Below are 230,686 nucleotides of genomic sequence, written 5' to 3'. Positions count from 1 at the left end.
CACGACCGCCGCGGCCGTGGCGTCGGGGCAGGCGTCGGGATCGGCGCCTTCGAGGCAGGCGTAGAAGAACTTCCACCCACGGTCGTGCTGCAAAATTTCGCAGTGCGCCTCGGGCGGGACGTCGGGGAGCGGATCGCAGGCAGGCGGCGGCGGCGGCTCGTCGGGCGAGGGCGGCAGGTCGAGCTTGCCGATCGTGGGATCGACGCTCGCAGCGTCGCCGCTGTCGTCGGTCGTGCCCGTCGTGGGCGCTGGGCCGGTCGTGGTCGTCGAGGAGCCCGTCGTGGGCGCTGGGTCGGTCGTGGTCGTCGAGCCGCTGCTGGGGTCGCCCACGGTCGCGCCGTCGTCGGGCGGCCGCGGTCCGCAGGCAGCGAGCACGACGAGGAGCAGCGAGCGCGCTTGCATGGCACCCGTGAGGATGGCCAGGGGCCCGGCGATCTGTCGCGCGCGCCGGCGAGCGGTCGTGCTCGTGGCGCGAGGGAGACGAGCCGCTCGCGAACGTGACATGTTCAGCGCACGACTTGTAGCGCAGGGCGCTCGCGCAGCGAGGGGACGGCGTCGAGCAGGCGGGCCTGGGTCAGGTCGATGTATTCCTGCTCGAGGTCGATGCCCATGTAGCTGTGGCCGAGGGTGACGGCAGCGACGCCGGTGGTGCCGGAGCCGTTGAACGGATCGAGCACGAGGCTGTTGTCCGGACAGGACGCGAGCAGCAGGCGCTCGAGCAGGGCGATCGGCTTCTGCGTCGGGTGGCGGCCGAGCAGCTTCTCTTTCTGGCCGGGGGCGGTGAGGCGCCACACCGTCTTCATCTGCTTGCCGTCGTTCATCTCGCGCATGCGGTCGTAGTTGAAGGTGTGCCGGCTCTTGCGGCTCTTCGCCGCCCACAGCAGCGTCTCGGTCGCGTGCGTGAAGTAGCGGCACGACAGGTTCGGCGGCGGGTTCGGCTTCTCCCACACGATCTCGTTGAGCATCTTGAAGCCGAGCTGCTGCATCGCGTACCCGACCGAGTAGATCACGTGGCCGGTGCCCGAGACCCACATCGTGCCGTTGGGCTTCAGCGCCCGCTGACACGCGCTCAACCACTTGTGGTTGAAGGCGTGGTTCTCCTCGACGCCGTTCGACTTGTCCCACGCGCCCTTGTCGACGCTCGTCCGCTTGCCCGCGCGGCAAGTGGTGCCGCCGTTCGACAGGAAGTACGGCGGATCGGCGAAGATCACGTCGACGGACTCCGCGGGGATGCGCTCCAAGATCTCGAGGCAGTCGCCCTTGTATAGTCGCGCCCGGTTGTCGGCCGAGCGCCAGGTCGGCTCCGGCAGGGGCTTCTGCGCCGGCGTGGTCGCGCGCGCGCTCGTGGGCCGGGCGGGGCCCGATTGCGGCGTCTGCACGCCCGGGGCCGGAGCCGGGGCCTTCGGGCTCGCGGATGCCCTCAGGTCCGAAGGAGGCAGTGCGGTCTCGGTGGCGCTGACGCTTTGGAGCACGGCGGCAGATTCCACGGGGCCGCCCTGCGGGCCAAATTTGTGACGAAAGCCTGTGGTCGCCGTGGCGCCCGCGCCGCCCCCGGTTTGCAGGACCGGCGGGCTTTTTGGTACTAAGAGTCGCAGATGCCGAAGATCAACCTGTCCCGCAACCACTCCCTCGAGCCCGCCGTGATCAAGGAACGGATCACCACCCTTGGCGCGAAGCTCCAGGAGAAGTACCAGGCCAAGACCTCGTGGGCCGACGATCGCACCCTCAACGTCAAGGGGACCGGCGTCGAGGGCAAGCTGGTGATCAGCGACAACAAGGTCGACGTCAACCTCGACCTCGGTTTCATGCTCACCCCGCTCAAGGGCAAGATCGAGGAGACGCTGGGCAAGGAGCTCGAGAAGCTCACCGCCGCGTCGTGAGTCGCTCGCACCCCACGCTGCGCCTGATCACGATCGGGTTCAGCCACTACTGCGAGAAGGCCCGCTGGGCCCTCGACCGCGCCGGCCTCGAGTACGTCGAGGCCGACCACGTGCCGCTGTTCCACTTCGCGGCCACCCTCCCCGCCGGGGCCAAGCGCACCGTGCCGGCCCTGGCGACGCCGCGAGGGGTGCTGTGCGAGTCGACGGACATCGTCCGCTTCGCCGACGAGACGCTGCCCGCGGCGCGCAAGCTGTTCCCCGAGGAGCCGCCGCTGCGCGCCGAGGTCGAGCGGCTGGTCGCACGCTTCGACGCGCTGCTCGGGCCGGCGGTGCGGCGCGTGGCGTACTGGCACATGTTCACCGACCGCGGGAAGACGCGAGAATTGCTGACCTCGACCGGACCCGCGTGGGAGCGCCGGCTCGGTCGCCTGCTGGCGGTGCCGATGCAGGCGATGATGATCCGCGGGCTCAAGCTGTACCCGGAGCCGACGGCCCGCGCGCAGGCGCGGCTCGACGAGATCTTCGACGAGGTCGCGCAGACCCTGGCGGACGGCCGGCGCTACCTCGTCGGCGACCGCTTCACCGCCGCCGACCTGACGTTCGCGGCCCTCTGCGGGCCGGCGCTGATCGCCCCGCAGTACGGCTTCCCGGTGCCGCCGCAGGCGCTGACGCCGGCGACCGTAAACTGGGCCTCGCGCCTGCGGAGCAGCCCGGCCGGGGCGTTCGCGCTGCGGCTGTTCGCCGAGGAGCGTCCGCCGGTGCGGGCACAGGGCCGTTCGGACGTGTCTCCCGGGACAGGGTGAACCGCCACCCCGGCCCAGCCGGTCGCGGCGGGTCGTCCACGGACGGCGAGTTCGGGGAGTCTGCCATGTCCCGAGTTGCCGCCCGCGCGTTCGCGTGCGAGCATCGGGCTGATGCTGTCCGGCCTCGAACAGGCGCTCCTGGCCCTGCTCCTCGTCGTCTTGATGATGGGGATGGGCGCGTCGCTGACCGTGGCCGACTTCCGCGCGGTGCTGCAGAACCCGCGCGGGCCGTTGATCGGGCTGGCCTCGCAGTACGGGTGGATGCCGCTCGTCGCGTTCGCCCTGGCCAAGGCGCTCGGCCTGCCGAACGACCAGGCGATCAGCCTGATCATCGTCGGCTGCACGCCGGGCGGCACGACGTCCAACCTGTTCACGTACTACGCCCGGGCCGACGTGGCGCTCAGCATCAGCATGACGGCGCTGTCGACGGTCGTCGCGGTGGTGGTGATGCCGCTGCTGCTCATGGTGTACGCCAGCTCGTTCACCGACGCGGCGCTCCAGGTGCCGTACGGCAACATCACGACCACGCTGGCGGTGATGCTGGTGCCGCTCGGGCTGGGGATGGCGATCCGCGCCCGCTGGGCCCGCGCGGCGGCGGTGCTCGAGAAGGTCGGCAGCCTGTCCGGGATCGGCGTGCTGGCGCTGCTCATCGTCACCGGGCTGGTTCACAACGGGGCGCTGCTGGCCGAGACGTCGCCGGCGATGTACGCGGCGGCGATCGGGCTGGGCGTGATCGGCTTCGGGCTCGGCTACCTGCTGGCGGCGCTGCTCCGGGTGTCGCAGGCGGGCCGGCGGGCGATCGCGTTCGAGACGGGCATCCAGAACAGCCCGCTGGCGCTCGGCATCATCCTCGCCAGCTTCCCGGCGGCCCTGCACGAGCGGATGCTGTGGCTGCCGCTGCTGTACGCGCTGTTCGTGCTGCTGTCGGCGTCGCTGCTGACGCTGTGGTGGCGCTACCGCGGGTGAGGCTCACGGACAGCGCGGGACCCAGTCCGGGTTCTTCTGGTCGCACAGGTCCTCGACGCACGGGCACTCGCCGCTGAAGCAGTAGCCGCGCCGGTCGGCGACGCCGAGCTGCCTGACGCAGTCGGTGAGGGCGTTCTGGTCGCCGCCCGCGAGGAGCTTGCAACTCTCGAGCTGGGGGTCCTGATTGGTCGCGTGGGCGTCGCCCCACTCGGTGCGCTTCAGGAGGATGTCGCCGCCGTTGACCGTCCGCCAGCGGCCCGTGTCGGGGTCGAGGATGCAGTCCTTGCCCGGGTCGACCGCCGTGAACGGGCAGCACTGCGAGCCGCCGCAGATGTCGACGCGCTGCTCGAGCGTCCAGCGCGGGTCGCACGGGACCGGGCAGCCGTTGCTCAGCGGGCTGGGGAAGCCGCCGGTCTCGATGCAGAAGCCCCAGTCGCTGAAGTCGTTGTTGTCGGCGGAGAACAGCGGGGTGCCGATCTCGTCGTCGATCGTGCCCGGATCAAAGTAATTGGGCAAAAGGCCCTGAATCGTCGCCGGATCGTCCGAACAGCACGTATGTCCCATCGGACAGGTGTTTCCCTCGACCGGCTTGCACGCGCCGGCGTGGACGCCCGGTACGCCGCCGCCGGTGTCGCCGGCGGTCGAATCGCCGGAGGCCGTATCGCCGGAGGCCGAATCGTCGCCGGTCGGGTCGTCGGGCGCGGCGGTGGTGCCGACCGGCGGCGCGGTCGAGCCGTCGCTGTCGCTGTCGTCCTCGGGCGGCGTGCGGTCGGCACACGCGGTCAGGGCGAGACAGGCGACGAGGCGGAGCAGGCCATGCACCCGGAGATCGTCGGCGAGCCGGCCGGACGCAGTCAACTTCGCGGCGCGCGAGAAATTTACGTCGGCCCGCGGGCGCGCGCGGTCGCGCGCCCGCGAATCACCTCGCTCACTGCGGAAGGACGTCGAGGTCGAGGCCGCCGGGGTACCAGTAGCTGCCGTAGCTCTGCACGCCGTAGACGCCGATGCCCACGCCGACGTCGCCGACGACGGTGTGGTTGCCGGTGCCGTTGTTGTTCAGCTTGATGTGGGCGACCTGGTAGTTGGTGGCGCCGACGGCCTGCCAGTTGGCGACGGCGACCCCGTCGACGGTGACGCTGGCGTTCTTGGGCGCGAGCACGTCGACGTAGTTGGCGGTCCAGCTCGGCTGGGCGTGGAACAGGTAGTTCTTGCGCCACTGCAGCGGGTTGACGGCCAGGAGCATGGCCGGGTCGCTGGTGCCGTAGCCGCCGTCCTGGCCGACCATGTACTGCGACACGAGGATCTTCTTGTCGGCGGTGACGACGAACTTGGCGGTGGTGGTCGGGATCTCGACGAAGTCGCCGGCGTTGACCAGGACCTTGTTGACCGGCTGATCGGGGTTGAACGTCAGCGTCGTGTTGGGCTCGCTGGCGATCACGCGCACGATCTGGGCCTTGTCGAGCTGGTCGTTCGGGACCTGCACCGGCGGGACGACCACGTACTCCTTGGCCAGGGTCTCGATCGGGAACATCGACTCCTCGAGGTGATCGCAGGCGGTGACGTTGAGCGGGACATTGGTGCACTCTTGGCCGCCGAACACCTGCACCGGCTTGTCGGCGCTGATGATCGTGCCGGTCAGGTCGCCGCCGGGGCCCGACATGACCTGAAGGACATCGTCGGCGTTGAGGGTGACGACGCCGCTGCCGTCGGCCGCGACGCCGCCGCCGGCCTGGACGACCTTGCCGGTGGCCGAGGGCGTGAGCGTGACCTTGGTGTTGTCCTGGTTGGCGACCACGGCGTAGAAGCCGGGGTAGTTGAGGTTCTGGACGAAGGTCCAGGTCGGCCAGGCGGCGACCAGGTAGTTGCCGGTCCAGGTGTTGACGGGGAGCAGCAGCGAGGCGTCGTTGGTGGTGGTCGCCTTGAGCGGGTTGTACTGGTAAACGGTGACCGGCCGGGTGCTGCGCAGGCGGTAGGCGCCGTCGGTGACGAGCACCGAGGGGCCCTGGCCCTGCGCGAGCTGGGTCACCCACGGCAGCACGATCAACTGGACGCTCATCGGCGCGACCATGACCTGGGTGATCTGGTTGGCGCCGCGGGTGACGGTGACCTGGGCCGCCTGGTCGGAGGTGTTGGCGACCGCGACGGCGTACTCGTTGGTGGGCCCGCTGATGTAGCTGTCGTGCTGCTGCAGGACGGTGGGGTAGTAGTCGCAGCCGATGTACGACAGGCCGAGGCCGGCGCAGGCGCCGAGGCAGGCGCCGGCGTTGGGGTCGCACGCGAGGCCCTGCAGGCCGTCGCAGGTCTCGAAGGCCTCCCAGGCGCCGCCTTCGCTGCACTTCTGGACGTCGTTGCCGACGCACTGGGTGTCGCCCGGGACGCACTCGGTGCAGCCGATGCCCGGGACGCAGGCGACCGGACACTCCTCCTCGCTCTTGAAGCCGCCCTGACCGTCGCACACCTGGGCGGTGTTGCCGTCGCAGACGATCTGGTCCTCGGGACAGGCAGGGTTGCCGGTGGTGCTCGTCGTCGAGTCGGTGGTCTCGCTGGCCGACACGTTGCCGGTGGTGGTGGTGCCGTCGGTGGTGGTGGTGGTCGCGTCGGTGGTGGTGGTCTGCGGCCCGACGGTGGTGCCGTCGGTGGTGCCGTCGGTGGTGGCGGCGCTGGTGCCGGTGGCCGACTCGCTGCCGTTGTCGGTGGTCGGCGTGCCGGTGGTCGGCGTGTCGGTCGTCGGACCGGCGGTGTCCGTGGTCGGACCGGCGGTGGTGTCCGCGGCGGTGGTGGAGATGGTGGCGGACGCGACGGGGGTGCCGTCGTCGCTGCAAGCGACAGCGAGGGGCAAGGCGAGCAGGGCGTATCGGCGGAGGCGAAGCATCCGCGCGTCATACCATGAGGGTGAATGGCCGGGCACGCAGGCTCGCACGCGCGCGCCAGCGGCCGCCATTCATTCGATTGCGAGCGCGGCCGAGAGAGCGCGCGTGCGCATGCAGACGCGGACGGTCACGCGATGTGGACGAGGTGAACTGCTCGTGGCTCGAAGGCGCCCATAAAAGGGGGCGCCGCCGGTGCGATGATTCGCGGGCCGCCGTCGAACGACGGCGCGCAATGATGGCACTCGCTCACTGCGGGATGAGGTCGAGGTCGAGGCCGCCGGGGTACCAGTAGCTGCCGGCGCTCATGACCCCGCCGACGGCGACGCTGACGCCCTGGTCGGCGGTGACGCGGTGGTTGCCGTCGCCGGCGTTGCTGAGCTTGACGTGGGCGACGGCGTAGCCGGTGTTGCCGATCGGGGCCCAGGTGGCGACGTCGACGTTGTCGACCTTGACGGCGGCGCCGGTCTTGGCGATGAGGTCGACGTAGTTGGCGACCCAGTTGGTCGGCGCGTGGAACAGGTAGTCCTTGCGCCACTGCAGCGGGTTGACGGCCAGCAGCATCGACGGGTCGCTGGTGCCGTAGCCGCCGGTCTGGCCGACCATGTACTGGGCGACGAGGATCTTCTTGTCGGCCGAGACGACGAACTTGGCGGTGGTGGTGGGGATCTCGATGAAGTCGCCGGCGTTGGCGAGGGTCTTGTTGACCGGCTGGTCGGGGTTGAAGGTGAGGGTGGTGCCGGGCTCGCTGGCGATGATCCGCACCATCTGCGCCTTGTCGAGCTGGTCGTTGGGGACCTGCACCGGCGGGACGACCACGTACTCCTTGGCGAGAGTCTCGATCGGGAACATCGACTCCTCGAGGTGATCGCAGGCGGCGACGTTGTCGGGCACGTTGGTGCACTTGTGGCCGCCGATGACCTGGACCGGCTTATCGGCGTTGACGATCGTGCCGGTGGGATCGCTGGCGGTGGCGACGACCTGCAGGACGTCGCTCTCGTTGAGCACGACGACGCCGGTGCCGTCGGCCGCGACGCCGCCGCCGGCAGCGATGATCTTGCCGGTGGCCGAGGGGGTCAGCGTGACGGTGGTGTTGTCCTGGCGGGCGGTGACGGCGTAAAAGCCGGGGATGCCGGTCCACTGGCCGCGCGCGGCGACCAGGTAGTTGCCGGTCCAGGTGTTGACGGGGAGCAGCAGCGAGGCGTCGTTGGTGGTGGTCGCCTTGAGCGGGTTGTACTGGTAGACGGTGACCGGGCCGGTGGTGCGCAGGCGGTAGGCGCCGTCGACGACGAGCGCGCTCGGACCGTCGCCCTTCGTCAGCTCGTTGACCCACGGCAGCTCGAGGAGCTGCACCGCGTTGGGCGCGACGCTGCTGGAGGCGACCATGTTGCCGCCGCGGGTGACGGTGATGTTCACCATCTGCGCGGAGGTGTTGGCGACCGCGACCGCGAACACGTCCTTCGGCGCGGTGTTGTAGAGGTCGTACTGCTTGGTGACGGTGGGGTAGTAGTCGCAGCCGATGTACGACAGGCCGAGGCCGGCGCAGGCGCCGGCGCAGGCGCCGGAATTGGCGTCGCACGACAGGCCCTGCAGCGGGTCGCAGCTCTCGGTGATGTCGAAGCCGGTGCCGGCGTCGTTGCAGGTGGCGACGTCGTCGCCCTGACACTCGCTCTCGCCGGGGATGCACTCGACGCACCCGAGGTCGGGGGCGCACAGGGTCGGACAGGCCTCCTCGCTCTTGAAGCCGCCCATGCCGTCGCACACCTGGGCGGTGTTGCCGTCGCAGACGATCTGGTCTTCGGGACAGACCGGCGGATCGCCGGTGGTGCTGTCGGTGCCGGCGGTCGTCGAGACGCTGACGTTCTCGGTGGTGACGGTGCCGGTCGTGTCGGTGCCGGTGGGCGGCGTATCCGTGGTGGGGCCTGCCGTGTCGGTGCCGCTGTCGGTGCCGGTGCCCGCGGTGGTGCCCGTCGGCGGGTCGGTGGTGGCGGTGCCGGTCGTGTCGGTGGTCCCGGCGGTGTCCGTGGTGATCGGGACGGTCGTCGGAGCCGTGTCGGTCACGGCCGCGGTCGAACCGCTGCCGTCATTACAGGCGGCAGCGAGCGGCAATGCGAGGAGGGCGTAACGGCGGAGGCGAAGCATCCTGGCGTCGTATCACGACCGCCGCCCGGCCCGCGAGCCGGCGCGCTCGGCCACGACGCGCAGGCTCGCGATCGCGGACGGGTACATCCCCCCGCGGGCGCGCCGCTTCGCGCGGGGCGCGATTGAACTGGACGAGTCGGCGAGCATCGGCAGACATTGCTCGATCGCCACGCCGGGTGAAAGGGTGGCCCGGCGAGGCCGCCGTACGCTCGCGGCTGCGATCACGGCAGGGCGCAGCGGCCGAGGTCCTCGAGGCCGGCGGGGGCCTGGCCCATTTCGTAATAGGGGAGGCAGACCTGGCCGGCGCCGGGGCAGTCGGGGGTGTCGAGGTCGCACAGCGGGGTGCAGCAATTGAAGCCGGGGGCGCACTCGATGGCGGCGGTCTCCGGCTCGCTGCACAGCAGGCCGGCGGCGCAGTCGGTCTTGGCGCAAGGCTCGAAGGCGGCGCCGAGCGGCGGGAGGGCGTCGGGGGTGCAGGCGAACACTTCCGGGGCGGCCCAGGTCGGGTGGCAGTGATGTTTTTCGGGACAGGTCGGCTCGAAGGGGTCGCAGGTCGGCAGGCACAGCGGGGCGGAGAAGGGTTCGTCATGGACGAACACGCAGGCGGTGCCGGGGACGTGCGCGCAATCGGGGGCTTCGTGCGAGCCGTGGCACAGGCCGACGCAGGTGCCGAGCAGGGTGTCGGGGTCGATGAACCAGCAGGTGGCGCCGCGCTCACAGTCGTTGCGGCCGCTCAGCGGACCGACCTCGGAGGTGCAGGCGCCGCCGATCGGCACCGGCTGGGGAGGGAGATCGTCGCAGATGGTGTGGATGAAGACGTCGCAGCCGCCGCCCGAGGGGGCACATTTCTCGTCGCGGCCGCAGGTTTCTTGCGACCACGGGTCGCAGAAGCTGGCGGCGACGCCGGGACACACGTCGCCGCCGACGTCGGGGACAATGATGAACGACGTGCCCGTGGTGTCGGTGGTCTCGCCGCTGTCGCTCGTGGTGGTGGGATTCGCGGTGGTGGGATTCGGCGCGGTGGAACTGGCGGTGGTCGGATTGCCGCTGGTCGTCGAGGTGGTCTCGAGCAGCGTAGTATCGCCGGCCGTGCTCGCGGAACCAGTCGTGCCCGGCCCGGTCGTGGCCGGTGAATCGGTGGTGTCGGTCGTCTCGGCGCCCGGCTTGGGGCCGCAGGCGAGGGCGCACGCGAGGGAGAACCAGACGACTCGGCGGCGAGGCGAGGAAGCCATGCCGCCGAGAATATCACAAAATTCTCTCGTAAAAATATAAAAGCTAACGATGGCGGGCCTGGGACCGCGCGGATTCGCTCACTTCACCGTCGGCACCCCGTCGACGAGGGCGGAGGCGAAGAATTCGGCGATTCGGGTCATCTCGGCCGGCTCGAAGGCGACGTAGTGGCCGTCCTTGTCTGCGGGCGCGGGCAGCATGCGGGTGACGACGGTGAACTTGCCGCCGCCGGCGTTGCCGGTGACCGGGAGCGCGACCTCGGGCAGCCATTGGCCGGACGTCCAGCCGCAGGCGACGCGCTCGTTCTCGTCGGTGTAATCATCACAGGGCGGCTGGAACAGGTTCTGGCCGGCGATCGGCGCGCCGAGGCCGATGGCGAGGTTGCCGGCGGCGCGCAGCGGGGTGTAGCGGTCGACGTGGCCGATGTAATTCAAGACGTGCTTGGCCGGGACGCCGTCGAGCGGGCGGCGACGAATGAGGGGCGCGGTGTTGTCGGCGTCGGAGCGATTGACGAAGGTGTTGAGCAGGACGAGCATCGGGTGCGGCGTGTCGAGCGGGCGATCCGGGCGCTCCTGGAACGCGAGCTGCAGCAATTCACGCGGGGCGAGCCAATCGCCGCCGGCCGGGTTTTCGACCCTGGGCTCCTCCTTGCCGAGCAGCGCGCGCGGCAGCTTGGCCCCGCCGCCGCTCAGCACCGCGGCGCGGACCAGCGGCTCGAACGGCAGGAACAGCGCGCCCGAGTTGGCGCCCTGGCTGTGGCCCATGAAGAACAGCGCGTTCGCGTCGAATTGCAGCACCTGGCCGGCGAGCAAGGTCGTGTCCTGCCATTCTTCGGCAAGGCGGACCGCGGTGAATTGATCGATCGCCCCCTGCACGATCGTGTCGCGCGCGGACTCGGGGTTGTAGACGTTGAACACCAATTGATCGACGTCGAGGCCGTCGACCTCGCCGTCGTCGTCGCTGTCGTTGCGGCGCTCGCCGTGCATCACGCCCTCGAGGGCGATCGTCGCCAGGCCGCGCCCGGCCAGCGCGCGGGCGGTGCCGTCGATCAGCGGGCTGCGGAAGCCGCCGCCGGTGCCGTGGGCGTAGACGACCGCCGGCCAGCCCTCGGCCGGCGGCGGCCCGGCCGGCAGGGTGAGGCTGAAGCAGGCGTCGAAGCTGCTGCGCTGGACCGGCAGGCCGCCCTCGACGTCAATGCGGCCGCCGATGTCGGCGTACGGCGGGATGCCCTCCTGGAAGATCGGCAGGCGCACGCGGCCCTGCACCTCGAGGTAGTCCGGCGAGGGCGCGCCGCACTCGCGCTCGGCCCGCTCGTCGGCGGTGAGGCCGGCGAACCCGGAGCACGGCCCGGGCCCGGCCGCCTGGCACAGGTGCAGGTCGGAGACGTGGAGCGGGGCGGCCCGCACGGCCGCGCGCGCACCGGCGAGGACGTCGGTGTTGGCGGCGGTGGTGAAGACGGCGCCGCCCACGAGCTCGCTCGCCTGCACGTCGACGCCGGCGCCGTTCTCGGGGCTGGCGAGGAACTGCCGCAGCGGCGCGAAGGTGTCCCACGCGGCCTTGCGCCGGGCGTCCGTCGGGGCTGTCCCTAAGAGCATGGCCGAAAAGTCAGCGTCGGGGCTGAACCGGTCGCCGTCGACGGTGCGCAAACTGTCGGTGATCAGCACGGCGTAGGTGGTGCCCGGCTCGAGCGGGACGCCGTCGATCGTCTCGACCGCGAGCCAGTTGCGGCAGATGTAATTGTTGCCGCTGGTGTCGCCGTTCTTGGCGCTGTACGACAGGCCCTCGAGCTTCTTGCCGTAGTTCGGGTGGTCGGGGTCGATGTTGACGATGGAGATGCCCTGCGGGTCGCCGATGCCGTGGGTGCTGCGAAAGAGGACCGCGCCGTTGACGGCGAAGCCCGGCGCGTCGGACCCCAGGTGCGACAACCAGCGCCCGACGACGTTGCCGAATGCGGGGTCGAGGTCGGCCGGCGGACTCGGGAAACCCGTGAGGTCGATGCCCCCGCCGCGGCGCCGGGCGTCGAGCGGGAACGGGAGGCGGAAAAAATCGCGGCCCGCGACCCGGCCGGCGTCGAGGTCGAAATAGATCTTCGGCCCCGACTCCTGCTCCTCGGCGGGCGGCGCGCAGGCGACGCCGGGCCAAAAACCGGGCGGTAAGTCGGCGCCCGTGGTCGGCTCGCCGGTGGTGGTGGTGGTGGTGCCGTCGCCGTTTCCGCCGCCCTGCGAGGCGGTCGAGCCGTCTTCTTCGAAACCACACGCGAACGGAAACAGGAGCACGACGAGGCGGGGGGACCATCGCATGCCGAGAAATATACCAGCGATGTGCGGGACCGCGCAACGCGGCTGCAGCCGGTCGATGCACGTACACCGGCTCCCACCGCGCGGTGATTGCAGACATGGAGTGCCGCCATTCGCCTCATTGCTGGTAGTACGGACCGATGATTGGCCGCCCCGGCCCGCCAGGCGGCCCCGCAGCGGGGTCCCACGTCGACAGGGGGAAACCTGCAGGTGTCTCGCCCCCAACGAGAGAAGCATGATTTGCGCGCGATAACGCACGATGCGTGATTCCGGGGAGGCCGCGTCAAACGGCCGCCAGAGGCCTCCCAGAGCCTCCTTACCCGATTATGGTCCGCGTTTGCAGGCGTTCCCGTCCGCAACGAAAGCCCATAACTTGAAAATCTGTGCTTCCATCGCTGCGGCCGCGAAGGCCCGTGCGGAGGTGTTTATGGCATCGATCGTGATGACGACCGCGCGGAGCCACGCCGCAGACCCGCTGACGGCCGCCGAAGCGCTGGTCGGCGGGCTCGGAGCGCCACCCCGCCTGGCGGTGATGTTCGCGTCGAGCGATCGAGACCAGCGCGCGCTCCATGCGGCGGTGCGGGCCCGCCTGCCGGCGACGACGCGCCTCGTCGGGGCGACGACCGCCGGGGAGATCGATCACGACGGGCTCCACACCGGCAGCGTGGTCCTCGCCGGCCTCACGGGCGACTTCGAGGTCGGCCTCGGGCTCGGCAAGAACCTCAGCGAGGCGCCGATCGAGGCAGGGGCAGCGGCGATGGCCCAGGCCTGCGCCGAGCTGGGCACCGCGCCCGAAGACCTCGACACCGCGCGCTGCGTCGGCCTCGTGATCGACGACGGCTTTCGCTACAAGAAGGAAGAGCTGCTGATCGGAATGCTCGATCGCAACCCGGGCGTGGTCCTGGTCGGCGGCGGTGCCAGCAATACGATCTTCGACCCGTCGGTCGCCCAGACCCACGTCCACGTCGACGGCGAGGTCGCCACCGACGCGGCGCTGATCGCCCTGTTCCGCACCGACGCGCCGTGGGCGGCGCTCCGCTCGCATTGGTACGAGCCGACGGGGCAGACGCTGACAATCACCAGAGTCGACGATTCGTGCACCCGCGCGCTCGAGATCGACGGCCAGCCCGCCGCCCGCCGCTACGCCGAGCTGCTCGGCGTGTCCGTCGACGAGCTCGAATTCGGCCTGCCTCGCGGCTTCTCCGAGCGCCCCACCGGCATCCGCGTCGGCCGCGAGATCTTCCTCCGCTCGCCGTGGAAGCCGCTGCCCGACGGCTCGATCCTGTTCGCCAACATGCTCGACGAGGGCGCCGAGCTCGAGCTGATGCGCCGGGTCGACATGGTCCAGTCGACCCGCGACTTCTTCACCATCGAGCTGCCCCGCCGCGTCCAGTCGCCGACCGCCGCGCTGCTGTTCCACTGCGGCGGCCGCATGTGGACCGCGCACAGCCACGGGGTGGTCGAGCAGCTGTCGCAAGCGTTCACCGCCGCGCCGACGCCCGCGGGGATGAACGTCTGCTTCGAGCTGTTCTGCGGCTTCGCCATCAACACCACCTTGACCGTGCTGGCGTTCGGCGACTCCAACCCCCGCGCCTCGTCATGAGCGTGGAACTGCCGCACGAGCTCGAGGCCCTGCGCGCCGAGGTGGCGGCGCTGCGGCAAGAGAAGGAGGCGACCGCGCGCAAGGCGACGCGGGCGATGGCCAGCTTCCAGCAGCACGCGCTGGCGATGGAGGTGATCCGCCAGAAGAACGAGGAGCTCGACCGCCTCACCGCCGAGCTCGAGCAGGCCCGCGCCGCCGAGGTCGACCGCGCCCGCGCGCTCGAGCTCGGCAACGAGAAGCTGCGCCGCAGCGAGGCGGAGAACCACCAGCTCATCGTCCGCCTGCGCGACCTGGTGGCGCAATTGTCGACGCCGATCCTGCGCGTGTGGCCGGGCGTGCTGGCGCTGCCGATCGTCGGCGCGGTCGACGAGGAGCGCGCCGCGGCGATCACCTCGCGCACGCTCGCGGAGGTGACCGCGACCCGCGCCCGCTTCGTGATCCTCGACGTCACCGGCGTGGCCACCAGCGACGCCCGCACCGCCGCGCACGTGGTCGCGCTGGCCCGCGCGACCCGCCTGCTCGGGGCCCGCTGCATCGTCTGCGGGCTGCAACCGGCGGTGGCCGGGGCGATGGCGACGCTCGGGCTCGAGACGGCGCTGGCGGCGACCCGCGACATGTCGGCGGCGCTGGCGGAGATCTTGCGCGCCCCCCCGGCCTCCCGGTCGCAGTAGAGGCCGTCGGCGTCGACGCGTCGCAAAACGGTCGAGGCGAGGATGCAGCGGCGCCGTCAGCGACGACGAGGCGCGGAGTGATTCACGCCGGCGATTCGCGCGAGGCTCGCCGCAGTGAAACTCTTGCGAGCGGGCATACAAAAACGGCGAATGCGCCGGCCTTGCTGCGGACCGGCGTTTCGGCGTATGGCGGGCCCGTCATGACGACGATCGCCGCCGAGCTGCAGGCTGCAGCCAGCCGTCTCGCGGACGAGGTGCGCAGCCTCTCGTTCTCCGAGCCGATCACGCACGTGTATCACCCGCTCGACTACGCGTGGGCGGCTCACGCCGCGTACATCGCCGCCTACGGGCGCGGCCGCAAGGACGTGGTGTTCCTCGGCATGAACCCGGGGCCGTTCGGGATGACGCAGACGGGGGTGCCGTTCGGCGAGGTCAAGGCGGTGCGCGATTTCTTGAAGATCGAGGCGCCGGTGTCGCGCCCGCAGCACGAGCACCCGGACCGGCCGGTGCAAGGGTTCGCGTGTACGCGCGCCGAGGTCAGCGGCTCGCGCCTGTGGGGCGCGGTGGCCCAGCGCTGGGGCACCGCCGAGCGGTTCTTCAACCGCCACTACGTCGCCAACTACTGCCCGCTCACCTTCATCGAGGCCAGCGGCAAGAACTTCACGCCCGACAAGCTGCCCGCCGACCAGCGCGCCCCGCTCGAGGCCGCGTGCGACCGCCACCTGCTGCGCCTGGTCGAGCTGCTCGAGCCTGCGTGGGTGATCGGCATCGGCGCGTGGGCCGAGAAGCGGGCGCAGAAGGTCGTCGGCGCGCGGTCGAAGATCGGCAAGATCCTCCACCCGAGCCCGGCGTCTCCGCTCGCCAACAGCGGGTGGGCCGACGCCGCCGCGGCCGACCTCGCCGCGCTCGGCGTGTGCCCGCTCAGTGACCTGCTGCAAGAGACAGGTCCGAAGACGCAGGTCGAAAAGGTCAGGCGCAGCGCCGCTCGCAGGGTGTCCGCGGGTTGAGGCGGGGCGCGGATCCGCACAGGGCGCGCCGCGGGGCGAGACTTGGCTATAGTTCCCGCATGCGCGAGCAGACGGTCGATGTCGCGGTGATCGGCGCGGGGACGGCGGGGCTCAACGCCCGGCGGGCGGCGGAGAAGGCCGGGGCGCACGCGGTGGCGATCGATCCGGGGCCCCTCGGCACCACCTGCGCGCGCGTCGGCTGCATGCCCTCGAAGCTGCTGATCGCGGCCGCGGAGGCGGCGCACGCGGTCCGCGAGGCGAAGATCTTCGGGGTCCACGCCGGCGAGCCGCGCGTGGTCCCCGGCGAGGTGATGGGCCGCGTCCGCCGCGAGCGCGACCGCTTCGTCGGCTTTCAGCTGCGGGACGCGAAGGCGCTGCGCGAGCGCGGGCTCCTCATCGACGGTCGAGCTCGCTTCGTCGCGCCGAACGTGCTCGCGGTCGGCGACGACCTGCGGGTGACGGCGCGCCGGGCCGTGGTGGTGGCGGTCGGCTCGGCGGTGCGATTGCCGCCGATCCTGGCGCGGCTCGAGTCGCCGTGGGTGATCGACTCGGACCGGGTGTTCGAGCTCGAGGCGATCCCCGAGCGCCTGCTGGTGGTCGGCGCGGGGCCGATCGGGGTCGAGCTCGGGCAGGCGCTGGCCCGCCTGGGCGCGCGCGTGACGGTGCTGTGCGCCGACGGCAAGGTCGCGGGGATCCGCGACCCCGCGGTGCTGGCGTCGGCCAAGTCGGCGCTGGCGCGCGAGATGACGCTGCACACGCGCTCGAACCTCGAGGCGGCCGAGGAGCGGGCCGACGGGCTGTGGGTCCGGTTCCGCGGCGAGGACGGCGAGGTGTCCGAAGGGACATGGCCTCTGGTGCTGGCGGCGACCGGCCGCGCGCCGCGGCTCGACGGGCTCGAGCTGGGGCGCGCGGGGGTCGAGCTCGACGACAAGGGCCGGCCGCGCGAGTTCGACAAGGCCACGCTGCAGTGCGGCGAGGCACCGGTGTTCCTCGCCGGCGACGCGGCCGGGCTGCGGCCGCTGCTGCACGAGGCGATCGACGACGGTCAGATCGCCGGGCGCAACGCGGCGACCTTCCCGGAGGTGCTGCCGGGCGAGCGCCGCGCGCCGCTGTCGATCGTGTTCACCGACCCGCAGGTGGCGTTCGTCGGCCGCCGGTTCGACGCGCTCGACCTCTCGACCTGCTCGATCGGCCAGGTCGACTTCGGCGACCAGGGCCGCGCGCGGGTGATGGCCAAGAACCACGGGCTCCTGCGCGTGTACGGCTCGGACGCCACGGGCGCGCTGCTCGGCGCCGAGCTGGTGGCGCCGGCCGGCGAGCACCTGGCGCACCTTCTGGCGTGGGCGATCCAGAGCGGGCTGACGGTCGACCAGGTGCTGCGGCTGCCGTTCTACCACCCGGTGGTCGAGGAGGGCCTGCGCTCGGCGCTGCTCGACCTGCGCACCCAGATGTCCGCAAAGACAGGTGCGAACAGGGCGGGCGCGGACGCTACTTCACGCACGTCCAGTGGACCGTGACGCAGAGCAGCGGGCCGAGGCCGTCCTGGCCGCAGGCGCCGCCGCCGTCGAACACCTGCTGACCGTTGGCCTGACAGCTGGTGCCGCCCTCGCAGTAGCCGCACACGTTGCCGCAGGTGCCGCCGATCTGGCCGACGCCGGCGTAGCCGAGGTTCTGGCAGATGAGCTCGTGATGGAAGCTGCCCTGATTGTTGGCGGAGATCCAGGCCCAGTTGGCGTTGGCGTCGCACACGACCCACGGGGCGCCGGTGCCGGGGTCGTTGCCCTGCTGGCACTTCTGGGCGAACACCTCGATCTTGCACGCGGGTGAGCAGCCGTCGTTGGCGTTGACGTTGCCGTCGTCGCAGTCCTCGCCGGCGGCGGGGTTGATCTTGCCGTCGCCGCAGGCGGCGGTGGTGCAGTCGTCGTCGCACTGGGCGGTCTGTCCGCCGGCGTCGCACTGCTCGCCGGCGGCGGCGTTGACCTTGCCGTCGCCGCAGGCGGCCGCGGTGCAGTCGCCGTTGCACTGCGGGGTCTCGCCGCCGCCGTCGCACCCCTCGAGGCCGGCCTGGACGACGCTGTCGCCGCACGTGGCGACGGCGCAGGTGTTGAGGCAGGCGTCCTCGTTGACGACGTTGCCGTCGTCGCAGGCCTCGCCCATCTGGACCGTGCCGTCGCCGCAGGCGCCCGCCTTGCACGCGTTGCTGCAGGCGTCGTCGTCGACCTGGTTGCCGTCGTCGCAGGCCTCGGCGCCCATCTGGACCACGCCGTCGCCGCAGGCCGCGGCGACGCAGCTGTTGCGACAGGCGTCGGTGTCGACCTGGTTGCCGTCGTCGCAGGCCTCGCCGGTCTCGATGATGCCGTTGCCGCACACCGGGTCCGGCTCGCCGGTGGTGCCCATCGTCGCGGTGGCGGTAGCGGTGGCGGTGGCGGTGGCGGTGGCGTCGGTGGTCGCGTCGGTGGTGCTCGTGGTCGCGTCGCTGTCGCTGCCGCCCTCGCTGGTCGAGGTCAATGGGTCCCCGGTCGTCGGCGCGCCGGTGCCGGTGTTCTCGTCCGTGGTCCCCGTCGGCGCGGTCGGGGGCGCGGTCGTGAACGGGTTGGTGTTCCCGCCGTCGAGCGGCTCGCCGCCGCTGCATCCCCCGACCCCCAGCACCGCGAAGGCCCCGACGATCGCTCGAACCATGGGCCCATGGTCCCGGCGGCGCTCCGGCCCGTCAAGCCGGCGCCCAGGTCCGCGTGTGCCGAGCCGGGCGCGAAGAACGTCGCTCTCCTGGAATGCAGCGGGGGGTGGATCCGCCCGCGATCGGACCGCGGCGCGGCCCAGGTCGCTGGCGCGAATCGAGGGAGGCCCGGCGTCATTGATTACATGGTGGAAAGGGCATGTGCTGTGAGACATGTGCGAGCTGCGGCGCCATTCGGCGGCGGACTCGGCCGCAAAACGGCCAGGCGCACGATCTGCCGCCATTCGCGGGATCGTGAGACTTTCGCCGTGAGCGCAAATTGCGCGGCGCCCCTGGTGTGATCATTCCGGGACGCGCGATTCCTCGCCGGCCGCGGGGCTGCGGGCCCCTACGGGTCGACCCGGGCCGCCTCGCACAGGGTTTCAGCACCCCCGTCGATGGACGGCTTCGAAAGGAACGGACGTCATGAATCACGCCACCAAAGTCCTCTTCGTCCTCGCGCTCGCCGTCGGCTGCGACCAGCAAGAGATCCTCAAGAAGGAGATCGCCGTCGTCACGGCGGCCAAGGAGCGCCAGCACACCGCGCCCGTCGAGGTCGCGCCGAAGACCGCTGCGGCGGTCGGTTCGGCCAGCGGCGTCGGCACCTTCGCCAGTTTGTCGGACTGTCTGACCTCGTGCGACGATATCCAGGCGCCGACCGACCGCAAGACCTGCCGGCTCAACTGTGACACCGCGTACGGCGCCGAGGCCCGCGGCACGGCCGAGGCGACCGAGAACGACGCGATCGCCCGCATCACCTCGTGCCTCGGCCGCTGCAACAGCAGCCAGGACAGCGAGTCCTGCGCCAACTCGTGCCAGTCCATGGCGGCCCAGGCGGATTTCTCGCCGCCGACCGAGGTGCTCACCAAGCTCGCGTCGTGCGTCAAGCTCTGCCACACCGACAAGGGCGTCCGCGCGACCGACCAGGCCACCTGCGAGCTCAACTGCGCCCAGGTCGCGCGCGTCGAGTCGACGCCGCCGCCGCAGGCCGCGCTCGCCGCGCCGGCCTCGTGAGCCGCGAATCATCGTACATGACCCATGGGCCAGGCCGCCGGCCCTGCTGGTCCCGCGATTCGGAGATAGGTTCGAAAGGACAGCTCGGCGGTTCGGCGTCAGGCCCGCGGCTTGCGGCGGATCCGGCAGCGCAGGTCGCGGGTCGGCGACAGCACGCCGAGGCCGGCGCGGGTCTTGTCGAGCGGCGGCAGGCCGGGTTCGAGCAGCTCGATGTCGAGGCGCGTCAGCGCGAGGCCGGCGAACAGCATGACCTCGTTGTTGGCGAGGAAGCGGCCGGGGCACATGCTGACGCCGCCGCCGTAGGGCATCAGCGGGATCGGCACGCGCTGGCCGCGTTTGCGGAACTGCCGCGGGCCGCCGCCCTCGGACAGGAAGCGGTCGAAGTGGAAGCGCTCGGGGTCGGGGAAGATCTCCGGGTCGCGGTGCATCAGCTGGGGGCACAGCGCGACGCGGTCGCCGGCTCGCAGGGCGATGGTCTTGCCCTCGGCCAGGGTGAGCTCGCAGTCGCGGTGGACCAGGCGGATCGTCAGCGACTCGCTGCACAGCCGCAGCGACTCGCAGACGCTGCTGAACAGCTTCGGCAGGCGCTTGAGGTCGCCGAAGCCGCGCTCCTCGACCTCGGCGACGATCGCGGCGCGGCCCGGCGGGTCGTGCAGCAGGTGCGCCAGCGACCAGAAGGCCGCCGGCAAGGTGTTGGCCTGCGAGGCCCAGACGATCGCGGCCTGGAGGAGCTGGCGATTGCGCGGGGTGGTGATCTTCGCCAGCAGGAGGTCGCGCGCGCGGATGAAGGCGCTGGCGTCGGGGCGCATCGGGTCGACGCGGACGAGCAGCCGCTCGCGCGCGCGGAGCAGCCCGGGGAAGGCCCTCGCCGGCACGCCGGCCGCGAGCAGCGGGAACCACCGGTCGGTGCGCTGGAAGTCGCGCAGCGCGGCGTCGTCGGCGATGCCCTCGCCGTACAGCGTCTCCATGCCGGCGGCGAAGATCACCCGGGCGCTGAAGTCGAACAGGCCCTGCTCCTGCCAGTCGTCGCCGGTGAAGCGGTCGAAGGCGACGCGCAGGCGCTCCTCCATGCGGGCCGTCAGCGGCGCGAGCGCGGCGTTCTTGAGGTGCTCGTGGTAATAGCGCTCGAGCTCGTCGAGGCCGGGGCCGGGCGGCGGCGAGTGGTAGCCGAACGCGCGCGTGCCGATCTCCTGGCCGATCTCGTGGAAGGTCAGGTTGTCCTGCGCCTTGAGCACCTGCGGGTAGCTCAGCGGGTCGCAGATGAAGTGCATCCGCTGGCCCGCCACGAGCAGGGTGAAGACATCGCCGTGCTCGCGCTGGCACGCGCGCAGCAGGGCGGTGAGGTCGCGCCCGATCTCCAGCGCGTGGCCGACGAAGGGCAGGCGCGGGCGGACGATCGGCGGCTCCCCGGGCCGCCGCGCCCCGCCGGTCATACGAATGGCGGCGCGATCGGTGGCGCGAACGAGGACGGTGCGGAGCGACGCGAGCATCGCCCGGGACTATAACACGGGGCGATTCGGGGGCGCCGAGAACCTGTCCGAAGAGTCATGTCCCCGCGCCGATCCGGCGCAGGTACTCGGCCCGCGGGAAGTGCTTGCCGGGGCACTGGGTGAGCTTGTCGTCGACGACGCGGTGGGTGCTGACGCGCTCGGCGGGGATCGAGCACTCGCGCATGAGCGCGGCGGTGAGGTCGACGAGGGCGTCGAGCATCGGCGCGGGCAGCGGCCGCTCCTCGAAGTTGCCGATCAGGCACACAGCGATCGAGGCCGGGGCGTTCTCGGGCTTGAACAGGTGCGCGGCCGGCTCCTGATACCGCCAGCGCGCGGCCTCGACGAGCCCCGCCGGGCGCTTCTTGCCGTTGTTGATCACGAAGTGGTACTCGGCCCCGAGCGGGTCGCCGAAGCGCTTGCGGTGGTAGCGGTCGATGCCCTCCAGCGTGGCCCACTCGGCCGCGGTGTGGTGCACGACGATCCACTGCCAGACCCGCAGCGGGGCGCCGGGGGCGCGAAGGCGCGCCAGCAGCTCGGCGTTGCTGGCCGCGACGTCGACCTCGGGCGGTCGCGCATGCACGCGGGCGGGCAGGAGGGCGGTGCAGGCGGCGGCGAGCAGGGAACGACGGCGCATGGTCTTTTGCCACTACGCACGGACCCGCCGCCCGAGTCCGACCCGCCGCCGTAACAACGTACGATTGGCGAGGCGCGCCATCCGGGCCGCGTTCGCGGCGGCCGACTCGGGCCCGCGCCGACGCGGCCGCGCGGCGGTTTCGCGGCCGCGGCGCGAGAGAAGTCGCCGCGGCCGCGGCGCCCGAGAGCCGCGTTTGCTCTTGCGGTCGGCGGGGCGATGCGCGAAAAGGCTTATCGAGGAGAAACAATGGCCACACGGCACCTGCTCTTGCCCCTCGCGCTGCTTCTGAGCGCGGCGGCGGCTCCCGTCCAGGCGGCGCCCGCGAAGCCCGCCGCGGACTCGCCAGGGGTCGACATCCCCTACGAACGCTACGTCCTGCCCAACGGCCTCGAGGTGATCTTGCACCGCGACTCGGCCGCGCCGCTGGTCGTCACGAACCTCTGGTACCACGTCGGCAGCGGCGACGAGACGCCCGGCAAGAGCGGCTTTGCCCACCTGTTCGAACACATGATGTTCCAGGGCGCGAAGCACATCGGCAACGACGTCCACTTCAAGATCCTGCAGGAGATCGGCGGCACCGGAATCAACGGTACCACCAATTCGGATCGCACCAATTACTTCGAGGTGGTGCCCAGCCACCAGCTCGAGACGGCGCTGTGGCTCGAGTCGGATCGCATGGGCTACATGCTCGACCTGCTCGACGAGAAGAGCCTCGCCAACCAGCGCGACGTGGTCCGCAACGAGCGGCGCCAGCGCTACGACAACGTGCCCTACGGCCGCGAGCGCTTCGCCGTCGCCGAGGCGCTGTACCCCGAAGGCCACCCGTACCGCTACCTGACGATCGGCCGCCACGAGGACCTCGAGGCCGCCAGCGTCGCCGACGTGCAGGGCTTCTTCCGCAAGTGGTACGTGCCGAGCAACGCGACCCTGACGATCGCCGGCGACTTCGAGCCGGAGCAGGCCAAGGCGCTGGTCCAGAAGTGGTTCGGCAGCTTCCCGAAGCTGCCGCAGCCGGCCCACCCGCAGGTCGGCGCGCCGCAGCTGACGCAGACGGTCCGCCGCGAGCTCGACGACCCGTTCGCCCGCCTCTACCGCATCCACTACGCCTGGCACAGCCCGCCCCGCCTCGGCGGCGGCGACATCGAGCTCGAGGTCCTGGCCGACGTGCTCGGCTCGACCGGCTGGGGTCGTCTCTACAAGGCGCTGGTGCTCGAGGACAAGAGCGCGCAGTCGGTGTCGGCCTACCAGAGCGGCGCCGGCCACTCCGGCACGTTCCACGTCGTCGTCGACCTCAAGCCGGGCCAGGACCCGGTCAAGGCCGAGCTGACGATCCGCCGCGAGCTCGAGCGGATCCTCCGCGAGCCGGTCAGCGACGCCGAGATGCGCCGCGTGGTCGTCGGCACCGAGTCGTCGTTCGTGTGGGGCCTGGAGGACGTGATGGGCCGCGTCGAGCGGCTGCAGTACTTCAACCACTACGCCCGCGACCCCGGCTACGCCAACACTTACCTCCAGCGGCTGCGCGCGGTCACGCCGGCGCGCGTGCGCGAGGTCGCCAACCAGTGGCTGGTCAAGCCGCACGCCGAGATCCTCACCAAGCCGGCCGCGCCGCCGCCGGGGCAGTCCGACGGGACAGGTCCGAAAGGACCTGGCGCTTCGGCCAAGCCCGAAGGGACAGGCGCGAAGAAGCCCGCCGCCGAGGCCAAGCCCGACGCGGCCGGCGACGCCGCGGGCAAGAAGAAGCCCGCCGCCGCCGACAAGCCGGCCGACGCCGCCGGGGCCGAGAAGCCGGCGCCGAAGCCGAAGAAGCCCGCAGCCACGGACAAGCCGGCGGAAGCCGCCGCCGCGAAGGAGGGCTGACATGAAGACCACGATTACGCTGAGCCTCCTCGCACTGTCGGCCGCCGTCGCCGCGTGCAAACCGCAGCCCGCCAGCCAGCCGCCCGTCGAGCAGCCGTCGACGGCGCCGGTCGCGACCGCGCCGACCGAGGCCGAGGCCGCGCCGCCGCCCGCCGACTGGCCCGACGAGCCGTTCCGCGCCACCCGCCCGACCCCGGCCCAGGTCGCCGAGCTCAAGCTGCCGCAGGTCGAGACGTTCAAGCTCGACAACGGCCTCGAGGTCTACCTCGTCCGCAACGACAAGCTGCCGACGGTGTACATGACCTTCGAGTTCGACTTCGGCGGCGTCAGCGACCCCAAGAACCAGGTCGGCCTACATTCGCTGTGCCTCGACCTGCTCGACGAGGGCACCGCCCGCCTCGACAAGGTCGCGTGGGAGGAGAAGCTGGCCGACCACGCCGTCAGCGTCACCGCCAGCGGCGGCTCCGACACGTCGAACCTGACGGTCCGCTCGCTCAAGCGCGAGCTGCCGGCCGCGCTCGACCTGCTGGCCGAGATGCTGCGCGAGCCGGGCATGCGCGAGGCCGACTTCCAGCGCCTCAAGGACCGCCGCAAGGCCTCGATCGCGCAGGCCAAGGGCAACCCCGGCTCGATCGCCGGCCGCGTGATCGCGCCGCTCTTGTGGGGCGCCGACCACCCGTACGGCCGGCTCGAGACCGAAAAGACGATCGACGCCGTCCAGCTCAAGGACTGCTCCAAGGTGGTCGGCAAGCTCAAGCCCGGCGGCGCCCGGCTGTGGGTGGTCGGCCAGATCTCCCAGGACGAGATCAAGCAAGAGCTGGCGTCGCGCCTGCCCGAGTGGAAGGGCAAGGCGCCGGCCAAGACCGCCGTCCCGGCCGCCAAGCCGCGGCTCGGCTCGGTGTTCTTCGTCCACGTCAAGGACGCGCCGCAGTCGTCGGTGTACGTCGGCCACGCGGGGCCCAAGCGCAACGCGCCCGACTACGAGGCGACCGACCTGATGGCGGAGATCCTCGGCGGCTCGTTCTCCAGCCGGATCAACATGAACCTGCGCGAGGACAAGGGCTACACCTACGGCGGCCGCGCCGGCTTCGGCTACCGCCGCGCCGGCAGCACGTTCGCCGCCAGCAGCCAGGTCCGCACCGACGCGACCGGCCCGTCGCTGCGCGAGATCGCCAAGGAGATCGCGACCATGCGCACCTCCGACGCGAAGCCCGACGAGCTGTTCCGCGTGCAAGAAGGCGCCCTGCTGGCCCTGCCCGCCGAGTTCGACACGCCCACCGCGACCCTCGGCGCGTTCCGCCAGCTCAAGTTCTTCGGGCTGCCGCTCGACTGGTACGACGGCTATCAGAAGCGCCTCCGCGCGGTCGACATCGCCGCGGTCCGCAAGGCGGCCGAGAAGCACCTGCGCGCCAAGGACTTCGTCGTGCTCGTGGTCGGCGACGCCAGCAAGGTGCTCGGCGACCTCGACGCGATCGCCAGCGAGAAGCTGTTCGGCAACGGCGGCGTGGTCGTCCTCGACGCCGACGCCCAGCCCGCCAAGCGGCCCGAGTAGGCGACGCCCCACTTCGGCGATGACGCGAGCGCGCGGTCCTCGGGCCGCGCGCTCGTTGTATTTCAGCGCGACGGGGCGGGAGATGGGAGGATGTACATAGGCGCGCGCGCATCCGCGCGAGTACACGCATTCGAAGTCGTATGATTGAGCCGCGGGCGCGCGTCGGCGCGCCCGCGGCGAGCGCCTGCGCGGGCGGCCGCCGGACGGCGTGTGTACATGGTTTCGCGTGGACAGCTCGCGCGCGGCCGTGTTTGACTCGTGGAATGGCAAATCTCTCCGGTCCCGCAGCCGAGGCGCGGGAGGCCCGACTCCTGCGTCATGCGCCGTTCATCGCCGTCGAGCTCGACGCCCGGCGGCGGATCACGGTGTGGAACGAGGCGGCGGTCCGCGTGTTCGCGGTGCCGGCCGCCGAGGCGACAGGTGCCGCGATCGAGCAGATCCTGCCGAGCGAGGGCGATCTCTGGGCCGACCTCGCCGAGGGCGGCTCGCGGACGGCCACGCACACGCGCAAGGACGGGGTCGAGGTGACCTGCGAATGGACCTGCCAGGCCGAGCGCGACGCCGAGGGGCAGATCGTGGCGACCGCCTGCTACGGCCGCGACATCACCGACCGGGCCGCCCGCGAGGCGACGCTCCGCCTCGAGGGCGCGATGCTGCGGGCGATCATCGAGAACATGAACATCATCGTGTGGACGATGCAGCACGACGGGCTATGTACATACCACCAGGGCAAGGGGCTCGCGAGCATCGGCATGCCCCCGCACGCGCTGGTCGGCAAGAACATCCGCGAGCTCTACAAAAACCTCGGCCCGGAGCCGCTCGACGCCGCCCTCGCCGGGACGCTGCAGCACACCTCGACCGAGGTGCACGGGGCGAGCTTCGAGAACTGGATGATCCCGGTGCGCGGCGAGGACGGGTCGATCGAGCTGATCGTGGCGCTGTCGCTCAACGTGACCGAGCAGCGCGAGGGCGAGAGGGCGCTGCGCGAGAAGCTGCTGCAGATCGAGCAACAACAGCAGGTGATCCGCGAGCTGTCGAGCCCGATCATCGAGGTGTGGGACCGGGTGCTGACGGTGCCGATCATCGGCACGCTCGACAGCGGCCGCGCCGCCGAGCTGATGGACAACCTGCTGCAGGCAGTGGCGAAGACCCGCGCCCGCTTCGCCATCCTCGACCTCACCGGCGTCGAGGAGGTCGACACCGGCACCGCGAGCCACCTCCTCGGCCTCGTCCGCGCGGTCCGCCTGCTCGGCGCCGAGAGCGTGATCACGGGCATTCACCCCAACATCGCCCAGACGATCGTGGCCCTCGGCCTCGAGACGACGGCGATGACGGTCCGCGCGACGCTGCGCGAGGCGCTCGGCCACTGCATCCGCGCGATGGCCGACGCGCGCAAGTGAAAGACGCGAGGGGCGTCGCGCCCGTCGTGGTCGCAATCATCGCAGTCGGCGCGTCACGCCGACTTCATGTTGCGGTGCGCCCCGAAGGTCGTCTTGAGCGACTCGGCCAAGAAGTCGCGCAGCAGCGCCACGCGGGTGGGGACGTGGCGGCCGGAGGGCAGCACCAGCGACAGGTCGGCGTGGGTCCAGCAGTGCTCGGGCAGGACGCGCACGAGCCGCTTGGCGGCCACCGAGCGGGCCGCGAGGACGTGCGGCAGGTAGGCGACGCCGGCCCCGGCCTCGGCGGCGTGGACGACGAAGGAGAGGTCGTCGACGTTGATCGCGCCGGCGACCTCGACGTGCTCCTCGCCCTTCGGCCCGCGCAGGGTCCAGGTGCTGCGGCCGCCGCGGGCACGGAACAGCACGCACTCGTGGTCGGCCAGCTCGGCCAGCGTCGTCGGCGTGCCGCGGCGCTTGAGGTAGCCCGGCGCGGCGTACAGGCCGTCGGCGAAGCTGCCGAGCTTCTTCGCGATCAGGCTCGAGTCTTTGAGGCGAGATGCCCGAAGGGCCAGGTCGAAGCCCTCGCGCACCATGTCGACGATCCGCGCCGTCAGCACCAGATCGATCTGGATCTGCGGGTGCTCGCGCACGAACCGCGTCAGCGGCTCGGCCAAGAACTCGCCGAGGTCGACCGGCGCCGTGATGCGCACCGTGCCGCGCGGCTCGTGCCCGAGGTCGGCGGCGGTCAGCGCGGCCTCCTCGAGCGCCGACAGGGCCCCGCGCGCCTTCTGATAGAACGCGCTGCCGGCGTCCGTGAGGTGCAGGCGACGCGTGGTACGCTGCAGCAGCCGCACGCCGAGGTCCTCCTCGAGGCGGGCGACGCTGCGGCTGACGGACGACTTGGGCAGGCCCAGCACCTGGGCGGCGGCGGTGAAGCTCTCCGCCTCGACCACGCGCACGAACGCGGCAACCTTGACCGGATCGATTGTTGTCATGGGAGCAACGATGAGTTGTGACTATCCCATCTGGTCGGCCCTGCGGCAAGCCCTAAGCTCGGCTGCATGTCCCGCCTGCTCCCCACCCTCGCTCGCTCCCTCCTCGGCCTCCTCTTCCTCGTGTTCGGGCTCAACGGCTTTTTCCACTTCATGCCGACCCCGCCGCACCCGGCCCGCGCCGGCGAGTTCCTCGGGGCCCTGGCCGCCACCGGCTACATGTTCCCGCTGATCAAGGGCACGGAGGTGGTCGCCGGCGCGCTGCTGCTGTCGGGCCGCCTGGTGCCGCTGGCGCTGGTCCTGCTGGCGCCGGTGATCGTCAACATCGTCGCCTTCCACCTGGCCCTCGCGCCAGGCGGCTACGGCATGCTGGCGTTCATCGTCGGCCTCGAGGCGTACCTCGCGTGGGCCTACCGCGACAGCTTCGTCGGGGTGCTCAACCCGAACGCGCGCCCGGTCGCCGGCGAGCAGGCGGCGCCGCAGCTGGCCCGCGCCCGCGCGTGAGCGCCCCCGCGACCGCGCGTCGCGCGGGCCCCGACGCGCCGCCGGACGGGGACATGGGGCTGATGCCGCCGTCACGGCGCGGCCGGCCCGCGCGACGCACGATCGAAGGGGTCAACGCTGCGCCGCGTCGGCGGCGAGCCGGTAGTCCTTGAACTGCTCGCGCAATTGCAGCTTGGAGATCTTCCCGGTGGCGGTGTGCGGCAGGGCGTCGACGAACTCGACGGCGTCCGGCAGCCACCACCGGGGCACGCTCTCGGCGATGTGCGCGAGCACGACCGCGGGGTCGACGGCGGCGCCGGGCTGCTTGACCAGCACGAGCAGCGGCCGCTCGGCCCAGCGCGGGTGGGCGACGCCGATCACCGCCGCCTCGGCGACGCCCGGCACGCCGACGGCGAGGTTCTCGAGCGTGATCGACGAGATCCACTCGCCGCCGGACTTGATGACGTCCTTCGAGCGGTCGGTGATCTGCATGTAGCCGGCCGGGTCGATGGTGGCCACGTCGCCGGTGCTGAACCAGCCGTCCGCGTGCGCGGTCGACTCGGCCTTGTAATAGCCGCTGCACACCCAGGGGCCGCGGATCTGCAGGTCGCCCGCGGCCACGCCGTCGTGCGCCAGCGGCCGTCCGTCGTCGCCGACGATCCGCAGCTCGACGCCGAACACCTGCCGGCCCTGCTTGCGCTGCACGGCGATCTGCTGGTCCTTGGGCCAGGTGCGGATCGCCGGGCTCAGGGCGCAGGCGGTCCCGAGCGGGCTGGTCTCGGTCATGCCCCAGGCGTGCAGGACCTCGACGCCGTAGTCGTCCTGGAAGCTGCGGATCATCGCCTCGGGCGCGGCCGAGCCGCCGATGACGACGCGCTTCAGGGTGGTGAACCGCTTGCCCTGCTGCTTCACGTGCGCGAGCAGGCCCATCCACACCGTCGGTACGCCGGCGCTCATCGTCACCCCCTCGTCCTCGAACAGAGAGTAGAGGCTCTCGCCGTCGAGCCGCGGGCCGGGCATCACCAGGCGCGTGCCGGTCAGCGCGGCCGCGTAGGGCAGGCCCCAGGCGTTGACGTGGAACATCGGCACCACCGGCAGCACCGTCTCGCGCTCGCCGAGGCGGAACACGTCGGGCAGGGCGATCCCGAACGAGTGCAGCACCGTCGACCGGTGGCTGTAGAGCACGCCCTTGGGCTCGCCGGTGGTGCCGCTGGTGTAGCACAGCGACGAGGCGGTGTCCTCGGGGAACTCGGGCCACTGCAGGGTCCCGGGCTGGGCCGCGAGGATGTCCTCATAGACATGTGCGTTCGGCAATGTCGTTGGAGGCATGTGCTCGCGGTCGGTCATGACGACCACGGCCCGCAGCGCGGGGCAGCGCGGCGCGAGCTTCTCCACCAGGGGCACGAAGGTGAGGTCGGTCAGCAGGACCGTGTCCTCGGCGTGGTTCAGGATGTAGACCAGCTGATCGAAGAACAGGCGCGGGTTGAGGGTGTGGCACACGGCGCCGATGCCGGACACGGCGAAGTAGGTCTCGACGTGGCGGAAGCCGTTCCACGCCAGGGTGGCGACGCGGTCGCCGGGGCCGACGCCGAGGGCCTGCAGCGCCTCGGCGAGCCGCCGCGCCCGCTGCTCGAGCGCGCGGTAGGTGGTGCGATGCATCGGCCCCTCGACGGTGCGCGACACCATCGTCTGGTCGGCGTGGACCCGCGCGGCGTGGCGGATGAGGCCGGAGATCAGCAGGGGTGAGTGCATCATCAAGCCGGTGAGGTGCATGCAGGGCTCCAGGCCGGCGAGTTTGGGCCAACGCGCCAATGCGGCGCAAGTGGGGTCAGCGGCGCGCGAACGGGTTCAGGCGCGGGATCCGGGCCCTGTAGCCGTCGTAGTGCGCGCCGTGCTGGGCGCGAAGGTCGCGCTCCTCGAGCTCGAGCGCGACGAGGACGTAGAGCGTCATCGCCAGCGCGAACGCGAGGTGGCCGACGCTCATCGTCGGCGCGGCCCAGAAGGCGAGCAGAAACCCCAGCATGAGCGGGTGACGGACCAGGCGATAGGGACCGCGGACGCGGAACTCCGGCTCGCGCGCCGGACGGCCCAGCCAGTGACCGACGGCCTGGCGCAGGCCGAACAGGTGGAAGTGATCGACGGCGAACGTGGACACCAGCACGAGCCCCCAGCCGATCGCGGCCAGGCCGTGCACGATGGCGGCGAGGAGGCCGTCGCCGAGCTGCCAGATCGGCGTCGGCAGCGGATGCCAGACCCACATCGTCAGCGCGAGCTGCAGCGACGCCAGCAGGACGTAGGTCGAGCGCTCGGCGGATTCGGGGACGAACACCGTCCACATGCGCTTGAACCATGGTCTGGCCATGACGCTGTGCTGCAGGGCGAAGCCGCCGAGCAGCGCCAGGTCGATCATCAGCGCGCGGGGCCATGGGCCGACGGGGCCGTCATCGATGGTCTTCGGCACGCACACGCCGGCGACGAAGCCGGCGAAGTAGGCGAACACGGCGAGGACGACGATGTAGGAGACGACGCCGTGGACGAGGACGAAGACGCGGCCCATGCCTGCATCGTACGAGGACCCTTGCCGAACCGACAGGCCGGCGCCGGCGCATACGTGGCACAATGCCGGCAAGGGGGCTTATGGTTATGGAGATCTCTTCCCTCGCAGAGCGGCTGGCTCTGCGCTACGACGCGCCGAGCGGCCGGCGGGTGATCGCGGGCAAGGACGTGCTGCTGCACTGCCATCACTACAACGCGCGGCTGCAGCGGACCGTGGAGTCGGCCGACCTCGTCGACGGCAAGCGGCTGATCGTCGGCGCCGCCGAGTGCGTGTTCGCCGAGCATATCGACCGGGCGCTGCGCGCCGAGGACAGCGTCGCGGCCCGCTGGGCGGTGGCCGAGCGGCTCTATGCGCACCTCGGCTTCGGGCGGCTCGACCTGTCGCGCGTGGCCGAGGGCGTGGTCACGGCCACCGCGTCCCACTTCGTCGAGGGCTGGTTCGCCGGGCTCGGGCGGCCCGAGCGGATGGTGTGCAGCTTCGCCGAGGGCTACGCGCAGGGGGCCGTGTACGCGGTCACGGGCGAGCCGGTCCACGTGCGAGAGGTCGAGTGCATGGCCCAGGGCGCGCCCATGTGCCGCTTCGCGGTCGAGCGCGGGCGGTCCGAGCCGGTCGCGCCCAACGCCAAGCGGCCGCTGGTGTTCCGCCCGCGCGAGCGCGGCGACTGGTTGCGCTCGCCGGCGATCGACGAGCAGGCGATCCTCGACGCGCTGGTGGCGATGCCGGTCGAGGGGGGCCCGGACGGGCTGATCCCCGCGTTCGGGGTCTACCTCGCGTGCATGCCGGCCGACTTCTACAACCGGGTCTGTATCGGATTTTTGGCGGAGATGCGGCGGGTCGGCCGCGGCGCGACGGCCGAGCGACTATTGGCGGCCGAGGCCGAGTATTGCGCGCTCAACACGTATCGCGGGCTGATGAGCTCGCCCGAGTGGGACGGCCTGGTGACGCCGATGCTGCGCGGGCCCGACGACCCGCTGTTCGCGACGATGACGTTTTGTAACGCGCTCGGCTTCGGCCAGTGGCACATCGCCGGGCTCGAGCCGGGCCAGTGGATGCTGGTCGAGTCGGTCAACGGCTACGAGGCGCTCGGCGCCCTCCAGTACCTCGGATCGACGAGCACGCCGCACTGCCACGGCCACAAGGGCGCGGCCGCCGGGATCTTCGCCCTCATCTACGGCTCCGGCCCGCTGACCGAGCGGTTCGGCACGTTCCACGCGGTCGAGGAGGCGTGCATCGCCTGCGGCGACCCGGTGTGCCGGTTCCGCGTCGAGCGGATCGGCTGAGCCGATAATTTGGACATGTCTCGATGATCATCATTTTTTAGAACATGTTTTTCGAAACATGTTCATAGAGACATGTCCTGATGCACGCGCTCGCCTAGCCGCGACGACGCAGCGCGACGCCGGCCGCGACGGCGACCAGCAGGCAGGCGCCGCCGTAGAGCAGCGGCGGCGGCCACGGCTTGGCCGAGATCTCCCCGGAAGGATGGTCGCCGGCGGGCGCCGGTGTCGGCGACGGCGCCGATGTCGACGCGGGCGTCGCCGCGGGCCCGACTTTCGTCTCCGATGCGGCGGCCGCAGGCGCCTCGACCTTCGCCTCTGCCGAGGTCTCGGCGATCGCGGGGGTCGGCGCCGCTGGCTCCGGCGGCGGCGGCGGCGGCGGCACGTCCTGCGGCCGCGGGAGCCGCGGACGTCGGCCCTTGTAAAAGCTGCGCTCCCAGATCCGTTCCTGGCCGAAGTCGAAGCGGACGCGGGTCGGGGTGAGGATCAAGGTGCCGCCGTCGACGGCGACGCGGTACACGTCCTGGATCCTGTACAGGTCGACGTCGAGCGGGACGAGCCACCGCTGTTCGGCCTCGATCGTCTGCACGAGCACCCGCGGGTCGCTCGGCGGACCCGTGCCGAGCTGACGCAGCCCGTTCTCCGCGAGGACGCCGTCGACGCCGGTGTAGGTGTCGCTCGGGAAGGCGAACAGCCGCTGCGTCTCGCAGCCCTCGTCCAGGAAGTTGGCGCGGCCGTCGTCGTCCTCCGAATTCAACACGGTGTGCGAGGCGGAGTTCTCGTCGTTGAGCAGGCAGGCGTCGGGCCACAGGACGAACAGATACTCCGGGTGCGCGTCGAGGTTTTCGATCGCGATCGTGACTTCGACGGCGTGCTTGTCCTCCGGCACCCTGAACTGGTCGGCGCGGGCGAGCTGCGGCACGAGGAGCGCGGACACGAGCCCGAGCTGCGGTCGAACGCGAGGCATGACGCACCTTAGAGGATCGGCCGGTCCCCGACCGGCGCTTCGCGCGAGTCATCGCACCCGCCGCGGGCCGCGCCGCCGATATGGCCGAAGAGACAGACTCACGTCGCGCGCGAGAGCGCGCCGGCAGACGGCGAACGCGGGTGCGGACAACCGACCTCGTGTTGCGATAAACAATGGTTCGTGAGCGAAGCCAGCAAGCTGCAGGGCGCCCCCCTGATCGTGATCGAGGTCGACCCCGGGCTCGTCGTCACCGCCTGGAACCGCCGCGCCGAGCTGGTCTTCGGGACAGATGCAGCGTCGGCCGTCGGCCGCCCGCTGGCCGAGGTGCTGCCGCCGATCGACGCCGACTGGAGCGCGCTGCTCGACGAGGGCGACGGCGCGCCGCGGGTGTTCGCGGTCCGGCGCGGCGAGGCGAGCTGGTCGATCGAGGCGTGGTCGCAGGTCGACCGCGACGGCGAGGGCCGGCCGCTCGGCGTCCGCCTCTACGGCCACGACGTCACCGCCCGCGTGGCGGCCGAGGCCCGCGCGACGCTCGAGACGACGATGCTGCGGGCGATCAAGGAGAACCTCGACATCGCGCTGTGGGCGACCGACGAGCGCGGGGTGTTCCTCTACCAGGACGGCAAGGCGAGCGCGGCGGTCGGCATGGCGCCGCACTCGCTGGTCGGCCTCAACATCTTCGAGCTGTACAGGGACCTCGGCAACACGCCGCTCATCGAGCGGGCGATGGCGGGCGAGCCGACCCGCACGCCCGGGGTCGAGACGCACGGGCTGTTCTGGGACACGTATTACATCCCCGTGCCGTGGGACAGGCCGGGCGACCCGCGCCTCGTCGGCGTGTCGCTCGACATCACCGATCTCAAGCGCGTCGAGCAGGAGCTGCGCAGCAAGCTCGAGCTGATCGAGCGCCAGCAAGAGGTGATCCGCGTGCTCGCCACGCCGATCATCGAGGTGTGGGACGGCGTGCTGACGATGCCGATCGTCGGCCTCATCGACACCGCCCGCACCGCCGAGATCATGGACAGCCTGCTGCAGGCCGTCACGCAGACGCGGGCCCGCTTCGCCATCCTCGATCTCACCGGCGTCGAGGTCGTCGACACCGGCACGGCGAGCCACCTGATCAAGATGATCCAGGCGATCCGTCTGCTCGGGGCGGAAGGGATCCTCACCGGCATCCACCCGACGATCGCCCAGACCATCGTCGCGCTCGGCGTCGACCTGTCCCACGTCGCGGTGTACGCCAAGCTGCGCGACGCCCTCAAACACACGCTTCTCGCCGCTCGCAAGCGATGATCGCCGTGATCGCGCGGGCCTGACGCCGGCGCGAAACCGCCCGCAAGGGTCTGCATAAACAGGTACGGACAACTGTCCGCGGACACGGTACAAAGGATGCGTGGACGAACGGACCTTGCTGCAGGACGCGCCCCTCGTCGTCATCGACGTCGACCCGGCGCTTCGCGTGTCCGGCTGGAATCGGCGGGCGGAACAGACCTTCAAGACCCCGCAGGGGGCGGCGCTCGGGCGCGGCCTCGACGAGGTGCTGCCGCTGCACGGGGCAGCGGACAGTTGGACGTCGCTGTTCGAGGATGGCGCGGAATCGCGTGTCTGGGAGCTGCGCGGCGCGACGGGCCAGCCGATGCTGTTCGAGTCGTGGTGGCAAGTCGACAGGGGCGGCGACGGCAAGCCGCGCGGGGCGACGCTCTACGGCCACGACGCGACGGCCCGCATCACCCTGGAGCGCCGCTCGTCGCTCGAGTCGGCGATGCTGCAGGCGATCAAGGAGTACCTCGACATCGCCCTGTGGGCGATCGATCGCAAGGGCACGTTCCTCTACCAGGACGGCAAGGGCGTACGCACGGCCGGGATGGCGCCGCACCACTACGTCGGCCAGAACATCTTCGACGTGTACCGCGAGGGCGGTGACCTCGCCGGCGTGGACCGGGCGCTGAAGGGCGAGGCGATCTCGGCGCTGCCGGCCGAGGTGCACGGGATGCACTGGCAGACCTGGTACATCCCCATGCAAGAGAACGCGGCCGACGCGGCGGTCGTCGGCATCACGCTCGACGTCACCGAGGCGCGCCGCAGCGAGCTCGAGCTGCGCACCAAGCTCGAGCTGATCGAGCGCCAGCAAGAGGTGATCCGCGAGCTGTCGACGCCGATCATCGAGGTGTGGGACGGCGTGCTGACGCTGCCGATCGTCGGCCTCGTCGACAGCGTCCGCACCGCCGAGATCATGGACAACCTGCTGACGTCGGTGGCAAAGACGCGGGCCCGCTACGCGATCCTCGACCTCACCGGCGTCGAGGTCGTCGACACCGGCACCGCCGGCCACCTGATCGGCATGATCCAGGCCATCCGCCTGCTCGGCGCCGAGGGCATCCTGACCGGCATCCACCCGACCATCGCCCAGACGATCGTCGCCCTCGGCGTCGACCTCGCCCGCGTCGCGGTGTTCGCCAAGCTCCGCGACGCGCTCAAGTACTGCATCGTGCAGATGAGCCAGCGCAAGCCGACGACGACGGTCAGGTGACGACTTCGCGACGACCCCCGCTCCGCGCGCCCTCCGTCCATTGAGCATGCACCGACCGATTGCCACGAACGCCGCCGCGCACCCGCCGTCGACGCGGACCGACCGCCGCACGCGCGGGTTGCGAAAGCTTCTTGCGCTCGACGCGCACGAGGCGACAGGGGCTCGAATTCGGCGAAACACGGCCGAGATCCATTCGGGCGCCCCACGTCGCTCATGGTGCGCGCCACCCCGCCCCCGGCGCGGCGAGCCAGGGCCCGCGAAGTTGCCGGTTTAGCGACCCTCGGACAACAAGACCTGAAAACCCCCCATGACGACCCTCTCGCCCGTATCGGACGCGACGAACGAGTTTTTTGTGACCTCTCGACCCGAGCCGCTGGCGCCCGGGGTGCGCGCGCAGCCGCTGGGCTTCGCCATCGACGACTTCGTGACGCTGGCGCCGCGGCGCGAGAACCCGCGCGCGGACGAGATCGAGGCCCGCTCGCTGGCGCTGGCGCAGAGCTTCGGCCTGGTCCACGCCGACAACCGCGGCCGCTTCGACGCCTTCAACACGCTCGGTCGCTACGTCTATCCCTCGGCCACGGTGGAGCGCGGGGTGCTGTGCGCGACGTGGTGCAACTGGCTGTTCTTCTTCGACGACATGCACGACGAGGAGCTGCGCAGCCGCGAGGACCAGAGCCGGGTGCGGCGGCAGATCGATCACGCGCTGGCGCTGCTGTCCGGGACGCGCCGGCCGACCGGCGAGGTCGATCCGCTCGACCGCCTGCTGCTCGAGTTCCGCCGCGGCGCGCTCGACCTGGTCGGCGGCGCGTGGGTCGACCGCCTGTGGTGCGTGACCGCCGATCACATGTCGCTCGGCGTGCTGCCGGCCGTGCGCAACTGGGGCACGTCGCGCACGCCGCCGCTGCGCGAGTACCTGGCCCAGCGCGAGCACGACAGCGGGGTCCTCACCGCGCTCGACCTGATCGAGGTGGCGGCGCAGATCTCCGTGGCCCCGGCGGTGCGCGACAGCCCGGCGGTGCTGCGAGCCCGCCGCGCGGTCAGCCGCACGGTCGGCTACTTCAACGACATCGTGTCGTTCCCCAAAGAGGTGCTGCGCCACAAGAACCCCAACAACCTGGTCCACGTGCTGATGTGCGAGCGCGGCTGCTCGCTCGAGGCGGCCCTGCGCGAGGCGACCGAGATCGTCAACGCCGAGGCCCGCGAGCTCGAGACGAGCGTCCGCGAGGCCGCCGCCGCCCACCCGCACGACCAGGCGGTGCACACGTACCTGCAAGGGCTGCTCGAGTGGCAGCGCGGCAACATCGAGTGGTCGCTGGCCAGCCCGCGCTACGACGCGTCGCGCGGGTGAGGTCGGCGAGATGGCTTGAAGGACAGGCGCGGCCGTGAGGCCGCGCCTGTCGAGCGTTCGGCTGTCCCGAAGGACATTCGCGAGGGGCGCGGGTCGCTCGCCGGACGAGGGCATGAGGCTGTCCCGAGGGACAGGCATCAACGCTCGCGGTGACCCCCGCGGAGGGACCTGCGCCGCCGGCGCTCACGGCAGCGCGGCGCCGGGGAACTTGGCGGTCGCCTCGGCGCGCAGCTGCTGGTACGCGGCCTGGTCGCCGGCGGCGCGGAGGTGGAGGAGATAGGCCTCGTAGACGCGCGGCTCGTCGGGCGTGCGGGCCAGCATGCGCGGGAGGAGCTTCGCGGCCAGCGCCTGGTTCTTGCGCACGATCGTGTAGAGCGCGCCGCGGGCGGGGGCGAACTCGGGGTCGGCCTCGTAGGCGCGGAGGAAGTGCTCGGCTGTCTCCCAGGACATGTTCGAAAGGTCAGCGAGGTCGCCGCGGGCGATCTCGCCGGCCAGGTAGTGGCGGGCGGCGGCGGTGAACGGCGCGCTGGCGGCGGCGAGGGCCTCGGCGCCGCTGCCGGTCAGCAGGGCGGCCGGGGCCGCGACGGCGCGCTCCAAGATCGCGGCGAGGTTGTGGGCGCCGAGGGTGCGGTCGTCGCGGTAGGCCACGCGGGCGGCCTGGAACGCGATCTCGGGGGCCAGGTCGGTGTTGCGCGGGCCGTCGCCGGCCCACGCCGCCAGCTCGGCCGGGCCCATCACGTAGGAGGCCAGCAGGTCGCGCGGGTCGACGATGTTCTGCAGCGCGGCCGTGTCGGCGGCGAGGCGCGCGACGTCGAGGCGTAGCTGGGCCGCGGCCGGGTCGGGGGCGCGGCCGACGAGCGCGAGCGCGGGGTTCTGGGCGTTGTAGATGCCGAGGAACGCGTACGACTCGGGGAACACGTCGAGGAAGGTGCGGACGATCGTGCGCACGTCGGCCTCGTCGAGCTGGTAGAGCGGCAGCCACTGGCACATCAGGCCGCCCGGGCGCAGGTGGTCCTTCGCCGCGGCGAAGTGCTCGCGGGCGAACAGGCTGCTGGCGCCCGCCTGGCCGGGGTGGAACAGGTCGGCGACCACCAGGTCGTAGCGGGCCGGCGCGGCCGCGAGGTAGCGACGGGCGTCGGCGGCGTGCAAGGCGACCTCGGGGCGCTCGGCGAGATCAAGGTTGATGTCGGCGAAGTGCGGCAAGAGCTCGACGATCTCCGGCACCAGCTCGACGCCCTCGGCCGACGCGTGCGGGACCGCCAACGCCCCGCCCATGGTCGAGCCGGTACCTAGCCCGAGGTACAGGGCCTTCGGGATAGGTCCCTCGGGACCGGATGCATGGGACAGGAGCGAGCAGACCTGGCCCATGCGCTGCTCGCCGAAGCCGGCGGCGCCGCCCATGCGGAAGCGCTTGCCGATCTGCAGCCGGCGCAGCGGGGCGCCGCCGGGGCCGGGGCGCTCGCTGACGGCGACCAGGCCGTGCAGGGTCTGGCGCTCCTCGCGGCGGACCCAGCCGTCGCTGTCGCCGACGAGGACCAGCGAGCGCGGGCCGGCGGCCGTGAGGGCGACGCCGGCCAGGACGCCGCCGATCAGCAGGACCGGCGAGAACCGGCGGAACCACCCGAACCCGGCGAACAGCGCGAGGTAGGCGTAGAGCACGGCGTAGAACGCGTCGGCGTAGCCGAGCCGGGGGACGGCGACGAGGCCGAACACGAACGGGGCGGCGGCGCAGCCGACGGCGTTCCAGGCGTAGGTCCGGCCGACGCCGCGCCCGGTGGCGGCGACCAGGCCGATGACGTGGCTGAGCAGGGCGCCGAGCACCAGGGCCGAGGGCGCGAACACCAGGGCCGCGACCGCGAGCTCGGCCGCGCCGGCGCGCGCGAGCCCGGCCGCCTCGGGGGAGAGCGCCTGCAGCAGCTCGGGCCCCTGCGCGAGGGCCACGGCGGCCGGGACGACGAGGACGGCGAGCAGCCACAGCAGCGCGGCGGTGACGGTCCCCGGGCGGCCGGCGACCGCCCGGGCGGCGAAGCGCTGGTAGACGAGCGCGCCGAGGCCGGTCGCCAGCAGGTAGGCGGCGAGGATGTGGGCGAAGGTGTAGATCGTGTTCTCGAGGTGCTGGCCGAGCACCCGCACGCCGACGACCTGCAGGCCGATGCCGGTCAGGCCGGTGCCGAAGGCCACGAGGTCGAGCAGCCACGGCTCGCGCAGCAGGTCGGGGTCGGGGTCGCGCGAGGCGTCGACGGCGGCGGCAGGAGCGGGCGCAGCGGGGATGTCCCGAGAGCCCTGGGAGGCGGGAGTCGCGGCGGCCACCGGGGAGGCGGGGGGCGCGGCGAAGATGTCCCGAGCGGCAGGGGCCGCGGGGGCGCCGGCGGCCCCGGGCGAGACCGAGGCCTCCGCGGAGATGTCCGGAGAGACAGATGACGCGGAGCCGCCGGCGACCGGCGGCTCGGCGGTCGTGAGGGACAGGTCTCCGGGGACATGTCGTGCGGGACCGGTCGTATCGGACATGTCCTGGCGGACCTGTCCCGCAGCGCGAGCGCCCCAGGCGCGGGCGGCGAGCGCCGCGCCGGCGCCGGCGAGGGCGGCGAGGGCGGCGCCGAGGCCGTAGCCGAGGGCGGGGAACACCAGGTGGACGCTGGCGAGGGCGGCGAGGGCGGCGCCGAGGGTGTTGGCGCCGTAGATCCGCCCGAGGCCGCGGCCGTCCTGATCGAAAGGACAGGTGCGGCGGCGGGCCTCGACCAGGGCGGCGAGCGAGGCGCCGAGCGGGGCGGCGCCGAGCGCGAGGACGGCGGCGGCCACCGCCGTCGAGGCGGCCAGCGCCGCCGCGCCGCCGGCCGCGGCGACCGGGCCGAGCCAGGCCGGCAAGACGCGCGCGAGCACTTGCAAGAGGTGCGGCGAGACGACCGCGAAGCCGGCGGCGCACAGCTCGAGGACGACGAACAGGCGCACCGGGTCGCGCGCGCGGAGGCTGCGGTCGTGCAGCAACGCGGCCCCCAGCGCGAGGCCGGCGAAGTAGCCGGCCAGCGCCGCGAGCACGCCGACGGTCTCGCTGCCGAGCGACAGCGCCAACATGCGCGTCCACAGCATCTCGTAGGCGAGGGCCGCCGCGCCCGAGGCGAACGCGGCGACCAGCAGGAGGCCGTCGCGCGGGCCGGTCGTTGCTGACATGCCGCGTGAGCATACACGGCGGCCCCCCGATCGGCGCGGACCCGAAGACGATCGCTCGCACCACCGCGAGGCTTCTCACTTGGGCGGCCGCCGAGCGGCGGGTTAGCATTGCGCGGTGAAGATCGCGGTCCTCGGCGGCGGCCCGGCTGGCCTGTATTTCAGCGTGCTCATGAAGAAAGCGCGGCCCGACTGCGAGGTCGTGGTCGTCGAGCGCAACCGGCGCAAGGACACGTTCGGCTGGGGCGTGGTGTTCTCCGACGGCACGCTCGGCAACTTCCGCCGCGCCGACCCGGAGACGTACGCGGCGATCACCGATTCGTTCATCCACTGGGACGATATCGACACCTGCTTCAAGGGCCAGGTGATTCGTTCCGGCGGCCACGGGTTCTGCGGGATCGCGCGCGTCCGGCTGCTCGAGATCTTGCAAGACCGGGCGTCGGCGCTGGGGGTGCAGCTCGCGTTCGAGACGGAGCACGACGGGCTGAACTCGCCGGTCGTCGCGGGCGCCGACCTGGTGGTGGCGGCCGACGGGATCAACAGCAAGGTGCGGACGCAGCTCGCCGAGGTGTTCGCGCCGACGATCGCCGAGGGCAAGGCGAAGTACATCTGGCTCGGCACGACCAAGCGGCTGTCGGCGTTCACGTTCTACGTCCGCGAGGACGAGCACGGCTTGTTCGTCGTCCACGCCTACCCGTTCGACCGCGACACCAGCACGTTCATCGTCGAGACCGACCGCGAGACGTGGCGCCGCGCCGGGCTCGACGCGATGAGCACCGACGAGAGCGTGGCCTACTGCGAGCGGCTGTTCGCCGAGGAGCTGGCGGGCCACCGGCTGATGAGCAACAAGTCGAGCTGGCTGTCGTTCCGCGAGGTCAAGTGCGCCCGCTGGTGGTCCGGCAACGTGGTGCTGATCGGCGACGCCGCCCACACCGCGCACTTCTCGATCGGCTCGGGCACGAAGCTGGCGATGGAGGACTCGATCGCGCTGTGCGAGGCGCTGCTCCGCGAGCCGTCGGTGCCGGCGGCGCTGGCCGCCTACCACGAGGCCCGCTGGCTCGAGGTCGCCAAGCTGCAGCGCGCGGCCAAGGTCAGCCAGACGTGGTTCGAGGAGGTCCGCCGCTACAAGGACCTGCCGCCGCAGCAGTTCGTCCTCAGCATGATGACCCGCTCGAAGCGGGTGACCTACGAGAACCTGCGCGTCCGCGACCGCGACTACGTCGGCGGGCTCGACAAATGGTTCGCCGGCCAGAACGGCTGCGAATCGCACGAGCCGGCGCCGCCGCCGATGTTCACGCCGCTGCGCCTGCGCGAGCTGACGCTGCAGAACCGGGTGGTGGTGTCGCCGATGTGCCAGTATTCGGCGGAGGACGGGCTGCCGAACGAATGGCACCTGGTCCACCTCGGCGGCTGCGCCGTCGGCGGGGCCGGGCTGGTGATGACGGAGATGACGAACGTGGCCCCGGAGGGCCGGATCACCCGCGGCTGCACCGGGCTGTGGTCGGAGGCGCACGCGATCGCGTGGCGCCGGATCGTCGATTTCGTGCATTCGCACTCGACGGCGAAGATCGGGGTCCAGCTCGGCCACGCCGGCCGCAAGGGCTCGGCCGCGCACCCGTGGGAGGGCGCGGACACGGGGCTGGCCGACGGCTGGGAATTGCTGGGACCGTCGCCGGTGCCGTACGCGCCCGGCTTCGCGGTGCCGAAGGCGATGACGCCGGCCGACATGGCGCTGGTGGTCGAGCAATTCCGGCGCGCGGCCGAGCTGGCCGAACAGGCAGGTTTCGACCTGGTCGAGGTCCACATGGCCCACGGCTACCTGCTGGCCTCGTTCATCTCGCCGCTGACGAACGCGCGCACCGACGCGTACGGCGGCTCGCTGCCCAATCGCATGCGCTTCCCGCTGGAGGTGCTGGACGCGGTGCGGGCGGTCGTGCCGGCGCACAAGCCGGTGTCGGTGCGGATCTCCGCGACCGACTGGATCCCCGACGGCCTCGACGAAGAGGACGCCGTCGAGATCGCCCGCCTCCTCAAGGCCCACGGCTGCGACCTGGTCGACGTGTCGGCCGGCCAGACGACGCCGGAGTCGCGGCCGGAGATCTACGGCCGCATGTTCCAGACCCACCTGAGCGACCGGATCCGCCACGAAGCCGGGGTGACGACGATGGCGGTCGGAGCGATCCAGGACTGGGACCAGGTCAATACGATCATCGCCTCCGGCCGCGCCGACCTGTGCGCGCTGGCCCGCCCGCACCTGCTCGACCCGCACTTCACGCTGCGCGCGGCCGCCGAGCAGAACTACCGCGGCCCCGGGGTGACCTGGCCGCCGCAGTACCTGGCGGCTCGTCCGCGCGGGTGAGCGAGGTTGCAGCTGCAACCGCCGCGGGCGGGGACGACGTCGCGGCGGCTGCAGTCATCGCGCGCGGCGCCGTCCTGCGCGGTCACGCCGAGCGGTCGGTGTACCTGCACGTCGCGATCGATGCGTTCGCGCCGCGGTGATTCACGGCGCGTCGTCGGTGCCGGCGAGGATGGCGGCGTTCTGCTGCAGCTGCGGCTCGGACAGGGCGGTGGCGTAGATCGCGGCGTAATGGAGGGTGCCCTGGAACGAGCGATCGCCGTCGGCCCCGCGGTTGCCGAGCGCGAAATAAAGCGGAATGTTGGGGTCGGTGGGGATCGCGATCGCCTCGTTCTGGTTGGGATGGACGAGCCCGATGTCATTGCCGTCGACCACCGCCGCGCCGTCGAGGTAGAGGCGGACGCGGTGGATCGGCTCCGGCTGGCCGGTGTCGACGACGACGTGCACGACGACGCGGCCGAGCCCGGCCCAGTCGACCGGCCACACGCCGGCGAGGGTGTTGCCCTTCCAGTAGAACTCGAGGCGGTCGATGTCGGTCGAGCGGAGGGTGAAGTAGCCCTGCTCCAAACTGCGGCCGACGTGCAGCAGGCGTGAGCCGAAGAGGGTGACCGCGTCGATGTCGACGACGACCTCGAGGGTCGCGGCGGTGCGGTTCTGCAGGCCGGTCTGGACCTTGGTGTCGGCGACGGGGAGCGTGGCCCGGCCGTGCAGGCCCGCCATCGGCCAGCGCAGGCCGCGGTGGCCGCCTTGCTCGGCGTAGACCGGGTTCATGGCGCCCATGTCGTAGACGAGCGGGAGGTCGAGCGGGTCGGGGGCCGCGTCGAGGGCGTGCGTCGGGCCCTGGCCGCTGCCGGCCTCGTCGAGGAAGTAGCGGACCAGCAGATCGTCGTCGACGAGCATCGGCGGCGGCGGACCGGTGGTCTCGTCGCCGGTGGTGGTCGAGGCCTCGGTGGTCGAGGACGTCGAAGACGTGGTGGTGGTCGCGTCGGTGGTCGGGTCGCCGGTGGTCACCTCGGTCGGATCGACCGGGGCGGTGGTGCCGGTGGTCGTGAGCGCGGGGCCGCCGGTGGTGATCGGCGACGTGGTGGTGGTGATCGCCGGTTCGCCGGTGGTGGTGGTGGTCGAGGAGGGGGAGGTCGGCTCGCCGACGCTCACGAGGCCGCTGCCGTCGTAGCTGCACGCGGCGAGGAGGACCGCGAGCGCGGCGAGACGGCGAGCGGGCGGACGCGGCATCGGCCCGAGGCTACCGCAGCAGGCTCGGCCGTGGCCACACGGCGCCGCGCGGTCGGGCGGGGGCGCCAGGCGTCACGGGCTGAAATAGCTGTAGTCGACCTTGTACGCGACGCAGGCGTCGGGCTGGGCTTTTTGCAGGCGGACGTACATCTCCGCGCTCTCGTTGCCGCCGTCGACGCAATTGACCGCGTACTCCATGCTGCCGGTGCCGCAGCAGCCCTCGCGGCCGCCGGGCGAGTTCGCCGTCATGGTGCCGTTGGGGCAGGTGAAGGCGGTGTCGCCGTCGATGTCACAGTCGGCGTACAGGCACACTTCGAGCGGTCCGTCGGCGGTGACGACGATCTTGGCGATCGGGTCGGGGTCGTTGTTGTCGCACTGGTTGCCGCTGAAGTCGCCGTGGTAGCGGAACCAATCGACGTCGCCGTCGCCGTCGAGCACGCCCTCGAAGCTCTTCGGCTGGTCCTTGCAGTACTGGTCGCCGAGGTCGACCGCCGCGCCCTCGTTCTCGTTCGGCTCGGTGCCGTCATCCACGCACACCGGACCGGTGGTGGTGTCGGGGCCGGTGGTGGTGCTGGTATCGGTGCTGGTGGTGCTGCTCGTGGTGGTGTCCGGGCCGGTGGTCGAGGTCGTCGTCGTCGTCTCCGGCTCGGTGGTGGTCGTGGTGGTGGTGCCGAGCGTGGTGGTCGAGGTCGTGGTGGTCGGCCCGTCGGTCGGGTCGACCGGCGTGGTGGTGCTCATCGTCGCGCCCTCGCTCATCGTGCCCTCGGGGTCGAGGGTCGTCGGCGTGACGGTGGCCCCCGGCCCCGTCGTGGTGGACGGGTCGCCGGTCGTGCTGCTGGTCGGGCTCGGCGGGCCCGCGCTCACCAATCCGCTGCCGTCGAAGCTGCAGGCGAGGAGCAGAGTGAACGCGGTCCAGCGGGCACGAACGAGATAAGGAAGCATCGTCGGAGGGTATCGCAGCCGCGCGCCGCCGAACCAGCGCCGCGGGCGCGACGAACCCCGTCGGCCGACGCAGGCGCGGCGGGCCGTTCGCAGAGCGCCGTCGCCCTATTTGGAGCCGCAGCCCCACTTGCCGCCGCCGCAAACACAGGCGAAATCGCCGCCGGTGGTGCGGTAGACGCAAAACTCGGACTCGCCCCGCGGACACGAAGCGCCGCGCGTCGGCACCGACCGCGGGCACGACGAGGGCCCCTCGATGGCCGTGACGGTCCCCGGCGCCTGCGAACCACCTCCACCGCCGCTCTTGCAGGCGAATCCGACCAATCCGGCGAGGCACGCGGTCACGGCGAACACGAGGAAATTGCGGGTCATCGTGACCTCAGACTCCCCCCGGCAGAGTGCGGTGTCAACGCGATCGCGGCGCGGGCGCAGTTTCGCGCGCTGCGCTGAGTGAAAATTGCGGTCGTAGCACGCGCACTTGGCTCAGGGTTTCCCGGAGCTCTCCAGCGGCCTCAGCGGCGCCGCGGCCGTCCCAGCGGCCCCGGCGGCGGGATCGCCCGAACAATTGGGGGTTCCGGACCCCTAGGCGCGCCGAGCTCCGCCTTGCCGAGGTGACGCAGTCGACCATGGTTCCCACGAAACGTCCCCGGGCCGCGCAATCAGCGCTCAGGCCTCGGAGACATCGATTCAAAGAACCCATCAAGGCGCGGACTGCAGTCCGCGACAGAGGTACCAGCAATGCCGAACAGCACCGGGAATACAGGGGAGCGCCGCGGAGGCCGCGGTTTCGCGGGGATGGACGCGGAGAAGCAGCGGGAGATCGCGCGGAAGGGTGGCCGGGCGGCGCACGAGAAGGGCACGGCGCACGAGTTCGACTCGGAAGAAGCCCGTGCGGCCGGGCGCAAGGGCGGTGAGGTCGTGAGCCAGAACCGCGAGCACATGGCGGAGATCGGGGCGAAGGGCGGCCACGCCTCGCACAGCAACCGCGCGAACAGCCGCGAGCGCAACCGCGGCCAGCGCGGTGCCATGGGCATGACCGGCGTGTCCGACGAGCCGAACACGCAGGTCGAGGACCGCGAGGCGTCGACCTCGTCGGCGGCCCCCGAGAACCGCTCCGAGATGCCCCGCAGCGAGCCGATGTCCCCCAGCGGCCGCGACGAGGGCGAGCAGGATCACTGATGATTACTTATCGTCGCGAGCTCCGGCTCGCGACTCGCGGGTGGTCGCCTCGCGCGGCCGCCCGCATCGTTGTTTAAAGATTGTCCTATCGAATCGGCGGATGACTGCGGTGCATCGATTCGATGCGTCCATTCATCGGTGGGCCGATCGCGGCGAGGGCGGACCCTCCGCGTCGATCACCCTCCTCGCGCGTCGGGGAGGCGATCTCCACCTGCAGCGCCCGAGCGCCGTTGCGCGTCCGCGGCTCGGAGGCGAGCTCCTCCCGCGAGATCGCGTGGGCCTTGCGAGGCGGGCACCGGCCGGGGACGATGAGACATGGCCCGGCGCCGCAGCACGACGACGGAGCTCGAGCCGGGCCCGGGCTGGCAGTTGATCGTGACGGGCGCGCTGGTGTTCGTCGGCTGCGATCCGCAGACGATGTCGTCGGCCGCGCATCCGTACGCGCCGGCGAGCGTGGGCGACGAGTGGGTGTACGCGATCCCGCAGGCGCACCCGGGGGTGCAGGTGCCGACGACGCAGCCGCTCGACCGCATCGTCGCGGCCGAGCAGCGCGGCGACCGTGGGGTGGCGCGCGTGCGCAGCGAGTACTTCGGCGGCACCAGCGAGCGCGACCTGGTGATCTCGCCGCTCGGGGTGACGCCGGAGCTGGGCTCGATGACGAGCGCGGCCGGAGAGGTGAGGGCGCGCGTGGCCGAGGGCGTGTGGCGCATCCCTGTCATCGAGGTCGATCCTGCCGTTGCAGCGCAGGCACCGACGATTCGTGAACCCTCGCAGACGTAGCTCTTCGACCGCTGCGTCTGCGTCGTCGAATTCCGCCGCTCGCGTGATTTCGTCGCTGTCGGGTCGCATGGCCATCGCTGCCGGGGAAGAGCCGATTTTCGCTCAGGCGGGCGGGTCGCCGGCGCGGCGCGGGCCGAGGTAGGTGACGCGGACGCCGGTCGCGGGGCCGAGGACGACGTTGCGGCGGCCCGGCTTGACCTCCCGCGGCTCCGACAGCGCCAGGCGGTAGTTGCGGAGCAGCGTGGCGAGGACGAGCTTCATCTCGTAGGTGGCGAAGGCGGCGCCGAGGCAGCGGCGATGGCCGCCGCCGAACGGGGTGTACTCGAAAGGGCCGTACTTGCGGTCGAGGAAGCGCTCGGGGCGGAAGGCGTGCGGCTCGGGGTAGAGGTCCGGGCGCACGTGCAGGAGGCCGGTGGCGACGGCCACGCCGACGCCGGCGGGCAAGGTGTAGCCGGCCAGCTCGAGCGGGCGCGCGAGCATCCGCGGGGCGTCGGGGGCGATCGGGTGGAGGCGCAGGGTCTCGTGGACGACGGCCTCGAGGTACGGCAAGCGGGCGAGGACCTCGGGCTCGGGGCGCTCGCCGGCGGCGTCGAGCTCGGCGAGCAATTTTTCCAGGCGATCGCGGTGGCGGTGGAGCCAGTAGATCGACCACGCGAGGGCGATGCCGGTGGTCTCGTGGCCGGCGAACAACAGGGTGAGCAGCTCGTCGTGGATCTCCGCGTCGCTCATGCCGCTGCCGTCGTCGTGGCGGGCGGCGAGCATGCGGCTCAAGATGTCGTCCCCGAGCTCCTCCGGCCGGCTGCGGCGGGCGCCGAGCTCGGCGGCGATCAGGAAGCCGATCCGCTGGCGCGCCCGCTGGAACCGCGCCCACGGGCCGAGGCCGAAGAACTCGCGCTGGAGGAACGGGAAGAACACCAGGCTCGGCACGGTGGCCTCGACGTACTCGAGGATGGCCTTTCGGACATCCTCGACCCGGGCCGGCTCGACGACGCCGAACACGGCGCGGATGATGACCTCGAGCGAGATCCACTGCGAGCTGTCCTGAAAGGCGAACACCTGGCCTCGAGGCCACCTCGCGGCCGCGGCGTGGGCGGCGGCGCAAATCGTCTCGCCGTAGGCGCGCATGCGTTCGCCGTGGAAGGCAGGCATGAGCAGCTTGCGCTCCTTGCGGTGCCGATCGCCCGAGAGCAAGAGGAGCGAGTGGTCGCCGAGCAGCGGACGCGAGACGTCGGCGCCGAACGGGGCGAAGGTGTCGGGGTCGGCGGAGAACACCTGCTGCGCGCCGGCCGGGGTGCCCGTCATGACGACGCTGCCGTTGACGACGTGCGCGGTGAACGGGTCGCCGTACTCCTCGACCATTTTCAGAAAGAAGTCGTAGGGGTCGCGGGTGTAGCGGTAGGTCTGCAGGAGAGTGCGCCGGGAACCAGGCGGGAGCGCGCTGCGGGTCGACACGCCTGGAGGGTGCGCCGCGCACCGCCGGGCGTCAACGCGGGGCGGCGCGGAAGGCCAGGGTGCGGCGTTCGGCCGCACGGGCGCGATCGCGGGCCGACGCGAGCGGAGTGGTGCGCGCGGAGATCGACGGGCAGAGCGCGGAGGCTCGAGGAGAGGGCGACGACAGGGGTCGCTCGATCGGGCGGCAGGCGAGGTCGGCCCGGGTACTCAGGCTCCGCGGGCGCGGGTCGAGGTCGCCGGGGTCGGCGACGTGCCGGTCGGGGGCGCGGGTCGTCGCAGACGGTCACGGTCGGGCGCCGCAGGTGCGGGCCGGGGTCGTACCAGAAGCGCCGGCTGACGAAGGTGCGCGGGCTCGATTGGCCGGGCAAGGTGGCCTGGCAACGGATGACCACGGGCGCTTGCGAAGGACGCGGATCGAGCTGTCCTGGGTGATGGTGGTGACGGTGGCGTCGACGCCGCGAGGGGTGCCGGGCGCGATGTATGCCTTTTAAAACATGTTCAAAAGGTCATGTGCCGAAGATCTTGGTCAGGTGATCGTTCATGAACACGCCGCGCGGGTCGAGGCGGCGGCGGACGGCGTGGAAGCGGTGCCACTCCGGGTACATGTCCTGAAGTTCATGCGCGGTGAGGTTGTGGATCTTGCCCCAGTGCGGGCGGCCGCGGTGGTTGCGGAAGATCGCCTCGCAGCCGGCGAAGTAGTCGGCGTACGGCATGCCGGCGTACATGTGGACGGAGATGACGGCGCTGTCGCGGCGGTAGAACGGGCTCAGCCAGATGTCGTCGCCGGCGACGACGCGGTACTCGACGGGGAAGTGGACGCGGACGCGGTCGCGCTCGATGTAGGCCTTGAGCTCGCGCAGGCAGTCGGGGCCGCGCTCGACCGGGACGGCGTACTCCATCTCGTTGAAGCGGACGTCGCGGGGGCTGGGGAAGACGCGGTGGCTGTGGTCGGCGTAGTCGGCCTCGGAGATCGCCTTCGAGGCGAAGCGGGCGACCGGGCGCGAGAGGCCGGGGAACAGGCGCACGGCCTCGGAGGCGGCCCAGAACACGCCGGTCTCGAGCAGCTTGTCGGCGAGCACGCGCTTGACGACCGGGCGCGGCTTCGGCGAGGCGACGATGTCGAGCGCCTTGGTGGCGGCGCGGTCGCTGTAGGGGAACCACCAGAACTCGAAGTGGCGGTGGCGCCGGCAGCTGTCCTCGAATTCGGCGAGGCATTGATGGAGGTCGACGTTCTTGCGGACGTCGCGGAGCACGTAGCTCGGCACGCATTGCAGGCGGATCCGGGCCAGCACGCCGAGCGCCCCGAGCGAGACCTGGGCGGCCTTGAAGATCTCCGGCTCCTGCGTCGGCGAGCACGACAGCAGCTCGCCGGTGGCCAGCACGAGGGTGAGCGCGCGGACCTGGGTGCTGATGCTGCCGAAGGCGATACCGGTGCCGTGGGTGCCGGTGCTGACGGCCCCGGCGATCGCCTGGCGGTCGATGTCGCCCTGGTTCTCGAGCGCGAGGCCGTGCTTGCCGAGCAGGCCGCCGAGGTCGCGGATCGTGGTGCCGGCCAGGACGGTGGCGGCCCCGGCCTCGCGGTCGACCTCGGCGAGGCCGCGGATCCGCGCCAGCGAGACGAGGGTGTGCTCGGTGGCGACGACCGGGGTGAACGAGTGACCGGCGCCGACGACCCGCAGCTTGCCGCTGGCGCTGGCTGTCTCTCGGACCAGGTCGCTGAGGGCGTCGACGGTGCTCGGGACCACGAACTGTCCCGGACGACAGGTGACGCCGCCCGACCAATTGGACCAAGTCTTGCGCGCGAACATCGCCGGCGGATGGTACCAGGCAGGCGGGCGCCGACGAAGCCGCGACGAGCATCGGCGGAGGCGCGACGGTCACCGCGGCCGGGTCGACGCTGCCCGCCTGCGGGTCGTGCCGGAGCACGAACAGCTCGGCGAAGGCGGTTCGGCGGGTTCAGACGAAGCTGCGGCCGTCGCCGCGGTAGGTGGGGACGCGGCCGACGACGGCGGCGCCGGCGAGCAGGACGAGCTCGGGAAAATGCTCGCACAGCTCGCCGGCCTTGGCGTGGCGGAAGAAGATCGGGTCACCGAGAGCGAGGATCTCCGGGCCCGCGTAGTTGACGGGGGTCTGGACCTCGCCGCAGCCCTCGTTGGCCAGCAGGCCGGCGCCGGCCGGCAGGTACGGGGTCGGTTGCCGATCGCGGCCGGGGCTGCCGGAAGCGATGTAGCCGCCGCCGAAGCAGGTGTAGATGTTCGCGGTCGGCCGCCGGACGATCGGCACGGCGAAGCCCGCTGCCGGTTGCGGCCGAAAGCTGTCGTAGCCGTCGAACAGGGTCGGGCCGTAGAGGCCGGAGCCGGCCGCGAGCTCGGTGACCGAGGCGTCGGTGCGGGTCTGCTCGAGGCTGCCGGTGCCGCCGCCGTTGACGAAGCGCAGCTCGTGGCCGCGCGACCGGATGGCGGCGACGACCGCGGCTCGACGGGCGAACACCTCCGGCTGCGAGCGACGCTTGAGCGCCCGGACGGCGGCGCTCTTGAGCCGCTGGCCGGGCACGAGGTCCTGAAGACCGGCGAGCTGGGCCTCGTAGCCCATCAGGCCGTCGAGGCGGAGGTGCGGCGCGCCGGCGATCGCGTCGGCGAGAGCGACGGCGGCCTCGACCCCCGTCACCGGCGAGCGGCGCACGCCGAAGTGGAGGCCGGGCAAGGTCGAGGACATGTCGAGGTCGATCGCCACCGGCAAGGTGACGTCGGCCCGCGCGGCCGCCTCGGACAGGAAGGGCAATTGCTGCGGGTCGTCGACCATCAGGCAGATCTCGGCGCCGCCGGCGATCGCCTGGCACGCGAGGTCGAGGTCGTGGCGGTCGACCGTGGGGTAGGCGACGACCAGATCTTTAAAATTGTCGGCGGCCAGGTGGGCGGCCTCGGCGGCGCTGTAGCAGAGGATGCCCTGGAACACGGGGCTCATCGCCTGGACGCGACGGAGGATGTCGCGGCAGCGGATCGACTTGGAGGCGAGGCGGATCGGCAGGCTGCCGGCGCGCTCGACCAGGCTGCGGGCGTTGGCGGCCAGGAGGTCGAGGTCGCAGTAGGCGAGCGGGAGGTGCTCGTGGCGGAGTGCGGCGCGCAGCTCGGCGTAAGTCACGGGCGGGGTTTTTACCATCCATCCGGACGATCGCCGCGACCATCACGAGCCGGTCGGCGCCTCTTCGGCGGCGCGCGGCTTGCGGCCCCGGCGTGGCGGCAAGCGAAGCGGCTCGCTGTTGCCGGAATCGGCGGCCGCGACCTCGAGCTTGCGCCGGCGCGGCTCCGGCTTGCCGCCGAGGTTGATGTCGGCGAGCCGCGCCTCGAGCTCGGGGTCGTCGGCCGCGTAGACCCGGGCGTAGGCCAGGCCCTGCTCGGCCGTGCGGAGCAGCCGCAAGCGAGCCTCGGTGAGCTGATTGTGGAGAGCGTCGACCTGGGCCCGCAGCTGTTCGAGCTCGTGCGCGTGGTCGCGCACCTGATCGACCAGGCCCCGGAGAGTGCCTTGGTCGACCCCGGGGAACTGAACGTCGGCGAGCGGGCCTTCAAAGACGGCCAGGAGGTCGAGGAGCGCGGGAGAGACGGGATCGGCAGGGTCGCTGTCGTGCATGGCTGATCTTCCGTTCAGTGGTGTACAATGAGCGAGGCCGCGCGTCAAGCAGGACCGCGCACCCGACCGGCAGCCGGGAGGAATCATTAGAAGAAGAAACAGAAGGTAAATGGGTGTCCCGAAGGACAGGCGGAGGCGGTGGGACGGTTCGGGCCGCGAGGCGCACGGCCGCTTCGAAGGACAGGCGCGAGGCGGGGGCGGCGAGGCGCGTGCCTTCGGTCCGTGTCGGGAGCGAGCGGACCGCGCCCAGGAACATGCGGCGCGACGGAGTGGCCGGCCGTCAGCGCGAACGGAGTCGGGCCGTGAAAGAATCGCCAGCGGCGTGGCTCGGCTGTCAGCGCGAGCGAGGCGGCGTCGATGCGGGGGCGGACGGCGTCACGATGAGCGCGGCTCGGCTGTCGACGCGAGGCCGCGTGGGTGCGGCGGGCGAACGGCGGACGGCGTCACGATGGCCGCGGCTCGGCTGTCGACGCGAGGCCGCGTGGGTGCGGCGGGCGGAATCACGGCGGCTCGGGCGCGCGGGCGCGGGGCGCTCGATGATTGTCAAGACATGGCGCGAAGGACAGGTTCGGCGGCGATCTGAATGTCTACAAGGACATGGATGCTTGAGCATGTCTTGAAAACATCATGGGGTGAGCTCGTAGAACTCGCCGCCCTGGGTCAGGCAGGCTTCGCGGGCGGCGAGGCGGTCGCGGTGGAGCGGGTTGCCGAACTCGTCGGCGCGCGCCTTGCCGTACTCGAACATCAAAAAATGCTCGGTGATGCAGGCGCTGTGGGCCCCGCGGTGCGGGCAGGCGCCGGCGAGCCAGCGGGCGCCGTCGGCCTCGCAGGTGCGCTGACCGTCGGCGGCCGAATGGTTCGGGTCGAGGTGCTCGACGCACTGGGCCCCGGTGTCGCAACCACCGTGGGCGCGGTCGGTCGCGACCCGCACCGGCTCGGGCAGCGGCTTCTCGCGCGGGTCGACGACAGGGATGCCGTTCTCCGGCGGCGCGGCCGGCGGGACGAGGTGCGCGCAGCCGAGGACGAACGCGAGCAGGAGCGAGGGACGATGCACGGCGATCACGCGGCGGGCCAGAAGCAGGTGTCGTTGTCGCAGACCATGCCGTCAGGACAGGTCGCGCCGTTCGAACAGTCGAGGACGCAGGCGCTGTCGCCCTTGTCGGTGGCGTTCGGCCGGCACACGCTCGCGGCGGTGCCCGTGGCCGGGGCGGCGAAGCAGTGACAGTCGAGCTCGCAATTCACCAGCGAGCAGGTCGAGGCGCCCATCAGGCCGGCCGCGCTCAGGCAGGTGATGAAGCCGTTCTCGCCGTCGCCCATCCACGCGCAGGCCTTGTTGTCGAGGTCGCCCCGCTCGTCGGTGCAATCGTTGTACTCGCCCTGGACCGGCGGGCAGTCCGGATCGGCGGTGGTCGAGCTGCTGTCCGCGGTGGTCGAGGAGATCTCGCTGCTCGCGCCGCTAGAACTCGTACTAGCGGGCTCGGCGGTGCTGCTCGTCGCCGTGCCGCCGGTGGTGGTCGGATCGGTCGGCGCGCCGCCGGTCGAGGTGCTGCCCGTCGGCAGGGTCGCGGTCTCGGTCGCTCCGGAGGTCAGCCCGCGGGTCGTCCCGCCGCCGTCGCTGCAGCCGCAGGCCAGCATGAAGACGACGGCGACCGGGGCCCGGATCGGGACGCGCATCGCATGATCCTACGCTTCCCTCCAAGCGAGGACAGCCCCGGGAGGGCGGCCGAATCCGCGAGTGAGGACAATTTCGGGCGCGGGGTCGCGAAGCCTCGCGCCCTCGTGCGTGCGATGCGCGACGCGTGCGGGGCCGCGCCGGGGCTGCAGATCCGCGCAGGCGATTTCTTCGGTCGTCGGCACGGCGGACATAGCCGGGGGAAAACAGCATTCGGACGGCCTGTCCCTTGGGTCATGCTCGGCGATCGTCGTGGGGGTGCAGGTGCGACCGGGGACGGATTGTGAGCAGTGCGAAAGTGCGACGGAGCCGAGGCCTCGCGCACTGCGCACGGCGATTCGCGTTTACGCCTTGCCGAGGCGGGCCTTAGGCTGCAGACACAGGAGCACGAATGCATCGCACCGCCCTCCCCCTCGCCGTCGTCGTCGCCGCGTCGCTCGTCTGTCCCGAGGCCGCGGCCGCGCCTGTCCGATCGACCCTGGCCTCCTGGTCAGCGGCGGCACAGGACCCCGCAGCCGCGCCCGATGCGGCGCCCGCCGACGCGTCCGCCCCGGCTCCGCAGCCCTACGCCGACCCCACCGCCGTGGCGCCGCCGCCCGAGGGCCCCGCCCCGGGCAGCGTCGTCTACGCGCCTCCGCCCCCGCCGCCGAAGCGCCGCAAAGGGCTGATGATCGCCGGCTGGACCATGTTCGGCTCGTCGTACCTGTTCACGGCGCTGATCGCCGGCATCATTCACGACACCTGCAGCGTCGCCGATGCGCCCAACTGCAAGCGCGCGGCCGGCTTCTCGCTGATCCCGCTGATCGGTCCGTTCATGACGATCCCGTATCTGCGCACCGAGGCGATCACGCCGAAGGTGTTCATGGCCCTGCCCGGCCTGGTCCAGATCGCCGGCCTGGCGATGGGCATCGCCGGCACCGTCATGTTCGTCAACGACGGCAAGGCGGCCCGCGTCGCCGACGTCGACGGCTTCAAGCTCGGCCGCACCCGCCTGCGCGCCAACATGGCGCCGACGCCGTTCCTCGACGGCGGGACGTTCATGCTCGGCGGCCGCTTCTAGGCGGCCGGCGAGGCGACGCCCGCCGAACGCTCGGGCGGGGGCCGCTCCGGCTCCGGGGACGCCTGTTCGTCGGGGGCGACCCGCGCTAGGGTGGTGGGGTGCGGAGCTTAGATTTGCGGTGGATGATGGCGACGATCGTGGCGGGGCTGGGCTGGACGACGGCCCGGCCGGCCCGGGCGCATTGCGGCGACGAGTGCTGGGACCCGTTGCCGCTGTGGCTGAAGCCGAGTAGCTCGGAGCTCGCGGCCGACGGAGTGCTCGCGTTCAGCCCGGGTTACGACCGGGCCGCGCGGGCGCTCGAGTTCTTCACGCTCAAGGTGCTCGACCCGATGGGAGAAGAGGTCGCGGGGACCTTCGAGCTGTACGAGGATTTCTCAGTGTTCGTCTGGCGGCCGGCGCAGCCGTGGATCGCCGGGGCCACGTACACCGTGATCACGCACCTCGACACTGCCGCGTGGGCCACGGCCGAGTACTCCGCGTCGCCCGGGGCCTGCGTCACCTACGAGCGGGAGACGCAGGTGACGATCGCGGTCGAGCCGTTGCCGGGCCCGGCCGCGCCGCCGCTGGTGGTGACGAGCCAGCATCGGGTCGAGACGTGGGACGTGCTCGGAGACCTGGTCTGCTGCGACGGCGCGTACCCCGAGAAGTGGCCGGGCCAGGGGCACTGCCAATATCCGGACGATTATCAGATCCGGTATGAGGAGGGCTTCTGCACGCACCTGCGCGAGCACGGGCGGCTCACGGTCGCGTACGACTTCGATCGCGAGGCGCTGGCGGCGACGGCGGTGAGCAACCTCGCCAGTCGTCTGCTCGGGCCAGGCGACCGGGAGTGGTCCGGGTGGGCGGCGACCCTGGGGGCACCCGGCTGCCTGCGATTCGAGGCGCTCGACCTGGCCCGCGGCGAGGTGTTCGTCGACGAGCGCTGCTTCGGCGACGACGTGGCGGACGCGCTCGGTACGCTCGACGTCGACCCGACGGCGGCGCTGGCGGCCTCGTGCGCGGGCCAGGCGTACGTGTGCGAGGGCAAGACCTCGTGGGATCCGGAGAGATGTACGACATGGCCCGAGGGACAGATTCATCCGCCGCCAGCGGACGAGCCGCCTGCGGGCGAGCCGTCGGCGGCGGAGTCCGGCGGGGCGACGGAGTCGAGCGGCGGCTGCAGCACGCACGAGCGGCCGGGGACGCCGGCGCTCGTGGTGCTCGGCGGCCTGCTGCTGCGGCGACGGGCGCGGCGTTGACGTGGTGGCGCCGCGAAGCGGGGCGCCGCGTCGCCGCCGGTGATCCCGAAGGACATGTCTTTCAAAACATGTCCTTTGACAAAAATTTCAGCCGGGGACGCAGTACTGCAAGATCTGCTCGGCGACCGTGCCGAGGGTCTGCGGCAGCTCGCCGTTGCCGGCTTGCAGGTACAGCGGGACCATGCTGTCGGGGTTCTGGGCCTGGTAGCCGCTGCCCATCTGCACGCAGTTGGCCTCGAAGTCCTTGGCGGTCTGGCCGGCGCAGGCGACGTCGTTGAGGAACTGGACCGCGCCGGCCTGGGCCTCGGCGCCGAAGAAGCCGACCACGTAGGTGCGGATGCCGGCGGCGGCGAGCTTCTGGGTGACGAGCAGCGGCGAGGGGTCGGGGCAGCTGAGGTCCCAGTCGGCGCCGTCGGTGACGAGGACGACGTATTGCTCGCGGCCGGGGACGGCGTTGCTCACCAGCCAGGTCGAGGCGGTCTCGAGCGCGGTGCCGGTGGGCGTGGTGTTGCAGATCAGGGTGGTCAGCGGGTCGACGGCCTGGGCGATCGCGGCGCCGCTGGCGAGCGCGGGCGGGACGAGGATCTCGGCGTCCTGGCACATCGGGTTGGTGGCCTGCTTGGTGTCGAGGATCCGCTCGGCCAGGGTGATGCACAGGCCGCCGCCCGGATCGCGCGGCCACAGCTCGAGGCCGAAGCGCAGGTCGGTGTCGAGGCCGCCGCCGACGACCTGCTCGATCGCGTCGATCGCCTGCGACCACTTGCTGCTGGCGTAGTTCGGGGCGTCGACCGGGGTCTCGCCGTCGGGGGTGCGGTGCATGCTGAGCGTGCGGTCGAGGGCGAACAGCACCTCGGGGGCGTCGCAGGTCTTGTCGCAGCCGCAGCACAGCTGGCCGGCGACCGACTTGAGGGCGGCGCCGAGCTCGTCGGCGTTGTCGGCTTGCAGGTACACCGGGATGTTCGCGCCGTCGACGGCGACGAAGCCGTCGGCCGTGGGCACGCAGGGGCCCGGGAAGCCCTTGGCGGTGCGGCCGGCGCAGGCGAGGTCGTTGAGGTACTCGGTGGCGCCGAGCATCGCCTCCTCGCCGTTGAAGCCGACGATGAAGGTCTTGACGCCCTGCTCGGCGAGGTCCTGTACGGCGGCCAGGGGCGACGGCTCGGGGCAGCTGAGGTCCCAGTCGGCGCCGTCGGTGACGAGGATCGCGTACTGCTCGCGGCCGGGCTCCTTGTTGGCGGCCAGATATTCACCGGCGGTGATGAGCGCCTCGCCGGTGGGGGTGGTGTTGCACAGCAGGGTGGTGGCCGGGTCGATGAGGTCGGCGATCGCGGCGCCGTTGCCGAGCGCGGGGCCGAGGACGACCTCGCCGGCCTCGCACAGCGGGTTGGTGGCGGTCTTGTTCTGCTCGATGCGCTCGGCGAGGGTGACGCAGGCGCCGCCGCCCGGGTCGCGCGGCCACAGCTCGAGGCCGAAGCGGACGGTGTCGTCCTGCGGGGCGGCGGTGAGGGTCTCGATGGCGGAGATCGCCAGGGCCCACTTGCTGCTGGCGTAAGCGGGTGCGTCGACGGGGGTTTGGCCGTCGGGGGTGCGATGCATCGATTGGGTGCGGTCGAGGAGGATCAGGGCGTCGGGCGGGAGGCAGTCCTCGCCGCCGGTGGTGGTGCCCGGTCCGTCGGTGGTGCCCGGTCCGTCGGTGGTGCCCGGTCCGTCGGTGGTGGTGGGGGCGCTGGTCGGGCCCCGGTGGTGGTGCCCGGGTCGGTGGTCTGCGCGGTGCCGGTCGGTTCGCCGCCGGTGGTCGGGCCGGTCGTGGCGTCGGTCAGCGAGGTCGGCGCCGTCGAGGGCTGGCTGCCGGTGGCGGCGGTGTCCCGAGTTCCGTCGTCGCCGCACGCCGCGAGGAGCGCGATGAATGCCGCAGGACGGCAATAGCGAAATGTCATGCCCCCAGCTTATCGAAAGGCCCCGGACGCCGCATCGGGGGCCGTCCGGGCGTGATCGCGGCGCAGGTGCGCGATCGCGGGTGCGCAAGCGGATGCCCCGCGCGCAGGCGCGCGGCGGACGTCTCACCGGGGCGCGCGGTGGACAGGGAGGACGACGGCGAAGACGAGGTCGCTCGTTCGGAGGGAGAGATGTCCCAAAAGTCAGGTACTAGGAGGGTCGCGTGCGGAGGGATGTCTCGGGGCGGGTGCGAGGAGGGCGCGGGCGGAGGGATGTCCAGAGGGACAGGTTCGAGAGAGTCGCGGGCGGATGGATGTCCCGAGGGACAGGTGCGAAGAGGGCGCGGGGCGAGCGGGAATGTCTCGAGGGACAGATGCGAATGCTGGCTCTTGGGACATGTCGGTGGTCGCTGCGCCTGGCGCGAGGGGAGGAGCTAGATGTCCCCAGAACCAGCTCGCGTGCGGGCCTGGCGCCGGGTCGACGACGGCTGGAGACAGAGGGCGCGTGAGTCGGGCCGGCGGCGGGAGCGCGGGCGGAGCTCGAGAAATTCGCCGACAAACGTTGTAACGCCCGCGGCCCTGCGGGCACTCGAGGTGCGAGCAATGACTCTTCGTCGTCTGGTTCGAACCTGTTCTGCGCTGCTGCTGGGCAGCGCGCTCTCTTCTGCTTGCAACCTGGTCGGGCTGCCGGGGATCGACACCGACGGCGAGTCGACCGACACGGATCCGGGCGGCACGACGGCGGAGCCCGCGCCGACGTCCGGGGAGGTGCCGACCACGGGCGAGGCGCCGACCACGGGGCCGAGCGATCCGTCAGGTGGGACGCCGAGCGACTGCGACTTCGAGGGCGCGGTCCAGCCGATCTTCAGCGGCAGCTGCAGCTGCCACGCGGGCGCGCAGCCGGCGGCCGGGCTGTCGCTTGCGGCCGGCGAGTCGTACGCGGCGCTGGTCGGGGTCGAGAGCAGCCAGGCGCCGGGGGTGCTGCGCGTGGCCGCGGGCTCGCCCGAGAGCAGCTTTCTTGTGGAGAAGATCTTGCCGGGGCCGTCGACGGGGCAGCAGATGCCGATCGGGGGCAGCTTGTCCGAGGGACAGGTGGCGACGATCACGGCGTGGATCGCCGCGGGCGCGCCGGAGACGACGGTGTTCGCGTGCGCGCCGGGGCAGCAGGGCGGCGAAGTCGGGGAGGTGGAGATCGACGTCGAGGGGCCGGTGCAGGTGCAGGTCGGCGAGACGCTGCCGGTCGCGGCGGTGGTGACCGATCCGGACGGCGAGCCGCTCGAGGCGACGTTGACGTGGAAGAGCAGCGCGGAGCTGACGCTGTACGTGGACGGGCAGGGCGTGCTGCTCGGGGTGTCGCCAGGGACGGTCGAGCTGACGGCGAGCGCGGGCGAGGTGACGAGCGCGCCGGTGACGGTCGAGGTGATCGACCACGACCCGCCGGCCGCCACGTTCACGCAGGTGCGGGCGATCACGGATGCGCGCTGCGCGGTCGCGGGCTGCCACGTCGATGGGGTCGAGCCGGGCGACCTGCGCTTCGATCGCGAGCCCGACCGGCTGTGGGAAGAGCTGGTCGAGGACGAGGCCGAGCAGGTCGACATGCCCCGGGTGCAGGCAAACGCGCCGACCCATAGCTATTTGCTGCACAAGCTGGTGTTGACGACGCCGGCGGTGGGCGGACGGATGCCGCTCGGAGGCCCGCCGATCGCGGCCGCGGAGGCGCAGGTGATCTTGCGGTGGATCCTCGCGGGGGCGCAATTCGATTGATCGAGCGGTGCGGGTGAACACGGGGTATTGTCATGATGACTGTTTGGACATGTCTCTTGGGCCTTGTGATGCAGGGCCCCGCGGAGCTGCCCGCGCACGAGTGGCGGCCGCCGAAGCCGGCTGCCGGTGCGGCGAGCACGCCGACCGCGGGGGCGAGTGCGGGGCCGGCGAGCGCGAAGGCGCCGGTGAAGGCTTCGGCGCCGTCGCGGGCGAAGAAGAAGGTCCGGCGCGTGGAGGTGGGCCGCGAGGTCCGGGCGGAGGACGGGGCGCTGCGAGGTGAGGAGGGGAACGCGGACGGCGGTGTCGCGGCGAGCGCAGGCATGGGCGCCGGGATCGGCGAAGTCGCGGGCGCGAGCGAGGGCGGGGCGAGAGCGGGCGAGGTTGCAGTCGCGAGCGGGGGCGTGGCGAGAGCGGGCGAGGTTGCAGTCGCGAGCGGGGGCGTGGCGAGAGCGGGAGGCGAGGTCGCCGGCGCGAGTGGTGGCGTGGCGAGAGCGGGAGGCGAGGTCGCCGGCGCGAGTGGTGGCGTGGTGAGGGACGGGGGCGAGGTCGCGGGCGCTCGCGGAGGCTTGGCGGTGGCGAGCGAGAGCGTGGTGAGAGCGGGAGGCGAGGTCGCGGGCGCGAGCGGTGGCGTTGCGAGAGCGGGGGACGAGGACGGCGATGAGGCGCGCGGAGCGGGCGAGGTCGCCGAGGCGGAGGGGCCGGCGGAGGACGCGGGGCGCTGCCAGCTCGACGCGAGCCCGGAGGGCGATCCGGCCCGGTGGCGCCGGGGACGGGCGCAGATGTTCGCCGGCGCGGCGTTCCTCGGCGTGGGGGTCGTGGGGCTCGGGGTGATGGTGAGCGGGTGGTACGTGCAGCGGTTCTCGGCCAATGAGCTGTCCCAGGGGACAGGTTATTCCGAGGCGGCGCTGGCGCCCCTGCGGGCCCAGCACGACCGCGGCGAGACGATGCTGGCGGCCGGCGCAGTGACGGCCGTGTTCGGGGCGGCGCTCGGGGCGACGTTGATGGCGACCGGGGCCCGTGACGTGCGAGCCGGTCGCGCAGCGCGCTGGAGCGGCGTGCGCGTGGTCCCGAGCCTGGGCGGGCTGGTGCTCAGCGGCCGGTTCTGAGCGCGCTCGCAGCGACGTTTTTGGCTTGGCTCCGCCGGAGCGGGCGGTCATCCTGCGAGGATGACGGGACGAGGCCGAGCTGGTGGCGCTCCTGCCCGAGTACGGGTCGATCGCCATCCGCGCGGGCGAGTACGGCGAGGTGCGCTACGCGAGGCGCTTGCGCGCGGCGGGCACCTCCACGCGCGCGGGCTGGTCGGGGTGAAGTAAGTACGGGAGGCAGGGTTCGCGTCGCGCTCGAGGACGAGGGCCGACGCCGGCTGCGGGGCGCGGCGAAGGGGTGAGGCGGCCTGCGCGGCACGGCGCCGACTCGTCGACCAACGCGAAGTCGAACCGCGAGTGATTCTCCCGCGGGAGGGTGGCAAAGATCGACGTGGACGCGGCATCGCGGGAGCGCCGTGGCGGTCGCGTGGAGCGGGGCCGGGAGATCGCGGTCGGCGAACGACGCGGGCGTCCGCGGCGGTGAGGAGCGCCGCGTCGTCGGGGCCGGGCGCGGCGGCCTCGATTCGGGGCGCCGGCGGAGATCGCGGCGATCGACGGGCGTCATCAAGGGCGAGGCACGGGGTATGTTCGGGGCCGGTGCAGCTCGCTCAATCCGCGATCTTCCTGGCCGCCGCGGTGGTGGTGGTCCCATTGTTCAAGCGCCTCGGGCTCGGCTCGGTGCTCGGTTATCTGGCCGCAGGGGCGGCGATCGGGCCGTCCGGGCTCGGGCTGGTCGAGCACGTCGAGGACACGCTGCACGTCGCGGAATTCGGGGTGGTGCTGCTGCTGTTCGTGATCGGGCTCGAGCTGCAGCCGAAGCGGCTGTGGGAGATGCGAGCGGGGGTGTTCGGGCTCGGGTCGGCGCAGGTGGCGGTGACGTCGCTGCTGCTGGCGGCGGGGGCGTGGCTGCTCGGGCTGCCGCCCGCGGGGGCGCTGGTGATCGGGTTCGCGCTGTCGCTGTCGTCGACGGCGTTCGTGCTGCAGGTGCTCGGCGAGCGGCTCGAGCTGACGTCGCCGCACGGGCGGGCGTCGTTCAAGATCCTGCTGTTCCAGGATTTGGCGGCGATCCCCGTGCTGGCGGCGATTCCGCTGCTGACGGGCAGCGGCGAGGGCTCGGAGGCGACGCAGGGGCCGTGGATGTCGCTGGCGATCGCGGCGGCGGTGATCGCCGGCCTGGTGCTGGCCGGCCGCGTGCTGCTGCGCCCGCTGTTCCGCTGGGTGCTGTCGACCCGCGTCAACGAGCTGTCGTCGGCGTGGGCGCTGCTGGTGGTGATCGGCACGGCGCTGCTGATGGACCTGATCCACCTCGAGGCGGCGCTCGGGGCGTTCCTCGCCGGGGTGCTGCTGGCCGACAGCGAGTACCGCCACGAGCTCGAGGCCGACATCGAGCCGTTCAAGGGGCTCCTGCTCGGGCTGTTCTTCGTGGCCGTCGGGATGTCGGCGGACCTGGGGGTGATCGCCGCGAAGCCGCTGCCGGTGCTGACGATCGTGCTCGGGCTGGTGACGGTCAAGGCGCTGGCGCTGCTGGCGATCGGGCGGCTGGCGAAGATGCCGCTCGGATCGGCGGCGAGCCTGGCGATCGCGCTGTCGCAGGGCGGCGAGTTCGCGTTCGTGCTGTTCGGCGTGGTGAAGACGGCCGGGCTGGTGACGGGCGAGGTGATCGACCTGCTGGTGGTGGCGGTGACGCTGTCGATGATGGCGACGCCGCTGCTGCTGATCGCCCGCGACCGCATCACGGCCCGCCGCGCGGCCCAGAACCGGCGCGAGTTCGACGCGATCGACGAGGAGAACCCGGTCATCATCGCCGGCTTCGGCCGCTTCGGCCAGATCGTCGGCCGCGTGCTGCGGATGACACGGATCCCGTTCACCGCGCTCGAGGTCGATACGACGCAGGTCGACTTCCTGCGCCGCTTCGGCAACGAGATCTACTACGGCGACGCGGCCCGCGTCGACCTGCTGCGCGCGGCCAAGGCCGACAAGGCGCGCCTCATCGTGGTGGCGATCGACGACGTCGAGGCGTCGATGCGCACGGTCGAGACGGTCCGCCGCAACTTCCCGGCGCTGCGGATCGTGGCCCGCGCCCGCAACCGCCCGCACGCGTTCCGGCTGATGGCCCACGGGGCGCACGTGATCGTCCGCGAGACGTTCCTGTCGAGCCTCGAGGCGGCCCGCCGCTCGCTCGAGGAGCTCGGGGTGACGCCCAGCGACGCCCGCGAGTACGTGAAGACGTTCCGCGAGCACGACGAGCGGGTGCTGAACGAGCAGTACGCGATCCGCCACGACGAGGCGGCCCTCATCGCGTCGGCCAAGAAGTTCAGCGCCGACCTCGAGCGGCTGTTCGACGCCGACGCCCGCCAGCGTCCGCGGTGAATTCTTTCAAAAAATTGGGGGCATGTTCGAAGGGGCATGCTTGACAGGGCATGTGTGAATGGACATGCCCGAAGGGCCATGTCTCAAGGGTCACTCGGGATCGCGGCGGTACATGACGTCGGTGCGCAGGACGTGCTTGACGCCGCACTTCACGGGGGCGCCCTGGTGGGCGAGGGGGTGGTCGAACACGAGCAGCATGCCGCGCTCGGGGACGACGCGGACGACCTCGCCGCCGTGGTCGAAGTCGGTGCTGCCGCCGGTGAAGTCGGCGTCGAGGTAGAGCATGACGGTGAGCAGGCTCTGCTCGCGGGGGCCGCGGTGGAAGGCGCCGTCGTGGTGCCAGCGGAAGTACTGGCCGGGCTCGTAGCGGTAGAGGCGGAACCGCTCGTTGAGGCCGACGGCCCGCCAATGGTGGCGGCGCGCGGGGACGAACGGGGCGAGCCGCTGCCAGAGGGCGCGCGCGCGGTCCACGTCGTCGAGGATCACCCGGGTGTTGTTGCGGATCTCCGGGGCCATCACGAAGCCGCGGGCGGTGGTGATCGGCGCCGCCTCGAAGCCGATGTCCTGGGCGAGGCGCAACCACTCGGCGCACTCGTCGGGCGCGAGGAAGTCGCGCACGGTGAAGGCGCGGTCGGCGATGAGCGGAGTGCGGGTCGGGGTGGGCATGCCCGCAGGGTGGCGTCCGAGGGGCTGCAGGACGAGGATCGCGGCCGGGCAGAACCGGGCAAGACCGGCTACGATGGCGCTCGGGCCGTGCTCCGCTTCAACCACGAGCTGCTCGCGCGGGTCCGCACCGAGCTGAATCTGACCCAAGAGGCAGCCGCGGCGGCGGTCGGGGTCGATGTCCGCACGTACCGGCGCTACGAGTCGGGGGCGGTCAACGAGGCGGCGGAGGGCTTCGTGGTCCGCAACGCCAGCCGGCGGCGGCTGCTGGGCGCGATGTGCCGCGAGCTGGGGATCGCGGAGCGCGAGCTGGTGGTCGCGGGGAGGCCGATGGTGCAGGAGGCGGCGCCGGCGGGCTGGCGGCCGGGCCACGCGCACACGCTGCCGCGCGCGCGCCACTTCGTCGGCCGCGAGGAGGCGCTGGCGCTGCTGCGCGAGCGGTCGCGCGGGGTGGTCGCGGTGGTGGCGATCGGCGGGGCGGGCAAGACGGCGCTGGTCGAGCGCTTCGTCGCGGGGCTGGGCGAGGGGCCGCTCGCGGGCGGGCTGTTCGTGTGGAGCTTTTACGACGACACGCGGGTGGAGGCGTTCTTCGCGGCGGCGACGAGGTACTTCACCGGCGGGGCGGAGGTGCCGGCCGGCGGGCGGCCGCAGGCGCTGCAGGAGGCGCTCGCCTCGGGGCCGCCGCACGTGCTGGTGCTCGACGGGCTCGAGGTGCTGCAGGGCAGCGGGCTCGACGGCTCGACGTACGGGCGGATCGGCGACGGGGCGCTGCGACGGCTGCTGATGAGCGCGGCGCGCGGGCTCGGGGCGGCGCGCGTGGTGGTGACGACGCGCTTCGAGCCGACCGACCTGCAGGCGTGGGACGGCGCAGGGCTGACGACGCTGCGCCTCGGCGGGCTGTCGCCGGCGGAGGGCTCGACGCTGCTCGAGCGCTGGGGGCTGACCGCGGGGGCGTCGCTCGGGCCGCTGGTGGAGCGCGTCGGCGGGCACGCGCTGTCGGTGGCGATGCTCGGGTCGTACGCGGGGACGTTCCTCGACGGCGACGGCGAGCGGGCGCAGGCGATCGCGCTCGAGCCGGCCGCGCGCGACGACGTGCAGGCGCGCCGATTGCTGGCGGTGCTGGCCGCGTACGCGCGCGCGCTGGCGCCGGAGGAGCGCGACCTGGTGGCCCGCCTGGCGCTGTTTCCGGCGGGGGCGGACGTCGAGCTGTTGGCCCGGTTGGCGGCGGCCGGCGGGGCGGTCGCGGGGGCGCTGGCGGGGCTCGACGCGGCGAAGATCGGGCCGATCCTGGCGCGGCTCGAGCGGCTGGGGCTGGTCGCTCGCGCGGCGCCGCGGCGCTACACGGCCCACCCGTTCGTGGCCGAGTACTTCCGCTCGCTGCTCGCCGCGCCGCCGGCGGCGATCCACGAGGTCGAGCGCGAGCACCTGATCGCGCGCCTCGACGTCCATCGCCCGGGACCGCACGCGGACGAGCGGCTCGACACGTACGAGGCGCTGCTGCTCCACACGCTGCGCGCGGGCCGAACGGGCGATGCGGCGTCGATCTACTTCCGCAGCCTGGGGGGGTTCTCGCACCTGGGGCTGCAGCTCGGGGCGATGAGCCGCGGGGCCCGGATCGTCCGCGAATTCGCGGAGGGCGGCGACCCGGCGCGGATGACGACGCAGCTCGAGGCTGGCCGGCGGGCGCGGCTGGTGTACGACTGGGGGCTGTACGCGGGGGCGCTCGGCGACCTGGCGCAGGCGAGCCGCTGCTACCGGATCCACGGCACGTGGATGCGCGAGGCCGGCAACCTCGAGGGGCTGACCACGAGCCTGCGCGCGCTGGCCTACACCGAGCGGCTGGCGGGGGCGCTGAGCGAGGCGCTGCAGCTGTGCGAGGCGGCGGCCGAAGTTGCGATCCGCGTCGAGGCGCCGGGGGACGCGGCGCGAGCGCTGGCGCTGAAGGCCCGCGTGCTGCACGACCTCGGGCGGGTCGAGGCGGCCGACGCGTGCTTCGCCGAGGCGCGCGCGCTGGGGGACCGGCCGTTCGCGCGCCGCTCGTTCTGGGCGGCCGAGCACGCGCTGGGGCTGGGCCGGGTGGCGGCGGCGCGGGCGGAGATCGAAGCGAACCTCGCCGGGCTGCACGAGCTCGGGTGGGCCGGCCATCGCGCGCACGCGGAGACGATCCTCGGCGCGCTGGCGCTGGCGGGCGACGAGCCGGACCCGGACCGCGCGAGCGACCACCTGATGCACGCGCGCACGTGGACGACCGCGACCGGCGAGGTCGAGGTGGTGCTGCGCTGCCACGCCCTGGAGGCGCAGATCTGCCTGGCCGAGCGGCGCTTCGCCGACGCGGAGCGGGCGCTCCGCAGCGGCCTGGTGCTGGCCGAGACGTGCGGGTTCGGCCTGTTCGCCGTCGATTTCAATAATTTGGCGCTGACGCGCGCGCTGGCGGTCGGCAGCGGGGTGAAGGAGACGGCCGCGCAGGCGCTGAGCGCGGCGCAGGCGCGGCCGAGCTATGCGTGGGGGCTGGCCGAGGCGCTCCACCTCGCGGGGGTGGCCGCGCTGGAGACCGGGACGGAGGCGCGGGCATGGCTGGCGCAGGCGGCGACGCTGCGCGCGGCGCTGCAGCACCCGCAGCTGGCGGCGACGCAGGCCGCGCTGGCGCGGGCCGGCGGGTGAGGGGGCATCAGTGGATGTCCCCGGGGACATGTCGTACCATTCTCGCCACGGCGAGGTCGGCACGGCGCATGTCCCCGGAGACAGGTGCCATGAATGAGCCTCGCCGCCCGGGCGGACGACGAGGCGGGCGGTCGCGGCCGCTCAGCCGCGGAAGCCCGACGACGGGCTGCGCCGCCGGCGGACGTCCTTGGTCATGGGCTGCCGGCTCGCCGCAGGCTCGCGCCGGCGCTCGGACTTGGCAGGAGCGGGTCCCGAACGCGCGACGGGGGCGCCGCCGAGGACCCACGAGAGCGGGCCGTTGTGCTCGCGCGCGGGCCGGGGGGCCGGCTCGGGCTGCGCTTCGGGGATGGTGAGGTCGGGGGTGGCCTTGGGAGCAAAGGAGATTCGGGGCATGGTCGCGATCCTACGAGCCTGTCCGGAAGGACAGACGTGGTGAACCCGCGCGCCGGTGGCGGGAATGGGGACATGACGACGCGGCCCGGCGCGCGCCCCAGCGGGCGCGGCGGACGACGAGCCCCGCGGACGCGTGCATCACCGGACGGTGGTTTCGCCGCTCCGCGGCCTCGCGCAGCGCTCACGCGCCCGCGCGAGGTGCCTCGTCCTCCGAGTACCGAAAGCCCCGGCCTGTCGAAGTAAGGTCGCATGGGCGACCCGTACCGCTCATCGGCCGTCGTGGCCGCGAAGCGGGAGAAATCGACACAGACCGCGGCTGGCGAGCCCGATGAGGGCGCCGCGTCGGTGTGCTCGAAGACTCGTGGATCAGATACGCATGGCTGACCCCATCGCTGGGGCCGAGACGACATTACTCGCACCCGGAGGGGCTGTCAAGGCGCGGGGCGCAGCGAGCCGAACCGGAATGCGTGTCGCGGGTGGACCGAACCGTCACGCGCCGGCGCGTGAGTGAACACTGCTCCTCGCCGCGTGATCGGCGGTGACCGATCGTTACGGCCGTCGGCACCTCGAAGGCAGGATTGCGAGAGGAGGGCCGAATGGCCAGCGTGGGTGATCGTTTCAAGACAGGTGAGACGTGCGTGGCGAGCGGGGTCTACGGGTTCGGCGGATACACCGACGGGACGTCGTCGCCGCCCCCGACGCAGGAGGAGCGAGTGATCTCGCTGCGGCAAGGGCACGTGTTTCCGCCGATCCGCTCGAGCAATCGCGGGGCGTATTGGCTGCTGCACCGCCTACATTAGTCACTGCACATCGGGCCAGGTCGGCATCGTCGCTGCTCCCTCCGCTGGCGCTCGTGATAGAGTCCGGGCGCTGGTGGAGGGATGCCGATGACGATCTGGCTGATCGTACTCCGGGCGCTGACCATGGGCTGGATGCCGCCGGAAATCGATGAGTTTCGTGACGAGTACAACCGGCCGCTGCCGGAGCGAAAGGGGAAGCCGGCGCGGCGGAGCGCGCCGGGGCCGTGCCGGCCCGGCATGGCGCTGATCGAGGGCGGGAGCTTCGCGTCGCGGCCGATCGCGGCGTTCTGCCTCGATACGCACGAGGTCACGGTGGGGGAGTTTCACGCGTACGTGCAGCGGCTCGAATCGGACGACGGCGGCAAGCTGCAGCGGCGAGTCGGGCAGGTGAGCGCGTCGGAGGCGCTCGGCAAGGAGCACTGCACGTGGTCGCGGCGCGAGCGGGCGCCGCAGCGGCCGATGAACTGCGTGGCGGTCGACGAGGCGGCGGAGTTCTGCGAGTCCCACGGCAAGCGGCTGCCGAAGGACCTCGAGTGGAAGTGGGCGGCCCGCGGGGGGACCGCGGCTTACAAGTATCCGGGGAGCAATCACAAGCCGACGGCGGAGTGGCTCAACATGCCGCAGGCGGCCGACGACCGTTACCTCGAGCTGCGCGACGTCGGCTCGTACGCGCCGACGCCGTCGGGGCTCCACGACATGGCGGGGAACGTGTGGGAGTGGGTGGCGTGCACGACGGCCGATCCGCGCTGCTCGGCGCGCGGGGGCGGCTTCGCGACGTTCGCCGAGGAGGAGCTGCGGGCGGCCTTCGCCGGCCGCCAGTACGCCCGCGAGGCCCGCAGCGCCGAGGTCGGGTTCCGCTGCGCCGCGACGCCCGACGCGGAGGGCCAGGGGCGATGAAGCGGCGCGACACCGCCAAGATGGCGGACCTGCTGCGCTCGATCTTCGAGAAGGACGAGCTGCGCGGGTTCATGATGCTGAATTACAAGGAGATCCACGACAGCATCCGCTGGGACTCGACGCACCAGATCCTCGCGGCCGAGGTGGCGGCGGCGCTCGAGCGGCACGGCCGGCTCGACGACGAGGCGCTGCGGGCGGCGCTGAAGGCCGAGCGGCCGGCGCGGGCGCGAGAGATCGCCGAGCTGCGAGGGACGCGGCGAGTGCTGCCGGCGTTGCTGATCGGCGCGGTGGGGCTGGGCCTGGTCGTGGTCGGCGAGCGCGGGATGCATGCCTGGTCGCCGCGGAGCTCCGAGTCGGGGATGACGACGAGGGAGAGGGACCCGGAGGTGGCGCAGGCGCAGGCGACTCCGGCGGCGCAGCCGTGCCCCGAAGACATGGTCGAGGTGGTGCCGGACCCGCGGATCTATCGCGGAGAGGAGCCGTTTTGCCTCGATGTGCACGAGGTGTCGCGCGGACGCTACGGGTTGACCTGCCCGCCGAGCGGGCGCGGCGGGGTCCACGAGCAGGTCGACAAGACGTTCGCGCAGTACTGTGACTCGGGGGCGCCCGATCCGCGGTGGAGTGATTATCCGGTGGTGATGATCACGGCGGCCGAGGCGCAGAGTTTTTGCGAGCAGCAGGGGCGGCGGCTGCCGACGACGCGCGAGCGCAAGATCGCGGCGGCGATGGAGATGGACTCCCAGCGCGTCGGCGAATCTTTAAGAAGGATGATGAACCTGTGCGGCGCGGAGTGTCGCAAGCCGGCGGGCGTGACTCCGTTCGTGTTTCATCATCGGGACGAGTACGAACGCCTGGCGCCGGTCGGCTCGTTCCGCGACCGGTTCCCGTCGCGCCTCGGCCTGGCGGACCTGTTCGGCAATGCGCGGGAGATCGCGATGAAGGGCGACCTGGCGCTCGCGTGCGGCGGGAGCTGGCAGTCGTACGACAAGAGTTTTTTGTCGCCCGAGCTGTGCGACGCCGAGAGGACGCTGCCGCTCGGCGCGCTGCGACTGCCGGACGTCGGGTTCCGCTGCGCTCGTGATGTGTCCTCGGAGACAGGTTCATGATGTATCCACTCGGGCTGAAGTGGACGATCGCGGCGGTCGTCGGCGTGAACCCGGCGGCCGATCCGTTCGCCGCCGAGGCGACGGCGCCGGCGGTCGATCGCTCGCGCATCGACGTGCCGTCGGCGGAGGGGCCGGAGTGGTCGGCGCCGCCGCCTCCGATGCCGCTGCCGCCGCCCGGGCCGCCGCCGAGCTTCGCCCGCAGCGAGCCGATGTCCGTCGAGCCGCCGCCGGAGCGGCCCGAGGGCGCGCGACGCGAGCCCGAGCCCGAGCCCGGATCGGTCCCGGTCGACGACGGCAAGCCGCTGATCAAGAGCGGCCTGGTGGTGCTCGGGTGCGCGGCGGCGTCGGCGGCGGGGAGCCTGTATTCGTGGCACTCGCTGGGCCAGAGCAAGGATCGGCTCGCGGCGGCCGAGGCGAGCGACGAGGCCGCGCAGATGTTCGGCCTGCCGCTGCAGGACACGGGCGGGTTGCGCGACGAGGTCCGGCTCTATCGCGGTCTGTCGATCGGGCTGGCGGTGACGGCGGGGGTGCTGCTGATCGCGGGCGGGAGCGTGGCGCTCGCGGGGGTCCGTCAGCGTCATCGGGCGCGATCTCTGGTGATTCGGCCGACGGCCGGTCTCGGGGTGGAGGTGAGGTTTTGATGCGGCTCGACCGATGGTTTTTGGGGCTCATCGGCGCGACGGTCCTGAGCTTGCCGGCGCTGGCGGCCGAGCCTGCGCCGTGCCCCGACGGGGCGAGCTGGCACGGGCAGGCGCCGCCGCACGGCAGCGGGTACTTCTGCGGCAAGACGCGGCCCGACGGCGAGGTCGTGCGCCACGGCTGGGGGGTGGTTTATCACCCGGTCTCGGGGGTCAAGGTCGAGGAGTGTGAATACCGCGACGGGGCGCGCGACGGCCGGTGCACGTTCTTCGACGAGCGCGGCGATCGCAGCGAGCGCGGTACGTACGCGGCGGGGGTGCGCGCCGGGCAATGGTGGTACTGGTCGCTGCCGTCGGCGCAGGGGCGGGTGTACGAGCTCGGGCTGGCGACGGGCGCGCCCGAGGACGCGGTGGCGCGTCGCAAGGTGGTCGAGGGATTTTTGAGCGAGCTCGGGGCGGAGGCGAAGGAGGCGGCGGGGCTGGCCGAGGCGGTGCTGAGCTACGTCGACAAGGGCGGCGAGCGGCGGCAGGTGTGCGGGCCGCACCTGTGCGTCGGGCCAGGACGAATTCCGAGTGAGCCGATCTTCGTCGACCTCGGGGCCACGGTTGAGCAGGCGCAGCGCGACCGCAAGCTGCTCGCGCAACACGAGGCGAACGCGCGCGTGCGGGCGCGCGAGGAGGCGCGGGCGGTGCGGGCGGCGCAGGCGAAGGCCGAGGCGGAGCAGCGCCGCGTGGAGCGGGAGCTCGAGCAGGAGGAGCCTGACGGGTGCTGCAAGTACTGCTCGACCGGCAAGCCGTGCGGGAACACCTGCATCGCTCGCAACAAGACCTGCCACAAGGGGCCCGGCTGTGCTTGTTGGAGCGATTGAGGACCAGTCAGAAGAGGCGGTAGCGCTGCGGGTCGACGGCGCCGCGCACGGTGAGCTGCGGGAGGTGGTCGGCGGCGAGGTTGTAGACCCGGAGGGCGGCGCGGGCGGTGTCGAAGGCGGTCGCGAGGCTGTCGCGCTGGGCGAGCGCGCGGTAGAGCTGGACGGCGAAGCGGCGGCCGACGTCGTCGGGGACCTCGTCGCGCATGCCGATGACGGCGTCGACGTGGGGGCGCAGGGCGTTGGCGAGGACGGCGCTGTAGCAGCAGTTGAGGACGACGAGGCGCGGCTTCCACGGGCGCGCGGCGACGAGGCCCGCGAGGGCGGCGGGGGCGACGGGGTGGGCGCCGCCCTCGGCGGTCTGCAGCAGCAGCGCGCCGTTTCTGCCGCCGTGGCCGGCGAAGTGGAGGATGTCGGGCGAGGTCTCGACCAGGGCGTCGAGCAGCTCGTCGGGGCCGGCGCACCAGGTCGACTGGAAGCGGAAGCGGGCGCCGGTGGTGCGCAGCTTGTCCTCGATGTCCCGGGCCTCCTCGGCGAGGCGCAGCGCGGGCAGGGCGATCGGGTTGGCGGCGACGAAGGCGATGAGCGGCTGGCTGGTGTCGGCGGCAGGGGTGCTCGCGTCGGCGGCCTGGAAGTGGCGGCGGAGCTGATCGATCTCCGGGCGGAAGCGCGGTCGCTCGCGCTCGAGCAGGGCGAACAAATCGGCGTCGATCAGGCCCAGGCGCTGCAAGGCGGTGCACAGCTGCATGCACAGGTCGGCGTGCGAGATCGATTCGCCGGGCAACTTCTGGCTGACGCCCTCCCAGTAAAAGAGCGCGAATTGTCGCAGCTCGGAGCTGGTGAAGCGGTCGAGCAGGAATTGATGCAGCTGGTGGATCGGCGACTTCATGACGGCGTGGCGGCGGTCAGGACGGTGAAGGCGAAGACCTCGACGGAGGCTCCGCCGTCACCGCGGTGCGGGGTGCCGGCGGGGCGGGGCGAATCGAAGCTCCACAGCGCCTGTCGGTGCGGGGTGGCGACGATGACGAGGCGCTCGTGGCGGCGCTCGCCGGGGGCGAGCGGGCGGCGCGGCAGGACCACGCCGCGGGCGGTGCGGGCGAAGGGGCGGGCGCCGAGGACGTGGGTGGTGCCCGGCGGGAGCTCGATGCCCATCGACTCGGAGCGGGACAGCAAGGCGGCCTCGCCGTCGTCGGCGAGCCAGAACACGCTGACGAAGCGGCGGTCGTCGGCGGCGTTTTCGAGGCGGACGAAGACGGCGGCGTCGTCGGCGAGCTCGGCTCCCCTGGGGGAAAGTGGTTCGCAGATTCCGGCGCGCACCCGGCCCCAGCTGGCCTTGATCGTCAGCGCGGCGAGGCTGCCGGCGCCGAGGTGCTGCAGGCGGGCGCTGCGGGCCAGTCGCTGGAGGACGGCGAGGAGGCCGGCGAGGTCGTCGGCGAGCAGAGTGGCGCAGGCGGGGGCGTCGGCGGCGTGGACGACGATCGCGGCGTCGCTGCAGGCGAGGGTGGCGAGGAGGGGCCCGCCGGGACCGGCGTGGACGTCCCAGCCTGCGTGTTGCAGGGCGCGCGCGAGCGCGGCGGCGGGCTCGGGCGGGCCGGTGACGACGACGCCGCCGTGGCCGCGGAGGTGCAGCGGCAGGGCGTATGCGTCTGGCCCGAGGGACAGGTCGTCGCGGGGCACGGATGGGGCTGTCCCATGGGACATGTCGACGTCGGGCGGGGCGGACTGGGCTGGCCCGAGGGGCGTGGGGATGGCGGTGGGCAGACCTGTCTCCGGGGACAGGAGAGCTCGCTGCGAGGACGAGCGGTCTGTCCCGAGAGATATCGCGGTGTCGGGATGGCCCGTCGCGAGGGACAGGTCGTCCCCGGGCGGGCAGAGGGCGGCAGGGGGTGTCCCGGAGGACATGTCGCCGCCGCGCGGGCGCAGGACGGCGTGGGTCGGAGCGAGGTCGTCGACGTGACACACTCGGTCGGGAAAGATGTCGACGAGGAACAGGTCGCCGCGGCGCACGCCGTGCTGCTGCCCGGCCGCGAGGATGATGCGGCCCTCCGCGCGTCGGACCGGGACGGCGCCGGGCGGCAGCGCCTCGGCGAGGCTGAAGACGCGGCGCCGGACCGGGCCGGACAGGCGCGGCTGTTGCGGGACGCCGGCGCGGGCGAGCCATCGCTCGATGCCGGCGAACAGGGCGACCCACGACGGGGCTTCGCCGGTGGTGAGCTCGGCGAGCAAGGCGGAGGTGAGGGCGCTGCGCTGGTCGTGGATGCGGCCGCGGCCGTTGATGCCGGCGGCCGCGAGCCGGACGACGTCGGGGTGGGCCTCGGCGTCGAGCGCGTCGATCTCGCGCTGATGCGCGGCGCGCCAGGCGAAAAAGGCGGCGAGCCGGCGGTCGCGGAGGTCGTCGCGATCGTCGCCGCGGACGAGGGTGGCCGAGTGGCAACAATCGAGGATCGCGGTGACGTTGCGGGTCTTGCCGGCCAAGCGCGCGCACCACAGCGACAGCTCGAGGTCGAAGAGGCGGTCCTCGTCGGTGGTGATGAAGTAAGAGAGGCGGGCCGGGGCGGGGCTGGGGGCCCGGCTGTCGTGCTCGGTGTTGACGAGGGCGCCGCCGTGGCCGGTGAGATAGAGGAGCACGGGGACGTCGGCGGGGCAGCGATCGACCAGCGCGGCGAGAGCCCCGCGGATCGCGGGCAAGGTGGCGCGAGGGAGGACGACCGGCTCGCCGCCGCGGGCGCGCACGAGGGCGGCCATGCCCGCGAGGTCGTGGTCGACGCCCGCGAGCCCCTGCGTCGGCGCGCCGATCAGGAGGGCCAGCACGCGGCGATGGTACCACGGGCGGCCGAACCACCGGCGAGCTTTCGCCCCGGCGAATCGGAGGTGATCGATCGGCAGGGTTCCGAGCACTACGATCACAGCATGCCCTCCGACCTCGACGACGGGTCCGCGTCGACCCCCCGCCATATCGCGGCAGAGCTCGCGGGCACCCTGGCGGAGTTCGGGGTGGCGGACAGCTCGCCCGGCGCCCCGCCGGGGCCGGCAGAGGCGTCACGGCCGCTGGCGTCGGCGACGAAGATCGATCGTTTCACGATCCTCGACCACCTGGGACAGGGCGGGCAGGCGGACGTGTATGCGGTGTACGATCCCAAGCTCGATCGCCGGGTCGCGCTGAAGCTGATCCGCCTGGGCCCGGAACACGGCAGCGCGGTGCAGAACGCCCGCCTGCTGCGTGAGGCGAAGGCGCTGGCGAAGCTCGAGCACCCGAACGTGGTCCGCGTGCATGACGCCGGGACGTTCGAGGGGGCGGCTTACCTCGTCATGGAGATCAAGCAGCGAGACTCGCTGCGCGGCTGGCTCAAGAATCAGAGGCGCCGTTGGCAGGAGATCGTCGAGAAGTTCGTGGCTGCCGGCCGTGGTCTGCATGCCGCCCACATGAAGGAGATCGTCCACCGCGATTTCAAAGCCGACAACGTGTTCATCGACGATCATGTCGGGGCGGTGCTCGGTGACTTCGGCCTCGCGCTCGTGGCCGACGAGCCGGTCAGCAACTCGGGCGAGACGCCGCGGGAGTCGGGTTCTTCCGAGGGGGCTCCCTCTCGCCTCACTGGAGATGGGCACCGCGTCGGCACCGAGGGCTACATCGCTCCGGAGTGTCTCCAGGGCGGGCGCGCGACGCCTTTGAGCGATCAGTACAGCTTTTGCGTGGCGTTGTACGAGGCGTTGTTCGGCAGTCGACCGCGGCCCGGGGTGGAGCTGCGGACGCGTCGTCCGGGCGACGAGCCGCCGGCGGCGCTGGTGCGGGCGCTGCTGCGCGGACTGTCGGAGGACCCGGCGGCGCGGTTCCCGGACGTCGCGGCGCTGCTGGCGGCCTTGACCCTGCGACCGCGGCGAGGGCTGGCCATCGTCGCGAGTGTGGTCGCCGGGGCGGGGGTCCTCGGCGTGGCCTGGGCGGTTCACGCGGCGAGCCCGGACCCATGCTTGACGGAGGGCCGTGACAGAGCCGAAGCGGTCTGGAACAGGTCGCGGAGCGCGGCCGTCGAGGCGGCGGTCCTCGGCGTGCCGTTGCCGTTCACGACGCAGGCAAACCAGGAGTTACAGCGATTCGCCACGAGATATCGTGACAGCTGGGTGAAGGCTCATGGGGCGATGTGCGCCGCGCCGACGGAGGCCGAGCGGACGTGTCTCGATCGACAACTCGAGCGCTTCGCCCACGTCATCGCGCTGTACGCCCGGCCCGATCGCACCAGCGTCACGCGTGTGATCGACGTGCTCGGCCGCCTCGACGAACCGGCGGAGTGCGGCCGCCCGGGCGCGCCGATGCAGGTGGACACGCCGGAGTGGTTGGGCAACTACCTCGATCGGCTGGAGCTGCAGATCGCCGCGGGTGACTTCGCGGGGGCGACTGCCAAGGTCGGGGTCGCGCTGGACGCCAGCTACGGGCACGAGGCCGCGCGAGCCCGGGCGCGCTATCTCGCCGGCTGGCTCGAGGCGTCCGCGGCGTCGTCCCGGGCGGCCATCGACCAACTGGAGGACGCAGCCTTGCAGGCGGCGAAGGTCGGCGATCACGACACTTTCGCCCAGGCGGCCTCGTTTCGACTCAAGAGCCTGGTCAACGACCTCGGCGCGGCCGCCGAGGCGGCCCAGCAGGCGCCATGGATCGAGGCCGTGATGACGCGCGTGCCGGCCGAGTCGCCGATCCGGCGCCGCTTCGACGCGGAGTTCGCGGAGGCAGAAGGGCTGCGGTTCGAGGCTCTGAGCGACCACGAGAAGGCGGTGGCCCAGCACAGCAAGGCGCTCGCCCTGCGCGAGGAGGTGCTCGGCGAGCAGCACCCGACCACCGCGAAGTCTCACCACAGCCTGGGCGTCAGCCTCTCGAACCTCTCGCAGAAGCTGCGCGGGCGCGAGCGCGACGCGCAGTTCGACGTGGCTCGCGAGCACTACGTCGCGGCCGTGCAGATCCGCGAGGCGCGGCTCGGCGAGACGCACCCGTACACGGTGGAGAGCGTGGCAGGCCTGGCCGAGGCCGAATGCGAGTACATGCGAGATGTCGTTGGTGTCGATCCGCATGCGGTCGATGACTGCCTCCTCGATCTCGAACGAACGCGCGATCTCTACCGGACCAATCATTGGGACGCGCGCGCGGTCCACCGGCGCAGCCTGTCGTACGCCAACTTCGCGCTCGACCTGGGGTGCATCGAATGCGCCGAGCGCTCCGTCGACGAGGTGTTCGCGGGCATGGAGACGTTGTCGGAGGTCGATCCGCGCGAGCGCGCCGACGCGTGGGCGGTCCGCGGCAAGATCGCGTTCTTGCGCAAGGACTTCGCGGCAGCGCAGGACGCGTTCCTCGCCGGGGCGGCCGTGTTCGAGGGGACCGGCGACCGCAGCTGGATTTATGGGCAGCAGCTCGGCAACGCGGCGGCGGCCGCCGTCAACCTCGGACGGCCCGACGTGGCGGTCCAACTGCTGTTGGACCGCCGCGCGGACTTCAACGACGCGGGCTGCGACGACCGGAAGGATTACGCCGGCGAGCTCGAGCTCCTCGCGCAGACCCTCGCCGATGAAGTCGAGCTCCCTCCGGGGATCGCCGAGCTTCGCCAGGCAGCCGCAGAGCTTCGCGGCAATTGTTCATAGTTCCTTTGCCGGCTGGCAGGCCCTGGCCCCGAATCCAGCCATCTTCCCCTATCCACAACCTCATCCAGCCAATCACAGCAAGGACGCAGCATGACCGCTCCACCGACCACACTGAACGTGATCTACACCGCTCCCGGCAACCCCGACCTGAACGAGGACCGGGCCACCCTGTCGTTCGGCTCGAACGTCAACCAGCTCGAGGTCGCCTGTGGGACCTTCCTGTACTTGCAGCATCCGGCGGAGCACACCCTTCGGCTCGAGTCGCCGGCCTGGGCGACCACGAGCAACAGCCAGCACCTGTCGTTCTTGCTGCCCGACCGCGAGACCGAGACGACCTTCGTCCTGATCGCCGAGACCACCGGGACGGCGGCGACGATCCGGGTCAACACCAAGAAGGAGCCGACCAAGCCCGACCCCGTCCGGCGCGTGGCCTTCGGGGTCTAGCGGCCACTGGGTCGTTTCCTTAAAAAATTCCGCGCCCGGGGGTGATCGTTCGCCCCCGGCCGGCGCACCACGCTCCTGGACGGCCTTCGCGCCGTCCAGGAGCTGCGCAATGCTCGCAACGACGACGACCGAGACTCGAACCCCCGTGGCCGACGACGACCGCCCCCTCTTCGACGCCTGGTGCGCCGGTGACCGCCGCGCCGGCAACATCCTCCTGAAGCGGCACTACCCCCGGCTGCGGCGGTTCTTCCTCAGCAAGGACGAGTCGCACTACCAGGACCTCACCAACCGGACCTTCCTCGAGTGCGTCAAGTCGCGGCAGAACTTCCGCGGCGAGTGCAGCTTCCGCGGCTACCTGTTTGCGATCGCCTATCGCGTCCTCTGTCGTCACCTGCAGGAGCGCCGGCGCAGGGACTTCGAGTCGTTCGATCCGGAGGTGCATGCCGTCGTCGACACCGGCCTCCCGGCGATGTCTTCGTTCGTGTTCGCCAACGAGCAGGCGCGCCTCTTGTTCGAGTGTCTGCGGCGGCTCACCATCAACGCGCAGACCGTGCTCGAGCTGCGCTACTGGACCGACCTGACGGAGCCGGAGATCCAGGAGGTGCTCAAGCTGAAGTCGCGCGAGACGGTGGCCGGGCGGCTGCGCGTGGCGAAGGAGGCGCTGCGGCGCGAGTGGGCGCGGGTGCAGCCGGGGCACGCGCTGCAGGACGCCGACGTCGACGCCCGGATGCGGGAGATCCGCCAGCACGTCGACGCCAAGAACCCGCAGCGGCTGTGATTCAATGGAACACGACCCGGCCGGAGCCGGTGGTGCGCGTGTGGCGGTCGGCGGGTGAGCCCCACACGTGAATGTCGCCGGAGCCGGTGAGCTCGGCGTCGACGAGCTCGCTGGCGTACAGCTCGAGGCCGCCGGAGCCGGTGCTGCGGGCCTGGGCGGTCTCGGCCTGCAGGTCGCGGGCGTGGATCGTGCCGGAGCCGGTGTTGACGAGCGCGACGTCGCCGATCGTGCCGGCCAGGTGGACGCTGCCGGAGCCGGTCGAGCGGACGTCGGCGTGCGCGACCGTCAGCTCATCGACGGTGATCGAGCCCGAGCCTTGCTGGCGAATGTCGCTGAGCTCGGTGGCGGCGCCGACGGTGTGCACCGCGCCGGAGCCGGTGTTTCGCAGGGCCCGCAGGTGCCCGGCGTCGACCTCGACGCGGCAGCCGGCGCGCGGGTGCAGCGGGTACAGGCCGGCGCGGTCGATGAGCAGCACGCCGTCCTCGACGACCGTCTCGACGCGGTCGAGCAGGTTGCCGTCGCACACCACGCGCACGGCCTCGCCCTCGCCGAGGGTGACCTCGACGTCGAGCGGGCTGGCGTTGACGACGGCGTCGAAGCCGGCGAGCGCGCGCTCGTCGACCTCGAGGTCGCCGTCGCCGATCGCCACGAAACAGGCCCCGGCGACCAGCGCGAGCGGGAGGGTCAGCAGGGCGGCGAGACAGGAGCGAAGACGCGGACGGCAGGCGAGGAGAAGCGGCATGCCGGTGCAACACCGGGCCGGCCGCGAAGTGTCACCCCGACCGTGCGGGCGGAATCGCGCAGCTGGGGAGCATTCAATGAGCATATCCATCGCAGCGATGCGGGTGCTCACAGCATTCGTCACGGCCGGTGCAATCATGGCAGTCGGAGCGGCCGTGGGCTCGACGGACGCGTGATTCTCGGCGATGATGCCGCGCCCTCGCGCCGGGCCGCGTCATGTCCGAAATTCCCGCCGTCGAATGTGATGTCGCCCTCGTCGGCTGCGGGCCCGTGGGCGCGGTGGCGGCCAACTTCCTCGGCATGGCGGGGCTCTCGTGCGTGGTGCTGGAGCGCGAGACGAGCGAGCACGGCCAGCCGCGGGCGTTCAGCTGCGACGACGAGGCGCTGCGGATCTACCAGCAGATCGGGCTGGTCGACCGCCTGCTGGCCGACATGGTGACGGCGGACCGGGTCGACTACACGGGGGTGGCGGGCCGACCGTTCGCGGAGATCTGGTTTTCCCGCCTCGACTTCGGTTCGGGCTACAGCCCGCTGCACTTCTTTCATCAACCGACGCTCGAGGCGACCCTGCGCGCCGGCATGGGCCGCTTCCCGTCGGTGTCGCTGCGCCTCGGCTGCGCGGTCACGGGGCTGCGCGCCGACGCCGAGGCGGTGACGCTGTCGCTGCGCGAGGCGAGCGGGCCGAGCACGTTGACGGCCCGCTACGTGCTCGGCTGCGACGGGGCGCGCAGCACGATCCGCCAGCTGCTCGGGGTCGCGATGCAGGGCGCGCGCTGCGACGAGCCGTGGCTGGCGATCTCGGGCTTCGCCGAGCCGGGGGCGCTGCGCGTGCCCAACACCTGCTTCGTGTGCGACCCGGCGCGGCCGACCTTCGTCAGCCTCGGGCCGGCCGGCGGGGTCCGCATCGAATGCAAGCTCCGCCGCGGCGAGGTGCCGGCGGCGCTCGAGCGGCCCGAGTCGGTGCGCACATTGGTGGCACCGTTCGTCGACCCGGACCGCTATCGGATCACCCGCGCGGTGACCTATCGCTTCGGCAAGCACGTGGCCGAGCGCTGGCAGGTCGGACGCGTGTTCCTGCTCGGCGACGCGGCCCACCAGATGCCGCCGTTCATGGGCCAAGGGCTGTGCTCGGGCCTGCGCGACGTCGCCAACCTGACGTGGAAGCTCGCGGCCGTGCTGACCGGGGCGGCCGACCCGCGGCTGCTGGCGACCTACGAAATTGAGCGGCGGGCGCACACGCAGGCGATGATCGAGGTCAGCGCGCGCCTGGGCCAGGTGTTCTTGACCGACGCGCGGCGGCTGGCGGCCGTCCGCGACGCGGTGTTCCGCGCGCTGCAGCGGAGCGATCGGGCCCGGCGGTTCATCTGCGAGCTCGAGTTCAAGCCGCCGCCGCTGCACCGCGCCGGCTTCATCGCCGGCGGGCGAAGAAGGCGGAACGGGGCCGAGGGCACGTATTTTCCGCAGATCTGCGGCGAGGCCGGCCGCTCCGACGAGCTGCTGGGGCCCGGCTTCGCCATCGTCGGGCTCGAGGTCGACCCGCGGGCGGTCGATCGCGACGGATATTTTTTAAAAGGGTTGAACCCGCGGTTCGTTCGCGTGCGCGCGACGGCGGGCGCACGCGAGGCGGGGCTCGTCGACCTGGTCGACGCGAGCGGCAAGCTGGCCGCGTGGTTCCGCCGCCACCGCGCCGAGGTGGCGATCGTCCGCCCCGACCGCCACGTGTTCGCCGGCGGCCCGGCGCACGCGGCGGCCAGCCTCGGCCGCGCGCTGGCCGAGGCGCTGCGCGATCCGCCTGGGCTGGGAGGTTGACCGCGTGACTGAAAGGACATGTTTAAAAGTGCATGGCCTATGGGGCCTGTCGTCGGGGACATGCCCCCGGGGACACGCCCGTCAGTCGCGCGGCGGGACCACGGCCACGGGGCAGGTGGCGAGGCCGGCCAGCGCGGAGGCGGTGCTGCTGAGAAAGAAGCGGGCCGGGAAGCCGAGGCGGCGCGAGCCGACGACCACGAGGGCGGCGTCGCGAGCCTCGGCCAGGTCGGCGAGCTCGAGCACCGGGTCGCCGAAACGGAGGTGCCGGGGCGCCGCCCCGAGCCCCTGGGCGGCGGCCCAGCGCTCGGTGTCCTGCGCGACCTCGGCGCGGTAGACGTCGCGCGCCCGCAGCCACACGGGGTCGCGGATCTCGCCGTCATCCTCGTAAAAATCTTCGCCGACGTGGACGACCTCGAGGCCGCGGTCGAGGCGAGCGGCGAGGTCGCGGGCGAACACGACGGCCTCGTCGCTGGCGGGCCCGAGATCGGTGGCGAGGAGGATAGGGCCGGCGGCGACGGTGACGAGCGTGGGCGGGACGACGACCACCGGCGCGGGCAATTGGCGCAGCAGCCGGCGCGCGACCGGGCCGAGGCGCGAGAGGGCGCGGCGCGGGTGCGCGGCGACGCGGCCGACGATCAGGCCGGAGGCGCCGACGGCGACGCGGGCGAGCCCGGCCTCGGCGGTCTCGGCTTCTTCGGTGACGATCCGGGCGGGCGGGCGACAGCCGAGCGCCTGCGCCGCGCGAACGGCGGCCTCGCGCAGGTCGTGCTCGACGTCGTCGCGGATGTAGGGCCGGCTCCACGCCTCGAGCACGTAGGCGCCGACCACCGATTCGCCGGCGGCGCCGAGCCAGCCGGCGAACGCGAGGGCGCCGCGGCTGCGGTCGCGCAGGTCGAGGGCCACGATCCATGAGTTTGCTGCCGATATCGTCATCGCTGGGCCTGCCCGCAGGATATCACGCGACCCGCGGCGGCGGCGGGAGTCGTGAGATTGACGTGACGTGCGATCGGTCGGGGACGCGCGGATCAGGCATGCCTGCGGCGCGCAGGAGTTTCGCGGTCGCCGAGCCACGAAGATCTCGCCATGAATGGGTATGTCGATCCGCGCTCGTTTCGCCGCTGTCCTGTTCGCTCTGGCCGCCTGCGACATGGTCCACCAGGACTCGCCGCCGAAGCTCGAGGAGAGCAAGCACAACGCCAGCGGCGACCGCGGCGGGCTGTCCGCCTGTTACGACGATTGCGCGCGCCAGGAGCTCGACGCCGGCGACGAGGTGAGCTGCCGCCGCAACTGCGAGATGGCCTTCAAGGTCGCGCCGACGGCCGCGGACGCGGCATTCGACGCCGCCGCCAGGTGCATGCACAGGTGCGGTGATTCGCGGGCGTGTGCGAAGCGGTGCAAGCGACGGGCGCGGGCCGCCGACGAGGCCGTGACGGACGAATCGCTGGACCGGCTGTCGGTGTGCGTCGACGGCTGCCACGCCGACCGCAAGCTCGGCGACGGCGATCGCTGGACCTGCGTCCGCAACTGCGCGCAGTCGGCGAAGTACGGCGAGCCGCCGCCGTCGTGACCCGACGTCAGCGGCGGCGGTGGCTGCTCAGTGGGGTGAGCGGCAGGGCCACGCGGAACAGCGAGCGGCCGGGCGCGCTGTCGACGTCGATCGTGCCGCCGTGGTCGGTGACGATCCGGTGGGTGATCGACAGGCCGAGGCCGGTGCCCTGCGGCTTGCTCGAGTAGAAGGCGTCGAAGATCGGGGTGTCGGGGGCGACGCCGGGGCCGTCGTCCTCGACCTCGAGGGTGACGGTGCGCGGCTGGCGACGGGCGCGGACCACCACGTTGCCGCCGCCGATCGGCGCGAGCGCCTCGATCGCGTTGCGGGCGAGGTTGAGCAGCACCTGCTCGAGCTTGGCGCGGTCGGCCGTGAGCTCGATCGGGGCGATCGGGACGTCGAGGCGGACGTGGACCTGGCTCTCGCCGGCCTGCGCGGCCACCAGCTCGGCGACGCGCTCGAGCAGTGGTTGCACGCACACCGGCTCGAGGCGGAGCGGGCGCGGGCGGGCGAACTCGAGGAACTCGGTGACGAGCGCGCCGAGGCGCTTCATCTCGTCGCCGACGACGGTGACCGACTCGAACACGCGCGGGCTGGTGTCGCCGCGGCGGAGCGCCCGCTCGAGGCGGGTGAGGTGGAGCTGCGCGCCGTTGAGGGGGTTGCGGATCTCGTGGGCCAGACCGGCGGCGAGGGTGCCGATCGCGGCGAGCCGCTCCTGCTGCTGGGTACGGGCCAGCAGCGCCGTCTCGTCGGTCGAGTCGATGCCGAGGGCGAACACGGCGACTTCGTCGCCCTCGGCCGGGGCGTAGGTGAGGCGCCAGCGGACCACGCGCGTGCGGCCGCTGCGGGTCTGGACGGTCGTCTCGAGCGGGGGCTCGTCGTCGCCGCCGGCCGCGCCGGCGCGCGCGTCGGGGCTCTGGCGGTGGAGCTCGGCGAAGCGCGCCAGCCGCTCGCGCAGGCGCAGGCCGTCGCCGCTGTCGCCGACGTGCAGCGCCTCGACGAACGAGCGCCCGAGCACCTCGTCGCGCTGGTGGCCGGTGGCGCGCTCGGCCTCGCGGTTGAACAGGCGCACGCAGCCGTCGACGTCGAGCCCGAGGATCAGCACGCGCGCGAGCTCGACGGCGCTGATGTAGCGGTGCTCGGTCCGCGCCAGCGAGCGCCCGAGCGCCTGCTTCTCGAGCCGCTCGACTTGCTGGATCCGGGCGACGAAGTCGTCGCGATAGCTCTCGAGCATGATCGCCAGCTCGAGGTCGAGGAGCCGCGACACGGCGGCCACCGTGCGCGGGCCGTCGCTCGGCGAAGCCTCGACGATCGCCACCAGCGAGCCGCGGATCCGCGCCATCGCCGTGAACATGTAGCGCTGCGGCAGGCCGACCTTCACGTGGACGCGGCCGATCGTGACGATGTCCTGGTAGTACGCCTCGTCGTACACGCCGCCGAACAGGCGCCCGAGCCAGCGGATCAGCGAGCGGTGCAGGCGGGCGATCTGGTCCTCGCCGGTGAACACCGCGTGGGCCTCCTCGTGCAGGCGGATCCGCTCGTAGAACTCGCGGGCGATCCGCTCGAAGTGCGGCTCGGCCAGCTCGCGCGCGGCTCGCAGGTATTCCGCGTCCTCGGCGGTGAAGCCGATGTAGCGCTTGAGCTCCTCGAACCGCGTCTCGAGGGTCTGCATCGCGAGGCCCGGGAGCTCTCGGATGTACACGCGACGATCGGTCGCGACAAGCCGACGACGCTGCGTCACCGTCGCTGCGTCGCGCCCGCGGCGCTGCGGTCTTGGAGACGATCGTCGCGGGGTGGTACCTCACGCCGCGAGGCGGGGACCGCCGCGTACGAGCAGCGGTGGCCCTCTACGCCCTCGTTGTGACAGACATGTTACAGGTGCGTCGACCGTGCGCAAAATGCGCGAGCAAGCGATGGACTCGCCGACAGAGGCCGGCTAGGTTCGCGCGCGGAGAAGCACCATGGCTCTGCAGGACGTCATCCGTTGGCTCCTTCCGCGGGAGGATGTGTTTTACGGGCTCATCGAGCGCCAGAGCGAGCTGCTCGAGCAAGCGGCTCGCGCGCTCGCCGACTTCGCGCACGGCGTGCCGGCCGAGAGGGTGCGCGAGACCGTGCAGGAGCTCGAGCACCAGGCGGACGCGATCGTCTACGAGATCGAGGAGCAGCTCGCGCGGGTGTTCGTGACCCCGATCGACCGCGAGGACATCCAGCTCCTGGCGGCGTCGATCGACGACATCGTCGACCTGATCAACCTGACGGGCCGGACCTTCGAGCTGTACGCGGTGCCGGAGCCGTCGCCGCCGATGGTCGAGCTGATGAACATCCTGGTGAAGATGGCCGAGCTGCTGAAGGCCGAGCTGCCGGCGCTGCGGCGCCACGAGTACGCCAAGCTGATCGCGGTCGGCCGGGTGATCAAGCAGCACGAGAAGGAGGCCGACCGGATCTTCCGCAACGCGGTCGGGCAGCTGTTCCACGACCCGGCGATCGACGCCAAGGTGCTGCTGCGCGACAAGGAGGTCCTCGAGGACCTCGAGAAGGCGATCGACAAGTGCGAGACGGTGGCCGAGCGGCTCAAGAACCTGGCGGTGAAGCATGGTTAGCATGCTGACGCTGCTCATCCTGGTGATCGTGGTCGCGCTGGTGTTCGACTACATCAACGGCTTCCACGACGCCGCCAACGCGATCGCCACCGTCGTCTCGACCGGCGTGCTGCCGGTCCGCACCGCGGTCATCCTCGCCGGCATCCTCAACTTCATCGGCGCGATCACCGGCACCGCGGTGGCGAAGACGATCGCCTCCGGGTTCGCCGAGCCGATGCTCGTCACCCAGGTGGTGGTGCTGGCGGCGCTGATCGGCGCCTGCATCTGGAACCTGCTGACGTGGTGGTACGGCATCCCGTCGAGCTCGTCGCACGCGCTGATCGGCGGGCTCGCGGGCGCGGTCGTGGCTCACGCGGGGATCTCGGCCTTCAACTGGGGCACGCTGACCGACAAGGTGCTGATCCCGCTGGTGCTCTCGCCGCTGGCCGGCTTCACGATCGCGTTCCTGTTCATGATCGCGCTGCTGTGGCTGGTGCGGGCGTTCAAGCCGGTGACGGTGCAGCGCGGCTCGCGACGGCTGCAGCTGATCTCGGCCTGCATGATGGCCTTCTCGCACGGCTCGAACGACGCGCAGAAGGCGATGGGCATCATCACCCTCGCGCTGGTCTCGTTCGTCACCGCCGGCTACACCGGCGTGCCCGAGTCGATGCTGCCGGTCGGCAAGGAGGTGCCGACGTGGGTGGTGTTCTCGTGCGCTGCGGCGATCGGCCTCGGCACGATGGCGGGCGGGAAGCGCATCATCAAGACGATGGGCGCGAAGATCATCCGCATCACGCCGCTCCAGGGCTTCGCCGCCGAGACGGCAGGCACGGCGACGATCCTCACCGCCAGCGCGATGGGCGTGCCGGTGTCGACGACGCACTGCATCAGCGCGTGCATCATGGGCGTGGGCGCGAGCAAGCGCCTGTCCGCGGTCCGCTGGGGTGTGGCCGGCAACATCGTGCTCGCGTGGGTGCTGACGATCCCGGCGAGCGCCGGCTTCGCGTTCCTGTCGCTGCTCGGGCTGCGCGCGATCTTCGGCGACAACGCCTGAGCTGAAGGTTTTTGGAGAGGAGGCGGGTCCGCGCGTAGGCGCGCGGGGCCGCCTCCTCGACTGTTCGGGTCGCTCGTGCGAGCCTGTCGGGCCAGTGAAGCAGGAGGCGCGATGACGGACGATCTCGGGGACCGGATGAAGATGTACGAGATGGCAGAGGCGGGCAGGAAGTGCATGCCGCTGCTGCCGATCGTCGCTCGCATCGATGGGCGGTCCTTTTCGAAGTTCACGCACGGGCTCGAGCGACCGTTCGATCGCCGGCTGTCGCAGCTGATGATCGAGACGGTGAAATTCCTGGTGCGCGAGACCCACGCGGTGTGCGGCTACACGCAGTCTGATGAAATTACACTGGCCTGGTACACGCCGACGTTCGACAGCCAAATCATCTTCGACGGGCGCATTTCAAAATTGGTGTCGGTGCTGGCGAGCCTGACGACCGCGTATTTTAATAGGAGGTTGCCGGAGTTCTTGCCGGGGGAGTACGGCGAGAAGCTGCCGCACTTCGACGCGCGGGTGTGGAACCTGCCGTCGCTCGAGGAGGCGGCAAATGTGTTTTTGTGGCGCGAGTTCGACGCGGTGAAGAACTCGATCTCGATGGCGGCGCGGGCGCATTACAGCCACAAGCAGCTCGACAACAAGAACGGCGCCGAGATGCAGGCGATGCTGCGCGACAAGGGGGTCGAGTGGAACGACTATCCCGAGTTCTTCAAGCGCGGGACGTATGTGCAGCGGCGGAAGTCGCTGCGGAGGTTCGACGCGGAGGAACTGGAGAAGTTGCCGCCGATGCACGAGGCGCGGAGAAATCCGGAGCTGATGATCGAGCGGACGGACTACGTGGCGCTGGGGCTGCCTCCGCTCGGGAAGGTGCGCAATCGCGTGGCGGTGCTGTTCGAGGGGGCGGAGCCCGAGGTCGTCGCGTAGGGTGACAGCGGCGGCTGCGGCGGGTACTATGCGGGGATGGTCTCGCTGCCCGCCGATCACGCGGTAAGAATGTCTCGCGCTCGCCTGTCCCTCGCCGGGCTGTCGGTGGGGGATGCCCTCGGCGGAGCCAGTCGATCACCAGCGCCTCGAACAGCGCGGTGAGCCGAGCGCTACCGTCCGCCCATGAGACGCGCATCGTGAGCGTACCGTGCTTCGGGCACGACGTCCGCGGTACGCCGGCTTCGATGATCGTCCGATACTGACACGTATCGAGGTGCCGCCATCGGCGAGTCCGCGTATCGTGACGGGGACAGCCTGGCCACACTCCGGGCACGTCGTCGGCACATCGGGGTCGTGCTCGACCTCGATGACGATCTGCCCCTGCCCGAGCTGCAGCTTCACCGCAGCAACTCTCCAGGGAGCCTCGATACCGAGAATGCGGGCATAGAGTTCGGTCTCTGCCATTTCGCGCACGATATCACGGCGCGATTTCGCGCGCAACCTACGCCACCCTCAACCCTGAAGAGCCCTTTTAATGTGTCGGCATCGACGAGGCGGAGGGCGGGATCGATCTCCGCGGCGGAGTATGTGAACTCGACCGGCGGGTAGGCCTTGTGGGAATAGGCGCCGCTGGAATAGACATAACCACGGTGCCTGGCGGCGGTCAGGAGCGTGGCGGTCGGGTTCTCGGCATAGGTGAGCTCGGTGGTGGCGACGAGGTACGGGTCGACGGGCAGCTCCACGAAGTGGTGGAGCATGAGGATCCGCGGTCGGTGGCCTCGCGAGGCGATGACCTTCAAGGTTCGGCGTGTGAGCTGTCGTTACCTAACTTCGGAGGCTTCTGACAACAAACGTAGTAGATACAATTCGACGACGTGCCGAAGTTCGTCTTCCTTGCATACGCGTGATGCTTCAGCTTGGCGAGACCTCGCCGGGAAGTAAGCAACGGTGAACAGGGGAGGACGCGGGGAAATGCTGACAGCGGGAAATGCGTCCGCCAACGAGAAGTCAGGCGCAAGGGTAAAGCTTACGGAGCCAAGCGATGTTGTGGCGTACACACGGTCTGCGCAATCGTCATTGCGGAATTCATCCATGAGACGGATGATGGCCGGGGTTGAGCGAGGTTCGTTCTTGTAGACCGTTGATGTCGTTGGATCCGAAAGTCGTTTCCACATTCTCAAGACTCCTACTCTGCAATGCCTGCCTCCCGGAGGACCGTTTCAGTGGAGACGCGCTTGCCGTCCCGCCAGAACTGTGTCTTTGACAAGAATTCTGGCGTACGAAGTACGGTGGTGAACTCAGTGTTGGTGGCGTTCTGAGGTAAAAATTCCAGACTCTCGCGATTCCATTTGTACTTAAGCCCTGCTTTCCCAAGTTGGAACGCCTCGCCGAAGTTTCTGATGCCGGTGAGATTAAAATGAATTTTCTCCGCATTGCGGAGGGCGCTCGTAAATGCACGGCCGAAGCCTTTGTTGGTGGTTGTGCGACGCAGCCGGCTTTGTAATCCATCTAACAGCTCGATCTCGCGCCAGCAGTGGGGCGTAACGAGCGCCCCTCCCGGCTCACGTCGACGGCGTCCAACACCCTTCCACCAAGCCCCCTGACAGGCGCTTGGCGGGCCCCCACCCATCCGTGGTGAGAAATCCGGACTAGGCTTATTCTGGCTGTAGGAGAATCGGTTCAGTCCGTCGCCCAAGCCGATCGGGTCGGCGGCGGTCCACCTCCCTAGCCATGGAGCGTAGTAGCGGGCCCCATGGTACGCGAGGCCGGTTTCCTCGTCGCGTTCCTGGCCGGTGTAGCGGTAGCGCTTGGCGCTGACTTCGATGGCGCTGTTGGCGGCGCGGTAGCTGCTCGTGCCGTAGGGGTGGAACTCCTCGTAGCTGATGACCTCGGCGTCGTCGTCGAGCTCGAGGTTCGCCGTGCCGAGGTGGTTAAAGTACTGGTAGCGGGCGACGTTGGCCGGGGTGACGACGGGTGCGCCGGCGTCGACGGTCTTGGTTTCGATGAGGCAGATGCGGCCGTGATCGTCGTGGACGTGGAGGGTCTCGCGCTCGAGGTCGAGGTCGTTCGTCGTGTTGATGTTCTTGTGCTCGCGGTAGGTCTCCCAGCTGCCGAAGTAGAGGCGCTGCTTGCTGGTGGAGCCCGAGAGATTGACGTGGACCTTGCGGACGCGCTGGCCGGCGCCGTCGTAGACGTAGTAGGTCTTGCCGCCGCCGATGGAATCGCTGCTCTGCAGGCGATCGTCGTCGTCTCAGGTGAGGCCCCCGGGGATGTTGGGCATGGCGGTCATGTTGCCGTGAGCGTCGTGCGAGTAGAGGACGGTGTAGTTCGGCGGGTCGTCGATGTCGTCGAGGGCGGCGCTGGTGGCCCGGAGCTGGTTGCCACCGGGATGGTAGGCGTAACCGCGCTCCCAGACAACCGACATGCCGGATTCATGCTTCATCCGCAGGATGTTGCCGACCGGGTCGTAGGTGTATCTCTGGGTGTAGTGCGCTGCGCCTGGGTGTCCTGCGGGTGCGCAATGGGCGCGAAGCCCTCGGGGGTGGGCATCGTCAGGGTGGCGTGCTCGCGGCCCGTGGCGGAGGTGAGGCGGTAGAGGCCGTCGTAGACGAAGGACTGGGTGGGGTCGGCGTAGGCGTTGTCGAAGAAGACGCCCTGCTGAGCTTCGTCGCGGATCCGGGCGATGTTGCCGACGGGATCGTAGTGGTAGCGCAGGTCCTGGACGGTGCGCAGGTCGGGGTCGGGGTTCGGGCGAATGGTGCGTAATCGTCCGACAGACTGCGTCTGGCTCGGTCGGGGGCGCCTGGGCTACATCGCGGTCGGATGCTCGCCGAGGGCGATACGGCGGAAGAGGTTGGCGGCGAGGAGCTGCTGAGCCTCTGGCTGCTTGAGCGTTTCCTGCCAGAAGGCGGGGGGCGAGCTCGAGGACGCGGGGGCGCGGCCAGGAGGGCAGCAGGCACAGGAGGTCGCGGAGGTAGCCGAGGGGCTCGATGCCGTGCATCTGGCAGCTGGCCAGCAGGGACACGAAGAGCGTGTTGGCGCGGGCGCCGTCGTCGCTGCCGACGAAGAGCCAGTTTTTGCGACCGACCGCCTCGCGCCGCAGCGCGCGCTCGGAGATGTTGTTGTGGAGGGGCAGACGGCCGTCGTCCAGGAAGCGCCGCAGCGCGGCCTTCTGGTTGGTGGCGTAGGTCAGGGCTGCGGCGAGCGGCGAGCCGTCGAGGGCGACCTCGCATTGGTGGGCGCACCACGCGAAGAATTCGTCGACGATCGGCGCGGACAGCTTGCGGCGGACCGACTCGCGCCGCTTGCGGCTCTCGTCGGCCAGCTTCTCCTCGACCTTGAAGAGCTTGCGGATCAGCCCGAGCGCGTGCTTGGCGAGCTCCGGCTCAGTGCCCAGCGCCTTGAAGAAGTAGCGCCTGCAGTGAGCCCAGCACGCGACCTCGACGACGGCGCCGTCGCGGAAGAGGTGGTCGTAGACGGTCGCGGCGTCGGAGACGAGATAGCCCTTGTAACCGGCGAGCAGGCGATCGACGGCCTCGCTGTCGTGCCTCGGCGAGAATCGATACAGCACATGCCGGCCCGGCGCGACGAGCACCCAGAAGTGGGCGCGCTGACACTGCTCGGGCGCCTGCACGAGCACCCCGGTCGCGTCGACGCAGACGTACGGCGACAGGAAGGCGTCGGCCATCATCGCGTCGACGAGCGGCTCGACCAGGTCGGCGAGCTGCTGGTGCCAGCTGCAGATCGTCTGGCGCGACAGCGGAAGGCCCTCGCGGGCGTGGATCGCCTCCTGGCGGTGGGCGGGCATGTGATCGCCCCAGCGCAGCACGATGGTGTGGGCCAGGAGCCCGGGCCCGGCCAGGCCGCGCTCGATCGGCTTCTCCGGCGGCGGTGCGATCAACACCGCCGGCGCTTCGGGTGTCTCATCGGCCAGCTGGGCCTCGATCGACTCGGCCGACGTGTCCTTGCGGACAAACTTCGGCCGCACGACCCGCGCGACCACCATCGCGCCCGGTCGGCGCTCGACGGTCTTGCTGACGACCTCGCCGATCCGCTCGAAGTTCTCGAGGCCCTCCAGCAGCACCTCCGGCGGCAGGACCTCGACCTCGACGCGCGGCAGCGCCTCCGGCAGCTTGCGCCGCCCGCGACGGCGCCGCCGCGGCTCACACGCATCCGTGGGGCGGGTCGTGCTCGCCTCGTCGTCCTCGTCTCCGTCGAGCTCCTCGGCCAGCGCGTCGTCGAGGTTATCCTCGTCCGCGCTCGCCTCGGCTTCGCCCGGGCCGAGCAGCATGCCCAGGAGGCGCATCGACAGCTGCGCCTCCTCGTCGCCCTGGAAGCGCTCGGCCTTCTTCCCGACGACGATCCCCTTCTCGAGCAGCCGACAGCGCTCGAGCAATTGCATGTAGAGCGCCCGGTACTGCTCGCGGTCCGAGGACGCCTTCGACAGCGCCTCGCGCAGCGCGAGCAGTTCGCCCTCCTTGCTCTCGAGTTCGCTGCGCAGGAGCTCGATCTCGCTCACGCGTCCTTACTACTCGTTCGCGCGCCCACGTCAAGAGCGTTTTCACGCCCACGTCCTGCAGCTCGCGGGATGCCCCGTAGCAGCGCACCGAGGCTCTTCTCGTCGATCTCGATCGAGCGCTGCGAAGGACTCGCGGCCTTCGGCGCCGTCGTCGTCGCGCGGTGCAGTCGCTTGTACAGCACCGCGAAGCCATTGTGGTCCCACCACAGCAGCTTGAGCCTGTCGGCGCGCCGGCTCAAGAACACGAAGACCGCGCCGCTCCGCGGATCGCCGCCCATCTCCGCCCGCACCGCCAGCGCCAGCCGATCAAATCCTCGCCGCATGTCCTGCGGCTCGGTGCATACGAAAACGCGGACGTTCTTCGGGATCATCCGCGCCGTCCCCCCACCGCGCCGAGCACCCGCGCGAGCATCTCGCCGTCGACCTCGCCGCGGACTCGCACCACCGCGCCGCCGAGCTCGACCTCGATCACCCCGGTCTCCGCCACCAGCGCCGCTGCCACCTGCTTTGTCACCTCCACGAACTCGCGCTCGCTCGCCGCCGCTGCGCGGGGCCTCGCCGGCGTCGCTCCCGTCCGAGCTCGCTGCCGCAGCTTCCACCGCCAGCCTGCCAGCGTGTGCGGGTTGACGCCGATCTGCTTCGCATACTCCCGGCAGCTCCGCCCGCTCGCCTCGAGGGCCTCGACCCGCTTCTCCCAGATCGCCGGATCCGCCACCTTGCTCGCCGTCACAGCTGCCTCCACTCCCGGAGCCGACGCGCCCGCTCCTGCGGTGTCATCGGCCGGAAGTCGATCCGGTAGCCGCCGCTCACGCCTCGAACCTCCCACTTCATGTCGTCCGGTACCAGCAACGCGAAGCTACCCCGCTTCACCGGCTGCGGCGCCAGCACGACCGCGCCGCGCTCTTCCTTCAAGTCGTTACGCTTCCTCGACATCGATCCTCCTCGAGGGGCCTTGTAGCTGCTCGAGGATCTCGATTCACGACGCAGTCTTCCGGACGGATACGTCGGGCATGTCCGTGCGCACGACCCGGCCCAGGGGATCGTAGTGGATGAGCGGGGTGTCACCCCACTCGACGATGCTGCCGGATAGTTCAAGCACTGCCGCGTCAGGACGTCTCAGGCAGTTGAGACATCCTGGTGAAATCCAATTTTGCGAGATGGAAGACTCTCAGCGTGGAAGCCAGTGCAATCATCTGAATGGAAAAGGGGGGGGGCGAATCTAAATGTTCGAACTGAAGCTGAATTCCGTCAAAATAGCCTCTTTGATTCTCAAGAGTCCATACCCAGATCAACTTTGCTCCGAGAGCGCCGTTCCAAGGAGGCGAGAGCATGAGAAATGCGCGAGAGGGATAACTCGCGTACTCATTCGGCATGTCTCTTGAGACAATGATGGTGTCGTCATGACCGTTGGCAGAGACACAGAAACTTTCGTCCTCGAATGAGAACCTGAAGGCCACGGGATCGCTGGGAAGATCAGAGTCCATGCAGAACTCAACCGAGGTGAGCGGGAGACCGGAGTCGATAATTCTGCTTACGGCCTCAAGTGAAGTTTCATCGCGCATCATTGTCTTCCCCCGTATTTCTGAGCTTTCGCTCTCGCCTGCTTGACCATCTTGATGGCGGTTGCCGCATCTGCGTCGCCCTTGGCGGCCATGTTGGCCACTTCGGCAAGCGTTTTTTGGGCTAGATGTTTGGTCTGCTCGACTTGCCCTTGCCCCCCGCCGCGTGCCCGAATGACTTCTGCCACTGTTTTGTTTCCCATTCTTTGGAGTTGAGGATCTTTTAGAACTTTTCGGCCACCTCCGGTGAGCCGGACCCCGTCAGCGACATCGTCGGCGACATCGTCGGCGACATCGTCGGCGACATCGTCGGCGACACCATCCGCTGCATCGTCTGCTACCGCAGGGGGCCTTCCATGTGGGCGCACGGGGGGACGTCCTGCTCGCGCTTGAGCGCTGATGTTTCTTGCTCCAAACCACGATCGGACCCGCTCGATCGCTGAGCGAGTGAACTGAGACACCTTCTGTGTAATTTTCTCTACAGCTTCCTGGGTGACCTGTCGCAACCCTGAGGTTTCCGCAAGAAGTGCGAAATCGACCAGGGCGAGCGCGGCTGAGGCAACTTCGGCTAATCTCGATAATGCAGGATTGATTTCGGTGGTGGCGTTACCTGCAACCAGCCAGCCGGGTGTGAAGCGTTCTCCTTCTGCGAGGGGGACGGCTCCGAAACGTTTGTGGAAGTCGGCGACTACCTCGGCCGGTAGTTCGATGCCGCCGCGAGCTCCGACCATGAACTTGTCCTGAGGGATTCCAGCATGCTCGGGCAACTCGCCTTCAATCACAATGCGAGCAGCGTCGGTAATGTTCGTGAAGCGCTCTTGAATGACGCGGCCGGCGAATTGCCGTCGTGTTTCCCCTTCCGCGACCGTTCCCGTGGCTAGGATGGCACCCGGGGCAGGCTGGTACTTCTTTGGCTTACCTTCCTCTGCGGTGGTTCCGGATGGATCATTCAATCGCGCTGGATTGTTTCTGACGTAGACGAACCGGTTCGGTCCATCCACAAGACCGAAGGGGTCTGCTGCAGACCAGCGAGCGAGCCAGGGAATGTAATACCGTAAACCGTGGTAAGCGAGGCCGGTCTCTTCGTCGCGCTCCTGGCCGGTGTAGCGGTAGCGCTTGGCGCTGACCTCGATTGCGCTGTTGGCGGCGCGGTAGCTGCTGGTGCCGTAGGGGTGGAACTCCTCGTAGGAAATGACCTCGGCGTCGTCGTCGAGCTCGAGGTTCGCGGTGCCGAGGTGGTTGGAGTACTGGTAGCGGGCGACGTTGGCCGGGGTGACGACGGGGGCGCCGGCGTCCACGGTCTTGGTCTCGATCAGGCAGACGCGGCCGTGGTCGTCGTGGACGTGGAGGGTCTCACGCTCGAGGTCGAGGTCGTTGGTGGTGTTGATGTTCTTGTGCTCGCGGTAGGTCTCCCAGCTGCCGAAGTAGAGGCGCTGGCGGGTGGTCGAGAGCGACTGGTTGACGGTGACCTTGCGGACGCGCTGGCCGGCGCCGTCGTAGACGTAGTAGGTAATGCCGCCGCCGATGGCGTCGCTGCTGTGCAGGCGATCGTCGTCGTCCCAGGTGAGGCCCCCGGGGATGGTGGGCATGGCGGTCATGTTGCCGTGGGCGTCGTGCTGGTACTCGACGGAGTAGTTCGGCGGGTCGTTGAAGTCGTCGGCGGGGAGGCTGGTGCGCAGGAGGCGGTTGCCGGCGGTAGCGTAGAGGTATCCGCGGCGCCAGGCAATCTGCTCGACGTCGTCGACGACGACGCGGTGGGCCATCTGCGTGATGTTGCCGACCGGATCGTAGGTGTAGAGCTGCCTGTAGTTGCGCTGGGCCTGGGTGTCTTGCGGGTGCGCAATGGGCGCGAAGCCCTCGGCGGTGCGCATCGGGAGCGCGTCGTGCTCGCGACCGGTGGCTTCGACGAGGCGGTAGGTCGGGTCGTAGCGGAACGACTGGGTCGGATCGACATAGTCGTTGTCGAAGAAGACGCCTTGCTGAGCCTGGTCGCGGATCTGGGCGATGTTGCCGGAGGGGTCGTAGTGGTAGCGCAGGTCCTGGACGGTGCGCAGGTCGGGATCGGTGTGCGGGCGCTCGGTGTGAATGCGGGTGACGCGGAAGTTTTTCGGGTCGTACTCGTAATCGGTGGTCGAGCCGTTGCCGTAGGCGATGAGGAGGCGCTGGCCGCGGGCGTTGTAGTCGATGTTGGTGACGATGTCCGTGGCCGAGAGGGCGCCGCGGACGTTGACGGCGACGGACTGCAGCATGCCGCCGAGGCCGAAGGTCTGGGTGGTGACGCTGTCGTCGGGCGTGGTCTGGGTGCGGACGCGGTTGAGGGCGTCGTAGGTCCACGAGGTCGTGAAGGTCTCGGCCTCGAGCAAGGGCGCGGCGGCCGCGTGGACGAGGGCCGGGTCGGTCAGGGTGAGGAGGTCGATCCAGTCGGGCGTGGTCTTATAGTCCTCGGCGAGGCGGCGCTCGGTCGCGAGGAGGTTGCCCTTGAAGTCGTAGGCGAGGCTGGTGAGGACGCCGGCGCTGTCGTAGACGCGGTAGACTTGGCCGAGGTGGTTCGTGACGTCGGCGCTGACGCCGAGGCTCTCGCCGTAGACGATGCGCTGCTGCAGAACCTCGGGGTCGGCCGCGTGCTTGAGATAGGCGTGCGTCGGGCGGTTGAGGTCGTCGTAGGTCCAGCGGCGGACATTCTGCCGGCTGTCCCAGCCGCGCAGCGGGTTTCCGAGAGCGTTGGGCAGGGCGCGGCGAGTGCCGGCGTCGACGCTGAGGGTCTCGAGCTGGAGGCCACCGGGCGCGAAAATGTTCTCCTCGGCGGTGTTGCCCCGCGCGTCCTCGACGACGAGGACGTTGCCCTCGATGTCGAGCTTGGTGCGGGTCTCGAACTTCTGCGGGAGGTTGTTCTCGTAGAGGCCGTTGTCGGCGATGACGAGGAAGGGGCGGCCGAGGTTGTCGAGCAGCGCGGTGGTCGGCGTGCTGTCGTGGGGCTCGGCGTGGAGGGCGGCGTACTTCTCGCCGTCGTTGTGCGGCGTGCCGCCGGCGAGGGCGGCGCGCTCGGCGTACCAGTCGCTGGCGAGGACGTTGTCGTTGGCGTCGTGGGTGACCTGCTGCCACGGCGTGAAAGCCACTTTGATGAATGTCCCATCGGGCAGGTCGGTGCGCATCATGCGACCGAGGGGGTCGTAGTGGATGAACGGAGTGACGCCCCATTCGACGAGCTCCTGTTCGTCGGTGTACCCGGGGCTCGAATCGAAGAAGGGCTCGTACTGCTTGACGGGGTTGCCCTTGTTGTCCACGATGACGCGGCCGTTGCCGACCCAGCGCGGATTCGGGGTGATGTCCTCGAACACGAGTTCGCCGTTGTCGAAGACGAGGTCGCCGTTGCCGTTGCGCTTGGGCGCGAGGCCGGGCTCGGCCTGGACCTTTTGCAGGACGACCTGGCCGAGGCCGCCGGAGTAGGCGTAGCTGTGCTGGAAGGCCTGGTTGCCGACGCCGTGGTTCTCGCGGACGATCGTGTGGACGACCGCCGGGATGACCGTGAGGTCGTACTCGATCTCCGTGGTCGGGTCGTTCAGCGTGTCGCCGTCGCTGCTGCCGTCCTTGCCCATGACAGCCGTCTTGACGACCATGCCGAGGGCGTCGAAGGCGACGGCCCGGCGGTTGCCGTTGGGGTCGGTGACGAGGTCGGGGGCGAGGAGGCGGTAGTCGTTGTGGGCGGTGATCGTTTTGCCGAGGGCGTCCTCGGCGGACTCGATCAGGAGGCTGTGGGCGTCGTGGCTGAAGGTGGTGGCGTTGCCGAAGACGTCGCGCGACTCGGTGACGCGGTAGAAGTTGGCGGGGTCGAAGATGACACGGCCGCTCGGGCGCCACCACAGGCCGTTGTCGCCGCGATAGCCGCCCTCGGTGTCGAGGGCGAGGCCGGTGAGCTCGTCGTTCAGGAACACGGCGTCGAGCTGCGCCTGGGTGAAGGCGAGGGTGAGGGTCTCGTAAGGCAGGGCGCGGAGGCCACATTGCCCGAGGGACAGGCGCGCAGCGAGGTTGTCGGAGTAGTAGTAGACCTGGGCGCGCGAGAGTAGCCGCTTTTTTTCGCCGGCGGTCACGGGGCCGTGATAGGGGACCTCGGTGGCGGCGTCGGCGTGGGCGAGCAGCTCGGCGTGGGTGAAGGGGTCGGCAGGGTCGCCCTCGAGGCCGTGGAGCTCGTAGGAGCGGAGCTCGACCGGGACGCCGAGGCGATAGGTGTCGGGCTGATCGTGGACGTTGAGGAGGTCGGACTCGGTGAGGACGATGCTGGTGGCGAGCTGCTCGTCGCGGGCACCGAGGGCGATGGGCTTCCTGTAGGCGACGCTGACCGAACGGACGGGGCTGCCGAATTCGTCGACCTCGAGCACAGCCGACTGCGAGACGCGCGGATCGGCGGGGTCGCGCTCGTAATGATAGGAAAGCGACTCGCGGTCGTGGACGAGGAAGGCGGCGTGCTTCTGGTCGCCGCGCGGCTGCAGGAGGCGGACCGCGAAGTTGGCCTCGGAGACGGTGTACGGGTGGACCTGCTCCTCGCTGCCGTCGCGGCCGTAGACCTCGACGCGCAGGGCACGGCCGCGGAGGGCTCGCACGGCCTCGCGAGCCTCGATCGGGGTGAGGCCGTCGGGGATCAGGGTCTCGGGGAGGTCGATGGCGACGCCATTGGGAAAATCGTCGGTCTTGTCGCTGTAGTACTCGTCGCTGTAGCAGTGCGCGAGGCTGGTGCCGCCGAGGTAGGCGCCCGTGTGGAACCAGGTTTTGGTCAAGACGGGCGGGCTGTGCAATTCCTCGTCGACGATCTGGTGACCCGTGGGGAACAGCTTCGGCGAATTGTAGTCGGCCCAGGATTCGGTGTCCTCGGTCTCGACCATGCCGAAGCCGCGGAACTCGCGCTCGGGGCCGTCGAAGTAGCCGTGGTGGTAGCGATACCTCTGGACGAAGGTGTGGCCGGTGACGTGATCGCGGACCTCGACGCGCTCGATGACGTGCGTGGGGAACGGGAGGCGGGTCTTCCACGGCCGCCCGGCGGCGCGGTCCTCGAGATAGAACCGGGTCGATGGGGCATATTCGACCCGGGTCTCGGCGCCCATATTGTTTTTTGAAGAGAGCATCAAATAGGGCTTGCCCGCCGACATGAGGTCGACGAAGGCGATATGCGTGCCCTGACGGTGCGGCAGGTCGGTCGACCAGACGAGGGCGGCGGTGCCCTTGCCGAGGATGTCGGCGAGCTGGACGGAGGAGAGGCTGTCGACCGGCGGGATGTCGACCTGGACGGCCTCTGAAAAGCTGTTGCCGGCCTGGTTGCGCCACAGGCGGGCGCCGTCCTGGCGGACGTAGACGAGGTCGGTGGTGCCGCTGCCGTCGATGTCGCCGATCCGCAGGCGATCGGCGCGGAAGCGGTCGGGGCGGTCGAACACGGGGGCGCCGCGCATGCCGATCTGGCGGCCGAAGCGGCCGTAGCCGAGGTTGGGCCAGTAGACGACGGAGCCGTTGCGGACGCGGACGATGTCGGCGAGGCCGTCGCCGGTCATGTCGGTAAAATAGATGGCCTGCTGCGGGTCGGTCCAGATCAGCTGGGGGCCGACTCGCTCGTCGCGCGGGCGCGAGAGGACGCGCGGCTCGCCGTAACCGTCGTGACCCTCCGAGGGGTACCAGATGAAGCGGTTGTCCTCGCAGACGAGGATGTCCGCGAGGCCGTCTCCGTTGATATCGAGGAGCTGGACGTTGGGAGCATCGAGGTCGATGTTGGGGACGGCGCGGAAGCTGCGGAAGGCCTGCCAGTCCTCGGCCGCGACGCCGCACATGGGCAGCGGGCGCTCGTAGAAGCCGGGCGCGGGGCCGGAGAAGCTGGTGAGGCTGAGGGCGCCGTCGCCGTCGAGGTCGAGGAGTCGCTGGCTGCCGAGGCGGGCGTTGCTCGGCAGGCTCGCGAGGCCGCGCAGCGGGCCGAAGGTGCCGTTGCCCTCGTTGCGCTTGTAATACCAGTGGCCGGCCTGCTCGGTGAGGAGGCCGGGCAAACCCTCGCCGTCGAGGTCGACGAGCTCGAAACGGCCGCCCAGCGCGCCCGGGACATCTTTTAAAGTGTCGGCGTCGACGAGGCGGAGGGACGGATCGATCTGCGCGGTGGAGTAGGTGAACTCGACCGGTGGGTAGGCCTTGTGGGAATAGGCGCCGTTGGAATAGAGATAGCCACGGTGCCTGGCGGCGGTCAGGAGAGTGGCAGTCGGGCTCTCGGAATAGGTGAGCTCGGTGGCAGCGACGAGGTACGGATCGACGGGCAGCTCCTCGAAGTGGTGGAGCATGAGGATCCGCCGGCACAGGCGCCGGGTGCGGAGGTCGAAGCAACTGCGGAAATTTGAAAAGGTGTCGGGGCGGGCGGGCCAGGTGCCGGTCTCGACGCCGTAGGGGTCGTGCTCGCCGTAGTCGAGGAGGACCTCGAAGTGCCAGCCGCCGGCGGCGTAGGGGGTGGCGTTGCCGTAATAGATGCGCTTGAGGTAGCGCTGGGCCTGGACCTGGGTGACGGCGAGGCGCTCGTGCTCCTCGAGGCTCTCGAGGTCGACGTCCTCGAGGTTCTCCTCTTTGTATTCGAAGCGGACGATGTTGCCGCGGTCGTCGCTGGTCTGGTCGATGAGCCAGGTGAAGACGCGGGCGGGGTCGGCCGGGTCGGCGACGCGGCTGGCCGCGCTGGTGCCGTAGGTGCTGCGCACGTTGTCGCGCGACCAGGTGCGCCAGTGGACCTCGCCCGTGCCGAGGTGGACCCAGCGCTCGATGCGGGCGAAGCCGGCCTCGACGCGCGGGCGATAGGCGTGGACGCGGTGGTCGTCTTGATTAAAGACCTTGCGCGTCCACTCGCCGCCGTCCTCCTCGAGCAGCGGGACGAGGTCCTCGGCGTCGGAGATGATGAAGGTGTCGGCCTCGGCGGCGTCGTCGTAGGTCGGCAAGCCCTTGTCGGTCTTGCGGGAGATCGAGGCGACCGAGAGCTGCCAGCCCATGCCGAACGGGCCGTTGCCGGCGCCGGTGCTGTAGCCGAGGGCGAGGGTCGGGGAGAGGCCCCGACCCGGGGAGACGGCGATCGGAATGCTCATACCGCCGCTGCCGCTGAAGGCGTTGGCCTCGAACTTGTCGCCGATGTTTTTTAAAGCGCCTCCGCCCTTGGGGAGGGAGATCGAAGGGGCGAGCTCGGAGGGATTGGGGGCGGCGGGGGCGGGTGATTGCGAATTCTGCGGGCCGGTGCCGGCGGAGGCGGCCGCGCCGGGGGCAGCCTCGCGGGGGTCTTGCGGCTTGTTGTTGACCGCCGGGGACGGCCCGGGACCCGCCCGGTGGCCGCTCGGGCGGGCCGCGCTGTCGGTGGATTGGCTGTTGCTCTTCTGGGTGGCCGAGGGGTCGGCCATGCGGCCGCCCGTGGCATCGTTGTCGCGCTTCATTGCCATGATTTCACCCTCCCCCGCTCGCTGGATTGAATCAGCTCACCTTGTGACCGACGACGACGATGAGGTCCTCGGGGTCCTTGCCGGCGCTCCAGCCGTTCGGAAGCTCGAGGGTCCAGGTGCCGGGCGACTTGCCGAGCGTGGTGCTGGTTGAGGCCGCGTAGTAGAGGTAGTTGTAGCCGGAGCCGTCCGGCAAGGGCAGGTTTTCTGCGTACTTACCGAAGTTGCCGAGAGCGATCGGGTCCTCTCCCGCGCTGAGGACGGCGCCCTGGAAGGTGTCGTTGTCGGGTCCGAGATCCTCGTTGGCGTTCCAGCGGAAGAACACGGCGATGTACTCGATGGTCCGGGTGCCGAGCGGCTTGGGCGGGTGCGGGAAACGCTGCTCGCTGAGATCGAGGCTGATCGACGTACCCTCCGACGACGTGCCCGCGGCCACGAAGCTGCGCCAGGCCTCCGGGAACTCGGCCCGGGCGCTGAAGACATGCACCTGGCCCGTGCCGCGCACGGGCTCGGTGTCGGCCTCGGCACGCTTGAAGTTGTTGAGACCCGTGTTCTCGGCGTTCAGCAGGTCGCCGACGAGCGCGGCGGTGGTCTCGCCGCCCTCTCTTGCGGTGTAGCGGATCGTCAGGATGACGTCGGAGATGGTCTCGTAGTCGAACTGACGCACCACCTTCGGCAGCTCGATGCGCCAGTTGCTATTCTCGAGCGCGCGGCCCTCGAAGGGCAGGTAGCGCTCGTCGCGGAGGTTGGGCTCGAACAGGCCGGTGTCCTCCTGGGTGACGGTGATGGCGACGGTCTGGGCGGCGCCGATGACCTCCTCGACGGGAGCGTCCGCTGCGGCGCGGATCGCACCCGATTCGTAGGTGAGCGTCGCGCCGATGTTGGTGTACGGCCCGGTGACGGCGGGGATCGACAGACCGACGAGCTTGATCCGCCGCAGGTAGTGGGTCGCGTGATCGAGGTTGAAGATGACCGAAGGCAGGTTGAAGTGGCAAGCGCCCGTCTTGCGCAGGGCGATCAGCGCGACCGGGTCGAGGCTGGCGAGGGAGACCCGCTTGGTCAACTCGTACTCGCGGCGATGGTTCTGATAATAGGCGGCCTCCATGCGCCGAAGGTCGTGCTGCAGCCGCTCGCCCGCGAGCAGGCCCTGGCGGCGGTTGTCCCAGTGGCCGAACTGGATGAAGTCGTCGCCGCCGTCGATGGCGAGCTCGTAGCGGTAGCAGCGCTCGGCCCTCCGCGCGAGGTCGATCGCCAGCTGGTAGGCGAGGTGGTAGACCTTGCTGATCTCGGTCGCCATCCACGAGTAGAGCTCGGCGTTGGTGAACTTGGACCGCATGGTCTCGAGCGCCTCGGCCGACTGCTCGGCCTGGACGTCGTGGTTGACGAGCTCGCGGCGGGCCATGGCGAGGCGGATCTCCGCAGCGGTGATCTGGACGTCGATCTGGTCGAGCTCGAGCCGCGCGAGGTCGGCCTGGAAGTTCCATTCCTCCTTGCGGCGGGTGTACGACGCCTGCGTGCCCACCATCGCCGCGGCGCGCTGGATTGTGCCGGCGATCATGTTGAGCGCCAGGCCGGCCTTTCCGAGAGCACCGCTGGCCTGCTTGCCGCCCCACTCCGTGATGACGACCGGGCTGCCGGCCCAGCCGGAGATGCCGATCTGGAACGTGGGGACCGCGGCAGCGGCACCGCCCCCGGCGACGAGCGCCCCGCCGATCAGATCGGTGACGGTCGCGGCAATCGAGAGGCCGAGCTCGGCCTTCTCCAGGCGGTTCATATACTCCCGGCTCGAGTAGTACTGGTGCCGGGCCACGGCAGAATCGCGGCCGCGCCTGAGCGCCTCGATGTTCTCTTCGGCCTCCTTGATCGCCTGCTCCTTCACGTGCCGCACGGCCTTCAGGAGCGTGACCTCGTGCCCGCCGCGCAGGACGGCGAGGTTCTCGGCGTCGCGCTTCTCGAGCGCCTGCAGCAGGGCGCTGCCGAGGCTGCTGACCTGGGCCGCAAAGTCCTTGGCGATGCCGAGGTGCGGCAGGAAGCGGTAGTGAGGCAGCGGCGCGTAGAGGTTGCTGACGGCGGTGCCGATGTCGATGCCCTGGGCCGCCGCCCTGGCCAGCAGGCCGGGGTCGATCGGCGGGTCGAAGAGCGCCAGGTCGCGGCGGATGCCCTCGATGTTCAGGCAGTTGCGCAGCTTGAACAGGCGATCGGCGACGGTGTCCCAATAGCCGAGCAGCTTGTCGTTCGGCGGGATGCAGAAGTAGAGCCGGGTCTCGGTCGGGGTGACGAGGGTCGCCGGGAGCAGCAGGAAGGGCGGCTTCGGGGAGCTCGTCAGCGCCTTGGGAGCGCCCTGGAGGAGCTGGCTGGCTCCGGACGGCCTGACGTACCCGAGCGCGAAATTGGTCGGGTTCTGGGACTGCAGGGCCGCCTGTCCCTTAATGTTGAGCGGGATCATGGCGTCCCGGGCCGTGAAGCCGATGACCTCGTTCTCGAGCTCCACGAGGAAGTTCGAGAAGCCGTCGAGGGCGTCGTAGGCCTCGGCGTAGGTCTTGTCGGGCCGCTCGTCGCCCTCGATCTTGCGCGGGCGCTTGCCGAGGATCTGCAAGGCCAGGATGTAGAGCTGGACGGCCTCCTGCGTGCTCTCCCGCGTGTCCTGGCGGAACAGGTCGTCACCCCAGGCGATGAGGTTGTCGAGGTACTTCATGACGACCGCGCGCATGTACGCTGTCGGCCGCATACGAGCGACTTCGTGGGGCTTGAACGGGTTCTTGCGCCACTGGGAAATTTGACCCGAGAGGTCGGCCTTCTGCTCCTTGAGCTCGGCGTCGTCGCCGGTGTACTGCAGGAGCTCGAGGAGAGCCGCGATCGACATGTCGGAGGACAGCCGGCGGAACGGCTTGATCCGCCAGTAATGCTTGCAGTCGGTGTCCCGGACGAGGGTGGCCTTGCGGATCGGGTTGAAGATGTACCCGAGCCAGCGCTGAGCCTCCGCGAAGCGGCGCTCGCTGATCAGCCGGTCGGCGATGTACATCGGGATGTGGAAGAACAACTCCCAGTTGTAGACGCTGTACGCGCCCCCGAAGCGGAAGTCGATGTCCTCCTGCGGCACGGGCTGCCACACCGCCGTGACGCCGTCGAAGTAGCTCTCGGGCAGCGGACGGCTGGCGCTCTGGTAGCGCAGCGAGGCGTTTTCGTCCTGCGTCGCCACGTTGGGGTCCAGGAGGCCCGCGACGCCGTACCGCCGGACTTCCTGCAGGAACAGGCAACTGTAGGGATGGTAGAAGATCGAGAGGTTGTACTTGGCCGGGGCGCTGCTCACATTGATGCCCATGCCCGAAGTCTGGCTCGCTGCGGGTCCGTCGCCGCCCGAGGCCATGCCCGCGAGGCTGTCACTTGGTGCGTCGGTGTGATCGATCGTGGCGGTGCCGCCATTGAGGTACGACCCGAGATTCTTGTCCAACAGCTCGCTGGGTTCGCTCTCGTCCGGGTCGACGTCGCCGATGTCATGCTGGTCACCGGCGCGCAGGAACAGCATCGTCCTCGGATCGTCGTAGACAATCGGACGGCGGCCGTTGAGGAGCGCGTCTTGACGCGGGAGGAACAGGCGGAAGCCGTTGGTGTGGTAACGGATGATCTTGTCCGAATAGGCCATGCCCGTGTTGGGGCTGCCGGCGACGGGGACCCGGACGAAGCGCTCCGCCCCCGAAGGCGTGTTGTTTTTCCCGTTGTCGGCGACAAAACCCTGCCTCCAGCTCCGGGTCATTTGCGGGACCGGGTAATCGCCATTGAGGCTAGCCGGGCCGTAGGCGGGAAGCGCCGGCGGAGAACCGTACCGGGCGACGTCGAACTGGTCGAGGCAGGCGTCGTAGGTGAAGTAGCCGTCAATTTTGGCCGTATACTTCATTTCCGTGTGGCCAACATAAATCTGCGGGTCGGACCCGACGACCTCCGAGAGGAGGAAGATGTCGGAGTTCGGGTGACGGCCCTCGATCTGGTCGGCAGGGGGGTCGGTTTCATGGACCCGGAGCGACGCCTCGGTCGTGCGCGGGGCGCTCCATTCGCCGTTTTTGAGCTCGGCCCACATGAGCTGGATCTTCCGGTGCTTTTTGGGGGCCTTGGTCGTGTCGTTCTGCTGGGGTGGCGGCGAATCTTCGGCGCGCAGCTCGATCTTGGGCCAGAGCAGCAAGAGTCGCCGGTTGACCACCAACGGCAGCAGGCTGCGCGACTCGACCTGGAAGGGCAGCTCTTCCCAGGCGGTCCAGTAGGCGTCGTCCTCGCGGCGGCGGTAGAAGACCTTGAAGGGGCTGCCGTGGGTGGCGGCGAACACGTGCAGGCGGTCGACGATGACGATGCCGTCGTGCTCGATCTCGTGGTACATGCCGCACACGTCGAGGCGCGCGACCTCGTGTAGGCCCTCGAGGTAATGGATGTAGGCCTTCTCGATCGAGGCGTCGTCGGCCTCGCTCTGGGCGATCTCCTCCTCGAGCTTCTTGAAGAGCGGGGTCTTGTCGGTGCGCAGCTCGGGCTGGACCCAATTCTCGGGGTAGAGGAAGATCTTGCGGTTGGCCTCCCACACCCGGTACCGCTTCATCCACTCCCACTCCTCGGCGTCGAGGTCGGAGAGGTCGATGTCATGGTCGGCTTCGAGGCCCATGAGGGCGCGCTGCATGAACAGCTGGACGGCGCCGGTGGCGAACAGGAGCCGCGTGGTGCGGTTGCAGCAGGCGATGTCGACGTCCATCAGCAGATGGCCGAACAGATCCTCGTGATCGTCGGCGCCTGTCTTGAAGACCAGCAGGTCGACGAGGGCGTCGCGCTGGCGCTCGCGCAGGCGGTCGCGGATCGGCTGGGCCACGCTCGGCCAGGCGGTGACGCCGAACTTGGCCTCGGCGGCGCCTCGGACCGCAGCGGCGGCGGCGGCGTCGAGAACCTGGTCTTTGGCCCAGGTGCGCACCGTGTTGGGGTGGACGCCGAGGCGGTTCGACAGGCGGAAGGCGGCGTCGAAGGCGTCGATTGCGTCGAGGCGCTTGAGCTCGATGCGGGTGACGGTCTCGCCGGCCTCGAAGGCGGCGAGGACATTGCTGTCCCAGCCCGCCGCGGCGGCGAGCTGGCCCAGCGCGAGCGACTTGTCGAACGGATCGGCGTCGAAGAGGTAATCGAGCAGCGGGAGCAGCGTCGCCGGGTCTTGCAGGACCTCGTCGCGCACGCGGACGGCGCGGCGCAGCCAGTCCCAGCCGGCGTAGGCGGCGTAGATCGCGGCGCTCGAGCCCGGGCCCTCGGGCAGCGCGGTGAGGTCGAGCAGGTCGACGTCGGCGTCGTCGAGGTTCGTCAGCAGCCAGCGCAGCAGGCCGGGGCCGAAGCGGAAGTTCGCGGCGACGAGAGCGACCCTGCGCAGGCCGCGGTAGAGCGCGGCGCGGGCGGTCACGTCCGTCTGCCCGAGGAAGGCGGCGGGGAACCACGGCTCCTTGACGTTCGGGGCGTCGCTGTCGGGGTCGAAGGTGTTCGTGAAGAACGCGTCGGCCGTCAGCAGCGTGAGCGCCTTGGTGGTCCCGTGATTGTATGTCCGAAGGAGCAGGTCGACGTCGGCGGTGTCCATCGCCAGCGCAGAGGAGAGCTGCTGTACGACCACGGCCTCGAGCTTCTGCTGGCGGAGCCAGGCGGTGAGCATGGTGTCGAGCAGGGCAGCGCGATTCTCGATGCTGTCGGCGACTCCGAAGGCCTTGCCGAACTCGGTGTGCGCCGGGCTGGGAGCGTCCAGGAAGGGGAAGTACGCGTCGCGCAAATCTTCTGGATCGAACTCCCCCGTGGTCTCCTTGCGGATGAAGGCGAGCGCGGCGGCGACTTCGCCGGCCGGCAGCGGACCGACGAGCAACTTCTCGAGCCGCGCGAGCGGATCCTGCTCTTCCGGCATGCTCTGGAGATGGTCGGCGTGCGCCTGCTGCAAGCCGGTGACGAGGCCGATCAGGACGCGCGTGACGTCGAGGTCGCTGGCGCCGAACTTGTCGCCCTGCTGATTGCGCAGGACCCAATCGAGCTCGGGGACGGTGAAGCCCGAGCGCTTGACGGCGTCGGCGAGGTCGAGGAGGGCGCGCACCGGCGCGTTCGTGGTGCCGGCGAAGGGGCTGCTGTCGACGAGGGTCTGCGAGTAGTGGGTGAGGGTGACGAGGTCGGGGATCGACAGACCCGTGGCGCGCGCGAGCGACGAGACGCGGTAGAGGTGCGAGAGATTGGCGTGGTGGAGGGCGCTGTCGTCGTCGAGGCCGGTGGCTTCGTAGGCGGCGGCCAGGCCGGCGTCGTCGGTTCGCAGGATGGCCAGCAGGTCGCCGCGGTGCGCGCCGAAGGTGGTTGCGCCGGACAGCGTGGCGAAGGCCGCGTGGCGCTGACGCGGCTGGACGACCGTGTCGTAGTAGGTCGGCGAACCCTCGGTGTAGACGCGGCGATCGAGGTTGCCGAACCACGCGTGGACCTCGCCGAGCGGGAGCTGCGGGAAGCGCTGGCGGATGCGCACGAAGCGGGCGATCTTCTCCAGATCGACGGCGACGTCGCCGGCGAACCAGGTGCCCAGAGCGGCGAGGGTCGCGTCGAGGTCGGGCATCGACCAGCCGAGCGCCCGCTGCAGGCGGAGGAATACGAGCAGGCGCTTCAGGTTGTCGGCCGTGAGGCCGTTCGCGTTCGGGTTCGTCGCGTTGACGAACTTCGCGCCCTTGAGCGTGCAGGGCTCGTGGTAATCGATCTCGACCTCGGCGATGACTCGTCCGCGCATCAGCGTGGTGAGGGCGGGCAGATCGAGGCCGGAACGGGCCAGGAACAGCTCGACGTCGTTCAGGGGAGCGACGTAGGAGGCTCCGTTTGCGAAGCCCCACAACTGCGCCATGTCGGGGGGGTTTACGGCGCCGCGGACGAGCTGGCCTTGTCCCGGGGACAGGCCCAGGCGCTCGTCGACGCGGAACACCGCGTCCTCGTCGAGGCCGTCGAACCACTCCAGCGCGTCCTGGATGGCGACGCGCGAGGTGCCGAGGCTCTGATAGTACGCGCGGGCCTCCTCGAGCGGGAGGTCGAAGGGCAGGCTGTGCGGGAAGAAGGCGACGTCGCGGAGGGCGAGCCTGCCGTAGACGTCGTGGTCGACGTGCTCGGGCTGGGCCACCAGCTCGCTCGCGCTCCAGGTCGTTTGCGGCCAGTCGGACGAGTTCTGATAGGAGGGCGGGGGGAGGCCGAGCCAGAAGCGGGAGCGGCGCTCGAGCGTCTCGAGCACGAGGTCGATCGTCGGCAGCGGGGTGTTGGAGTTCTCGCAGTTGAGGAGGATGTGCTCGAGCTCGGGGCGGCGAGTGAGCAGCTCGGCGAGCATCGTCTGCTCGCCGGCCTTGCGCTCGCGGATGAACTGCATGATGTCGACGAAGTACGCCGCCGGGCCGTAGACCGAGTCGCAGTGCTTGCAGGCGCAGTAGTCGAGGTTGCCGAAGATCTCCTCGAGCGCGACGTCGCCGCAGCCGGGCGAGTTGATGACGGCCGTCAGCGGGAAGTGCATCTCCTTGCGGGAGTGCAGGAACCGGTGCAGCGCCGTGCTGGCGACCTGGTCGGCCTTCTCGTAGGTCGCGCGCAGGGTCGACGGGTCCATCGCCGCGCCGAACTTGGACTTGAAGGCGGCGAAGCCCATCCGCTGGATCTGCCCGGCCGAGGTCACGCCCTGCTCGAGCAGCGCCGTCGAGGCGGCGGTCCGGCCGTAACGCGGCGTGATCGCCGAGACTCGCTGCACGCGCAGCAGGTCCTGCTTCAGCGCCGCTTTCTCGCCCTCGTCCGCGGGCAGGCCGCTGGCGGTGTCGAAGAACTCGTGGATGTTCGTGCGCTGGAAGCTGAAGCCGGGGTTGTTGACGACGAACGAGGAGAAGTTGGTTCTGGAGGTGGTGATGCTCGTCTCCGGCACGCGGTAGGCGAGGTGCGCCGAGGGGTAGAGGTCCTCGACCATCTTGGCGATCGCGCCGGCGTAATTGGCGCGCTTGTCGCCCGCGGGGCCGATGATGCCCGGCGGCGTGTCGACCGGTTGGCCGTTGACCGTCTGGCCGAGGAAACCCTCCCAGTCGTCCGCGCTGAACTGCGCCAGCTCGGCCGCGCGCGAGAACTCGTTGGCGTCGCGCTTCTGATGCAGGAGCTGGATGAGCTTCGGGTAGCTGGCGGTGATGGCGCCGGCCTGGAGCGTGAACTGGATGCGATCGACGTGAGTGCCGAGCGAGCCGTGCGAGCGCAGTATGGACCAGAACTGGGCGGCGGTGCCGGTGTGGTCGGCGTACTGCTGGGCGAAGGTGTGCGGCAGGTTGGGTGTGAGCGCGGCGGCGACGAGGATCGCGCCGAGCGTCGTGCCCGATTCATCGGGCGCCGGCGGGACCATGCGATGGACGCGGGCCTTGGCGAGCTCCGTCTTGACGGTGGCGATGCTGCTCGCCAGCGAGGCGGGCACCGCGTTGTCGGCGATGGCGCGCGTGATCGCGTCCTCGATCTGGTCGGCCGTCAAGGCGGTGATGACGTTCGTCGCCAGCGGGATGCCGGCGTGCGAGAACGCAGCCAGCGCGGCCGCCGGAATGCCATAACGGTCGGCGAGCACGTGCGCGCGGACCAGAGTCGCCAGCGCGCCGCTGTCGTGCTGAGTGCGGCACATCAGGAATTTGATGTCGTCGACGTCGAGCTCGTCGAGGGTGGCGTCGTCGAGCAGCGGGCTGATGGTGGCGACGTCGAGGTCGAAGTCGGAGCGGCCGACGTACGGCGCGTTGCCCGGGACCAGGCGGACGGTGAAGTCCTTCGGCGGGTTGCAGAAGTCGCCCGCCGTCGCCGATACGGCGCTCGCCGCGAGCGTCACGCTCAGGTTCGAAGAGCCCGGCGGGCTGCCGGCCGGCGCCCGATAGCGGAGGACGAACCGGCCGTCGCTGCCGGTCGTCGTGCTGGCCAGCGGGGTGGAATGCTGGAGGGTCTTGCGGGAGAGCTGGACCTCCGTCGCCGCCACCGGAGTGCCGTCAGGGTGTACGACGAAGCCCGTGACGCTGAGGAAGTCGGGGTCGGCGACCGGGATCGTGGTGGGATCGGCGCTCAGCGTGACGAATTCGGTCCCGCGCAACGTGGCCCACGAGATGTAGACGGACTGACTGCCGATGATCGTGGCGTTGTAGTCGTAGATCTTGAAGATGACTTCGCGGTGCCGGCGGGCCCCCATGAGCGTCGCGGCGTCGTCGTCGGTGAGGGAAAGCGTGAAAAAGCCGTCGGTCTCGATGCTTGCGAACCAAGGGCTGGAGCTGCTTCGGCCCGGGCTGCCGGGCGGGTCGAGGAATTCGGTACCGACGTCGAAGACCAACTGCAACCGACCAGAAAGGTTCTCTGTCGGCGCAGACGCATCCCAAACCCGACCACGAATCGCATACACCATTACAATTCCTCCGACGGCCGATTCGGCCGCTGATCGCACACCACTTCGTCCGCCGCGCACGGCGGAACCGTGTCCATGATGACGCAAGTCTATAGCATCGCGGTCTCGGCACGGTCCAGGGAAAGTTCATGCGACGGTTTTCGGACGTCGCTCACCAACTGCAGTTGGGTAGGGCGACATCGCGCTGCCCCGTGCATCACGCGCAGGAAATGAGAAGAGGCTTGCGCGGGTATCTGGACATTCGGGCACGGACGGGGCTGCGGGATTCACGGCACTGCCGGAAGGGCCCTTGCAAGGCCCGCGCAGCGAAGAATGCTCGCTCCAGGACCTGCCCCATCCGGGCCCCGCTGAGCGCGGAAACGGGACCCGAAGGCATACAGAACCATTCAAGTGGTCTCGCGTTGACCGGCGATCGCCGCCGTGATAACCTGCCGGTCGAGTCGAGTGCTGCGAATCTCGATCGTTGTTGCGCGCTCCAGGAGCTACAATGCCCACTCAGAATTGTTGTGTCACCCACGACGAGGTGCGCGTCGTGTTTTATGAGTCGAATTCATACCTGAATCAGATCGCGTATACCGTGCCCGCCGGCAAGGTGTTCGTGCTGACGGCGTGGACGATCGTGAACGAAACAGGCCAACGCGTGTCCGTACGCCTGCGGCGGGCCAAGGCGCGCGTGGCGTACAACCGCATTTGGGACCCTCTGCAGGGGCACAACCACCTTACGTTCCCGACTGGCATCGTGTTCGGCCCGGAGCAGGCGATCGAGCTCGAGGCGCCGGTCAACTCGTGCCACCACTTCTTCTACGGGTACGAGCACGACGTCGAGAGCCCCTGAGCGGCGGTCGGCGAAGCCGGGCACCGCCGCCGGCCTGGTGAACAGGGCGCCGGCGGGTGCGAGGCCGTTGCAAAGGACAGGCGGCGAGGGGCCGATGGCGCCTCGCAGCGGGCAGCGTGGCTGCGTGCACAGCTGCCGGGCCGAGCGCTCTCCGTCGAGTGAGCCTGGAGCGCTGTCGCCTCGATACGGGGCGGCTCGCCCACGACCCCCTCGATGGTCGTATCGAATCAATGTCGGTCCATGAGGCATCACGGCCGAGGGGGGGCAAGTCGCTTCGTTGCACGATGCCGCGGCCGGTGTGCTGCGCCGGTGAACTCGTAGCTGATCTTCTGGCACCTGCCGGCCAGGAGCGCGAGCACCTCATTGGGGAAGGTCGACCGTGAGAGCCTCGAGGGCGGGCTTGATCCGGCCGTCGAGGACGGGGTGCCGGTGCTCTGTTTGCGCTGCGCCGACAGGCGGCCGTCCGGGCAGATGCCGAGGCCGAAGTTGTAGACCACGTTTTCACCCTCGGCGCCGAAAGTGCCGACTCGCATGTCGTGGAGCCCCCGCATAATTTCGGTGGTCCACGGTTCGTTCATCGGGTGGAGTTCGGACCAGCCTTCGGCCGAGTCGAAGGGATCGCCGGGCAGCTCGACGGCTGTCGGCGGCTCGTCGAGGGGGTGTTGGCCAGGCGGTCGGGGTCGTCGACCTCGGACGGGTCATCGAGTGGCCTGGCGGGCGGGGCGGCGGGCCCCTCGCCGGGCGGCTCCGGCGGGGCCGCAGGGGCGAGCTGCCCGTTCGCGGTCACCCGGGAGGGGGCCGCATTGTCGGGCGGGCCCGTGGGCGAGACGACGGGCTTGTCGGGGAGCTGCTGGGGGTTTGCTGCGGGCGCAGGCGCACGAGCTCGCCGGGGATGAGGTCGACGGCGCGCTCGAGGGCGACGTCGGCCGCGGACTCGAGGGTCGGCGCGAACATCACCAGGGCGGCGGTGCCGCCGCTCAGCAGGTCGATCGTGGTCGCCGAGGTAGGCCGAGGAGTTGCTCGCCGTCTCGCGGAACTGCCGCCCGAGCGCGACGAATGGAGTGAGCAGCGACGGGACCCTGGAGAATTGCGAATCGACGGGGTCGCGGTCGGCGGGCATGGGCCGCTGGGAGACCCCCAGGAGAGGGCGAAATATTCGCGGGGGGCGGTCGCAAGGGTACGGTGTTTTCCGCGAATAGACACGTCGGGCGGGCGGAGCGCCCGCGCCGGGATTGCGGCCGCCGGTCGAGTGCGCCAGCACGGCGGTGGTCCATTGGCGAATTCAGGCTAAGATCGGTGATGGTCCGATGGCTGTCCTGCGCGCGCATAGTTCCGACGAGCGCCTCATTCTACCTGACCGCTGTTTGGTAGGGCGTTCGAAATCATGTGACCTGGTGCTCGGAGCCCGCGACGTGTCCGGGCGCCACGCGGAGATCCAGTGGGACGGCGACCACTGGGAATTGCACGACCTCGGCAGCCGCAACGGGACCTGCGTCGACGGGGCGCGGCTGGCGGCGGGAGAGCGCCTGGTGCTGCGCCAGGGGGCGGAGATCCGCTTCGGGCGCGAATCGGCGGTCTTCAACCTGGAGGACGCCACGGGCCCGCAGCTGATGGCGCACCAATTGCCGGCAGCCCAATGGCGGGTCGGGGAAGGCGGCTATCTGGCGCTGCCAGACCCACAAGAGCCGGAGTGCTCGATTTATCAGGATCCGCAAGGTTCGTGGATCTGCGAGCGCGGCGGCGAGGTCGCGTCGATCGACGACCGGGCGGTGCTGGCGCTCGGCGACGGGCTCTGGCGGGTGTACCTGCCGAAGTTCTGCGCCGGGACGTGGCAAGAGAGCGACGGCGGGCTGTGCGTGGCCAACCTGCGGCTGTGCTTCGCGTTCAGCCGCGACGAGGAGCGGGTCGAGCTGGTGGCGTGCTGCGGCGACCGCCGCCTCGACCTGCAGCGCCGGGCGCATCACTACGTGCTGCTGCTGCTGGCGCGCCGACGCCTCGCCGACGAGCGGGCCGGGCTGCCGGCTGCGGAGCAAGGCTGGCTGACGGCCGACGAGCTGCTCAAAATGCTGCGCATGGACGACAACCACCTGAACATCTGCATCCACCGCGCGCGCACGCAGCTCGGCCGGCTCGGGGTCGCCGACGCGGCGTCGCTGGTCGAACGCCGCCCGGGGACCCGACAAATCCGCCTCGGCGTGGCGCGCATCGAGCTGCGGGCGCTCGATTGATTCCGGGGTGGTGAGGGCGCGCGAAAGTGGCGAGGGGCATCACCCGGTGCTGGCGAAGGCAGGTCCGTCTACGCTGCGGACGAAGATCGGCCTGGTGATCGCTCCACTTCGCCGCGGATTCGGGCCACGAACGAGTCGTCGCCGGGCTGCGCGGTATCGCCGTTGGCTCGGTCGGAGAGAACAGGATGCGCGGATTGTTTGCGAGGAGCTGGCGTTGCGTGTCGCTCCACTTCGCGGCGGATTCGGACCACGACAGTGTCGTCGGCGAGCTGCGCGAGGGTGTCCGTTGCGAGCCTGCGCTGCGGGCGATCTTGCGGACCCGCGCCGAGCCTCGTGGATGTTTCTTCGAGACCGAAGTGGTGCAGCGCGCGGGTCGCTGTCCTGGAGCGCGCGGACGGGGAGAGAGGAGAGCCGTTCGGTGTCGTCGATGTCGCGGCCGTACGGGCGAGGTGCGTGCGATCGATCTCGCCGCGCAGCTCGAAGAACTGCGGCAGCTCGGAGCGCCGGAGCTGCACGTACGTCCCGGCCCGAAGCGCGGACCTGGGCGGAGCGAGCTGCTTTTTCAAGACATCCGGTCGGGCGGGGATCTGGGCGATCGGTCGCTATCCGCTGTCGGGGAGGCACCCGCCGACACACCGCCCGTCCGGCTGTGGCGACTGGCGCTGGTCGTCACCGAGGTCGACGGACGCGTGACGAGTGCTGTTCCAGCAGTGCGCGGTTCGACTCGACTTGCCGCGGACTCGAGCCGGACCGCACCTGCTTCGAGCGACGGCGGATGCTGTGATTGTTGGACCGCCGAATCGGCGCCGGGCACCGATTCGGCGGCCGCGGGTCGCGGGGTCTATTCGAGCAGGCGCGCGCCCTCGTGGCCGGCCAGGACGGCGAATTCGCCGGCGGGTTCGTCGGCGAGGGTGAAGGAGCCGTCGCCGTTGGAGTAGGCGGTGGGGAGCGTGTGCCAGTCGGCGGGGCCGGTCATGGCGAGGTCGCTGCGGCCGTCGCCGTCGAAGTCGCCGACGACGACCTGGGCGCCGGTCTTGAGCCGGCCGCCGAAGGTGGTGCGGGCCGGCTGGGCGAGCGCGAAGGTGCCGTCGCCGCGGGACAGCGCGAGCGGGACGGCGTCGGCGCGGCCGACGAGGGCGAGGTCGGTCTTGCCGTCGCCGTCGAAGTCGCCCGGCAAGACGCGCGTGCCGGCCTCCTCGGCCCAGTCGCCGAGCGCAGCGGTCGGCGAGTCGGCGAAGGTGAAGGAGCCGTCGCCGTTGGAGAGGGCGGCGGGCAAGCTCTTCCAGCCGGCGGGGCCGGTGACGGCGAGGTCGGTGGTGCCGTCGCCGTCGAAGTCGCCGGGGAGGACGACGGCGTCGGCGGCGGCGGCGGCGGTGGCGAAGCTGCGCGCGGGCCGGCGGACGACGTCGAACGAGCCGTCGCCGCGCGACAGGGCGAGGGGGAGCGAGGGCTCACGGCGGTCGCCGGCGAGGGCGAGGTCGGTGGTGCCGTCGCCGTCGAAGTCGCCGGCGATCGTGCGCACGCCGGGGGCGGCGGCCCAGACGGGGAATTCGTCGCCGGTGTGCTCGGCGAGCTCGAAGCCGCCGTCGCCGCGCGACAGGGCGACGGCGATGCGGTCCGCCGATTCGTCGCCGAGCAGGGCGAGGTCGGTGCGGCCGTCGCCGTCGAAGTCGCCGGCGAGCAAATGCGCGTTGTCGCGGGCGGCCCATCGATGCCAGTCGCCCAGGGCGGGGGTCGTGACGGCGAAGCTGCCGTCGCCGCGGGAGCGGGCGAGGACCAATGATTTCCAGTCGGGGGCGCCGGTGAGGACGAGGTCGGTGCGGCCGTCGCCGTCGAAGTCGCCAGTGGCGATCTGGACGCCGTGCCGGCCGGCGGCGGCGGCGAGGGCGGCGGCGTCGAGGTTCGTGACCTCGAAGGCCCGGCCGGACCCCGCGAACGCGACGGGCACGCCCTTCCAGGCGGTGGCGCCGGTCATCGCGAGGTCGCTGCGGCCGTCGTGGTCGAAGTCGACGGCGACCCGCGGCTGGTGCAGGACCACGGCGGGCGGGCCGTAGAGGGTGCGCGCGCCCTCCTGGTCGGCGATCGTCAGCGTGTAATCGGTGGAGGAGACGCCGCCGGTACACCACTGATAATGCATGACGGAGCGATGATCGTACTCGCCCAGCTCGGCCCACGAATTGTCCTCGAAGCAGACGCTGGAGGCGACACGGGTGTGCTCGTGGCGCAGGCCGAGGACGTGCCCGAGCTCGTGGCGCAGGACGCCGACGGTGGTGATCCGCGGGGTCGCGGTCCGCCAGTCGGGGTTGTCGTCGAAGTCGGCGTAATCGACGTAGAGGATCCGCGTCGACTGGGGCATCGCCGGGAAGAAGGCCATGGCGCCGCCGCTGTCCCACGGCCGCACCGCGAACAGGGCGGCGGCGCCGGGCCGACAGTCGGCGTCGCCGGCGGGCCGGTAGCGGAAGTCGACGTGCGCGGCCTGCTCCCACGACCGCGCCGCCTCGGCCATCTCGCGCACGGCCCGATCCTTGCGCGCGCCGAACTCGTCCGACACGCAATAGGTGAGCTCGTGCTCCTCGCCCTCCCGCCAGCGGTCGAACGCGCCGTCGTGGAGGTTGACGATGCTGCGCGGAGCGGCGCCCTCGCGCGCGGCGACGAGGTCGGCGTAGGCGTCCGCGAGCTGGTCGAGGCTGACCGGGATGTCGCCGTCGACGACGTAGCGCGGCTGGCCGTCGACGTGGCGCGTGGCAGCCGCGCGGAACTCCTCCCAGGTGGGCAGCGACTCGCCGTCGGCCCCGGCGGGGTCGCAGGCGACGAGCGGGAAGACGAGAGCGCCGAGCGCGAGCGGCCGCGGACGACGCGAGGACTTCGGAGAAAGACGCATTTCCATTTGAGCGTCACGTTAGCGAATCGCAGATCGTTACGCCCGTGTTACCGCCGACGAAGATCCGCCGGGCCCGGCGCCGTGGCGCAAAGCAGGCTCGTGCTGCGATCATTCGCGGGTCCGTACATTGATGCCGGAGCGGCGAGCCCAGGGGTCGGATCGTCGGCGGTCGGGCCGCCCTCGTCGATCGTTTTACACTCGCATCAAGGGACGGGCGCGGCGGAGAGCTGCCCGCACTCGGAGGCGACCTGCCCCGCGATGTCCGTCCGCGCGAGGGCGCGACAGGCGGCTTCGACGAGGCCGGCCCGGGTGACCGGGTAGGTGTGAATGGCGCCGCTCTCGGCGTCGAGGACGTCGATGAAGCGGTCGTCGCTGCGCAGGCGAAAGTCGTCGGCGGCCGAGCGCGTGTGCAAGCGCAGCTGCTCCTCCAGCGCCGGCACGCTCAGGACGGCCAATTGGCCCTTCTGCGTGCGCGCGACCAGAAATTCGCCGGAGTGGGCGAACTCCAGCAGGGCGGCCTCCTCGAGCCCGGGCGAGCGCGGCGCCGGGTTGTAGGCGACGCCGCTGTAGGCCGAGAAGTCGATGTTGGCGAGCTGACTGCCCGAGTCGACCTCCCACAGCCGGACCTCCTCGAGGTTGTCGCGCGACCTGCAAGAGGTGAGGAGGAACCGGCCGTCGCTCGAGATGATCGAGAAGCCCTTGCGCGCCTCGGCGCCCGGGCAGGTGTCGATGGCGAGGCAGCGCTCGAGGCCGGTCTCCGGGTCGAGCACGCTGGTGCGATTGTCGTCGCGGATGACGAACAGCTCGCTGCCGAGGAAGCTGATGAGGCTGGTCAAGATCTGGTCGGGCATGGTGAACGGGAAGGCGGCGAGCTCCCGCTTGCACCAAGGGGTCGACCAGATCGCCAGCTCGCCCGAGTCGTGCAGCACGCCGACGTAGGTGCCCTCGCTGGAGATCCGGACCTCCCGCACCCGGGTGCCGTCGCCGGCGATCGTACACAGCGGGGTCGACTCCGGCGGCTCGATGATGTCGACGCTGCCGTCAGGGTTGGCAGCGGCGATCCGGGCCGCGCGGGCCGCGGGGGCGACGGTCTGACGCCCGCCGCCGGGGAGGTACCCGCGCGAATAGCGTTTGCGGCCCCATTCGTCGTAGAAGCGGATGAGCCCGCGGTTCTTGCTGTTGGCGGCGGGCTCGCGCCAGATCCCGCCGTCGACGCTCCACGCGAACGAGCGCTCGCCGGGGAGGTCGGGCTCGGGCAGCACCAGCGGCGGCCGCTCGCCCCGCCGATCGTGCAGGCGGACCACGCCGTCGGCGTCGCGGGTCGAGACCTCGCGCTCGTCGAATCGTACGACCTGCTGGCCGAGCGGCGGGGTCCAGCGCCCGACCTCGAGCGGGTCGGCGGACTCCCACAAGGTGACGCCCGAGGAGATGATGGCGAAGCGGGTGCCGCCCCGCGAGGTCGAGAGGTGCTCGCCGTGGACGCTGGAGATCGGCGGGGTGCTCTGGCGCAGGTTGGGGGTCTCCGACAGGCGAATGTCGGTACCGACGAGCAGGAGCTCGTCGTCGCGGGTGGCGTCGTGCAGCTTGCCGACGATCCGCTGCGACTGCTCCCAGCCGCCGCTGTCGAGGTCGGCGGCGGCGTGGAACACCATGGTGTGCTCGTCGTCGTTGTTGGCGGTGAGGAGCCGCCGCCCGTCGGCCGAGAACAGGACGGTGCGCGCGAGGTGAGGCAGCCGCTCGACGCGCTGACGCCGGGTGTCGAACACGAGCGCCCCCTCCGCCGCCGAGGGGTGGGCGAGGGCGATGTAGCGGCCGTCGGGCGAGACGGCCAGCGAGGCGGGGTCGCGCCGGCTGGCCCACGATTCGTTCCACGCCGGCAAGTCGCGCCACACGAGCGGGCTCAGGGCGGCGCCGGTGTCGGCGGCGAGGAAGATCGGCGCGAGCTGGTCGGTGGCGAGGACGAGCCGCCCGTCGCCCGGATCGAGGGCGAGCGCGGCGCCGCGGGCCGCCAGCGGGGTCGACCACAAGAGCCGCCCGTCGTCGGGTCGATAGGCGCTGACGGCGTCGAACAGCAGGGTGAAGGTGTGCCGATCGATCGGCCCGGTGTGCGCCTTCAAGACGAAGAACCGCGAGTCGTCGCGGGCGAACACGAGATCGTGACAGTGGGGCACCTGGACCGTGCGCGCGCCGCCGTCGCTGGCGTGGACGGTGCAACTGTCGTCGTCGCGGACGACGATGTAGCGATTGCCGGGGCTGATCCGCACGAAGGCATGGTTGACGGCGCCGGTCGGGACGGAGGCGACCTGCAGCACCGGATCGGTCGACCACAGCTCGACCTCGCCGGCGAACTGGACGGCGAGCAAGGTGCCGTCGTCGGACAGCTCGACGGCCCGCGGCGACTGCTCCTGGATCGGGATCGTCGCCACCGGCAGCATGGCCTGCATGGCCCCGGCGAGGGCGTCGATGACCACCTGCGGCGCGTCGTCGAAGCCCGGGGCGAACGGCGCGAGCGCCGCGAGGGCCAGCGCGAGGGCGTCGCGCTCGTGGGCGCCGATCGTCGAGAGGCGCCAGATCTCCTGGTTGCGCGCGATCGACTCGGCTTTCTTGCGGTCCTCGTCGGCCCGGGCCGCCCGCTCCTCGCTCTCGAGCCGGGCCGCCTCCGCCGCTTCCCGCCGCTGGTCGATCCGGCGCGCGGCCAGGGCGGCGGCCGCGAGCGCGAGCAAGCCGAAGAACAGCACCCCGAGGCGGCGCTTCGGCGCCTGGTGGTCGCGCGTCAGCTCGGCGAGCAGGACCGTCATCGACGGCCAGCGCGCGGCGGGGTCGACGGCGAGGCCGCGCTCGAGCAGGCGCCGCAGCCACGGCGGGGCGCGGCGACCGTCGCGCGGCGGGGTGATGTCGCCGCGGGTGATCGCCAGGAGCAGCGCCGACGGGGTCTCGCCGCAGAACGGCCGCGAGCCGTAGAGCGCCTCCCACAGGGCGACGCAGAACGCGAACTGATCGGTGCGCGCGTCGGCCTCGAGGCCCTCCCACTGCTCCGGGGCCATGTAGGCCGGCGTGCCGAGCAAGGTGCCGGTGCGGGTCAGCTCGACCGGCTGGTCGGGCGGGGGCGCGGCGAGGTCCTCGCGCGACTCGCCGACGGCGGCGCGCGCGAGGCCGAAGTCCATCACGCGCACGCGGTCGTCGACGCCGATCATGATGTTCTCGGGCTTGAGGTCGCGGTGGACGAGGCCGGCGTCGTGGGCGGCGGCCAGGCCGCAGCCGATGGCGCCGAAGACGGCGACGATGTCTCGCCAGTCGCGCCGGCGCGCGGTCAACCATTGCCGCAGCGTCACGCCGTGGACGTACTCCATCGCCACGAACACCTCGTCGCCGAAGGTGCCGACGTCATAGACGGTGACGACGTTCGGGTGGGCCAGCCGGGCGAGCGCCTGGGCCTCGCGGATCAGCCGGGCGCGCGCCTTGTAGTCGCGGTCGTGAGACTTGAGGAACTTGAGGGCGATCTTGCGGTCGAGCTCGGGGTCGTAAGCGCCGTAGACGACGCCCATGGCGCCGGCGCCGACGTGCTCGAGCAGGACGTAGCGGTCGATGAGGGTGCCCCGGGCGAACTTGGGCTGGCCCGGCCGCGCCACGCCGCCGTGCGCCGCCGGCTCGAACGCCGGCTGCTCCGTCGACTGGATCTCGAGGGTCGGCGCGGTCTCCTCACCGTGATGTTCGCGGATCATCCGGTCGCCAGATATGTCGCGCTTCGATGGTGCTGCCGATCACCCCCGATCGCGCTCCCCGGCCCGGACGCTGCGAGGGCCCCGGCAGGGGCGGCGCGATCGGGCGGGGTCGCCGCTGCCGGCGGCCCGGGCGCCGCTGCGGGCCGCCCGTCGGCGCTCACGAGCCCTTCGGGCCCAGCACCTTGTCGCGGATCTCCTCGGCCCAATTCTCGATGCTCGTCAGCGTCGAGTCGGCGCGCTCGCTCGAGGCGAGCTCGGTCAGCGCCTCGCGCAACAAGTCACGGCCGCGGCGCAGCCGGCTGCGCACGGTGCCCTCGGGGATCGCCAGCACCACCGCGAGCTCGGGCCCCGAGAGGTTCTCGAAGTAATGCAGCTCGAGCGCGATCTGCAGGTCGACCGGCAGCTTGCGCAGCGCGTGCAGCAGGTGCTTGTGCTCCTCCCGCTGGGCGAGCAGCCGCTGCACCGAGACGCCGAGGTCGATCACCGAGGTGACGCCGAAGTCGATCGCGCCCTGCTTGCGCTGGTGGCGGGAGAAGTGCTGGTGGATCTTGTTGCGCGCGACGGTGAAGAGGTACGTGCGGAAGCTGGCGTCGCCGCGGAAGCCGTCGCGCGCCTGCACGCAGGAGAGGAAGGTCTGCTGCACGAGGTCCTCGGCGTCGTCGCCGACCTTGTTGCGGAAGAAGCGATAGAGCGGCTTGAAGTGGCGCTCGAAGAGGCGAGTGCCGGCGTTGCGATCGCCGGCCCGCCAGCGGTCGAGAAGATCGAAGTCACTCTCCATGGCCCATGATAACCCCGTCCGCCCCGACCTGCGCCGGTCGGCGAGCGCCCGCGGGGCAGATCCACTAAGCTCGGTGCCCGGTGATCGGGGGCGAGACGGAGACCGGGGCTGACGACACGATGGCGGCGAGGCTCGCCGGCGTGACGCAGGACGGCGACGATCCGGCGCTGTCCGATGCCCGCCACCGCGTGCACGCGAGCCTGTTCGGCGAGGCGCCGGCCCGCGCGCGGCGCACGATCGGCCGCTTCGTCCTGCTCGAGCGGCTCGGCGCCGGGGCGATGGGCGAGGTGTTCGCGGCCCGCGACCCCGAGCTGGCGCGCCGGGTCGCGCTCAAGCTGCTCCACCGCGACCGCCTCGACTCCGAGGCCGCGCGCGCGAGGCTCTTGCGCGAGGCCCAGGCGATGGCCCGCCTGTCGCACCCGAATGTCGTCACGGTGTACGAGAGCGGCACCCACGAGGGCCGCGTCTACATCGCCATGGAGCTGGTCGCCGGCGTCGACCTGCGGGCGCTGTTCGGCGGCGGGCCGCAGCCGTGGCGCCGCGTGGTCGAGGTCTATCGCGACGCGGCCCGCGGGCTGGCGGCCGCGCACGCGGTCGGCCTGGTCCACCGCGACTTCAAGCCCGAGAACGTGATGGTCGGCGAGGACGGGCGCGTGCGCGTGCTCGACTTCGGGGTCGCGCGCGCGGGCGAGGGCCTGGCGCCGGCGAGCGAGTCGTCGATGAGCGGTCGCGGCGACCTGCTGGCGCGCGAGCTGACGCATACCGGGGTGCTGCTCGGGACGCCGGCGTACATGGCCCCGGAGCAGCTCACGACCGGCGAGACCAGCCCGCGCAGCGACCAGTTCAGCTTCTGCGTCGCGCTGTACGAGGGGCTCCACGGCCGCCGGCCGTTCGCGGCCGAGAGCCTGCGCGAGCTGATCGAGGCCCACCGAACCGAGGTCCGCCCGCCGGCCAGGAGCGAGGTGCCGCGGGCCGTCCACGCGGTGGTGCTGCGCGGGCTCAAGGCTGACCCTTCGGCCAGGTTCCCGTCGATGGACGCGCTGGCGGGGGCGCTCGACCGCTGCCTGGCGGCCCCGCGCCGGCGCCAGCGGCTGCTCGCGCTCGGCGGGCTGACCGGCGGGGCGCTGGTCGCCGGCTATGTGGTGGCGGGCCAGGCGGTGACCGACCCGTGCGCCGCCGGCGAGGCGGCGATCGCCGCGGTGTGGCACCCCGAGCGCGCGGCGGCGCTGGCCGAGGCGTTCGCCGGCAGCGGCACGCCCGAGGCGCCGCAGCAGTGGCAGAAGATCGCCGGCCGCGTCGACGAGTACACGCGGGCGTGGGCCGAGGAGCACGCCGACGCCTGCCAGGCGGAGAAGATCAGCGGCGAGCAGGCGCGCCGGGTGGCGGAGCTGCGCATGGCGTGCCTCAGCGACGCCCGCCGCGAGCTCGACGAGACGCTCGAGGTGCTGGCGCGCGCGGAGCCGGCGGTGATCTTCACCGGCGTGCAGGCGATCGCCGACCTGCCGCCGCCGAGCCGCTGCGCCGACAGCCGGGCGCTGCTCGCGGGCGTGCAGCCGCCGGCCGACCCGGCGGTCGCGGCCCAGGCGGCGGCGATCCGCGGCCGGGCCGCGGAGGTCCGCGCGCTGCGACGCGCGGGCCTTTCGAGCCGCGCCTACGAGGAGGTCACGCGGCTGGCGGCCGACGCCGCCGCCGTCGACGTCGCGCCGCTCAGGGCCGAGCTCGACCTGCTGACCGGCCAGCTCGAGCTCGACACCGCGCGCTACGAGGCGGCCGCGACGACGCTCGAGCGCGGCTTCTGGACGGCGATCGACAGCGGCCACGACGAGGTGGCGGCGACCGCCGCAGTGGCGCTGGCGGGGCTCGTGGGCGGGCGCCAGGCGGCGCTCGAGCCCGGGCTCGGGTGGGCCCGCTCGGCCGAGGCGCTGATCCGCCGGGCCCACCTGTCCGGCGCGCTGGGGGCGGCGCTGCGCCGCAGTCGGGCGCAGATGCTCCGCGTCGCCGGTCAGCCCGACCGCGCGCGCGCCGAGCTCGACGCGGCCCTGGTGGCCCAGCGCGCCGCGCCGACGGTCGACGACCTCGACGCCGCCGGGCTGCTGCGCGAGCTCGCCGGCGTCGCCCTCGACCAGGGCCGCGCCGACGAGGCCGCCGGGCTGGTCGAGGAGGCCCTCCGCCACGCCCGCGCGGCCCTCGGCGAGCATCACCCGGAGGTCGGCCGCGCGCTGCGCCTGCTCGGCACCTCGCTCTACAGCGCCGGCCGCCGCGAGGAGGCGCTCCGCACCTACGAGGAGGCGCGGCGGATCGGCGAGCTCGCGCACGGCCCCGAGCACCCCGACGTCGGCGACGCGATGAACAACATCGGCGCCACCCTCGACGAGCTCGGCCGCGATGTCGAGGCGCTGGCGGCCTACGAGCGCGCGCTGGCGATCCGCCGCCGCAACCTCGGCGAAAACCACCCGAGCGTGGCCGGCACGCTCGACAACATGGCGCTGACGCTGAAGAAGCTCGGCCGCCTCGAGGAGGCCGAGCAGGCGTCGCGGCGGGTGCAGGCGATCTTGCGCGTGGTCCACGGCGAGCGACACCCGGAGGTCGCGGTCAACCTGCTGCACCTCGCCGAGCTGGCGCGCGAGCGCGAGCGCTTCGCCGAGGCGGCGGCCCAGGCCCGCCAGGCGGTCGACATGTTCACCGCGACGCTCGGGCCCCAGCACCCCGACGTGGCGTTCGCGCTGTCCGACCTGGCGTTCATCCTCCTCGACGCCGGCGACGCGGCCGCGGCGATCGAGCCGGCCCGCCGGGCGCTCGAGCTGCGCAGCGCCAGCGAGCAGCCGGACCCGCTGCTGGTCGCGGAGTCGCAGCTCCGCCTCGGCCAGGCGCTGTGGCTGTCGGGGCGCGATCGCGCCGAGGGCCGGGCGCTGCTGCGCGCGGCCCGGGCCGGATACGCGGCGCAACACAACGAGCGCCTGCCGGGCATCGACGCCTGGCTCGCCGAGCAGCGCATCGAACCCGGCCCGTGACGCGCGCGTGTGCGGTGCGCGGGTCGATGCGCGCGCATCGACCGGCCCGCGTGAGCCCGGCGCAAGCCGTTGAAAACACCGCGGGTCGGTCCGCGGCGAGGCGCGGCCGATCGGTTGCAGTGGGTACGAGCACGCCGGCCGACATGTCACGGGGGTCATGTCCCCCCGGACATCTCCGCCGGCGCCGATCTTTTTCGCCGATCGCGGTGATCGAAGCGCCCGGTCGCGACTCTGACGGAGAGCCATGCCCATCACCGCCGAGTCATCGAACGAGCTCCACCGCGCCCGCGTGCGCCGGACCCTCGACCGTGCGGTCGCGGCGGCGTTCGTCCACGCCAGGCCCGCGCTGGTGCCGCCGCTGACGCCGGTGCGCTGGGCCTATCGGCTGGCCGGGCTGTACCACCTGACGCACTCGACCCCGCGGCTGCTGGGTCTCGCTGCGGAGCGCTTCGAGGCGGCGGGGCGAGGCGTGCTGGCCGGGTGGGCCCGCGAGCGCGCGCGCGAGGAGAGCCACCATGACGTCCTGGCGCTGCGAGACCTCCGCGGCCTCGGCCACGACGCCGAGCGCGTGGTGCAGACGGTCCGCCCGGCCAACGCGCTCCGCCTGGTCGAGTACTTCGAGCGCAGCGTTCACGCGCCGGATCCACTCGGCTGCGTGGGGTATGCATACGCCGTCGAGCGCCTGGCGATGACGGTGCGCGAGGCCGACATCCGCGCGGTCGAGGCGATCTTGCCGGCCGGCGCCCGCGCGACCCGCTGCCTGCGGGTCCACAGCGCGGCCGGCAGGGACGGCGATCACGTGGCCGACACGATCGCCGCGGTCGCCACGCTCCCTGCATCCGAGCTCGCGGCGATCGCCGCGGCCGCCGGCGAGACCGCGCGCCTGTGCTTCACCCCCGAGCCGGCCGGCGCCCCGAGCGACGCGGCGATCGCCGCGCTGCTCGCGGCCTGTTGAGTTCCTGTCCAATTGATCGTCCCGCAACCAACACGGATAGAAACGAGAGACTGCCATGGATACGCACGAGATGTCCGAGACCACCGAGATCCGCCACCAGGACGCCAGCTTCGAGGTCCGCGAGGCCGAGACCGACGACCTCGAGGTCGTGGAGTTCGAGCGGGCGCCGCTCACCGACATCAACTTCGGCTTCTGAAGCCCCCTCCTCCACACGACGCCGCGGGGCTTTCCCGCCCCGCGGCGTTCTCCATCGCGACACCGAGGATTCGCCATGACCGTCGAGCATGCAGATTGTGTCGTCCTGGGCGGCGGCCCCGCCGGCAGCACCTTCGCCGCGATCGCCAAAAAGTACGCCCCCGGGGCCAAGATCGTCCTCCTCGAGAAATGCAGGTTCCCGCGCTGGCACATCGGCGAATCGACGATCCCGGCCGCCAACGGCGTGCTCGAGGACCTCGGCGTCTATCAGACGATGCTCGCCTCCGACTTCGTGAAGAAGATGGGCGTCACCTTCATCTGGGGCAGGGACCGCACGCCGTGGACCGCCGATTACCTGACGCTCAAGACGATCTCCCGCGCCGGCGGCGACGCCTCGATCATCGAAGTCACCGGCCAGGACTTCGAGAAGCTGCTCGGCCCCGGCCAGACCCAGCGCACCCCCTATTCCGCGTTCAACGTCGAGCGCTCGCGCTTCGACGAATTGCTGCTCGACAACGCCCGCCGCCTCGGCGCCGACGTCCGCGAGGGCACCAAGGCGCTCGGGGCGCAGCGCGTGGGGAAATCGTCGCAGCACGTGATCACGTGGGAGGACGACGCCGGCAACAGCGGCTCGATCACCGCCGACTTCGTGCTCGACGCCACCGGCCTGTCGCACCTTTTGACGAAGGGCGAGCGGGTCTACGACGAGAACCTCAACAACTTCGCGGTCTACGGTTATTTGCAGGGGGCCGAGTGGAAGGTCACCTTCAGCGGCTCGCAAGATCGGTCGACCGTCTTCATCGCCGCCATCGAGCACGGGTGGATCTGGTACTTCCCGCTCGGCCGCGATCGGATGACCGTCGGCGTCGTCACCAACCGCCACCACTTCGCGGACAAGCTGGACGGCGTCGACCTCGAGACCTTCTTCTGGAAGTCGCTGCGCTCGTGCCCCGAGGTCGCGGGCTTGATCGAGCACGCGACCCTGCGCGACGACATTTTACCAAAGGGGGCGCGCGTCGGGGCGTGCCAGGACTGGTCGTCGTGGGCCAGGGAGACCGTCGGCGACGGCTGGGCGGCCGCGGGCGACGCGGCGATGTTCGTCGACCCGATCCTTTCGACCGGCGTCACCCTGGCCCTTCAGACAGGTCACCGCGCCGCTTACACGTGGCTGACCCGGCGCGCGCGGCCCGACCTGCCGGCCGCGAGCCTGTGGCGGGCGTACTCGGATTACCTGCGCGGCGAGTACGGCGCCTTCCTCACCCTCGCCCGCTATTTCTATGGGAACAACAAGGCGGCGCCCTCGTGGTGGTGGACGGCGCAGCAGCTCGTCAACGCCTCGGGTCGCCTGCGGCTCGAGGACCGGCAGGCCTTCACGATGGCGACCGCCGGGTTCTTCCCGGTCCCGCGGGCGCTCGGCGCCGGCGCGGAGGTGGTGGTGCCGCTGATCCAGGGCATCAGCGGCGCGGCCGACGGGCTCGAGGCGATCTACCGCGACGCCGGCGTGCCTGCCCCGGAGGACCTGTCCCACGAGACATACGCGCTCGTGGCCCCGTTCCGCCTCGACCTGCGCACCGAGCCCGGCCTCGAGCGCGGCCTCGTCGGCAAGCTCGAGGTCTACCACGACCTCGTGACCGAGACGCCGCAGATGAGCCACCGCCTGGCGGCCACGCCGGCGCGCATCGACCCGTCGCTGGCGCCGGTGGTCGCGGCGATGCAGAGGTGCCGCAGCGTGCCGGAGCTGCTGGCGCGGGCGCAGGCGCTGTTCCCTGAGCGCGACCCCGAGGTGCTCGCGCGGGCCGTGCTCGGCCTGGTTCGCGTGGCGGCGATGAAGGGGTTCGTCGCACTCGGCGGCGAGGCGCCCGCGACGCTCGCCGCCGTCCATCCCGAGTCGCGTTTGCTTCGCGCCCCCGAGGCGCCGGAGGTTTGCCGATGAAAGCCCGCATGTATCAGCGTCGTCACCAGCGCAGCCCGCAGGCGCTGGTCAAGGACTACACCTTCCTCGACACCGGCGTGCGCGTCGACGTCGCCCCGCTGGTCGACGAGCTCGCCGGGGTGGCGCTGCCGTACCTCGACAGCGTGTGGAAGTGGCACCGCGGGACGCGGTTCTGCATCCTCCGCGCCGGGCCGCGCGGGGCCATGCCGGGCGACGAGCTGCTCACCGGTCACGGCGTCGACGCGCCGATCCTCGCCGAGCTGCCGCGGCTGCGCGCGGTCCTCGACGGGGCGCTCGGCTTCCGCGCGCCGATGGCCTGGATCGGGCTCAGCCCGGCGAACTCGGCGATCCGCATGCACGTCGACAACACCCAGCACTGGGACGAGCACCACCGGCTGCACATCCCGCTGGTAACTTCCCCGGGTGCGCGCCTCGGCGTGGTGCGTCGCTTTCATCACTTCCCCGCGGGACACCTGTTCGCGTTCAACAACAGTCGGCCGCACGGGGCGATCAACGACGGTCCGCCGCGGATCCACCTGGTCTTCGACGTCCCGGCCGGTCCCGCGATCGAGGCCCTCCTGGCCGCCGGCACCCACGTCGAGGGCGAGCTCGACGAGCGTGCGCTGACCCGCCTGTCGGAGGACCCGCTCGCCGACCTCACGCCCGAGGAGCGCGGCTCACCCGCGCTCATGCATCGATTCTTGCATCAATGACCGGAACCCCCACGTGACATTGATTGCAGGCAGCGGGACAGCGTGCAGGTCTTGCATGACATGTACGAAATGACTGGTGACGCCGGCGCGAGTTCGCGCCGGTACTGCGATTGCGCCTCAGGGCCCGTCCGAAGCCGGGCGTCGTTGGTGTTCGCGGTCGGCGCGACGACGTAGACAGGTCGCCCCCGAGGCGCGCTTGCCCCCTCGCGCGCGCTCGCGTAGGACTGAAGGTCCGGGAGGGGTTGCCATGGCTGACCGATCGGACGACGGGACGCGCGCGACGGAGGACGGACGCAGCGGACCCGATAGACAGGCGACGCTCGAGCGGGTGATGGCGCTGGTGAACAGCTCCCCCAGCCTCGTGTATCTCAAGGACACCGAGTTCCGCTACACATTCGTCAATCACACCTTCGCCCGCGACAGCGGCAAGACGCTGGCCGACATGTACGGCCGCGGCGACGAGGTGATCATGCCGCCCGAGTTCGTCGCCCAGGTCCGCGCCGACGAGCTCAAGGTGATGGAGAGCGGGGCGCCGCTGGCCTACGAGGAGGAGGTGGTGACGCCGAAGGGGCGGCGTCACTTCTCCACCGTCAAGCTGCCGGTCTACGGCGAGGACGGCGAGGTCATCGGGATCGGCGGGTTCGTCACCGACATCACCGAGCGCAAGCTGCAGGAGCTCGAGCAGCAGCGCATGATCGCCGCCCAGCGCGAGGCGCTGCGCGAGCTTTCGACGCCGCTCCTGCCGATCGCCGACGGCGTGCTCGCGGTGCCGCTGGTCGGGGCGGTCGATCCGGAGCGCGCCCGGCAGATCGTCGACAACCTGCTGCGCGGGATCGCCGAACACCGCGCGCACACGGCCATTCTCGACATCACCGGCATTCGCGTGATGGACACCGAGGTCGCGCGCGCGCTGGTGCAGGCGGCCCGCGCGTCCCGGCTGGTCGGCGCGCGCGTGGTGTTGACCGGCATCAGCCCCGAGGTCGCGCAGACGCTGGTCACCCTCGGGGTCGACCTCAGCGGCATCACGACCCTCGCCACGCTGGCGAACGGCATCGCCTTCGCGCTGCGCGCGTGAGCGGCGAGCGGGCCGGCGCGGTCGGTCCGCCGGGGTGGTAGGCCGGCGGGCGTGACGGGACGGTGCCTTCGCGTCGGCGTGGTCTCGCTGCTGCTGCTCGGGTGCCGTCCGCAGGCGGCCGAGACGGCGCTGCAGGTCGCCGAGCGGGCGCCGCAGCCGGCCGCGCCGGCGGCTCCGGACGCGAGCGAGCCGGCGCCGGGCGTGCTGCCGCGCTGCCGGCCGCTCGCGTCGGAGCCGGCGATCGCGAAGCCCGGGTCGGGGCCGGCGTACGCGCTGGTCGACCACGTCGGGGTGGTGCGCATCGACGACGGCGAGGTGACGACGGCGCTGCCGCTGGCGAAGGGCGTCGACGCCGACGACCTCGAGATGACGGCCGGGCCCGACGGCTCGCTGTGGCTGAGCGGCTGGGACGGGGTCGACGTGCTGGGGCTCGACGGGCGCGTCCGCAAGGTCCGCGGCGGCGCCGGGCCGCGCTACGAACATTTGCGGGTCCGCGCGAACAATGACGTGTGGGCGGTGACGAGCGACATCGAGTGGCAAATCGTGCATGACGACGGCGAGCGCTGGCAGCCGCTGCGCGCCCGCCGGCAATTCCCCGGCAGATACGACGACAACAAGCTCGCCGGCCTGGCGGTCGACGCCGAGGGCGTGTGGGTGTCGTCGTGGAACGGGCTGTGGCGCCTCGCCGGCCGCGACTGGCAGCGCGTCGATGCGCCGCCCGGCACCGGCACGATCCTCTGGCTATGGACATACCGCGACCGGGTGATCGCGGGTGACGGCGAGCGGTGGTTCTCGCGCGACGGCGCCGGCTGGCGACCGCTGTCCTGGCCGCACACCGACGATGTGCGGCGCGCCGTGGGCGAGGTCGGATTGGTCGCGGCGCCCGAGCGCGGGCGGGCGGCGGTGCAGCTCGCGGCCGCGACTGCCGCGGGGTGTACGGTCGCCAGCGAGCCGCTGGCCGGCTCGCGGGTCGGGGAGCTGGCGGTCGACGGCGCCGGGCGGGTGTGGCTGGCGACCGACGTCGGGCTGGGGGTGATCGACGGCGACGGGCGCAAGCTGGCCGAGTGGCCGCTCGGGTCGCTACCTGGCCTTTCGGGCAGGGTGACGCAGATCGCGGTGATCGGCGCCGGGCCGTGGCGGCTGCCCTCGCCGCGGCCGGGCCGCACGTGGGAGGTGGTCGGCCGGCTCAAGACCTACAAGCAGGGCACGCCGCTGGCGAACACCGCGGTCGAGCTGTGCCCCTCGCCGTACGGCGACCGCTGCCCCCAGGGCCCGTCCACGCGCGCGGCCACCACCGCGGCCGACGGCTCGTTCCGCTTCGCCGACGTCCCCCTCGGCGACCTCTCGATCGTCGTGCGACCGCCGGCCGGTCACCCCGAATGCACGAGCCCCTTCACCGACCACGGCCACGGGCTCGACCCCGCCGTCGACTGCCCGGTCGACGGCCCGCGCTGCGACCTCGGGGAGCTGACCGACTGCCGCCCGTTCGAGATGCCGCCGTCGCCGGCGCCGTGAGCTGTCCTCGGAGACAGATCGTGAAGCGGCGGCGCGAGATGAAGGCCCGATCGACTGCGGAGACATCAGGACATGTCCATGCGGGCATGTCCTGATGAACATACGCTTCAGCCGATCCGCTGGGCGAACAGGATGTCGTTGCCCGCGGGGTCGCGCACGATCGTCTCGCGCATGCCATAAAAGGTGTCGCGCTGGTCGACGAGCCGCGGCCAGTCGCCGAGCGCGCGCTGGACGGCGGCGAGGTCGTCGACCTCGATGAACAGCGAGGTGCGGCCCGGGGCGGGGTCGGAGCCGGGGACGTCGTCGCGCACCGAGGCGACGGTCTGCAGCATGACCTCGGTGGCGCCGGAGGTGAGGATGACGAAGCCGAGCCGGTCGCCGTGCGGGACCTCGGCCGTGCGCTCGAAGCCGAGGCGGTCGGTCCAGAACGGCAGGCAGTCCTCGATCGCGTCGACGACGAGCACGGGGGTGATTCGCGTGAATTTCACGGGCGTTTCTCCGCAGCGAGGGATGCCACGCCGGGCGCGGCGAGGATTGTAAAAATGGTGCGCGGGGCGTGAGTCCGCGCGCGGCGGGCCGGCGGGCGCGGAGATCTGTCTGAACGGACATGTCGGCGCGAGCCGGTCAGATCGCGTCCGACGCCAGGGCACGGACGTAGGCGCCGGGCGTGAGGCCGCCGAGGGCCTGCATCTCGTGGATGAAGTGGGCCTGGTCGTGGTAGCCGAGCTCGCAGGCGAGGGCGGCGTGGTCGCGCGGGGCGGCGCGCAGGGCCCGGGCGGCCCGTTGCAGGCGCAACACGCGGGCGAGCTCCTTGGGGCCGACGCCGACGGCCTGGCGCACGCGGCGGGTGAGCGACTGGCGGGCGAGGCCGAGAGCGTCGGCGAGCTCGGCGACGCTGGGCGGCCGCGGCGACGCGAGGGCGCGAGCGGCCTGCTCGACCAGCGGGTCGAGGCGGCGGCGGCGATGCTTCACGAGCACGCTCGCCAGGTGGCGCACGCGGGCGGTCGCGTCGGACAGCGGCGAGAGGGCGTCGAGCAGCGGCGCCGCGGGCAGCCCGAGCTCGCCCGCGGGGACGCGCGCGTCGGTGAGGGCGTCGGCGGGGACGTCGAAGAACACGCGCGCGGCCCCGGGGCGGAAGCGGACGGCGACGATGTCGGCGGCGCCGTCGGGCACGACGAGCGCGCGCGTCATGGTGCCGACGACCTCGGCGCGCGGGCGGCCGACGAGGTGGACGAGCACGTCGATGCAGCCGTCGGGGAGCACGCGGTAGCTGCGGTCTTGCTGCGGCGCGCCGGCCGAGCGGGTCCAGAAGGCGTCGACGACGTCGGCGAGCTCGCGCGGCGCTGGGTGCTCCCGGTACACGCGCGAGCAGTGTAGCCGGCCGCGGCGCGGGCGTGGGCGCGAGGGCGACGGGCAACCGGGCGACGAGGCGCATCGCCGGTCGGCCCGGTCAAAAAATCACTCGTCGTCGTCGTCGAGCGCGGCGAGCACGTCGGCGGTGCCGGGCGCGGAGCCCTCGGCCGCGCCACGGAGGCGCGAGAGCTCGCGCTCGAGCGACTCGACCCGGGTGGTGAAGCCGCGCAGGACGGCGTCGAGGTCGTCGATGGTGCGCTCCTGGAACGCGAGCTTGACCTCGAGCTCGGTGATTCGCTGTTCGAGCCTGGCGATGTCGGCGTCGGTGGCGGGCACGGGCCAGGGGATACGCAAGGCGCGCGGCGCGTGCAAGCGGGCACGGGTGCGCCCGCGCGGGGGGACCGGGGCGTCGCGGGGCGCGCGGCGGCAGAGTTCGGCGTAAAAAGCCAGGGGCGCGGGCGCGGCGGGCCGTGGTTGAAACCCCCGGCGCGGGGCCTTAGGCTCGGAGCGCGCGTGCCAGAGTTCATCGACATCCTCGATCCCGTGGCCGGTGCGGGGATGGTCGGTCAGGTGCGGGTCGATCGGCGCCCCGGGCCGGACGGCAGCGCGGCCCCGCCGCTGGTGATCCTCGGCGGCATGACGCAGACGCTGTCGAGCTGGGGCGGGCAGGTGCGGCCGCTGTCGGCGCAGCGGCCGGTGATCGTGTACGAGGCGCGCGGGCAGGGGCAGACGCGGCTCGACCTGAGCGACGTGACGCCGCCGGTCCACGTCGGCGACTTCGAGCGCCTGCTCGACGCGCTCGGCGTCGCGGGGCCGGTCGATTTGTGCGGCTTCTCGTTCGGCGGGCGGATCGCCCTGGCGATCGCGGCGGAGCGGCCCGAGCGGCTGCGCCGGCTGGTGCTCTCGGGCGTCAGCGCCGGCCGCGGCGCGCTCGGCCGCGTCATCGTCCGCGCCTGGCGCGAGGCGCTGCGCACCGGCGACCTCGGCGCGCTGGCGTGGATCAGCCTCGGCGACACGCTCGGGCCCCGCTACCTCGCCGCCAACGAGGCGGTGCTCGAGGCGTTCGTCAAGGCGACGGTCGAGCGCAACACGTTCGCGGGGATCTCGGCCCTGTTCTCGCAGACCATGAACGACGCCCCCGACTCGCCGTGGGCGCCGCTCGCCCTGGCGCCGCGGGTGCAGGCGCCGGCGCTGCTGCTGGCCGGCGCGCTCGACCGCCTGGCCCCCGCGGCCGAGCTCGACGCGCTCGCGGCCGCCTTCCCGCACGGGGCCCGCGCCGAGATCCTGCCCGACGTCGGCCACACCGTCGCCATCGAGGCCGCCGAGCGCTGGCGCGCGCTCGTGCTCGAATTCCTGGCCTGAACCACATGGCGTGAAGGACATGTTCTTCGGAGCATTATGAGCGGCAACACTTTCGGACATGTCTTTCGGGTCACGACCTTCGGCGAGTCGCACGGCGGCGGGCTCGGGGTCGTCGTCGACGGCTGCCCGGCCGGCCACCCGTTCCCGCACGCGCGGATCGCCGCCCAGATGGCGCGCCGGCGGCCGGGCCAGGGCAAGCTGACGTCGGCGCGCCAGGAGGCCGACGCGGTCCAGGTCTACAGCGGGCTCGAGCCCGAGACCGGGCGCACCCTCGGCACGCCGATCATGATGATGGTCGGCAACAGCGACGCCCGCAGCCACCACTACGACGACCTGGCGGCGCTGTACCGGCCGTCGCACGCCGACTACACCTACGACGCCCGCTACGGGCTGCGGGCGGTGGCCGGCGGCGGGCGGGCGTCGGCGCGCGAGACCGTGGGCCGGGTCGCGGCCGGGGCGCTGGCCGAGGACCTGCTCGCGGCGCTGCACGGGGTCGAGATCGTGGCTTATGTCGCGGCGGTCGGCGACGTCGAGCTGCCGGCGGTCGACGAGGCGACGCTGACGCGCGCGCAGGTCGACGCGAGCGCGGTGCGCTGTCCCGAAGAACATGTCGCGGAGGCCATGACCGCGGTGATCGAGGCGGCGCGCAAGCAGGGCGACACCGTCGGCGGGGTGGTCCGTTGCGTGGTCCGCGGGGTGCCGGCGGGCTGGGGCGCGCCGGTGTTCGACAAGCTGACGGCCGACCTGGCCAAGGCGATGATGAGCCTGCCGGCCAGCCGCGGCTTCGAGGTCGGCGACGGCTTCGCGGCGACGAAGCTGCGCGGCTCGCAGCACAACGACCCCTTCGTCAAGGACGCGGAGAGCGGGCAGATCCGGACCACCACCAATCACTCCGGCGGGATCCAGGGCGGGATCAGCAACGGCGAGGCGATCCGCCTGGCCGTCGCGTTCAAGCCGGTGGCGACGATCTTCCAGCCGCAGCAGACGGTGAACCGCGCCGGCGAGGCGGTCACGTTCCAGGCCCGCGGCCGTCACGACCCGTGCGTGCTGCCGCGAGCGGTGCCGATGGTCGAGGCGATGGCGGCGCTGGTCCTGTGCGACCACATGCTGCGCGCCCGCCTGGCGACCATGGACGGGCTGCGGCGATGACGAGCGAGTCGCCCGAGGCGCGCCGACGGGCGTTCCGCGTCGTCTCCGGGGGCGAGCCGCGGCCGGCGCTGCCGCCGGGGCCGGTGGTGATCGAGGCGCCGCAAGGGACAAGCTCGAATGAGCCTGTCTTTGTAGACATGTCCGGAGGGCCCCGCGTGCTGGCGCCCGGGGCCCCGCCGTCGCCCGGGACGGCGCCGCTGGAGATCGCCCGCCACCTGCGGCTCGGCGAGGCGCTGGTGTGGTGGGACGCGAAGGCGGGCTACGACCTGCGCCCGCTGGCGTGGATCGGGGGCATCAGCGCGGCGGTGCTGCTGGTGGCCAGCCTGCTGGCGCCCGAGTTCTGGGACCAACCGTTCGCCGAACTGTGGCGGCCGATCGCGGTGCTGCTGTCGCCGATGCTGCTGTGGCTGGTGCGCGAGCAGTTCAGCCAGCGGGCGATCCTCGTCACGGACACCGCGGTCCTCGAGGTGCCCCGCCGCGGTGAGCCGCAGCGGCTGCAGTTCTCGGCGGTGCAGCGGGTCCGCCGCGACCTGCTGACCGGCGGGCTGGTGTTGACCGGGAAGCTCTCCAAAATCCGCGTGCCCGCGAGCCTGGTCGAGCGCACCCGCGCTGCCATCGCGTCGCAGCGCAAGGGCGCGCTGCGCAGCCAGGCCGAACGGCCCGACGACCCGCTCCGCTTCATGGGCTGAGCGGCGGGACGGCCGCTGCGCGCCGTGAGAGGACGTGATCGTGGCCGACCCGAAGCTCTGCCGGCGCGCGAGTATCGGGTGTGGATCTGGGTCGCGCCCGACCCGGGCTCGGTGGTCGCCGAGATGGTCGGGGTCCTGGCGCGCGAGCCGGCTCGCCTCGACGCGTGGCTCGACGCCGAGGCCCGCAACGCGCGCGAATTTCGCGTCGGGCTGGACCTCGCGGGGCTGCAACAGAGCCGCGATGCCACGTTGCGCGCGCTCTTCCGGGAGGTGCTCGGCGACCTGCCGGCGGCGGCGCGGACGGCCGTGGCGGCCGCGCTGGAGCGGCCGGGCGATCTGCCGGCCCAGCCGCTCGGAGCGGCGTAGTGCAGCAGGTCGGGGCGGCGCTCGGTGAGAACCCGCGCAACCACAAGCCGCCGGTGCAGGCGCCCGCCGCCGGCTTGCTGGCCCGGCGCGTGCTGGCGGCCGGGGGCACGTTGCGGGTCACTGCGCCGTCAGTGGAGGGGCCGTCGGTCGTGTCGACGGCGACTGTCCGAGCGCTGCTCCAGGCCCTGCGCGACGACCCGCGGCTGTGGGCCAGGTGGTGCAACCTGTGCTCGATCCACCGCGGCTGGGCCGGCGGGTTCAGCAGCTGCGCGCGCGCAGCCGCGGCGGCCCTGCCCGAGAGCGAGCGACCGGCGGTGCTCGCGTGGTTGAAGGAGCGCGAGTGGTGGTCGACGCCCGGGAGCTGTGCGCTGCGCGGGAGCGCGGTGGTACAGACGTTCACGAGCGAGGTGACGGAGCGGGCGCTGGTGCGAGGACCTTAGCGGGGTCGTATCCTTGGCTTCGCGCGCTGCACGAGTCTCGAGGCCGTCCTCGCGCGGCGGTTTCGCGCCGCCGGGGATTGCGCCATTCGCTGACTCCGTGATCACGGCGGTGCGGCGAATGATTCAATGTAGAGAGTCGGTCGATCGACCGGACTGAACAACGCTGACGGCTCCTCGCGGGGGCGTGACGCGAGGATGTCGATCAAAGCCGGACCGAGGGCTCCGCGCTCGCGGGTGTCCAAAGTTTGTTCGCGTCAGGGCGATGTCGCGCTGATTGAACAGATTATGTATCACCTTTTATCTATTAAATTCCGGTATCGCGCCTTGACGCCTGACAAACCTTTTTCAGACTCGAGCACCATGCTGCCGTCTCGCTCGACCTGGCCTCTGCCTCTGCTCGTTTTCGCGCCGCTCGCGCTGGCGGCAGGGGGATGCAATCGCTCCGGCGATCCGCTGATTCCGGAGTCGGTGCTCGGGCACTGCACTTACAAAAATCGTTTCTCCGACCGGACGGAGTGCCGCGAATACCGCGGTGACCGCTGGGACGAGGCGGGGGCGAGCGCGGACTGTGGGGAGTGGGGCGCGGAGCTCGAGAGCGGGGCCTGCGATGATGAAGACATCCTGGGCGCGTGCGTGCTCGGCGATCCGGAGCGGGTGATCCGCGTGGTCGTGCCGGGCTCCGACGCCGGTGATTGTCGGCAGCAGGAGCGGGGTTGCGAGATCTTCGGCGGCGGGATCTTCGTGCCCGGGCCGGTGTGCGGCGGCGAGGACCTGCCCGACCCGGTCGAGGGCGACGTGTTCCAGTGGCCGGTGCTCGAGTGCAAGCCGCCGCTCGCGGGCGAGCCGGCCGGGCAAAGCGAGGGCGGCGATGTCTGCACGTGGTCGATGATCTCCGGCTGCACCGAGCCGGGGCGCGACTTCGCGGCCTACGCGTCGTGCGATAGGGTGCGGACGCAGCGGCCGTACTCGGCCCAGCCGACGCCGCAGCCGGAGGTCGAGGACCCGCGCCTGTCCGACCCGGCCTACGCGGAGGAGCTGGCGTGGGTCACCGAGCAGGTGTCGGCGTGCGCGTGCGTGTGCTGCCATCAAACGAGCCTCACCCCCGACGGCGCGGCGATCTGGGACCTCGAGGCGCCCGGCAATTGGATCCACACGTTCACGCCGTACGGCCTGGCGTTCGCCGGCGGGTTCCTCGATTCGTCGCTGCTCGGGGCCTACCCGGCCGACCAGAACAACGGCTTCGACCGCGCGAGCACGGGCCTGCCGACGACCGACCCGGAGCGCATGCGAGCCTTCTTCGCCGCCGAGCTCGAGCACCGCGGGCTGTCGCCCGACGACTTCGCCGACGCCGACCCGACCCCGGCGCCGTTCTACCAGCAATACCTGTTCGCGCCGCAGGCGTGCGCCGAGGGCGAGGGCGTGGCCGCGGACGGGACGATCACGTGGGAAGGTGGCAGCGCCCGCTACGTGTACGTGCTCGCCGCGGACGCGCCGAACCCCGGGGTGCCGCCGAACCTCGACCTGCCCGAAGGGACACACTGGCGCGTGGAGGTCCCATGGGACAGCGCGCCGATGCCGAGCCGCAGCGTCCGCTACGGCGAGCTCCCCGAAGGCGCGCGCCAGGGCTTTCCGAAGGACGGCTCGCCGCCGGCGCTGGAGGCGGGCAGCACGTATTACCTGTATGTGCTGGCCGACATCGGCGTGCCGATCACCCGCTGCCTGTTCAAATACGCGGGGTGAGCCGCTGCCGTCGGGCGTGTCTCCGGAGGGTCGCTCGGGGCGGGGCGCGGCTGGGTCGCGAGCAGGGCGAGCGGGCGCGGCGAGCGACGCGGGCGCTCGCAGTTCGTGAGCTCGGCGGGCGCGGCTCGCGGCGCCGGCTCGCGGCGAACGGCAGGCGAGCGCGGCGAAGAGGCGCCATGACGATTGGCATGAGTTCGGCGGGACGTCGAGCGGCGCCGGTCGGATGCGAACGGCAGGCGCCCGCGGGGAGGAGGCGCCGCTCGACGATTGGCATGAGTCGGCGGCGCGGCGAGCGGCGCCGGCTCGCGGCGAACGGCAGGCGAGCGCGGCGAGGAGGCGCTGCTCGACGATTGCCACGAGTTCGGCGGGCGCGGCGAGCGGCGCCGGCTCGCGGCGAACAGCCCCCGGATCGCTGCGAGCAGCATGGGCCGGGCGCGGCGAGCGACGCGTCGATGGTATGACTCCGGCGGGCGGGCCGCCGTGCGATCACCGTTGATGCTTTTTTGATCTGCCTGGTGATCCGGTCGAGGTTGCTGGCGTAGCCTGCCGGGGTCGTGATGCCCCGCGTCCTCGCGCACGTGTCCGCTCCGCCCGTTCGCGGCTGCGCTTTCCGGCATGTCCTAAAAAACATGTTGAAATGGACATGTCCGGTGTTGCTGCTCGGCTGCCTCGAGACGGAGGAGGCGCGGGGCCGGCAGGTCGAGGTCGAGGCCGACGCCGGGCTGCAGATGTGCGCGGGGACGCTCGAGCACATGGACCGCTTCGTGGAGCGATTCGCCGAGGAGATCGGGCTGCCGCTGGCGGACGAGCCCTGGATCAAATTCCGCTGGATGACGCCGGAGCACTACGCGCGGCGCAACCCGTGCGGAGGGATGCCGGCGTGCGCGGTGATCCGCACGGTCTACGCCAGCGAGATGCCGCACGAGCACGAGCTGGTCCACTCGGCGGCGAGCGACCTCGGGCTGGCGCACCCGTTCTTCGTCGAGGGGCTGGCGATGGCGTTCGAGGGCGGGACGCGCGACGCCAAGCCGACCGACGACGAACCGGAGGCGGAGGGCGAGGCCGAGCCGGCGCCGCGGGTGCTGGCGGCGCTGCGCGACCGCTCGACCTGGCTGCCGGGCGAGTACTACTTCGTCGCCGGGGCGTTCACGCGCTACCTGATCGACCGCTTCGGGCTGCGGCGGCACCTCGAGTTCTACCGGCGGACCTGGTACGCCGACCCGTACCGGGCGCTGGCCCGCGAGTTCAAAGAAGTGTTCGGGGCGACGCTCGCGGACGTGGTCGCCGCGTTCGAGGCCGAGCGCGCGGACTGCCCCTATTCCGCGTACCGCTTCAAGCTGCTCGAGTGCGAGGCCCCCGAGGTCGCGTGGGACGGCGACCGGCTGGCCCGCTACTTCACCCTCGACTGCGACGACGCGGCGGCGATCGGCGAGGCCGGCGTCCACGTGCGGACGGTCCACGGCTTCGAGGTGGCCGAGGCCGGGCGCTTCCGCGTCGAGCTGCGCGACGCGGCGGCCGTGCGCGCGACGATCGGCAGCTGCGGCGGGTGCGAGCGGGCGATGCTGGCGCGACTCTACACCGGCGAGGTGCAGGAGCTCGAGCTCGCGGCGGGGCGCTACTTCCTGCGCGCCGAGACCGACGCGAGCGAGCCGGTGCGGTTCGGGGTGGTGATGGAGCGGATCGACGAATGAGCGGTCGGGCCCTGCTGCTGGCGATGCTCGCGGCCGGCTGTGAGCTGTCCTCGGAGCAATGTGCGATCGACCCGGTGTGCGCGACGCCCGGCGAGCGCTTCGGGGTCGGCAGCGGCGGCGGCCCGGCGCTGGTGCGCGACCTCGACGGCGACGGGGCGGTCGAGTGGATCGCGGTCAGTCCGGCGCTGGGGACGCTGACGATCGCGTGGGGGTGGTCCGGCATGGCCGAGACCTGGCCGATCGGCCAGGCACCCGCGGGGCTGGCGATCGCCGACGTCGACGGCGACGGGCGGCTCGACGTGGCGGCGCCGCTGGCGGACGAGGGGGCGGTGGCGCTGCTGCGCGGGGCCGGGCGCGGCCAGCTGCGGAGCGGCGAGCGCGTGGCGGTGGGGCCGCGGCCGATCGCGCTGGCGAGCGCCGACCTCGACGGCGACGGGCGGGCGGAGCTGGTGGTCGCCGACGAGCAGGACGGCGACCTCCGGGTGCTGCGCGTCGGGGCAGCGGGGTGGCGGGGCGACGAGCCGATCGCGGCCGGGGACGGGCCGACGGCCCTGGCGACCGGCGACTTCTCGGGCGACGGCCGCCTCGACGTGGTGGTGACGCTGGCGGGCGAGGGCGCGGCGAGGCTGTTCCTCGGGACAGGTGACGGCGGGCTGCGGGCCGGGGCGGAGCTGTACGCGGGGGCGGGACCCCGGCAAGCGCTGGCGGCCGACTTCGACGGCGACGGGGCGCTCGACCTGGCGCTGATCGACGACCTGCTCGACGAGGCGGCGCTGGTCCTCGGCGACGGCGCGGGCGGGGCGCGCGAGACCCGGCGGTGGGCGGTGCCGGCAGGCCCTCGGGACATGGTGGTGAGGATAGGTTCGAAGGGACAGGAGCTGTTGATCCTGTCGGCGCTGCAGCCGGCGTTGACGCGGCTGCCGCTGGCGGCGCCCGGGCTGCGGACGACGATGAAGGCGGGCGTGTGGGACGGGCTGGCGGTCGGCGACGTCGACGGGGATGGCGTCGAGGAGGCGGTGGTCCGCGACGCGGCCGCGGGCGCGACGGCGCTGCGCGAGCGGCCGGGGTTCGGGTTCTCGCCGTGGTTCGCCCGCGACGGGGCCGATCTCGCCGGGCCGCTGGTGGCGCGCGACGTCGACCGCGACGGGTGGACCGATCTGGTGGTCGCGAGCGGCGCGCGCGGCGAGATCGCGCTGCTGCGCGGGCAGGAGGGCGGTTTCGCGGCGCCGGTGCGCTCGCCCGGGCCCGAGGACGCGGCCGCGCTGGCGCTGGCCGACCTCGACGGCGACGGGGTCGACGACGTGGTGACGTGGCGCCGGGCCGGCTACGTGCGTCCCGACGAGGCGCGGGCAGGGTCGCTGTGGAGCGCGCGCGGGGTCGGCGAGCGCTTCGAGTCGCCGGTCGAGTTCGCGTTCGCGGGCGACCCGCGGCGGGTGGTCGCGTTCGACGGCGACGGCGACGGTCGGAGCGAGCTGCTGGCGCTGCAGGCGGCGTTCGGCGCGGCGCCCGGGGCGGACACGGACGAGGCGGGGGCGGGGCTGCTGACGCTGGAGCTGACGGACGAGGCGTTCGCGCTGGTCGACAGGTCGATGTCGTTCGAGTTCGCGGCCAGCGAGGACGTGATCGTCGGCGAATTTTCAAAGGAGCACGTCGGCGACGAGCTGCTGCGGATCGGGGCGGGGGCCGAGGGGCCGGAGATCGTGATCGAGAGCCGCAGCTCGGGCCGGCGGTGGGCCGCAGGGACGCTGCCCGCGGGGCGCACGCTCGGGCTGACGCGCGCCGACTTCGACCGCGACGGGATCGCCGACCTGCTGGTCTGCCGCGAGGACGGACTGATGATGGCGGCGGGGCGCGCGTGGAACGCGTTCGCGCCGGCGGTCCAGGTGTCGCAGGCGCGCTGCGACGGGGTGGTGGTGGCCGAGCTCGACGGCGACGGGCGCACCGACGCGATCGCGCTGACTGAACAATTTCTGCAGCCGTCCGCGACGGTGCAGCTCGGGCACGCGCTGCCGTGGGTGCCGCAGCTGGTGGGCGGCGGGACGACGACGGCGAGCAATCGCCCGCGCGCGCTGGCGGTGGCCGACTTCGACGGCGACGGCGCGCCCGACCTGGCGGCCTCCGGCCTCGACGGGCTGCAGGTGCTGCGCGGCGGGCCCCAGGCGGTGCTGGCCCCCGATCGGGCGACGGCGCTGCGGGCGGCCCAGGCCGGCGAGCTGCAGCTCGGCGACGTCGACGGCGACGGCCGCGACGAGGTGGTCGCGTTCGGGCGCGGGGGGGATGTCGGATTGGGCAGGTTCGATCGGTCAGGTCGTTTGGGACCTGTTCGATACGACATGTTCGATGAGGCAGATGATGGGTCGGGCGGGGGCGCGCGGGGGTTGCTGCTCGACGTCGACGGGGACGGCGCGGACGAGCTGCTGTGGGCGCTCGCGGGGGCCGACTTCGTCACCGCGCTGCGGCGGGCGCGCGGCGAGCGGTGGGATGCGGTGGCCGCGTTGCCGTTTGCGATCGAGGCGAGCGGCCCGCTGCGCGCCGGCGATGTCGACGGCGACGGCGACGCGGACCTGGTGTACGTGCATCAGGCGGGCCTGCTGGTGACGCACGCGGGCGGCCCGGACGGCCTGGGAGCGGGCAGGAGCGGGCCGTTCGTGGCCGAGGGGGCGATCGGGCCGTGGCTCGGGGACGTCGATCGCGACGGGCGGCTCGACGCGATGCTGCTGTCGTGGGGCGGCGGGGCGCACGTGTACCCGGGCGACGGGCGCGGCGGGTTCGTCGACGCGCCGCGCACGTGGCCGATCGGCTGGAGCTCGGGCCCGCTGGCCACCGGCGATGTCGACGGCGACGGCCACGGCGACCTGGTGGCCGCGGCCGGCTACGACGGCGGGGCGACGCTGCGCGTCTGTCACGGCGGCGCGGACGGGCCGCGCGGCGATTGCCGCGACCAGCGCCTCGGACCCGCGGAGGCGGCGATCGGCGGGCTGGCGGTCGAGGACGTCGACGGCGACGGGGCCACCGACGTGCTGGCGGTGCTGGTCGCCGGGAGGTCGCGCCGGCTGGTGTTCGGCCGCGGCGGCGCCGGCGAGCTGGCGCTGCACGTCAAGCCGCTGCCCGACGGCGGGTCGGAGACGAGGAGCGACAGCGCGATCCGGCGGGCCCGGCTCGACGACGAGGGGCCCGAGTGGGTCTACGTCGACCGCGAGGGCCTGACGCGCCTCGGCGTGCGGGCGCGGTGAGCGGGCTCGTGAGATGCTCGCCGGGACGTCGGAGTGCGCGTGGAGCCGCGCGACTGAGGCGGGTGGACCTGGGATTGCGCGAGGTCGGGCGATGAGCGCGGCCGATGCGAGAATGTCCTTGGGGACATGCGCGTGCGAGGGGCGAGCAAGGCCTCGCGGATCCTCTACGGGTGTCTATTCAAACATGTTCTTCTAAACAGGGTCTTCTTGCCAGGTCGCGTCGGGGTGCTCGCCGAGGCGTGGGGGGCGGCGGTAGTGCGCGATCGGGGTGCGCGAGAAGACGATCGGATTTTTCAGACAGGGGGTGCGGCCGTCGTCCATCGCGGTGAACAGGCCGCGGTGGGCGACCTGCGGGTCGGCGGCGACCTCGGCGAGGTCGCGGATCGGTCCGTGCGGGAATTGCGGGGCGGCGGCGGCGAAGATCTGCAGCCACTCGTCACGTGTCTTTTGGGACAGGCGTTGCTCCAACAGCGCGACCAGCTCGGCTCGGTGGGCGACGCGCGCGGGGTTGGTGACGAAGCGGGGGTCGACGGCCCACGCGGGTTCGCCGAGGGCGACGCACAGGCTGGCGAACTGGAGGTCGCTGCCGACCGCGAGCATCAGCGGGCGGTCGGCGGTGGCGAAGCTCTGGTACGGGACGATGGTCGGGTGGGCGTTGCCGAGGGGGCGCGGGACCTCGCCGGTGCACAGGAAATTCATGGCGACGTTGGCGAGGCCGGCGACCTGGGTGTCGAGCAGGGCGAGGTCGATGTGCTGGCCGAGGCCGCTGCGGCTGCGCTCGAGCAGCGCGGCGAGGATGGCGACCACCGCGTAGAGGCCGGTGCCGAGGTCGGCGACGGCGACGCCGACCTTGGTCGGCCGGTCGACGTCGGGGCCGGTGATGCTCATGAGCCCGCTGAGGCCCTGGATGAGGGCGTCGTAGCCGACGCGGGCGGCGTCGGGGCCGGTCTGGCCGAAGCCGGTGATGCTGCAGTAGACGAGGCGCGGGAAGCGGGGCGCGAGCGCGGCGTAGTCGAGGCCGTGGCGCGCGAGGTCGCCGACCTTGAAGTTCTCGAGCAGGACGTCGGCGCCGGCGAGCAGGCTCAGCAGCGCCTCGCGGTCGGCCGCGCGCTTGAAGTCGAGCACGCGCGAGCGCTTGTTGCGGTTGCAGGCCAGATAGTAGGCGGCGCTGCCCTCAAAGTCGGGCGGGCCCCAGCGGCGCGTGTCGTCCCCGAGAGGATGTTCGATCTTGATCACATCTGCCCCGAGATCCCCGAGCAGCTGGGCGGCGCTGGGCCCGGCGAGGATCCGCGACAGGTCGAGCACGCGCAGGCCGGCGAGCGGGAGGGCGGCTTTTTCCATGGGTCGGAGGATACTATCGGCGACCCGCACAGGAGGCGAAGGACATGAGGGGAGCCGAGGTGTACTTCGGGACAGGTGACGCGGAGGCGCGGCGATGACTCGCATCGTGCGGGCCCTCCACCGCGCGGTGCGGCTGCCGGGGCTGCGAGCGCCGCACGACACGCTGCACGCGCGGGTGTTCTACCCGGGCCGGCTGACGGGCACGCCGGCGGAGCGCGACCTCGGGGCGGTCGAGGCCGACGCCGACGCGGGGCCCTTCCCGGTCGTGATCTTCTTGCCCGGGGTCAACGTCGGGCCGGAGAGCTACCGGTGGCTGGCGCAGGCGCTGGCCGACCGCGGTTACGTGTTCGTGACGTTCTCGTACGTCGGCGAGCAGCGGCCCGGCGAGCCCGGCGCGATCGGGCTCGGGCCCGGGCTCGACGCCTCGCGCCTCGGGCCCGAGAGCTTCGGGCACGCGCCGACTTCGTCGACGATCGGGCCGCTGCTCGACGAGCTGGCCAGGCTGCAGTGCGAGGGCGTCCTCGCAGGGTTGCTCGATCTCGAGCACGTCGTCCTCGGCGGCCACTCCGCCGGCGGCTGCGCAGCGCTGCAGAACGCGGCCTTGCGCTATTTCAACAACCTGGCCGCTGCGTTCGCGTACGCGGGCCATGCGGGGGCCCTGACCGCGCTCGGCTGGCCGGAGCACTCGCTGCTGCCGCTGCCGGGCGAGGTGCCGCTGCTGCTCCTGGGCGGCGAGCGCGACGGAGTGATCGCGGCGAGCAGTCACCGCTACGGGTCGTCGCCGTCGGACGCGTTCGCCCTGCTGCGGCGCACCTTCCACGAGGCGCTGCCGGGCGGGCGTGGGGACGCCCACATGTTCCTGCTCGCGGGGGCCAATCACTTCGCGTTCTGCCACCCCGACGATCCGACCACCGGGCGCTCGTTCCTCGATCACCGCGCCACGGCCCCCGGCGAGGCGCTGCGGAACTTCTTCGTCGAGGTCATCTCGACGTTCCTCGACGCATATGTCCGCGAGGACAGCGAGGTGGTCGAGCAGCTCGATCAGCTGTCGGGGCATCCGCTGGTGCTCCAGGCCGGGCGGCGTTGAGTCCGACGTGAGGGCCCACCCAGCGGGCTTTTCGGCGGAGGAGTCATCGCCGCGGCGGCGGCCCGGCCGCGCGGTTTGCCGGCCGCGGCGGCCTCGTGCTACGGTCCCGCGCACCATGGCACGTACAACGTTTTATTCGCTGCTGACGCTCTCGCTGGCGGCGTCGCTGAGCGGCGCCTGCTCGTCGGAGATCGACGGCAAGCCCAAGGCGCAGGTCGAGGACGTCAAGAAGCCCGAGGCCAAGGTCGAGGCCAAGGCCGAGACCAAGACCGAGGCGCCGGCCGCGGCCGCGCGCACGCTCAAGCTCGACAAGACCGGCAGCTCGATCCAGTTCGTCGGCGCCAAGCTCACCGGCGACCACAAGGGCGGCTTCGAGGAGTTCGAGGGCGAGGCCAAGATCCACGGCGACAAGATCGAGTCGCTGCGGGTGACGGTGCAAACCAAGTCGGTCACCTCCGACGCGGCCGACCTCACCGGTCACCTCAAGAGCGCCGACTTCTTCGATGTGGAGAAATTCCCGACCGCGGTGTTCTCGGCCAACGAGTTCGTGCCGAAGGCCGGCGACAACGGTGCGACCCACGAGATCGGCGGCGAGCTCGAGCTGCACGGGCAGAAGAAGGCGATTCGCTTCCCCGCCAAGGTCACCGTCGACGCCCAGGGCGCGCAGGGCCAGGCCGAGTTCACGATCAACCGCAAGGACTTCAAGATCGAGTACCCCGGCAAGCCCGACGACCTGATCAAGGACGAGGTCCTGCTGAAGCTCGACCTCAAGTTCAAGGCCGGCTGAGTACGTAACGGCGTTCATTCGCCGTCGTCTCGATGGTACTATCGCCGGCGCGCGGCTCCGTGGTATCAGCCGCGCCATGGCCAAGAAGCTCGCCCTCGCCGCGCTCCTCCTCAGCGTCGTCGCGCTGTTCCTCCCGCTCCGGTCGCTCATGACCATCACCGAGGGCGTCTTCGCCGGCGACTTCAAGAACATGGGGCTCGGCTTGATGCTCACCGTGCCGTCGATCCTGCCGTCGTTCTTCGGCGTGGTGGTCGGCCGCAAGGGCTTCGCGCGCGGCCTCGGCGTGCTCCACCTGCTGTTCGGCCTGATCGGCGTCGGCCTGTGCTACTTCGCCACGACCCGCCCCGCGGGCGTCCAGTTCGAGGTCGGCGGCTACGTGGCGTTCGCCGCCGCGGCGCTGGTGCTGGTCGCCGGCTTCATCGGCCTGGCCAAGCCCGAGCGCCGCTGAGATGTAAGGACATGTCCAAAAGGCCTGGTGCCTTCGGACATGTTGAATGGGTCATAAAGTCGGGGACATGTCCTGGCGGACATGCCGGCTAGGCTCAGGGCTGGTGTTGGGCGTCGTGCTTGGCGTCGTGGTTGTCGAGCGCGGCCTGGGTCTGCGGCTCGGTGATCGTCAGGTCGAGCGCGAGCTGCCAGCGGCCGTCGGCGTCGCGGCGCCACAGCCGGAGGTAGCCGCCGCGCTCGGGGGGGGCGTTCGGCTTGACGGTGCGCGTGGCCTCGCCGTAGACGTAGCCGAGGTCGCCGGCCGCGGACACGCCGTCGCCGCGGCGGGTGTAGGTGAAGGCGTCGCTGCGGCTCAGCAGGGCGGTCTGGACGGCGTTGGCGCCGGTGACGGGGAAGCTGCCGGGGGGGAACCAGCGCAGGTCGGGCGCGGCGGCGGTCAGGAGGGCGCGACCGCCCTCGGCGGCGATGCCGGCGATCAGCGCGTCCTCGGCGGCGCGCAGGCTCTTGAGCTCGGCGACGCGGTCGGCCGAGCTGGCGTACTCGCGCGCGGGCGCGTGGGTGAAGCGGTCCGGCAGGTTGAGCGGGGGCGGGTGCGCGCTGCCGCCGTCGACCACGAGGCGCCAGCGCTCGCCCTCCTTGCGCCACACGCTGACGTAGTGGCCGTGCTTGACCTCGCCGCTGTCGCGCTGGTGCGACTGATAGGGGCCGGTGGTGTAGCCGAGGTCGCCGGAGGCGGCGATCTCGGCGAACGCGGGCTCCCAGGTCAGGCTGAAGCCGGCGGGACCGGCGAGCGCCTGCGCGGCCGGCTGCGGCTCCGGACGGAGGAGCACGGCGTCGGCGGCGAGGTTGCGGGCGAAGCCGTCGACCACCCCGAGCTCGGCGACCTCGCGGCCGAAGTTCCGCTCGGCGCCGACCAGCGGCATGACGTGAGCCTCGGGCAACTTCTCGGCGCAGGCCCCGAGCGCGACGGCGAAGACGACGGCGATGACGCGACGCACGCCGATCTCATAGCACGTAGACCGACGGCCCGGGGCCGGCGTTGCTGGCCCTCACCACAGGAGATTTGCATGCGCTTCATCGTGTTCGCCTCGCTCGTGCTCTGTTCCACCACCGCCTGGGCCGCGCCCGCCGCCCGCACCGACGCCGAGGCCGACGAGGCGGCCTTCAAGGGCCAAAAGGGCACCACCCAGCTGTTCGACTTCGAGAACGACACCGTCACCAGCAACGCCCTCAAGCCCGATCACGAGGGCGTGCAGAGCCGGACGGCGCGCAAGTGGGAGAGCATGATCAAGGTGCGGGCCCACTTCATCCCGCAGATGCTGCAGATGGCCCACGACGTGTGAGCCCGCAGCAAAACGCCCGCCTGGTCGATCGGCCAGGCGGGCTCCCGGCGGCGAGACGCCGGCGCGATGCCGCGGCGATCGCCGCGACGCTGAAGTCGTTCGATGGGCCAGGCGGGCCTCGTGCCTCGGCGGCGTGAGCGGCGATCGGCCGAGAGCTTCAGTTGGCCAGGCGGGCCTTGTTGCGGGCCTCGGCGGCGCGGGCCGCGATCAGCTGGCGATCGTCGGCCATCGGCGCGAGGCTGAGGTAGTGGTTGAGGTCCTCGACGGCGGCGCGGTAGGCCCGGCGCTGCAGCTGGCACAGGCCGCGGTCGCGGTACTCCTCGGCGGCGCCGGGGCTGAGCAGGAGGATCCGGTCGCTCGCCGCGAGCGCGCGCTCGAGGTCGCCGCGGCTCAGGTGGACACTCTTCAAATTGTTCAGCATCCGCACCAGCAACTGGCGGCCGCCGACCGGGCGCAGTTGGTTGCGGTCGAACTCGACCCGGCCCTGGGTCTTCTGCCGCAGCATCACCCGGCACTCGTACTCGGTCAGCAGGCGGCCGCCGTGGAACGGGTCGATGTAGAGCTGCGGCAGGTCGAGGTCGACGGCGAGGAAGTGGGCCGGGAAGCCGACCCCGGCGACCCGCAGGCCGACCCGCCGCGCCAGCTCGATCAGCAGCAGGGCCAGCGAGATCGGCAGGCCGCAGCGGCGGTCGAGCACCTGGTGGAAGTAGCTGTTGCGGGGGTCGTAGTAGTCGGACTCGTTGCCGTGGAAGCCGAGCTCGCGGAACACGTAGGCGAGCAATTGGTCGAGCTTCTCGCGCGCGGTGTGGTCGGGCTGGAGCCGCGGGCGCAAGGTCGCCGCCAGGTCGTCGAGCCGGGCCAGGTAGTCCTCGACGTCGATTGGCCCGTCCTCCTCGGCGCCGATCCACAGCGCCGTCTCGCCGAGGTCGAGCGCGTGATCGGGGGCGGCCGCGAGGCGGGTGAATTGCTGGCGGGCGTGGTGTTGACGGGCGTCCATCCCGAGGCGCTGCGATCACGATAACTCACAACCCCGGCGGCGGCCGCGACAGGCCGTGTGAGGGCTGCCGCATGGACACGCGAACGAGTGTCCGGACACGCCGGCGGGGCCCCCGATCGGGGTCCGCGCCGAGCCCGGCCTGCGGTATACCGCTCGCGGACGGTCATGCGTTTCCACGAGACGATCCACGGGGTCTACTTCGACGACCTCGACGCCTTCCACATCCTCCACAACGCCCGCTACCTGCTCCTCTTCGAGCACGCGATCGGCTCGTTCTGGCGCCACCTCGGCTGGGCCGGGGTCCTCGACTTCAACACGAACCCCGACCAGTACCACCTGGTGCGGGCGAATTCCCTCGACTACCAGCGCCCGGTGATCGGCACCGGCCAGGTCCGGGTGCGCGTGTGGGTCGAGCGGCTCGGTCGTACCAGCCTCACCTTCGGCCTGCGCGTGATGCCGCTGGACGAGGACATCGACCACGCGACCGGTCGTCGCACGGTGGTCCGCGTCGACCCGGAGACCAAGCGGCCGTGCGCCTGGACCGCCGCCTTCCGCGCCGAGATCGCGCCGTACTGCGCGCACATCGAGACCGAGGCTGGCAAATGAGACATGTGTTTGAAGGCATGTCCCTCGGGGCATGTGCTTTGGGGCTGGTGGTCGCGCTCGGCTGCACCCCGCACGACTTCGCCCGGCGCGAGCTGCTGTGGCCCGACGGGGCGCCGGGGGCCAAGGGGACGGCCAAGGCCGACCGGCCGGAGCTTTTTTACTACCTGCCGCCGCCGGGCAAGTCGAACGGGGCGGCGGCGATCGTCGCGCCCGGGGGCAGCTACGCGCACACCGGCGGGCTGCGGCCGGAGGCGTTCCCGACGGCCCGCTGGCTGAGCGAGCAGGGGTTCGTGGCGGTGGTGCTGCGCTACCGCGTCAGCGGCGACGGCTACCACCACCGCGACTTTTTGGCCGACGGCCAGCGCGCGGTCCAGCGGGTCCGTTCGCAGGCGGGCGAGCTCGGGGTCGACGCCGGCAAGATCGGCTTCGTCGGCTTCTCGGCCGGCGGGCACCTGGCCGGCTTCGTCGCCACCGCGTGCCCGAAGCAGGGCGACCCGGCGGCGAGCGATCCGCTCGCCCAGGTGTCCTGCCGGCCCGACTTCATCGTCATGGTCTATCCGGTGATCACCCTCGACGACCGCTGGGCCCACCAACGCAGCAAGCGCAGCATGCTCGGCGAGGAGCCGGCGACGCCGGCGCTGGTGCAGGGGCTGTCGCTCGAGCAGCGGGTCACGGCCGACACGCCGCCGGCGATGCTGGTCCACTCGCGCCGCGACGCGAAGGTGGTGTTCCACAACAGCGAGCTGTACGACGAGGCGGCCCGCGCCCGCGGGGCCTCGTCGCGCCTGCACCTGTACGACGACGGCCGCCACGGCGTCGGCCTGGCCCAGCGGCCCGGGATGCCGCAGATGGCGACGTGGCCGGCGTCGATGCTGGCGTGGCTGCGCGAGCTCGGGGTGCTGCCGGCGAAGTAAGGGACATGCCCTGAAAAGCATGCTCGGAAGGGCATGCCCGTCAGGACATGTTTTAAAATTCAGTCGGCGAGGGCGAGCGCGGGGCCGGCCGGCTCGTCGAGGAGCTGGCGCAGCGGGACCGCGGCGCTGTAGCGGTGGCGCCGGACGTGGGCGCCGGCGCAGGTGAGCACGGCGTCCCAGCGCCGGGCCCACAGGTCGGCGTCGATGCCGTCGCGCACGCTCTGGACCAGCGCGATCTCGAGGCCGGAGATGCCCTTCGGCAGCCAGGACGCCTCGGGACAGGCCCCGGAGGCCCGGTAGGCGCGCTCGAACCGGTCGAGCTGCTTGCGCTCGCCGGCCTGGCTGGCCTCGAGGTCCGACATCACGACGACGGTGGTCCGCTCGGGCTCGCGGCGGACCGGCGGGAGGTCGGCCAGCTTGGTGAAGAAGGCCAGCAGCGAGGTGCCGGGCTTCGGTGTGTAGCCGGCGACCCGGTCGCGCCAGCCGTGGATCCGCACGGCCCGCTCCTCCTGCAGGCGGGTCCGGCGGGCGTCCTCGCCGGCGTTGAGCTCGCCGACGCGGGCGCTCTGGGCGACCTCGAGCTGCTCGAGGCACTTCTGCTGGAACAGGCTGTCGGGCTTGCAGCCGTCGCACAATACCGGCGCGGCGGTCCAGCGGGTGCCGACCTCACCTGGCTCGAAGGGCATGTCGGGGGTGGTGGAGCGGTCGCTGCGGTCGGTGATCAGCAGCACGCCGACGCCCGACTCGGGGCCCAGGGTGGCGGCGTAGGCGACGGCGGCGTCGAGCTGGGCGTCGGCCAGCTCGCGGTTGCTGCCGCTGCGGTCGACGCCGAACAGCAGGTTGCGGGCAGGGCGGTCGTCGGGGGCGCGGGTCGGGCCGAACGCGGCGTAGGTCTTTCCCAAACGGGCGACGCACGGGGGGCGCCAGTCGTCGCGCGGGGCCGCGGGCTGCAGGCCGGACTGCCACCACAGCAGGCCGCCGAGGAGGGCGCCGCCGAGCAGCAGGCCGCCGAGGGCGGCGAGGGGTTGAAGGTGGCTCATGGGACAGCTCCGATCGGGGAAGGCAGGTGCTTGGAGGGACATGCCTCGCGGGACGGTCGACGACCGGCCCGGCGGGCGGCCCAAGGTGTTTTAGGGGACATGTCTCAAGGGACACTCCACCGTCGGTCCAACAGGCCGCGGAGAGGTCGTCGCCGAGGGCGGATGAAGGTGGCTCATGGGACAGGTGCTTCCATAGACCTGTCTCAGGGGGCACTTCCGGACATCTGCAGCGGGGCGTGCGGCGGGGCCGGGGGCTCGTCGGCGACGCGCACGACCTCGGCGGGGAGCGCGAGCGCCTGGGCGCCGTCGTCGTGGCCGAGGATCGTGGCGATCACGTCGTCGAGCGCCGACCACACGCCGACCAGCAGGCCGACGGCGAGCACGAGGGCGACGGCGGGGGCGCCGAGGGCGATCGCGGCCAGCCACACGAGGGCGAGCACGGCGAGCCGCGGGAGGGCGGAGATCAGGCGCAGCACGCCGAGCCGGGCCAGCCAGCCGTCCATGGCGCCGACGAGCAGGCCGCCGGTGTGCGCGGCGACCCACGGGACGGCGAGGCCGAAGCCGATGAAGATGATGTTGCTGACCATGACCGAGGAGCCGACCAGGCCCTGCTCGGCGAGCACGAGCCCGCGCGAGGCGGCCAGAGCGGCGTCGAAGGCCGAGGCGCCGCCGAGGACGAACCACCGCAGGACGCTGCCGCCGCCGCGGATGGTGTCGAACACGCCGAACCACACCTCGAGCACGGCCTTGAAGGCGGCGACGGCGACGTAGAACGACCACTCGGCGGCCCCGGGCGAGAGCAGGCCGAACAGGTCGAAGCGGTACGGCGGCTCGGGGAAGACGTCGCGCAGCAGCAAGGTGGTGAGGACGACGTCGAGGGCGGTGAGGCCGAGGCCGGCGACGAGGGCGATCCGCTCGCCCAGGCGCATCGGCGGGGCCTGGGCGTCGGAGGGCGGCTCGCGCGGCCACAGGCGCAGGCTGAGGCGCCACACGGCCTCGCCGGCGCCGACCAAAAGGCCGCGCAGGCGGCGGTGCCAGCCGAGCTGGACCCGGCGCAGCAGGGCGCCGAGCAGGAGGAAGCCGAACGCGAGCAGGGCGAACAGGCCGGCGCCGCGGACGGCCTGGCTGCCGGCGTCGGCCGGCGGCGGCAGCCACACGGCGAGGCCGAGGACGCACAGACCGGCGAGGCCGACGGCGAGCGTCAAGGCCCGCGTGCGCCGCTGAGAGGGGAGGTGGCCGGGCGGGCCGGCAGGGCTGGGTGGCATCGAGGTCATGGCGGGTCCTCCGGCCGCGTGCGGCCCGCGCCCGGGCCCTCACGCGCGCGTCAATGGCGAGATGTCCCCTCGGACATGCTCTGAAAGTCCTACGGCGCCGCGGCTCACGGCGCGCGGCCGGTCGTGTCACGCGCGAAGCGGCGGCGGTTATTCCCGCGAGCGAGAGGGCATGCGCAGGACGGCGTGGACCGGGGCGGCGGTGCAGTCCGGCTGGCCCAGCGTCAGGCGCGGCGGGCGTTGCCGAGGGCGAGGCCGACGAGGAGCGGGACGAAGCCGAGAGCGACCTGCGAGGCGAGCAGCCCCGCGTGCGAGAGGACGCCGCGCTCGACGGCGACCAGCGACGCGAGCAGGCAGGCGTGCAGGAGGAGGCCGACGGCGACGACGGCGACGACCCGCGTGCGATCGATGAGGCCGGCGGCCCAAAGGCCACGCAGGCCGATCAGCGCCAGCGGGGCGAGCAGCACCACCGAGGTGAGGACGCCCGGGTTGTAGCGCTGGGTGACGACGGCGGGGCCCACATGCACGACGGCGTTGGCCAGCGGAATCCCGAGCGCCGCCGCCCCGACCATGGCGTTGCGCGGGCCGACGACCGCGCCGGAGATGAAGGCGATCCACACCGCGCCGACGTTGACCGCGAACAGGAACGCCGGGTCGGCCGGGCAGGCGGCGAGGTCGGGGTGGCCGAGGGTCCGGCAAAACTCGGCGAGGAACGGGTAGGGCCGCCCGAACACGTCGCGGCCGTGCTCCTCGAATTGATGGAGCATGTAGACCGGCAGGCCGATCTGCAGCAGCCACGACGGATCGCGCAGCCGCGGCGGGGCGCCGGCCGGCCGCGGCCGCAGGACGAGCACGAGCGAGAGGAGCGCGCCGGCGATCAGGGCGACGTAGGGCCAGCCGTAGAGGATGTCGTCCACGCGCACGATCGCGTACCGCTCGGCGGGGAAGAAGACAAGTGTCCCGAAGGACAGGTCAACCGTGCGCGGAGGCGCGTTCTCGCGCGGCCTCGGCCTCGCTGTCGCGGTTCACGTGTCGTCGTCGGCCTCGCCGTCGGGCACGGCGGTGAGCGGCGGCAGGTCGAGCCAGTCCGGCGGCGGGCGCATGCGGGCGGTCCGGCGCTCCTGCAGCGTGGCGATGACGCGCTGCAAGGTCGGGTCGTGCCACGGGCGGTCGTCGAGGCGGTGGCCCTTGCCGATGTTGCAGCGGGCGCAGGCGATCGCCAGGTTGGTGAGCGCGTCGGTGCCCCCGTGAGCGCGCGGGACGATGTGCTCGATGGTGGCGGAGGTGAGCGGCGCGCCGTCCTCGGTGAGGGTGTGGCGGGCGTTGCAGTGGATGCACTTGCCGGTGAGCACCGCCCGGCCGTCGCCCGCGACCGCGCGCTCGAAGGTGCGGTCGGTGGCGGCGCACCACAGCAGCAATCGCTGGGTCCGGCGCGCGCTGCCGCGGCCCTGCTGCTTCGTCCTCATGGCGCCTCGATCTTGGCGGCGCGCAGCTCGGCGAGGAGGACCGGCAGCAGGGTCGGGCCGGCGGCGACGACGTCGGCGCAGCCGAGCTGCCACGGCGCGCCGTCGAGCCGGCAGATCTGCCCGCCCGCCTCGCGGATGAGCAGCGCGCCGGCGGCGACGTCCCACGGCTGCAGGTGGTACTCCCAATAACCGTCGAGGCGGCCGGCGGCCACGTAGGCGAGGTCGAGCGCGGCGCTGCCGGCCCGTCGCACGCAGCACACCTGCGGCACGACGCGGCAGAACTCGGCCAGGTTGTCGTCGCGCGTGGTCGCCCGCTGGTACGAGAAGCCGGTGGCGATCAGCGCCTGCTGCAGGCGGCCGGCCTGCGAGACCGCCAGCGCCCGCCCCGGCCGCGCGTTGCGGTCGAGCCGCGCGCCCTGGCCGCGCACGGCGGTGAAGGTCTCGCCGCGGATCGGGTCGTGGATCACGCCGAGCCGGGCGCCGTGCTGGTCGCACAGCGCGATCGAGACGCAGAAGTGGGGGAAACCGTGGGCGAAGTTGGTGGTGCCGTCGAGCGGGTCGATCACCCAGCGCTGCTCGCCCGGGCCGGGGAGGACCGTGTTCTTGGGGTCATGTCCGGAAAGACCTGACTCTTCGGCCAGGAACGAATGGTCAGGATGGACGCTGCGCAGGGCCTCGAGCACCACCGCCTCGGCGGCGCGGTCGGCGGAGGTGACGAGGTCGATCGGCGACGATTTGGTCTCGACCTCGAACACGCCCTCGAAGTGGCGGAGGAGCACCGCCCCGGCGGCGTGGGCGGCGGCGGTCGCGAGCGCGAGCTCCGGGTCGTGCATGCGGCGTACGTAGCACAGCCGCCGGACCCGCCCGACGCGCGGCCGGGGCTCGCGGCGGATCGCCGGCGAAGGCCGCGGACGGGAGCGCGCACCTCGCCGCGGCGGCTCGGGTCGGCGCCGCGGCGTGGGGTGCGCGGCGGGTCGCTGGCTGAAGGGACAGACCGGGTTCGCGGCGGGGCTGCGCGCGGTGCGCGAGTCCGGGCTCCGGCTCGCCGGCGTGCGCGTCGCCCGGCGGCGGGCGGCCGCGGTGCCAGGCGGAACCTGGGTCTGTTACGCTCGCGCCGGTGGTCAAGCAGTTCGATCCGCTCGACAAGACCTTGCTCGGCGAGGGGGTGACGGCGACGCCGACGACGGCCACGCCGGGGACGATCCCGGACTCGGGCGAGCTCTACGCCGGGCGTTATCGGGTCGAGCGGCTGGTCGGTCGCGGTGGGATGGGGGCGGTGTACCGCGCCGTGGACGCGATGGTCGGCGACGTGGTCGCGCTCAAGGTGCTCGACATCGAGATCACGCGCGCCCCGGAGCAGCTCGAGTGGTTCCGCCGCGAGGTCCGCCTGGCGCGCCGGATCACCCACCCCAACGTCGCGCGCACCCACGACATGGGCGAGGCCGGCGGGACGCACTTCATCACGATGGAGTTCATCGAGGGCACGACGCTGCAGGACGTGCTGCGCGTGCGCGAGGAGGGCGAGCGGCGGCGCCTGGCCTTGGAGCCGGCCCGCACCGCGCGGGTGATGCTGGCGGTGTGCGAGGGGCTGGCGGCGGCCCACGCGGCCGGGGTGGTCCACCGCGACCTCAAGCCGGCCAACATCCTGATCGAGAACACCGGGCGGGTGGTGCTGACCGACTTCGGCATCGCCCGCGCGCTGACCGACGAGGGCGGGCGCACGCAGGGGCTGGTCGGGACGCCGCTCTACATGTCGCCCGAGCAGGTCGCCGGCAAGCCGGTCGACACCCGCACCGATGTCTACGCGGTCGGTCTGATGCTGTTCGAGATGCTGACCGGGGCGCTGCCGTTCGCCGGCGACGGGCGCGCGTCGGGGCCGGTGTCGCCGCTGACGGTCGCGCTGGCGCGCCTGACCGAGCCGCCGCCCGACCCGCGGACGGTGCGGCCCGACCTGCCGCCGGCGCTGGCCGAATTGGTCCTTGAGTGCATGTCCCAAGAGCCAGGTGGTCGGCCGGCCACGGCGGCGGCGGTGGCGGAGCGGCTGCGGGCGTGGCTGGTCAGCGTCGGCGAGTCGGCGGCGCCGCAGGCCGGGGCGCCGCTGCTGGCGGCGATGGCGGCGGCGGCCCACCGCGAGGCGACGACGATCATCTCGACCGGGGGAGCGTTGACGCCGAGCGCGACGACGGCCCCGGCCCCGTCGACGCTGGCCAGCGGGCGCCTGGGCTCGACGTCGGGCGGGCCGCCCGGCGGCGGGACCGGCGTGGGCCGCTCGATGCTGCCGACGTCGGCGATGCGCTCGCTGGCGCCGGTGCCGTCGACCGAGCGGGCGCTGGCGGTGCTGCCGTTCCGCTATCAAGGCCCGCCGGACCAGAGCTACCTCGGCGACGCGCTCAGCGACGAGCTGATCGACGTGCTGTCGCGGACCCGCGGGCTGCGGGTGCTCGGCAGCGGGGCGACCGCGCAGTACCGCGACAACCGCGACCCACGGGCGATCGGCACCAACCTCGGGGTCGACGCGGTGGTCGACGCGACGGTGCAGTGCTCGCCGACGCAGATCCGCGTGCTCGCCCGCCTGGTCGAGGTCGCCACCGGCACGCAGCTGTGGAGCGACCGGTTCGAGAGCCGCATCGAAGACGTGTTCGAGATGCAGGACCGCATGAGCAAGCGGATCGCCGAGGCGCTCCGCGTCGAGCTCAACACCGTCGCCGCCCGCGGCGACGCGCCCGCGGAGGCGGTGGCGCTGTACCTGCGCGCGCGACGGAAGATCACCAGCCTGCACATCCTCGGCGAGGACGGGGCGATCGAGCTGCTCGAGGCGTGCATGCAGCTGGCGCCCGGGTTCCGCCCGGCGCTGGCCAGCTACGCGATCGCCTGCATGCGCGCGTGGTTTTTGCCGGCGTTCTCCGAGGCGCCGGTCGACCGCGACTGGGCCGCCGAGGCCCGTGACGCGCTGGCCCGCGCGCTGGCCGACGCCAGCGATCTGGCCGAGACCCACCTGGCGAAGGCGATGCTGGCGGTGCAGACCGGCGAGTGGCGCGACGCGGTGCAGGCGCTGGTCAAGGCGCTGGAGATCGCGCCGACCTACGCGCACGCGCACCAGTACCTGGCACAGCTGCAGGTCGAGGCCGGCAACACCCGCGAGGGCGTGTCGCGCGCCCGCCTGGCGGTCGACCTCGAGCCGCGCCTGTTCGTCGGCCTGTTCGACGTCGCCCGCGTCCACGCGCTGCGCGGCGAGCTGGTCGAGTACGAGGAGATCCTCAAGCGCATCGAGGCCGACGCCCGCTACCGCAACCCGACGACGCAGATCCGCCTGCGCGTGGCCGGCTGGTACGGCGACCTCGACCGCGTCCGCGATGTGCTCGATTCGCTCCGCGACGAGGCGTTGGTCGGCTTCGCCAAGTTCTCGGTCGGCTACGCCCGGGGCCTGCTCGGCGAGCTGTCGAAGGCCGAGCTCGACGCGTACGTCCTCAGCATCGTCGCCGACGGGGTCAGCCCGCGCCTCTACTCGCTGATCTGCCAGCTCGCGGTCGAGATCTACTGCGCCCGCGGGTTCTATGAGGACGCGCTGGTGTATTTTCAGAAGGCGGCCGACTCGGTGCTCATCGACGTCGAGTGGATCGACCGCTGCCCGTCGCTCAAGCCGCTCGCCAAGCTGCCGGGGTTCGGGGACGCCCGGCGCAAGGTCAAGGCGCGCGTCGAGTCGATGTGGAGCGTTTAAACTTTCGGGCATGCTCTCGGGGGCATGTTTTTGGGAACATGTCCTCGGGAGTATGTCCTCGGGGGCATGTTCTCGCGGGAGTTGGTGAGTCGCTTCGCATATTGCCGCCTGCGCCTCGCGGGGGGGTCCGGGGCAGGGCCGGCCGCGAGTTAACCGGCGGGATGGTCGCTCGTTCCTCGCACCCATCCCGCCTCTAATTCGCGGCCAGCCCTGCCCCGGACCCCCTGGCACGGCTGCAGCCGTGAGAGGCCGCCGCGCCACCCCCGGCTCCGATGCGGGCGTGCCGACGGGCCGCGCTTGCGGGGCGGCTGTTCGACGGCCAGGCTGGCCGCCGAACAGCCGCTATCTCGCGTCCTTTCGGCCCGTCACTCTTCGCGGAGGAATTCGCCTTCGATGGGATGGGTGTCCTCAAGACCGCCGAGGCCGAAGCGGGCGGCGGCGCTGGGCCGGGTCAGCGGGTGGCGTTGCGCTGGTCGGGGCCGAGGCCGAAGCGGGCGGCGGCTCTGGGCCGGGTCAGCGAATGGCGTTGCGCTGGGCGGGGCCGAGGCCGAAGCGGGCGGCGGCGCTGGGCCGGGTCAGCGGGTGGCGTTGCGCTGGTCGGGGCCGAGGCCGAAGCGGGCGGGTCAGCCGCCGGCTTCGCACTGGTCGGGGCCGAAGCCGAAGCAGGCGCCGAAGCTGCCGCGGCTGTTGCAGTGTTTGATGCACACGGCTCCTTCGCCGCACACGTCGCCGCCCCAGCCGAGGCAGGTGCCGCCGCCGTCGCGCGAGATGCAGCGGCGGGCGCAGGCGACCGAGGGGCCGCAGACGTCCTGGCCCCACATGGTGCAGTCGCCGTGGGTCGAGCGCGTCAGGCAGCGCTGGGTGCAGGCCATGCTGGGGCCGCACGCGTCGGGGCCGTAGGCCATGCAGGTGCCGTTCTGGGCCCGCTGGATGCAGTGCTTGGCGCACTTGTAGCGGGTGCCGCAGGCGTCGCGGTCGTAGGCGAGGCAGATGCCGTCGGTGCTGCGCTCCTTGCACCGCACGGCGCACGCGTAGGCCTCGCCGCAGGCGTCGGCGCCCCAGGTGTGACAGTCGCCGTAGGTGCTGCGGACGGCGCAGTCCTTGGCGCACACCGCGTCGGGGGCGCAGAAGTCCTGGCCATAGGTGACGCACTCGCCCTGGACGTCGCGGCCCTGGCAGGCGAACACGCAGCGCAGCTGATCGGCGACGCACGAGCCCTGGGCGCAGGTGAAGCCGCTGGGGCAGTCTCCCGGCTTCTGGCAGCTGCCGGCGCGCGAGTCGCCGACCGGCACGACACCGACGAACAAACCGAGGAAGAACGCTGCCACCAGAGATAAGCGAGGCACGACGCGCTCAGCGTAGCAGGCGAAGATGCCGGGTTCACGCGGCGGGCGAGGACGCGCCAATTACACGCGGCCGCTCGTGCGCTCCGCGCGGTCGGCGGCGCTGGAGGGGCCACGGTCAGGGCCGGCTGGGAGGGGCGGCCCAGGGCCAGGAGAAGGCGATCAGCCCGAACCACATCAAGGAGATCAGGACGAGCAGCATGAGGCCGATGATCCCGCTCGGGTAGTAGCCCCAGCTCCGGCTGTGCTGATACGCCGGCAGCGTGGCGAGGAGCGCGATCGCAAGAAGGATGACGAGCCAAAATCCGACCATGACAAAGTCTCCGGGCAGGCGGCCGACGCATGGCGCTCGCTCGCCGCCTCGCCCCCGTGGCATCGAGTGAATCGATCGTTCGGCGACCGTGCCGACGTGACGCGAGCATCACCGCGGAGGTTGAATGATGATCTCGACGCGTCGATTGTTGGCTCGGCCCTCGGCGGTGGCATTGGTGGCGACCGGCTGGGACTCGCCGAGGCCGCGGGCCTCGATGCGCTCGGCCGGGACCCCGTGAGCGACCAGGAAGTCGCGGACCGCCTGCGCGCGCGCCTCCGAGAGCTTCTCGTTGAAGGCCGCGCTCCCCTTCGAATCGGTGTACCCCTCGACGACGAAGGTCGCGCCGGGATCGGCGGCGACCAGGGCCTCGGCGACCTGGGTGAGGCGCGAGGTCGCCGAGGGCAGCAATTCGGACTTGCCGCTGGCGAACAGGACGCTCCCGGAGAGGGTGACGACGGTCCCGCGCGCCTCGTTGCGGACCGCGGCGATCTCGGCCAGGGCGGTGATCGCCATCGCTGCGCGCCGTTCGGCCTCGGCTCGCAGCTCCTGCTCGGTCGCCAGCCGGGACGCGTTGGCGGCGTTCTCCGCCTGCTCGGCCGCGAGGGCCTCGCGGGCTCGCCACAGCTCCGCGTTCCGGGCGGCCTCGACCTGATCGGCGGCGCGGGCCATTACCATGGCGAGCTCCGCCTTCCGCGTGGCGATGTAGGCGCGGTCGCGCGTCTTCGGAGTGTCGCCCTCGACGACGTACGAGCGCTCGGCGCGGGTCAGCGACCGGCGCGCTTCGTCGAGCTCCGCCGGGGTCTCCTGCCGGGTCGACGGATCGGCGGCCGCTCGCTCATACGACGCGCGGGCCACGCGGAGCTCTTGCGGGATCTGCTTGGCGCAGGCGTTCGGGACGAGCAGCGCCGCGATGAGAATGAGCGATCTTTGTGACACGATGACCTCCGCTCGGATCAGGGGTTCGGCGCCGCCGCGCCCTGGGTCGCTGCCTGTTGGGCCGCTCGTCGGGCCTCGTGCGCCCGGACGAGCGCGATCGCCAGCGCCGCGTCGCTCTCGGCCCGCTCGGCCATGAGTCGGGCCCGCTCGTGCTTCCTGTTGACGAGCAGCGCCCGGGCCCAGGCGACCTCGTGCTTGGCGGCTTCGAGGGCCTTCGCCGCCTCCGGCACCTGCGCCGCGCCGAGCTTCTCCGCGGTCTTCACCGAGTCGATCGAGGAGTTCAGCGCTTGCCTCGGCGCTGCGGTCGAGCATCCGACGGAGAGGAAGACGAATGCGAGGCTGATGAATGTCGCTCTCATACGCAGCCCACTATGACATGAGCGCGATCGCAATCAACCGGACGCGACGGCGGCGACGAACGACGCATCCTCGCCGCCGGTCGGAGACAGCGAACGGCCGAGCCGCAGAAGTAACGCTCGCGCTCGCATGAGCCTCCTCCGCGCGAGGACGAAGTGAAGCCTACCCATGCGCGAGCGCGACGTCCGGGCGGACGGCCGCGAGGGCCTGCTGCCGTACAGACGGCTCGGCGAAGCGAGCGGCGGGGCAGCGAGCCGCCGGGCGGCGCGGCGAGCAGGCGCGTCGCCAATTCGTCGCGCGGAGAGACACGCCGAACTGATGCGAAAGAGGTTACGCCCGCGGGCGGCCGTGGCGGCCGAGCGGGTGAGCGACGCACTTCGCGGGAAGGACATGCGGTGATTTTTTTCCGCCAGCGATTCGAGGCCAGACCTGGTCGCGGAGCAGGCGAGCGAAGCTCGACGACAATAAGTATATGCGGTGATTGACGAAAGCGTCGGCTCTGCGGCCAGCCCCGGCCGCGGAAGAGGTGAGCGAGGCTCGTCGTGGGAAGGACGCGCCGTGAATGGCGCGTGAAGGCCGCTGTTCGGCGGCCAGCACTGACCGTCGAACAGGCGAGCGAAGCTCGTCGAGCGGAAGGACGCGCCGTGAATGGCGAGAGAAGGGGGCTGTTCGGAGACCCGTTCTGACCGTCGAACAACGTCGGACATGAGGGTGTCACGCGGTCGTCGCCGGCGAGCGAAGCTCGTCGAGCGGAAGACACGCCGTAGATGACGAGAGGAGGCGTCTGATCGGCGGCCAGCCCTGGCCGTCGAACACGCGAGCGAGGCTCGTCGAGCGGGAAGGACACGCCGTCAATGACGAGAGAAGGCGTCTGTTCGGCGGCCAGTCCTGGCCGTCGAACAGGCGCCCGACGATCTGCCCCAAAGACATTTGTCCAGCGGAGCCGGGGACGGTGGTCGGCCTCTCACGGCTGCAGCCGTGCCAGGGGTCCGGGGAAGGGCCGGCCGCGAATTAGAGGTGGGATGAGTGCGAGGAACGAGCGCTCGTCCTGCCGGTCAACTCGCGGCCGGCCCTTCCCCGGACCCCCGCGAGGCGCAGTCGGCATTATGCGGAGCGACAACCCTCAATCTGCGCGAAGCGACCACCCCGAAGCTGCACGAGGCGAAAGCCCCGAAACTCCGCGAAGCGACGGCCCCGAATCTGCGCGAGGCGACGGCTTTCAATCTGCGCGAAGCGACAGACCCACCCACGAATCTCTGCCAGGAATCACCCCGGCACGAATCAGGCTCAGGTCTGCGGTAATTGAGCCACCGGCGCCGCCGCCAGCGCCGTCGCGTCGCGCTCGCGCAGCATCTCCGCGAAGCGCCCGTCGTACATCGCCCGCAGCTCGCGGTTGAGCTGGCGCGGATCGATCTCGCGGCCGGCCGTCTCGATGACCGGGAAGAACTCGACGCGGAAGGCCCCGCGGCGGTCGGGCACCTCGTGCCACGGCTGGTGCTTCATCAGCATCGGCGGGTTCACCGAGATGAACGCCGGCACGATCGGCACTCCTGCGCGCACCGCCGCCTCGACCGCCCCGCGGCGGAAGCGACGCATCTTGCGCTCCCACGAGCGCGACGCCTCCGGGAAGATCACCAGCGCGTGGCCGGCCTGCAGGTGCGCCACCATGCGGTCGACCACCGCCGGCATGTCGCCGTCCGAGCCTGCATCTTGCGACATGTCCGAAGAGCCGTCCGTCAGCGCCGCCGTGCGGTCGGCCCCGGGGATGTGGTTGGCGTAGCGCATCAGCACCCGCAGCATCCACGAGCTGTACCAGTGCGGTTTGACCACCGAGGACAGCCCGGGGGTCAGGCCCATCAGCAGCAGCGTGTCGATCAGCGACGGGTGGTTGGCGATCAGCACGTAGCCGCCGGAGCGCGGGAAGTCGGGCGGCAGCTCCGGGCGGGTGTATTCGATCAGCCGGACCAGGTGGAGGAAGCCGATGAAGCCGCGGTAGATCGCGCAGATGATGCGCTCGATCCGTCGCCGCTTGACCTCCGGGCTGCCGGGCCACATCGCCAGGATCGGCAGGCCCAGCCAGCCGGCGATGCAGCCGAACGAGAAGAAGCCGACGAACGCGAAGCCGGTCAGGGGGATGCGCAGGAACTTGGGCACGCGAAGGGACTGCCTGATGGGCCGGGGGAGGGGGCGAGGGGCAAAGGCGCGCCTCGCCGGATGTGGCCCGCGGCCGGTTAGTCGACCCGGCCGAGGATGAGGCTCGTGTTGACGCCGCCGAACGCGAAGTTGTTGCTCATGATGACGGCGGGGCGGACGTCACGGACCTCACGGACGTAGTCGAGGTCGGCGCAGCGGGGGTCGACCTCGACGAGGTTGCGCGTCGGCGCGAGGAAGCCCTCGCGCAGCATGGCGATCGAGAAGGCGGCCTCGATCGGCCCGCAGGCGCCCATGGTGTGGCCGGTGTAGCTCTTGGTCGAGGACACGGCGACGGGGCGGCCGAACACCTCGCGGGTGGCGTTGCTCTCGGCGACGTCGCCGATGTCGGTGGCGGTGCCGTGGGCATTGACGTAGTCGACGCGGTCGGGGGCGAGGCCGGCGTCGCGCAGCGAGCGGTGCATCGCCTCGCGCATGCCCTGTTCGGACGGGGCGGTGATGTGGAGGCCGTCGCAGTTGGTGCCGTAGCCGAGGACCTCGGCGTAGATCGTCGCCCCGCGCTCGCGCGCGCGCTCGTACGACTCGAGCACCACGGTCGCGGCGCCCTCGCCGACGACCAGGCCGTCGCGCTTGGCGTCGAACGGCCGCGGGCTGAGGTCGGGGCGCGCGTTGTAGTTCGTCGAGGTGGCGAACATCAGGTCGAAGGTGACCGCGGTCGTGTAGTGCATCTCGTCGGCGCCGCCGGCGATCATCACGTCCTGCAGGCCGTACTTGACCGCCTCGTAGGCGGTGCCGATCGCCTGGGCTCCGCTCGCGCAGGCCGAGGTCACCGGGACCACGCGCCCGCGGATGCCGAAGAACTGGGCCAGGTTGGCGGCGCAGGTGTGCGGCATGAACTTGAGGTAGCTGGTCGACTGCAGGCCCTTCATGCTCATCGTCGTGAGCAGGGTGGTGCAGAACTCCGCCAGCGCCTCGGACGAGCCCGAGTTGGAGCCGAACGACAGGCCGGTGACGCCCGAGCCGAGGGTCTCCTCGTCGAGCTTCGCGTCGGCCAGCGCCTGCTCGGCGCTGTAGGCGGCCAGCAGGGCGACGCGGCCCATGGTGCGGACCTTCTTGCGGTTCCAGCGGCGCTCGAGCTCGAGGCCGCTGACGACGCCGGCCAGGCGCGTCCGCATCTCGCCGACGCGGTCCCACTCGGGCATGGCGACGATGCCGTGCCGGCCGCTGCGCAGCGAGGCGCCGACCTCGGAGAAATTGTGGCCGATCGGACAGGCGATGCCGACGCCGGTGATGACGACGCGACGCGGGTTCATGACGCGGACTCCCCCCCCATGACGAGGCGGTCGAGGCGAGGGCTGCCGGGTGTCCCGGGGGACAGGTCGCCGCCGGATGTCCCGGAGGACAGGTTGCTGCCGGCCGTCGTGGCCGGCGAGGCGGCCGCGAACTCGGCCGGGTCCCCGCGCAGGACGGTGACGGCGCCGGTGGCCAGCCGCTCGTCGCCGCGCGACAGGACGCACTGGTACTGCGCGACCGGACCGCTGGCCCACTGCTCGCGGCAGTGGACGTCGACGACGTCGCCGACGCGCAGGTGCGACACGGCGAGCTCGACGTCGCGGGCGCCGAGCAAGAGGCCGCGGAACGGCCCGCCGCCGCCGCTGCGGGCCTTGTAGGCGAACAGGGCGGCGACCGCCTGGGCGAAGTACTCGACGGCGATCAGCGAGGAGACCCGCCCGCCCTCGACGAACGGCGCGCCCGCTCGCACCGTCGCGCGGCAGGTCACCGACTCGACCTCCGCCGCCGTGAGCGCGTCGAGCAGCAGCATCGGCGGGCGATGCGGCAAGATCTCGTCGAGCGGCGGGAAGGCCACGGGCCCGTCACTCCTGGGTCGGCGGCACGCTGGCGCTGCGGAGCTCGGACTCGACGAGGTTGACGATGTCCTCGACGGTGCGGATCTTCCGCGCGACCTGGACGTCGATCCGGCGGCCGGTGACCTCGTGGAGCTCGACGAACATGTCGATGGCGTCGATGCTGTCGAGGTCGAGGTCCTCGAAGAGCCGGGATTCGGGGCGGATGTCGTTCGGGTCGAGCTCGAAGCTCTTGACCAGGATCCCGACGATCCGATTGTAGATTTCCGCGCGCGTCATGCTGGGGGTCGTTCGGCGAATGGTACTTGCAGGGCCCGGGGAGGTAAAGGCGCTCCCCGGGGGGGCCCGGGCTCGGCGGCTCAGGCGAGGGGTTCTTGGAGCATGAACTCGTACAGGGGCAGGGTGGGGGCCTCTCGCTGCGGCACGACCCCCAGATCCTGCAAGATGGCGAGGCCGCGGTCGCGGGTGCCGTTGAAGATCGCCTCTGTGGTGCGCATCACCTGCCGCCGCGGCCGCGGCGCGAACATGTCGTCCACGAAGTCGACCAGGTCGAGCTGATAGCAGAAGTGACCGAGGTTCTTGCGGTAGTACCCGCCGCGCGCGTGCATCTCGCGCTCGATCTGCTTGAAGAAGCGGGCGAAGTTCTCGAGCCCCTGGAGCACGAACTCCTTGCGCCGCAGCTCGCCCTTCAAGTAGCGCAGGTCGAGGTGCTGGTCGGTGAAGAACGGCGCCGCCCACAAGTTGTAGTAGCAGGCGATGTCGAAGTCCCACTTGAGCTTGAGCAGCTCGTAGCTGCCGAGCACCGAGTAGAGGTCGCGGTACAGCAGCACGGTGGCGGCGAACCGGAACTGCATGAACTCGTCGTAGGCGTCGGAGCGCTCGCGGATGTCGGCGCGGCTCTCGCCGGCGGCGTCGCGGGCGATCGTGTCGACGATGAAGTCGCTCTCGATGGCGATGAAGTCGCTGCCCGGGCTGTAGAAGGGGTCGGTGAAGGCGGCGGCCTCGCCGAGGAGGAACCACCGATCTTCGCCGCGGAAGAACCGCTTGGTGCCGTAGGCGAGCTGCTTGTACGAGAGGATGTCGATCAGCTCGGCCTGGCCGCCGCGCAGCAGGTCCCACACGGCGCGGTGGCCCTTGAGGAACTCGAGGAAGCCCTCGGGCTTGCGCCAGGCGTCGCTGAACTGGGCCTTCTCGCCGACCCAGCCGACGCTCATGACCTCCTGGCCGAGCGGGATGAACCAGATCCAATAGCCCGGGTAGCAGAAGTGATTGGTGCTGAGGAAGCGCGCGGTGTTCTGCACGCGACCGCGCCACTCGGGCGGGCCCATGTCGTCCATGTCGGCGTGGCCGCGGAACCGGCCCCACACGGCGCTGATCGGCAGGTCGGTCGGGACGCGCAGGTCCTGGTCGCGGGCGACCAGGCTGGCGCGGCCGCTGGCGTCGATCAGCCACTTGCAGCGCCACCGGGTCTGCTGCTCGCCCTCGGTGACGGTGAACTCGTGCATCCCGGGCCCGTCCTCGGCGCTCGGGGAGAGGGCGAGGTCGTGGGCCTTGGCGCCGAGGTGGACGTCGACGCCGGCGTCCCGGTTCATGCGCAAGAGGTCGTTCTCGAGGCGGGCCCGGTCGAGCTGGAACGAGGGCAGGCGCAGCAGGTGGCGGCTGCCGAGCTCGGTCATGTCGAACAGGTCGGCGTTCTTCTCGGGGGTGTCGAAGAAGAAGCGGAGGCCGTTCTTGGGCAGCTGGTGCTGGTAGAGGTACGAGGTGAGGCCGAGCCGCCGGGTGAGGTAGTTGCCGGCGATCTCCACCGAAGACTCGCCGACCTTGAAGGAGCCCTGCGTGCTCTTCTCGAACAGCGCGACCGACAGGCCGGGGACCTGGCGACGGAGTTGACGGGCGATCAGATTGCCTGCGAGGCCGCCGCCCAGCACGGCGACGTCGACGGTTCGAACTGCTTCCACAAGTCCTCCGGGAGGTGATGACATAGCCGATGGACGGCGCCGGCGCTCAACCCTGCGACTCGGCCGCCGTGGCAAAGGTCATGACCCCGACCGTGCAGGCCTGACCTTCCCGATCGATCTGGAAGTGGACCCGCGGCGCCTCCTCCCCGCGCTCGAGCTCGACGGTGAGCTCCAGCGCGTCGCCAGGGGCGATCGGCTGCTTGAATTTGAGCCTGCCGATCCGCGTCGGCTCGCCGAGCTCGGGCCACAGCGCCCGCACCCGGTCGAGCACCAGAGCCACCAGCTGGGCCACCCCGGGCAAGAGCGGCTCGCCCGGGAAGTGGCCCGCGAAATAGAGCAGGTCGGCGGGGACGCCGACGGCGAAGGTCGCGGTCTCCCCGCCGGCGGTGTCGCTGCGCCGCACCAGCTCGAGGTCGAAGCGCTCGCGCATCAGCCGAGGTCGCCGAGGCCGATGACGTCGGCCATGGTGTAGAGGCCAGGCGCCCTGCTGGCGACCCACCGGGCCGCCCGCAGGGCCCCGCGGGCGAAGATCGCCCGGTCGAAGGCGCGGTGGGTCAGCTCGAGCCGCTCGCCCTCGGCGAGGAACATGAGGGTGTGCTCGCCGATCGAGTCGCCGCCGCGGACCGCCGCGACGCCGATCTCGCCGCGCTCGCGCGGGCGGGCGTGCTCCCCGGCCCGGTCGGTGCGCATGACGCCCTCGAGGTCGCGGCCGGTGGCCTTGGCCACGGCCTTGGCGATCCGCAGGGCCGTCCCCGAGGGGGCGTCGCGCTTGTGGCTGTGGTGGATCTCGAGCAGCTCGGCGTCCCAGCTCTCGCCGAGCGAGCCGGCGACGAGGCCGGCGATCCGGGTCAGCAGGGTGACGCCGACGCTGAAGTTGGCGGCGCTGACGATGGCGATCTCGCGCGAGGCGGTGCGCAGCAGCTCGCGGGTGGACTTCTGCAGGCCGGTGGTGCCGAGCACCAGCGGCACGCCGGCCTCGACGCAGCGGCGGATGTTGGCGTCGGTCGCGTGGGCCAGCGAGAAGTCGACGACGACGCTGTTGCGCCGCGGCCGGAGCTCGTCCACCACGGTCACGCCGATGTCGTGCAGCCCGGCGAGCCGCCCGGCGTCCTGCCCGAGCCCGGCGCCGCCCTCGCGGTCGACCGCGGCCTCGAGGATCATGGAGTCGCTGAGCACGATCTCGCGGATGAGAGTCTTGCCCATGCGCCCGCGGGCGCCGACGATGCTGATGGGGACGAGGCGTTCGGTCGTCATGGTGGTGGCGGCTGGCCTTTGGGACCTGTCTTTTAAGACAGGAGACCGAGGGTGCGCAAGGTGTCGGCCAGACCCTCGCGGGCGGGGCGGTCGAGCGGGACGAGCGGGAGGCGGAGGTCGTCGCTGCAGCGGCCCTGCAGGGCCATCGCGGCCTTGACCGGGATCGGGTTGGGCTGGCTGAACAGGGCCCGGGCCAGCGGGTAGTGGCGGTCGTGCAGCGCGCGGGCCTCGTCCCAGCGGCCGGCCGCGGCGGCGTCGCACAGCCCGGCGACCCACTGCGGGGCGACGTTGGAGGTGACCGAGATGACGCCGTGGCCGCCGAGCGCGAGGAACGGGAAGACGGTGAAGTCGTCGCCCGAGAGCAGGGCGAAGTCGCGGCGCTTCGCCAGCAGCTCGCGCAGCCGCGCGGCCCGGTTGAGGTCGCCGGTGGCCTCCTTGATGCCGACGATCTTCGGGTCGTCGGCCAGCGCGGCGACGGTCTCGGGCAGGAGATCGCAGCCGGTCCGCCCGGGCACGTTGTAGACCACCACCGGTAGCCCGCTGGCCTCGGCGATGGCGCGGAAGTGGGCGACGAGGCCGGCCTGGGTCGGCTTGTTGTAGTAAGGAGTGACCTGCAGCGTGCCGTCGGCCCCGGCCGCCTTGCAGGCCCGGGCCAGCTCGATGGCGTGCGCGGTGTCGTTGGCGCCCGCGCCCGCGAGCACGGGGACGCGCCGCCGCGCGGTCTTGACGGTCAGCTCGACCACGCGGACGTGCTCGGCGGCGCTCAGGGTGGGCGCCTCGCCGGTGGTCCCGCACGGCACGAGGCCGTGGATCCCCGCGGCGATCTGCGCCTCCACGAGGGCGACCAGGGCGGGCTCGTCGAGCTCGGACGCGCCGCCGGCGGTGCGCCGCATGGGAGTGATCAGGGCGGTGATGGCTCCGCGGAACATGAGCGGGCGGACACTAGCACAGGCACCCCGGCGCGCGCGCGTCCGCGGGCGCGTACGGGGGCGGCCGGGCGCGAACGTTGGGCGCGCCGCCACCCCCGCAGGGCAGGCTACGGGCCCGGAGGCGGGGGCCAGGAGATCGCTTCGTGGACGGCGAGGACCTGCAGGCCGTCGGCGGCGAGGCGGGCCAGGCACAGGCTGGCGCTGGCGGGGCTGGGGCGCGGACCGCCGGCGATCGGGAAGGTGTGCTCGCCGGCCTCGGCGCGGCAGCGGGTCGAGGTGATCCAGGTGCTCGTGCGGCCGGGCAGGGCCGGGACGGCGCGGAAGACGGCGAGGATCAGGTGCAGCGCGGGGTCCGGCGGGGCGTCGTGCCAGCGGACGACGACGCCGCGGCCGGGCTGGAAGGCGGCGTAGAGGCGCGCGCGCGAGCGCTGGGCCAGGCGGTCGGCGAGCGCGAGGGCGTGGCCGTGCAGCGGATCGGCCGCCAGCACGCGGGCGACGACGCGGCGGGCCTGCTCGAGGTGGTCCTGCTGCATGTACAGCTGGGCCAGCGTGGCGCTGACGAGGGCGGGCGCGTCAGACATGGTCGTCGTCCCAGGTCGAGGCGGCGCCGAGGACCGCGTGGGCCAGCCAGGCCGGGGTGAGGAGCGGGCGCGCGACCTCGATGTCGCGGGCGATCTGCGCGACCAGAGCGGAGGCGGAGGGGAACCGCTCCTCCGGGCGCAGGCGGGCGGCGAAGGCGACCTCGACCGGGCGGTCGTAGAGCGACTGGCCGAGGTCGACGTCGAGCGCGTGAACTTCGAGGGTCTGGGCCCCGCCGTCGCCGAAGGTCGGGTTTTGACCCAGGTTCATGACGGCGGGCCAGATCGTGCCGGCGTCGGGGTCGGGGGTGACGAGCGCGAGCGCGCCGGCGTAGACGCCCGGCGGGGGCAGCAGCGGGTTGCGGACGGCGACGTTGGCGGTCGGGAAGCCGAGGCCGCGGCCGCGCCGGGCCCCGGAGACGACCAGGCCCTCGACGCTGTAGGCGCGGCCGAGCATGGCCGCGGCCGCGGGCAAGTCGCCGCGCGCGACGGCGCGCCGGATCCCCGAGCTGCCGAGCTTGGCCTGGGCAGGGTCGGAGGGCAGGCTGACCTCGGCGACGACCTCGACGCGGACGCCGGCCGGGTCGAGCACGCGGCGCAGGTCGTCGGGGCCGCCGGCACGGCCGGAGCCGAAGCGGAAGTCGGGGCCGACGACGACGGCGGCGGGCTGCAAGCCCGCGAGCAGGAGGCGCTCGACGAAGGCGTCGGGGCTGGTGTCGGCGAGGGCGCGGGTGAACGGGAGGACGACCAGGCTGTCGACGCCGAGAGCCGCGGCGACGCGGGCGCGCTGGGCCAGGGTCTGCAGCCGCAGCGGGGCGCGCTCGGGGGCGAGGACCTCGGCCGGGTGCGGGTCGAAGGTGACGAGGGCGACGCGGGGCGCCAGGACGGCCGCGCGGCGCAGGAGCGCCTGGTGGCCGAGGTGGAGGCCGTCGAAGGCGCCGATGCACGCTGCCGTGCCGGGGGGAAGGGGCGTGGGCTGCCGCAGGAGGCGCATGGCGACCGGCGGCGAAGCTAGCACGCGCGCGGGGGCGCGGAGCGCGGGCGGCGCGGGGCTTGGCTCACGCGCGACGGGGCCGGGACGGGGTCGGCGGGCGATCGGGGCGCGAACGGCTGGCGGGCGCGAGGACGAACGCTCGCCGGTGCGGGGTGGGACGCGGGCCGGGCAGGGCTGCTCGGCGGGCGACGGAAGGGTCGTGTGGGGGACTCGCTCGAACCGACGACTTTCTCCTGGAGCTCCGCTCCGTGGATTCGGAGCGGCCGGGCTTGTCGGGAACGCGAGGGGTCGACTCCTTCGCGCGTCGCAGCTCGCCTCGGCGGGCGCCCGGACGACCTTTCGCCAGAGAGGCGGCTCGCCGTCACGCTACAGGCGCGCCGGGGGGCCGGGCTTGTCGTCGCTCGCTTCAGCCGCGAGAAGGTGTAGGGTTGGAGCATGCCGCGGCTGTCGCTCGGGCTCTGGTTGGTCCTCGTATTCGCCTGCGGGGAGTCTCCCCGCGAGGTGTACACGCAAGGCATGAAGGCCGAAGGCGAGGCCGAGCGCGGCCCGTGCAAGCTGGTCTTCGATCCGCAGATCGGGCAGAACGTGATCTCGGGCGACCAGATCCAAAGCTGTCTCAAAGGCCAGGAAGAGGCGCTCGCGCTGTACGACAAGGCCTCGGCGCTCGGCCTCAAGGACCTCGACTTCGAGCGGACGCGCGAGCGGGCGCGCGAGCGGGCCAAGCGGCTGCAGGGCATGCTGACGACGCTGCGGGAGCTCGAGCAGCCCGAGTACCCGGGCGGCAAGGCGCCCTGAGCGGCTCGCGGCGCCGAGCGAGCTGTTCGTGGCGAGCGAGCCATGCTGACGAGGCTGCGGGAGCTCGAGCAGCCCGAGTACCCGGGCGGCGAGGCGCCCTGAGCGGCTCCCTGGCGCGGAGCGAGCTGGGCCGTGCCGAGCGATCCGCGAGCACGCGACGGGAGGCGCTCCTGCGCAGTTGGTATGGAGGGCGGCGACGAGTCGCCCCGCCTGGGCCCGGTCGACGCGGGGCGCTCGTCCTGCGCCGGCCGATGAAGCGGGGCCCAGTCGTGAGCCCTGGCGCGGGCACGGCTGGGGTCGGTGCCCGGGCGTCACGGGCCGGCGTGCGCTCGGCGTTGTGGCTCGACGCGTCAGGGCAGCGCGCCGCCCTCGATCCAGCGGACGATGGCCAGCATCTCCGGGTAGGGCAGCGGGGCGTCGGGGGGCATCGGGTCGCCGCGGACGCCGTGCAAGGCCTGGCCGTCGTCGTCGCGCAGGAGCACCTGCACGAGGAAGCTCTCCGAGGGGCGGCGGGGGACGACCATCGGGAAGCCGGTCGACTGCCGGCGGGTCGGCAGGACCAGGCCGGCGAACGCGTCCTGCGGCGACGACAGGTCGAGGCGCTCGTAGGCCAGGTCGTCGGGGTCGCGGTGGCAGCTGCAGGCGGGGTTGTTGGCCGAGAACACCTGCCCGGGCGCGAACAGGTCGGTCAGCGTCGGCGCCGGCTCGGGCGGGTCGGTCTTGTCGTCGTCATCGGGCTCGCGGACGTAGAACTGCAGGATGAAGAGGGGGCCGCCGTCGTCGGCGACCCACCCGGGGGTGGTGACGTCGAGCTGTTCGCCGGCCCAGCCGACCGCCGAGGGGGCCAGGCGGACGCGGTGGAGCACGCCGGGGACCAGCGGCTCCTTGGCGCGGAGGGACACCACGCTGCCGGGGCACCACGGGGCCTCGGCGGTGCCGCTGCTCTCGCCCGGCGGGCGCCAGGCGAACAACTGCAGGTCGAGCTGGGTGTCGAAGGTGACGAGGCCGGAGCGCAGGGAGGCGTCGAGGTCGTCGAGGGCGCGCGGGTCGAGGGTGCCGGAGAAGCAGAAGTCGATCTGGGCCCCGGGAGGCACGTCCTCCGCCATCGGGCCGGGGATCGTCTCGAGGATCTCGAGCCGCTCGGAGATCGGCTCGAAGCGCGGCGTGTCGCTGACGCGGGTGCAGGCGAGGCCCGTTGCGAGCGCGATCCCGGGGGCGAGGCGGGCGGCCGGGCGCGCGGAGAGCGGCCGCTGGCGGCGTGACGACATCGGCTCGCAGCGTACCCGTCAGCGCCCAGCAGAACCAGGAGCGACCGGGCCAGCCAGGAGGGCTTTTCCCCACGGCGTGCAGGGACTCGGCCGCCGCGGCCGCACCACCGAAATCGCCTACAGAAGTAGCGTGCAGGGCGGCGCTGTCGGGGCCTGACGGCGGAGGTCGGCTTGTTGACCCTTTGCGCCGGCCCCTGGTATCGTCGCCGCGATTTCGGCAGTCGCCGCGCCCGCCCGGGCAGACCCCGGCTCCTTTATGGCCCCCTCGGGCCCGGGGCCGGACCCTACGACCCCCTCCAAACCGACGCCTGCCACGATCTCGAACCAGGGAGCCTTCTGGTGCTGCGAACAACGCGATTCGTCAAGCTGATCCCCATCGTCGTCGCGGCCGCGTGTACCGCGGGCTGTGGACCCTTTGGGTACCTCAAGAAGGTGGCCAAGGAGTCGACCCGGGCGGTGGCGGACGCCGAGGCGGCCGGCGCCGAGGAGAACGCCCCCTATGAGTACTGGGGCTCGGTGACCTACCTGGAGCAGTCGAAGATCTTGATGGGCTACAGCGAGTACGAGCGCTCGTTCGACTACGGCGAGCGCGCCAAGCAGCTCGCCGAAGAGGCGAAGAAGAAGGCCGAGATGCGGCGCAAGGGGCAGATGGACCAGCGCGCCGAGGGCGTGGCGACCCCCGACGAGGTGCCGGCCGGCACGCCGACCGACGGCAAGGCGGCCGGTGACGGCACGGCGAGCGGCTCGACGGGGGCGGGCGGCGCCAAGGGCGAGGTCAAGGCCGGCGTGTCGGTCGGAGGTGGCAAGTGAACCGCCTTACTGTTTGTGTCGTCGCCACGGTGGCGAGCTCGTTCGTCGGGCTCGGGTGTCTCGGCGAGCGCCTGCTCGGCAAGGTCCAGGGCACCGACACGGTGCTGCAGGGCGCGATCGCCGACGGCTCGAAGTCGATCGGCTGCGCGCCCAAGGAGACGGCCATCGCCGAGGCGAACATCCGCTTCTCGCGCGACGCGCTGGCGATGGGCGAGTACTACCGCGGCAAGGACCACGCCGAGAAGGCCGAGCTGTACACCCAGCTCGCGCGCAAGAAGACCGACCCGGTCCGCTGCAAGGACCCGAACGTGGTCAGCCGGCCGCCGGTCGGCGCCAACGACCGCGACTGGGACGGCTACGACGACATCGCCGACAAGTGCCCGGACGACCCGGAGGACTTCGACAGCTTCGAGGACGACGACGGCTGCCCCGACAAGGACAACGACAAGGACGGGGTCCTCGACGCCGACAAGCTGACGAAGGACGAGGTCCGCAAGTCGTACACCTGGTCGACCAACGACAAGAAGACGGAGAACGGCCGCGAGGTCGACTGCCGCAACGAGCCGGAGGACGTCGACCAGTTCGAGGACGAGGACGGCTGCCCCGACCCGGACAACGACCGCGACACGCTGCTCGACGTCAGCGACAAGTGCCCGAACGACCCCGAGGACTTCGACAGCTTCGAGGACGAGGACGGCTGCCCCGACGTCGACAACGACAAGGACAAGATCCTCGACGCGGCCGAGCTCGTGCGCAACGCCGACGGCACCTACAACTGGGTCAACAAGGACAAGAAGACCGAGAACGGCGTCGAGGTCGACTGCCGCAACCTGCCGGAGGACTACGACGGCGTCGAGGACACCGACGGCTGCCCGGACGTGCTGAAGATCGACAACTGCCAGATCAAGCTGAGCGACAAGATCTACTTCAAGTTCAACAAGTGGGACATCGACCCGAAGAGCTTCAAGGTGCTCGACGAGGTCAAGGACACGCTCAACGCCGCGCCGGACATCAAGATCTTCATCGAGGGCCACACCGACAGCAAGGGCTCCGACAAGTACAACAAGACCCTGTCGCAGAAGCGCGTCAACAGCGTGCGCGACTACCTGGTCAAGGCCGGCATCGACACCGCCCGCCTCGAGCCGATCGGCTGGGGCGAAGAGAAGCCGATCGACAGCAACAAGACCAACGAGGGCCGCGCCAACAACCGCCGCGTGGAGTTCAACCTCAAGGACTGCAAGAAGACCATCCAGTGATCGGCGCCGCGCGCCGAAGCCCCTGGACACCCAACGCCGGCTCCGAGCCGGCGTTCGGCTAGAAGGAGCCCGAGATCCTGTGCGAACGCAGACCCTCGTCCGTCCCCGTCGACTCGTCGACCCGCGCCGCCCTGCGGGCCTGCTGTCCGCCGCCCTGTCGTTGGCGGTGATCCTGTCCTCCGGGACAGCCCTCGCCGACTCGCGCGACGATCTCAAGGCCGCCTACAACAAGGCGCTCGGGCAGTACAACAACCTCGAGCTCGACCCGGCGCTCGCGGCCCTCGACCAGGCGCTCGCCGGCACCGCCGCCGACGACCCGGCCACCGCGCCGCTGCGGATGCTGCGGGCGGTCATCATCTTCTCGAACTCCGGCAACAAGAACGAGACCACCGCGGCGTTCGTCGACGCCGTCAAGGCCGACTACAACGTCGCCCTGCCGACCGAGCTGCGCTCGCCCGACCTGCAGAAGCTGCTCGACAAGGCCCGCAAGGACTCCGGCGCGTCCGCGCCCAGCGAGTCGATCCGCCACACCTCGCCGTCGATCGACGGCTGCGGCCAGGACCTCAAGTTCGAGGTCCTCACCTCCGGCATCCCCGACGGCGGCCAGGTCGGCCTGTACTGGCGCAACGTCGGCGACTCCGGCGAGTTCAAGTCGGTGACGATGGACGCCTTCGGCAACATCGCCACCGCCTCCGTGCTGGCCTCGGAGCACGGCGACAAGCCGGTCGAGTACTTCGTCTACGTCTACGACGGCGCCAACAAGGCGCTCGGCAACAAGGGCGCGCAGGACAACCCGCTGGTGGCGGAGGTCAAGTGCGTCAAGGAGGAGCCGAAGCCGAAGGAGCCGGAGAAGCCGCCGCCGCCGAAGCACTCGCTGCCGAAGATCTTCATCAACATCGGCCTCGGCACCGGCGTCGGCATCGCCCGCGGCGTGGCCGACCAGACCTACAGCCAGTACACCCCGGCCGGCAACTTCAACTACGGCCTCAAGGAGTTCGCCTGCGCGCTGGCACGCTGGAGCAGCGGCACCGGCGACCTGCCCGGCGACCCGATCCAGTACCAGACGCAGATGGGCCCGACGGTGATGGCCTACGGCGCGCCCTACAGCGTCGAACAGCTCGCCATGGCCTACAACGCCGGCGAGTGCTCGGCCCACCACAAGGTCAGCACCGGCATGGCCTCGGCGCCGTTCCACATCGCCCCGGAGATCGGCGGCCGGATCGGCAAGAAGCTGGTGCTGTCCGGCTTCCTCCGCATCCAGGCCGTCACCGGCTCCAAGGTCTACCGCGACGACCCAAAGGCCTCGCTGCCCGACTCGTACGTCAACGACGTCACGAACCTCAACCCCGAGGGCATCCGCAGCAAGCCGGGCATCACGATGGCCGGCGGCCTCAAGATCAAGTACTTCCTCGGCTCCGACGAGAAGAAGTTCCGCCTGTTCGTCGGCGGCTTCCTCGGCGGCGGCTTCACCCGCCTCCGCGTCCCGATGGGCTTCGCCAACGACCGCAACGGCAACAGCGTGCCCGACGACAAGGAGGCCGCGTACGAGGGCGGCGGCGGGTGCACCGCCGTGTGGCCGTACCAATACAACTGCTCCGAGCCGGGCTCGATGGCCAGCACGGGGGCGATCCAGCAGGCCGCGGCGGTCACCGCCAACGCCGACAAGTCGCAGCGCATCGACACCGTCCGGATCGGCGGCGGCATGCTCGGCGGCGTGTTCGGCTTCCACTGGCAGGCCGCCAAGCACTTCGGCCTGTTCGGCGAGCTCCAGGTCGGCGTGTGGTTCCCCCGCACCACCAGCCTCCTCCTCGACCTCAACGTCGGCCCGGTCTTCACCTTCTAAATAAGGGTCAGGTCCCGAGGGACAGGACAAAAGGGACATGTCCGTCGGGGCATGTCCCTTCGTCGCGTAAAGCGTCCGACGAGCGTTCCACCGGCCTCGTCGCCGCCGCCCGGCGCGGGCGCGGCGGTGGGCGCGGCGTGAGGACCGGACAGCGGGACGCCCTCGCCGTGTCGACGATGGGCGAGCGGCCACGGACACGCGGCGGAGCGGGTCCTCGCGCGCGCGTCAGCCCTGGCGCAGCAGCGGGGCGGCCAGCGCCAGCGCGGCGGTCACGGCCAGGGTGGCAGACGCGGCGTAGCAGACCAGGGCGACCTGACCTGTCCTTCGAGACAGCCACTGCAGGGCCGCGTCCTCCTCCGCCTCCGCGAGCCGGCGCAGCGTCGCGGCCAGCTCGCCGCCGCGGTCGGCCGCCAGGACCGCGCGCGCGAACCCGGCCGGCAGCCCGGCCTCGGCCAGCGCCGCCCCGAGCTCGCCGCCCTGAGCCACGCCCGCCCGGGCCCGCTGGGCCGCCTCCGCCAGCTCGCGGTCGCCGGCCTCCCACCCCGCCAGCTCCAGCGCGACCTGCCGCGGCGCCTCGGCCGTCGCCAGCAGCGCGAGCGCGCGGGCGAAGCGGGCCAGCGCCAGGCGCCGCAGCGCCTCGGCCAGCCCGGCGGTGAGGCCGAGCGCGCCGGCTCGCAGCGACGGGAACGCGGCGAGCAGCGCCGCGGCGACGACGACGGCGGCCGCGAAGAGACCTGTCCCGAGAGACAGCCACGGCGCGACCGCCAGGACGTCCGCCGCCGCGCCGGTCGGCAGCAGGTCGAGGCGGCGGTAGAGGCCGCCGACGGCCGGGACCAGCACCAACGACAGCGCCGCGGCCCCGCCGAGCAGCACCGCGACGGCGGCGACCGTGCGGACCGCCGCCGCGCGCACGGCGAGCCGCGCCGCGTCGGCCTTGGCCAGCAGCTCGATCAGCGCGGCCAGCGTGGCGTCGAACAGGCCGCGCGCGTCGGCCTCGCCCAGCGACCGGGCCGCGAGCGCGCCGAAGGTGGCCGCGTGCTGGGCGAACGCCTCGCCGACGCCCGCGCCCGACTCGACCGCGAGCTGGGCCGCGTGCAGCGCCCGGGCGACCGCGCCGCGGCTGCTGCGGGCCCCGAGCTCGAGCGCCTCCGCGGCCCCGACCCCGGCTGTCCTCAAGGTCAGGAATTGCCGCAGGGCCGGCAGCAGGGCCTCCGCCGGGGCTTCGGCCAGGCGGGGCGCGCCGCGGCGGGCGCTGCGGTCGACGCGGGTGACTCGCAGGCCGCGGCGGCGCAGCGCCTCGATCACCTGGACCTCGTCGACGCCGGCCAGCTCGCCGCCGCGGATCTCTCCGGCGCTGGTGCGAGCCTCCCACACGAACAGCGGCATACCTGTCCCTCGGGTCAGTCGGTGGTCGCGCGCAGGATCTCGTCGAGCGACGTCGTGCCGTCGACCACGCGCAAGAGCCCGGCCTGCCGCAGCGGGCGCATGCCGAGCCGCACCGCCTCGGCCCGCAGCTCGAGGGCGCCGGCGCCGTCCATGATCCGCTCGCGCAGCGACTCGCCGATCGGCATGACCTCGAAGATCGCCGTGCGCCCGCGGAAGCCCCCGTGGCAGGCCTTGCAGCCGCGGGCGCGCCGGGGCGAGCCGTCGCGCGCGAGCGCCGGCGGGACCCCGGCGTCGACCAGTCGCTGCACGCTGCAGCTCGGGTCGGGCTCGGCGCACTCGGGACACAGCCGTCGCACCAGCCGCTGGGCGATCACCAGCGAAGCCGCCGAGGCGATCACGTGCGGCTCGACGCCGAGGTAGACGAGCTGGATCAGCGCCGCCGCGGCGTCGCCGGCCGACAGGGCCGCGAGCACGCGCCGACCGCCGGCGGCAGCCTTGGCGCACAGCTCGGCGGTCTCGAAGTCGCGCAGCTCGCTGACCATGACGATGTCGGGGTCCTGCCGCAGCACCGCGCGCACGGCGGCCGCGGGGCCGAGTTCGGGGTGGACCTGGACCTGCGAGACGCCCTGCAAGTGGTACTCGACCGGGTCCTCGACGGTGGCGATCCGCACGCTGTCGGCGGTGAGCTCGCCGAGCGCGGTGCACAGCGTGGTCGAGCGGCCGGCGCCCGCGAGGCCGGCGACCAGCACGAGGCCGTGCGCGCGGTGCAGGGCCGCCCGCACCTGTCGCAGTGGTTCGCCGTCGATGCCGAGCCGCGCGAGGTCGGCCGGCAGCGCCGCGCGGTCGAGCAGGCGCAGGCGCAGCGCCTCGCCGAACACCGTCGGCAGGGTGACGACGTGGAACGCGACCTCGCGCTCCTTGCCGGCCTTGAAGCGCAGGCGCCCCTCGAGCGGCTGGCGGCGGTCGCCGACGTCGAGCCCGGCCTGCTGCTTGAACTTGCCGATCAGCGACGCCCCGTAGCCGAGCGGCGGGTCCATCTCGTGGTAGAGCGCGCCGTCGATGCGGTAGCGGACCCGCATGCCCTTCTCGTACGGCTCGATGTGGATGTCCGACGCGCCCTTCGCCAGCGCGTTGCGCAGGATCGCCTCGCACAGCCGCCCGGCCATCGTCTGCTCCGGCTCCGACAGCTGCGGCGGCGGCCGCTCGCGCTCCGGCAGGCTCACGGCGGGCTCGAGCCCGAGCCCGCCGAGGACCTCGCCGTACGGGGCGGCCAGGTCGACCTTGTCGTAGTAGCGGGCGATCGCCGCCTCGATCGCCGGCTCGAGGCTGACCACCGCGTCGATGTTCAGGCTGGTGTGGAACTTGAGGTCGTCGATCGCCAGCATGTTGTTGGGGTCGGCCATCGCGACGATGAGCTTCGACCCGGCGCGCTGGACCGGGACCGCGAGGTGGCGCACCGCGAGCGACTTGTCGACCGTGCGGATGACCGCCGGATCGATCTCGTGGGTGGCGAAGTCGAAGTAGGGGACCTTGAAGTGCTCGGCGAGGAAGCCGGCCAGCTGGCGCTCGCTGATGAAGCCGAGCCGCAGCAGGATCGTGGTCAGCCGCTTGCCGAACGCGCGCTGCTCCGACTGCGCCCGCTGGAGCTGCGGCAGCGAGATCAGGTCGCGATGGACCAGGAGTTCGCCGAGTCGGTCTGCCATGCGGGCCTGGCCGGCGCCGGCGGGCGCGGCCCAGGGCGCAAAAGCCTACAGCCCGCCGCCCGGCCCGCCAAGCGAGGAAACTTTCGCGGCCCCTCGCGCCTGTCCTTTGCGCCACGGCCTCGGGCCCATGGACTGCTGTCCGCCCGCAGCGGCGCCGCCGGCTCCATGGCCAGGCGACCTGATTTTTTCGCCACGTCGCGGCGCTATCGCCTATTCTCCGCGGCCGCCATGCCACCCACCGACGGCCGACCGCAGCGCACTCGTCCCGCCACTCGCCCCGCCGAACCCTCGCGGCCGCAGCGACGCGGCGGCGGTGGCGGCGCTGCCGGGGGCGAGGCGGCGCCGCGGCGGCGGACCCAGGGCGGTCATCCGCGGCCCGCGGTCCGCGGCCCGCACGTCAAGGTGCCGCACGAGGTGGCCCGCTTGCTGCGCGCCGGTCACCCGTGGGTGTTCCGCAACGCCGTGCTGCGGCCGCTCGCGCTGCCCGAGGGCGCCGTCATCCCGGTCATGGACCTCGACGGCTACCTGATCGGCCACGGCCTCCACGAGCCCGAGGGCGCGATCGCGATCCGCATGCTGAGCCTCGCGCCCGAGTTCGAGTGGAACGAGGCCGAGATGCTCGCGCGCGTGCGGGCCTCCGTGCGCCGTCGCGGCGCGACCGTGCCGCCCGAGGCGTGCCGCCTCATCCACAACGAGGCCGACGGCTTCCCCGGCCTCGCCGTCGACCGCCTCGGCAACTACTTGCTCGTCTACAAGTACGCGAAGATCGCCGAGTCCTACCTCGACGCGCTGGTGCCGATCCTCGAGCAGGAATTCAAGCCCGCCGGCATCTACATGCAGGACCGCGTCCGCGGCGTCACCCCCGACGAGCGCCGGCCGCCCGCGTTCCACCTGGCCGGCAAGGCCGCGCCGCCGGAGCTCGAGGTCGACGAGGATGGCCTCAAGTTCCTGGTCGATGTGACAGCCCCGGTCTCGCCCGGCCTGTTCCTCGACCTCCGCGAGGGCCGGCGCCTGTTCGAGGCGTGGTCGCGCGATCGCAGCGTGTGCAACCTGTTCAGCTTCACCGGCGCGTTCGGCCTGCGGGCCCTCCGCGGCGGCGCGCGCTCGGTCACCCACGTCGACGCCGCGGCCCGCAGCCACGCGCGCTGCCGGCAGAACCTCAGCGCCTCCAAGATGGACCCCGAGGCGATCGAGGCGATCACCGGCGACGCGTTCGCCCTGCTCGAGAAGTTCCGCCAGCGCGGCCGGGTGTGGGACCTCGTGATCGTCGACCCGCCCCCGTTCAGCAACGTCAAGGGCAGCACCTTCAGCGCGCTCAAGGACTACGGCGAGCTGATGCGGGCCGTCAGCGGGGTCGTCAGCCCCGGCGGCCACGTGCTGGCGATCAGCAACGCCGTGCGCCTCGGCGAGGAGGAGTTCCTGCTGGCCGTCGGCGAGGGCGTCCACGCCGCCGGCCGCGCCGCCCGCCTGGTCGGCGAGTGCGGCCTCCCGCCCGACTTCCCGGTCCCCCCGGCCTTCATCGAGGGCCGCTACCTGAAGATCAAGCTGCTGCAGTTCGACTGAGTTCGGCGAGTGGCCTGCGCCGTGCGATCGATCAGCTCCCGGCCTTCGGACGGATGGGCGGCGAGCTGTTCGGGCGAGGGCAACGGGCTCGAGCCGCGCATCCTCGCGAGGATGGAGCTCGACGAGCGCCCCGAGAGCTCGCGATCGAGGGCGCGGCGAGGTCCGGTTTCTGCGGGGACGGCGAGCTCTTCCGAATTCACGCGCCGGAGGCTAGCGCGCCGAAATTCACGCGCAACTTCGCGCACGAGCCACCGCGATGGCAGGCGGTCGGCGTAGCTCTCGTAGATGCCGGCGAGGTCGCGCCGGATGGCCACGAACTCGCGGTCGATCGCCTCGGCGTCGCTGATGGGCCGCTTGGGCCCGCGGCGCTTGGCGGGCCGGCGCGGGCGGGGCGGCTCGGGCGGCTGGATCTCGAGGAGAGACGCCATGCCGGCCAGATTCCGCGGAAGGACATGCCTCATGCGCCCGCCGCTCCCGGCGAGCCAGCCGGCGGGCCGGATCGGGGCGCGATCGCGTGCCTGCGACGTGCGCGATGCGCGCGCGAAATCGCACGCGGTGAGGGTCCTGCGCGCGGGGGCTCGTGGCCGCGCGGATCGATTATTCTCCCCCGCCCATGCAGCGGCCCATTCGCGCTCACGAGATCCGCAGCCGATTCCTCAATTACTTCGCCGCCCGCGACCACGCCGTCGTGCCGTCGTCGTCGCTGGTGCCGGCCAACGATCCGACGCTGCTGTTCACCAACGCCGGGATGGTGCAGTTCAAGGACACCTTCCTCGGGCGCGACCCGCGGCCCTACAAGCGGGCGGTCACCGTGCAGCGGTGCCTGCGGGCCGGCGGCAAGCACAACGACCTCGACAACGTCGGCTTCACCGAGCGGCACCACACGCTGTTCGAGATGCTCGGCAACTTCTCGTTCGGCGACTACTTCAAGCAGGACGCGATCCGCTGGGGCTGGGAGTTCTTGACCGAGGATCTCGGCATCCCGGCCGATCGCCTGGTCGTCAGCGTCTTCAGCGGCGAGGGCGAGTCGGCCCCGGCCGACGACGAGGCCTACGAGCTGTGGACCGCGTATGTCCCGAAGGACAGGATCTACCGCTTCCCGGCCAAGGAGAACTTCTGGGCCATGGGGCCGACCGGTCCGTGCGGGCCGTGCTCGGAGATCCACATCTTCCACGGCGACAAGGCCCCGCCGGACGCCGGGCTCGCCGGCCGCGGCCCGGCCCACGAGGACACCCGCTACACCGAGCTGTGGAACCTCGTGTTCATGCAGTACGAGAAGTTCGACGACGGCCGGCTCGTGCCGCTGCCGAAGCCGAGCATCGACACCGGCGCCGGCCTCGAGCGGCTGGCCTCGGTGCTCGAGGGCGTCGGCAGCAACTACCGCACCTCGCTCTTGACCCCGCTGGTCGACCTCGCCAAGCGGCTCGCGGGCGCGCCGGCGCACGACCTCGGGGCCGGCGAGGCGCCGTTCCGCGTGATCGCCGACCACGCGCGCGCGACCGCCTTCCTGATCGCCGACGGCGTGTTCCCCGATCGCGACACCCGGCCCTACGTGCTGCGCCGGATCATGCGCCGGGCGATCCGCTTCGGCGAGAAGGTCGGGCTCGAGAACCTGTTCTTCCACGAGGTGTGCAAGAAGGTCGTCGAGGAGTTCGGCGAGGCCTATCCGCACCTGGTCGAGAGGGCAGCCACGATCGACGAGGTCGTGCGCGGCGAGGAGGAGAGCTTCCGCCGCACGCTCAAGCGCGGCCTGCGGCTGTTCGAGGGCGCCGTCGCCGAGCTGCCCGCCGGCGAGACCGCGTTCCCGCTCGGCGTCGCCGCCGAGCTCTACGACACCTACGGCCTGCCGATCGACCTCACCGGGATCTTGAGCCGCGAGAAGGGCCTTACGCTCGACGAGGAGGCCGTCAAGCAGGAGGTCCAGGCGCGCCAGGCGGCCGGCGCCGCGGCCGCCAACCTCGGCGGCGGCGACAAGGCGATCGACAACCTCTACTTCCGCTTCAAGGAGCGGTTCGCGGGGCAGGCGACCTTCACCGGCTACACCGAGCTCAGCACCCGCGGCAGCGTGCTCGCGCTGGCGGTGAACGGCGTCGAGCAGACCGCCGCGCACGAGGGTGACGAGGTCGAGTTCATCACCGACGCGACCCCGTTCTACGGCGAGAGCGGCGGCCAGGTCGGCGACACCGGCATCGCCGAGGGCGACGGCGTGCGCGTCGAGATCGTCGACACCCTCAAGCCGACCGGCGACCTGCACGTCCACCGCGGCAAGGTCACCCGCGGCACGCTCGAGGTCGGCCGCCTCGTCACCCTGACGGTCGACGCCGCGCGCCGGGCCGCGATCCGGCGCAACCACAGCGCGACCCACCTGCTGCACCACGCCCTGCGCGCGGTGCTCGGCACCCACGTGGCGCAGAAGGGCTCGCTGGTCGCGCCCGACCGGCTGCGCTTCGACTTCTCGCACCCGCGCCCGATCACGCCCGAGCAGCGGCAGCAGATCGAGCGCATCGTCAACGAGATGACGCTCGCCAACGCCGACACCGACACGCGCGAGATGAGCCCCGGCGACGCCAAGAGCGCCGGCGCGATCGGCCTGTTCGAGGCCAAGTACGGCGAGCAGGTGCGGGTGGTCCGGATCGGCAGCGACAGCGTCGAGCTGTGCGGCGGCACCCACGTCCACCGCGCCGGCGACATCGGCCTGTTCGCCATCGTCAGCGAGGTCGGCATCGCCCAGGGCGTGCGCCGGATCGAGGCCGTCACCGGCATGAACGCGCTGCAGCACCTGCAGCAGACCGTGCAGATCCTCGACCGGGCCGCCAGCGAGCTCCACGCCAGCGGGCCCAGCGACGTGCTCGAGAAGCTCGGCCGCCTGCAGGCCAGCGCGCAGAAGCGCGAGCGCGAGATCGCCGAATTGCAGCGCAAGCTCGCCGTCGGCGGGGGCGGGAGCTCCGACACCGTCGCCGACGTCGCCGGCGTCAAGCTGCTCGCCAAGGTCGTCGCCGTCGCCGACCCCAAGGCCCTGCGCGAGGCCGCCGACACCCTGCGCGATCGGCTCGGCTCCGGCGTGATCGTCCTCGGCGCCGAAAAGGACGGCAAGGCCTCGCTGCTGGTCGCCGTCACCAAGGACCTCGCCGGCAAGGTGCACGCGGGCAACCTCATCGCCGCCCTCGCCTCACATGTCGGCGGCCGCGGCGGGGGCCGGCCGGACCTGGCCCAGGCCGGAGGCCCCAACGCGGCCGGCCTGCCCGCGGCCATCGAGGCCGCCGGCAGCGCCCTCGCCGCGCAGCTCGGCTGAGCCGCACGGGCGGGGCGCGCTGTGATACCGTGAAATCGAATGCAGCTCGATGACCTGCTGGCGAGCGAGGGCTACGCGGCCAAGGACGTACCGGCCCTGCTCGCGTGGGCGCGCGCGCGGGCCAACGTGTTGCTGCAGGGGCTCGACCCCGACTCGACGCTCGGCGAGCTGCTCGGCGGTACTTCGGGACATGTCTCCAGGGACAGCAGCCCGGCCGCCCGCCGCGACGGTGGCGATCGCCGCGACAGCGTCGATCGCCGCGACGGGTTCGAGCGGCGCGACGGCTTCGACCGCCGCAGCAGCGCTGAGGAGCGCGAGGACCACGACGAGCACGACGGTGAGATCCCGGCCGACCTGCGGCAGGCGGTCACGGCCGCCACCACCTCACAGCCGCAGCCCGCGCCGTACGTCGACGACGACCCCGACTCCGGCCTCGGCGGCTTCGCCCGCTTCCAGTCGATCCTCAAGCTGAACCGCCCGTACCCGTACCGCCAGCAGGAGCCGGTCGTCGACGAGCGGCCGACGCTGGCGCGGAGCTTCGCGCTCGCGGCCCAGCGCGAGGTCGACTACTCGCCGACCACGCCCTCGCCCCCGGGCGACCTCTCGGCGACCCTGCCGCTGGCCGCTGCGCTCGGCATCAGCAGCGAGGAGTCGGCGGCGCTGGTGCTGGGGATCCCCGACGAGGACACGGGCGAGAGCTCGGGCCTCAGCGACCTGTTCTACCCCGACGCGGGGCCCGACATCGTCGACGCGCCCCGGTCGTCGACGACCGTGTCCTCGCGTACGAGCTCCCACGCGTCCGGCTTCATCGACGACGACGACGACGTCCGGATGCCGATCCAGGACGACGACGACCTGCCGCTGCCGACGCTGCAGGACGACGAGGTCCCGCCGGTGCACGGCGAGGCCTCGCCGCTGCTCGACGATGAGCCGCCGCTCGGCGTCAGCCTCGGCCCGCTGTTCGAGAGCAACGCCCCTGTGCGACGCACCTCGCTGGACGACGTGCGCCGCCTCGACGACGCGGCGCCGGTGCGGCGCGCGTCGATGGACGACGTGCGGCACCTCGTGGACGCGGCGCCGGTGCGGCGCGCGTCGATGGACGACGTGCGTGGCGTGTTGGTCGACGACGACGACGCGGCGCCGGTGCTGCGCGCGTCGTTGGACGAGGTCCGGCGCGGCGACGATCGGTCGCTGCGCGGCGCATCGATCGAAGATGTTCGCCGGCCCGGCAGCGCGGCGCCGGTGCGGCGGTCGTCGCTGGACGACGTGCGCGGCGCGCTGGTGGACGACGACGAGGTGCCGGCGACCCGCGGGTCGGCGCCGGTGCGGCGGTCGTCGCTGGACGACGTGCGCGGGGTGCTGGTGGACGACGACGAGGCGCCGGCGACCCGCGGGTCGGCGCCGGTGCGGCGGTCGTCGCAGGACGACGTGCGCGGGGTGCTGGTGGACGACGACGAGGCGCCGGCGACCCGTGCGTCGGCGCCGGTGCGGCGGTCGTCGCTGGACGACGTGCGCGGGGTGCTGGTGGATGACGACGAGGCGCCGAGCCTGTCGCCGCCGCCGACGCAGGCCACCGCCCTCGACGACGACGAGACGATCGCCGAGCCGGTGCGCACCCGGGACACGCCACCGATGCCCGGCCTGCCCGCCGTCGACGTCGACGGCGACAGCGGCGCCCCGGTGCTGCGCCACCGCACCCCGAAGAAGAAGGTCGTCGAGCTCGGCGCGCCGCTCGCCAAGCCGCGCGCCGGTTCGGGCGGCGCCTCGCGCGGGCCCACGCCGAAGCCCGCCCCGCCGCGCAAGCCGCCGCCGCCGCCCGCGCGCAAGCCGCCGCCGCCGCCGCCGCCTCCGGTCGACGACGACATCCAGGAGCTGAGCCGCGTCGAGCTGATCGAGGACCTGCCGCCTTACCTGCGCGACGACGACGAGTGAGGCTGGCGGGAGGGACATGTTCCTCGGCGCATGTCTCTTCGGACCGGTCTGCCTCCCGAGGCGCCGCGCGAGCGGATGCCGCTCGGCCAGGCCCCGGGTCTGCGGGTCGATGCCGGGCGGCGAGCCCCGGACCGTCGGTTAGCGAGCAGGAGCCGCACCGAGAGGCGCCGCGGGTGCCGCAGTGAGGATCTCCGAGCTCGAACATGCCCGATTGGACATGCCCTATCGAGCATGCCCGCGAGAACATGCTTGAACGCTCAGGTCTCTTCGAGCCCCGCCCCGGCGAAGTGGAACGCGCGGACGAAGGCGCGGCGGGCCGCGACGTCGCGGCCGGGGCGGGGGCCGAGCTGGGCGCGGGCGACGTCGGCGGGCGAGGTGCCGGCGGCGACCAAAGCCTCGAGGGGGTCGAGGAAGAACGCCTCGGTGCGGCCGCGATGGTCGCGGATGTCGGCGCGGTCGAGCCCGGCGCGGGCGATGGTGAGCAGCCGTGCACACAGCGCGCGGACGCGCGGCGAGGCGAGGCCGGCCTGGCGGCACTCGGCCCACAGGGTCAGGCGCTCACCGAAGTCGAGGTCGGAGACCAGCTCCCAGGCCGCCTCGCCGGCGTCGTCGTCGTAGAGGAGCCCCTTCCACAGCGCCGGCAGCGCGCAGAGGATGTTCTGCCGCACCGAGTCGCAGCCGCGGACCTCGAGGTACGGCTTCAGGCGGATCTCCGGGAACAGCGTGCTCAGGTGCAGCTCCCAGTCGCCCTGCGTGGGCGCGTGGCGGACCCCGTCCGGGTCGACGTAGCCGGTCGCCATGTACTGCCGGAACGGCACGTGCAGCGGGATGTAGCGGCCCTGCCGCCGGATGAAGAACATCGGCACGTCGAGCGCCCAGTCGACGTAGCGCTGGTACGAGAACGGCGCCTCGAACGCCCACGGCAGCAGCCCGCAGCGGGCGGCGTCGACGTCGGTCCAGTTGTCGCTGCGCAGCGAGGCGAACCCGCGGTCCTCGCCTTCCTTATATGGAGAGTTGGCGAACAGCGCCGTCGTCAGCGCCGAGACCCCCATCGCCAGGCGGAACCGGAGCCCTGCCTGCTGCTCCGACGCGTAGTCGAAGTTGGCCTGCACGGTGCACGTGCGCAGCATCATGTCGAGCCCGCGCTGGCCGCGGGTCGGCAGATAGGCGCGCATCACCGCGTAGCGCGGCTTGGGCATCCAGTGGATCTCTTCGCGGGTGGCGAACGGATGGAAGCCGGACCCCAGCCAGGCGATCCCCAGCTCCTGCGACACCGCGTGAAGCTCGCGCTGGTGCTGCGTGAACTCCTGGCAGGTCAGGTGGACGTCCGCCAGGGGTTTGCCGCTGAGCTCGAACTGGCCGCCCGGCTCGAGGGTGATCGACGCGCCGTCGCGTTCGAGGCTGATGAGCGCCCCGTCGTTGCCGCGCTCGCCGCCTGGCTTCCAGCCGAACCGGGCCATGAAGCCCTGCATGACCGCCAGGACGTGGGCCTCGTACTCGACGGGGCGGTACTCGCCGTCGGCGACGACCACGCCGAACTTCTCGTGTTCGGTGCCGATCTTGTGGCTGCGGCGGTCGGGGCGTTCGGCGCGGCGGAAGAACCCCGTGAGGTCTTCGGGCTGCAGCGGCGTGCTGGAGGCGGGGGTCTCGGGGGTGCTGCTCACAGAAGGCTCCGGGTTCGTCGCCGAGGCTGGCGGAGAATCAGTGTACGTGCCGTTTGGCGAGACTTGACAGCGAATTGAAGCCCACGGGCGCGTGACGAACGGCCGATAGGTCCTGCGGCGCCGGGCCCGACCGTCACCTGCGCTTGACCGCGGCGCAGGGCCGCCGTTACTCTTCGCCGGCGTAAAGGCCATGGCTGGATCTGCCGTCCACGAAGCTCCCTGTGTCATCGGCCCGCGGATCACCGTCCGTGGGTCCCTCGTCGGCGAGGAGGACGTCGTGGTGCAGGGCAGGGTGGAGGGCAGCATCGCCTTGACGGCGCACCTCCTCATCGCCGGTCCGGCCCTGGTCGCCGCCGACATCGAGGCCGACAGCGTCGAGATCCACGGCCAGGTCGAGGGTGACGTCGTCGCCGCCGAGGGCATCACCTTGCGGGAGGGCGCCCGCGTGGTCGGCAACCTCCGCGCCCCGCGCGTCGAGATCGCCGACGGCGCGCAGTTCAAGGGCGCCGTCGAGATGGACGTCCCGCTGCCCGGCAACGTCCTCCGGCAACCGCGCCCTCGCTGACTCTCACCTCCCCGACCTCGCAGGCACCCCACATGTCCAGCACCGTCATCGGCTCCAGCATCCTCATCGACGGCGAGATCACCGGCGAAGAGCACCTCGTCGTCCGTGGCACCGTCAAGGGCCGGATCCAGGTCCGGGACACCCTCGTCATCGAGGACGGCGGGGTCGTCGAGGCCACCGTCGACGCCGCCTCGATCACAGTCCAGGGCACGCTCCGCGGCGACGTCGCCGCCAGCGAGCGCGCCGAGCTGCGCCCGAGCAGCACCGTCGTCGGTGACATCCGCGCCCCGCGGATCCTCATCGCCGACGGCGCCTCGTTCAAGGGCAACGTTGACATGGGGGGATGAAGGTGTCGCAGTCGGAATCCACGCAATCCTCGCCCGACGAGGCCACCACCGTCGTCGGCCCCGGCACGCACATCGTCGGTCGCCTGTCTGGTCAGGAGGACATTCGCGTCCACGGCACGCTCGAGGGCCGCATCCACCTCTCCGCCACGCTCTACGTCGAGCCCGAGGGCATCATCGCCGCCGATGTGTTCGCCGATGACGTGGTCGTCGCCGGCACCGTGGTCGGCAACCTGACCGCCGCCGGCAGCATCGTTCTCGCCGCCAGCGCCCGGGTCGTCGGCGATCTCCGCGCCCCCCGCCTCGTCGTCGCCCCCGGCGCCGCCTTCCGCGGCCAGGTCAGCATGGAGCCGCCCGACGAGGACGAGGCCGAGGCCGAGGCCGAGGCCGGCCGCGAGCGCCGCGAAGGCCGTCAGTGGTCGCAGGCCGCCGCCCAGGCCCGCCCGGCCCAGGCCCGTCCGGCCGCCTCCTACGCCACCCAGAACGGCGTTCGTCTGCCGCCGCAGCGGACTGCTCCCCGGCGCGAGAGCGTGCTCGCCAAGCCGTCGCTCGCCCGCCCGCGCCACGAGGAGCCGGCGAGCGAGCATTACGGCGAGGCCGAGGAGGCCGACTGGGGCGACGGCGCCAAGCGGGCGAAGAAGGTCGCGCGCCCGCGAGTCCTGGCCCGCGGCAAGCACAAGGTCGAGCGCATCTGAGCGCTCCCCGGGCGAGTCGCCCGCAACACGAGCTCGCCGCCGCGGCCCACGCGAGCGGCGGACCGACGGGTCGCGTCGAGGCCTCGCGCGCACCCCGGCAAGCCTTTGGTTTTTTGACGCGCGACGAAACTGCGGCAAACATCCCGCGCGCGGCTTTGGTAACATCCGGCGCAGCTCTGTCATGGCCCGCGCGGCCGCATTCGGCCTCATTGGGCCGGATTCTCCACATCTCCTCCTCGGCCCGAGCGGGCCTTCATCCTGAAAGGTCGGCCTGATGCGCAAGCTCCTTCTCTCGTCCCTGTTCGCCCTGTCGGTGTTCACGACCACTGGTTGCAAGGAGCCCGACCCCTACGCCTACGAGACGCACATCGAGAACATCCGCAATGCCAGCGCCAAGGGCATCGGCTTCTCGGGCATGAAGGACCTGGTCAAGACCGTCATCACCTCGCCCGACAACGGCCCGCGGCTCGACGAGTTCGTGCAGAAGGTGATCCCGGTGTTCGAGGAGCAGTGGGACTCCTCGCCGGAGCACCAGGTCAACATGCTCGAGATGCTCCGCGACATCGGCCGGCCCGAGGCCGCGCCGCTGTGGAGCAAGGCGCTCGGCACCCTCGACGGCTCGGAGGAGGGCCGCAAGCGCGTGCTGATCGCCCTGCAGGGCATCCAGCGCGCCAAGGCCACCGGCTCGACCGACGCGGTGCTCGGCCTGTTCGAGGGCCTGACGAAGGACCCGAGCAAGGACAAGGGCAAGGCCGAGGGGGAGATCCGCCGCGAGCTCGCGCGCACGCTCGGGATCCTCAAGGACCCGAAGGCCGTGCCGGCGCTGATCGCCGCGCTGCAGCAGCCGACCGAGATGCGGCCGCCGCAGATCCACCGCATCGTCGCCGAGGCGCTCGGCAACCTGCGCGACCCCGCGGCGATCGAGCCGCTCGTGATCGCCAACTTCTCGATCCCCGACGACCAGACCGACAGCAAGAACCTCAGCAACCGCGTCAAGCTGGCGCTCAACAGCATCGGCGAGCCGGCCGTCCCGCGCCTCGTCGAGCTGCTCACCGGCAAGGAAGACGACATCGTCATCAAGAAGGTCGTCGAGGCCGGCAGCACCGTGCCCGTGGTCCGCTTCACGGCCGCGCTGATGCTCGGCTCGCTCGGCAGCCCGCAGGCCGTCGACGCGCTGATCAAGAACATCCCCGCGGACTCCTGCAAGCCGGTGGTCAAGGAGGACCCGAAGAAGAAGGACAAGAAGAAGAAGGCCGAGGAGGAGGAGGAAGATCCGGACAAGGCCGACAACGAGAACCTGCGCAACGCGATCGTCACCTCGCTCGGCCAGATCGGCGACCCCAAGGCCGCGGCCGCGATCTGCCCGTGCACGCAGGCGACCGTCCACTTCGAGGAGCAGTTCATGATGGTCGAGGCGCTCGGCTACGTCGGCGGCGACGAGGCCGTGAAGTGCCTCACCAACTTCCTCAAGACCGCCGAGAGCGATCCCGAGACCCTGCCGACGACCGACAAGACGCCGCTGTCGATCCGCATCGAGGCCGGCCGCTTCGCGGTGCTCGCCGCGGGCCCCGACCAGGTCGCCGCCGTGCGCGAGGCCTTCGCCGCCAACACCGACCCGAAGGTCGCCGAGGGCCTCAAGCAGTGGGAGCCCGCGCTCGCCACCCTCGAGACCTGCAAGAACGACAAGGACTGCTACCTCAAGACCCTCAAGGACACCAACGCCAACTGGGTCGCGCGTGAGAACGCGGCGATGGAGCTGACCCGCCTCGCGCCGGGCGACGCCGCCGTCGCCGAGGCGATCGCGCAGGCCTACAAGGTCCGCGAGGTCGACGCCCGCGTGACGATGGCGCTCATGGCCGCGCGCATCATGCAGGGCAAGCGCTGCCAGAAGTGCGTCGACACCTTCGAGGACATCATGAAGGGCGAGAAGGGCACGACCGACATCAGCTACCAGAAGGCGGTGCTGACCGCCCGCGACACGATCGCCAAGCTGTCCGAGTAGCGAGCACCTGCGCGTCGACCTCGCCGACGACACGGCGAGGTCGACGTCCGCGTCGCGCCGGCGACGCGCGCCGGCCTCGCCGCGCGAACCCGACCGGAGCGATCTCCGACGCGACAACTCACAATCAGGCCGTGATGTCCACGGCCTCGTGTGCCATGCTCACGCCGATGTCCCGCTCGCTCGTCCGGCTCGCGCTCGTCGTCCTCGCGGGCGCGCCGGTCGCCTGCGCCGGCAAGTCCGCCGGCCTCGTCACCCCCGAGGACGCGGCCGTCACGGTGCAGCCCGGCGAGGCGGCCGCGGCGGCGCCCAGCGGTCCGGCGACCCTGCCGGACGCCGAGGCCGCGCTGGCCGCCGGCGACGCGGCCCGGGCCGTCGCCCTGTTCTCCGGCTACCTCGGCGGCGACCCCGACGAGACCGGCGTGCGCCAGGCCTACCTCGGCCTGGCGCGGGCCCAGGAGCTCCTGCGCGACTGCGCCGCGGCGATCCGCGCCTACGACGCCTACCTGGCCCGCTTCAACGACGGCCCCGCCGACCTGTTCGCCCGCCGCGGCGCCTGTTACGCCGAGCTCGGCGAGTGGAAGGCCTCGGCCGACAGCTACGGCGAGGCCTTCGCGCGCGCGACCCTCCCCAGCGCCAAGGTCGAGGCGCTGGCCCGCCAGGGCTACGCCTACTTCGAGCTCGGCCAGCTCGACCAGGCCGAGCCGCTGCTGCAGCAGGCCGACCAGGTCTTCGTCGCCTCGCAGGAGGCGGGCAGCGAGCGCTTTAGCAACTACTACTTCGTCGGCATGGCCCGCTTCTACCGGGCGGCCGTGTGGCACCGGCGCTTCCGCGACGTCCCGATCCGCCTGCCCGAGAAGCAGATGACCGAGGACTTCGCCCGCAAGTTCGCCCTGCTGGAGAAGGCCCAGGACGCCTACAACGAGACCATCAAGGCCAAGCACATGTTCTGGGTCTCGGCGGCGGGCTTCCAGCTGGGCAGCCTGTTCGAGGAGTTCTACGACGCCATGATGCACGCCCCCGTGCCGGACTGGCTCGACGACAAGCAGCGCCAGGTCTACTACGAGGAGCTCAAGAGCCAGCTGAGACCGGTGGTCAACAAGGCGATCTGGGTGTTCGAGAAGAACCTCGCCACCGCCCGCCGGCTCGGTTACGAGAGCGAGTTCACGGCCCAGACCGAGGCCAAGCTGAGCGAGCTGCAGGCCGTGCTCCTCGCCGGTGACACGACTCTCGGCAAGCCGCACCCGCCGCTGGCGCCCGAGGCCCGCCCCGAGATCGCGGCCGGGGAGATCGCCTCCGCGAGCGGCGAGCCGAGCCCCGTCGATCGCAAGCTGTTCGTGCCGGAGCTGACCCCGCTCTGACGCCCGCAGGCCCGCTTTGCGCCCGCCAGCGGCCAGAAATCGGCCTTTCCGCGGCTGCCGGCTCCCGGCGCTCACCCGCGCCCCACGTGGCTTGACACTCTCCCAGATCCGCGGCTATACACCGCGTCCACTTTCGGACCCTCACAGGGCCCGACGCTTTTCGTTAGCCTGAAGCACGAACACCGGCGGAACGACCGCCACGACGACCCCGGAGGGAAATCTCACCACACGCTGGCGTAGCTCAATTGGTAGAGCACCTGATTTGTAATCAGGCGGCTGCGGGTTCGAGTCCCATCGCCAGCTCTCCACGCCGCACGGCCTCCGGGCCACGCACGCAGCGATCGTTCCAAACCACGAGGATGGGTGCCCGAGTCGGCCAAAGGGAGCAGACTGTAAATCTGCCGCGCACCGCGCTTCGAAGGTTCGAATCCTTCCCCATCCACTGCCTACCGCGGGAGTAGCTCAGTTGGCAGAGCGTCAGCCTTCCAAGCTGAATGTCGCGAGTTCGACCCTCGTCTCCCGCTCTCTGCGCGACCCGCGCATCTGAATCCGGCCCTCCTGGCCTCCCGGTCCCGAACAACTTCATGCCCATGTAGCTCAGTTGGTAGAGCACATCCTTGGTAAGGATGAGGTCAGCGGTTCGAATCCGCTCATGGGCTCCAGAAAATCCCTCTCGACGACTGAACCCGTCACCCCCAGAGAAGCACAGCCATGGCGAAGGAAACATTCGTACGGAACAAGCCCCACGTGAACATCGGCACGATCGGCCATGTGGACCACGGGAAGACGACGCTGACGGCGGCGATCACGAAGGTGCTGAGCCTGAAGGGACAGGCGGAGTTCAAGGGCTACGACCAGATCGACAAGGCGCCGGAGGAGCGGGCGCGCGGGATCACGATCTCGACGGCGCACGTGGAGTACGAGTCGAGCAAGCGGCACTACGCGCACGTGGATTGCCCCGGGCACGCGGACTACATCAAGAACATGATCACGGGCGCGGCGCAGATGGACGGGGCGATCCTCGTCGTGAGCGCGCCGGACGGTCCGATGCCGCAGACGCGCGAGCACATCCTGCTGGGCCGTCAGGTGGGCATCCCGGCGATCGTGGTGTTCCTGAACAAGTGCGACATGATCGGCGCCGGCGACGAGGAGATGCTGGAGCTGGTGGAGGTCGAGCTGCGTGAGCTGCTGTCGAAGTACCAGTTCGACGGCGACAACGTGCCGATCACCCGTGGGAGCGCGCTGAAGGCCCTCGAGGCGCCGTCGTGGGATCACCCGGACGCGAAGTGCATCTGGGAGCTGATGGACTCGTGCGACTCGTACATCCCCGAGCCGGTGCGCGAGCTGGACAAGCCGTTCCTGATGCCGGTCGAGGACGTGTTCACGATCTCGGGCCGCGGCACGGTGACGACGGGTCGCGTCGAGCGCGGCGTGATCAAGGTCGGCGACGAGGTGCAGATCGTCGGTCTGCGCGACACGCAGAAGACCACGGTCACGGGCGTGGAGATGTTCCGCAAGCTGCTCGACCAGGGCCAGGCGGGCGACAACGTCGGCCTGCTGATCCGCGGCATCGACCGCGAGGCGGTGGAGCGCGGGCAGGTGCTCTGCAAGCCGGGCACGATCACGCCGCACAAGAAGTTCAAGGCGACGGTGTACGTGCTGAAGAAGGAGGAGGGCGGCCGTCACACGCCGTTCTTCAAGGGGTACCGGCCGCAGTTCTACTTCCGGACGACGGACGTGACGGGTTCTGTGACGCTGCCCGAGGGCGTCGAGATGGTGATGCCCGGAGACAACATCGAGATCACCGTCGAGCTGCACAGCACGATCGCCTGCGAGGAAGGCCTGAAGTTCGCCATCCGCGAGGGCGGCAAGACCGTCGGCGCCGGCGTCGTCACCAAGATCCTCGAGTAAGTCGCTCGGGATCGGCAGGGCGGGGGGCGTGACCCCCGCCCTGTTTTGCCCTAACTCCCCGGTTTGTTGGCCAGCGCCGACCTCCGGGCTCGAACTTGTCAACCGGAACGGGTCTTGCTAGAACCGGACCCCTTCGCCTGTTGAGGCTCCCATGGCTGCCGGCAACCGCATCATCATCCAGCTCGAGTGCCAGACCTGCAAGCGGCGCAACTACTCTTCGACCAAGAACAAGCGGACGACGCCCGAGAAGATCGTCCTCAAGAAGTTCTGCCGCCACTGCCGGAAGCACGCGGATCACAAGGAGACCAAGTAAGAGAGTGGGTTCTTACAGGGGGTTAGCTCAGTTGGTAGAGCAGCGGACTCCAAATCCGCAGGCCGAGGGTTCGAGTCCCCCACCCCCTGCTTCCTGTCAGAGATGGCCGGTCTTCGGACACTCTGAGACCCTGCCATGACGACCCCGCCGCGCAAACGAAAGCTCGTTGTCGCCCGTGAGTTCGACCCCAGTCGGTGGGCCCACGCTGCGTTTTTCCTCGGCTTTCTGTTGCTTGCGTACGTCTTCAGCAACCTCACCGAGGACATGTGGGCGTTGCTGTGGTCGTACTGGCCGCGGGAGCTCGGACGCCCGGCGCCGAACCTGGCCTCGGCGATCGGCACCGGCGTCGCCTTGATCTGCGCCCTCGTCGCCTGGCGGAACAAGCGCTGGTTCACGTTCGTGAGCGAGGTCGCTGTCGAGGTCTCGCAAGTGACGTGGCCGACCAAGGCGGAGACGCGGGTCGCCACGATCGTGGTCGTCGTCCTCACGCTCGTCTGCTCCGTCATCCTGGCGATGATGGACCTGTTCTGGTCCAACGTGACGGACTGGCTCTACGCTCTCTGACGGATCGGGGCACAAATTCTCATGGAGTGGTACGTCGTCAACACCTTCTCGGGCTACGAGAACTCGGTAAAGAAGGCCCTGGAGGATCGGATCAAGAACGCCGGTCTCGAGGAGCAGTTCGGGGAGATCTTGATCCCCTCGGAGAAGGTGACCACCCGGAGCGGCAAGAAGACCGTCCAGAAGACCAACAAGCTTCTGCCCGGTTACATCTTCATCAGCATGGACCTGACCAAGGCGAGCTGGCACCTGGTCCAGAACACCCCGAAGGTGACCGGCTTCCTCGGCGGTCAGAACCCCAAGCCGGTGCGCAAGGCCGAGATGAACCGCATGCTCGGGCAGGCGCCGCCGGACGAGCAGGCGCCCGTCGAGAAGGTCGTGCCGAACATCACGTATTCGGTCGGCCAGCAGGTGCGGGTGCGCAGCGGCGCGTTCGCCAACTTCACCGGTGAGGTGGAGGAGATCAACAACGACAAGCAGAAGATCTGGCTGTCGGTGTCGTTGTTCGGCCGCCCGACGCGCGTCGAGGTCGACTTTTCCGAGGTCGAGCCGGTTGTGTAACGCCGGCGGATCTGCGACAAGCCAGCACGCCTGTCCCGCCGAGTGAGCGGCGTCAAGCTCACGGTCCCTGAAGGGCGGCGCCAGCGGCGTCGGCCCACCCGACCGACCCACCCTTTTCGTCACGAAGCACTGCCATGAAGAAGGTAACCGCGTACGTCAAGCTCCAGATCAAGGCCGGGCAGGCGAACCCCGCGCCCCCGATCGGCCCTGCGCTCGGCTCCAAGGGCGTCAACATCATGGAGTTCTGCAAGCAGTTCAACGCCCGCACGGCGAAGGACCAGGGCCTCGTGATTCCGGTGGTCATCACCGTCTACTCGGACCGTTCGTTCACCTTCATCACCAAGACGCCGCCGGCGTCGATCTTGTTGTTGAAGAAGGTGCAGGCGGCCAACCCCAAGGTCGAGGGCGGCTCGGGCGTCCCGAACCGGCAGAAGATCGGCAAGCTGACGACCAAGGACGTCCGCGAGATCGCCGAGTACAAGTTCAAGGACATGAACGCCGCCTCGATCGACGCGGCCGCGCGCTCGATCGCCGGCACCGCGCGCTCGATGGGCATCGACGTGGTCGAGGCCTGAGTTCGGCGCCGTGAGAATTTCCTTCCTGCCCCTGAAGACATGCGGGCAGGAGCCCCGGCTCACCGCGGGCCGGGACAACCCCGGGGGAGGCCGTAGAGGCCGCTGGGACCCCGGAAAGGGCAAGAGACAATGGGCAAGAAGTACGAGGCGGTCCGCAAGCTCGTCGACCGCGACAAGCGCTACACCCTCGCCGAAGCGGTCGAGCTGCTGCCGAAGCTGAAGTTCACCAAGTTCGACGAGACGGTCGACGTCGCGGCCCGCCTGGGCGTCAACCCGAAGCACGCCGACCAGATGATCCGCTCGTCGTGCGCCCTGCCGCACGGCACCGGCAAGTCGCTGCGCGTGGTCGTGTTCGCCAAGGGCGAGCGGGCCAACGAGGCGCGCGAGGCGGGCGCCGATTTCGTCGGCGCTGAGGACCTGGTCGACCGCGTGCTCAAGGAGAACTGGCTCGAGTTCGACAGCGCGATCGCCACGCCCGACATGATGGGCCTCGTCGGTCGCCTCGGCCGCGTGCTCGGCCCGCGCAACTTGATGCCCAACCCCAAGGTCGGCACCGTGACGATGGACGTGGCCCGGGCGGTCCGCGAGATCAAGGCCGGCCGCATCGAGTTCCGCACCGAGAAGACCGGCATCGTCCACGCGCCCGTCGGCAAGGTGTCGTTCGGGCCCGACAAGCTGCGGGAGAACATCCTCTCGTTGCTCGAGACCCTGCAGCGCCTCAAGCCGTCGACGGCCAAGGGCAAGTACTTCAAGAGCGTCGCGCTGTCGTCGACGATGGGCCCGTCGGTCCGCCTCGACACCAACGAGATCGCCTCGCTCCTCGAGCGCTAGGCCTCTCGACCCAGGTTTTTCATCAAGGAGTTCACCAAGTCTGTCGCAGAAGTGACGTGATGCAGCCGCCCGCGAGGGCGCACGCACTCGAAGACAGCAGGTGGTCGGCCTACCGACCGTAAACGCGAGAGCGGCCTGCCGAGAGTGGAGCGAGCGACGAGAGGAAGCGGGGACGGGTCGTCCGTCCTCCATCTCGGCGGTCCTCCACCCGGAGGGCCGAGGAGACGAGCCAGAGATGCCCACCCTGAGCAAACACGAACAATCGGCGAAGCTCCGCGAGGAACTGAGCGGCGTGTCCGCGTTCGTCCTGGTCGACTACACCGGGATCACCGTGGCCGAGGCCAGCGACGTCCGCAACAAGTTCCGCGAGGCCAACTGCCGCTACCAGGTCTACAAGAACTCGGTCATCCACTACGCGGTGACCGGGACGAAGCACGAGCCGGCCACTTCCCTGCTGAAGGGCATGACCGGCATCGCGTTCTCGCCGGAGGACCCGGGTGCAGCGGCTCGTGTGGCGCGTGACTTCGCCAAGGACGCCAAGAGCTTCAAGATCAAGGGCGGCATCATCGATGGTCAGACGCTCGACGCCAGCGGCGTCAATCGCCTGGCCGACATGCCCGGGCCGCGCGAGCTCAAGGCGCAGTTCCTGGCCCTGCTCAACACGCCGGCGACCAGCTTCGTCCGCGTGCTGAACGCCGCCCCGCAGAGCTTCCTCTACCTCCTGAATGCCCGCAAGGACCAGCTCGCCGCTGCCTCCTGAGGCCGGCGCTCGTCCCTCATCAACCCGTCACCGTTTGTACCGACAGACTTCGAGGAATTCGTCATGACCGACATCACCCGCGACCAAGTCATCAACTACCTGAGCAACCTTCCGGTCATCGAGATCGCCAACCTGGTCAAGGAGCTCGAGACCAAGTGGGGCGTCTCGGCCGCCGCGCCGGTCGCCGTCGCCGCCGCCGGTGGTGGTGCCGCCGCGCCCGCCGCCGAGAAGAAGGAAGAGCAGACCGAGTTCACGGTCGTGCTCAAGGGCTTCGGCGACAAGAAGATCAACGTCATCAAGGCGGTCCGCGTGCTCAACCCCGCCCTCGGCCTCAAGGAGGCCAAGGACCTGGTCGAGGGCGCCCCGGCCAACATCAAGGAAGGCATCTCCAAGGCCGAGGCCGAGGAGATGGCCAAGCAGCTCAAGGAGGCCGGCGCTGAGGTCGAGATCAAGTGATCTCAGGGCCCGCCGCCCAAGCTGCTCCGGCGTGTACGGCGCCAGGGGGGAAGCCCCCTGCGCGTCGTACACATGTCGCGTTTGTAATGGCGCAATTTCGCGCCCCCGTGAGCCCTGGCTCACATCGGATCTCGAGTACTTTTTGCCGCTTCGCGATCTCGCTGGCTCACGAGCCACAAGGCCCGAAGTCCTGAGCATTTGCCTCGTTTAGCGCTTAGACAACCTGCCGGCCCGCTCCACTGCCTCACTCGGCAGTTCGTCCCCCCTGAGGAACCGCGATGCCACCGATGATCCAGAACAACTTCCGTGTGCGCAAGAACTTCGGAAAGCTCAAGCGCATCATCGAGGTCCCCAACCTCATCGACATCCAGAAGCGGTCGTACGACAAGTTCCTGCAGCGGGACGTGCCGCTGGAGAACCGCGAGGAGATCGGGCTCCAGGCCGTCTTCAAGAGCGTGTTCCCGATCAAGGACTTTGGGGAGACCAGCTCGCTCGAGTTCGTCAGCTACAGCCTCGACCGCCCGAAGTACGACGAGGACGAGTGCCGCGCGCGCGGCATGACGTTCGCGGCGCCGATCAAGGTGGTGGTTCGCCTGGTGGTGTGGGACGTCGACGACGAGACCGGCACCCAGTCGATCCGCGACGTCAAGGAGCAGGAGGTCTACTTCGGCGAGATCCCGCTGATGACGGCGCACGGCACCTTCATCATCAACGGGACCGAGCGCGTGGTCGTGTCGCAGCTGCACCGCTCCCCCGGTGTGTTCTTCGATCACGACAAGGGCAAGACCCACGCCTCGGGCAAGAAGCTGTTCTCGGCCCGCATCATCCCGTACCGCGGCAGCTGGCTCGACTTCGAGTTCGATCACAAGGACACGCTGTTCGTCCGCATCGATCGCCGGCGCAAGCTGCACGCGACCGTGCTGCTGCGCGCGCTCGGCTACAACACCCCCGATCTGCTCGACTTCTTCTACGACAAGGAGACGATCAACATCGAGGAGGGCGGCGTTTTGACCCGCGCGATCGACTTCGATCTGCTGGCCGGTCAACGCGCTTCGCACGACATCCGTGACCCCGAGACGGGCGAGGTCATCGTCCGCAAGGGCCGCAAGTTCACCAAGGCGAACATCAAGCGCATGCGGCAGTCGGGCATCCGCACCCTGCCGATGGACGCCGAGAGCCTGGTGGGCAAGGTCTCGGCCGAGGACGTGATCGACGAGAACACCGGCGAGGTGCTCCTCAACTGCAACGAGGACCTCACCGAGGAGCACGTCCGTCGCCTCGCCGACGCCAAGATCAAGAGCTTCAAGATCCTCTTCATCGACGACTTCAACGTCGGCCCGTACCTGCGCAACACCCTGCTGCAGGACAAGCTGCACACGCCCGAGGACGCGCTGCTCGAGATCTACCGCCGCCTCCGCCCCGGCGACCCGCCGACGGCCGAGACGGCGCGGACCCTGTTCGAGTCGCTGTTCTTCAAGCCCGAGCGCTACGACCTGTCGACCGTCGGCCGCCTCAAGCTGAACCACAAGTTCGGCCTCGAGGAGAGCCTGACCTCCACCGTGCTGACGAAGCGCGACATCATGGAGACGGTCAAGTACCTTGTCGAGCTCCGCAACGGCCGCGGCCAGATCGACGACATCGACCACCTCGGCAACCGCCGCGTGCGCGCCGTCGGCGAGCTGATGGAGAACCAGTACCGCATCGGCCTCGTGCGCATGGAGCGGGCGATCAAGGAGCGCATGAGCATGTCCCAGGAGATGGACGCGCTCATGCCGGCCGACCTGATCAACGCCAAGCCGGTCTCGGCGGTCGTGAAGGAGTACTTCGCGTCCTCGCAGCTGAGCCAGTTCATGGACCAGACCAACCCGCTGTCCGAGGTCACGCACAAGCGCCGCCTGTCGGCCCTAGGCCCGGGCGGTCTGACGCGCGAGCGCGCCGGCTTCGAGGTCCGCGACGTCCACAACACCCACTACGGCCGCATCTGCCCGATCGAGACGCCGGAAGGTCCGAACATCGGCCTCATCGCGTCGCTCTCGACGTACGCGCGGATCAACGAGTTCGGCTTCATCGAGACCCCGTACCGCACCGTCGACGGCGGCGTCGCCTCGTCGGACGTCGACTACTACTCGGCGCTGCAGGAGCAGGGGCACTTCATCGCCCAGGCCAACGCGGTCACCGACGACAGCGGCAAGCTGCTGGCCGACCAGGTCCAGGTCCGTCACAACGACGAGTTCGAGTCGGTCCCCCCGGCCTCGGTGACGCTGATGGACGTCTCGCCGAGCCAGCTGGTCTCGGTCGCGGCCTCGCTGATCCCGTTCCTCGAGCACGACGACGCCAACCGCGCGCTGATGGGCTCCAACATGCAGCGCCAGGCCGTCCCGTGCCTGCGCACCGCGGCCCCGCTGATCGGCACCGGCATGGAGATGCACGTCGCCCGCGACTCGGGGTCTACCGTCGTCGCGTTGCGCGACGGCGTGGTCGAGCAGGTCGACGGCGCGCGCATCGTCGTCAAGCCGGTCACCGGCAAGACCGAGGAGAACCGCGGCATCCTCGGCGCCAAGCCCGACATCTACAACCTGACCAAGTTCCAGCGCTCGAACCAGAACACCGCGCTCAACCAGAAGCCGATCGTCCGCGTCGGCGACCGGGTGAAGAAGGGCGACGTCATCGCCGACGGCGCCGCGACGGAGCGCGGCGAGCTGGCGCTGGGCCAGAACGTGGTCGTCGCGTTCATGCCCTGGCAGGGCTACAACTTCGAGGACTCGATCCTCGTCTCGGAGCGCATCGTCCGCGAGGACGTGTACACCTCGATCCACATCGAGGAGTTCGAGTGCGTCGCCCGCGACACCAAGCTGGGCAAGGAAGAGATCACCCGCGACATCCCGAACGTCGGCGAGGACGCGCTGGCGAACCTCGACGAGGCGGGCATCGCCCGTATCGGCGCCGAGGTGAAGGCCGGCGACATCCTGGTCGGCAAGATCACCCCGAAGGGCGAGACCCAGCTCAGCCCCGAGGAGAAGCTGCTGCGCGCGATCTTCGGCGAGAAGGCCGGCGACGTGCGTGACACCTCGCTGCGCCTGCCGCCGGGCGTCAGCGGCATCGTCATCGACGCGCGGGTGTTCGCCCGCAAGTCGGTCGAGAAGGACACGCGCGCCCAGCAGATCGAGGACGCCGAGCGCGAGAAGCTGATGCAGGACCGGCGCGACAACGTCGCCATCGTGTCCGACGGCTACTACAACCGGATGAAGGAGATCCTGGTCGGCAAGACCACCGCGGCCAAGCTGGTCGACGACGCCGGCCGCGAGCTCATCGCCGCCGGCGTGGTGCTCACCGAGGCCAACCTGGCCGACGTCCCGCGCAGCGAGTGGGGCCGGTTCTCGCTCACCACCGCCGAGGACACCGAGGTCGTCGAGGCTCTGGCCCGCCGCCTCGAGAAGGACCTCGACGAGATCGAGACCATCTACCGCGAGAAGATCGCCAAGCTGACCAAGGGCGACGAGCTGCCGCCCGGCGTCATCAAGATGGTCAAGGTCTACGTCGCCATCAAGCGCAAGCTGCAGGTCGGCGACAAGATGGCCGGCCGCCACGGCAACAAGGGCGTGATCTCGCGGATCCTGCCGATCGAGGATCTGCCGTACCTCGAGGACGGCAGCCCGGTCGACATCGTGCTCAACCCGCTCGGCGTGCCGTCGCGCATGAACGTCGGCCAGATCCTCGAGGTCCACCTCGGGTGGGCGGCCTACGAGCTCGGGCAGCAGATCGACCGCTACATGCAGACCAAGTTCTCGCCCGAGGTCCTGCGCACCCAGCTGAAGAAGATCTACGAGACCAAGGAGGCCCAGCGCTTCATCGACGGTCTCGGCGACGACGACGTGATCCGCTTCGCGGACAAGCTGCGGCGCGGCGTCCACATGGCCACGCCGGTGTTCGACGGCGCGCTCGAGACCGAGGTCAAGGGCACGCTCAGCAAGGCCGGCGTGCCCGAGAGCGGCCAGGCGATCCTGTTCGACGGCCGCACCGGCGAGGCGTTCGAGGAGAACGTCACCGTCGGCATCATGTACATGCTGAAGCTGCACCACCTCGTGGACGACAAGATCCACGCCCGCAGCATCGGCCCGTACTCGCTCGTGACGCAGCAGCCCCTCGGCGGCAAGGCCCAGTTCGGCGGCCAGCGCCTCGGCGAAATGGAGGTCTGGGCGCTCGAGGCCTACGGCGCCGCCTACGCGCTGCAGGAGCTGCTCACCGTCAAGTCGGACGACGTCGTCGGCCGCATGCGGATGTACGAGTCCATCGTCAAGGGCCAGCCGACCATGCAGCCCGGCGTGCCCGAATCGTTCAACGTGCTCCTCAAGGAGCTGCAGGCCCTGTGCCTGAACATCGAGCTCGTCGACGTCAACGCGGAGACGGGCGTGGTCACCGGCGTCTCCCGCGAGGCGATGTCGGCGGCGGAGTAATCACCCGGAGAAAGCGAACAAGGAGACACGGCCATGAGAGACATCTTCAGTTTCTTCGAGAAGCAGAAAGAGGCCACCTACTTCAACGCGCTCCGGATCGGCGTCGCCTCGCCGAAGACCATCCGCGACTGGTCGTACGGGGAGGTCAAGAACCCCGAGACGATCAACTACCGGACCTTCAAGCCCGAGCGCGACGGCCTGTTCTGCGCCAAGATCTTCGGGCCCATCAAGGACTACGAGTGCCTCTGCGGCAAGTACAAGCGCATGAAGCACCGCGGGGTCGTGTGCGAGAAGTGCGGCGTCGAGGTCATCCACTCCAAAGTCCGGCGCGAGCGCGCCGGTCACATCGACCTGGCGACTCCGGTCGCGCACATCTGGTTCCTCAAGAGCCTGCCGTCGCGCATCGGCAACATCCTCGACATCCCGCTGACCAAGCTCGAGAAGGTGCTCTACTGCGAGGCCTACATCGTCATCGACCCGAAGGACTCCGGGCTCGAGGAGCGCGAGCTGCTCAGCGAGGAGCGCTTCGACCAGCTGATGGAGGAGCTCGGCCCCGACGCGTTCAACGCCGGCATGGGCGCCGAGGCGATCAAGGAGCTGCTGTCGCGCATCGACCCGGTGGTCGAGGCCCGCAACCTGCGGGCGGAGATCGCCGGCGCCACCAGCGAGGCCAAGCGCAAGAAGGCGGCCAAGCGCCTGCGGGTGGTCGAGGCCTTCCGCAACAGCGGCAACAAGCCCGAGTGGATGATGCTCGAGGTCGTGCCGGTGCTGCCGCCCGACCTGCGCCCGCTCGTGCCGCTCGACGGCGGCCGCTTCGCCAGCTCGGACCTCAACGACCTCTACCGCCGGGTGATCAACCGCAACAACCGGCTCAAGCGCCTGCAGGAGCTGGCCGCGCCGGAGATCATCATCCGCAACGAGAAGCGCATGCTGCAGGAGGCCGTCGACGCGCTGTTCGACAACGGCCGCCGCGGCAAGACGATCACGGGCCCGAACAAGCGCCCGCTGAAGTCGCTGTCCGACATGTTGCGCGGCAAGTCGGGCCGGTTCCGCCAGAACCTGCTCGGCAAGCGCGTCGACTACTCGGGTCGTAGCGTCATCGTCGTCGGTCCCGAGCTGCGCCTGCACGAGGTCGGCATCCCCAAGAAGATGGCGCTCGAGCTGTTCAAGCCGTTCATCTACAACCGGCTCGAGGCGCAGGGGCTCGTCACCACCATCAAGAGCGCCAAGCGGATGGTGGAGAAGGAGGCCCCGGAGGTCTGGGACATCCTCGACGAGGTAATCAAGGAGCACCCGCTGCTGCTCAACCGCGCGCCGACGCTCCACCGCCTCGGCATCCAAGCGTTCGAGCCGGTGCTGATCGAGGGCAAGGCGATCCAGCTGCACCCGCTGGTCTGCACCGCCTTCAACGCCGACTTCGACGGCGACCAGATGGCCGTCCACCTCCCGCTGTGCATCGAGTCGCAGATGGAGGCGCGCGTGCTGATGATGTCGACCAACAACATCCTCAGCCCCGCGCACGGCCGGCCGATCATCGTCCCGTCGCAGGACATCGTCCTCGGCCTGTACTACATGACCCGCGAGCGGGCCTTCGCCCACGGCGGCGTCAACGAGAACCCGGCCCAGGACGGCTACTTCATCGGTCACTTCGGCTCCCCGGCCGAGGTGCGCATGGCCTACGACCACGGCGCCGCGCACCTGCAGGCCCGGGTCCGCGTGCGCATGGAGCCCGGCAAGCCGATGCTCGACAGCACCGTCGGGCGCGTCCTGCTGTACGAGGGCGGCATCCCCAAGAAGATCCCGTTCTCGATGGTCAACCGCTCGCTGGGCAAGAAGGAGCTCAACGAGCTGATCGACACCTGCTACCGCCTGTGCGGGCAGAAGGCCACCGTCCTGATGGCCGACTACCTGCGCAGCACCGGCTACAGCGAGGCGACCAAGGCGGGCATCTCGATCTGCATGGATGACATGGTCATCCCCGAGGCCAAGAAGAAGCTGCTCCAGCAGGCGACCGCCGAGGTCAAGCGCATCATGGCGCAGTACGCCGACGGCCTCATCACCTCGGGCGAGCGCTACAACAAGATCATCGACATCTGGGCGAACGTCTCCGAGCAGATCGCCAACGCGATGATGGAGGGCATCTCGTCCGCCGTCCTCACCGACGAGCGGACCGGGAAGCAGGTCAAGCAGCCGTCGTTCAACTCGGTCTACATCATGGCCGACTCGGGCGCCCGCGGTTCGCGGCAGCAGATGCGCCAGCTCGCCGGCATGCGCGGCCTCATGGCTCGTCCCTCGGGCGAGATCATCGAGTTCCCGATCACGACCAACTTCCGCGAGGGCCTCACGGTTCTCCAGTACTTCATCTCGACGCACGGCGCGCGCAAGGGCCTCGCCGACACCGCGCTCAAGACCGCGAACTCCGGGTACCTCACCCGCCGCCTGGTCGACGTCGCCCAGGAGGCTGTGATCACGGAGTTCGACTGCGGCACGATCCAGGGCCTCGACATGACCGCGCTGGTCGAGTCGGGCGAGGTCATCGAGCGCCTGGCGGACCGCGTCCTCGGCCGCGTCGCGCTCGAGCCGCTGTACCGTCCGGGCACCGACGACCTCATCATCGCCGAGGGCGACCTCATCGACGAGAACCGCGCCAAGCAAGTCGACGACGCCGGCATCCAGTCGGTGAAGATCCGCAGCGTGCTCACCTGCGAGGCGCTGCGGGGCATCTGCGCCAAGTGCTACGGGCGCGACCTGGCCCGCGGCAACCTCGTCGACGTCGGCGAGGCGGTCGGCATCATCGCCGCGCAGTCAATCGGCGAGCCCGGCACGCAGCTGACGATGCGCACGTTCCACATCGGCGGCGTCGGCAACATCACCGCCGAGCAGTCGCAGCTGGCGGCCCGCTTCGGCGGCACCGTCAAGCTCGAGGACATCGAGCTCGTCGGCGGCCGCGAGGACAAGGACGGCCCGTACTCGGTGGTCATGAACCGCCACGCCCAGCTCAACCTGCTCGACGAGAAGGGCCGCCCGCGCGAGCGCTACGACCTGGTCTACGGCGCGCGGCTGCGCGTCAAGGACGGCGAGGTGGTCAAGGCCGGCCAGCTGATGGCCGAGTGGGACCCGTTCACCTTGCCGATCATCGTCGAGGTGTCGGGCACCGTGGAGTACGGCGACATCATCGAGGGCGTGACCATGGCGGTGCGGGTCGACGAGACCACGCAGCACTCGAGCATGGTCGTGCAGGAGAGCCGCGACCCTGACGCGCGCCCGCGCTTCGTCATCAAGAACGACGACGGCGAGGTCATCCGGGTCCACGGCAAGCACGAGGCGCGCTACTTCCTCCCGGTCGGCGCCGCCTTCACCCTCACCGAGGGCACCAAGGTGGTCGCCGGCGATGTCATCGCCAAGCTGCCGCGCGAGTCGACCAAGACCAAGGACATCACGGGCGGTCTGCCGCGCGTGGTCGAGCTGTTCGAGGCCCGCACGCCGAAGGACCACGCGATCATCTCGGAGATCGACGGCGTCGTCACGTTCGGCAAGGACAAGGGCGGCAAGCGGCGCGTCATCGTCACCGCCGAGCACGGCGACCCGAAGGAGTACCTGGTACCCAAGGTCCGCCACCTGCTCGTGCGCGAGGGCGACCGCGTGCGCGCCGGCGAGAAGCTGATGGACGGCCCGGCCAACCCGCACGACATCCTCGCGGTGCTCGGCGAGAAGGCGCTGGCGACCTACCTGCTCGACGAGATCCAGGAGGTCTACCGACTGCAGGGCGTGAAGATCAACGACAAGCACATCGAGGTCATCGTCCGGCAGATGATGCGGCGCGTGCGGATCAAGGATCCGGGCGACACCAACTTCCTCGCCGACGATCACGTCGAGCGGCAGATCTTCCAGCAGGAGAACCAGCGCGTCGCGGCGCTCGGCGGCACGCCGGCGACCGGTCAGGCGCTGCTGCTCGGCATCACCAAGGCCTCGCTGTCGACCGAGAGCTTCATCAGCGCTTCGTCGTTCCAGGAGACCACCAAGGTGCTCACCGAGGCGGCGCTGCAGGGCAAGATCGACTTCCTGCGCGGCCTCAAGGAGAACGTGATCATGGGCCGGCTGATCCCCGCCGGCACCGGCCTCACGGTCTACGACCGGCTGCACATGGTCTCGGACGACCAGGCGCAGCACGATCCCAACGCCGAACCGGTCGCGCGTCGCTCCAACGAGCGCGACCTCATCAACGTGCAGGACTGATGCGTCTCGACGGAGCCGGCGCAGGGCGCGCCGGCTCCGTCCGCTCGATGGGGTGGGGAGCAGATCTCCCGCTCATCGCCTTGCGGCAGCACACGCAGGACGCGGGGCCCGCCCCCGCAGCCCGGGCCTGGATTCGCACTCCAGGCCGTTCTTCCCCGCTCTGAGGGGTTCGGACGATGGTCCGGCCCCGTGCGCCTCGCCGGCGGCGATGCTTGATCTGGCTGGCGCCCCCCTATATAACCAGCCCCCCAGCCGCAGGGGGCAAAAGCGAACAGGTCCGACTCTCTCGGCTCGGGCCTGGCCAAACCCCACGGCCCTCCGGGCCCCGGCTCGATACTGGAAAGGCTTCACGGCGCATGCCGACGATCAATCAGCTTGTCCGCAAGGGACGCGAACTGCAGAAGAAGAAGACGACGGCTCCGGCGCTGCGCGGTTGCCCGCAGAAGCGCGGCGTGTGCGTCCGCGTGTACACCTGCACGCCGAAGAAGCCGAACTCCGCGCTCCGCAAGGTCGCTCGCGTCCGCCTCACCAACGGCATGGAAGTGACCACCTACATCCCGGGTGAGGGTCACAACCTGCAGGAGCACTCGATGGTGCTGATCCGCGGCGGTCGCGTGAAGGACCTCCCCGGCGTCCGCTACCACGTCGTGCGCGGCACCCTCGACACCACCGGCGTCAACGGCCGTCGCCAGCGGCGCTCCAAGTACGGCGCCAAGCGGCCCAAGTAGTGACTTAGAAGGACGACCATGTCGCGCAAAGGAATCACCACGCGGAAGCGCCCGCAGAACGACATCCGGTACACCGACCACCCGCTGGACGTGAACCGGAACATCCACAAGTTCATCTGCGGCATCATGCGCGCCGGCAAGAAGTCGATCGCCGAGAAGATCGTCTTCGGCGCCTTCGACATCATCTCCGAGCGCACCAAGGACGACCCGGTCAAGGTGTTCGAGAAGGCGGTCGCCAACGTCTTCCCGCGCCTCGAGGTCCGTTCGCGTCGCGTCGGCGGCTCCAACTACCAGGTCCCGATCGAGGTCCGCCCCGAGCGCGGCCAGGCCCTGGCGTACCGCTGGCTGATCGGCTTCGCCCGCTCGCGGCCCGAGAAGACCATGCGCGAGCGCCTCGCCAACGAGATGCTCGACGCGGCCCAGAACCGCGGCGGCGCCGTCAAGAAGCGCGAAGACACGCACAAGATGGCCGAGGCCAACAAGGCCTTCGCGCACTACCGCTGGTAATCGCCGTCACGGCCCGTCCGCGGGCCGTCCGATCTTTCTCTCCACCTCTCTCCTTCAGCTCCGGATGTCCGGCCCGCTCGCGGGCCACCCGCCGATGACCCACTGACCCGAGCCGACAAGAGCGCGACAACCCTCGATTCTGCCAGGCGACTGGACCTCCATCCCACGCCCCTCCGGGCCTGAGGCGGTCCCTTCGCAGCAGATCCCGAGTCGGGCCCCTCGCCAGCCATAACCCCTCCCGAGCTTGTGGAGACGGATGGCCGGCGGAGCGGCCCTCGTGTCGTTCCCGAAACGGCTCCCCTCTTGTGCATGCAACCCTCGAACGACATCGCGGCCATCCGAGACATCGGCATCATGGCCCACATCGATGCCGGGAAGACCACGACGACCGAACGCGTGCTCTTCTACACGGGGATCTCGCACAAGATGGGTGAGGTCCACGACGGCAACACCGTCATGGACTTCATGGAGCAGGAGCAGGAGCGTGGCATCACGATCACCTCCGCGGCGACCACCTGCTTCTGGCGCGGTCACCGGATCAACCTGATCGACACCCCCGGGCACGTCGACTTCACGATCGAGGTCGAGCGCTCGCTCCGCGTGCTCGACGGCGCCGTGGCCGTGTTCGACGCCGTCGCCGGCGTGCAGCCGCAGACCGAGACGGTGTGGCGGCAGGCCGAGCGCTACCACGTCCCGCGGATCGCCTTCGTCAACAAGATGGACCGCGTCGGCGCCACGCTCGACCGCACCGTCGAGATGATGAAGTCCGTCCTGCACGCCCACCCCATGGTCGTGCAGATCCCCAACGGCCTCGAGTCGGCCTTCACCGGCGTCGTCGACCTCCTCACCATGGAGGAGATCGTCTGGACCGACGACAGCGGCACCCAGTTCACCCGCAAGCCGGTGACCGAGGAGCACGAGCTGCACACGGAGGCGGTCCTGGCACGCGAAGCGCTGGTCGAGTCGGTCGCCGAGGTCGACGACGAGACGATGACCGTGTTCCTCGAGGCAGGTGCCGGGGGCGTCCCGCTCGACCTGCTCAAGGCCGGCCTGCGCCGCGCGACCATCGCCAACAAGGGCGTCGCGGTCCTGTGCGGCACGGCGCTCAAGAACAAGGGCATCCAGCCGCTGCTCGACGCGGTCGTCGACTACCTGCCGTCGCCGCTCGACATGCCGCCCGTGGTCGCGCGCCGCAAGGCGGACGACGGCGAGGTCCAGCGGCATGCCGCCGTCGACCAGCCGCTGCTGGCGCTGGCGTTCAAGGTCGTCCACGACCCGCACCGCGGCCCGCTGGTGTTCCTGCGCGTGTACTCGGGCGTCCTCAAGGTCAAGGACGCGATCCAGAACGTCACGCGCGATCGCAAGGAGCGGGTCAACAAGCTTTTGCAGGTCCACGCCAACAAGATGCAGGAGATCGACGAGGTCTCGGCCGGCAACATCGCCGCCGCTGTCGGGCTCCGCTTCACCACCACCGGCGACACGGTGGTCCTGGCGACCGACCGCGAGCAGGTGATCTTGCCGGGCCTGGAGATCCCCGAGCCCGTGATTTTCCGCGCGATCGAGGCCAAGTCGACCGCCGACCAGGCGGCGCTGAGCGAGGCGCTCGAGCGGATGCAGCGCGAGGATCCGAGCTTCACCGTGCGCGTCGACGCCGACTCCGGCCAGACGCTGATGGCCGGGCAGGGCGAGCTGCACCTGGAGATCATCGTCGACCGCATCGCCCGCGAGGCGCGCGTCCCGACCAACGTCGGCAAGCCGCAGGTCGCCTACCGCGAGACGGTCGGCAGCCCGCTGAACCATCCCATCGAGTACGACCGCGAGATCGGCGGCAAGCGGCAGTACGCCCGGATCGTCCTCGAGGTGGTCCCGCGCGAGCGCGGCGCCGGCAATTCGTTCGTCAACCTCATCCCCGAGCCGGTCCGCGAGCGCGGCCAGAAGCTCGAGCCGCCCAAGCTGCTGCCCGACATGATCGCCGCGGTCCGGGAGGGAGCGACCGACGCGCTGACCCGCGGCCCGCTGCTCGGCTACCCGGTGGTCGACGTCGAGGTTCGGCTCAAGGACGGCGCCTACATCGAGGGCGACTCGACCGCCGTGAGCTTTCGGGCGGCTGCCACCATGGGCCTCATGGAGGCCTTCGAGAAGGCCGGCCCCCGCCTGCTCGAGCCGGTCATGAAGGTCGAGGTCGAGGCGCCCGAGGACTACACCGGGCACGTCGTCAACGACCTGGTGGGGCAGCGCCGCGGCCGGGTTCAGGGCATGGAGCCCCTCCGCGGGCTTCAGGTCATCGACGCGGAAGTTCCCCTCGCCGAGATGGTCGGGTATGCTACGGCGCTTCGTTCGGCCACCCAGGGCCGGGCGAGTTACACGATGCACTTCAGCCACTACGCCGAGGTCCCGAGCGACCGGCAGGCGGAGATCGTCACCCGCGCCCGCGGATATTAGCGGTTTCTCTCACTCAGGCGACGCGATCGGGCTTTTCCAATCCTTGACTAGCTGGTAGATCCCGCCCCCCAGACTCCAAACACCCCTCACTGAGCGAAGCACAGCCATGGCGAAGGAAACATTCGTACGGAACAAGCCCCACGTGAACATCGGCACGATCGGCCATGTGGACCACGGGAAGACGACGCTGACGGCGGCGATCACGAAGGTGCTGAGCCTGAAGGGACAGGCGGAGTTCAAGGGCTACGACCAGATCGACAAGGCGCCGGAGGAGCGGGCGCGCGGGATCACGATCTCGACGGCGCACGTGGAGTACGAGTCGAGCAAGCGGCACTACGCGCACGTGGATTGCCCCGGGCACGCGGACTACATCAAGAACATGATCACGGGCGCGGCGCAGATGGACGGGGCGATCCTCGTCGTGAGCGCGCCGGACGGTCCGATGCCGCAGACGCGCGAGCACATCCTGCTGGGCCGTCAGGTGGGCATCCCGGCGATCGTGGTGTTCCTGAACAAGTGCGACATGATCGGCGCCGGCGACGAGGAGATGCTGGAGCTGGTGGAGGTCGAGCTGCGTGAGCTGCTGTCGAAGTACCAGTTCGACGGCGACAACGTGCCGATCACCCGTGGGAGCGCGCTGAAGGCCCTCGAGGCGCCGTCGTGGGACCACCCGGACGCGAAGTGCATCTGGGAGCTGATGGACTCGTGCGACTCGTACATCCCCGAGCCGGTGCGCGAGCTGGACAAGCCGTTCCTGATGCCGGTCGAGGACGTGTTCACGATCTCGGGCCGCGGCACGGTGACGACGGGTCGCGTCGAGCGCGGCGTGATCAAGGTCGGCGACGAGGTGCAGATCGTCGGTCTGCGCGACACGCAGAAGACCACGGTCACGGGCGTGGAGATGTTCCGCAAGCTGCTCGACCAGGGCCAGGCGGGCGACAACGTCGGCCTGCTGATCCGCGGCATCGACCGCGAGGCGGTGGAGCGCGGGCAGGTGCTCTGCAAGCCGGGCACGATCACGCCGCACAAGAAGTTCAAGGCGACGGTGTACGTGCTGAAGAAGGAGGAGGGCGGCCGTCACACGCCGTTCTTCAAGGGGTACCGGCCGCAGTTCTACTTCCGGACGACGGACGTGACGGGCTCTGTGACGCTGCCCGAGGGCGTCGAGATGGTGATGCCCGGAGACAACATCGAGATCACCGTCGAGCTGCACAGCACGATCGCCTGCGAGGAAGGCCTGAAGTTCGCCATCCGCGAGGGCGGCAAGACCGTCGGCGCCGGCGTCGTCACCAAGATCCTCGAGTAGACCGCTCGCTCGAGTACGCCGGCAAAGACCAAGGGATATCGCCGTGGACACGCTCAAGATTCGCATCCGGCTCAAAGCCTTCGACCACAAGCTGCTCGACCAGTCGGCCAGCGAGATCGCCGAGACCGCTCGCCGCACTGGCGCGACGGTCGCGGGCCCGATCCCGCTGCCCACCAAGATCAACAAGTACACGGTCCTGCGCAGCCCCTTCATCGACAAGAAGTCGCGCGAGCAGTTCGAGATCCGCACGCACAAGCGGCTGCTCGACATCCTTGAACCGAACAAGCAGACCCTCGACGCGCTGATGAAGCTCGACCTCTCGGCGGGCGTTGACGTCGAGATCAAGACCTGAGGCACCATGGCCAAGCTCATCGTCAAAGACCTCACGGGCGCCCAGGTCGGCGAGATCGACGTCGCCGACGCGGTGTTCGCCGTCCCCGTGCGTGAGCACCTCCTGTGGGAGGTCGTGCGCTACCAGCGGGCGGCTCGCCGCGCCGGTACGCACTCGACCCAGACCCGCGCCGAGGTCTCCGTCACCGGCAAGAAGTTGCACAAGCAGAAGGGCACCGGCGGCGCCCGTCACGGCTCGCGCCGCGCCAACATCTTCCGCGGAGGCGGCCAGGTGTTCGGGCCCAAGCCGCGCAACTACGCCTTCCACGTCAACAAGAAGGTCATGGCGAGCGCGCTGCGCACCGCCCTGACCGTGCGGGCCTCGAAGGGCGACCTCGTCGTCATCCGCGACCTGCAGCTCGAGGCCGTCAAGACCAAGACCATCGCCCAGGCGCTGACCGCCCTCGGCGCGCCGAAGGCCCTGGTGGTCGACGCCGGCGACAACACGAACCTGCGTCTCAGCACGCGCAACCTGGCTGCGGCGAGCTTCCTCGACGTCCGCGGTCTCAACGTCTACGACATCCTGCGCTTCCCCAAGCTGCTGATCTCGGAGACCTCGCTGCGCGCGGTCGAGGCCCGTCTGTCGGGCGCCAAGTCCGACGCCCCGAAGGAGGTCGCATGACCCCGCAGCAGATCATCGTCCGCCCGGTCGTCACCGAGAAGTCGACCGACGTGCAGGGCCGCCACAACCACTACGTGTTCGAGGTCGCCAAGGCCGCGAACAAGATCGAGATCCGCAAGGCCGTCGAGCTGGTGTTCGGCGTCCGCGTCCGGGATGTGCGCACCATGGTCGTGCGCGGCGACCTCCGCCGGGTCGGCAAGTTCACCGGCAAGCAGCGGTCGTGGAAGAAGGCGATCGTCACCGTTCACCCCGGTGACTCGATCGACCTCTACGGAGATCAAGCCGACAAGGGCTGAAGGAGCGCACCATGGGCATTAAAGTCTACAGGCCGACCTCCCCGGGCCGACGCGGCATGAGCGTCAACACCCGCGACCAGGTGACGGCGAGCGAGCCGCACCGGGCGCTGGTCGAGAAGATCGACCGCCACACCGGGCGCAACAACTACGGCCGCAAGACCGCGCGCTTCCGCGGCGGCGGTCACAAGCAGCTGTACCGCGTCATCGACTTCAAGCGCGACAAGTTCGGCGTGCCGGGCAAGGTCGCGACCGTCGAGTACGACCCGAACCGCACCACCTTCATCGCGCTCATCAACTACGCCGACGGCGAGAAGCGCTACATCCTCGCCCCGGAGGGTCTGAAGGTCGGCGACTCGGTGATCAGCGACCAGGCGGCCGACATCAAGCCGGGCAACAGCCTCCCGCTGCGCAACATCCCGGTCGGCACCATCATCCACAACCTCGAGATCAAGATCGGCAAGGGCGGCCAGTTGGTCCGCACCGCCGGCTCGGGCGCCCAGCTGATGGCGCGCGAGGGCGATTGGACGCAGGTCCGTCTGCCCTCCGGTGAGGTTCGTCGCGTCCACATCGACTGCCGCGCCACCGTCGGCACGCTGAGCAACGGCGACCACAGCCGCGTCAGCCTCGGCAAGGCCGGCCGGACCCGTTGGCTCGGAATTCGCCCGCACAACCGCGGCGTCACCATGAACCCGGTCGACCACCCGATGGGCGGCGGCGAGGGCCGCACCTCCGGCGGCCGGCACCCCTGCTCGCCGTGGGGCATCCTGTCGAAGGGCTACCGCACGCGGCACAACAAGCGCACCGACGTCTTCATCGTCTCCCGTAGGAAGAAGTAACGCATGGCACGCTCCATCAAGAAGGGCCCGTTCGCGGACTCCCACCTGGTCGAGAAGATCGAGGTCGCCCTCAAGGAGGGCAACCGTCGCGTGGTCAAGACTTGGTCGCGCCGCTCCACGATCCTGCCGCAGTTCGTCGGCGCGAACGTGATGGTCCACAACGGTCACAAGTGGATCCCCATCTTCATCACCGAGAACATGGTCGGTCACAAGCTCGGCGAGTTCGCCCCGACCCGCACCTTCCGTGGTCACTCCGGCGACCGCAAGGCCGCGAAGAAGTAATCACCGAGGTAACGCCATGGCCATCGCACGTCTCAGCCACGCGCGCATCACCCCGCGAAAGGCGCGGATCATCGCCAACCTGATCCGCGGCAAGCAGGTCGCGCGCGCTATCGACGACCTTCGCTTCCTGCACAAGTCGGGCGCCAAGCAGTTCTTCAAGCTCCTGGTGTCCGCCGTCGCCAACGCCGAGGACACCGGCGACGTCAACGTCGACAACCTCGTCGTCACCAAGGTGACCGTCGACCAGGGCCCGACGCTCAAGCGCTGGCGCCCGCGGGCGATGGGCCGCGCCAATCGGATCCTCAAGAAGACCAGCCACATCCACCTCGAGGTGGCGGAGGTACGCAGCTAATGGGACAGAAAACACATCCGATCGGCTTCCGGATCGGGATCGTCCGCACCTGGGGCTCGAAGTGGTTCGAGCACACGCGCTACCGGCAGTGGCTGCACGAGGACATCAAGATCCGCCGCTTCCTCAAGAAGGAGCTCTACGCCGCCAGCATCGCCGACATCACGATCGAGCGGGCCGCCAACAAGCTGAAGATCAACATCTTCTCGGCGCGTCCCGGCATCATCATCGGCAAGCGCGGCGCCGGCGTCGAGGTCCTGAAGAAGAAGGTCTCGAAGCTGACCGAGTCCGAGGTGTTCCTGAACATCCAGGAGGTCCGCAAGGCCGAGACGAACGCGCAGCTGGTGGCCGAGAACATCGCCCAGCAGCTCGAGCGCCGCATCGCCTTCCGCCGCGCGCTCAAGCGGGCCATGCAGACCGCCATGAAGTTCGGCGCCAAGGGCATCCGCGTCGCCGCTTCGGGCCGTCTGGCCGGCGCCGAGATGTCGCGCCGCGAGACCTACCGCGCCGGCGGCGTCCCGCTGCACACCCTGCGCGCCGACATCGACTACGGCTTCGCCGAGGCCCACACGACCGCCGGCGCGATCGGCGTCAAGTGCTGGATCTTCAAGGGCGAGGTCTACGGTACGCGCGCCACGCAACAGAACGACCCGCGCTTCCCGCGGCCCCAGAAGTAAGCGAGGCATCCCAACATGCTCTCCCCATCCAGAGTCAAGTACCGCAAGGTTCAAAAGGGCCGCATGGCCGGCCAGGCCAAGGGCGGGTCGGAGGTCTCCTTCGGCGACTTCGGCCTGCAGACCGTCGAGTGCGGGTGGCTGACCGCGCGCCAGATCGAGGCCGCTCGTATCGCGATCAACCGCCACGTCAAGCGCGGCGGCAAGCTCTACATCCGGGTGTTCCCGGACAAGCCCGTCTCGCGCAAGCCGGCCGAGACCCGCATGGGTAAGGGCAAGGGCGCCCCGGACTTCTGGGTCGCCGTTGTCCGCCCCGGCCGCGTCCTCTACGAGATCGAGGGTGTCACCGAGGAGCTCGCCCGCGAGGCGTTCCTCCGCGCCCACCACAAGCTGCCGATCAAGACCCGCTTCATCCGAAGGGACACTGCCCTGTGAAAGCGCTCGAACTCCGCGAGAAGACCACCGAAGAGCTCACCGAGCTCGAGGGCCAGCTCCGCGACAAGCTCGTCCGCCTGAGCGTCGCCAAGGCGACCCAGCGCGCGACCAACACCGCCCAGTTCGGCGCCCTGCGCCGCGACATCGCCCGCATCAAGACCGTCCTCCACGAGCGCGCTCGCGGCATCGCGGGAGAGGCATGAGCCATGACTGAGCAAGACACCACCACCGAGACCGAGACGCGCCAGCGTCGTGTCCTCACGGGCACCGTCGTGTCGGACAAGATGGACAAGACCATCGTCGTCCAGGTGCAGCGGCGCTTCAAGCATCCTCGCTACCGCAAGTACGTCAGCGAGCGGCTGCGCTACAAGGCGCACGACGAGACTAACCAGGCCAAGGTCGGCGATGTCGTTCGCATCGTCAGCTGCCGGCCCCTGTCCCGCGAGAAGCGCTGGGCGCTCCAGGCGATCGTGGAGAAAGCGACGCTCGTATGATTCAGGTCCAGTCCGTCCTCGACGTGGCCGACAACTCGGGCGCGCGCAAGCTGTTCTGCATCAAGGTGCTCGGCGGCTCGAAGCGCCGCTACGCGACCATCGGCGACGTCATCGTCGTCTCGGTCCGCGACGCGCTGCCGAACAGCAAGGTCAAGAAGGGCTCGGTCATGAAGGCCGTCATCGTCCGCACCCGTCGCGGTGTGCGGCGCCTCGACGGCAGCGTGATCCGCTTCGACACCAACAGCGCCGTGCTCATCGACGCGCAGAAGCAGCCGATCGGGACCCGCATCTTCGGGCCCGTGGCGCGCGAGCTGCGGCAGAAGAACTACCTCAAGATCATCTCGCTGGCGCCGGAGGTGCTGTGATGCAGCGGATTCGTTCAGGCGACGAGGTCGTCGTCATCGCCGGAAAGCACAAGGGTCGCCGCGGCAAGGTGCTGCGGGTCGTGCCCGAGAGCGACCGAGTGGTCGTGCAGGGTGTCAACGTCGTCACCAAGCACGTCAAGCCCGGCAAAGAGAACCCCCAGGGCGGCATCGTGAAGCGCGAGGCCCCCGTCCACCTCTCCAACGTGATGCTCGCGGATCCGCAGTCGGGCGACCCGACGCGGGTGCGCTTCCAGGTCCTCGATGACGGCCGCAAGGTCCGCATCGCGGTCAAGTCGGGCGAGCAGATCGACAAGTAACCGGAATTCGTCGTCATGGCCAAGGCAGCACGCGCCGGCGGGGCACCCCCCGCCAAGAAGAAGGAAGCCGCCGGCTTCGGGTTCAAGTTCCAGCGGGTCCAGGAGGAGCCGCTCAAGCGCGAGGAGGGGTACGTCCCCCGGCTCGTGCAGAAGTACAGCGAGGTCGCTCGGCCCGCGCTCGTCAGCGAGTTCGGCTACAAGAACGCCCTCAACGTCCCGCGCATCGAGAAGGTCGTGCTCAACATCGGCCTCGGCGAGGCGATTCGCCAGCCGAAGCTGCTCGAGCAGGCGTTCGAGGTGCTGGGCAACATCACCGGTCAGCGGCCGGTGGTGACGCGCGCCAAGAAGTCGATCGCGACCTTCAAGCTCCGCGAGGGGATGAAGATCGGGTGCATGGTGACGTTGCGCGGCAACACGATGTGGGAGTTCCTCGACCGTCTGCTGACGATCGCGCTCCCGCGTACTCGTGACTTCCGCGGCGTCAGCCGCAAGGCCTTCGACGGCCGCGGCAACTACACGCTCGGGGTCAAGGAAGTGCTGATCTTCCCCGAAGTCGACATCGACAAGCTCGACAAGGTGCCGGGCATGAACATCTGCATTCACACCTCGGCGGGCACCGACGACGAGGGTCGCTCCCTGCTCGAGAAGCTGGGGATGCCGTTCCGGCGCGCCTAAGGAGGAGTCGCAACCATGTCCATGACCGATCCCATTGCCGACATGCTGGCGCGCATCCGCAACGCCCAGCACGCCCAGCACCCGAGCTGCACGATGCCCGGCTCCAAGCAGAAGCTCCGCATCTGCCAGATCCTCAAGGAGGAGGGGTACATCTCCGACTTCTCGTGGGAGGACGACGACAAGCAGGGCCTGCTGTCGATCCAGCTCAAGTACCAGGGCGACGAGGCCGCCATCGAGGGCATGCGCCGCATCAGCCGTCCGGGCCAGCGCGCCTACTCGCGCGGCAAGGACATCCCGAAGGTCCACAACGGCCTCGGGATCCTGATCGTCTCGACCTCGCGGGGCTTGATGACCGACCGCGCCGCCCGGCGTCAGGGCATCGGCGGCGAGCTCATCTGCAGCGTGTGGTAGTCCGACCCGTCGCCGCGAAGGAACAAGACCATGAGTCGTATCGGCAAAACCCCAGTGAAGATCCCCAAAGGGGTGACCGTGACCGCCAAGGGGCAGACGCTCTCGGTCAAGGGACCCCAGGGCAACCTCGACTTCGAGGTCCCGGCCGCGATCCAGTTCAAGGTCGAGGGTGAAAACATCACCTTCACCCGCACCGGCGAGTCCGGTGAGGTGCGGGCGCTGCACGGCACCGCGCGGGCGATGACGGCCAACATGCTGACCGGCGTCTCGGTCGGCTTCACGCGCACGCTCGACATCGTCGGCGTCGGTTATCGCGCCGCGGTCAAGGGCGACGTGGTCGACCTGACCCTCGGCTTCTCGCACCCGGTCAGCTACAAGCTGCCCGCGGGGGTCAAGGCCGAGGTCGACAAGGACGGCAAGCTGCACGTCAAGTCGGCCAGCAAGGCACTGCTCGGCCAGGTCGCCTCGGACCTGCGCAGCTTCCGGCCGCCGGAGCCCTACAAGGGCAAGGGCGTGCGTTACCTGAACGAGAAAATCACCCTGAAGGAAGGCAAGGCCCGCGGTAAAGGCAAGTAGCCGCGCGCTGGGAGTTCGACCATGCCCTCGCCCAAAGAACAGATCCGGCTGCGCCGCAAAGCCAGCATTCGCAAGCGGGTCCACGGCACCACGGAGCGCCCGCGCCTCTCGGTGTTCCGCAGCGCCAAGCACATCTACGCGCAGGTCATCGACGACAGCACGTCGGCGACCCTGGTCGCCTCCTCGTCGCTCGCCAAGGACGTGGCCGCCGAGAGCGAGAAGACCAAGCGCGAGCTGGCCGAGCTCGTCGGCACCGCCATCGCCAAGGCCTGCCTGGCCAAAGGCATCACCAAGGTCGTGTTCGACCGCAACGGCTACATCTACCACGGCCGGGTCAAGGCCCTGGCCGACGGCGCGCGGGCCGGTGGGCTCGACTTCTAGGAACCAGCCATGATCGACATCGAATCCCTCGGAGAACTGGTCGACCGCGTCGTCTACATCAACCGCGTGGCGAAGGTCGTCAAGGGCGGCCGGCGCTTCAGCTTCAGCGCGCTGGTCGTCATCGGCAACGAGCGCGGCTGGGTGGGCATCGGCTACGGCAAGGCCAAGGAGGTCCCGGAGGCGATCCGCAAGGCCAACGACCTCGCGCGCAAGAACCTGTTCCAGGTCCCGCTCGCGGGCGCGACGATCCCCCACGAGGTCATCGGTCACCACGGCGCCGGCACGGTGCTGTTGCGGCCGGCCTCGCCGGGTACCGGCGTCATCGCCGGCGGCGCGGTGCGTGCGGTCGTCGAGTGCGCGGGCATCCACGACATCCTGAGCAAGTGCATCGGCACCAACAACCCGCAGAACGTCATCCACGCGACGCTGGACGCGCTCCAGCGGCTGCGCGCGCCGGAGTCGGTGTCGCGTCGCCGCGGCCTCGCGGTGGCCGAGCTTACGCAGTAGGAGCACAGCCATGGCCCTCAAGCTCAAAGTGACCCTCGTCCGCAGCCCGATCCACCGCGAGCAGTCGCAGAAGGACACTGTCCGCGGCCTCGGCCTGCGCCACCTGCATCACTCGCGGGTGCTCGAAGACTCGCCGTCGATCCGCGGCATGATCCGGAAGATCCAACACCTCGTCGCCGTCGAGCCGGCCGACGAGTAAGCCGATACGGCCGAAGGGGACATCCCAATGGGAACTACACTTGAAACTCTGCAGCCGCCGGCCGGCGCCCGCAAGCGTCGCAAGCGCGTCGGTCGCGGTATCGGTTCGCGGCGCGGCAAGACCTCGACCCGCGGCGTCAAGGGTCAGCTCGCGCGTCACAACGAGATGCCCGATCACTTCGAGGGCGGTCAGAACCCGCTCCAGCGCCGCGTGCCGAAGCGGGGCTTCATCAGCCTGAACCGCGACGAGTACCACGGCGTCAACGTCGGCCTGCTCGAGGGCAAGTTCGCCGCCGGCGAAGAGGTCTCGCTCGAGACCCTGCGGGCCAAGCGCCTCGTCCCGAAGCGGGTCAAGCAGGTCAAGCTGCTCGGCACCGGCGAGCTCAAGACCGCGCTCAAGATCAACGTCGCCAAGGTCAGCGAGTCGGCCCGTCAGAAGGTCGAGGCGGCCGGCGGCTCCATCCAGGAGCCCGCGGCGCCCGCCGAGGGTTGACAGTCCTTCGTCTGGCCGCTCGGGCCGGCAGGCCGCGCACCGTGATACCGGTCACCGAGTGCGCGGCCTTTCGTGCGTCGGCCGGGCTCCCGTGCGGGGCCCGGCCGAAGTTCGTTGCCGAGCCGGCTGCGGCGCCGGGCGGCATGGGGTACAAGTTGTCGCCGTAGCCCCCGGGCCGAGGGCCCGCCCGTCTGGCCGTCAGATCGGGCGCGAGAAGGGGCAAGCTGGGAACGCCGATGGGTGTCATCATCAACATCTTCAAGCTGCCGGAGCTGCGCAAGCGTGTGCTTTTCACGCTGGCGATGCTGGCCGTCTACCGCTTCGGCGTGTTCGTGGCCGTGCCCGGCGTCGACCGCACCGTGATGGACGACATCGTCCGCCAGGGCGCGGGCGGCTTCCTCGGTTATCTCAACATGTTCAGCGGCGGCGCGCTGAGCAACCTGTCCGTGTTCGCGCTCGGCATCATGCCGTACATCAGCGCCAGCATCATCATGCAGCTGATGACGGCCGTCATCCCGCGGCTGGAGATGCTCAGCAAGGAAGGCGAGACGGGGCGGCGGAAGATCAACCAGTACAGCCGCTACGGCACGGTGTTCCTGTCGGTGATCCAGGGCTGGTTCATGGCCACCTGGCTCGAGTCGCAGAACGCCCCCGGGCAGACGCTGGTGCTCGACCCCGGCCTGCCGTTCCGCTTGATGACGATCCTGACCCTGACCGCAGGGACATGCTTCATCATGTGGTTGGGCGAGCAGATCACCGAGAAGGGCATCGGCAACGGGATCTCGCTCATCATCTTCGCCGGCATCGTCGCCGACCTCCCGGTCGCGCTGTACCAGCTGTGGCAGAAGACCCAGGACGATCCCGAGAACTTCGGGCCGATGTTCATCGCCATCCTCGGCGCGCTCGTCGTCGCGGTGATCGCCTTCGTCGTGATCATGGAGCGCGGGCAGCGGCGGATCCAGGTCCAGTACGCCAAACGGGTGGTCGGGCGGCAGATGTTCGGCGGCAACGCCAACTACCTGCCGCTGCGGCTCAACAGCGCCGGCGTGATCCCGCCGATCTTCGCCAGCTCGATCCTCATGTTCCCGAGCCAGATCGCGGGCATGACGGGCAGCTCGTCGATGCAGTGGTTCTCGAACGCCCTGCGCTACGACGGCTGGTTGTACCTCACCGCCTTCGTCGGACTCGTGATCTTCTTCACGTTCTTCTACACGTCGCTGCAGTTCAACCCGGTCGACGTGGCCGACAACTTGAAGAAGCAGAACGCGTCGATCCCCGGGATCCGCCCCGGCAAGCGGACGGCCGAGTACATCGACTTCATCCTCACGCGCCTCACCTTCGCCGGCGCCTGGTACATCGCCGCGGTGTGCGTCCTGCCGACCCTGCTGCAGACCAAATTCAACGTCCCGTTCTACTATGGCGGCACTTCGCTGCTGATCGTCGTCGGCGTCGCCCTCGACACGGCGCAGCAGATCGAGAGTCACCTGGTGACCCGCTCGTACGAAGGGTTTGCCGGTCCTGGCGGGCCGCGGATCCGCGGGCGCCGGGGCTAACTCACACGGAGCCGCCCGCGCCGGTCTGGTGCCGGCCTGGACTAACGGCAGCCTTTTTGCCACCTTTTCGCCCTTCCTTGACCCCCCCTGGGGGTCCTTGAGCTTAAGCATTGCTTCGGCCGTTCGCGCCGAGTTCAGCGGACCCGTCGGGTCGACACGGCCTGACGGGCCAAGGTCTCTTCTCTGTGAATCATCCGCACGCCGACACCTTCGAGGCCACAGTGGTCGCTGAGTTGCCCCAGCAGCTGTACCGCCTCGAGGCCGAGCCGACGCAAGCTGTCCTCACGGCCAGCCTGTCCGCGGAGGCGCGGCGCCTCGGTGTGCACGTACGGACGGGGCAGCGTGTGCTGGTCCGCAGGGCCAGTCTCGATCCAGGTCGCGGCGTCATCACGGGGCTCGCACTCCGCCAGCCCTGAGCCGCAGCCTTCGTCAAGAGGAACAATGAAAGTCAGAGCCAGCGTTCGAAAGATCTGCGACAAGTGCAAGGTCATCCGCCGCAAAGGTGTCGTGCGGGTGATCTGCGACAACCCCAAGCACAAGCAGCGGCAGGGCTAGGAGGACCACCATGGCACGCATTGCAGGGGTCGACCTGCCCCGAAACAAGCGCATCGAGATCGCGCTCACCTACATCTACGGCATCGGTCGCGGGACCGCGCTGAAGATCCTCGACAAGTCCGGCGTGGGCGCGGCGATCCGCACCGACGACCTGACCGACGATCAGCTCGCGTCGATCCGCAGTGTCATCGAGAGCGACTTCAAGGTCGAGGGTGACCTCCGCCGCGACGTTCAGATGAACATCAAGCGCCTGATGGACCTCGGCTGCTACCGCGGTCTCCGTCACCGTCGCGGCCTCCCGGTCCGCGGCCAGCGCACCCATACCAACGCCCGCACGCGCAAGGGCCCCAAGCGGGGCACCGTGGCGGCCAAGAGGAAGGTCTGAGCCATGGCCACTACCAAGGCAGACGACAAGGGCAAGGCCAAGCGTCGCGTCAAGAAGAACGTCGCGACCGGCGTGGTCTACATCAACTCGACCTTCAACAACACGCTCATCACCATCACCGACGTCAACGGCAACACGATCGCGTGGGCCTCGGCGGGTGTGCGTGGCTTCAAGGGTTCGCGCAAGTCGACGCCGTTCGCCGCTCAGCTGGCGGCCGACGACGCGGCGCGCAAGGCCCAGGACCACGGCATGCAGAGCGTCTCGGTCCGCGTGTCGGGCCCGGGTGCCGGCCGCGAGTCGGCGCTGCGCGGCCTGCAGTCGGCCGGTCTGCGCATCACCTCGATCAAGGACGTCACGCCGATCCCGCACAACGGCTGCCGCCCGCCCAAGCGGAGGAGGGTCTGAACCATGGCTCGCTACATCGGTCCCGTGTGCCGGCTCTGCCGGCGTGAAGATGCCAAGCTGTTCCTCAAGGGCGACCGCTGCTTCACCGACAAGTGCGGCTACGAGCGGCGCCAGTACCCCCCGGGTCAGCACGGTCAGGGCCGCGAGAAGCGCCCGAGCGACTACGGCCAGCAGCTGCGCGAGAAGCAGAAGGTCAAGCGCATCTACGGCCTGCTCGAGAAGCAGTTCCGCGGCTACTACTACCGCGCCTCGCGGATGAAGGGCGTGACCGGCGAGAACCTGCTCGCCCTGCTCGAGCGCCGGCTCGACAACGTCACGCTGCGCTGCGGCTTCTCGTCGAGCCACGCCGAGGCCCGCCAGCTCGTGCGTCACGGCCACTTCCTGGTCAACGGCAAGCGGATCAACATCCCGAGCTACCAGGTGCGCGCCGGCGACGTCGTCGAGGTCCGCGACAACAGCAAGAAGATCCAGCGCATCGTCGACGCCCTCGGGCAGGTCGACCGGGTCCCGCGGCCGGCGTGGATCGATCTCGACAAGGAGAACATGCGCGGCAAGATCACCGCGCTGCCGTCTCGGTCGGACATCTCGGCGGACATCGACGAGCAGCTCATCGTCGAGCTGTACTCGAAGTAACCACACGGAGGGACGAATGCAGGACCAAAACACCATCGCCAGGAACTGGCGCGACCTGATTCGGCCGAAGAAGCTCGAGGTCGACACCTCTTCGCTCACCGACACCTACGGCAAGTTCACGTGCGAGCCGCTCGAACGCGGCTACGGCATCAGCCTCGGCAACAGCCTGCGGCGGGTGCTCCTGAGCTCGCTGCAGGGGGCTGCGATCACGACGGTCCGCATCGAAGGCGCGCTCCACGAGTTCACCACGGTGCCCGGCGTCGTCGAGGACGTCACGGACATCATCCTGAACGTCAAGGCGCTGCTCCTCCGCATGGACGACGCCACCCCGCGCACGCTGGTGGTCGACAAGCAGGGCGAGGGCGAGGTCACCGCCGGGGACATCCAGTGCCCGACCGGCGTCACCGCCCTCCGTCCCGAACAACACATCGCCACGCTCAGCAAGGGCGGCCGGCTGCGCATGGAGATGACCTGCGCGATGGGCCGCGGCTACGCGACCGCGGATCAGAACAAGACCGAGGGCATGCCGATCGGCGTCATTCCGATCGACTCCTTGTTCTCGCCGATCCAGAAGGTCAACTACCGCGTCACCAACGCGCGCGTCGGCCATCGCACCGACTACGACCGCCTCTCGCTCGAGGTGTGGACCGACGGCTCCGTCCGTCCCGAGGACGCGGTCGCCTACGCGGCCAAGATCCTCAAGGAGCAGCTCTCGATCTTCATCAACCGCGAGGAGATCGAGGAGGCCGCCGTCCCGCAGCAGAGCGAGAGCGACAAGCTCAACGAGTACCTGTGGCGCTCGGTCGACGAGCTCGAGCTCAGCGTCCGCTCGGCGAACTGCTTGCAGAACGCCAACATCCACTACATCGGCGACCTCGTGCAGCGCACCGAGGCCGAGATGCTCAAGACCAAGAACTTCGGCCGCAAGTCGCTCAAGGAGATCAAGGAGATCCTGGCGCAGATGGGCCTGTCGCTTGGCATGAAGATCGACAATTGGCAGGGCCCGCCGCCGGCCCGTGAGGAGACCTGATCCGCCATGCGCCACCAGAACGCTGGCCGCAAGTTCAGCCGCAACTCGTCGCACCGACGCGCCATGTTCCGCAACATGGTCACGTCGCTGCTCGAGCACCAGCGCATCACCACCACCGAGCCCAAGGCCAAGGAGCTCCGGCGCCTGGCCGAGCGCACCATCACCACCGCGCTCCGCCTCGGCGACCTGCTCACCAAGCCGAAGGACCAGCGCTCCCCGGCCGAGCAGGGCAAGTACGTGCACGCCCTCCGCATGGCGGGCCGCATGGTCCGCTCGCGCGACGCGCTGCACAAGCTGTTCACCGACATCGCCCCGCAGCTCCGCGGCCGCCCCGGCGGTTACACGCGGATCCTCAAGGTGGGCACCCGCCCCGGTGACGCCGCGCCGATGGCGATCCTCGAGATCGTCACCTTCAAGCTGCCCTCGACCGCTCCGTCGGCCGCCGGCGGCGCGTCGTCGACCGGCTCCGAGTCGGCCGACTGACGCCAGGCGGCCGCCCGGCCGCTGAACCCTGAGCAACGAGGCTCGCGCTCCGGCGCGGGCCTTTTGCTTTGGGTCGCGCTCGCGGGCGGCCTGCGCCCGCAGGCGCTCTTCTTCCTTGCTCGTTCGCCACGGCCGGGTCGGACGAATTCTCGCGCTCCGGCGCGCGTCGTGCATCCGCCCCAGCGGCCGCGCAGGGCCGACGTCGCGGTTTTTTTGCCCGGGCCGGCCGTCCTCCCTACGCTCGAAGGGCGTGCTGGAAGACATCGAACCGTACCTTCACCTCGTGGCCGTCGGGGGCGGGCTGCTCGTCGCGCTGTTGCTGCTCGTGTGGCTCGGGCGGGGGGTGCGAGGCGAGCGGCGCGAGCGGGCGCGCACGGTCGTCGGGCTGACGCCGGCGCACGCGCTGCACGTCGTCGACGTCGCCGGCCGTCGCCTGCTCGTCGGGACAGGTCCCGGCGGACCGCCGACCTTGTTGCTGGAGCTGCCCGACCCGCCGCCGGCGCCGTGGAACGCCGCGCCGACCGAGCTCGACGCCCCGCCGTGGGTCGCCGACGCCGCGCGGAGCGCCGAGGGTTGGCGCGCCGAGGCGACGCGCACGACCAAGGAGTGGCGCGCCGACGCCACGCGCAGCACGGAGGGGTGGCGCGCGCATGGTCCCTGAGCTGCCGGCAGGCGCTGCCACGTGGGTGGCCCTGTCGCTGGCGCCGATCGCCGCCGTCAGTTGCACCGCGTTCGCCAAGGCGAGCGTGGTGCTGTCGGCGATCCGCGTCGGGCTCGGCGCCGAGGCCCTGCTGCCGTGGAGCGCCCTGTTCGCGCTGTCGCTGGTGGTCGCGGGCGTGATCATGGGCCCGGTCGCGTTCGAGACGGCGGCGCTGTACGGCTCGGGCGCGCCGCTCGACGTCGGCGCCCTGTTCGGGCCGCTGTCGGCGTTCCTCGACCGCCACGCCGACCCGGCCGAGGTCGAGTACTTCGCGTCGCTCAACGCCGTCGACCTCGCGCACCCGCTCGCGCTCGTGCCGGCGTTCCTCGTCACCGAGCTCGCCGAGGCGCTGCAGATGGCGGCGCTGATTTTGGTGCCGTTCGTGCTCGTCGACCTGGTGCTGGCCCAGCTCGTGGCCCTCATCGGTCTCTCGGGACAGGTACAGCCCGCGGTCGCCTTGCCGGTCAAGGTCCTGCTGTTCATCGCCGTCGGCGGCTGGGACGCGGTGATCCGCGGGCTCGTGGAGGGCTACGCGTGAGCGGCGGGCTGGCCGAGGCGGCGTGGCGGGCCGCGCCCGCGGCCGAGGCGGCACTCGCGGCTCTCGGAGAGGGGCTGATCCACGCGGCGTGGCTGGTCGCGCCGGCGGCCGGGGCCGCCGGCGGGGCGGCGCTGGCGATCGGCTGGCTGTGCCACCGCCTCGGCGTCACCGACCCCGCGCCGGTGCTGCTCGCCCGCGCGACCGCGGTGCTCGCGGTGGTGTGGTGGTTCGGCGCGGCGTGGCTGTCCGAAGGGGCAGGTTACACGCGCGGGCTGTGGGCGCTGTTGCCGGCGATCGGCCGCGGCGGATGAGCTGTCCCGGAGGACATGTGGAACGTCTGTTCGCCTGTCCTCGCGGACATGTGATTCGCGGGCGGTGCCCCCGATGATCGCGGGGCCGCTGGCGGCGTGGGCCTGGCTGGCGCTGCGCCTGTTTGCGCTCTTGCTGTCCCAGTCGCTGTGGCGCGCGGCCACGGGCGGGATGTGGTGGGCGATCGCGGGGTCGCTTTCGATGGTGCTGGCGGCGGCGTGGGCCCCGCTGCGGATCGCGCCGGTAGCGTGGTCGTCGTGGCTGTTGGCGGCCGGCTTCGAGCTGTTGCTCGGCGCGGTGCTCGGGGCCCTCGTCAGCCTGCCCGGCGAGGCCGCGCTCGGGGCGGCGCGCCGCTCGGGGGTCGCGCTCGGGCTCGGCCGCGCGCGCGCGTTCGCGGCGCTGCAGGTCGCGCTGGTCGGCGCGCTCGCGCTGGCCGCGGGGCTGCACCGGCCGCTCCTCACGGGCCTGCGCGCGTGCGCGACGCGCTGGCCCGTCGGGGAGCCAGGAGAGTGGCGGCTGCCGCTCGACGTCGCCGCGGTGAGCGCGACGGCCCACGACGCGACCGTGCTCGCGCTCGGCCTGGCGACGCCGGTCCTGCTCACCGCCGCCGTCGTCGAGCTCGCGCTCGCGTGCGCCGCGAGGTCCGGCCCGGTCGCCGCGCTGGCGGCCGCGAGCCGGCCGTGGCTGGTCGCCGTCGCCGCGCTCACCGCCCTCGCCGCGGCCTGGGCCGTCCACCCGGAGGCCTGGCTGGAGGCCCTCTCGCGCGCCTGAGGCGTGATACCGTCCCCCTCGTCGGATGCCGCGCGTCTCTCACCGCTGGTGCGCCGCGATGCTGCTGCTGGCGACCTGCGGCCGCGGCGAGCCCGAGCCGGCCGACCTGCAGGCGCTGCGGCTGCCGACCGGGGCGCTGCTGTCGCCCGACGGCGCGTGGCTGTTCGTCACCAACAGCAACCTCGACCTCGGGGTCAAGACCAGCACCCTCGTGGTCCTCAACCTGCGCGCCCTCGACCAGGCGTTCGCCGAGCCGCCGGCGCCGGCCGACGCCGAGCTCAGCTCGGTGACGCCGTGCCGTGTCTCGGAGGCCATGTCCAAAGAGACAGGCGCGGAAGGGCAGGAGGTCGTCGAGTGCGACGAGCGCTACTTCATCCAGCGCGAGCACTCGGTCCGGTTGACCAGCGGCGCCGGCAACATCGCCCTCGACCGGCCGATCGGCGACGAGGGCCCGTGGCGGCTGCTGGTGCCGTCGAGCCTCGAGGAGCGGGCGGTGACGTGGATCGACGTCCTGCGCGAGGCCGGCGGCATCGAGGTCGACTGCGGACAGGACGCGGAGGGCGAGTGCGACGCGGCGCACTCCCTGCAGCGGCTCGGCAACGACCCCGCGGCCGCGCGCCTGCCGTCCGATCCGGCCCGGATCTTCGTCGACCGCGAGGGCTATCGCTTCGCCTACCTGCCGCACCTGCTCGGCGCGAGGATGACGCTCATCGCCCTCGACGCCGAGTACGGGCCGAAGATCACCGACATCACCGAGGCCTCCGAGGGCTTCTTCGCCACCGAGCCGCTCGGCAAGGGCGTGCTCGCCGGCGGCTTCGCGGTCGACCAGCGCGCCTGCGACCCGGACGACCCGCCGCCGAGCACCGAGGGGTGCACGCGCCCGCTGCTGTACGCCTCGCACCGCTTCTGGCCCGGGGTGCGCCTGTTCAGCGTCGAGACCGGGCGCGACACGATCGCGCGCTTCGGCAATCACTGGCTGCTCGGGGTCAACCCGTACGCCGCCGGCGACCGCCCGTTCATGGGCGAGGTCGAGTTCCTCGACCCGGAGGTCGGCGACCGCCTGCTCGCGGTCCACACCACGCCGCCGTCGCTGTCGCTGGTCGACACGAGCCTCGGCCCGTCGGGCGAGCCGCTCAACGACCCGATCGACAGCGTCGCGCTGTGTCACAACCCGAACCTGCTGGCGATCCACCGGCCGAAGCAGGGCGAGGCGATCGCGTTCATCAGCTGCTACTCCGACGACGAGGTCGCCGCGGTCGCGCTCGGCTCGTTCAGCGTGATCGCCACCATCCCGGTCGACGACGGCCCCAACGAGCTGGTCGTCGACGAGGCACGGCGCAAGCTGTACGTGGTCCACACGCTGGCGAGCACGATCGGCGTCGTCGAGCTCGACAGCGCCTCGCCGCGGCGGCTGCAGATGATCCGCCGGATCGGCCTCGGCGGCTGAGCCGGCGGGCTCGGCCCGCGCTCAGTTCTTGCGGAAGATCTGCCGCATCCACGCGCCGAGCTGGTCGCCGCGGTAGCGCAGCTGGTGGGTGAACACGAACTCGCGCAGGGCCTCGGCCAGCGCCGCCGCCGAGGGGTAGCGGTCGTCGAGCGAGCGGGCCAGCGAGCGCAGCAGGATGTGCTCGAGCGGGGCCGGGATCGCCGGGTTGACCTCGCTCGGGCGCGGCACCTTGCACTGGCGCACGCTCTCGAAGGTCTCGATGTCGCTGTCGCGGCGGAACAGGCGGCGGCCGGTCAGCAGCTCGAAGAAGACGATGCCGAGGGCGAACACGTCGCTGCGGGCGTCGAGCGGCGCGCCGCGGACCTGCTCGGGCGACATGTACGCGAGCTTGCCCTTGATGACGCCGGCCTGCGTCTGCACCGACGAGCTGGTCGCCTTGGCCAGGCCGAAGTCGATCAGCTTCACCTCGCCCTCGTAGGAGATCAGGATGTTGGGCGGGCTGATGTCGCGGTGGATGATGTTGAGCGGCTTGCCGTCGTCGCTCTTCTTGTTGTGGGCGTAGTCGAGGCCCTCGGCGCAGCGGGTGATGATGTAGCAGGCCTGCGCGAGCGGTAGCGACTTGCCTGCCTTCTGGTGCAGGTCGAGCAGCGCGCCGACGTCGCGGCCCTCGACGTACTCGAGGGCGATGTAGAAGGCGTCGTCCTGGCGGCCGAGCTGGTAGATCTGGGCGATGTTGCCGTGCTGCAGCTGCACGGCCAGCTTCGCCTCCGCCTGGAACATGGCGATGAAGTTGGGGTCGCGGGCGATGTGCGGCAGGATCCGCTTGATCGCCACCAGGCGCTCGAAGCTGTCGGCGCCGGTCAACTTGGCCTTGTACACCTCGGCCATTCCGCCGGCGCTGATGCGCTCGAGCACCTCGTAGGGACCGATCTTGTCGGGTGCCGTGGTCAACGCGGTGATTCTCGGCCCACGCGTCCGAGTTCGTCAATTCGGGGAGAGGCGCGGGCTCGCCCGAATCCGCTGATGTCACGGGCAGGTCGCCGCCCCGCGGCCGGCCGGCCACGGCTCCCGCTCGGCCTGCGCCGGTCACGCTTTCTTAAAAAAACAGGATCCGCGCCGTGTGGTGCGGATCCCCGGGTCGGGCGCTTGGCGGCCAGCGGCGATGCGTCGTCGGCCGCGGGCGCCCGCTCACTCACGCCTCGGCGCGCGGGCTGTCCGCGGCGAGGCTCTCGGGCGGCAGGACGACAGGCTCAAGCGCGGCGTCGAGCACCTGCCGCATGTCCTCGGCGAAGATGAACTCAATCTGCTGGCGCACGTCCTCGGGCACGTCCTCGATGTCGCGGGCGTTGCGGTGCGGGAGCACCACCCGCTTGATCCCGGCCCGGTGGGCGGCCAGGACCTTGGACTTGATCCCGCCGACCGGGAGGACCCGTCCGCGGAGGGTGCATTCGCCGGTCATCGCCGTGTCGTTGCGCACCCGACGGCCCGTCAGCAGCGAGGTCAGGGCCGTGAACATGGTGACGCCTGCGGAGGGGCCGTCCTTGGGCACGGCGCCGGCAGGGACGTGGATGTGCAGGTCCTGGCGGTCGAGGAAGTTGACGTCGACCCCGAGCTGGTTGGCGTTGCTGCGGACGTAGGTGAGGGCGGCGCGGGCGGACTCCTTCATGACGTCCCCGAGCTGGCCGGTGATCTCGAGGCTGCCCTTGCCGGGCATGCGCGAGGTCTCGACGAACAGGATGTCGCCGCCGACCGGGGTCCAGGCGAGGCCGGTCGCCACGCCGGGGACGGCGGTGCGCTCGGCGACTTCGCTCTGGAACTTGGGCTTGCCGAGGTACTTGTGCAGGTCGGACGCGTCGATGTGCAGCCGCGGCGACTTGCCCTCGTCGGCCCGCGCGATCTCCAGGGTCAGCGCGCGGCACAGCTTGGTCAGCTCGCGCCCGAGCTGGCGCACCCCGGCCTCACGCGTGTAGTCGCGGATGATCGTCTTGATCGACTCGTCGGTGACCGTCAGCGTGCCGGCCGCGATCGCGTGGTCCTTGATCTGCTTGGGCAGCAGGTGGTCCTTGGCGATGTGCAGCTTCTCCTCGAGGGTGTAGCCGCTGAGCTCGATGACCTCCAGGCGGTCGCGGAGCGGGGCGGAGATCGTGTCGAGGCTGTTGGCGGTGCAGATGAAGAGCACCTCCGACAGGTCGAACGGCAGCTCGAGGTAGTGGTCGGTGAAGGTCTTGTTCTGCTCGGGGTCGAGGACCTCGAGCAGCGCCGCGTCGGGCGAGCCCATCCAGCTGTTGCCGAGCTTGTCGATCTCGTCGAGCAGCACGACCGGGTTCTTCTTGCCGGCCTTCTTCAGCGCGTGCAGGAGTCGACCGGGCAGCGCGCCGACGTAGGTGCGCCGGTGGCCGCGGATCTCCGCCTCGTCGCGCACGCCGCCGAGGGCGATCCGCACGAACGGACGGCCGGTGGCGTCGGCGATCGACTGGCCGAGCGAGGTCTTGCCGACCCCCGGAGGACCGGCGAGGCACAGCAGGGTCGCGCGGGTGTTGCCCGAGACCTTGAGGACCGCCATGTGCTCCAAGATCCGCTTCTTGACCTCCTCGAGGCCGAAGTGGTCGGCGTCGAGCTTGTTGGCGATCGCGTCGATCTCGAGCGTGCCCGAGGCGCGCTTGTTCCACGGCAGGTCGGCGATCCACTCGAGGTAGGTGCGGATGACGCCGAACTCGGCGTGCGCGTTGTTCATCGCCTCGAGGCGGGCGAGCTCGCGGTCGGCGACCTTGCGGGCCTCCTCGGGCAGCCCGGCCTTGTCGAGCCGGTCGCGCAGGGCCTGCAGGTCGTCGGACTTGGGCTCCTCGCCGAGCTCCTTCTGGATCGCGCGCAGCTGCTGGCGCAGCAGGACCTCGCGCTGGTTGCTGTGGAGGCCGCGACGGACCTCGGAGTCGATCTTGTGCTTGAGCTCCGCGAGGGTGATGGCCTCGTCGAGCAGGCGCGAGACCAGGCGCAGGCGCTCGCTCACGTCGCGGGTGAGCAGCACCTGGACTTCTTTATCGGTGTCGAGGCTCAGCGCCGCGGCCACGCGGTCGGCGAGCAAGCCGGAGTCGTCGCCGCGTCCGAGCAGCTCGATCCACTGACCGAAGCTCGAAGACATGTCGGGCGCGATCTCCTGCAGCTTCTCGCGCATGCGCGAGCCGAGAGCGCCGGCGAGCAACTTCGCCTCGGTGGGGTCCGAGTTCTCGTCGGGCAGCTGCTCGACCTCGGCGGTCCAGTAAGGCTTGCCGTGGAGGATCGTCTTCAGCGAGAAGCGACCGAGGCCCTCCAGTACGACCTGATAGTTGCGCTCGCCCGTGCGCCGGACCTGGCGGACGCGGGC

The 230,686-nt window shown here is 71.1% G+C and carries 194 protein-coding genes, 5 tRNA genes and 2 pseudogenes (2 of these 201 only partly in view); 124 read left to right on the top strand and 77 right to left on the bottom strand.

The features are described from left to right. Positions 1-402, bottom strand: the 5' portion of a protein-coding gene (locus NAEX_RS15855; RefSeq protein ID WP_096328332.1) for a hypothetical protein. 126 nt of this gene lie to the left of the window's left edge; the window shows 402 of its 528 coding nt (coding positions 1-402); it begins with the start codon at positions 400-402; its stop codon lies off the left edge, out of view. A gap of 104 nt (positions 403-506) precedes the next feature. Beyond that, entirely contained in the window at positions 507-1,310 is an 804-nt protein-coding gene (locus NAEX_RS15850; protein ID WP_096333629.1) for a DNA-methyltransferase, read from the bottom strand. Positions 1,311-1,595: 285 nt separating this feature from the next. Here NAEX_RS15850 and NAEX_RS15845 point away from each other — a divergent pair, with 285 nt between their 5' ends. The 3 genes from NAEX_RS15845 (at position 1,596) to NAEX_RS15835 (ending at position 3,649) form a co-directional block, all read left to right on the top strand. Further along, the gene (locus NAEX_RS15845) at positions 1,596-1,880 is read left to right on the top strand and encodes a polyhydroxyalkanoic acid system family protein (RefSeq protein WP_096328331.1); all 285 of its coding nucleotides are present in this window, start codon (positions 1,596-1,598) and stop codon (positions 1,878-1,880) included. After that, positions 1,877-2,683 (top strand): glutathione S-transferase family protein, encoded by an 807-nt coding sequence (locus tag NAEX_RS15840; protein ID WP_096328330.1) that lies wholly within the window; start codon positions 1,877-1,879, stop codon positions 2,681-2,683. Before NAEX_RS15845 ends, NAEX_RS15840 begins: the two co-directional genes overlap by 4 nt. Before the next feature lie 111 nt (positions 2,684-2,794). Beyond that, complete coding sequence (locus NAEX_RS15835; protein WP_096328329.1) at positions 2,795-3,649, top strand: bile acid:sodium symporter; 855 nt, start codon at positions 2,795-2,797, stop codon at positions 3,647-3,649. Between the two features lie 3 nt (positions 3,650-3,652). Here the strand turns inward: NAEX_RS15835 and NAEX_RS15830 are convergent, their stop codons facing one another. The 5 genes from NAEX_RS15830 to NAEX_RS15810 all read right to left on the bottom strand — a co-directional run bounded on the left by NAEX_RS15830 (position 3,653) and on the right by NAEX_RS15810 (position 12,188). After that, complete coding sequence (locus tag NAEX_RS15830) at positions 3,653-4,471, bottom strand: hypothetical protein (protein ID WP_096328328.1); 819 nt, start codon at positions 4,469-4,471, stop codon at positions 3,653-3,655. 106 nt (positions 4,472-4,577) lie between these two features. Next, positions 4,578-6,488, bottom strand: a complete 1,911-nt coding sequence (locus tag NAEX_RS15825; protein WP_100793000.1) for an IgGFc-binding protein — start codon at positions 6,486-6,488, stop codon at positions 4,578-4,580. A 277-nt stretch (positions 6,489-6,765) separates the two neighbouring features. After that, positions 6,766-8,658, bottom strand: coding sequence for an IgGFc-binding protein (locus NAEX_RS47895; protein WP_143140607.1), 1,893 nt, complete (start codon positions 8,656-8,658; stop codon positions 6,766-6,768). A gap of 221 nt (positions 8,659-8,879) precedes the next feature. After that, on the bottom strand, positions 8,880-9,890 hold the full coding sequence (locus NAEX_RS15815) for a hypothetical protein (RefSeq protein ID WP_096328326.1): 1,011 nt from the start codon (positions 9,888-9,890) through the stop codon (positions 8,880-8,882). A 78-nt stretch (positions 9,891-9,968) separates the two neighbouring features. After that, entirely contained in the window at positions 9,969-12,188 is a 2,220-nt protein-coding gene (locus NAEX_RS15810) for an alpha/beta hydrolase family protein (protein WP_096328325.1), read from the bottom strand. Positions 12,189-12,612: 424 nt separating this feature from the next. Between NAEX_RS15810 and NAEX_RS15805 the strand changes: the two genes are divergently transcribed. The 4 genes from NAEX_RS15805 to NAEX_RS15790 all read left to right on the top strand — a co-directional run bounded on the left by NAEX_RS15805 (position 12,613) and on the right by NAEX_RS15790 (position 16,983). Then, entirely contained in the window at positions 12,613-13,788 is a 1,176-nt protein-coding gene (locus NAEX_RS15805) for an FIST signal transduction protein (protein ID WP_096328324.1), read from the top strand. Further along, positions 13,785-14,459, top strand: a complete 675-nt coding sequence (locus tag NAEX_RS15800; protein WP_143140608.1) for an STAS domain-containing protein — start codon at positions 13,785-13,787, stop codon at positions 14,457-14,459. The genes NAEX_RS15805 and NAEX_RS15800 overlap by 4 nt, the downstream gene beginning before the upstream one ends. Before the next feature lie 200 nt (positions 14,460-14,659). Continuing rightward, the gene (locus NAEX_RS15795) at positions 14,660-15,466 is read left to right on the top strand and encodes a uracil-DNA glycosylase family protein (RefSeq protein WP_143140609.1); all 807 of its coding nucleotides are present in this window, start codon (positions 14,660-14,662) and stop codon (positions 15,464-15,466) included. Between the two features lie 59 nt (positions 15,467-15,525). Continuing rightward, on the top strand, positions 15,526-16,983 hold the full coding sequence (locus NAEX_RS15790) for a dihydrolipoyl dehydrogenase (RefSeq protein ID WP_096328322.1): 1,458 nt from the start codon (positions 15,526-15,528) through the stop codon (positions 16,981-16,983). On the opposite strand, the gene NAEX_RS15785 is transcribed toward NAEX_RS15790, so the two are convergent. Then, positions 16,955-18,145, bottom strand: coding sequence for a DUF4215 domain-containing protein (locus tag NAEX_RS15785; RefSeq protein WP_170135758.1), 1,191 nt, complete (start codon positions 18,143-18,145; stop codon positions 16,955-16,957). The two genes, NAEX_RS15790 and NAEX_RS15785, sit on opposite strands and share 29 nt — an antisense overlap. 463 nt (positions 18,146-18,608) lie before the next feature. Between NAEX_RS15785 and NAEX_RS15780 the strand changes: the two genes are divergently transcribed. Next, the gene (locus NAEX_RS15780; protein WP_096328320.1) at positions 18,609-19,196 is read left to right on the top strand and encodes a hypothetical protein; all 588 of its coding nucleotides are present in this window, start codon (positions 18,609-18,611) and stop codon (positions 19,194-19,196) included. 98 nt (positions 19,197-19,294) lie between these two features. Here the strand turns inward: NAEX_RS15780 and NAEX_RS15775 are convergent, their stop codons facing one another. Continuing rightward, positions 19,295-20,686, bottom strand: a complete 1,392-nt coding sequence (locus NAEX_RS15775; protein ID WP_096328319.1) for a cytochrome P450 — start codon at positions 20,684-20,686, stop codon at positions 19,295-19,297. A 55-nt stretch (positions 20,687-20,741) separates the two neighbouring features. Further along, entirely contained in the window at positions 20,742-21,320 is a 579-nt protein-coding gene (locus NAEX_RS15770; RefSeq protein WP_096328318.1) for a peptidoglycan recognition protein family protein, read from the bottom strand. A 246-nt stretch (positions 21,321-21,566) separates the two neighbouring features. On the opposite strand from NAEX_RS15770, the gene NAEX_RS15765 reads away from it, so the two are divergent. The 3 genes from NAEX_RS15765 to NAEX_RS15755 all read left to right on the top strand — a co-directional run bounded on the left by NAEX_RS15765 (position 21,567) and on the right by NAEX_RS15755 (position 26,129). Further along, on the top strand, positions 21,567-23,177 hold the full coding sequence (locus tag NAEX_RS15765; protein WP_170135757.1) for a M16 family metallopeptidase: 1,611 nt from the start codon (positions 21,567-21,569) through the stop codon (positions 23,175-23,177). 1 nt (position 23,178) lies between these two features. Next, on the top strand, positions 23,179-24,729 hold the full coding sequence (locus tag NAEX_RS15760; protein WP_096328316.1) for a M16 family metallopeptidase: 1,551 nt from the start codon (positions 23,179-23,181) through the stop codon (positions 24,727-24,729). Between the two features lie 263 nt (positions 24,730-24,992). Further along, complete coding sequence (locus tag NAEX_RS15755; RefSeq protein WP_170135756.1) at positions 24,993-26,129, top strand: STAS domain-containing protein; 1,137 nt, start codon at positions 24,993-24,995, stop codon at positions 26,127-26,129. 53 nt (positions 26,130-26,182) lie between these two features. Here NAEX_RS15755 and NAEX_RS15750 read toward each other — a convergent pair whose 3' ends face one another. Next, on the bottom strand, positions 26,183-27,103 hold the full coding sequence (locus NAEX_RS15750; RefSeq protein ID WP_245913731.1) for a LysR family transcriptional regulator: 921 nt from the start codon (positions 27,101-27,103) through the stop codon (positions 26,183-26,185). 66 nt (positions 27,104-27,169) lie between these two features. On the opposite strand from NAEX_RS15750, the gene NAEX_RS15745 reads away from it, so the two are divergent. Further along, entirely contained in the window at positions 27,170-27,604 is a 435-nt protein-coding gene (locus NAEX_RS15745; RefSeq protein WP_177325924.1) for a DoxX family protein, read from the top strand. Positions 27,605-27,715: 111 nt separating this feature from the next. Here NAEX_RS15745 and NAEX_RS15740 read toward each other — a convergent pair whose 3' ends face one another. Both NAEX_RS15740 and mddA read right to left on the bottom strand, forming a co-directional pair. Further along, the gene (locus NAEX_RS15740; RefSeq protein WP_096328314.1) at positions 27,716-29,356 is read right to left on the bottom strand and encodes a 3-(methylthio)propionyl-CoA ligase; all 1,641 of its coding nucleotides are present in this window, start codon (positions 29,354-29,356) and stop codon (positions 27,716-27,718) included. A 55-nt stretch (positions 29,357-29,411) separates the two neighbouring features. Beyond that, a complete protein-coding gene (gene mddA, locus NAEX_RS15735) occupies positions 29,412-30,140 on the bottom strand; it encodes a methanethiol S-methyltransferase (protein ID WP_096328313.1) in 729 nt (242 codons plus the stop codon). A gap of 86 nt (positions 30,141-30,226) precedes the next feature. On the opposite strand from mddA, the gene NAEX_RS15730 reads away from it, so the two are divergent. Then, entirely contained in the window at positions 30,227-31,420 is a 1,194-nt protein-coding gene (locus NAEX_RS15730) for a V4R domain-containing protein (protein ID WP_170135755.1), read from the top strand. Between the two features lie 94 nt (positions 31,421-31,514). Here NAEX_RS15730 and NAEX_RS15725 read toward each other — a convergent pair whose 3' ends face one another. Continuing rightward, the gene (locus NAEX_RS15725; protein ID WP_143140610.1) at positions 31,515-32,384 is read right to left on the bottom strand and encodes a hypothetical protein; all 870 of its coding nucleotides are present in this window, start codon (positions 32,382-32,384) and stop codon (positions 31,515-31,517) included. Between the two features lie 180 nt (positions 32,385-32,564). Between NAEX_RS15725 and NAEX_RS15720 the strand changes: the two genes are divergently transcribed. The 3 genes from NAEX_RS15720 (at position 32,565) to NAEX_RS15710 (ending at position 36,262) form a co-directional block, all read left to right on the top strand. Then, on the top strand, positions 32,565-33,677 hold the full coding sequence (locus NAEX_RS15720; RefSeq protein ID WP_096328310.1) for an STAS domain-containing protein: 1,113 nt from the start codon (positions 32,565-32,567) through the stop codon (positions 33,675-33,677). Positions 33,678-33,777: 100 nt separating this feature from the next. Next, positions 33,778-34,914 (top strand): STAS domain-containing protein, encoded by a 1,137-nt coding sequence (locus NAEX_RS15715; RefSeq protein ID WP_096328309.1) that lies wholly within the window; start codon positions 33,778-33,780, stop codon positions 34,912-34,914. 352 nt (positions 34,915-35,266) lie between these two features. Continuing rightward, positions 35,267-36,262 carry a terpene synthase family protein gene (locus NAEX_RS15710; protein ID WP_143140611.1) on the top strand — a complete coding sequence of 332 codons (996 nt, stop codon included), beginning with the start codon at positions 35,267-35,269 and terminating at the stop codon, positions 36,260-36,262. A gap of 183 nt (positions 36,263-36,445) precedes the next feature. Here the strand turns inward: NAEX_RS15710 and NAEX_RS15705 are convergent, their stop codons facing one another. Next, entirely contained in the window at positions 36,446-39,430 is a 2,985-nt protein-coding gene (locus NAEX_RS15705; RefSeq protein WP_096328307.1) for a spermine/spermidine synthase domain-containing protein, read from the bottom strand. A 115-nt stretch (positions 39,431-39,545) separates the two neighbouring features. Between NAEX_RS15705 and NAEX_RS15700 the strand changes: the two genes are divergently transcribed. Further along, on the top strand, positions 39,546-41,786 hold the full coding sequence (locus NAEX_RS15700; protein ID WP_096328306.1) for a bifunctional salicylyl-CoA 5-hydroxylase/oxidoreductase: 2,241 nt from the start codon (positions 39,546-39,548) through the stop codon (positions 41,784-41,786). Positions 41,787-41,927: 141 nt separating this feature from the next. Here the strand turns inward: NAEX_RS15700 and NAEX_RS15695 are convergent, their stop codons facing one another. The 3 genes from NAEX_RS15695 to NAEX_RS15685 form a co-directional block, all read right to left on the bottom strand. Beyond that, positions 41,928-43,016, bottom strand: coding sequence for a hypothetical protein (locus NAEX_RS15695; protein WP_096328305.1), 1,089 nt, complete (start codon positions 43,014-43,016; stop codon positions 41,928-41,930). A gap of 72 nt (positions 43,017-43,088) precedes the next feature. Then, the gene (locus NAEX_RS52110) at positions 43,089-43,958 is read right to left on the bottom strand and encodes a hypothetical protein (RefSeq protein ID WP_177325926.1); all 870 of its coding nucleotides are present in this window, start codon (positions 43,956-43,958) and stop codon (positions 43,089-43,091) included. A 105-nt stretch (positions 43,959-44,063) separates the two neighbouring features. Beyond that, positions 44,064-44,327, bottom strand: coding sequence for a hypothetical protein (locus NAEX_RS15685; RefSeq protein ID WP_096328304.1), 264 nt, complete (start codon positions 44,325-44,327; stop codon positions 44,064-44,066). A gap of 423 nt (positions 44,328-44,750) precedes the next feature. Between NAEX_RS15685 and NAEX_RS15680 the strand changes: the two genes are divergently transcribed. Continuing rightward, complete coding sequence (locus tag NAEX_RS15680; protein ID WP_211302413.1) at positions 44,751-45,134, top strand: KGG domain-containing protein; 384 nt, start codon at positions 44,751-44,753, stop codon at positions 45,132-45,134. Positions 45,135-45,449: 315 nt separating this feature from the next. Continuing rightward, a complete protein-coding gene (locus NAEX_RS15675) occupies positions 45,450-45,914 on the top strand; it encodes a hypothetical protein (RefSeq protein WP_096328302.1) in 465 nt (154 codons plus the stop codon). A 102-nt stretch (positions 45,915-46,016) separates the two neighbouring features. Here NAEX_RS15675 and NAEX_RS15670 read toward each other — a convergent pair whose 3' ends face one another. The 6 genes from NAEX_RS15670 to NAEX_RS15640 all read right to left on the bottom strand — a co-directional run bounded on the left by NAEX_RS15670 (position 46,017) and on the right by NAEX_RS15640 (position 52,667). Continuing rightward, positions 46,017-47,366: a cytochrome P450 gene (locus NAEX_RS15670; RefSeq protein ID WP_096328301.1), complete on the bottom strand. Its 1,350-nt coding sequence runs from the start codon at positions 47,364-47,366 to the stop codon at positions 46,017-46,019. Between the two features lie 506 nt (positions 47,367-47,872). Next, entirely contained in the window at positions 47,873-49,174 is a 1,302-nt protein-coding gene (locus NAEX_RS15660; RefSeq protein ID WP_096328299.1) for a D-arabinono-1,4-lactone oxidase, read from the bottom strand. Positions 49,175-49,322: 148 nt separating this feature from the next. After that, positions 49,323-50,507: an alanine racemase gene (locus NAEX_RS15655; protein WP_245913730.1), complete on the bottom strand. Its 1,185-nt coding sequence runs from the start codon at positions 50,505-50,507 to the stop codon at positions 49,323-49,325. Positions 50,508-50,549: 42 nt separating this feature from the next. Then, positions 50,550-50,993 (bottom strand): hypothetical protein, encoded by a 444-nt coding sequence (locus tag NAEX_RS15650; RefSeq protein ID WP_143140612.1) that lies wholly within the window; start codon positions 50,991-50,993, stop codon positions 50,550-50,552. Between the two features lie 625 nt (positions 50,994-51,618). Then, entirely contained in the window at positions 51,619-52,047 is a 429-nt protein-coding gene (locus NAEX_RS15645) for a hypothetical protein (protein WP_143140613.1), read from the bottom strand. A 5-nt stretch (positions 52,048-52,052) separates the two neighbouring features. Continuing rightward, positions 52,053-52,667 carry a hypothetical protein gene (locus NAEX_RS15640; RefSeq protein ID WP_096328295.1) on the bottom strand — a complete coding sequence of 205 codons (615 nt, stop codon included), beginning with the start codon at positions 52,665-52,667 and terminating at the stop codon, positions 52,053-52,055. Positions 52,668-53,056: 389 nt separating this feature from the next. On the opposite strand from NAEX_RS15640, the gene NAEX_RS15635 reads away from it, so the two are divergent. After that, the gene (locus NAEX_RS15635) at positions 53,057-53,725 is read left to right on the top strand and encodes a hypothetical protein (protein ID WP_096328294.1); all 669 of its coding nucleotides are present in this window, start codon (positions 53,057-53,059) and stop codon (positions 53,723-53,725) included. Positions 53,726-53,823: 98 nt separating this feature from the next. After that, positions 53,824-54,963, top strand: coding sequence for a hypothetical protein (locus NAEX_RS15630; RefSeq protein ID WP_143140614.1), 1,140 nt, complete (start codon positions 53,824-53,826; stop codon positions 54,961-54,963). 87 nt (positions 54,964-55,050) lie between these two features. Here NAEX_RS15630 and NAEX_RS15625 read toward each other — a convergent pair whose 3' ends face one another. Next, on the bottom strand, positions 55,051-56,847 hold the full coding sequence (locus NAEX_RS15625) for a vWA domain-containing protein (protein WP_096328292.1): 1,797 nt from the start codon (positions 56,845-56,847) through the stop codon (positions 55,051-55,053). A 650-nt stretch (positions 56,848-57,497) separates the two neighbouring features. Here NAEX_RS15625 and NAEX_RS15620 point away from each other — a divergent pair. From NAEX_RS15620 to NAEX_RS15610, 3 genes are all read left to right on the top strand, one after another. Next, the gene (locus NAEX_RS15620) at positions 57,498-58,658 is read left to right on the top strand and encodes an Ig-like domain-containing protein (protein WP_096328291.1); all 1,161 of its coding nucleotides are present in this window, start codon (positions 57,498-57,500) and stop codon (positions 58,656-58,658) included. A gap of 590 nt (positions 58,659-59,248) precedes the next feature. Continuing rightward, positions 59,249-59,764 carry a hypothetical protein gene (locus NAEX_RS47890; protein ID WP_143140615.1) on the top strand — a complete coding sequence of 172 codons (516 nt, stop codon included), beginning with the start codon at positions 59,249-59,251 and terminating at the stop codon, positions 59,762-59,764. A 576-nt stretch (positions 59,765-60,340) separates the two neighbouring features. Then, positions 60,341-62,113 carry a monovalent cation:proton antiporter-2 (CPA2) family protein gene (locus NAEX_RS15610; RefSeq protein ID WP_096328289.1) on the top strand — a complete coding sequence of 591 codons (1,773 nt, stop codon included), beginning with the start codon at positions 60,341-60,343 and terminating at the stop codon, positions 62,111-62,113. A gap of 90 nt (positions 62,114-62,203) precedes the next feature. Here NAEX_RS15610 and NAEX_RS15605 read toward each other — a convergent pair whose 3' ends face one another. Beyond that, complete coding sequence (locus NAEX_RS15605; protein WP_096333627.1) at positions 62,204-62,779, bottom strand: 2OG-Fe(II) oxygenase; 576 nt, start codon at positions 62,777-62,779, stop codon at positions 62,204-62,206. 87 nt (positions 62,780-62,866) lie between these two features. Here NAEX_RS15605 and NAEX_RS15600 point away from each other — a divergent pair, with 87 nt between their 5' ends. Further along, complete coding sequence (locus tag NAEX_RS15600; RefSeq protein WP_170135754.1) at positions 62,867-65,437, top strand: helix-turn-helix domain-containing protein; 2,571 nt, start codon at positions 62,867-62,869, stop codon at positions 65,435-65,437. Between the two features lie 141 nt (positions 65,438-65,578). On the opposite strand, the gene NAEX_RS47885 is transcribed toward NAEX_RS15600, so the two are convergent. Further along, positions 65,579-65,830: a hypothetical protein gene (locus NAEX_RS47885; protein ID WP_143140616.1), complete on the bottom strand. Its 252-nt coding sequence runs from the start codon at positions 65,828-65,830 to the stop codon at positions 65,579-65,581. A 596-nt stretch (positions 65,831-66,426) separates the two neighbouring features. On the opposite strand from NAEX_RS47885, the gene NAEX_RS15595 reads away from it, so the two are divergent. The 5 genes from NAEX_RS15595 to NAEX_RS15575 all read left to right on the top strand — a co-directional run bounded on the left by NAEX_RS15595 (position 66,427) and on the right by NAEX_RS15575 (position 70,140). Beyond that, a complete protein-coding gene (locus NAEX_RS15595; protein ID WP_096328287.1) occupies positions 66,427-66,630 on the top strand; it encodes a YjzC family protein in 204 nt (67 codons plus the stop codon). Between the two features lie 87 nt (positions 66,631-66,717). Further along, positions 66,718-67,527 carry a formylglycine-generating enzyme family protein gene (locus NAEX_RS15590; protein ID WP_170135753.1) on the top strand — a complete coding sequence of 270 codons (810 nt, stop codon included), beginning with the start codon at positions 66,718-66,720 and terminating at the stop codon, positions 67,525-67,527. Continuing rightward, complete coding sequence (locus NAEX_RS15585) at positions 67,524-68,633, top strand: SUMF1/EgtB/PvdO family nonheme iron enzyme (RefSeq protein WP_096328285.1); 1,110 nt, start codon at positions 67,524-67,526, stop codon at positions 68,631-68,633. The genes NAEX_RS15590 and NAEX_RS15585 overlap by 4 nt, the downstream gene beginning before the upstream one ends. Further along, on the top strand, positions 68,630-69,274 hold the full coding sequence (locus NAEX_RS15580) for a hypothetical protein (RefSeq protein ID WP_143140617.1): 645 nt from the start codon (positions 68,630-68,632) through the stop codon (positions 69,272-69,274). The genes NAEX_RS15585 and NAEX_RS15580 overlap by 4 nt, the downstream gene beginning before the upstream one ends. Beyond that, positions 69,274-70,140: a toxin-antitoxin system YwqK family antitoxin gene (locus NAEX_RS15575; RefSeq protein WP_143140618.1), complete on the top strand. Its 867-nt coding sequence runs from the start codon at positions 69,274-69,276 to the stop codon at positions 70,138-70,140. The genes NAEX_RS15580 and NAEX_RS15575 overlap by 1 nt, the downstream gene beginning before the upstream one ends. 7 nt (positions 70,141-70,147) lie before the next feature. Here the strand turns inward: NAEX_RS15575 and NAEX_RS15570 are convergent, their stop codons facing one another. Both NAEX_RS15570 and NAEX_RS50215 read right to left on the bottom strand, forming a co-directional pair. Then, on the bottom strand, positions 70,148-71,026 hold the full coding sequence (locus NAEX_RS15570) for a CHAT domain-containing protein (RefSeq protein ID WP_096328282.1): 879 nt from the start codon (positions 71,024-71,026) through the stop codon (positions 70,148-70,150). Next, on the bottom strand, positions 71,023-72,612 hold the full coding sequence (locus NAEX_RS50215; protein ID WP_170135752.1) for a hypothetical protein: 1,590 nt from the start codon (positions 72,610-72,612) through the stop codon (positions 71,023-71,025). The genes NAEX_RS15570 and NAEX_RS50215 overlap by 4 nt, the downstream gene beginning before the upstream one ends. Here NAEX_RS50215 and NAEX_RS15560 point away from each other — a divergent pair. The 3 genes from NAEX_RS15560 (at position 72,565) to NAEX_RS15550 (ending at position 76,981) form a co-directional block, all read left to right on the top strand. Beyond that, a complete protein-coding gene (locus NAEX_RS15560; protein WP_170135751.1) occupies positions 72,565-75,759 on the top strand; it encodes a protein kinase domain-containing protein in 3,195 nt (1,064 codons plus the stop codon). The two genes, NAEX_RS50215 and NAEX_RS15560, sit on opposite strands and share 48 nt — an antisense overlap. 90 nt (positions 75,760-75,849) lie before the next feature. Then, positions 75,850-76,203, top strand: a complete 354-nt coding sequence (locus NAEX_RS15555) for a hypothetical protein (RefSeq protein ID WP_143140620.1) — start codon at positions 75,850-75,852, stop codon at positions 76,201-76,203. Between the two features lie 145 nt (positions 76,204-76,348). Continuing rightward, positions 76,349-76,981 carry an RNA polymerase sigma factor gene (locus NAEX_RS15550; protein ID WP_170135750.1) on the top strand — a complete coding sequence of 211 codons (633 nt, stop codon included), beginning with the start codon at positions 76,349-76,351 and terminating at the stop codon, positions 76,979-76,981. 1 nt (position 76,982) lies between these two features. On the opposite strand, the gene NAEX_RS15545 is transcribed toward NAEX_RS15550, so the two are convergent. After that, positions 76,983-77,723, bottom strand: a complete 741-nt coding sequence (locus NAEX_RS15545; RefSeq protein WP_170135749.1) for a head GIN domain-containing protein — start codon at positions 77,721-77,723, stop codon at positions 76,983-76,985. 215 nt (positions 77,724-77,938) lie between these two features. On the opposite strand from NAEX_RS15545, the gene NAEX_RS15540 reads away from it, so the two are divergent. Continuing rightward, positions 77,939-79,531, top strand: a complete 1,593-nt coding sequence (locus tag NAEX_RS15540; protein WP_096328276.1) for a bifunctional 3-(3-hydroxy-phenyl)propionate/3-hydroxycinnamic acid hydroxylase — start codon at positions 77,939-77,941, stop codon at positions 79,529-79,531. Between the two features lie 81 nt (positions 79,532-79,612). Here NAEX_RS15540 and NAEX_RS15535 read toward each other — a convergent pair whose 3' ends face one another. After that, complete coding sequence (locus tag NAEX_RS15535) at positions 79,613-80,434, bottom strand: universal stress protein (protein ID WP_170135748.1); 822 nt, start codon at positions 80,432-80,434, stop codon at positions 79,613-79,615. 184 nt (positions 80,435-80,618) lie between these two features. Between NAEX_RS15535 and NAEX_RS15530 the strand changes: the two genes are divergently transcribed. Further along, positions 80,619-81,098 carry a hypothetical protein gene (locus NAEX_RS15530; RefSeq protein WP_170135747.1) on the top strand — a complete coding sequence of 160 codons (480 nt, stop codon included), beginning with the start codon at positions 80,619-80,621 and terminating at the stop codon, positions 81,096-81,098. 7 nt (positions 81,099-81,105) lie between these two features. Here the strand turns inward: NAEX_RS15530 and NAEX_RS15525 are convergent, their stop codons facing one another. Continuing rightward, positions 81,106-82,749, bottom strand: coding sequence for a protoglobin domain-containing protein (locus NAEX_RS15525; protein ID WP_096333626.1), 1,644 nt, complete (start codon positions 82,747-82,749; stop codon positions 81,106-81,108). Between the two features lie 289 nt (positions 82,750-83,038). Here NAEX_RS15525 and NAEX_RS15520 point away from each other — a divergent pair, with 289 nt between their 5' ends. The 3 genes from NAEX_RS15520 (at position 83,039) to NAEX_RS15510 (ending at position 85,631) form a co-directional block, all read left to right on the top strand. Continuing rightward, positions 83,039-83,677 (top strand): DUF47 domain-containing protein, encoded by a 639-nt coding sequence (locus NAEX_RS15520; RefSeq protein WP_096328273.1) that lies wholly within the window; start codon positions 83,039-83,041, stop codon positions 83,675-83,677. Beyond that, positions 83,670-84,710, top strand: coding sequence for an inorganic phosphate transporter (locus NAEX_RS15515; protein ID WP_096328272.1), 1,041 nt, complete (start codon positions 83,670-83,672; stop codon positions 84,708-84,710). The genes NAEX_RS15520 and NAEX_RS15515 overlap by 8 nt, the downstream gene beginning before the upstream one ends. 111 nt (positions 84,711-84,821) lie before the next feature. Beyond that, the gene (locus NAEX_RS15510; protein ID WP_096328271.1) at positions 84,822-85,631 is read left to right on the top strand and encodes a tRNA(His) guanylyltransferase Thg1 family protein; all 810 of its coding nucleotides are present in this window, start codon (positions 84,822-84,824) and stop codon (positions 85,629-85,631) included. A 220-nt stretch (positions 85,632-85,851) separates the two neighbouring features. On the opposite strand, the pseudogene NAEX_RS54520 reads toward NAEX_RS15510, so the two are convergent. The 10 genes and pseudogenes from NAEX_RS54520 to NAEX_RS15470 form a co-directional block, all read right to left on the bottom strand. Further along, positions 85,852-85,956 (bottom strand): annotated as a pseudogene (locus tag NAEX_RS54520) (transposase family protein); the annotation flags it as partial. A 73-nt stretch (positions 85,957-86,029) separates the two neighbouring features. Beyond that, on the bottom strand, positions 86,030-86,389 hold the full coding sequence (locus NAEX_RS15500; protein ID WP_096328270.1) for a hypothetical protein: 360 nt from the start codon (positions 86,387-86,389) through the stop codon (positions 86,030-86,032). A 428-nt stretch (positions 86,390-86,817) separates the two neighbouring features. Next, positions 86,818-87,516 carry an RHS repeat-associated core domain-containing protein gene (locus NAEX_RS52925; RefSeq protein WP_275937652.1) on the bottom strand — a complete coding sequence of 233 codons (699 nt, stop codon included), beginning with the start codon at positions 87,514-87,516 and terminating at the stop codon, positions 86,818-86,820. Between the two features lie 366 nt (positions 87,517-87,882). Beyond that, positions 87,883-90,150 carry an IS66 family transposase gene (gene tnpC / locus NAEX_RS15490; protein ID WP_096328268.1) on the bottom strand — a complete coding sequence of 756 codons (2,268 nt, stop codon included), beginning with the start codon at positions 90,148-90,150 and terminating at the stop codon, positions 87,883-87,885. Next, a complete protein-coding gene (gene tnpB, locus NAEX_RS15485; RefSeq protein ID WP_096328267.1) occupies positions 90,147-90,521 on the bottom strand; it encodes an IS66 family insertion sequence element accessory protein TnpB in 375 nt (124 codons plus the stop codon). The genes tnpC and tnpB overlap by 4 nt, the downstream gene beginning before the upstream one ends. Next, positions 90,518-90,880 (bottom strand): IS66 family insertion sequence element accessory protein TnpA, encoded by a 363-nt coding sequence (gene tnpA, locus NAEX_RS15480; protein ID WP_170135746.1) that lies wholly within the window; start codon positions 90,878-90,880, stop codon positions 90,518-90,520. Before tnpA ends, tnpB begins: the two co-directional genes overlap by 4 nt. Next, positions 90,877-91,083 carry a hypothetical protein gene (locus NAEX_RS50210; protein ID WP_096325693.1) on the bottom strand — a complete coding sequence of 69 codons (207 nt, stop codon included), beginning with the start codon at positions 91,081-91,083 and terminating at the stop codon, positions 90,877-90,879. Before NAEX_RS50210 ends, tnpA begins: the two co-directional genes overlap by 4 nt. Before the next feature lie 173 nt (positions 91,084-91,256). Further along, positions 91,257-91,715 (bottom strand): DUF6334 family protein, encoded by a 459-nt coding sequence (locus NAEX_RS52105; RefSeq protein WP_211302412.1) that lies wholly within the window; start codon positions 91,713-91,715, stop codon positions 91,257-91,259. Further along, positions 91,712-99,142 carry a SpvB/TcaC N-terminal domain-containing protein gene (locus NAEX_RS15475; RefSeq protein ID WP_096328265.1) on the bottom strand — a complete coding sequence of 2,477 codons (7,431 nt, stop codon included), beginning with the start codon at positions 99,140-99,142 and terminating at the stop codon, positions 91,712-91,714. The genes NAEX_RS52105 and NAEX_RS15475 overlap by 4 nt, the downstream gene beginning before the upstream one ends. Before the next feature lie 31 nt (positions 99,143-99,173). Next, a complete protein-coding gene (locus tag NAEX_RS15470; RefSeq protein WP_170135745.1) occupies positions 99,174-108,473 on the bottom strand; it encodes a Tc toxin subunit A-related protein in 9,300 nt (3,099 codons plus the stop codon). Between the two features lie 553 nt (positions 108,474-109,026). Between NAEX_RS15470 and NAEX_RS15465 the strand changes: the two genes are divergently transcribed. Continuing rightward, on the top strand, positions 109,027-109,374 hold the full coding sequence (locus NAEX_RS15465; RefSeq protein WP_096328263.1) for a hypothetical protein: 348 nt from the start codon (positions 109,027-109,029) through the stop codon (positions 109,372-109,374). Between the two features lie 248 nt (positions 109,375-109,622). Here NAEX_RS15465 and NAEX_RS47875 read toward each other — a convergent pair whose 3' ends face one another. Then, on the bottom strand, positions 109,623-109,952 hold the full coding sequence (locus NAEX_RS47875; protein WP_100793534.1) for a hypothetical protein: 330 nt from the start codon (positions 109,950-109,952) through the stop codon (positions 109,623-109,625). 729 nt (positions 109,953-110,681) lie between these two features. On the opposite strand from NAEX_RS47875, the gene NAEX_RS15460 reads away from it, so the two are divergent. Further along, a complete protein-coding gene (locus tag NAEX_RS15460) occupies positions 110,682-111,602 on the top strand; it encodes an FHA domain-containing protein (RefSeq protein WP_096328262.1) in 921 nt (306 codons plus the stop codon). A gap of 841 nt (positions 111,603-112,443) precedes the next feature. On the opposite strand, the gene NAEX_RS15455 is transcribed toward NAEX_RS15460, so the two are convergent. The 3 genes from NAEX_RS15455 to NAEX_RS15445 all read right to left on the bottom strand — a co-directional run bounded on the left by NAEX_RS15455 (position 112,444) and on the right by NAEX_RS15445 (position 118,983). Continuing rightward, the gene (locus tag NAEX_RS15455; protein WP_100793535.1) at positions 112,444-114,483 is read right to left on the bottom strand and encodes an FG-GAP-like repeat-containing protein; all 2,040 of its coding nucleotides are present in this window, start codon (positions 114,481-114,483) and stop codon (positions 112,444-112,446) included. 203 nt (positions 114,484-114,686) lie between these two features. After that, the gene (locus NAEX_RS15450) at positions 114,687-118,205 is read right to left on the bottom strand and encodes a serine/threonine-protein kinase (RefSeq protein ID WP_096328260.1); all 3,519 of its coding nucleotides are present in this window, start codon (positions 118,203-118,205) and stop codon (positions 114,687-114,689) included. Positions 118,206-118,362: 157 nt separating this feature from the next. Continuing rightward, positions 118,363-118,983, bottom strand: a complete 621-nt coding sequence (locus tag NAEX_RS15445) for an RNA polymerase sigma factor (RefSeq protein ID WP_096328259.1) — start codon at positions 118,981-118,983, stop codon at positions 118,363-118,365. 119 nt (positions 118,984-119,102) lie between these two features. Between NAEX_RS15445 and NAEX_RS15440 the strand changes: the two genes are divergently transcribed. The 7 genes from NAEX_RS15440 (at position 119,103) to NAEX_RS15415 (ending at position 128,380) form a co-directional block, all read left to right on the top strand. Next, a complete protein-coding gene (locus NAEX_RS15440) occupies positions 119,103-121,994 on the top strand; it encodes a serine/threonine-protein kinase (RefSeq protein ID WP_143141459.1) in 2,892 nt (963 codons plus the stop codon). A gap of 244 nt (positions 121,995-122,238) precedes the next feature. Beyond that, positions 122,239-122,949 carry a hypothetical protein gene (locus NAEX_RS15435; protein WP_096328257.1) on the top strand — a complete coding sequence of 237 codons (711 nt, stop codon included), beginning with the start codon at positions 122,239-122,241 and terminating at the stop codon, positions 122,947-122,949. Between the two features lie 55 nt (positions 122,950-123,004). Continuing rightward, positions 123,005-123,145, top strand: coding sequence for a hypothetical protein (locus tag NAEX_RS50205; protein WP_170135743.1), 141 nt, complete (start codon positions 123,005-123,007; stop codon positions 123,143-123,145). A 75-nt stretch (positions 123,146-123,220) separates the two neighbouring features. Further along, on the top strand, positions 123,221-125,077 hold the full coding sequence (locus tag NAEX_RS15430) for an NAD(P)/FAD-dependent oxidoreductase (protein ID WP_096328256.1): 1,857 nt from the start codon (positions 123,221-123,223) through the stop codon (positions 125,075-125,077). A gap of 8 nt (positions 125,078-125,085) precedes the next feature. Then, positions 125,086-125,790 carry an aspartyl/asparaginyl beta-hydroxylase domain-containing protein gene (locus NAEX_RS15425; RefSeq protein ID WP_170135742.1) on the top strand — a complete coding sequence of 235 codons (705 nt, stop codon included), beginning with the start codon at positions 125,086-125,088 and terminating at the stop codon, positions 125,788-125,790. Positions 125,791-126,037: 247 nt separating this feature from the next. Next, positions 126,038-126,865, top strand: a complete 828-nt coding sequence (locus NAEX_RS15420; protein WP_096328254.1) for a PAS domain-containing protein — start codon at positions 126,038-126,040, stop codon at positions 126,863-126,865. 51 nt (positions 126,866-126,916) lie between these two features. Further along, a complete protein-coding gene (locus NAEX_RS15415; RefSeq protein ID WP_143141306.1) occupies positions 126,917-128,380 on the top strand; it encodes a carboxypeptidase-like regulatory domain-containing protein in 1,464 nt (487 codons plus the stop codon). Positions 128,381-128,487: 107 nt separating this feature from the next. Here NAEX_RS15415 and NAEX_RS15410 read toward each other — a convergent pair whose 3' ends face one another. The 3 genes from NAEX_RS15410 to NAEX_RS50200 all read right to left on the bottom strand — a co-directional run bounded on the left by NAEX_RS15410 (position 128,488) and on the right by NAEX_RS50200 (position 130,069). Then, positions 128,488-128,868, bottom strand: a complete 381-nt coding sequence (locus NAEX_RS15410; RefSeq protein WP_096328252.1) for a VOC family protein — start codon at positions 128,866-128,868, stop codon at positions 128,488-128,490. Positions 128,869-129,004: 136 nt separating this feature from the next. Beyond that, the gene (locus NAEX_RS15405; protein ID WP_096328251.1) at positions 129,005-129,742 is read right to left on the bottom strand and encodes a helix-turn-helix domain-containing protein; all 738 of its coding nucleotides are present in this window, start codon (positions 129,740-129,742) and stop codon (positions 129,005-129,007) included. 96 nt (positions 129,743-129,838) lie between these two features. Then, positions 129,839-130,069, bottom strand: a complete 231-nt coding sequence (locus NAEX_RS50200) for a SlyX family protein (protein WP_170135741.1) — start codon at positions 130,067-130,069, stop codon at positions 129,839-129,841. A 177-nt stretch (positions 130,070-130,246) separates the two neighbouring features. On the opposite strand from NAEX_RS50200, the gene NAEX_RS15395 reads away from it, so the two are divergent. The 8 genes from NAEX_RS15395 (at position 130,247) to NAEX_RS15365 (ending at position 140,403) form a co-directional block, all read left to right on the top strand. Next, a complete protein-coding gene (locus NAEX_RS15395; protein WP_096328250.1) occupies positions 130,247-131,095 on the top strand; it encodes an alpha/beta fold hydrolase in 849 nt (282 codons plus the stop codon). Between the two features lie 36 nt (positions 131,096-131,131). Then, complete coding sequence (gene aroC / locus NAEX_RS15390; RefSeq protein WP_096328249.1) at positions 131,132-132,244, top strand: chorismate synthase; 1,113 nt, start codon at positions 131,132-131,134, stop codon at positions 132,242-132,244. Then, complete coding sequence (locus tag NAEX_RS15385; RefSeq protein ID WP_096328248.1) at positions 132,241-132,933, top strand: hypothetical protein; 693 nt, start codon at positions 132,241-132,243, stop codon at positions 132,931-132,933. The genes aroC and NAEX_RS15385 overlap by 4 nt, the downstream gene beginning before the upstream one ends. Positions 132,934-133,044: 111 nt before the next feature. Next, positions 133,045-133,299, top strand: a complete 255-nt coding sequence (locus NAEX_RS15380) for a hypothetical protein (protein WP_143141304.1) — start codon at positions 133,045-133,047, stop codon at positions 133,297-133,299. Further along, the gene (locus NAEX_RS15375) at positions 133,299-133,739 is read left to right on the top strand and encodes a hypothetical protein (RefSeq protein ID WP_096328246.1); all 441 of its coding nucleotides are present in this window, start codon (positions 133,299-133,301) and stop codon (positions 133,737-133,739) included. The genes NAEX_RS15380 and NAEX_RS15375 overlap by 1 nt, the downstream gene beginning before the upstream one ends. Before the next feature lie 468 nt (positions 133,740-134,207). Continuing rightward, complete coding sequence (locus NAEX_RS15370) at positions 134,208-135,479, top strand: proteinase inhibitor (RefSeq protein ID WP_245913725.1); 1,272 nt, start codon at positions 134,208-134,210, stop codon at positions 135,477-135,479. Positions 135,480-136,108: 629 nt separating this feature from the next. After that, entirely contained in the window at positions 136,109-137,170 is a 1,062-nt protein-coding gene (locus NAEX_RS50195; protein ID WP_170135740.1) for a hypothetical protein, read from the top strand. Beyond that, positions 137,167-140,403, top strand: coding sequence for an FG-GAP repeat domain-containing protein (locus NAEX_RS15365; protein WP_170135739.1), 3,237 nt, complete (start codon positions 137,167-137,169; stop codon positions 140,401-140,403). The genes NAEX_RS50195 and NAEX_RS15365 overlap by 4 nt, the downstream gene beginning before the upstream one ends. 192 nt (positions 140,404-140,595) lie before the next feature. Here NAEX_RS15365 and NAEX_RS15360 read toward each other — a convergent pair whose 3' ends face one another. Continuing rightward, positions 140,596-141,744: a CaiB/BaiF CoA transferase family protein gene (locus tag NAEX_RS15360; protein WP_096328244.1), complete on the bottom strand. Its 1,149-nt coding sequence runs from the start codon at positions 141,742-141,744 to the stop codon at positions 140,596-140,598. A gap of 94 nt (positions 141,745-141,838) precedes the next feature. Here NAEX_RS15360 and NAEX_RS15355 point away from each other — a divergent pair, with 94 nt between their 5' ends. The 3 genes from NAEX_RS15355 (at position 141,839) to NAEX_RS15345 (ending at position 144,066) form a co-directional block, all read left to right on the top strand. Beyond that, positions 141,839-142,831 (top strand): alpha/beta hydrolase family protein, encoded by a 993-nt coding sequence (locus tag NAEX_RS15355; protein WP_096328243.1) that lies wholly within the window; start codon positions 141,839-141,841, stop codon positions 142,829-142,831. Between the two features lie 115 nt (positions 142,832-142,946). Beyond that, positions 142,947-143,618: a YceI family protein gene (locus tag NAEX_RS15350; RefSeq protein WP_170135738.1), complete on the top strand. Its 672-nt coding sequence runs from the start codon at positions 142,947-142,949 to the stop codon at positions 143,616-143,618. Positions 143,619-143,694: 76 nt separating this feature from the next. Then, complete coding sequence (locus NAEX_RS15345) at positions 143,695-144,066, top strand: hypothetical protein (RefSeq protein ID WP_096328241.1); 372 nt, start codon at positions 143,695-143,697, stop codon at positions 144,064-144,066. 94 nt (positions 144,067-144,160) lie between these two features. Here NAEX_RS15345 and NAEX_RS15340 read toward each other — a convergent pair whose 3' ends face one another. Further along, the gene (locus tag NAEX_RS15340; protein WP_096328240.1) at positions 144,161-145,063 is read right to left on the bottom strand and encodes a nuclear transport factor 2 family protein; all 903 of its coding nucleotides are present in this window, start codon (positions 145,061-145,063) and stop codon (positions 144,161-144,163) included. A gap of 69 nt (positions 145,064-145,132) precedes the next feature. Between NAEX_RS15340 and NAEX_RS15335 the strand changes: the two genes are divergently transcribed. After that, the gene (locus tag NAEX_RS15335; RefSeq protein ID WP_096328239.1) at positions 145,133-145,408 is read left to right on the top strand and encodes a hypothetical protein; all 276 of its coding nucleotides are present in this window, start codon (positions 145,133-145,135) and stop codon (positions 145,406-145,408) included. 157 nt (positions 145,409-145,565) lie between these two features. Here NAEX_RS15335 and NAEX_RS15330 read toward each other — a convergent pair whose 3' ends face one another. After that, positions 145,566-146,405 (bottom strand): SirB1 family protein, encoded by an 840-nt coding sequence (locus NAEX_RS15330; protein ID WP_096328238.1) that lies wholly within the window; start codon positions 146,403-146,405, stop codon positions 145,566-145,568. 165 nt (positions 146,406-146,570) lie between these two features. On the opposite strand from NAEX_RS15330, the gene NAEX_RS15325 reads away from it, so the two are divergent. Together NAEX_RS15325 and NAEX_RS15320 are read left to right on the top strand one after the other, a co-directional pair. Continuing rightward, entirely contained in the window at positions 146,571-147,011 is a 441-nt protein-coding gene (locus NAEX_RS15325; RefSeq protein ID WP_096328237.1) for an acyl-CoA thioesterase, read from the top strand. A 17-nt stretch (positions 147,012-147,028) separates the two neighbouring features. Continuing rightward, positions 147,029-147,925 (top strand): alpha/beta hydrolase, encoded by an 897-nt coding sequence (locus tag NAEX_RS15320; RefSeq protein WP_170135737.1) that lies wholly within the window; start codon positions 147,029-147,031, stop codon positions 147,923-147,925. A gap of 59 nt (positions 147,926-147,984) precedes the next feature. Here NAEX_RS15320 and NAEX_RS15315 read toward each other — a convergent pair whose 3' ends face one another. The 5 genes from NAEX_RS15315 to NAEX_RS15295 form a co-directional block, all read right to left on the bottom strand. Beyond that, on the bottom strand, positions 147,985-148,965 hold the full coding sequence (locus tag NAEX_RS15315) for a hypothetical protein (protein ID WP_096328235.1): 981 nt from the start codon (positions 148,963-148,965) through the stop codon (positions 147,985-147,987). Between the two features lie 203 nt (positions 148,966-149,168). Then, positions 149,169-150,239: a hypothetical protein gene (locus NAEX_RS15310; protein ID WP_143141303.1), complete on the bottom strand. Its 1,071-nt coding sequence runs from the start codon at positions 150,237-150,239 to the stop codon at positions 149,169-149,171. A 221-nt stretch (positions 150,240-150,460) separates the two neighbouring features. Continuing rightward, the gene (locus NAEX_RS15305; RefSeq protein ID WP_096328233.1) at positions 150,461-151,153 is read right to left on the bottom strand and encodes an HXXEE domain-containing protein; all 693 of its coding nucleotides are present in this window, start codon (positions 151,151-151,153) and stop codon (positions 150,461-150,463) included. 108 nt (positions 151,154-151,261) lie between these two features. Continuing rightward, a complete protein-coding gene (locus NAEX_RS15300; protein ID WP_096328232.1) occupies positions 151,262-151,702 on the bottom strand; it encodes an HNH endonuclease in 441 nt (146 codons plus the stop codon). After that, positions 151,699-152,535 (bottom strand): inositol monophosphatase family protein, encoded by an 837-nt coding sequence (locus tag NAEX_RS15295; protein ID WP_096328231.1) that lies wholly within the window; start codon positions 152,533-152,535, stop codon positions 151,699-151,701. Before NAEX_RS15295 ends, NAEX_RS15300 begins: the two co-directional genes overlap by 4 nt. 284 nt (positions 152,536-152,819) lie before the next feature. On the opposite strand from NAEX_RS15295, the gene NAEX_RS15290 reads away from it, so the two are divergent. Then, entirely contained in the window at positions 152,820-155,420 is a 2,601-nt protein-coding gene (locus tag NAEX_RS15290) for a serine/threonine-protein kinase (protein WP_245913724.1), read from the top strand. A gap of 623 nt (positions 155,421-156,043) precedes the next feature. Here NAEX_RS15290 and NAEX_RS15285 read toward each other — a convergent pair. The 14 genes from NAEX_RS15285 to ribF form a co-directional block, all read right to left on the bottom strand. Then, entirely contained in the window at positions 156,044-156,766 is a 723-nt protein-coding gene (locus NAEX_RS15285) for a hypothetical protein (RefSeq protein WP_143141302.1), read from the bottom strand. 115 nt (positions 156,767-156,881) lie between these two features. Next, positions 156,882-157,076 carry a DUF3309 family protein gene (locus tag NAEX_RS15280; protein WP_096328229.1) on the bottom strand — a complete coding sequence of 65 codons (195 nt, stop codon included), beginning with the start codon at positions 157,074-157,076 and terminating at the stop codon, positions 156,882-156,884. A gap of 108 nt (positions 157,077-157,184) precedes the next feature. Then, complete coding sequence (locus NAEX_RS15275) at positions 157,185-158,012, bottom strand: OmpA family protein (RefSeq protein ID WP_275937604.1); 828 nt, start codon at positions 158,010-158,012, stop codon at positions 157,185-157,187. A gap of 17 nt (positions 158,013-158,029) precedes the next feature. Continuing rightward, a complete protein-coding gene (locus NAEX_RS52920; RefSeq protein WP_245913723.1) occupies positions 158,030-158,275 on the bottom strand; it encodes a hypothetical protein in 246 nt (81 codons plus the stop codon). A gap of 1,381 nt (positions 158,276-159,656) precedes the next feature. Then, a complete protein-coding gene (locus NAEX_RS15265; RefSeq protein WP_096328227.1) occupies positions 159,657-160,523 on the bottom strand; it encodes a lysophospholipid acyltransferase family protein in 867 nt (288 codons plus the stop codon). A 77-nt stretch (positions 160,524-160,600) separates the two neighbouring features. Next, positions 160,601-161,833: a beta-ketoacyl-ACP synthase gene (locus NAEX_RS15260; protein WP_096328226.1), complete on the bottom strand. Its 1,233-nt coding sequence runs from the start codon at positions 161,831-161,833 to the stop codon at positions 160,601-160,603. Then, the gene (locus NAEX_RS50190) at positions 161,830-162,387 is read right to left on the bottom strand and encodes a hotdog family protein (protein WP_096328225.1); all 558 of its coding nucleotides are present in this window, start codon (positions 162,385-162,387) and stop codon (positions 161,830-161,832) included. Before NAEX_RS50190 ends, NAEX_RS15260 begins: the two co-directional genes overlap by 4 nt. A 7-nt stretch (positions 162,388-162,394) precedes the next feature. Continuing rightward, positions 162,395-162,664 (bottom strand): acyl carrier protein, encoded by a 270-nt coding sequence (locus NAEX_RS15250; RefSeq protein ID WP_096328224.1) that lies wholly within the window; start codon positions 162,662-162,664, stop codon positions 162,395-162,397. A gap of 80 nt (positions 162,665-162,744) precedes the next feature. Then, a complete protein-coding gene (locus NAEX_RS15245; RefSeq protein WP_170135734.1) occupies positions 162,745-164,343 on the bottom strand; it encodes an NAD(P)/FAD-dependent oxidoreductase in 1,599 nt (532 codons plus the stop codon). Positions 164,344-164,389: 46 nt separating this feature from the next. After that, complete coding sequence (locus NAEX_RS15240) at positions 164,390-164,773, bottom strand: ApeI family dehydratase (protein ID WP_096328222.1); 384 nt, start codon at positions 164,771-164,773, stop codon at positions 164,390-164,392. Next, positions 164,773-165,597 (bottom strand): 4-hydroxy-tetrahydrodipicolinate reductase, encoded by an 825-nt coding sequence (gene dapB / locus NAEX_RS15235; RefSeq protein ID WP_096328221.1) that lies wholly within the window; start codon positions 165,595-165,597, stop codon positions 164,773-164,775. The genes NAEX_RS15240 and dapB overlap by 1 nt, the downstream gene beginning before the upstream one ends. Before the next feature lie 32 nt (positions 165,598-165,629). After that, a complete protein-coding gene (gene dapA, locus NAEX_RS15230; RefSeq protein WP_096328220.1) occupies positions 165,630-166,526 on the bottom strand; it encodes a 4-hydroxy-tetrahydrodipicolinate synthase in 897 nt (298 codons plus the stop codon). 107 nt (positions 166,527-166,633) lie between these two features. Next, positions 166,634-167,107 carry a hypothetical protein gene (locus NAEX_RS50185; protein WP_096328219.1) on the bottom strand — a complete coding sequence of 158 codons (474 nt, stop codon included), beginning with the start codon at positions 167,105-167,107 and terminating at the stop codon, positions 166,634-166,636. Then, complete coding sequence (gene ribF / locus NAEX_RS15220) at positions 167,100-168,098, bottom strand: riboflavin biosynthesis protein RibF (RefSeq protein ID WP_096328218.1); 999 nt, start codon at positions 168,096-168,098, stop codon at positions 167,100-167,102. The genes NAEX_RS50185 and ribF overlap by 8 nt, the downstream gene beginning before the upstream one ends. A gap of 435 nt (positions 168,099-168,533) precedes the next feature. On the opposite strand from ribF, the gene NAEX_RS15215 reads away from it, so the two are divergent. Next, positions 168,534-168,893, top strand: a complete 360-nt coding sequence (locus tag NAEX_RS15215) for a hypothetical protein (protein WP_096328217.1) — start codon at positions 168,534-168,536, stop codon at positions 168,891-168,893. A 350-nt stretch (positions 168,894-169,243) separates the two neighbouring features. Here the strand turns inward: NAEX_RS15215 and NAEX_RS15210 are convergent, their stop codons facing one another. Beyond that, the gene (locus NAEX_RS15210) at positions 169,244-170,161 is read right to left on the bottom strand and encodes a hypothetical protein (protein WP_096328216.1); all 918 of its coding nucleotides are present in this window, start codon (positions 170,159-170,161) and stop codon (positions 169,244-169,246) included. A 339-nt stretch (positions 170,162-170,500) separates the two neighbouring features. Here NAEX_RS15210 and NAEX_RS15205 point away from each other — a divergent pair, with 339 nt between their 5' ends. The 3 genes from NAEX_RS15205 to NAEX_RS15195 all read left to right on the top strand — a co-directional run bounded on the left by NAEX_RS15205 (position 170,501) and on the right by NAEX_RS15195 (position 174,070). Next, on the top strand, positions 170,501-170,971 hold the full coding sequence (locus NAEX_RS15205; protein ID WP_096328215.1) for a DUF4398 domain-containing protein: 471 nt from the start codon (positions 170,501-170,503) through the stop codon (positions 170,969-170,971). Beyond that, a complete protein-coding gene (locus NAEX_RS15200) occupies positions 170,968-172,227 on the top strand; it encodes an OmpA family protein (RefSeq protein WP_143141300.1) in 1,260 nt (419 codons plus the stop codon). Before NAEX_RS15205 ends, NAEX_RS15200 begins: the two co-directional genes overlap by 4 nt. A 79-nt stretch (positions 172,228-172,306) precedes the next feature. Further along, the gene (locus tag NAEX_RS15195; RefSeq protein WP_143141299.1) at positions 172,307-174,070 is read left to right on the top strand and encodes a hypothetical protein; all 1,764 of its coding nucleotides are present in this window, start codon (positions 172,307-172,309) and stop codon (positions 174,068-174,070) included. Between the two features lie 225 nt (positions 174,071-174,295). Here the strand turns inward: NAEX_RS15195 and NAEX_RS15190 are convergent, their stop codons facing one another. Both NAEX_RS15190 and NAEX_RS15185 read right to left on the bottom strand, forming a co-directional pair. Then, a complete protein-coding gene (locus NAEX_RS15190; protein ID WP_096328212.1) occupies positions 174,296-175,456 on the bottom strand; it encodes a type II secretion system F family protein in 1,161 nt (386 codons plus the stop codon). A 14-nt stretch (positions 175,457-175,470) separates the two neighbouring features. Then, a complete protein-coding gene (locus NAEX_RS15185; RefSeq protein ID WP_096328211.1) occupies positions 175,471-177,159 on the bottom strand; it encodes a GspE/PulE family protein in 1,689 nt (562 codons plus the stop codon). Between NAEX_RS15185 and NAEX_RS15180 the strand changes: the two genes are divergently transcribed. From NAEX_RS15180 to NAEX_RS15165, 3 genes are all read left to right on the top strand, one after another. Then, a complete protein-coding gene (locus NAEX_RS15180; protein WP_096333621.1) occupies positions 177,127-178,722 on the top strand; it encodes a class I SAM-dependent methyltransferase in 1,596 nt (531 codons plus the stop codon). The genes NAEX_RS15185 and NAEX_RS15180 overlap by 33 nt on opposite strands. Before the next feature lie 613 nt (positions 178,723-179,335). Next, positions 179,336-182,014: an alanine--tRNA ligase gene (gene alaS, locus NAEX_RS15170; protein WP_096328209.1), complete on the top strand. Its 2,679-nt coding sequence runs from the start codon at positions 179,336-179,338 to the stop codon at positions 182,012-182,014. Between the two features lie 39 nt (positions 182,015-182,053). After that, positions 182,054-183,946 (top strand): hypothetical protein, encoded by a 1,893-nt coding sequence (locus NAEX_RS15165; protein WP_096328208.1) that lies wholly within the window; start codon positions 182,054-182,056, stop codon positions 183,944-183,946. 257 nt (positions 183,947-184,203) lie between these two features. Here NAEX_RS15165 and NAEX_RS15160 read toward each other — a convergent pair whose 3' ends face one another. Next, complete coding sequence (locus NAEX_RS15160; protein WP_170135733.1) at positions 184,204-185,610, bottom strand: glutamate--cysteine ligase; 1,407 nt, start codon at positions 185,608-185,610, stop codon at positions 184,204-184,206. Positions 185,611-185,800: 190 nt separating this feature from the next. On the opposite strand from NAEX_RS15160, the gene NAEX_RS15155 reads away from it, so the two are divergent. The 55 genes and pseudogenes from NAEX_RS15155 to NAEX_RS14880 all read left to right on the top strand — a co-directional run bounded on the left by NAEX_RS15155 (position 185,801) and on the right by NAEX_RS14880 (position 227,325). Next, positions 185,801-186,175 carry a bactofilin family protein gene (locus tag NAEX_RS15155; protein WP_096328206.1) on the top strand — a complete coding sequence of 125 codons (375 nt, stop codon included), beginning with the start codon at positions 185,801-185,803 and terminating at the stop codon, positions 186,173-186,175. 32 nt (positions 186,176-186,207) lie between these two features. Then, positions 186,208-186,522: a bactofilin family protein gene (locus NAEX_RS15150; RefSeq protein WP_096328205.1), complete on the top strand. Its 315-nt coding sequence runs from the start codon at positions 186,208-186,210 to the stop codon at positions 186,520-186,522. Positions 186,523-186,524: 2 nt separating this feature from the next. Next, positions 186,525-187,214 (top strand): bactofilin family protein, encoded by a 690-nt coding sequence (locus tag NAEX_RS15145; RefSeq protein ID WP_177326047.1) that lies wholly within the window; start codon positions 186,525-186,527, stop codon positions 187,212-187,214. A gap of 274 nt (positions 187,215-187,488) precedes the next feature. Next, positions 187,489-189,216 (top strand): HEAT repeat domain-containing protein, encoded by a 1,728-nt coding sequence (locus NAEX_RS15140; RefSeq protein ID WP_096328203.1) that lies wholly within the window; start codon positions 187,489-187,491, stop codon positions 189,214-189,216. A gap of 167 nt (positions 189,217-189,383) precedes the next feature. Next, on the top strand, positions 189,384-190,574 hold the full coding sequence (locus NAEX_RS15135; protein WP_143141296.1) for a tetratricopeptide repeat protein: 1,191 nt from the start codon (positions 189,384-189,386) through the stop codon (positions 190,572-190,574). A 230-nt stretch (positions 190,575-190,804) separates the two neighbouring features. Further along, positions 190,805-190,877, top strand: a tRNA-Thr gene (locus NAEX_RS15130). A gap of 54 nt (positions 190,878-190,931) precedes the next feature. Continuing rightward, positions 190,932-191,016, top strand: a tRNA-Tyr gene (locus NAEX_RS15125). 9 nt (positions 191,017-191,025) lie between these two features. Beyond that, a tRNA-Gly gene (locus tag NAEX_RS15120) sits at positions 191,026-191,098 on the top strand. 62 nt (positions 191,099-191,160) lie between these two features. Next, positions 191,161-191,236 (top strand) — tRNA-Thr (locus NAEX_RS15115). 49 nt (positions 191,237-191,285) lie between these two features. Then, positions 191,286-192,485 carry an elongation factor Tu gene (tuf, locus tag NAEX_RS15110; RefSeq protein WP_096328189.1) on the top strand — a complete coding sequence of 400 codons (1,200 nt, stop codon included), beginning with the start codon at positions 191,286-191,288 and terminating at the stop codon, positions 192,483-192,485. Positions 192,486-192,636: 151 nt separating this feature from the next. Next, entirely contained in the window at positions 192,637-192,798 is a 162-nt protein-coding gene (gene rpmG / locus NAEX_RS15105) for a 50S ribosomal protein L33 (protein ID WP_096328201.1), read from the top strand. Between the two features lie 16 nt (positions 192,799-192,814). Beyond that, positions 192,815-192,887, top strand: a tRNA-Trp gene (locus tag NAEX_RS15100). A 139-nt stretch (positions 192,888-193,026) separates the two neighbouring features. Further along, a complete protein-coding gene (gene secE, locus NAEX_RS15095) occupies positions 193,027-193,362 on the top strand; it encodes a preprotein translocase subunit SecE (RefSeq protein ID WP_170135732.1) in 336 nt (111 codons plus the stop codon). A 21-nt stretch (positions 193,363-193,383) separates the two neighbouring features. After that, complete coding sequence (gene nusG, locus NAEX_RS15090) at positions 193,384-193,920, top strand: transcription termination/antitermination protein NusG (RefSeq protein WP_224192981.1); 537 nt, start codon at positions 193,384-193,386, stop codon at positions 193,918-193,920. A 134-nt stretch (positions 193,921-194,054) separates the two neighbouring features. After that, positions 194,055-194,495: a 50S ribosomal protein L11 gene (rplK, locus tag NAEX_RS15085; protein ID WP_096328198.1), complete on the top strand. Its 441-nt coding sequence runs from the start codon at positions 194,055-194,057 to the stop codon at positions 194,493-194,495. 129 nt (positions 194,496-194,624) lie between these two features. Next, positions 194,625-195,326, top strand: coding sequence for a 50S ribosomal protein L1 (gene rplA, locus NAEX_RS15080; protein ID WP_096328197.1), 702 nt, complete (start codon positions 194,625-194,627; stop codon positions 195,324-195,326). Between the two features lie 235 nt (positions 195,327-195,561). Continuing rightward, the gene (gene rplJ / locus NAEX_RS15075; protein WP_096328196.1) at positions 195,562-196,086 is read left to right on the top strand and encodes a 50S ribosomal protein L10; all 525 of its coding nucleotides are present in this window, start codon (positions 195,562-195,564) and stop codon (positions 196,084-196,086) included. Positions 196,087-196,149: 63 nt separating this feature from the next. Continuing rightward, entirely contained in the window at positions 196,150-196,542 is a 393-nt protein-coding gene (rplL, locus tag NAEX_RS15070) for a 50S ribosomal protein L7/L12 (RefSeq protein ID WP_096328195.1), read from the top strand. A 278-nt stretch (positions 196,543-196,820) separates the two neighbouring features. Then, positions 196,821-200,933 (top strand): annotated as a pseudogene (rpoB, locus tag NAEX_RS15065) (DNA-directed RNA polymerase subunit beta); the annotation flags it as partial. Between the two features lie 96 nt (positions 200,934-201,029). Next, a complete protein-coding gene (gene rpoC / locus NAEX_RS15060; protein WP_096328193.1) occupies positions 201,030-205,232 on the top strand; it encodes a DNA-directed RNA polymerase subunit beta' in 4,203 nt (1,400 codons plus the stop codon). Positions 205,233-205,588: 356 nt separating this feature from the next. Next, a complete protein-coding gene (gene rpsL / locus NAEX_RS15055; protein WP_096328192.1) occupies positions 205,589-205,960 on the top strand; it encodes a 30S ribosomal protein S12 in 372 nt (123 codons plus the stop codon). Between the two features lie 18 nt (positions 205,961-205,978). Continuing rightward, positions 205,979-206,467 (top strand): 30S ribosomal protein S7, encoded by a 489-nt coding sequence (gene rpsG / locus NAEX_RS15050; RefSeq protein WP_096328191.1) that lies wholly within the window; start codon positions 205,979-205,981, stop codon positions 206,465-206,467. Positions 206,468-206,776: 309 nt separating this feature from the next. Next, a complete protein-coding gene (fusA, locus tag NAEX_RS15045; RefSeq protein WP_096328190.1) occupies positions 206,777-208,909 on the top strand; it encodes an elongation factor G in 2,133 nt (710 codons plus the stop codon). A 106-nt stretch (positions 208,910-209,015) separates the two neighbouring features. Beyond that, entirely contained in the window at positions 209,016-210,215 is a 1,200-nt protein-coding gene (gene tuf / locus NAEX_RS15040; protein WP_096328189.1) for an elongation factor Tu, read from the top strand. A 43-nt stretch (positions 210,216-210,258) separates the two neighbouring features. Next, on the top strand, positions 210,259-210,567 hold the full coding sequence (rpsJ, locus tag NAEX_RS15035) for a 30S ribosomal protein S10 (RefSeq protein WP_096328188.1): 309 nt from the start codon (positions 210,259-210,261) through the stop codon (positions 210,565-210,567). 6 nt (positions 210,568-210,573) lie between these two features. Next, entirely contained in the window at positions 210,574-211,227 is a 654-nt protein-coding gene (gene rplD / locus NAEX_RS15030; protein WP_096328187.1) for a 50S ribosomal protein L4, read from the top strand. Then, complete coding sequence (rplW, locus tag NAEX_RS15025) at positions 211,224-211,523, top strand: 50S ribosomal protein L23 (protein ID WP_096328186.1); 300 nt, start codon at positions 211,224-211,226, stop codon at positions 211,521-211,523. The genes rplD and rplW overlap by 4 nt, the downstream gene beginning before the upstream one ends. 11 nt (positions 211,524-211,534) lie before the next feature. Beyond that, on the top strand, positions 211,535-212,359 hold the full coding sequence (rplB, locus tag NAEX_RS15020; protein WP_096328185.1) for a 50S ribosomal protein L2: 825 nt from the start codon (positions 211,535-211,537) through the stop codon (positions 212,357-212,359). A gap of 3 nt (positions 212,360-212,362) precedes the next feature. Further along, complete coding sequence (gene rpsS / locus NAEX_RS15015; protein ID WP_096328184.1) at positions 212,363-212,641, top strand: 30S ribosomal protein S19; 279 nt, start codon at positions 212,363-212,365, stop codon at positions 212,639-212,641. Between the two features lie 16 nt (positions 212,642-212,657). Beyond that, on the top strand, positions 212,658-212,993 hold the full coding sequence (gene rplV, locus NAEX_RS15010; protein WP_096328183.1) for a 50S ribosomal protein L22: 336 nt from the start codon (positions 212,658-212,660) through the stop codon (positions 212,991-212,993). Then, positions 212,993-213,667: a 30S ribosomal protein S3 gene (gene rpsC / locus NAEX_RS15005; protein WP_096328182.1), complete on the top strand. Its 675-nt coding sequence runs from the start codon at positions 212,993-212,995 to the stop codon at positions 213,665-213,667. Before rplV ends, rpsC begins: the two co-directional genes overlap by 1 nt. 15 nt (positions 213,668-213,682) lie before the next feature. Next, positions 213,683-214,099, top strand: coding sequence for a 50S ribosomal protein L16 (rplP, locus tag NAEX_RS15000; RefSeq protein ID WP_096328181.1), 417 nt, complete (start codon positions 213,683-213,685; stop codon positions 214,097-214,099). Next, a complete protein-coding gene (rpmC, locus tag NAEX_RS14995; RefSeq protein ID WP_096328180.1) occupies positions 214,096-214,302 on the top strand; it encodes a 50S ribosomal protein L29 in 207 nt (68 codons plus the stop codon). The genes rplP and rpmC overlap by 4 nt, the downstream gene beginning before the upstream one ends. A gap of 3 nt (positions 214,303-214,305) precedes the next feature. Next, entirely contained in the window at positions 214,306-214,593 is a 288-nt protein-coding gene (gene rpsQ, locus NAEX_RS14990) for a 30S ribosomal protein S17 (RefSeq protein WP_096328179.1), read from the top strand. After that, the gene (rplN, locus tag NAEX_RS14985) at positions 214,590-214,958 is read left to right on the top strand and encodes a 50S ribosomal protein L14 (RefSeq protein ID WP_096328178.1); all 369 of its coding nucleotides are present in this window, start codon (positions 214,590-214,592) and stop codon (positions 214,956-214,958) included. Before rpsQ ends, rplN begins: the two co-directional genes overlap by 4 nt. Further along, a complete protein-coding gene (gene rplX, locus NAEX_RS14980) occupies positions 214,958-215,275 on the top strand; it encodes a 50S ribosomal protein L24 (RefSeq protein WP_096328177.1) in 318 nt (105 codons plus the stop codon). Before rplN ends, rplX begins: the two co-directional genes overlap by 1 nt. Positions 215,276-215,290: 15 nt before the next feature. Next, positions 215,291-215,950, top strand: coding sequence for a 50S ribosomal protein L5 (gene rplE / locus NAEX_RS14975; protein ID WP_096328176.1), 660 nt, complete (start codon positions 215,291-215,293; stop codon positions 215,948-215,950). Positions 215,951-215,965: 15 nt separating this feature from the next. Further along, on the top strand, positions 215,966-216,361 hold the full coding sequence (gene rpsH, locus NAEX_RS14970; protein ID WP_096328175.1) for a 30S ribosomal protein S8: 396 nt from the start codon (positions 215,966-215,968) through the stop codon (positions 216,359-216,361). Between the two features lie 30 nt (positions 216,362-216,391). After that, positions 216,392-216,937, top strand: coding sequence for a 50S ribosomal protein L6 (rplF, locus tag NAEX_RS14965; protein WP_096328174.1), 546 nt, complete (start codon positions 216,392-216,394; stop codon positions 216,935-216,937). Between the two features lie 21 nt (positions 216,938-216,958). Further along, positions 216,959-217,318 carry a 50S ribosomal protein L18 gene (gene rplR / locus NAEX_RS14960; protein WP_096328173.1) on the top strand — a complete coding sequence of 120 codons (360 nt, stop codon included), beginning with the start codon at positions 216,959-216,961 and terminating at the stop codon, positions 217,316-217,318. Between the two features lie 9 nt (positions 217,319-217,327). Beyond that, positions 217,328-217,825: a 30S ribosomal protein S5 gene (gene rpsE / locus NAEX_RS14955; RefSeq protein WP_096328172.1), complete on the top strand. Its 498-nt coding sequence runs from the start codon at positions 217,328-217,330 to the stop codon at positions 217,823-217,825. Between the two features lie 10 nt (positions 217,826-217,835). Continuing rightward, entirely contained in the window at positions 217,836-218,024 is a 189-nt protein-coding gene (gene rpmD / locus NAEX_RS14950) for a 50S ribosomal protein L30 (RefSeq protein ID WP_096328171.1), read from the top strand. A 27-nt stretch (positions 218,025-218,051) separates the two neighbouring features. Beyond that, positions 218,052-218,516 (top strand): 50S ribosomal protein L15, encoded by a 465-nt coding sequence (gene rplO, locus NAEX_RS14945; protein ID WP_096328170.1) that lies wholly within the window; start codon positions 218,052-218,054, stop codon positions 218,514-218,516. Between the two features lie 236 nt (positions 218,517-218,752). Next, on the top strand, positions 218,753-220,069 hold the full coding sequence (gene secY / locus NAEX_RS14940; RefSeq protein WP_096328169.1) for a preprotein translocase subunit SecY: 1,317 nt from the start codon (positions 218,753-218,755) through the stop codon (positions 220,067-220,069). A gap of 441 nt (positions 220,070-220,510) precedes the next feature. Continuing rightward, positions 220,511-220,624: a 50S ribosomal protein L36 gene (rpmJ, locus tag NAEX_RS14930; protein WP_096328167.1), complete on the top strand. Its 114-nt coding sequence runs from the start codon at positions 220,511-220,513 to the stop codon at positions 220,622-220,624. 10 nt (positions 220,625-220,634) lie between these two features. Next, positions 220,635-221,009: a 30S ribosomal protein S13 gene (gene rpsM, locus NAEX_RS14925; protein WP_096328166.1), complete on the top strand. Its 375-nt coding sequence runs from the start codon at positions 220,635-220,637 to the stop codon at positions 221,007-221,009. 3 nt (positions 221,010-221,012) lie between these two features. Then, positions 221,013-221,414 (top strand): 30S ribosomal protein S11, encoded by a 402-nt coding sequence (rpsK, locus tag NAEX_RS14920; RefSeq protein ID WP_096328165.1) that lies wholly within the window; start codon positions 221,013-221,015, stop codon positions 221,412-221,414. 3 nt (positions 221,415-221,417) lie between these two features. After that, a complete protein-coding gene (gene rpsD / locus NAEX_RS14915; protein WP_096328164.1) occupies positions 221,418-222,047 on the top strand; it encodes a 30S ribosomal protein S4 in 630 nt (209 codons plus the stop codon). Between the two features lie 16 nt (positions 222,048-222,063). After that, positions 222,064-223,077: a DNA-directed RNA polymerase subunit alpha gene (locus tag NAEX_RS14910; RefSeq protein WP_096328163.1), complete on the top strand. Its 1,014-nt coding sequence runs from the start codon at positions 222,064-222,066 to the stop codon at positions 223,075-223,077. Positions 223,078-223,083: 6 nt separating this feature from the next. Then, on the top strand, positions 223,084-223,560 hold the full coding sequence (rplQ, locus tag NAEX_RS14905; RefSeq protein WP_096328162.1) for a 50S ribosomal protein L17: 477 nt from the start codon (positions 223,084-223,086) through the stop codon (positions 223,558-223,560). Positions 223,561-223,810: 250 nt separating this feature from the next. Next, positions 223,811-224,221: a hypothetical protein gene (locus NAEX_RS14900; protein WP_096328161.1), complete on the top strand. Its 411-nt coding sequence runs from the start codon at positions 223,811-223,813 to the stop codon at positions 224,219-224,221. Beyond that, positions 224,211-224,798, top strand: coding sequence for an EscR/YscR/HrcR family type III secretion system export apparatus protein (locus NAEX_RS14895; RefSeq protein ID WP_096328160.1), 588 nt, complete (start codon positions 224,211-224,213; stop codon positions 224,796-224,798). The genes NAEX_RS14900 and NAEX_RS14895 overlap by 11 nt, the downstream gene beginning before the upstream one ends. Beyond that, positions 224,795-225,109 carry a hypothetical protein gene (locus NAEX_RS14890; RefSeq protein WP_096328159.1) on the top strand — a complete coding sequence of 105 codons (315 nt, stop codon included), beginning with the start codon at positions 224,795-224,797 and terminating at the stop codon, positions 225,107-225,109. Before NAEX_RS14895 ends, NAEX_RS14890 begins: the two co-directional genes overlap by 4 nt. Before the next feature lie 73 nt (positions 225,110-225,182). Further along, the gene (locus tag NAEX_RS14885) at positions 225,183-225,878 is read left to right on the top strand and encodes a flagellar biosynthetic protein FliR (protein ID WP_096328158.1); all 696 of its coding nucleotides are present in this window, start codon (positions 225,183-225,185) and stop codon (positions 225,876-225,878) included. A 25-nt stretch (positions 225,879-225,903) separates the two neighbouring features. Next, the gene (locus NAEX_RS14880) at positions 225,904-227,325 is read left to right on the top strand and encodes a YncE family protein (RefSeq protein WP_096328157.1); all 1,422 of its coding nucleotides are present in this window, start codon (positions 225,904-225,906) and stop codon (positions 227,323-227,325) included. A 21-nt stretch (positions 227,326-227,346) separates the two neighbouring features. On the opposite strand, the gene NAEX_RS14875 is transcribed toward NAEX_RS14880, so the two are convergent. Beyond that, entirely contained in the window at positions 227,347-228,276 is a 930-nt protein-coding gene (locus NAEX_RS14875) for a serine/threonine protein kinase (protein WP_096328156.1), read from the bottom strand. Between the two features lie 241 nt (positions 228,277-228,517). After that, on the bottom strand, positions 228,518-230,686 hold the 3' portion of the coding sequence (gene lon / locus NAEX_RS14870; protein WP_096328155.1) for an endopeptidase La. 216 nt of this gene lie beyond the right edge of the window; only the last 2,169 of its 2,385 coding nucleotides appear in the window; its start codon lies off the right edge, out of view; it ends in the stop codon at positions 228,518-228,520.

Origin of the sequence: Nannocystis exedens, from assembly GCF_002343915.1 — a bacterium.
GTDB classification, from domain to species: Bacteria; Myxococcota_A; Polyangia; order Nannocystales; family Nannocystaceae; genus Nannocystis; species Nannocystis exedens.
Note: the sequence above shows the minus strand (reverse complement) of the source record. Positions and strands in the feature narration are given on the sequence as shown.

Coding starts and splice junctions, on each gene's coding strand:
- NAEX_RS14910 (WP_096328163.1), top strand. CDS start 222,064: ATGCAGGACCAAAACACCATCGCCAGGAACTGGCGCGACCTGATTCGG.
- rplO (WP_096328170.1), top strand. CDS start 218,052: ATGGGAACTACACTTGAAACTCTGCAGCCGCCGGCCGGCGCCCGCAAG.
- NAEX_RS15680 (WP_211302413.1), top strand. CDS start 44,751: ATGGACGCGGAGAAGCAGCGGGAGATCGCGCGGAAGGGTGGCCGGGCG.
- NAEX_RS15810 (WP_096328325.1), bottom strand. CDS start 12,188: ATGCGATGGTCCCCCCGCCTCGTCGTGCTCCTGTTTCCGTTCGCGTGT.
- NAEX_RS14895 (WP_096328160.1), top strand. CDS start 224,211: ATGGTCCCTGAGCTGCCGGCAGGCGCTGCCACGTGGGTGGCCCTGTCG.
- NAEX_RS15585 (WP_096328285.1), top strand. CDS start 67,524: ATGAAGCGGCGCGACACCGCCAAGATGGCGGACCTGCTGCGCTCGATC.
- rplX (WP_096328177.1), top strand. CDS start 214,958: ATGCAGCGGATTCGTTCAGGCGACGAGGTCGTCGTCATCGCCGGAAAG.
- NAEX_RS15580 (WP_143140617.1), top strand. CDS start 68,630: ATGATGTATCCACTCGGGCTGAAGTGGACGATCGCGGCGGTCGTCGGC.
- NAEX_RS14880 (WP_096328157.1), top strand. CDS start 225,904: ATGCCGCGCGTCTCTCACCGCTGGTGCGCCGCGATGCTGCTGCTGGCG.
- NAEX_RS15460 (WP_096328262.1), top strand. CDS start 110,682: ATGGCTGTCCTGCGCGCGCATAGTTCCGACGAGCGCCTCATTCTACCT.
- NAEX_RS15510 (WP_096328271.1), top strand. CDS start 84,822: ATGACGGACGATCTCGGGGACCGGATGAAGATGTACGAGATGGCAGAG.
- NAEX_RS15450 (WP_096328260.1), bottom strand. CDS start 118,205: ATGATCCGCGAACATCACGGTGAGGAGACCGCGCCGACCCTCGAGATC.
- rpsL (WP_096328192.1), top strand. CDS start 205,589: ATGCCGACGATCAATCAGCTTGTCCGCAAGGGACGCGAACTGCAGAAG.
- NAEX_RS15345 (WP_096328241.1), top strand. CDS start 143,695: ATGGCCAAGAAGCTCGCCCTCGCCGCGCTCCTCCTCAGCGTCGTCGCG.
- NAEX_RS14885 (WP_096328158.1), top strand. CDS start 225,183: ATGATCGCGGGGCCGCTGGCGGCGTGGGCCTGGCTGGCGCTGCGCCTG.
- alaS (WP_096328209.1), top strand. CDS start 179,336: ATGCAGCGGCCCATTCGCGCTCACGAGATCCGCAGCCGATTCCTCAAT.
- NAEX_RS15335 (WP_096328239.1), top strand. CDS start 145,133: ATGCGCTTCATCGTGTTCGCCTCGCTCGTGCTCTGTTCCACCACCGCC.
- rplW (WP_096328186.1), top strand. CDS start 211,224: ATGACCCCGCAGCAGATCATCGTCCGCCCGGTCGTCACCGAGAAGTCG.
- rplL (WP_096328195.1), top strand. CDS start 196,150: ATGACCGACATCACCCGCGACCAAGTCATCAACTACCTGAGCAACCTT.
- NAEX_RS15640 (WP_096328295.1), bottom strand. CDS start 52,667: ATGCGCGTCCCGATCCGGGCCCCGGTCGCCGTCGTCTTCATGCTGGCC.
- NAEX_RS15435 (WP_096328257.1), top strand. CDS start 122,239: ATGCCCATCACCGCCGAGTCATCGAACGAGCTCCACCGCGCCCGCGTG.
- NAEX_RS47875 (WP_100793534.1), bottom strand. CDS start 109,952: ATGAACGAACCGTGGACCACCGAAATTATGCGGGGGCTCCACGACATG.
- NAEX_RS15775 (WP_096328319.1), bottom strand. CDS start 20,686: ATGCTCGCGTCGCTCCGCACCGTCCTCGTTCGCGCCACCGATCGCGCC.
- NAEX_RS15215 (WP_096328217.1), top strand. CDS start 168,534: ATGCCGCGGCTGTCGCTCGGGCTCTGGTTGGTCCTCGTATTCGCCTGC.
- NAEX_RS15545 (WP_170135749.1), bottom strand. CDS start 77,723: ATGCCGCTTCTCCTCGCCTGCCGTCCGCGTCTTCGCTCCTGTCTCGCC.
- NAEX_RS15780 (WP_096328320.1), top strand. CDS start 18,609: ATGAATCACGCCACCAAAGTCCTCTTCGTCCTCGCGCTCGCCGTCGGC.
- NAEX_RS15475 (WP_096328265.1), bottom strand. CDS start 99,142: ATGGCAATGAAGCGCGACAACGATGCCACGGGCGGCCGCATGGCCGAC.
- mddA (WP_096328313.1), bottom strand. CDS start 30,140: ATGGGCCGCGTCTTCGTCCTCGTCCACGGCGTCGTCTCCTACATCGTC.
- NAEX_RS15185 (WP_096328211.1), bottom strand. CDS start 177,159: ATGGCAGACCGACTCGGCGAACTCCTGGTCCATCGCGACCTGATCTCG.
- rpoC (WP_096328193.1), top strand. CDS start 201,030: ATGAGAGACATCTTCAGTTTCTTCGAGAAGCAGAAAGAGGCCACCTAC.
- NAEX_RS50205 (WP_170135743.1), top strand. CDS start 123,005: ATGGATACGCACGAGATGTCCGAGACCACCGAGATCCGCCACCAGGAC.
- NAEX_RS15310 (WP_143141303.1), bottom strand. CDS start 150,239: ATGACCTCGATGCCACCCAGCCCTGCCGGCCCGCCCGGCCACCTCCCC.
- NAEX_RS15745 (WP_177325924.1), top strand. CDS start 27,170: ATGTCCCGCCTGCTCCCCACCCTCGCTCGCTCCCTCCTCGGCCTCCTC.
- NAEX_RS52110 (WP_177325926.1), bottom strand. CDS start 43,958: ATGCTTCCTTATCTCGTTCGTGCCCGCTGGACCGCGTTCACTCTGCTC.
- tuf (WP_096328189.1), top strand. CDS start 209,016: ATGGCGAAGGAAACATTCGTACGGAACAAGCCCCACGTGAACATCGGC.
- NAEX_RS50185 (WP_096328219.1), bottom strand. CDS start 167,107: ATGTCTGACGCGCCCGCCCTCGTCAGCGCCACGCTGGCCCAGCTGTAC.
- NAEX_RS52105 (WP_211302412.1), bottom strand. CDS start 91,715: ATGATGCGCGATGAAACTTCACTTGAGGCCGTAAGCAGAATTATCGAC.
- NAEX_RS15760 (WP_096328316.1), top strand. CDS start 23,179: ATGAAGACCACGATTACGCTGAGCCTCCTCGCACTGTCGGCCGCCGTC.
- NAEX_RS15755 (WP_170135756.1), top strand. CDS start 24,993: ATGGCAAATCTCTCCGGTCCCGCAGCCGAGGCGCGGGAGGCCCGACTC.
- rplR (WP_096328173.1), top strand. CDS start 216,959: ATGCCCTCGCCCAAAGAACAGATCCGGCTGCGCCGCAAAGCCAGCATT.
- NAEX_RS15260 (WP_096328226.1), bottom strand. CDS start 161,833: ATGAACCCGCGTCGCGTCGTCATCACCGGCGTCGGCATCGCCTGTCCG.
- NAEX_RS50195 (WP_170135740.1), top strand. CDS start 136,109: ATGTTGAAATGGACATGTCCGGTGTTGCTGCTCGGCTGCCTCGAGACG.
- rpsQ (WP_096328179.1), top strand. CDS start 214,306: ATGACTGAGCAAGACACCACCACCGAGACCGAGACGCGCCAGCGTCGT.
- NAEX_RS15300 (WP_096328232.1), bottom strand. CDS start 151,702: ATGAGGACGAAGCAGCAGGGCCGCGGCAGCGCGCGCCGGACCCAGCGA.
- rpmG (WP_096328201.1), top strand. CDS start 192,637: ATGGCTGCCGGCAACCGCATCATCATCCAGCTCGAGTGCCAGACCTGC.
- NAEX_RS15730 (WP_170135755.1), top strand. CDS start 30,227: ATGGAGATCTCTTCCCTCGCAGAGCGGCTGGCTCTGCGCTACGACGCG.
- NAEX_RS15250 (WP_096328224.1), bottom strand. CDS start 162,664: ATGACGCGCGCGGAAATCTACAATCGGATCGTCGGGATCCTGGTCAAG.
- NAEX_RS15595 (WP_096328287.1), top strand. CDS start 66,427: ATGGCCAGCGTGGGTGATCGTTTCAAGACAGGTGAGACGTGCGTGGCG.
- rpmJ (WP_096328167.1), top strand. CDS start 220,511: ATGAAAGTCAGAGCCAGCGTTCGAAAGATCTGCGACAAGTGCAAGGTC.
- NAEX_RS15770 (WP_096328318.1), bottom strand. CDS start 21,320: ATGCGCCGTCGTTCCCTGCTCGCCGCCGCCTGCACCGCCCTCCTGCCC.
- NAEX_RS15740 (WP_096328314.1), bottom strand. CDS start 29,356: ATGCACCTCACCGGCTTGATGATGCACTCACCCCTGCTGATCTCCGGC.
- NAEX_RS15540 (WP_096328276.1), top strand. CDS start 77,939: ATGTCCGAAATTCCCGCCGTCGAATGTGATGTCGCCCTCGTCGGCTGC.
- NAEX_RS15515 (WP_096328272.1), top strand. CDS start 83,670: ATGGTTAGCATGCTGACGCTGCTCATCCTGGTGATCGTGGTCGCGCTG.
- rplV (WP_096328183.1), top strand. CDS start 212,658: ATGGCCATCGCACGTCTCAGCCACGCGCGCATCACCCCGCGAAAGGCG.
- NAEX_RS15660 (WP_096328299.1), bottom strand. CDS start 49,174: ATGTTCGCGCGCAAGACTTGGTCCAATTGGTCGGGCGGCGTCACCTGT.
- aroC (WP_096328249.1), top strand. CDS start 131,132: ATGAGCGGCAACACTTTCGGACATGTCTTTCGGGTCACGACCTTCGGC.
- NAEX_RS15295 (WP_096328231.1), bottom strand. CDS start 152,535: ATGCACGACCCGGAGCTCGCGCTCGCGACCGCCGCCGCCCACGCCGCC.
- NAEX_RS15605 (WP_096333627.1), bottom strand. CDS start 62,779: ATGCCCACCCCGACCCGCACTCCGCTCATCGCCGACCGCGCCTTCACC.
- NAEX_RS15575 (WP_143140618.1), top strand. CDS start 69,274: ATGCGGCTCGACCGATGGTTTTTGGGGCTCATCGGCGCGACGGTCCTG.
- NAEX_RS15635 (WP_096328294.1), top strand. CDS start 53,057: ATGCATCGCACCGCCCTCCCCCTCGCCGTCGTCGTCGCCGCGTCGCTC.
- NAEX_RS15590 (WP_170135753.1), top strand. CDS start 66,718: ATGACGATCTGGCTGATCGTACTCCGGGCGCTGACCATGGGCTGGATG.
- NAEX_RS15765 (WP_170135757.1), top strand. CDS start 21,567: ATGGCCACACGGCACCTGCTCTTGCCCCTCGCGCTGCTTCTGAGCGCG.
- NAEX_RS15325 (WP_096328237.1), top strand. CDS start 146,571: ATGCGTTTCCACGAGACGATCCACGGGGTCTACTTCGACGACCTCGAC.
- dapA (WP_096328220.1), bottom strand. CDS start 166,526: ATGTTCCGCGGAGCCATCACCGCCCTGATCACTCCCATGCGGCGCACC.
- NAEX_RS50210 (WP_096325693.1), bottom strand. CDS start 91,083: ATGTCGAGGAAGCGTAACGACTTGAAGGAAGAGCGCGGCGCGGTCGTG.
- NAEX_RS15430 (WP_096328256.1), top strand. CDS start 123,221: ATGACCGTCGAGCATGCAGATTGTGTCGTCCTGGGCGGCGGCCCCGCC.
- NAEX_RS47895 (WP_143140607.1), bottom strand. CDS start 8,658: ATGCTTCGCCTCCGCCGTTACGCCCTCCTCGCATTGCCGCTCGCTGCC.
- rplD (WP_096328187.1), top strand. CDS start 210,574: ATGGCCAAGCTCATCGTCAAAGACCTCACGGGCGCCCAGGTCGGCGAG.
- ribF (WP_096328218.1), bottom strand. CDS start 168,098: ATGCGCCTCCTGCGGCAGCCCACGCCCCTTCCCCCCGGCACGGCAGCG.
- rpsH (WP_096328175.1), top strand. CDS start 215,966: ATGTCCATGACCGATCCCATTGCCGACATGCTGGCGCGCATCCGCAAC.
- NAEX_RS15555 (WP_143140620.1), top strand. CDS start 75,850: ATGACCGCTCCACCGACCACACTGAACGTGATCTACACCGCTCCCGGC.
- NAEX_RS15685 (WP_096328304.1), bottom strand. CDS start 44,327: ATGACCCGCAATTTCCTCGTGTTCGCCGTGACCGCGTGCCTCGCCGGA.
- rpsE (WP_096328172.1), top strand. CDS start 217,328: ATGATCGACATCGAATCCCTCGGAGAACTGGTCGACCGCGTCGTCTAC.
- rplQ (WP_096328162.1), top strand. CDS start 223,084: ATGCGCCACCAGAACGCTGGCCGCAAGTTCAGCCGCAACTCGTCGCAC.
- rpmD (WP_096328171.1), top strand. CDS start 217,836: ATGGCCCTCAAGCTCAAAGTGACCCTCGTCCGCAGCCCGATCCACCGC.
- NAEX_RS15165 (WP_096328208.1), top strand. CDS start 182,054: ATGCAGCTCGATGACCTGCTGGCGAGCGAGGGCTACGCGGCCAAGGAC.
- NAEX_RS15445 (WP_096328259.1), bottom strand. CDS start 118,983: ATGGAGAGTGACTTCGATCTTCTCGACCGCTGGCGGGCCGGCGATCGC.
- NAEX_RS15705 (WP_096328307.1), bottom strand. CDS start 39,430: ATGTCAGCAACGACCGGCCCGCGCGACGGCCTCCTGCTGGTCGCCGCG.
- rpsS (WP_096328184.1), top strand. CDS start 212,363: ATGGCACGCTCCATCAAGAAGGGCCCGTTCGCGGACTCCCACCTGGTC.
- rplP (WP_096328181.1), top strand. CDS start 213,683: ATGCTCTCCCCATCCAGAGTCAAGTACCGCAAGGTTCAAAAGGGCCGC.
- rplA (WP_096328197.1), top strand. CDS start 194,625: ATGGGCAAGAAGTACGAGGCGGTCCGCAAGCTCGTCGACCGCGACAAG.
- NAEX_RS15210 (WP_096328216.1), bottom strand. CDS start 170,161: ATGTCGTCACGCCGCCAGCGGCCGCTCTCCGCGCGCCCGGCCGCCCGC.
- NAEX_RS15385 (WP_096328248.1), top strand. CDS start 132,241: ATGACGAGCGAGTCGCCCGAGGCGCGCCGACGGGCGTTCCGCGTCGTC.
- NAEX_RS15500 (WP_096328270.1), bottom strand. CDS start 86,389: ATGCTCCACCACTTCGTGGAGCTGCCCGTCGACCCGTACCTCGTCGCC.
- NAEX_RS15695 (WP_096328305.1), bottom strand. CDS start 43,016: ATGCCGCGTCCGCCCGCTCGCCGTCTCGCCGCGCTCGCGGTCCTCCTC.
- rpsC (WP_096328182.1), top strand. CDS start 212,993: ATGGGACAGAAAACACATCCGATCGGCTTCCGGATCGGGATCGTCCGC.
- tuf (WP_096328189.1), top strand. CDS start 191,286: ATGGCGAAGGAAACATTCGTACGGAACAAGCCCCACGTGAACATCGGC.
- NAEX_RS15140 (WP_096328203.1), top strand. CDS start 187,489: ATGCGCAAGCTCCTTCTCTCGTCCCTGTTCGCCCTGTCGGTGTTCACG.
- rplF (WP_096328174.1), top strand. CDS start 216,392: ATGAGTCGTATCGGCAAAACCCCAGTGAAGATCCCCAAAGGGGTGACC.
- NAEX_RS15805 (WP_096328324.1), top strand. CDS start 12,613: ATGGCATCGATCGTGATGACGACCGCGCGGAGCCACGCCGCAGACCCG.
- NAEX_RS15650 (WP_143140612.1), bottom strand. CDS start 50,993: ATGCACGACAGCGACCCTGCCGATCCCGTCTCTCCCGCGCTCCTCGAC.
- rplE (WP_096328176.1), top strand. CDS start 215,291: ATGGCCAAGGCAGCACGCGCCGGCGGGGCACCCCCCGCCAAGAAGAAG.
- rpsG (WP_096328191.1), top strand. CDS start 205,979: ATGTCGCGCAAAGGAATCACCACGCGGAAGCGCCCGCAGAACGACATC.
- NAEX_RS15790 (WP_096328322.1), top strand. CDS start 15,526: ATGCGCGAGCAGACGGTCGATGTCGCGGTGATCGGCGCGGGGACGGCG.
- NAEX_RS15420 (WP_096328254.1), top strand. CDS start 126,038: ATGGCTGACCGATCGGACGACGGGACGCGCGCGACGGAGGACGGACGC.
- NAEX_RS15330 (WP_096328238.1), bottom strand. CDS start 146,405: ATGGACGCCCGTCAACACCACGCCCGCCAGCAATTCACCCGCCTCGCG.
- rplB (WP_096328185.1), top strand. CDS start 211,535: ATGGGCATTAAAGTCTACAGGCCGACCTCCCCGGGCCGACGCGGCATG.
- NAEX_RS15180 (WP_096333621.1), top strand. CDS start 177,127: ATGGACCAGGAGTTCGCCGAGTCGGTCTGCCATGCGGGCCTGGCCGGC.
- NAEX_RS15815 (WP_096328326.1), bottom strand. CDS start 9,890: ATGGCTTCCTCGCCTCGCCGCCGAGTCGTCTGGTTCTCCCTCGCGTGC.
- NAEX_RS15365 (WP_170135739.1), top strand. CDS start 137,167: ATGAGCGGTCGGGCCCTGCTGCTGGCGATGCTCGCGGCCGGCTGTGAG.
- NAEX_RS15135 (WP_143141296.1), top strand. CDS start 189,384: ATGTCCCGCTCGCTCGTCCGGCTCGCGCTCGTCGTCCTCGCGGGCGCG.
- NAEX_RS15150 (WP_096328205.1), top strand. CDS start 186,208: ATGTCCAGCACCGTCATCGGCTCCAGCATCCTCATCGACGGCGAGATC.
- NAEX_RS15155 (WP_096328206.1), top strand. CDS start 185,801: ATGGCTGGATCTGCCGTCCACGAAGCTCCCTGTGTCATCGGCCCGCGG.
- NAEX_RS15240 (WP_096328222.1), bottom strand. CDS start 164,773: ATGCGCGAGCGCTTCGACCTCGAGCTGGTGCGGCGCAGCGACACCGCC.
- NAEX_RS15455 (WP_100793535.1), bottom strand. CDS start 114,483: ATGCGTCTTTCTCCGAAGTCCTCGCGTCGTCCGCGGCCGCTCGCGCTC.
- NAEX_RS15725 (WP_143140610.1), bottom strand. CDS start 32,384: ATGCCTCGCGTTCGACCGCAGCTCGGGCTCGTGTCCGCGCTCCTCGTG.
- NAEX_RS15800 (WP_143140608.1), top strand. CDS start 13,785: ATGAGCGTGGAACTGCCGCACGAGCTCGAGGCCCTGCGCGCCGAGGTG.
- NAEX_RS15520 (WP_096328273.1), top strand. CDS start 83,039: ATGGCTCTGCAGGACGTCATCCGTTGGCTCCTTCCGCGGGAGGATGTG.
- nusG (WP_224192981.1), top strand. CDS start 193,384: ATGGAGTGGTACGTCGTCAACACCTTCTCGGGCTACGAGAACTCGGTA.
- NAEX_RS15280 (WP_096328229.1), bottom strand. CDS start 157,076: ATGGTCGGATTTTGGCTCGTCATCCTTCTTGCGATCGCGCTCCTCGCC.
- NAEX_RS15315 (WP_096328235.1), bottom strand. CDS start 148,965: ATGAGCCACCTTCAACCCCTCGCCGCCCTCGGCGGCCTGCTGCTCGGC.
- dapB (WP_096328221.1), bottom strand. CDS start 165,597: ATGACGACCGAACGCCTCGTCCCCATCAGCATCGTCGGCGCCCGCGGG.
- NAEX_RS15620 (WP_096328291.1), top strand. CDS start 57,498: ATGACTCTTCGTCGTCTGGTTCGAACCTGTTCTGCGCTGCTGCTGGGC.
- rplK (WP_096328198.1), top strand. CDS start 194,055: ATGAAGAAGGTAACCGCGTACGTCAAGCTCCAGATCAAGGCCGGGCAG.
- NAEX_RS15835 (WP_096328329.1), top strand. CDS start 2,795: ATGCTGTCCGGCCTCGAACAGGCGCTCCTGGCCCTGCTCCTCGTCGTC.
- NAEX_RS15440 (WP_143141459.1), top strand. CDS start 119,103: ATGGCGGCGAGGCTCGCCGGCGTGACGCAGGACGGCGACGATCCGGCG.
- rpsK (WP_096328165.1), top strand. CDS start 221,013: ATGGCCACTACCAAGGCAGACGACAAGGGCAAGGCCAAGCGTCGCGTC.
- NAEX_RS15525 (WP_096333626.1), bottom strand. CDS start 82,749: ATGCAGACCCTCGAGACGCGGTTCGAGGAGCTCAAGCGCTACATCGGC.
- NAEX_RS15750 (WP_245913731.1), bottom strand. CDS start 27,103: ATGACAACAATCGATCCGGTCAAGGTTGCCGCGTTCGTGCGCGTGGTC.
- NAEX_RS15360 (WP_096328244.1), bottom strand. CDS start 141,744: ATGGAAAAAGCCGCCCTCCCGCTCGCCGGCCTGCGCGTGCTCGACCTG.
- NAEX_RS15845 (WP_096328331.1), top strand. CDS start 1,596: ATGCCGAAGATCAACCTGTCCCGCAACCACTCCCTCGAGCCCGCCGTG.
- NAEX_RS15425 (WP_170135742.1), top strand. CDS start 125,086: ATGTATCAGCGTCGTCACCAGCGCAGCCCGCAGGCGCTGGTCAAGGAC.
- NAEX_RS15530 (WP_170135747.1), top strand. CDS start 80,619: ATGGGTATGTCGATCCGCGCTCGTTTCGCCGCTGTCCTGTTCGCTCTG.
- rplJ (WP_096328196.1), top strand. CDS start 195,562: ATGCCCACCCTGAGCAAACACGAACAATCGGCGAAGCTCCGCGAGGAA.
- secY (WP_096328169.1), top strand. CDS start 218,753: ATGGGTGTCATCATCAACATCTTCAAGCTGCCGGAGCTGCGCAAGCGT.
- tnpB (WP_096328267.1), bottom strand. CDS start 90,521: ATGATCCCGAAGAACGTCCGCGTTTTCGTATGCACCGAGCCGCAGGAC.
- NAEX_RS15570 (WP_096328282.1), bottom strand. CDS start 71,026: ATGAAGTCGCCGATCCACCAGCTGCATCAATTCCTGCTCGACCGCTTC.
- fusA (WP_096328190.1), top strand. CDS start 206,777: ATGCAACCCTCGAACGACATCGCGGCCATCCGAGACATCGGCATCATG.
- NAEX_RS15785 (WP_170135758.1), bottom strand. CDS start 18,145: ATGGTTCGAGCGATCGTCGGGGCCTTCGCGGTGCTGGGGGTCGGGGGA.
- NAEX_RS15190 (WP_096328212.1), bottom strand. CDS start 175,456: ATGCCGCTGTTCGTGTGGGAGGCTCGCACCAGCGCCGGAGAGATCCGC.
- rpsD (WP_096328164.1), top strand. CDS start 221,418: ATGGCTCGCTACATCGGTCCCGTGTGCCGGCTCTGCCGGCGTGAAGAT.
- NAEX_RS15795 (WP_143140609.1), top strand. CDS start 14,660: ATGACGACGATCGCCGCCGAGCTGCAGGCTGCAGCCAGCCGTCTCGCG.
- NAEX_RS15320 (WP_170135737.1), top strand. CDS start 147,029: ATGTCCCTCGGGGCATGTGCTTTGGGGCTGGTGGTCGCGCTCGGCTGC.
- NAEX_RS15465 (WP_096328263.1), top strand. CDS start 109,027: ATGCCCACTCAGAATTGTTGTGTCACCCACGACGAGGTGCGCGTCGTG.
- rplN (WP_096328178.1), top strand. CDS start 214,590: ATGATTCAGGTCCAGTCCGTCCTCGACGTGGCCGACAACTCGGGCGCG.
- rpsM (WP_096328166.1), top strand. CDS start 220,635: ATGGCACGCATTGCAGGGGTCGACCTGCCCCGAAACAAGCGCATCGAG.
- NAEX_RS15675 (WP_096328302.1), top strand. CDS start 45,450: ATGGCCCGGCGCCGCAGCACGACGACGGAGCTCGAGCCGGGCCCGGGC.
- NAEX_RS15350 (WP_170135738.1), top strand. CDS start 142,947: ATGGCACGTACAACGTTTTATTCGCTGCTGACGCTCTCGCTGGCGGCG.
- NAEX_RS47885 (WP_143140616.1), bottom strand. CDS start 65,830: ATGCCCCGAATCTCCTTTGCTCCCAAGGCCACCCCCGACCTCACCATC.
- NAEX_RS15355 (WP_096328243.1), top strand. CDS start 141,839: ATGACTCGCATCGTGCGGGCCCTCCACCGCGCGGTGCGGCTGCCGGGG.